Origin of the sequence: Pseudomonas sp. B23(2017) (genome assembly GCF_002113725.1) — a bacterium.
In the GTDB taxonomy this organism is placed as follows: Bacteria; Pseudomonadota; Gammaproteobacteria; order Pseudomonadales; family Pseudomonadaceae; genus Aquipseudomonas; species Aquipseudomonas putida_Z.
This window is the reverse complement of the sequence record NZ_NEJM01000004.1, coordinates 77,792-306,428: the sequence shown is the minus strand read 5'-3', so window position 1 is coordinate 306,428 and position 228,637 is coordinate 77,792. Positions and strand designations below refer to the sequence as shown.

Annotated in this window: 190 protein-coding genes and 1 pseudogene (2 of these 191 cut by a window edge); 92 read left to right on the top strand and 99 right to left on the bottom strand. The window is 64.4% G+C overall.

Annotated features, from left to right (window positions below; translation table 11 throughout):
- Window positions 1–569, bottom strand: the 5' portion of a protein-coding gene (locus CAG46_RS09285; protein WP_085615260.1) for a FadR/GntR family transcriptional regulator. 157 nt of this gene lie to the left of the window's left edge; only the first 569 of its 726 coding nucleotides appear in the window; its start codon is at window positions 567–569; its stop codon lies off the left edge, out of view.
- 322 nt (window positions 570–891) lie between these two features.
- On the opposite strand from CAG46_RS09285, the gene CAG46_RS09280 reads away from it, so the two are divergent.
- From CAG46_RS09280 to CAG46_RS09255, 6 genes are all read left to right on the top strand, one after another.
- Window positions 892–2,040 (top strand): branched-chain amino acid ABC transporter substrate-binding protein, encoded by a 1,149-nt coding sequence (locus CAG46_RS09280; RefSeq protein ID WP_230386331.1) that lies wholly within the window; start codon window positions 892–894, stop codon window positions 2,038–2,040.
- Between the two features lie 132 nt (window positions 2,041–2,172).
- Complete coding sequence (locus CAG46_RS09275) at window positions 2,173–3,111, top strand: branched-chain amino acid ABC transporter permease (protein ID WP_085615264.1); 939 nt, start codon at window positions 2,173–2,175, stop codon at window positions 3,109–3,111.
- Between the two features lie 10 nt (window positions 3,112–3,121).
- Entirely contained in the window at window positions 3,122–4,369 is a 1,248-nt protein-coding gene (locus CAG46_RS09270) for an ABC transporter ATP-binding protein (protein WP_085615266.1), read from the top strand.
- Window positions 4,366–5,139 (top strand): ABC transporter ATP-binding protein, encoded by a 774-nt coding sequence (locus tag CAG46_RS09265; protein ID WP_085615268.1) that lies wholly within the window; start codon window positions 4,366–4,368, stop codon window positions 5,137–5,139. The genes CAG46_RS09270 and CAG46_RS09265 overlap by 4 nt, the downstream gene beginning before the upstream one ends.
- A complete protein-coding gene (locus CAG46_RS09260) occupies window positions 5,136–5,852 on the top strand; it encodes an ABC transporter ATP-binding protein (protein ID WP_085615270.1) in 717 nt (238 codons plus the stop codon). Before CAG46_RS09265 ends, CAG46_RS09260 begins: the two co-directional genes overlap by 4 nt.
- Window positions 5,853–6,052: 200 nt before the next feature.
- On the top strand, window positions 6,053–7,426 hold the full coding sequence (locus CAG46_RS09255) for an amino acid permease (RefSeq protein ID WP_085615272.1): 1,374 nt from the start codon (window positions 6,053–6,055) through the stop codon (window positions 7,424–7,426).
- 115 nt (window positions 7,427–7,541) lie between these two features.
- On the opposite strand, the gene mrdA is transcribed toward CAG46_RS09255, so the two are convergent.
- The 10 genes from mrdA to tssF all read right to left on the bottom strand — a co-directional run bounded on the left by mrdA (window position 7,542) and on the right by tssF (window position 23,647).
- Window positions 7,542–9,437: a penicillin-binding protein 2 gene (gene mrdA / locus CAG46_RS09250; protein WP_025338725.1), complete on the bottom strand. Its 1,896-nt coding sequence runs from the start codon at window positions 9,435–9,437 to the stop codon at window positions 7,542–7,544.
- Window positions 9,438–10,181: 744 nt separating this feature from the next.
- Window positions 10,182–10,436, bottom strand: coding sequence for a hypothetical protein (locus CAG46_RS09245; protein ID WP_085615274.1), 255 nt, complete (start codon window positions 10,434–10,436; stop codon window positions 10,182–10,184).
- A 761-nt stretch (window positions 10,437–11,197) separates the two neighbouring features.
- On the bottom strand, window positions 11,198–11,560 hold the full coding sequence (locus CAG46_RS09240; protein WP_085615276.1) for a hypothetical protein: 363 nt from the start codon (window positions 11,558–11,560) through the stop codon (window positions 11,198–11,200).
- 199 nt (window positions 11,561–11,759) lie between these two features.
- The gene (locus CAG46_RS09235; RefSeq protein ID WP_085615278.1) at window positions 11,760–12,095 is read right to left on the bottom strand and encodes a hypothetical protein; all 336 of its coding nucleotides are present in this window, start codon (window positions 12,093–12,095) and stop codon (window positions 11,760–11,762) included.
- Between the two features lie 331 nt (window positions 12,096–12,426).
- Window positions 12,427–12,789 carry a hypothetical protein gene (locus tag CAG46_RS27940; RefSeq protein ID WP_143493391.1) on the bottom strand — a complete coding sequence of 121 codons (363 nt, stop codon included), beginning with the start codon at window positions 12,787–12,789 and terminating at the stop codon, window positions 12,427–12,429.
- Between the two features lie 260 nt (window positions 12,790–13,049).
- Window positions 13,050–13,400: a hypothetical protein gene (locus CAG46_RS27935; RefSeq protein WP_143493393.1), complete on the bottom strand. Its 351-nt coding sequence runs from the start codon at window positions 13,398–13,400 to the stop codon at window positions 13,050–13,052.
- Window positions 13,397–18,082, bottom strand: a complete 4,686-nt coding sequence (locus CAG46_RS09230) for an RHS repeat-associated core domain-containing protein (RefSeq protein ID WP_178080693.1) — start codon at window positions 18,080–18,082, stop codon at window positions 13,397–13,399. Before CAG46_RS09230 ends, CAG46_RS27935 begins: the two co-directional genes overlap by 4 nt.
- 4 nt (window positions 18,083–18,086) lie before the next feature.
- Window positions 18,087–20,822 (bottom strand): type VI secretion system Vgr family protein, encoded by a 2,736-nt coding sequence (locus CAG46_RS09225; RefSeq protein ID WP_158090795.1) that lies wholly within the window; start codon window positions 20,820–20,822, stop codon window positions 18,087–18,089.
- 242 nt (window positions 20,823–21,064) lie between these two features.
- Complete coding sequence (gene icmH / locus CAG46_RS09220) at window positions 21,065–21,868, bottom strand: type IVB secretion system protein IcmH/DotU (RefSeq protein ID WP_085615282.1); 804 nt, start codon at window positions 21,866–21,868, stop codon at window positions 21,065–21,067.
- A gap of 15 nt (window positions 21,869–21,883) precedes the next feature.
- A complete protein-coding gene (tssF, locus tag CAG46_RS09215) occupies window positions 21,884–23,647 on the bottom strand; it encodes a type VI secretion system baseplate subunit TssF (protein ID WP_085615284.1) in 1,764 nt (587 codons plus the stop codon).
- Between the two features lie 293 nt (window positions 23,648–23,940).
- On the opposite strand from tssF, the gene tssM reads away from it, so the two are divergent.
- Window positions 23,941–27,603, top strand: coding sequence for a type VI secretion system membrane subunit TssM (gene tssM, locus CAG46_RS09210; RefSeq protein WP_256575066.1), 3,663 nt, complete (start codon window positions 23,941–23,943; stop codon window positions 27,601–27,603).
- 117 nt (window positions 27,604–27,720) lie between these two features.
- Here tssM and tssJ read toward each other — a convergent pair whose 3' ends face one another.
- From tssJ to tssG, 3 genes are read right to left on the bottom strand one after another with little or no spacing between them, the layout of a single operon-like run.
- Entirely contained in the window at window positions 27,721–28,503 is a 783-nt protein-coding gene (gene tssJ, locus CAG46_RS09205) for a type VI secretion system lipoprotein TssJ (RefSeq protein ID WP_085615286.1), read from the bottom strand.
- Window positions 28,500–29,069: an FHA domain-containing protein gene (locus CAG46_RS09200; protein WP_085615288.1), complete on the bottom strand. Its 570-nt coding sequence runs from the start codon at window positions 29,067–29,069 to the stop codon at window positions 28,500–28,502. The genes tssJ and CAG46_RS09200 overlap by 4 nt, the downstream gene beginning before the upstream one ends.
- Entirely contained in the window at window positions 29,066–30,076 is a 1,011-nt protein-coding gene (gene tssG, locus CAG46_RS09195) for a type VI secretion system baseplate subunit TssG (protein ID WP_085615290.1), read from the bottom strand. Before tssG ends, CAG46_RS09200 begins: the two co-directional genes overlap by 4 nt.
- Window positions 30,077–30,419: 343 nt before the next feature.
- On the opposite strand from tssG, the gene CAG46_RS09190 reads away from it, so the two are divergent.
- Genes CAG46_RS09190 through CAG46_RS09180 form a run of 3 tightly spaced genes read left to right on the top strand, consistent with a single transcriptional unit; the run spans window position 30,420 to window position 34,592 of the window.
- On the top strand, window positions 30,420–31,088 hold the full coding sequence (locus CAG46_RS09190; protein ID WP_085615292.1) for an ABC transporter ATP-binding protein: 669 nt from the start codon (window positions 30,420–30,422) through the stop codon (window positions 31,086–31,088).
- Complete coding sequence (locus CAG46_RS09185) at window positions 31,085–33,547, top strand: ABC transporter permease (RefSeq protein ID WP_085615294.1); 2,463 nt, start codon at window positions 31,085–31,087, stop codon at window positions 33,545–33,547. Before CAG46_RS09190 ends, CAG46_RS09185 begins: the two co-directional genes overlap by 4 nt.
- A complete protein-coding gene (locus CAG46_RS09180; protein WP_085615296.1) occupies window positions 33,537–34,592 on the top strand; it encodes a lipocalin-like domain-containing protein in 1,056 nt (351 codons plus the stop codon). The genes CAG46_RS09185 and CAG46_RS09180 overlap by 11 nt, the downstream gene beginning before the upstream one ends.
- 422 nt (window positions 34,593–35,014) lie before the next feature.
- On the opposite strand, the gene CAG46_RS09175 is transcribed toward CAG46_RS09180, so the two are convergent.
- Window positions 35,015–35,761 carry an enoyl-CoA hydratase gene (locus tag CAG46_RS09175; RefSeq protein ID WP_085615298.1) on the bottom strand — a complete coding sequence of 249 codons (747 nt, stop codon included), beginning with the start codon at window positions 35,759–35,761 and terminating at the stop codon, window positions 35,015–35,017.
- 102 nt (window positions 35,762–35,863) lie between these two features.
- On the opposite strand from CAG46_RS09175, the gene CAG46_RS09170 reads away from it, so the two are divergent.
- The 16 genes from CAG46_RS09170 to CAG46_RS09095 all read left to right on the top strand — a co-directional run bounded on the left by CAG46_RS09170 (window position 35,864) and on the right by CAG46_RS09095 (window position 56,346).
- Window positions 35,864–36,508, top strand: a complete 645-nt coding sequence (locus CAG46_RS09170) for a TetR family transcriptional regulator C-terminal domain-containing protein (RefSeq protein WP_015270774.1) — start codon at window positions 35,864–35,866, stop codon at window positions 36,506–36,508.
- A gap of 74 nt (window positions 36,509–36,582) precedes the next feature.
- The gene (locus CAG46_RS09165) at window positions 36,583–37,299 is read left to right on the top strand and encodes a response regulator (protein WP_012271826.1); all 717 of its coding nucleotides are present in this window, start codon (window positions 36,583–36,585) and stop codon (window positions 37,297–37,299) included.
- Window positions 37,296–38,072, top strand: coding sequence for an ABC transporter substrate-binding protein (locus CAG46_RS09160; protein WP_085615300.1), 777 nt, complete (start codon window positions 37,296–37,298; stop codon window positions 38,070–38,072). The genes CAG46_RS09165 and CAG46_RS09160 overlap by 4 nt, the downstream gene beginning before the upstream one ends.
- Window positions 38,069–40,321, top strand: coding sequence for an ATP-binding protein (locus CAG46_RS09155; protein WP_085615302.1), 2,253 nt, complete (start codon window positions 38,069–38,071; stop codon window positions 40,319–40,321). Before CAG46_RS09160 ends, CAG46_RS09155 begins: the two co-directional genes overlap by 4 nt.
- 217 nt (window positions 40,322–40,538) lie before the next feature.
- Window positions 40,539–41,945 carry an amino acid permease gene (locus CAG46_RS09150; protein ID WP_075044924.1) on the top strand — a complete coding sequence of 469 codons (1,407 nt, stop codon included), beginning with the start codon at window positions 40,539–40,541 and terminating at the stop codon, window positions 41,943–41,945.
- A 339-nt stretch (window positions 41,946–42,284) separates the two neighbouring features.
- Window positions 42,285–43,079: an enoyl-CoA hydratase/isomerase family protein gene (locus CAG46_RS09145; protein ID WP_085615304.1), complete on the top strand. Its 795-nt coding sequence runs from the start codon at window positions 42,285–42,287 to the stop codon at window positions 43,077–43,079.
- A gap of 33 nt (window positions 43,080–43,112) precedes the next feature.
- Window positions 43,113–44,273 (top strand): acyl-CoA dehydrogenase family protein, encoded by a 1,161-nt coding sequence (locus CAG46_RS09140; protein ID WP_085615306.1) that lies wholly within the window; start codon window positions 43,113–43,115, stop codon window positions 44,271–44,273.
- A gap of 17 nt (window positions 44,274–44,290) precedes the next feature.
- Window positions 44,291–46,408: an acetate--CoA ligase family protein gene (locus CAG46_RS09135; protein WP_085615308.1), complete on the top strand. Its 2,118-nt coding sequence runs from the start codon at window positions 44,291–44,293 to the stop codon at window positions 46,406–46,408.
- A complete protein-coding gene (locus tag CAG46_RS09130; RefSeq protein ID WP_085615309.1) occupies window positions 46,401–48,008 on the top strand; it encodes a 5-guanidino-2-oxopentanoate decarboxylase in 1,608 nt (535 codons plus the stop codon). The genes CAG46_RS09135 and CAG46_RS09130 overlap by 8 nt, the downstream gene beginning before the upstream one ends.
- A 34-nt stretch (window positions 48,009–48,042) precedes the next feature.
- Window positions 48,043–49,272: an alanine racemase gene (gene alr, locus CAG46_RS09125; RefSeq protein WP_085615311.1), complete on the top strand. Its 1,230-nt coding sequence runs from the start codon at window positions 48,043–48,045 to the stop codon at window positions 49,270–49,272.
- Window positions 49,273–49,296: 24 nt separating this feature from the next.
- Window positions 49,297–50,487 carry a pyridoxal phosphate-dependent aminotransferase gene (locus CAG46_RS09120; RefSeq protein WP_085615313.1) on the top strand — a complete coding sequence of 397 codons (1,191 nt, stop codon included), beginning with the start codon at window positions 49,297–49,299 and terminating at the stop codon, window positions 50,485–50,487.
- Window positions 50,480–51,895, top strand: a complete 1,416-nt coding sequence (locus CAG46_RS09115) for an aldehyde dehydrogenase family protein (protein ID WP_085615315.1) — start codon at window positions 50,480–50,482, stop codon at window positions 51,893–51,895. Before CAG46_RS09120 ends, CAG46_RS09115 begins: the two co-directional genes overlap by 8 nt.
- A 43-nt stretch (window positions 51,896–51,938) precedes the next feature.
- Complete coding sequence (locus CAG46_RS09110) at window positions 51,939–52,640, top strand: NAD(P)H-dependent oxidoreductase (RefSeq protein ID WP_025338748.1); 702 nt, start codon at window positions 51,939–51,941, stop codon at window positions 52,638–52,640.
- 235 nt (window positions 52,641–52,875) lie between these two features.
- The gene (locus CAG46_RS09105) at window positions 52,876–53,979 is read left to right on the top strand and encodes a polyamine ABC transporter substrate-binding protein (protein WP_013973072.1); all 1,104 of its coding nucleotides are present in this window, start codon (window positions 52,876–52,878) and stop codon (window positions 53,977–53,979) included.
- Between the two features lie 34 nt (window positions 53,980–54,013).
- Entirely contained in the window at window positions 54,014–55,426 is a 1,413-nt protein-coding gene (locus CAG46_RS09100) for an aminotransferase (protein ID WP_085615317.1), read from the top strand.
- Window positions 55,427–55,479: 53 nt separating this feature from the next.
- Window positions 55,480–56,346, top strand: a complete 867-nt coding sequence (locus CAG46_RS09095; RefSeq protein ID WP_256575065.1) for a LuxR C-terminal-related transcriptional regulator — start codon at window positions 55,480–55,482, stop codon at window positions 56,344–56,346.
- 138 nt (window positions 56,347–56,484) lie between these two features.
- On the opposite strand, the gene CAG46_RS09085 is transcribed toward CAG46_RS09095, so the two are convergent.
- The 5 genes from CAG46_RS09085 to CAG46_RS09065 form a co-directional block, all read right to left on the bottom strand.
- A complete protein-coding gene (locus tag CAG46_RS09085; RefSeq protein WP_085615324.1) occupies window positions 56,485–57,564 on the bottom strand; it encodes a helix-turn-helix transcriptional regulator in 1,080 nt (359 codons plus the stop codon).
- A 234-nt stretch (window positions 57,565–57,798) separates the two neighbouring features.
- Window positions 57,799–58,770 (bottom strand): PDR/VanB family oxidoreductase, encoded by a 972-nt coding sequence (locus tag CAG46_RS09080; RefSeq protein ID WP_085615326.1) that lies wholly within the window; start codon window positions 58,768–58,770, stop codon window positions 57,799–57,801.
- A 77-nt stretch (window positions 58,771–58,847) separates the two neighbouring features.
- On the bottom strand, window positions 58,848–59,969 hold the full coding sequence (locus CAG46_RS09075) for an aromatic ring-hydroxylating dioxygenase subunit alpha (RefSeq protein WP_085593088.1): 1,122 nt from the start codon (window positions 59,967–59,969) through the stop codon (window positions 58,848–58,850).
- A gap of 139 nt (window positions 59,970–60,108) precedes the next feature.
- Window positions 60,109–61,707 (bottom strand): BCCT family transporter, encoded by a 1,599-nt coding sequence (locus tag CAG46_RS09070; protein WP_085615328.1) that lies wholly within the window; start codon window positions 61,705–61,707, stop codon window positions 60,109–60,111.
- A gap of 194 nt (window positions 61,708–61,901) precedes the next feature.
- On the bottom strand, window positions 61,902–62,993 hold the full coding sequence (locus tag CAG46_RS09065; protein WP_025338756.1) for a tartrate dehydrogenase: 1,092 nt from the start codon (window positions 62,991–62,993) through the stop codon (window positions 61,902–61,904).
- 97 nt (window positions 62,994–63,090) lie between these two features.
- Here CAG46_RS09065 and CAG46_RS09060 point away from each other — a divergent pair, with 97 nt between their 5' ends.
- Window positions 63,091–64,002, top strand: coding sequence for a LysR substrate-binding domain-containing protein (locus tag CAG46_RS09060; RefSeq protein ID WP_085615330.1), 912 nt, complete (start codon window positions 63,091–63,093; stop codon window positions 64,000–64,002).
- 51 nt (window positions 64,003–64,053) lie between these two features.
- Here CAG46_RS09060 and CAG46_RS09055 read toward each other — a convergent pair whose 3' ends face one another.
- Both CAG46_RS09055 and catR read right to left on the bottom strand, forming a co-directional pair.
- The gene (locus CAG46_RS09055) at window positions 64,054–65,388 is read right to left on the bottom strand and encodes a D-serine ammonia-lyase (RefSeq protein ID WP_085615332.1); all 1,335 of its coding nucleotides are present in this window, start codon (window positions 65,386–65,388) and stop codon (window positions 64,054–64,056) included.
- Between the two features lie 208 nt (window positions 65,389–65,596).
- Window positions 65,597–66,469 (bottom strand): HTH-type transcriptional regulator CatR, encoded by an 873-nt coding sequence (gene catR, locus CAG46_RS09045; protein ID WP_085615336.1) that lies wholly within the window; start codon window positions 66,467–66,469, stop codon window positions 65,597–65,599.
- Between the two features lie 135 nt (window positions 66,470–66,604).
- On the opposite strand from catR, the gene CAG46_RS09040 reads away from it, so the two are divergent.
- The 5 genes from CAG46_RS09040 (at window position 66,605) to CAG46_RS09010 (ending at window position 72,200) form a co-directional block, all read left to right on the top strand.
- Window positions 66,605–67,726: a muconate cycloisomerase family protein gene (locus tag CAG46_RS09040; protein ID WP_085615338.1), complete on the top strand. Its 1,122-nt coding sequence runs from the start codon at window positions 66,605–66,607 to the stop codon at window positions 67,724–67,726.
- Between the two features lie 234 nt (window positions 67,727–67,960).
- Complete coding sequence (gene catC, locus CAG46_RS09030) at window positions 67,961–68,251, top strand: muconolactone Delta-isomerase (protein WP_013973066.1); 291 nt, start codon at window positions 67,961–67,963, stop codon at window positions 68,249–68,251.
- Window positions 68,252–68,294: 43 nt separating this feature from the next.
- The gene (gene catA / locus CAG46_RS09025) at window positions 68,295–69,230 is read left to right on the top strand and encodes a catechol 1,2-dioxygenase (protein ID WP_085615342.1); all 936 of its coding nucleotides are present in this window, start codon (window positions 68,295–68,297) and stop codon (window positions 69,228–69,230) included.
- A 251-nt stretch (window positions 69,231–69,481) separates the two neighbouring features.
- Complete coding sequence (locus tag CAG46_RS09015) at window positions 69,482–69,976, top strand: GNAT family N-acetyltransferase (protein ID WP_025338763.1); 495 nt, start codon at window positions 69,482–69,484, stop codon at window positions 69,974–69,976.
- A gap of 127 nt (window positions 69,977–70,103) precedes the next feature.
- Complete coding sequence (locus tag CAG46_RS09010; RefSeq protein WP_085615344.1) at window positions 70,104–72,200, top strand: bifunctional diguanylate cyclase/phosphodiesterase; 2,097 nt, start codon at window positions 70,104–70,106, stop codon at window positions 72,198–72,200.
- Window positions 72,201–72,373: 173 nt separating this feature from the next.
- On the opposite strand, the gene CAG46_RS09005 is transcribed toward CAG46_RS09010, so the two are convergent.
- The gene (locus CAG46_RS09005; RefSeq protein WP_085615346.1) at window positions 72,374–73,198 is read right to left on the bottom strand and encodes an aldo/keto reductase; all 825 of its coding nucleotides are present in this window, start codon (window positions 73,196–73,198) and stop codon (window positions 72,374–72,376) included.
- A gap of 247 nt (window positions 73,199–73,445) precedes the next feature.
- On the opposite strand from CAG46_RS09005, the gene CAG46_RS09000 reads away from it, so the two are divergent.
- Window positions 73,446–74,324, top strand: a complete 879-nt coding sequence (locus tag CAG46_RS09000) for a DMT family transporter (RefSeq protein WP_015270753.1) — start codon at window positions 73,446–73,448, stop codon at window positions 74,322–74,324.
- Window positions 74,325–74,430: 106 nt separating this feature from the next.
- On the opposite strand, the gene CAG46_RS08995 is transcribed toward CAG46_RS09000, so the two are convergent.
- Both CAG46_RS08995 and CAG46_RS08990 read right to left on the bottom strand, forming a co-directional pair.
- Window positions 74,431–75,027: a hypothetical protein gene (locus CAG46_RS08995; RefSeq protein ID WP_085615348.1), complete on the bottom strand. Its 597-nt coding sequence runs from the start codon at window positions 75,025–75,027 to the stop codon at window positions 74,431–74,433.
- A 99-nt stretch (window positions 75,028–75,126) separates the two neighbouring features.
- Window positions 75,127–76,032: a LysR family transcriptional regulator gene (locus CAG46_RS08990; RefSeq protein ID WP_085615350.1), complete on the bottom strand. Its 906-nt coding sequence runs from the start codon at window positions 76,030–76,032 to the stop codon at window positions 75,127–75,129.
- 447 nt (window positions 76,033–76,479) lie between these two features.
- Here CAG46_RS08990 and katG point away from each other — a divergent pair, with 447 nt between their 5' ends.
- Entirely contained in the window at window positions 76,480–78,738 is a 2,259-nt protein-coding gene (gene katG, locus CAG46_RS08985) for a catalase/peroxidase HPI (RefSeq protein WP_085615352.1), read from the top strand.
- Between the two features lie 216 nt (window positions 78,739–78,954).
- Window positions 78,955–80,283, top strand: a complete 1,329-nt coding sequence (pssA, locus tag CAG46_RS08980) for a CDP-diacylglycerol--serine O-phosphatidyltransferase (RefSeq protein ID WP_085615354.1) — start codon at window positions 78,955–78,957, stop codon at window positions 80,281–80,283.
- A gap of 336 nt (window positions 80,284–80,619) precedes the next feature.
- Here the strand turns inward: pssA and CAG46_RS08975 are convergent, their stop codons facing one another.
- Together CAG46_RS08975 and CAG46_RS08965 are read right to left on the bottom strand one after the other, a co-directional pair.
- Entirely contained in the window at window positions 80,620–81,579 is a 960-nt protein-coding gene (locus CAG46_RS08975; protein WP_085615356.1) for a DMT family transporter, read from the bottom strand.
- A gap of 259 nt (window positions 81,580–81,838) precedes the next feature.
- Complete coding sequence (locus CAG46_RS08965; protein ID WP_178080692.1) at window positions 81,839–82,186, bottom strand: hypothetical protein; 348 nt, start codon at window positions 82,184–82,186, stop codon at window positions 81,839–81,841.
- Here CAG46_RS08965 and CAG46_RS28740 point away from each other — a divergent pair.
- Window positions 82,185–82,328, top strand: a complete 144-nt coding sequence (locus CAG46_RS28740; protein WP_155951618.1) for a hypothetical protein — start codon at window positions 82,185–82,187, stop codon at window positions 82,326–82,328. The genes CAG46_RS08965 and CAG46_RS28740 overlap by 2 nt on opposite strands.
- Before the next feature lie 165 nt (window positions 82,329–82,493).
- Window positions 82,494–83,636: a GGDEF domain-containing protein gene (locus CAG46_RS08955; protein WP_085615360.1), complete on the top strand. Its 1,143-nt coding sequence runs from the start codon at window positions 82,494–82,496 to the stop codon at window positions 83,634–83,636.
- A 423-nt stretch (window positions 83,637–84,059) separates the two neighbouring features.
- On the opposite strand, the gene ppnN is transcribed toward CAG46_RS08955, so the two are convergent.
- Window positions 84,060–85,433, bottom strand: coding sequence for a nucleotide 5'-monophosphate nucleosidase PpnN (gene ppnN / locus CAG46_RS08950; RefSeq protein ID WP_025338773.1), 1,374 nt, complete (start codon window positions 85,431–85,433; stop codon window positions 84,060–84,062).
- Window positions 85,434–85,645: 212 nt separating this feature from the next.
- A complete protein-coding gene (locus CAG46_RS08945) occupies window positions 85,646–86,707 on the bottom strand; it encodes a YeiH family protein (protein WP_085615362.1) in 1,062 nt (353 codons plus the stop codon).
- Window positions 86,708–86,818: 111 nt separating this feature from the next.
- Between CAG46_RS08945 and CAG46_RS08940 the strand changes: the two genes are divergently transcribed.
- Entirely contained in the window at window positions 86,819–87,706 is an 888-nt protein-coding gene (locus tag CAG46_RS08940; RefSeq protein ID WP_015270743.1) for a LysR family transcriptional regulator, read from the top strand.
- Window positions 87,707–87,820: 114 nt separating this feature from the next.
- On the opposite strand, the gene pncB is transcribed toward CAG46_RS08940, so the two are convergent.
- On the bottom strand, window positions 87,821–89,020 hold the full coding sequence (gene pncB, locus CAG46_RS08935; protein WP_085615366.1) for a nicotinate phosphoribosyltransferase: 1,200 nt from the start codon (window positions 89,018–89,020) through the stop codon (window positions 87,821–87,823).
- Window positions 89,017–89,667: an isochorismatase family protein gene (locus CAG46_RS08930; protein WP_085615368.1), complete on the bottom strand. Its 651-nt coding sequence runs from the start codon at window positions 89,665–89,667 to the stop codon at window positions 89,017–89,019. Before CAG46_RS08930 ends, pncB begins: the two co-directional genes overlap by 4 nt.
- A gap of 138 nt (window positions 89,668–89,805) precedes the next feature.
- Between CAG46_RS08930 and CAG46_RS08925 the strand changes: the two genes are divergently transcribed.
- On the top strand, window positions 89,806–90,510 hold the full coding sequence (locus CAG46_RS08925) for an NUDIX domain-containing protein (RefSeq protein ID WP_025338779.1): 705 nt from the start codon (window positions 89,806–89,808) through the stop codon (window positions 90,508–90,510).
- A 320-nt stretch (window positions 90,511–90,830) separates the two neighbouring features.
- On the opposite strand, the gene CAG46_RS08920 is transcribed toward CAG46_RS08925, so the two are convergent.
- Window positions 90,831–91,760, bottom strand: a complete 930-nt coding sequence (locus CAG46_RS08920; protein WP_025338780.1) for a DMT family transporter — start codon at window positions 91,758–91,760, stop codon at window positions 90,831–90,833.
- Between the two features lie 295 nt (window positions 91,761–92,055).
- On the bottom strand, window positions 92,056–92,649 hold the full coding sequence (locus CAG46_RS08915) for a cupin domain-containing protein (protein ID WP_025338781.1): 594 nt from the start codon (window positions 92,647–92,649) through the stop codon (window positions 92,056–92,058).
- A gap of 314 nt (window positions 92,650–92,963) precedes the next feature.
- On the opposite strand from CAG46_RS08915, the gene glnT reads away from it, so the two are divergent.
- From glnT to CAG46_RS08895, 4 genes are all read left to right on the top strand, one after another.
- Window positions 92,964–94,298, top strand: coding sequence for a type III glutamate--ammonia ligase (gene glnT, locus CAG46_RS08910; protein WP_015270738.1), 1,335 nt, complete (start codon window positions 92,964–92,966; stop codon window positions 94,296–94,298).
- A gap of 67 nt (window positions 94,299–94,365) precedes the next feature.
- Window positions 94,366–95,271: a glutamine amidotransferase family protein gene (locus tag CAG46_RS08905; protein WP_085619567.1), complete on the top strand. Its 906-nt coding sequence runs from the start codon at window positions 94,366–94,368 to the stop codon at window positions 95,269–95,271.
- A 27-nt stretch (window positions 95,272–95,298) separates the two neighbouring features.
- Window positions 95,299–95,973 (top strand): protein glxC, encoded by a 675-nt coding sequence (locus CAG46_RS08900; protein ID WP_085619565.1) that lies wholly within the window; start codon window positions 95,299–95,301, stop codon window positions 95,971–95,973.
- Window positions 95,974–95,988: 15 nt separating this feature from the next.
- On the top strand, window positions 95,989–97,314 hold the full coding sequence (locus tag CAG46_RS08895; protein ID WP_013973039.1) for an FMN-binding glutamate synthase family protein: 1,326 nt from the start codon (window positions 95,989–95,991) through the stop codon (window positions 97,312–97,314).
- A 297-nt stretch (window positions 97,315–97,611) separates the two neighbouring features.
- Here the strand turns inward: CAG46_RS08895 and CAG46_RS08890 are convergent, their stop codons facing one another.
- The gene (locus CAG46_RS08890) at window positions 97,612–99,024 is read right to left on the bottom strand and encodes a cytosine permease (RefSeq protein WP_085619563.1); all 1,413 of its coding nucleotides are present in this window, start codon (window positions 99,022–99,024) and stop codon (window positions 97,612–97,614) included.
- Between the two features lie 412 nt (window positions 99,025–99,436).
- Window positions 99,437–99,889 (bottom strand): Lrp/AsnC family transcriptional regulator, encoded by a 453-nt coding sequence (locus CAG46_RS08885; RefSeq protein ID WP_015270735.1) that lies wholly within the window; start codon window positions 99,887–99,889, stop codon window positions 99,437–99,439.
- A 112-nt stretch (window positions 99,890–100,001) separates the two neighbouring features.
- Here CAG46_RS08885 and CAG46_RS08880 point away from each other — a divergent pair, with 112 nt between their 5' ends.
- Both CAG46_RS08880 and CAG46_RS08875 read left to right on the top strand, forming a co-directional pair.
- Entirely contained in the window at window positions 100,002–100,616 is a 615-nt protein-coding gene (locus tag CAG46_RS08880) for a LysE family translocator (protein WP_085617099.1), read from the top strand.
- A gap of 168 nt (window positions 100,617–100,784) precedes the next feature.
- Complete coding sequence (locus CAG46_RS08875; RefSeq protein ID WP_023660833.1) at window positions 100,785–101,417, top strand: LysE family translocator; 633 nt, start codon at window positions 100,785–100,787, stop codon at window positions 101,415–101,417.
- A gap of 3 nt (window positions 101,418–101,420) precedes the next feature.
- Here CAG46_RS08875 and CAG46_RS08870 read toward each other — a convergent pair whose 3' ends face one another.
- From CAG46_RS08870 to CAG46_RS08825, 10 genes are all read right to left on the bottom strand, one after another.
- Window positions 101,421–103,202, bottom strand: a complete 1,782-nt coding sequence (locus CAG46_RS08870; RefSeq protein WP_085617097.1) for an ATP-binding protein — start codon at window positions 103,200–103,202, stop codon at window positions 101,421–101,423.
- A 183-nt stretch (window positions 103,203–103,385) separates the two neighbouring features.
- A complete protein-coding gene (locus CAG46_RS08865; protein WP_085617095.1) occupies window positions 103,386–103,949 on the bottom strand; it encodes an NUDIX hydrolase in 564 nt (187 codons plus the stop codon).
- Between the two features lie 21 nt (window positions 103,950–103,970).
- Complete coding sequence (locus CAG46_RS08860; RefSeq protein WP_013973031.1) at window positions 103,971–104,717, bottom strand: GntR family transcriptional regulator; 747 nt, start codon at window positions 104,715–104,717, stop codon at window positions 103,971–103,973.
- 90 nt (window positions 104,718–104,807) lie between these two features.
- The gene (locus CAG46_RS08855) at window positions 104,808–105,197 is read right to left on the bottom strand and encodes a carboxymuconolactone decarboxylase family protein (protein ID WP_008100863.1); all 390 of its coding nucleotides are present in this window, start codon (window positions 105,195–105,197) and stop codon (window positions 104,808–104,810) included.
- Window positions 105,198–105,405: 208 nt separating this feature from the next.
- Window positions 105,406–105,891, bottom strand: a complete 486-nt coding sequence (locus CAG46_RS08850) for a flavin reductase family protein (RefSeq protein WP_003258675.1) — start codon at window positions 105,889–105,891, stop codon at window positions 105,406–105,408.
- Between the two features lie 13 nt (window positions 105,892–105,904).
- A complete protein-coding gene (locus CAG46_RS08845) occupies window positions 105,905–107,386 on the bottom strand; it encodes an aldehyde dehydrogenase (protein ID WP_085617093.1) in 1,482 nt (493 codons plus the stop codon).
- Window positions 107,383–108,216: an alpha/beta fold hydrolase gene (locus CAG46_RS08840; protein ID WP_025338790.1), complete on the bottom strand. Its 834-nt coding sequence runs from the start codon at window positions 108,214–108,216 to the stop codon at window positions 107,383–107,385. Before CAG46_RS08840 ends, CAG46_RS08845 begins: the two co-directional genes overlap by 4 nt.
- Before the next feature lie 68 nt (window positions 108,217–108,284).
- Window positions 108,285–108,881 (bottom strand): amino acid synthesis family protein, encoded by a 597-nt coding sequence (locus CAG46_RS08835; protein ID WP_003258678.1) that lies wholly within the window; start codon window positions 108,879–108,881, stop codon window positions 108,285–108,287.
- 334 nt (window positions 108,882–109,215) lie between these two features.
- The gene (locus tag CAG46_RS08830) at window positions 109,216–110,256 is read right to left on the bottom strand and encodes an LLM class flavin-dependent oxidoreductase (RefSeq protein WP_025338791.1); all 1,041 of its coding nucleotides are present in this window, start codon (window positions 110,254–110,256) and stop codon (window positions 109,216–109,218) included.
- 75 nt (window positions 110,257–110,331) lie between these two features.
- Window positions 110,332–110,817, bottom strand: a complete 486-nt coding sequence (locus CAG46_RS08825; RefSeq protein ID WP_003259250.1) for a flavin reductase family protein — start codon at window positions 110,815–110,817, stop codon at window positions 110,332–110,334.
- Between the two features lie 317 nt (window positions 110,818–111,134).
- On the opposite strand from CAG46_RS08825, the gene CAG46_RS08820 reads away from it, so the two are divergent.
- Window positions 111,135–112,541 carry a cytosine permease gene (locus tag CAG46_RS08820; RefSeq protein ID WP_025338792.1) on the top strand — a complete coding sequence of 469 codons (1,407 nt, stop codon included), beginning with the start codon at window positions 111,135–111,137 and terminating at the stop codon, window positions 112,539–112,541.
- Between the two features lie 167 nt (window positions 112,542–112,708).
- Here CAG46_RS08820 and CAG46_RS08815 read toward each other — a convergent pair whose 3' ends face one another.
- A complete protein-coding gene (locus CAG46_RS08815) occupies window positions 112,709–113,911 on the bottom strand; it encodes an NAD(P)/FAD-dependent oxidoreductase (protein ID WP_085617091.1) in 1,203 nt (400 codons plus the stop codon).
- A gap of 258 nt (window positions 113,912–114,169) precedes the next feature.
- On the opposite strand from CAG46_RS08815, the gene CAG46_RS08810 reads away from it, so the two are divergent.
- The gene (locus CAG46_RS08810) at window positions 114,170–114,709 is read left to right on the top strand and encodes an Rrf2 family transcriptional regulator (protein ID WP_003259245.1); all 540 of its coding nucleotides are present in this window, start codon (window positions 114,170–114,172) and stop codon (window positions 114,707–114,709) included.
- Between the two features lie 118 nt (window positions 114,710–114,827).
- Here CAG46_RS08810 and CAG46_RS08805 read toward each other — a convergent pair whose 3' ends face one another.
- Window positions 114,828–115,739, bottom strand: a complete 912-nt coding sequence (locus CAG46_RS08805) for an AraC family transcriptional regulator (RefSeq protein WP_025338796.1) — start codon at window positions 115,737–115,739, stop codon at window positions 114,828–114,830.
- Window positions 115,740–115,841: 102 nt separating this feature from the next.
- Here CAG46_RS08805 and CAG46_RS08800 point away from each other — a divergent pair, with 102 nt between their 5' ends.
- The 5 genes from CAG46_RS08800 (at window position 115,842) to CAG46_RS08780 (ending at window position 120,331) form a co-directional block, all read left to right on the top strand.
- Window positions 115,842–116,402, top strand: a complete 561-nt coding sequence (locus CAG46_RS08800; RefSeq protein WP_046615469.1) for a carboxymuconolactone decarboxylase family protein — start codon at window positions 115,842–115,844, stop codon at window positions 116,400–116,402.
- Window positions 116,403–116,501: 99 nt separating this feature from the next.
- On the top strand, window positions 116,502–117,566 hold the full coding sequence (locus CAG46_RS08795; protein WP_085617089.1) for an acyl-CoA dehydrogenase family protein: 1,065 nt from the start codon (window positions 116,502–116,504) through the stop codon (window positions 117,564–117,566).
- A complete protein-coding gene (locus CAG46_RS08790; RefSeq protein ID WP_025338798.1) occupies window positions 117,563–118,384 on the top strand; it encodes an ABC transporter ATP-binding protein in 822 nt (273 codons plus the stop codon). Before CAG46_RS08795 ends, CAG46_RS08790 begins: the two co-directional genes overlap by 4 nt.
- Window positions 118,371–119,576 (top strand): ABC transporter substrate-binding protein, encoded by a 1,206-nt coding sequence (locus tag CAG46_RS08785; RefSeq protein ID WP_085591593.1) that lies wholly within the window; start codon window positions 118,371–118,373, stop codon window positions 119,574–119,576. Before CAG46_RS08790 ends, CAG46_RS08785 begins: the two co-directional genes overlap by 14 nt.
- Window positions 119,576–120,331 carry an ABC transporter permease gene (locus CAG46_RS08780; RefSeq protein WP_015270722.1) on the top strand — a complete coding sequence of 252 codons (756 nt, stop codon included), beginning with the start codon at window positions 119,576–119,578 and terminating at the stop codon, window positions 120,329–120,331. The genes CAG46_RS08785 and CAG46_RS08780 overlap by 1 nt, the downstream gene beginning before the upstream one ends.
- Window positions 120,332–120,575: 244 nt before the next feature.
- Here CAG46_RS08780 and CAG46_RS08775 read toward each other — a convergent pair whose 3' ends face one another.
- Both CAG46_RS08775 and argC read right to left on the bottom strand, forming a co-directional pair.
- Window positions 120,576–121,262, bottom strand: a complete 687-nt coding sequence (locus tag CAG46_RS08775; RefSeq protein ID WP_025338801.1) for a GNAT family N-acetyltransferase — start codon at window positions 121,260–121,262, stop codon at window positions 120,576–120,578.
- A gap of 79 nt (window positions 121,263–121,341) precedes the next feature.
- Window positions 121,342–122,283, bottom strand: a complete 942-nt coding sequence (argC, locus tag CAG46_RS08770) for an N-acetyl-gamma-glutamyl-phosphate reductase (protein WP_085617087.1) — start codon at window positions 122,281–122,283, stop codon at window positions 121,342–121,344.
- 108 nt (window positions 122,284–122,391) lie between these two features.
- Between argC and CAG46_RS08765 the strand changes: the two genes are divergently transcribed.
- Complete coding sequence (locus CAG46_RS08765; RefSeq protein WP_085617085.1) at window positions 122,392–123,273, top strand: LysR family transcriptional regulator; 882 nt, start codon at window positions 122,392–122,394, stop codon at window positions 123,271–123,273.
- A gap of 115 nt (window positions 123,274–123,388) precedes the next feature.
- Here CAG46_RS08765 and CAG46_RS08760 read toward each other — a convergent pair whose 3' ends face one another.
- A complete protein-coding gene (locus CAG46_RS08760) occupies window positions 123,389–123,595 on the bottom strand; it encodes a 4-oxalocrotonate tautomerase family protein (protein ID WP_061551649.1) in 207 nt (68 codons plus the stop codon).
- 16 nt (window positions 123,596–123,611) lie between these two features.
- Window positions 123,612–124,346, bottom strand: coding sequence for an SDR family NAD(P)-dependent oxidoreductase (locus CAG46_RS08755; protein ID WP_085617083.1), 735 nt, complete (start codon window positions 124,344–124,346; stop codon window positions 123,612–123,614).
- Window positions 124,347–124,470: 124 nt separating this feature from the next.
- On the opposite strand from CAG46_RS08755, the gene CAG46_RS08750 reads away from it, so the two are divergent.
- Window positions 124,471–125,379: a LysR family transcriptional regulator gene (locus tag CAG46_RS08750; RefSeq protein WP_003259239.1), complete on the top strand. Its 909-nt coding sequence runs from the start codon at window positions 124,471–124,473 to the stop codon at window positions 125,377–125,379.
- Between the two features lie 106 nt (window positions 125,380–125,485).
- Window positions 125,486–125,758 carry a hypothetical protein gene (locus tag CAG46_RS08745; RefSeq protein WP_085617081.1) on the top strand — a complete coding sequence of 91 codons (273 nt, stop codon included), beginning with the start codon at window positions 125,486–125,488 and terminating at the stop codon, window positions 125,756–125,758.
- A gap of 126 nt (window positions 125,759–125,884) precedes the next feature.
- On the opposite strand, the gene CAG46_RS08740 is transcribed toward CAG46_RS08745, so the two are convergent.
- Window positions 125,885–126,535 (bottom strand): TIGR04211 family SH3 domain-containing protein, encoded by a 651-nt coding sequence (locus CAG46_RS08740; protein WP_025338806.1) that lies wholly within the window; start codon window positions 126,533–126,535, stop codon window positions 125,885–125,887.
- A 271-nt stretch (window positions 126,536–126,806) separates the two neighbouring features.
- Between CAG46_RS08740 and CAG46_RS08735 the strand changes: the two genes are divergently transcribed.
- Window positions 126,807–127,286: a VOC family protein gene (locus CAG46_RS08735; RefSeq protein WP_085617079.1), complete on the top strand. Its 480-nt coding sequence runs from the start codon at window positions 126,807–126,809 to the stop codon at window positions 127,284–127,286.
- Window positions 127,287–127,294: 8 nt separating this feature from the next.
- Window positions 127,295–127,507, top strand: a complete 213-nt coding sequence (locus CAG46_RS08730; protein ID WP_237140986.1) for a hypothetical protein — start codon at window positions 127,295–127,297, stop codon at window positions 127,505–127,507.
- Between the two features lie 166 nt (window positions 127,508–127,673).
- On the opposite strand, the gene CAG46_RS08720 is transcribed toward CAG46_RS08730, so the two are convergent.
- Window positions 127,674–129,422, bottom strand: a complete 1,749-nt coding sequence (locus CAG46_RS08720) for a BCCT family transporter (protein ID WP_075044977.1) — start codon at window positions 129,420–129,422, stop codon at window positions 127,674–127,676.
- Window positions 129,423–129,737: 315 nt separating this feature from the next.
- Here CAG46_RS08720 and CAG46_RS08715 point away from each other — a divergent pair, with 315 nt between their 5' ends.
- The 4 genes from CAG46_RS08715 (at window position 129,738) to CAG46_RS08700 (ending at window position 131,911) form a co-directional block, all read left to right on the top strand.
- Window positions 129,738–130,055, top strand: coding sequence for a hypothetical protein (locus CAG46_RS08715; RefSeq protein WP_085617075.1), 318 nt, complete (start codon window positions 129,738–129,740; stop codon window positions 130,053–130,055).
- 8 nt (window positions 130,056–130,063) lie between these two features.
- Window positions 130,064–130,264, top strand: coding sequence for a DUF1289 domain-containing protein (locus CAG46_RS08710; protein ID WP_012271937.1), 201 nt, complete (start codon window positions 130,064–130,066; stop codon window positions 130,262–130,264).
- 50 nt (window positions 130,265–130,314) lie between these two features.
- Window positions 130,315–130,956: a LysE family translocator gene (locus CAG46_RS08705; protein ID WP_085617073.1), complete on the top strand. Its 642-nt coding sequence runs from the start codon at window positions 130,315–130,317 to the stop codon at window positions 130,954–130,956.
- Window positions 130,957–131,122: 166 nt separating this feature from the next.
- Window positions 131,123–131,911 carry an ABC transporter substrate-binding protein gene (locus CAG46_RS08700; RefSeq protein ID WP_085617071.1) on the top strand — a complete coding sequence of 263 codons (789 nt, stop codon included), beginning with the start codon at window positions 131,123–131,125 and terminating at the stop codon, window positions 131,909–131,911.
- A 132-nt stretch (window positions 131,912–132,043) separates the two neighbouring features.
- Here the strand turns inward: CAG46_RS08700 and CAG46_RS08695 are convergent, their stop codons facing one another.
- The 4 genes from CAG46_RS08695 to CAG46_RS08680 all read right to left on the bottom strand — a co-directional run bounded on the left by CAG46_RS08695 (window position 132,044) and on the right by CAG46_RS08680 (window position 137,280).
- A complete protein-coding gene (locus CAG46_RS08695) occupies window positions 132,044–133,063 on the bottom strand; it encodes an XdhC family protein (protein ID WP_085617069.1) in 1,020 nt (339 codons plus the stop codon).
- A gap of 151 nt (window positions 133,064–133,214) precedes the next feature.
- Window positions 133,215–134,558 carry a cytochrome c gene (locus CAG46_RS08690; RefSeq protein WP_085617067.1) on the bottom strand — a complete coding sequence of 448 codons (1,344 nt, stop codon included), beginning with the start codon at window positions 134,556–134,558 and terminating at the stop codon, window positions 133,215–133,217.
- A gap of 17 nt (window positions 134,559–134,575) precedes the next feature.
- Complete coding sequence (locus CAG46_RS08685) at window positions 134,576–136,825, bottom strand: molybdopterin cofactor-binding domain-containing protein (RefSeq protein WP_085617065.1); 2,250 nt, start codon at window positions 136,823–136,825, stop codon at window positions 134,576–134,578.
- Complete coding sequence (locus tag CAG46_RS08680; protein ID WP_003259224.1) at window positions 136,825–137,280, bottom strand: (2Fe-2S)-binding protein; 456 nt, start codon at window positions 137,278–137,280, stop codon at window positions 136,825–136,827. Before CAG46_RS08680 ends, CAG46_RS08685 begins: the two co-directional genes overlap by 1 nt.
- Window positions 137,281–137,669: 389 nt before the next feature.
- On the opposite strand from CAG46_RS08680, the gene CAG46_RS08675 reads away from it, so the two are divergent.
- Both CAG46_RS08675 and CAG46_RS08670 read left to right on the top strand, forming a co-directional pair.
- Window positions 137,670–139,856 (top strand): OsmC domain/YcaO domain-containing protein, encoded by a 2,187-nt coding sequence (locus tag CAG46_RS08675; RefSeq protein ID WP_085617062.1) that lies wholly within the window; start codon window positions 137,670–137,672, stop codon window positions 139,854–139,856.
- A gap of 291 nt (window positions 139,857–140,147) precedes the next feature.
- Window positions 140,148–140,960 carry a class I SAM-dependent methyltransferase gene (locus tag CAG46_RS08670; RefSeq protein WP_085617060.1) on the top strand — a complete coding sequence of 271 codons (813 nt, stop codon included), beginning with the start codon at window positions 140,148–140,150 and terminating at the stop codon, window positions 140,958–140,960.
- A gap of 17 nt (window positions 140,961–140,977) precedes the next feature.
- On the opposite strand, the gene CAG46_RS08665 is transcribed toward CAG46_RS08670, so the two are convergent.
- Both CAG46_RS08665 and CAG46_RS08660 read right to left on the bottom strand, forming a co-directional pair.
- Window positions 140,978–141,277 carry a hypothetical protein gene (locus tag CAG46_RS08665; protein ID WP_025338818.1) on the bottom strand — a complete coding sequence of 100 codons (300 nt, stop codon included), beginning with the start codon at window positions 141,275–141,277 and terminating at the stop codon, window positions 140,978–140,980.
- A 166-nt stretch (window positions 141,278–141,443) separates the two neighbouring features.
- Window positions 141,444–143,576 (bottom strand): TonB-dependent siderophore receptor, encoded by a 2,133-nt coding sequence (locus tag CAG46_RS08660; RefSeq protein ID WP_178080691.1) that lies wholly within the window; start codon window positions 143,574–143,576, stop codon window positions 141,444–141,446.
- 226 nt (window positions 143,577–143,802) lie between these two features.
- Between CAG46_RS08660 and CAG46_RS08655 the strand changes: the two genes are divergently transcribed.
- The gene (locus tag CAG46_RS08655; protein ID WP_085617056.1) at window positions 143,803–144,384 is read left to right on the top strand and encodes a hypothetical protein; all 582 of its coding nucleotides are present in this window, start codon (window positions 143,803–143,805) and stop codon (window positions 144,382–144,384) included.
- 530 nt (window positions 144,385–144,914) lie between these two features.
- On the top strand, window positions 144,915–145,433 hold the full coding sequence (locus CAG46_RS08650; RefSeq protein ID WP_025338822.1) for a DMT family transporter: 519 nt from the start codon (window positions 144,915–144,917) through the stop codon (window positions 145,431–145,433).
- Here CAG46_RS08650 and CAG46_RS08645 read toward each other — a convergent pair whose 3' ends face one another.
- Window positions 145,434–146,342 carry a LysR family transcriptional regulator gene (locus CAG46_RS08645; protein ID WP_085617054.1) on the bottom strand — a complete coding sequence of 303 codons (909 nt, stop codon included), beginning with the start codon at window positions 146,340–146,342 and terminating at the stop codon, window positions 145,434–145,436.
- 283 nt (window positions 146,343–146,625) lie between these two features.
- Between CAG46_RS08645 and CAG46_RS08640 the strand changes: the two genes are divergently transcribed.
- Together CAG46_RS08640 and CAG46_RS08635 are read left to right on the top strand one after the other, a co-directional pair.
- Window positions 146,626–147,600 (top strand): quinone oxidoreductase, encoded by a 975-nt coding sequence (locus tag CAG46_RS08640; protein ID WP_085617052.1) that lies wholly within the window; start codon window positions 146,626–146,628, stop codon window positions 147,598–147,600.
- A 41-nt stretch (window positions 147,601–147,641) separates the two neighbouring features.
- Window positions 147,642–148,562, top strand: a complete 921-nt coding sequence (locus CAG46_RS08635) for a LysR family transcriptional regulator (protein WP_085617050.1) — start codon at window positions 147,642–147,644, stop codon at window positions 148,560–148,562.
- A gap of 136 nt (window positions 148,563–148,698) precedes the next feature.
- Here CAG46_RS08635 and CAG46_RS08630 read toward each other — a convergent pair whose 3' ends face one another.
- The gene (locus CAG46_RS08630) at window positions 148,699–149,028 is read right to left on the bottom strand and encodes a hypothetical protein (protein WP_023660807.1); all 330 of its coding nucleotides are present in this window, start codon (window positions 149,026–149,028) and stop codon (window positions 148,699–148,701) included.
- 203 nt (window positions 149,029–149,231) lie between these two features.
- Between CAG46_RS08630 and CAG46_RS08625 the strand changes: the two genes are divergently transcribed.
- Window positions 149,232–149,981, top strand: coding sequence for a FadR/GntR family transcriptional regulator (locus tag CAG46_RS08625; protein ID WP_013972994.1), 750 nt, complete (start codon window positions 149,232–149,234; stop codon window positions 149,979–149,981).
- A 173-nt stretch (window positions 149,982–150,154) separates the two neighbouring features.
- Here CAG46_RS08625 and CAG46_RS08620 read toward each other — a convergent pair whose 3' ends face one another.
- The 11 genes from CAG46_RS08620 to CAG46_RS08565 form a co-directional block, all read right to left on the bottom strand.
- Window positions 150,155–151,735: an aldehyde dehydrogenase (NADP(+)) gene (locus tag CAG46_RS08620; RefSeq protein WP_085617048.1), complete on the bottom strand. Its 1,581-nt coding sequence runs from the start codon at window positions 151,733–151,735 to the stop codon at window positions 150,155–150,157.
- 186 nt (window positions 151,736–151,921) lie between these two features.
- A complete protein-coding gene (garD, locus tag CAG46_RS08610) occupies window positions 151,922–153,475 on the bottom strand; it encodes a galactarate dehydratase (RefSeq protein WP_085617043.1) in 1,554 nt (517 codons plus the stop codon).
- Window positions 153,476–153,553: 78 nt separating this feature from the next.
- Window positions 153,554–154,915, bottom strand: coding sequence for an MFS transporter (locus CAG46_RS08605; RefSeq protein WP_075044995.1), 1,362 nt, complete (start codon window positions 154,913–154,915; stop codon window positions 153,554–153,556).
- A gap of 104 nt (window positions 154,916–155,019) precedes the next feature.
- A complete protein-coding gene (gene kdgD, locus CAG46_RS08600; protein WP_025338830.1) occupies window positions 155,020–155,931 on the bottom strand; it encodes a 5-dehydro-4-deoxyglucarate dehydratase in 912 nt (303 codons plus the stop codon).
- Between the two features lie 445 nt (window positions 155,932–156,376).
- Complete coding sequence (locus CAG46_RS08595; protein WP_085591542.1) at window positions 156,377–157,186, bottom strand: gamma-glutamyl-gamma-aminobutyrate hydrolase family protein; 810 nt, start codon at window positions 157,184–157,186, stop codon at window positions 156,377–156,379.
- A gap of 490 nt (window positions 157,187–157,676) precedes the next feature.
- Window positions 157,677–158,459, bottom strand: a complete 783-nt coding sequence (locus CAG46_RS08590; protein ID WP_025338831.1) for an amino acid ABC transporter ATP-binding protein — start codon at window positions 158,457–158,459, stop codon at window positions 157,677–157,679.
- 22 nt (window positions 158,460–158,481) lie between these two features.
- Window positions 158,482–159,726 carry an FAD-binding oxidoreductase gene (locus tag CAG46_RS08585; protein ID WP_085617041.1) on the bottom strand — a complete coding sequence of 415 codons (1,245 nt, stop codon included), beginning with the start codon at window positions 159,724–159,726 and terminating at the stop codon, window positions 158,482–158,484.
- Window positions 159,727–159,742: 16 nt separating this feature from the next.
- Window positions 159,743–160,453, bottom strand: a complete 711-nt coding sequence (locus CAG46_RS08580) for an ABC transporter permease (protein WP_025338833.1) — start codon at window positions 160,451–160,453, stop codon at window positions 159,743–159,745.
- Window positions 160,450–161,169, bottom strand: a complete 720-nt coding sequence (locus tag CAG46_RS08575) for an ABC transporter permease (RefSeq protein WP_004376260.1) — start codon at window positions 161,167–161,169, stop codon at window positions 160,450–160,452. The genes CAG46_RS08580 and CAG46_RS08575 overlap by 4 nt, the downstream gene beginning before the upstream one ends.
- Before the next feature lie 172 nt (window positions 161,170–161,341).
- On the bottom strand, window positions 161,342–162,094 hold the full coding sequence (locus CAG46_RS08570; protein WP_075044997.1) for a transporter substrate-binding domain-containing protein: 753 nt from the start codon (window positions 162,092–162,094) through the stop codon (window positions 161,342–161,344).
- 22 nt (window positions 162,095–162,116) lie between these two features.
- Window positions 162,117–162,989 carry a MurR/RpiR family transcriptional regulator gene (locus CAG46_RS08565; protein WP_025338835.1) on the bottom strand — a complete coding sequence of 291 codons (873 nt, stop codon included), beginning with the start codon at window positions 162,987–162,989 and terminating at the stop codon, window positions 162,117–162,119.
- Between the two features lie 143 nt (window positions 162,990–163,132).
- On the opposite strand from CAG46_RS08565, the gene CAG46_RS08560 reads away from it, so the two are divergent.
- The 9 genes from CAG46_RS08560 (at window position 163,133) to CAG46_RS08520 (ending at window position 179,543) form a co-directional block, all read left to right on the top strand.
- Window positions 163,133–164,158 (top strand): Ldh family oxidoreductase, encoded by a 1,026-nt coding sequence (locus CAG46_RS08560; protein ID WP_085617038.1) that lies wholly within the window; start codon window positions 163,133–163,135, stop codon window positions 164,156–164,158.
- A gap of 234 nt (window positions 164,159–164,392) precedes the next feature.
- A complete protein-coding gene (locus CAG46_RS08555; RefSeq protein ID WP_085617036.1) occupies window positions 164,393–165,589 on the top strand; it encodes an amino acid aminotransferase in 1,197 nt (398 codons plus the stop codon).
- A gap of 294 nt (window positions 165,590–165,883) precedes the next feature.
- On the top strand, window positions 165,884–167,164 hold the full coding sequence (locus CAG46_RS08550) for a serine/threonine transporter (protein ID WP_025338838.1): 1,281 nt from the start codon (window positions 165,884–165,886) through the stop codon (window positions 167,162–167,164).
- 166 nt (window positions 167,165–167,330) lie between these two features.
- Window positions 167,331–167,831 (top strand): thiol peroxidase, encoded by a 501-nt coding sequence (gene tpx / locus CAG46_RS08545; RefSeq protein WP_025338839.1) that lies wholly within the window; start codon window positions 167,331–167,333, stop codon window positions 167,829–167,831.
- 342 nt (window positions 167,832–168,173) lie between these two features.
- Window positions 168,174–169,496, top strand: coding sequence for an MdtA/MuxA family multidrug efflux RND transporter periplasmic adaptor subunit (locus tag CAG46_RS08540; protein WP_085617034.1), 1,323 nt, complete (start codon window positions 168,174–168,176; stop codon window positions 169,494–169,496).
- Complete coding sequence (locus tag CAG46_RS08535) at window positions 169,493–172,591, top strand: MdtB/MuxB family multidrug efflux RND transporter permease subunit (RefSeq protein ID WP_025338841.1); 3,099 nt, start codon at window positions 169,493–169,495, stop codon at window positions 172,589–172,591. The genes CAG46_RS08540 and CAG46_RS08535 overlap by 4 nt, the downstream gene beginning before the upstream one ends.
- Window positions 172,588–175,695 (top strand): efflux RND transporter permease subunit, encoded by a 3,108-nt coding sequence (locus CAG46_RS08530; protein WP_085617032.1) that lies wholly within the window; start codon window positions 172,588–172,590, stop codon window positions 175,693–175,695. The genes CAG46_RS08535 and CAG46_RS08530 overlap by 4 nt, the downstream gene beginning before the upstream one ends.
- A complete protein-coding gene (locus CAG46_RS08525) occupies window positions 175,692–177,179 on the top strand; it encodes an efflux transporter outer membrane subunit (protein ID WP_085617030.1) in 1,488 nt (495 codons plus the stop codon). The genes CAG46_RS08530 and CAG46_RS08525 overlap by 4 nt, the downstream gene beginning before the upstream one ends.
- 273 nt (window positions 177,180–177,452) lie before the next feature.
- Entirely contained in the window at window positions 177,453–179,543 is a 2,091-nt protein-coding gene (locus CAG46_RS08520; protein ID WP_025338844.1) for a bifunctional diguanylate cyclase/phosphodiesterase, read from the top strand.
- Here CAG46_RS08520 and CAG46_RS08515 read toward each other — a convergent pair.
- Complete coding sequence (locus CAG46_RS08515; protein WP_013972974.1) at window positions 179,540–179,800, bottom strand: DUF1652 domain-containing protein; 261 nt, start codon at window positions 179,798–179,800, stop codon at window positions 179,540–179,542. The genes CAG46_RS08520 and CAG46_RS08515 overlap by 4 nt on opposite strands.
- Before the next feature lie 274 nt (window positions 179,801–180,074).
- Window positions 180,075–180,722: a DUF1345 domain-containing protein gene (locus tag CAG46_RS08510; RefSeq protein ID WP_085617028.1), complete on the bottom strand. Its 648-nt coding sequence runs from the start codon at window positions 180,720–180,722 to the stop codon at window positions 180,075–180,077.
- Between the two features lie 303 nt (window positions 180,723–181,025).
- Between CAG46_RS08510 and pgm the strand changes: the two genes are divergently transcribed.
- Window positions 181,026–182,663 carry a phosphoglucomutase (alpha-D-glucose-1,6-bisphosphate-dependent) gene (gene pgm, locus CAG46_RS08505; RefSeq protein ID WP_085617026.1) on the top strand — a complete coding sequence of 546 codons (1,638 nt, stop codon included), beginning with the start codon at window positions 181,026–181,028 and terminating at the stop codon, window positions 182,661–182,663.
- Between the two features lie 228 nt (window positions 182,664–182,891).
- On the opposite strand, the gene CAG46_RS08500 is transcribed toward pgm, so the two are convergent.
- Complete coding sequence (locus CAG46_RS08500) at window positions 182,892–183,308, bottom strand: RidA family protein (protein WP_025338851.1); 417 nt, start codon at window positions 183,306–183,308, stop codon at window positions 182,892–182,894.
- Entirely contained in the window at window positions 183,308–184,627 is a 1,320-nt protein-coding gene (locus tag CAG46_RS08495) for an NAD(P)/FAD-dependent oxidoreductase (protein WP_025338852.1), read from the bottom strand. Before CAG46_RS08495 ends, CAG46_RS08500 begins: the two co-directional genes overlap by 1 nt.
- Before the next feature lie 304 nt (window positions 184,628–184,931).
- Here CAG46_RS08495 and CAG46_RS08490 point away from each other — a divergent pair, with 304 nt between their 5' ends.
- Window positions 184,932–185,609 carry a DUF1028 domain-containing protein gene (locus tag CAG46_RS08490; protein ID WP_013972966.1) on the top strand — a complete coding sequence of 226 codons (678 nt, stop codon included), beginning with the start codon at window positions 184,932–184,934 and terminating at the stop codon, window positions 185,607–185,609.
- Window positions 185,602–186,762 carry an acetylornithine deacetylase gene (argE, locus tag CAG46_RS08485; protein ID WP_085617024.1) on the top strand — a complete coding sequence of 387 codons (1,161 nt, stop codon included), beginning with the start codon at window positions 185,602–185,604 and terminating at the stop codon, window positions 186,760–186,762. Before CAG46_RS08490 ends, argE begins: the two co-directional genes overlap by 8 nt.
- A 122-nt stretch (window positions 186,763–186,884) precedes the next feature.
- Here argE and CAG46_RS08480 read toward each other — a convergent pair whose 3' ends face one another.
- From CAG46_RS08480 to CAG46_RS08470, 3 genes are all read right to left on the bottom strand, one after another.
- Window positions 186,885–188,153: a carbohydrate porin gene (locus tag CAG46_RS08480; RefSeq protein ID WP_085617022.1), complete on the bottom strand. Its 1,269-nt coding sequence runs from the start codon at window positions 188,151–188,153 to the stop codon at window positions 186,885–186,887.
- Window positions 188,154–188,281: 128 nt separating this feature from the next.
- Window positions 188,282–190,699 (bottom strand): glucose/quinate/shikimate family membrane-bound PQQ-dependent dehydrogenase, encoded by a 2,418-nt coding sequence (locus tag CAG46_RS08475; protein ID WP_085617019.1) that lies wholly within the window; start codon window positions 190,697–190,699, stop codon window positions 188,282–188,284.
- Window positions 190,700–190,905: 206 nt separating this feature from the next.
- The gene (locus CAG46_RS08470) at window positions 190,906–191,256 is read right to left on the bottom strand and encodes a cupin (RefSeq protein ID WP_085617017.1); all 351 of its coding nucleotides are present in this window, start codon (window positions 191,254–191,256) and stop codon (window positions 190,906–190,908) included.
- A 117-nt stretch (window positions 191,257–191,373) separates the two neighbouring features.
- On the opposite strand from CAG46_RS08470, the gene CAG46_RS08465 reads away from it, so the two are divergent.
- Together CAG46_RS08465 and CAG46_RS08460 are read left to right on the top strand one after the other, a co-directional pair.
- Window positions 191,374–192,279 (top strand): LysR family transcriptional regulator, encoded by a 906-nt coding sequence (locus tag CAG46_RS08465; protein ID WP_085617015.1) that lies wholly within the window; start codon window positions 191,374–191,376, stop codon window positions 192,277–192,279.
- Window positions 192,280–192,384: 105 nt separating this feature from the next.
- Window positions 192,385–193,584 (top strand): MFS transporter, encoded by a 1,200-nt coding sequence (locus tag CAG46_RS08460; protein ID WP_085617013.1) that lies wholly within the window; start codon window positions 192,385–192,387, stop codon window positions 193,582–193,584.
- Window positions 193,585–193,746: 162 nt separating this feature from the next.
- On the opposite strand, the gene CAG46_RS08455 is transcribed toward CAG46_RS08460, so the two are convergent.
- Entirely contained in the window at window positions 193,747–194,358 is a 612-nt protein-coding gene (locus CAG46_RS08455) for a LysE family translocator (protein WP_085617011.1), read from the bottom strand.
- Window positions 194,359–194,464: 106 nt separating this feature from the next.
- On the opposite strand from CAG46_RS08455, the gene CAG46_RS08450 reads away from it, so the two are divergent.
- Window positions 194,465–195,436 (top strand): GlxA family transcriptional regulator, encoded by a 972-nt coding sequence (locus CAG46_RS08450; RefSeq protein WP_085617009.1) that lies wholly within the window; start codon window positions 194,465–194,467, stop codon window positions 195,434–195,436.
- Between the two features lie 156 nt (window positions 195,437–195,592).
- Here CAG46_RS08450 and CAG46_RS08445 read toward each other — a convergent pair whose 3' ends face one another.
- The 8 genes and pseudogenes from CAG46_RS08445 to CAG46_RS29300 form a co-directional block, all read right to left on the bottom strand.
- Window positions 195,593–196,444, bottom strand: a complete 852-nt coding sequence (locus CAG46_RS08445) for a CAP domain-containing protein (RefSeq protein ID WP_025338862.1) — start codon at window positions 196,442–196,444, stop codon at window positions 195,593–195,595.
- A gap of 220 nt (window positions 196,445–196,664) precedes the next feature.
- Window positions 196,665–197,276 carry a cell wall hydrolase gene (locus CAG46_RS08440; protein ID WP_075045013.1) on the bottom strand — a complete coding sequence of 204 codons (612 nt, stop codon included), beginning with the start codon at window positions 197,274–197,276 and terminating at the stop codon, window positions 196,665–196,667.
- A 35-nt stretch (window positions 197,277–197,311) separates the two neighbouring features.
- Window positions 197,312–198,229, bottom strand: coding sequence for an AEC family transporter (locus CAG46_RS08435; protein ID WP_085617007.1), 918 nt, complete (start codon window positions 198,227–198,229; stop codon window positions 197,312–197,314).
- A 236-nt stretch (window positions 198,230–198,465) separates the two neighbouring features.
- A complete protein-coding gene (locus CAG46_RS08430) occupies window positions 198,466–199,329 on the bottom strand; it encodes a LysR family transcriptional regulator (RefSeq protein ID WP_085617005.1) in 864 nt (287 codons plus the stop codon).
- A gap of 136 nt (window positions 199,330–199,465) precedes the next feature.
- A complete protein-coding gene (locus tag CAG46_RS08425) occupies window positions 199,466–200,314 on the bottom strand; it encodes a proline/glycine betaine ABC transporter permease (protein WP_085617003.1) in 849 nt (282 codons plus the stop codon).
- Window positions 200,311–201,327 (bottom strand): ABC transporter substrate-binding protein, encoded by a 1,017-nt coding sequence (locus tag CAG46_RS08420; RefSeq protein WP_085617001.1) that lies wholly within the window; start codon window positions 201,325–201,327, stop codon window positions 200,311–200,313. The genes CAG46_RS08425 and CAG46_RS08420 overlap by 4 nt, the downstream gene beginning before the upstream one ends.
- 105 nt (window positions 201,328–201,432) lie before the next feature.
- A complete protein-coding gene (locus CAG46_RS29305) occupies window positions 201,433–202,188 on the bottom strand; it encodes a methyl-accepting chemotaxis protein (protein WP_370290277.1) in 756 nt (251 codons plus the stop codon).
- A gap of 102 nt (window positions 202,189–202,290) precedes the next feature.
- A pseudogene (locus CAG46_RS29300) lies at window positions 202,291–203,256 on the bottom strand (HAMP domain-containing protein); the annotation flags it as partial.
- A gap of 868 nt (window positions 203,257–204,124) precedes the next feature.
- On the opposite strand from CAG46_RS29300, the gene CAG46_RS08410 reads away from it, so the two are divergent.
- Entirely contained in the window at window positions 204,125–205,444 is a 1,320-nt protein-coding gene (locus tag CAG46_RS08410; RefSeq protein WP_085616997.1) for a Na+/H+ antiporter family protein, read from the top strand.
- Window positions 205,445–205,457: 13 nt separating this feature from the next.
- On the opposite strand, the gene CAG46_RS08405 is transcribed toward CAG46_RS08410, so the two are convergent.
- The 3 genes from CAG46_RS08405 to CAG46_RS08395 all read right to left on the bottom strand — a co-directional run bounded on the left by CAG46_RS08405 (window position 205,458) and on the right by CAG46_RS08395 (window position 210,282).
- On the bottom strand, window positions 205,458–206,465 hold the full coding sequence (locus CAG46_RS08405) for a FecR family protein (RefSeq protein ID WP_085616995.1): 1,008 nt from the start codon (window positions 206,463–206,465) through the stop codon (window positions 205,458–205,460).
- A gap of 289 nt (window positions 206,466–206,754) precedes the next feature.
- Window positions 206,755–208,524 carry an acyl-CoA dehydrogenase C-terminal domain-containing protein gene (locus CAG46_RS08400; RefSeq protein WP_085616993.1) on the bottom strand — a complete coding sequence of 590 codons (1,770 nt, stop codon included), beginning with the start codon at window positions 208,522–208,524 and terminating at the stop codon, window positions 206,755–206,757.
- Between the two features lie 135 nt (window positions 208,525–208,659).
- Window positions 208,660–210,282, bottom strand: coding sequence for an acyl-CoA synthetase (locus tag CAG46_RS08395; protein WP_085616991.1), 1,623 nt, complete (start codon window positions 210,280–210,282; stop codon window positions 208,660–208,662).
- A 195-nt stretch (window positions 210,283–210,477) separates the two neighbouring features.
- Between CAG46_RS08395 and CAG46_RS08390 the strand changes: the two genes are divergently transcribed.
- The 5 genes from CAG46_RS08390 to CAG46_RS08370 all read left to right on the top strand — a co-directional run bounded on the left by CAG46_RS08390 (window position 210,478) and on the right by CAG46_RS08370 (window position 216,002).
- The gene (locus tag CAG46_RS08390) at window positions 210,478–211,884 is read left to right on the top strand and encodes a sensor histidine kinase (protein WP_085616989.1); all 1,407 of its coding nucleotides are present in this window, start codon (window positions 210,478–210,480) and stop codon (window positions 211,882–211,884) included.
- 6 nt (window positions 211,885–211,890) lie between these two features.
- Window positions 211,891–212,526 carry a response regulator transcription factor gene (locus tag CAG46_RS08385; RefSeq protein WP_061305020.1) on the top strand — a complete coding sequence of 212 codons (636 nt, stop codon included), beginning with the start codon at window positions 211,891–211,893 and terminating at the stop codon, window positions 212,524–212,526.
- 246 nt (window positions 212,527–212,772) lie between these two features.
- Window positions 212,773–213,246 carry a MarR family winged helix-turn-helix transcriptional regulator gene (locus tag CAG46_RS08380; RefSeq protein ID WP_025338875.1) on the top strand — a complete coding sequence of 158 codons (474 nt, stop codon included), beginning with the start codon at window positions 212,773–212,775 and terminating at the stop codon, window positions 213,244–213,246.
- A gap of 30 nt (window positions 213,247–213,276) precedes the next feature.
- Window positions 213,277–214,470 (top strand): HlyD family efflux transporter periplasmic adaptor subunit, encoded by a 1,194-nt coding sequence (locus CAG46_RS08375; RefSeq protein WP_025338876.1) that lies wholly within the window; start codon window positions 213,277–213,279, stop codon window positions 214,468–214,470.
- On the top strand, window positions 214,467–216,002 hold the full coding sequence (locus CAG46_RS08370) for a DHA2 family efflux MFS transporter permease subunit (RefSeq protein ID WP_025338877.1): 1,536 nt from the start codon (window positions 214,467–214,469) through the stop codon (window positions 216,000–216,002). Before CAG46_RS08375 ends, CAG46_RS08370 begins: the two co-directional genes overlap by 4 nt.
- A 47-nt stretch (window positions 216,003–216,049) precedes the next feature.
- Here CAG46_RS08370 and CAG46_RS08365 read toward each other — a convergent pair whose 3' ends face one another.
- Both CAG46_RS08365 and rsxC read right to left on the bottom strand, forming a co-directional pair.
- A complete protein-coding gene (locus CAG46_RS08365; protein ID WP_085616987.1) occupies window positions 216,050–217,000 on the bottom strand; it encodes an RnfABCDGE type electron transport complex subunit D in 951 nt (316 codons plus the stop codon).
- Window positions 216,997–218,397: an electron transport complex subunit RsxC gene (gene rsxC / locus CAG46_RS08360; RefSeq protein ID WP_085616985.1), complete on the bottom strand. Its 1,401-nt coding sequence runs from the start codon at window positions 218,395–218,397 to the stop codon at window positions 216,997–216,999. Before rsxC ends, CAG46_RS08365 begins: the two co-directional genes overlap by 4 nt.
- A 251-nt stretch (window positions 218,398–218,648) precedes the next feature.
- Here rsxC and CAG46_RS08355 point away from each other — a divergent pair, with 251 nt between their 5' ends.
- Entirely contained in the window at window positions 218,649–219,665 is a 1,017-nt protein-coding gene (locus tag CAG46_RS08355; protein WP_085616983.1) for an FAD:protein FMN transferase, read from the top strand.
- Between the two features lie 73 nt (window positions 219,666–219,738).
- Entirely contained in the window at window positions 219,739–220,485 is a 747-nt protein-coding gene (locus CAG46_RS08350; RefSeq protein ID WP_085616981.1) for an SDR family oxidoreductase, read from the top strand.
- 9 nt (window positions 220,486–220,494) lie between these two features.
- On the opposite strand, the gene CAG46_RS08345 is transcribed toward CAG46_RS08350, so the two are convergent.
- The 5 genes from CAG46_RS08345 to CAG46_RS08325 form a co-directional block, all read right to left on the bottom strand.
- Window positions 220,495–222,189, bottom strand: a complete 1,695-nt coding sequence (locus CAG46_RS08345; protein ID WP_085616979.1) for a response regulator — start codon at window positions 222,187–222,189, stop codon at window positions 220,495–220,497.
- Between the two features lie 63 nt (window positions 222,190–222,252).
- Window positions 222,253–223,908: a PAS domain-containing sensor histidine kinase gene (locus CAG46_RS08340; protein WP_085616977.1), complete on the bottom strand. Its 1,656-nt coding sequence runs from the start codon at window positions 223,906–223,908 to the stop codon at window positions 222,253–222,255.
- Window positions 223,909–223,965: 57 nt separating this feature from the next.
- Window positions 223,966–225,375 (bottom strand): GntR family transcriptional regulator MpaR, encoded by a 1,410-nt coding sequence (gene mapR, locus CAG46_RS08335; protein WP_013972935.1) that lies wholly within the window; start codon window positions 225,373–225,375, stop codon window positions 223,966–223,968.
- A gap of 50 nt (window positions 225,376–225,425) precedes the next feature.
- Window positions 225,426–226,829 (bottom strand): cytochrome c oxidase accessory protein CcoG, encoded by a 1,404-nt coding sequence (gene ccoG, locus CAG46_RS08330; RefSeq protein WP_085616975.1) that lies wholly within the window; start codon window positions 226,827–226,829, stop codon window positions 225,426–225,428.
- 121 nt (window positions 226,830–226,950) lie between these two features.
- The gene (locus tag CAG46_RS08325) at window positions 226,951–227,190 is read right to left on the bottom strand and encodes a DUF3203 family protein (protein ID WP_025338886.1); all 240 of its coding nucleotides are present in this window, start codon (window positions 227,188–227,190) and stop codon (window positions 226,951–226,953) included.
- Window positions 227,191–227,439: 249 nt separating this feature from the next.
- Between CAG46_RS08325 and CAG46_RS08320 the strand changes: the two genes are divergently transcribed.
- Window positions 227,440–227,958 carry an MgtC/SapB family protein gene (locus CAG46_RS08320; protein WP_013972932.1) on the top strand — a complete coding sequence of 173 codons (519 nt, stop codon included), beginning with the start codon at window positions 227,440–227,442 and terminating at the stop codon, window positions 227,956–227,958.
- A gap of 532 nt (window positions 227,959–228,490) precedes the next feature.
- Here the strand turns inward: CAG46_RS08320 and CAG46_RS08310 are convergent.
- Window positions 228,491–228,637 carry the final stretch of a hydroxymethylglutaryl-CoA lyase gene (locus tag CAG46_RS08310; RefSeq protein WP_085616973.1) on the bottom strand. The gene runs 753 nt beyond the window's last position, so 147 of the gene's 900 nt are visible here — the last part of the coding sequence; its start codon lies beyond the right edge, outside the window — the gene reads right to left on this strand; its stop codon occupies window positions 228,491–228,493.

The following is a 228,637-nucleotide window of genomic DNA, read 5'->3' as shown; positions in this document are numbered from 1 at the left end:
TTGCCCGTCACCTGCCCATGCTTGAGGTTCAAATCGAGGATGATGTCCGGGCCCAGCGCTTCCAGCAGCTGGGTGAAGTGCGGGTTGTTGGTGGCACGGGCAATTGCCAGGTGGAATTCGAAGTCGGCCCTGGCTTCTTCCTCCTGCGTGGCACCGTCCAGTGAGTTGAAACGGTCGAATGCCTCGGTGATTGCCGCCATGCTGGCCGGGCTGCGGCGCTCGGCTGCGCGGGCCACCGACTCGGTTTCGATCCCCAGGCGCAGTTCCAGGATCTGCGCGGCGGCACGCACGTCATCAACCACGCTGTCGATGGCAAAGCCGATGCGTTTCACGTCCTGCTCGACCACGAAGACGCCCACGCCCTGGCGGGCGATCAGGCGCCCACCCAGGCGCAGCGAGGCTACCGCCTCACGGATGACCGGGCGGCTGACGTTGAATTCCTTGCACAGCTCCTGTTCGGACGGCAGCTTGTCGCCCGGGCCGTAGGTGCCGTTGTCGATCCGGCCGGAAAGCTCCTGGATCACGGTTTCCGCCAGATTGGCGCGACGCGTGCCTAACGACGCATTCATAAAAGAGTTGCTCCTGAAACTGATTGGCTCATCACGGTTGATTCTCCGGCAGGTTGCGCGCAGCCCTCATGCCCCTTGCGGCGGGATCCGTAGCCAACCAGCGGTGATGTTGTAGGCATATGTTATCAAACATCTGATCTGTAGGAGCGGGCTTCCCCCCGAACAGGTCTCCACGCATGCCTGTAAATTTTAACCACGGCTCAAGCATACACCCATTGACAGTTGCCTGCTGACTGTTATCTTACAAGTGCGATGGCGTTCCGGCCAATTCGCATGCGGTAAGCGATGTCGAGGTTCGTCCAATCACTACTGGGAGCTGAGCATGAATAACAACAAGGGAGGGCGTGCAGCCCTCGCGACCGCGGTAACGTTGCTAATGGCCATGGGGACGGCAAACGCAGCAGACAGTGAAATCGTCAGGATCGGCTTCGCTGGCCCCCTGACCGGCCCTTCGGCGCACCAGGGACAGGATGTCGAGCACGGCATCCAGATTGCCGTTGATGAAGCCAACGAACAGCAACTGAAGATCGGCGACAAGGTCGCCCGGTTCAAACTGGTCTCCGAAGACGATGTCGCCGACCCGCGCACCGGCACGGCGGTCGCGCAACGCCTGGTGGACTCGAAAGTGGCGGTGGTGATCGGCCATTACAACTCCGGCACCAGTATCCCCGCCTCGAAGATTTACGCCGCCGCCGGCATCCCGCAGATCTCGCCCTCGGCCACCAACCCCACCTTGACCCGCCAGGGCATCCCTTCGGTGTTCCGTACCGTCAACGACGATGCCACCCTGGGCCGCTACGCTGGCAACTACCTGGTCAGCCAGCTCAAGGCCCAGCGCATCGCCATTTTCGATGACCGCACCGCTTACGGCCAGGGCCTGGCCGACGAGGTGACCAAGGCAGTCAAGGCTGCCGGCGGTAATGTGGTGGTGCGCGAGTACACCAACGACAAGTCCACCGACTTCAACGCCATTCTCACCACCGCCAAGGCACAGAAGGCCGATGCGGTGTTCTTCGCCGCCCTCGACTACCAGGCCGCACCGATGGCCAAGCAGATGAAGAATCTTGGCCTGAAGGCGCGCTTCATGAACATCGGCAACCTGCCCAACGACTCGTTCAGGCAGATGGCCGGCAGCGCCGCCGAGGGCACCTACGCCTGGAACTACGGCACGCCGCTGCTGGACATGCCCAAGGGCGCGGCCTTCGAGCAGAAGCTCAAGGACAAGTTCGGCGTGGGCGTAGTGCAGTCGTCGCCAGCCGCGTATGACGCCACCTGGGCAGCGATCAACGCCATGGTCAAGGCCGGCTCCGACGACCCCAAAGTGTACCTGCCAGTGCTCAAGAGCCAGAGCTACGAAGGCGTCACCGGCACCATCGCCTTCGATGATCAAGGCAACCTGAAGAACCCGGCGGCTACCGTGTTCCAGTTCGCCGACGGCGGCTGGAAAACCCTGTCGGTCCAGCGCGACTGAGCGCCACCCCCCATAACAAGCAGGCGCCGGCCTGCCACATAACAAGAAGACTTTTCCCACCTGCCAGGCCTGTCGGCGTGTGGCGCTGAGCCGCCGCGCGCCGACGACAACGCAGTTTCGAGGATTCAGCGCGTGGACGGTAATTTCGATATCTTGTTGCAACAGGTCCTCAACGGCCTGGTGCTGGGCAGCATCTATGCCCTGGTAGCCTTGGGCTACACCATGGTCTACGGCATCATCGGCCTGATCAACTTCGCCCATGGCGAGGTGGTGATGGTCGGCGCCATGGTGACCATTTCGGTACTGACGATGCTCGCGGGCGCAGGTTTTGCCCCAGGCATCATCACCTTGCTGCTGGCGATCATGGCTGCGGTGGTGGTGTGCATGCTGCTGGCCCAGGGCATGGAAAAGTACGCCTACCGGCCCTTGCGCAAAGCCCCGCGGCTGACCCCGCTGATTCTCGCCATCGGCATTTCCATCGCCCTGCAGAACCTGGCGATGATGATCTGGGGGCGCGGGTACAAGACCTTCCCCGAAGTGGTCGAGACCCAGCCGGTGGACGTGTACGGCGCCACCATTACCAACGTGCAGCTGTCGATCATGCTGATTGCGGTGGTGATCATGCTCGGCCTATGGCTGCTGGTGGACAAGACCCGTCTGGGCAAGGCCATGCGTGCCACCGCGCAGAACCAGGAGGTGGCCGGGCTGATGGGCATCAACATCAACCGGGTGATCAGCGCCACCTTCCTCATCGGTGCCAGCCTGGGCGCCATCGCCGGGGTAATGCGAGCGGTCAACTACGGCCAGGCCGATGCCTACATGGGCCTGCTGCTGGGCCTGAAGGCATTCTCGGCGGCAGTGCTCGGCGGCATTGGCAACCTGTTCGGGGCCATGGCCGGCGGCCTGTTGCTGGGGCTGATCGAGTCGCTGGCAGCGGGCTACACCGGGCAGATCACCGGTGGCTTCCTCGGCGCCAACTATCAGGACATCTTCGCCTTCGCGGTGCTGATCCTGGTGCTGCTGTTCCGCCCGAACGGCCTGCTTGGCGAACGCCAGGCTGACCGGGCGTAAGGAGTCGGCCATGAAAAACCTCAAGAGCCAATACTTGCTGTTGATCCTCGGCTTCATTGCCTTGCCGTTCCTGGTCGAGGCCATCCCCATGCTCGGCCCGACCTGGGTGCGCATCCTGGGCTTCGCCATGCTCTACGTGTTGCTGGCGTTGGGCCTGAACATCGTCATCGGCTACGCCGGCTTGCTCGACATGGGCTACATCGGCTTTTACGCCATCGGTGCCTACCTGTACGCCTTGCTTGCCTCGCCGCACCTGCAGATGGCCGGCCTGGTCGAAGGCGTGCTGGATTGGCCGGTATGGGTGATCATCCCGCTGGCGGCAGTAGCCGCGGCCATCTGTGGGGTGTTGATCGGCGCGCCGGTGCTCAAGCTGCGCGGTGATTACCTGGCGATCGTCACCTTGGGCTTCGGCGAGATCATCCGCATTTTCATGAACAACCTGGACCAACCGGTGAACCTCACCAATGGCCCCCAGGGCATCAGCAACATCGCTCCGCTGCACGTGGATGGCGCAGCATGGGCGCATGCCCCGGGGGAGGGTGCAGCGCCGCTGCTGTCGCTGCAGCAGAGCTGGAGCCTGTTCGGTCTGCAAGTGTCGCCGGTGATCAGCTACTACCTGTTCTTCCTGGTCATCGTCATCCTCAGCATCGTGCTGTCCAAACGCCTGGAAGTATCGCGTATCGGCCGTGCCTGGATGGCCCTGCGCGAGGACGAAGTGGCTGCCGAGGCCATGGGGCTGAACAAGCGCAACCTCAAGCTGCTGGCGTTCGCCATGGGCGCCACTTTCGGCGGCGTGTCCGGCGTGCTGTTCTCCAGCTACCAGGGCTTTGTCAGCCCCGAGTCGTTCACCCTGATGGAGTCGATCATGGTCCTGGCCATGGTGGTGCTCGGTGGCATGGGTTCGATCCGTGGCGTGGTGCTGGGCGCGCTGATCCTGTCGGTGATGCCGGAGTTGTTCCGCGACCTGGTCAACTGGGTCCAGCCATGGGTGATGGACAATGTCACTTTCATCAGCCGCGACATCCTGCGCAACGTACTGGATGCCTCGACGCTGCGCATGCTGGTGTTCGGCCTGGCGTTGATCCTGGTGATGCGTTTTCGCCCCGAAGGCCTTTGGCCGTCTGACCGCCGCCGTGCCGAACTGCACGATGGTGACCCAGAGGCGGAGCCGGTGCCTGCGGCGCTCAGCACCGCAGTGCATGCTCCGGCCAGTGAAGCATCCTTCGAACTCCCGATCAAAGAGGCGGACAAGGCATGAGCGACATCCTTCTCGAGCTGCATCAGGTCAGCAAGTTCTTCGGTGGCCTGCAGGCCCTGCATGGCATCGACTTGAGCATTCGTCGTGGCGAGATCCGCGGCCTGCTGGGCCCCAACGGCGCCGGCAAGACCACCCTGTTCAACGTGCTCACCGGGTTGTACCGGGCCGAGCAGGGGCGGGTGATGTTCGACGGCAAACCGCTGCGTATCAGCAAGCCGCACAAGGTGGTGGAAGCTGGCATTTCGCGCACCTTCCAGAACATCCGCCTGTTCCACAACATGACCGCCCTGGAAAACGTGATGATCGGCCGCCATGTGCGCACTCGCAGCGGTGTGTTCGGCGCCATCCTGCGTACCCCGGCCTGCGTGCGTGAAGAGCGCGAAATCCGGCAGGCCGCCCGCCACTGGTTGAACTACGTCGGCATCGGCCACCTGGCCGGGGAGCTGGCCAAGAGCCTTTCCTATGGCGACCAGCGTCGCCTGGAAATCGCCCGGGCGCTGGCCACCGAGCCCAAGCTGATCGCCCTCGACGAACCGGCGGCGGGCATGAATGCCTCGGAAACCGAAGGCCTGCGCCAGCTGATGTGCAAGATGCAGGCGGACGGCAAGACGGTGCTGTTGATCGAGCACGATGTAAAGCTGGTGATGGGCCTGTGCGACCACATCACCGTGCTGGAATTCGGCCGCAAGATCGCCGACGGCCTGCCGGCCGACGTGCGCAAGGACCCACGAGTGATCGAGGCCTACCTCGGTGCGGAGGCAGTGGCATGAAAAACATTTTGCAAGTGAACGACCTCAAGGTGAGCTATGGCGCCATCCAGGCCATCAAGGGCATCGACCTGACAGTGGGCGAGGGCGAGATGGTGGCGCTGATTGGCGCGAACGGTGCAGGCAAGACCACCACCCTGAAAACCTTGGCCGGGTTGCTGAAACCTAGCGCCGGTAGCATTACCTTCGATGGCAAGGCGCATGCGGCGATCAAGGGCCATGACCTGATCCGCGAAGGGCTGGCGCTGGTGCCGGAGGGGCGGGGCATCTTCCCCAAGCTGACCGTGCACGAAAACCTCGAGATGGGAGCCTTCAGCCGGCGTGACGGCAAGGATGCCATCGGCGCCGATATCGAACGCATGTATGGCATCTTCCCGCGCCTGAAGGAGCGCGCTTTCCAGTTGGCCGGCACCATGTCGGGTGGCGAGCAACAGATGCTGGCCATTTCCCGGGCGCTGATGGGGCGGCCCAAGCTGCTGTTGCTGGACGAACCGTCCATGGGCCTGGCGCCGATCATCGTGCAGAAGATCTTCGAGACCATCGTCGAGGTGGTCAAGGACGGGGTGACATTGCTGCTGGTGGAGCAGAACGCCCGGCTGGCACTGCAGACCTGCCAGCGCGCCTATGTGATAGATGGCGGACGCATCAGCCTGGAAGGCTGTGCCAAGACCTTGCTGCATGACGATCAGGTGAAGAAGGCCTACCTGGGCGAATGATCCATTCACAATGACAAGAGGATCTGCCCTGGGGTGTGGTGCTTGTCTTGCCGGCCTCTTCGCGGGCAAGCCCGCTCCCACAGGTATTTCACAGCCCTTGGGACTTGTGCAGTACCTGTGGGAGCGGGCTTGCCCGCGAAGAGGCCGGTAAGGCCATACCCGATGTCCGCCCCGGCCAGGTCCCCCCAAAGGTTTTAACGATGTCGCAAGTATCCCTGCAACACGGCCTGACCTCGCGCCAGGTTTCCATGATTTCCATCGCTGGCATCATCGGCGCCGGCCTGTTCATAGGTTCGTCCAAGGCCATCGCCTCGGCCGGCCCGGCCATTCTCGTGTCCTACGGCATGACCGGCCTGCTGGTGCTGCTGGTCATGCGCATGCTCGGCGAAATGGCCGTGTCCAACCCCACCAGCGGCTCCTTTTCCACCTATGCCGCCGAAGCCATCGGCCCCTGGGCCGGCTTCACCATCGGCTGGTTGTACTGGTGGTTCTGGGTGCTGATCATTCCCGTCGAGGCCATTGCCGGCGCCGATATCCTGCACGCGTGGTTCCCGGCGATTCCATCCTGGTTGTTCGCCTTCCTGATCATGGCGGTACTGGCCACCAGCAATCTGGTCAGCGTGAAGAACTTCGGTGAGTTCGAGTTCTGGTTCGCCCTGGTCAAGGTGATAGCCATCCTGGCCTTCATCGTCATCGGTGGCATGGCGTTGTTTGGTGCCTGGCCACTGGCCGAGGCCTCAGGCGTGAGCCACCTGTGGGCCAATGGCGGTTTCGCGCCCAATGGCTGGGGTGCGGTGCTGGGTGGGGTGCTGATCACCATCTTCTCGTTCTTTGGTGCCGAGATCGTCACCATCGCTGCTGACGAAACCGCCAACCCGCAGGCCAAGATCCGCCGCGCCACCAACCTGGTGGTGTATCGCATCGCCGTTTTCTACCTGGCGTCAATCTTTCTGGTCGTGTCGCTGGTCGCCTGGAATGACCCCGCGTTGGTCGCGGTGGGTTCGTTCCAGCGGGTGCTGGAGGTGCTCAACGTGCCGGGCGCCAAGCTGGTGGTGGATGTGGTGGTGCTGGTGGCGGTGACCAGTTGCATGAACTCGGGGCTCTATACCGCTTCGCGCATGCTCCATTCACTGGGTGCGCGTGGCGAGGCGCTGCCCATTACCCGGCGGGTGACCGCGAATGGTGTTCCGGTGGTGGCGGTACTGATGTCGACCCTGGCCGGGTTTGCCGGCTGCCTGGTCAACTACGTGTTCCCCGGCAAGGTGTTCAGCTTCCTGCTGTCCACCACAGGCGCGATTGCCTTGCTGGTGTATCTGGTGATTGCAATTTCGCAGCTGCGCATGCGGGCACGGGCAGAACGCGACGGTGTGCAGCTGGAGCTGAAAATGTGGCTGTTCCCGTGGCTGACATGGCTGGTTATCGGCGCCATCCTGCTGGTGCTGGGGTACATGCTGCTTAGTGATGCTTACCGCTATGAAGCACTCATGACTGCTGGAGTGACGGTATTCATTCTGCTGGTGTGCGTGACGCGGCGGCGGGTGGGTATGGCGGGGAGGGCGGTGTACGGGGATTGAGAACCAGGGGCCGCTCTGCGGCCCATCGCGACACAAGGCCGCTCCTACAGGCGGACGCGGTCTCTTGTAGGAGCGGCCTTGTGTCGCGATGGGGCGCGAAGCGGCCCCAAAGACCTTAAGTGTGCGGCACGCTGCGAGGCACTACCCCACCCGCATACTCCGGCTTCAGATGCCCCTGCTCATCCAGCAGATAGGCATCCATCACCTCCCGCACCACCGGCCCTGCCACCCGGCCACCGGCTTCACCGTTCTCGATCATCACCGCCACCACCACACTCGGGTGATCAGCCGGGGCAAAGCCGACGAACAGGGCATTGTCGCGGTGCCGCTCCAGGGTCTTGTCGCGGTTGTAGCGTTCGCCTTGCTTGATCGCCACCACCTGCGCGGTGCCGCTCTTGCCGGCAATCCGGTATTGCGCACCGGCCGCGGCAGCGCGGGCGATGCCGCGCGGGTCGTGCATGACCATCTGCATGCCCTGGCTGACCTGGTCCCAGGCGTGCCTGTCGTGCAGCACGATATTGGGCATCGGGTTGGGGTCTACCGGCGCATCGCCACCCACGGTCATCGCCAGGTGCGGGCGGTGCCACACGCCCTTGCTCGCCAGCAGGCTGGTGGCCTGGGCCAGCTGCAGCGGGGTGACCTGCATGTAGCCCTGGCCGATGCCCAGGATCAGCGTCTCGCCCGGGAACCAGGCCTGGCGCCGGGTGGCGCGCTTCCACTCGGCCGACGGCATCAGCCCGGACGCCTCCTCGAACATGTCCAGCGACACCTTCTGGCCCAGGCCGAACTCGGCCATGTAGTCATGCAGGCGGTCGATGCCCAGCTTGTGCGCCAGGTCATAGAAATAGGTGTCGTTGGAACGCATGATGGCGGTGTACATATCCACCCAGCCATCGCCGCTGCGGTTCCAGTTGCGGTATTTGTGGTCGTAGTTGGGCAGCTCGTAGTAGCCCGGGTCGAACACCCGGCTGCCCGGGGTGATCACGCCGCTGTCGAGGCCGGCGATGGCCACCTCCGGTTTCACCGTCGAACCGGGGGCATACAGGCCGCGCAGCACGCGGTTGAACAGCGGGCGGTCGATGGAATCGCGCAGGGCGGCGTACTGTTTGAAGCTGATGCCCTTGACGAACAGGTTGGGGTCGAAGCTGGGGTTGCTGACCATCGCCAGCACGTCGCCATTGGCCGGGTCGAGCACCACCACCGAGCCGCGGCGGTCGCCCAGGGCCTTTTCCGCGGCCAGTTGCAGGTGGGCGTCCAGTGTCAGGACGATGTCCTGGCCCGGGGTCGGGGCCTTGTGGTTGAGCACACGCATTACCCGGCCCTGGGCGTTGGTCTCGACCTCCTCGTAGCCCACATGACCGTGCAGCTGGCTCTCGTAGAAGTGCTCGATGCCCGTCTTGCCGATCGACTGGGTGCCCCGGTATTCGGTGCTGTCGAGGGTCTTGGCCTCTTTCTCGTTGATGCGCCCCACATAGCCCACCGAGTGGGCGAAATGCTCGGCCAGCGGGTACTCGCGGATGAACTGTGGTTCCACCTCCAGGCCTGGCAGGCGGAACTGGTTCACCGCCACCAGGGCTATCTGCTCTTCGCTCAGGCCGACCATCAGGGTCACTGGCTCGAACGGCTTGCGGCCACGGCGCAGGTCCTTGTCGAACTGCTTGCGGTCGTCGTCGGTCAGGCTCAGCACCTGGGCCAGGGTATCGAGGACCTTGGCCGTGTCACCGCCGGCCCGCTCGCGGGTCATGGTCAGGTCGAAACTGGGCTTGTTGTCGGCCAGCACCACGCCGTTGCGGTCGTAGATCAGCCCGCGCTCGGGGGCGATGGGCAGCACGTGCACGCGGTTGTTTTCCGATACGGCGGTCTGCTGGTCGTGCTGCAGCACCTGCAGCACATAGAGCCTGCCCACCAGGACGGCGACCAGGCTGAAGACCAGGGCGGCGCAGGCCAGAAGCCGGCGGTTGACCAGGTGCTTTTCCTTTTCGTGGTCCTTGAGGGGTATGGGTTGCGGCATCGGTGTTCTGTCTGCTGATGGTGTGGCTGGGTGAGGTGTGAGCGCTGTGGGCACGCGCCTGTGGGAGCGGGCGTGCCCGCGAATGGGCCGCGCAGCGGCCCCGGGGGGCGGTGATGCTACGCAAGGTAGTGAGCCCCCTCAAGGTGAAGGCCTGCGGCAGCAGAAGCGAAGAGGGCTGCCACGCCCGCAATCAGGGCGCTCGCCAGCAAAATGAAGATTTGTTCATGGCGGCAGTGCGTTGGTGCGGTTGGCTGAAAGCCGGACGTGATTGAGCGGAGGTATTGGTCAAGCGCTAGAACGCTTGTCCGTGCCTCTGCGGGAGAAACTGTCGGGCGCAATGTGGGAGATTGCCCAGCCCTTTTGGGCTGCGCTGTCGCGCAGAGAACAAATATCGCTCTTTGTAGGAGCAGCCTTGTGCTGCGAAGAGGCCGGTACTGACAAAGCCTGTCTATTGTCTGTACCGGCCTCTTCGCAGCACAAGGCTGCTCCTACAGAACCTCACTAAACCCAATAAGTCATGTGTTGTTCTACGAGAGCGGGCGATCCCGCGAACACGGGCACAGCCCGTGCCATCTACCGCGATGTTGGCTTGGTAATCAGGAGCCTTCCTGAATCAGCGATACATGTGATGATCCATGATGGTGAGCTAGGCCCCCGGCAGGCAGCATGATGTAGTGCCGCGTCTATGAGTACTTGGCTCTAGGCGTTGAAATAGCCTTATTGTGTCGCAAAGAAAGCTCATTCTTAGTCCGTTCTTTCACAGGAAAGGAAGTACTCGAACTTGCTAAGGTCAAATAATCCATTCGTCATCTTTTCGATTTTTTTTGCAGCTTGCAAATCAATAGGGTATTCATCGTAGAGTTGATCTTGGTCTTCCCCTATTCTGAGTATTGAGCGTAATTCGTTTACCTCAATATGGTTGATAAATTCGAACTCTCCAATATATTTTTCACCATATTTGTCAAATACGGAGATTGAATATTTTACTTTAGGGGGCATGGCTCAATTCTCTTGGTCGATTCAGGGAGCGGTATCTGCACTCCTATCTCAGGATAAAAAGCCCAGAAATGTCTCTAGCTGACTCGAAGCTGGATGTGGCCGCTGTGCTTTGAGTTTATAGAACGAAGCAGATCTAAAGCTTTCTGTGATTATTTATTTTCTGGTTAAGTAGTGTTCTGCTTGTTGAGAGGTCTAAATAAACTGCACTGGAAATCGGTATGCTGTTTCTAGGACTCGAAAGGAAACGCTCTGCGCCGTCTTCAAGAGCCTTGAGAAGCTCAAAGCGGTTTACCTTGATTTTTAAGATTCCCTCATGGTTTATTAAGATTGTCTCCCGTTGCTGTTTAAATTTGATGCGAAATGAAGAGTCGGCCGCGATAAATTCAAAGTATTATTGTTTCTGGTTAGTCCGTCAATCAATGATATGATTGAGAGGTATATCATGTTTGAATGTTTGGAGTTCAGTTTTGAGGTTATGCAGAGATTTTCTGAGATGAGGGAAATATCGCCTTGGTCGAATTCGTTTGCAAAAAGAGACTCATCTATGCGTGTAAATTCGAATGCAATCATGGTTACTCGATTCTGACTGGGTGAACAGTAATGGTTTTATTGCTGTCGTTGATATCGAAAATGCCGCGAGTACTGGATCTCCGCCCACTTCGTTTGGCCGCGGGTTTCTCCTCCGCTAATCCTAAGGCCATATAATTCGCGTTGCAGATAATCTATCCATCCTCATTAACATTCAGGCCGGTGGTCTTAGGTCATCGAGCTAAGAAAAATTCAGCGTATTGAATAGCTTCGGCGTCCTCTGTATAGGTAATGGTGAATACTATTTGATTTTCCATTATTTGCAGGTTTTTAATGCTGATTTTTCTGTTGCTCAAGGTTGCTGCGTAGAATGCGAGTGCTTGTATTTGTCGCTCTAATTGATCTGCGTGTGTAAGCAATTGTTTATTTGCAGTCTGTTCTAGGTCGGAAAAATATTTTTCATATTTTTTATAGTGCTGAGTTGGGAGAAATGTCCCGGAAATGACTTTCTCGGCTATAGCAGGGTTCTCAACGCTACCAATGCACATGTTCTGAGTGTCCATGATTTTAATAGCATTCGGCTTCGTTATGGGCATTTCGTAGTTTCTCCTAATGCGCTCGCTAGGCTTTTTTTGGGTTTCTATCGCTGAAAATATTTACTCCGTCAGGATGAATTTGGCACTTGCTGGAGAGTGCTTCAGGTTATTTTTTTATGAGCAAAAAAATATCGGTGTAGTTGTCGTTGGTTAGGTTTTTAATTTTTTGAGGTCGTCATTCTTTTTGATCGGCGATCCATCAAGAAATGTCCTGCTGCGCTAGGCTGATATCTGAAATCTTCATGATCAAACAAAGCTCTTCGAAATCGTCAATTGAGTTGTGGTTTATAGCGTATTCGCTGACATCTTCAGTGATGACAACTCTCAAGATGTTTCCTGTTCTTGTGTTCTTTGCTGAAAATATCGGATTTGCATCCATGAATGGAGTGCCGTCGGCAAAATGAGCGCTGTAATGAGGGCTCGTAAAGTCTTTGGCTATAGAGCGCCGCTTCTGAAGTTCGTTGTTGAAAATTTCAAAAAAATACTCTTCTAGTTGCTTGTGGCTTTCTGGGTTTGTTAGATAGTCTGTGTGCATTTCATTGCTCCGTGTAAGCCTTGTCTGATCTAATCTCGATGTCGACACGTTCGTAAGATTTTTGAGCGGTTGATTTGGATGTACAACTCTCTTGCAATTTCGGAGATAAAGATGTAGAGGTAGTTGCTTCTGGCAGAGTAGAGTGTTGCCGTAGCAATCCTTTGTATTACTTAGTCAGTGCTGGCAAAGAAATTGCGTTTTGTTCCAATATCTGCATTGCCTTATCTAGAAGTATCAATGGTAGACCTGTCTGGGCACCGTACAGGTCAACGAGGATGATTTGTTTTCTAGCGTGGCAAGAATTTCAGCTCTATTCATGATGGTTGCACCGTCAGGTCGGATTATTTCTTGATCTAATTTCCTTCAAGTGTTTTTGCAGTGCTCTTAAGTCTGGCGGGTTTTTTCTTGCGCTCTGTGAACTCACCCAAGAAGAAACTTTTGACTTTATGAGTTCTATCCCTTCTTGCGTGAAGTCACTCATTCGAAGTTCGGTGTCGATAAATTTGTTTTCCTGGTCGAGTATGGTTTTAGTTAGTAGGCCTTCCTCTAGAAAGAAGAGCCGCAGGGTCGTTAAAAGTCGTATGGCTATTTCTTGGCTTGGCAGGTCCGGGACAAGCTCATTGTGTTCATTGAAGGTCTGATACCGTTGAGCTTCAGATTTGATGGTGCCCCAAATTAGTGGATCTTTCGTCATTTTATGGTTCTCTGATAATTCTAGAGGGCTCTGTTTAGATACTAGGTTTTCGAATGCCAGCGTGTCGCCTTCCCGCACATACCAGGTGAGCCACCGTTGGCGTCGATGACAGCGATGGGCAGGTTATCGCTGTTGTAAGTGTAATGGGCCTTGTTTTCCAAACTTTGTTAACCGATGTGTGAGTTTTTAAAGATCAGTACTATCTCGTATTCCCTAAGTGCTATCCGGCTATCGCGAGAAGCAAAGCCGCTTGATGCTTGTCAAAGTACATGTATATTGTCGAGCTCTACAGTCAACTCTCCGGAGGGAGTAGCGATCATTGTGAGCTCTAACGTAAGGTCCGATTTGCCTTCGGCTTTAGACCATAGAGGGCAGGTGACGGACCATGCCTTAGGTATTGAGTTTGTAATTTCTATAATAATTGCAGATGTTAGTTCGCTCCAGGGTACTGGTATCAGTGTTTCTCCGTATTCTTCAATGGCATTTTCTATTTCTTTAGCATTGAGTCTGACTCCATGGCACATATTTGATAATGACTCATAGTCCGCCGATGCAAGCAGTTCGGTGATGTCGTGCAATTTTTTAGTGATTAATTTGTGCTCTGCGTTCATTTGGTTTTTTTCCTGTTGCCTACAGTCCGCGTTGGTGTATTAAGGTCTATCCCAATGCTTTCGAAATATTGGTCTGCGCGTAGCACTTCAAGCCTCGAGTCCTCAGGAGAGTAGCCTGCAGCTCGCAATGATTTATAGCCAATTCGCCTTTCAGCACCATATGTGCCTCCGCCAGGCTGTCTCTGCGCCTGAGTTGCGGCATAATGAGGTGTGCCGATTTTTGTGGATGGCCCCTCCAGTTTAACCCCTGGTGCGTGATTGGTATTATATCCTGGCAGCTCTCTAACAGCTGCATCTTGTATTATGTGATGTGCGTCTTTTTGTCCCGCTGCTCTAAGTTCGCCGACGCTTCCTTCTGGGAATTCGCAGTCACATTTCTTTCTTGCTAACCCCAGCGGATCGATCCAAGAGTTTGGATTAGGGGCGTACTGGTAGAGGTTAAGGCCACCGGCAAGTCCGATTGGATCTTTCCCAATAAACTGCCCAGTGCCGGAGTCGTAGTACCGATACCTGTTGTAATGTAAACCAGTTTCGATATCGAAATACTGCCCCTGAAAGCGTAGCGGATTACGAATCTCCGCCCACTTCGCCCCGTCACTCCGCTGCTCCTCCGCCAAACCCCAGGCCTTGTACCTCCCGCTCCAGGCAATCTCCCCATCTTCACCGGTCAACTCCATCGGCGTCCCTAGCTGATCGCACTGGTACCACGCCATCGCATCAAACGCTTTCGGCATCGGCTTATGCAGCCACACCGGATCCTTGTCGATGTCATACGGGAACACATACACCGGTTGGCGCAACAACTCGACAACATGGTTGGACACCGCCTGCGCCACCGGCACGAAGGTCCCGGGCTCGAACACATAGTGAGTGGTGTGGCCTTTGCCGTCCCGGTCCCGGCACTCGAATGCCAGCGTGTCGCCTTCCCACACATACCAGGTGTACCCACAACCCAACTCTTCATCCCGCTGCCGCCGTGCATTCTGGTTCCACACCGGGCCGGCCTGCGGTCGGTCGCGGTACTTGGCGCGTGAGTGCTTGTACAACCGCCGCCCGAGCGCGTCGTAGGCAAAGGTGACAATCAGTCGGTCATCCTCGTACCGCCGCAGGCGGTTGTAGAGGTCCCAGTCAAAGTGGCCTTTCTTGCTGCCCGTGGTGCGCTCCGCCAGGTTGCCGCGTTCGTCATAGCGGTACTGCGTGCTGCAGTAGCTGCGCAGTACGTTGTCGTTGATCCGGCGGGGTGAATGTGGGTTGGGGCCGGGCGGGGCTTGTGGGTCGAGCAGGTTGCTCGCAGGGTCAAAGGCGAAGAGCTCTTTCTTGTAGAAGTCGCCCGCTTCCAGCAGGCGGCCGACCGGGTCGTAGCGGTAGTAGGTGTCACCACGGGTCAGGTCATCGACGCGGGTTAGCTGGCCGCTGAGGTCGTACTCGTAGTCGCGCACCGCGATGCGCCGGGTGGCGCCGCGTCGGGCCAAGGTCTGCTGCTGCAACTGGCCATTCGGGGTCCAGGTCTGGCGCTGAACCAGGCCGTTGCCTTGCTCGCGGCCAATTTCCCGATGCAGGTCGTCGCGCTGGTAGCTGAGCAGTTCGTGCTCGTCGAGCTTGAGGCTGAGCAGGTGGCCGCTGCCATAGGTGAGCCAGCTGACCCGGTGGCCATCAGGGCGGGTGGTCGCGATACGCAGGTTGAGGGCGTCGTACTCATGCTTGAAGACAGCGACCTTCGCTTCCTTCATGTACTTGAAGTGCTGGTGCTCGCGGGTGTTGTTGCCCGCCAGGTCGTAGAACCACTGCAGCTTGCAGGCCTTGTTCTCGGCAAGTAGCAGGTTGCCGTTGCCGTCGTAGGCGAAGGTTTCGCTTTCCCACTCCTTGCCACCGCGCTGGCCGGCATGGCTTTTAACCAGGCGGCCCATGGCGTCGTATTCGAAGCGGGTGATGCGGTCGCCATCGATGCGGCGGGTGGGCTGGTTGCTGCTTTGATCGTAGAGGTAATCGGTGACCTGCTTGTCGAAGCCGGTCTCCATGATCAATCGCCCGGCCGGGTCGTACTTGAAGCTGGCCTCGCTGTTGTTCTCGTTGCGCAACCGCAGCAACTGGCCGAGCTTGTTCCAGTGGTAGGTGAGGGTGCTGTCGTCGGGGTTGTGGCGTTGGTGAATCAGGCCGGCCTCGTTGTAGGCCCAGGCGGTACGACGGTTCAACGCGTCGGTATAGCTGAGCAGGCGGCCTTCGGCATCGTGTTCGAAGCGGTCCTGGGTCTTGTCGGGGTATACCAGGCGGGCCAGCTGACCGGCCTGGTAGTGATATTCGGTGGTTTCCCCCGCTGCGTTGATCGCTTTGCTCAGTTGCCCGAGCCCGTCGTACTTCCACAGCGTGGTCTTGCCCGAGCAGTCGGTGTAGCTGGCCAGCTGGCCGTCGCGGGTGTAGCCGAGCTTCTTCTCGCCACCGTTGGCGTCGATGATGGCGATGGGCAGGTTATCGCTGTTGTAGGTGTACTGGGTCTTGTTCTCCAGCGGGTCGAGCGTTTCGATGATGTTGCCGCGCTGGTCGTAGTCGTACTTCCACAGGCCGCCCTCGGCGTCGCGGGTCTTGAAGCGCTGGTCGAGGTCGTCGTAGGCGTGGTGCACCGCGGAGCCATCGGGGCGGGTGTGCTGCAGCAAGTTGCTGCGCTCGTCGTAGACATAGCGGTCGATACTGCCGTCGGTATGCACATGCTGGATGACGTTCTTGCCATCGTCGCGGAACAGCCACTCTTCGTTGCCGTCCGGGTAGATGATGCGGTAGGTGTAGCCGAGGTAGTCGTAGTAGTGGCGGGTTTGCTGGCCAAGCGCATCTGTGACGGTGGTCAGGCGGATATGCTTGTTCCATTTCAGGCGCGTATCGAAGCTGCCGTCATCGGCCCATTCGCGCACGGCTTTCGCGTCCGGGCCTTCGCCCTGCCATTCAAGGCTGGTGCCCCGCCCGGTGCGGTCGGTGTAGCGCGTGACCAGGTGGTGCTGGTACTGGTAGGTCCACTGCGCCCCATATTCATCGCGTGCCGCGCGAAGGTCGCCCTGGTCGTCATGGTCGTAGCTGGCCAGCTGTCGCGTTTGCCGGCCGTCCTGCATCAGCCAGAGTGCCTTGATGCGCCCATGTTCATCGAGCTGGGTATGCACATGCTGGTGCTGGTCTTCATCCTGGTAGGTGACCAGGTCGGAGAGCACTGCCTTGCCGGCGTGCTGGTGCTCGTAATGCAACGCGATGCGCGCGCCGCCGCGCTGGATGATGCCGACCAGGCGGAAGTGATCGCCGACGCGCTGGTAGTGTTCCTGGCGCTGGTGGCCGTGGGCCAGGCTCAGGTGGTTGTCGTCGACCCGGATGAGTACAGTCTTCTCTACCGGGTCGTAATGGGGCTTGCCAACCTTGGGCAGGGCGTAGCTGTGGGTGCGGCCATCGTCGGCGTGGTACAGCACACCCTCGTCAACCACATCGAAGCGCATCGAGAATGGAGTGATCCAGCGGGCACCGAACTCGCTGTCATCGTAGGCGTCCAGGCTGGAACGGTAGGTGCGTGCCCAGGCGACAGGAAACACGCCTGGCAGGTTGAAGTCGACATGCACCAGGGTTTCGGTACCGCGTGCATAGCTGATGCTCTTGCTGGTGCCGGGGCAGGTGCCGTTCAGGTCGCAGCGTGGGTCGTTTTTAGGTCGGGCCTCGTTGCGGGTGGCTTCCACGCGGCTTTCGGTGCCCTTGTCCTTTGCCACACCCGAGCCGTGCGCCGGGGTATTGGCCGACACCCGGCGCGCGGGTTTGCGCTTGCGCAGGCCTGCATTGAGCTGGGCGAGGAGCCAGGCAATGCTGTTTTGCGTGGCGGGGTCGGCCAGGGCGGTCAGCATCTGCCGGATCAGCTGGGCCAGGCCCCTGAGCACATTGGAGTGTGGCTGGACGAGCTTCAAGACCCAGCCAGTGTTGCTCGCTGCAGCTTTGTACCCCTCGGTCGCGCCGTACTGAACCGCACCAGCGGTGGCGCTGATGACCGCTTCGGCCCGGGTCAGCAGGTCCCAGAGGGACGGCTCTTCGATGGGGGCGTAGATTGCCTGGGCGCTGTTGATGATCGCCTTGCGCTGCTGGGTGGTGTCGATCTCGCCCTTGGCGATGCGCTCGATGGCATCCGCCAGGCTGTTGAGTGTCTGGAAGCCGGTGTTGGCGGCATTGTTCAAGATGCCAGGCAGTTCGGTTTCGGCCCGCTCGACGAAGGTTTCGATTTCGCCCATCAGCGTGGCACTGAGGTGGCCGACCATGATGTTCATGACGGCTTGGGCGAAGTCACCTTTGTTTTTCTTCAGTTGCTGTCGGGCCAGGAACAGTACCGGGCGCAACGTCATCCGTGCGGCGGCCATGGTCGGCGGGACGGGTACTACACCGATCAGGTTGATGCCCAGGCTTACCCAGTCCAGCGGGTCATTCGAGCCTGTCTTGGCCAGATGGATGATGTCGCCCAAGGCGTCGAACAAGGCGACGATGTTGCCCACCACCGGCACTGCACCGGCCCAGGCCTTGACGGTGGCCAGGTCTATGGTGTTGCCGCTGAGTTCCAGCAGCCAGGCGTTTACCGTGGCTTCACCTTGGCCGATGTCCTGGGCGACCAGGTTGTTCAACGGGACCAGTGCGATTTCGCGTTCTTCGATTTCTTTCTTTTCTTGTGGGGTCATCGTTTCAATTCCCTTCCCGGACGAGTGAGGTAGCCAAGGCACTGGCAGTGCCGAGCCGGGAAGGGGGAGGTGCCGAGGGGGCGATGGCGTCGAGCGGGGCCTTGAACGCTTGTGCCGCATGCTTCGCGAGGTTTTCGGTGCCCTGCAGGGCGGAAGGTAGCGTCAGCGCTGCAGCCGGGCCTGAAAAGTCCTTTCTCAGGTTGCCGAAATAGCTGCCGGCTACCCATGGGTCGGCTGGGTCTTTCTCGAAATCAACGGCTGTGGGGCCCGGGCTTACAGCTGCTACCGCCGCAAATCCTTGTTCGTCCAGCGTGCCTTTGAGCACCTGGCCCAGCGCGTCCTCTACCTGGTACCCGGAGCCTTTCAAGGGGCGGTTGTTGGCGTAGTTGCGGAATAGGTCGAGGTTGCCTTTGTCGGTTTTGGGAGCGTCCGGGAACGTGGCCGTCTGGCTTTGTGCACCTTTGTAGATGAAGTCAGTCGCGTGCGCGGTGTACTGGCCAGCGGTGGCATGCAGGATTCCCCCTGCGGTGTAGGTGGTACTGCTGCCGCCCCCCTGGATGACCAGTTCCTCCTTGGCGCTGAGGGTGATGCGTTCGGCGGTGACGCTGACCTTGAGCTTGGCCAGCAGGTTGATGTTGTCCTTGAGCGCCTTCAGGTCGATGTCGCCGGTGGCCGCGACCAGTCGCCAGCCCATGCTCTGGACGAACTGGCGTACCCCTCGGCTGGCACTGATCAGCAGGCGCTTGCCGATGGCCAGGCTGGTGTGGCCACCCGTGCTCAGGCCCAGGTGTTCGCCGCTGGCGATGTGGGTGGATTCCGGGGTGGTGGTCGCGATGCCGGTCGGGCTGGCGAGCACCAGCTGCGGGTCGGCCAGTTCCGGAAACCGGTTGGCTTCAGGGTTGCCGCCGTAGCCGCAGATGGCGTCGTGCTGTGCCTTGAGCGCTTCACCGACCTCATCCTGATCGCCACCTTCCTGGGCCAGGTGGTCGCGGGCGACCCTGGCGAAGGTGGTGTGGTACTGCTGTGCGGTCTGCAGGCGTTCGGCGGTTTCGGCCAGGTCGGTGTGGTGCTGGACGGCGCGGGCGCGCAGTTCGGTGGTCAGCAGCAGGCCGCCGCCTGCGCGGATCACCCCGTGGGTATCGGTGCGCAGCTCGAAACCTTGCCCACGGGGCTGGCCACCGAAGTGACGCGGATGGGTCAGGTAACCCAGGTGCAGCGCGGTGTGGTCGTGGTCACTCATCAGCGCCGCGCTGATCTGCCCGGTGGTGTCGTCCAGGCGTAGTTCGTTATGCCGCTTGCCGTGGTGCTCCTTGCTGCGGATCGGGCTCAACGCCTTGAACTCGGGTAGGCGATACGGCGGGCGGTTGACGATGTGGTAGCTACGCCCGGTGATCATCGGTTGGTCAGGGTCGCCGTCGAGGAAACTGACCACCACTTCCTGGCCAATGCGGGGTATGGCCATATGGCCCCAGGTGGCACCGGCCCAGGCCTGGGTCACCCGCACCCAGCACGAGCTCTTGTCGTCGTCCTGGCCCAGGCGGTCCCAGGGGAACTGCACGCGCACGCGGCCGTGCTCGTCGCAGTAGATTTCCTCGCCGGGCGGGCCGACCACCTTGGCCATCTGCGGGCCGTCGATCACGGGCTTGGGGCACGCAGGGGCATGCCATTCGGCCCGGGCTGGAATCAAGGTGGCGGTGAGGGTGTAGGAGGTGCCGACTTCGGCTTCGGCAGCATCCTCTTCCAGCGCTGTGAACTGCTGCCCCTTGTGCGTGATCTGCATCGGCCGCCAGAGGATGTTCATGTCCTCACGGGCATGGCCGGCCAGCTGGAAGGCAATGCCCGGCTGCAGGCGCGCGTCGTCGCCTTTGACCTGGGCCACCCGGGCATCGCCGAACAAGGCGTTGATACGGGTCTGGGTAAACGGCTTGCCGGCGTTGTCGTGCTTGTAGCGGCCGGGGTAGTCGTAGCGCTCGTACTCGTTGCCCTGGTTGCCCATGTCCCTGGGGTACAGGGTGTGTTCCAGGTTGTAGCGCGGGTGGGTGAAGGTGTAGTCGCGCTGGACCTGGATACTGGTGCGTACCTGCTCGCGATAGCGGAAGTCATGCAGGCAGGGCTGGCGCGCCATGCCACCCCGGTTGGCCACGTACAACACCGGGTCGCCTTCCAGGCTGCCGAACTGGCTGATCTGGTCCGCCTGGACCACGCCATGGCTGCCTTGGCTGTGCTCGAAGATCGAGATCAGGCCTTCTTCTGCCGATAGCCGCCAGAAGAAATTCAGGTCCAGATCACCGGCCTGTACGCAGAACTCACGCGTCTGGTGCGGGTTGACCAGGTACTGGGTCAGCGTTCCCCACCGGCGCTCGCGGAACAGCTCCTCGAGCAACTGCGGCACGGGGCGGTGCTGGAAGATGCGCCAGTCCGACTGCAGGCCGGCGCGGGCCAGCTGCGGTTCGACAATGGCGCGGTAGCGGGTGCGGCGGTGGCCGGTCTTGCCCTGTTCAAAGCTGCTGATCAGGCCATGCACGTGACGCACCGGTTGCTCCTGCTGCCAGATGGTCAGCAGCGCGGGGTGGTCGAGCAGGGTAGCGAAGTCGGCATCGTCGGCGAAACTCACCAGTTCGACTTCCAGGCGATACAACTGGCTGACGCCTTCGGTCAGCTCGAATGACACGACATCAAACTGAATGGCTTCGTCGGCTGCGGTACTGAAGGTAAAGCGCACATCATTCAGGTTGCTCATGCGTACTCCTGCGGTTCGTCCCATCGGGCAGGTTCATGAAACCGGACGCGTCCTAGGACGCGAGGCATTAGTTGTGCTCACGACCGTAATGAGGAATCCGTTCCTGGTCGTGAAAGTTGCTTCCTAAAAATTTGTAGGAAGTTTCGCTAAATGCAGGATCTATCTTGTTTCGGACAAAGTTTTACTTGCTGCGCCCATCGGCACAGTGACTGTTGCGTCATGTCAGTTCGAAGTTGTCGAGTTCATGGCTGCAGCATCGCCTGCAGTGATGCCAGTACTTGCTGGGTAATGCCGTCAAGTTTGGTGGCGAAGTAGAAATACAGGCCTGTGCAGAACACGCCCATCACGGCCCAGGGCGTCCACCAGGGCAGTTGGCGGTTCATGCGGTAATGCCGGGGCGCGACATTGGCCAGAGGGTCGGTCAGGGGTTGCGATTCGGCTTCGGGGCCATGCAGTTCAACGATCCGGTCATGGACCCGCTTGAGCCAGGCGGCCAGTTGCTCATCGCCATTGGTCTGGTTGGCGTACTTGCCGCGGTAGCCCAGTGCCAGGCACCAGAACAGGAACACAAACAGGTCGTAGCGCTGTTCGGGGGCGTCCAGCAAGCGTCCGAGCACGCTGAAGAATTTCTCGCCGCCCCAGGTTTCCTGATGGATGGCGCTGAGCAAGGACTGGGCTTTCCAGGACGAGTCGCGCCCCCAGGACGTAGTCATCACGGCTTCATCGACCACGCAACACAAGCAGTAGGAAAACACCACGCGGTCGCCGTCGTCGCAGTGTTCAAGCTGGCGTACCTGCTCGACCATGCCGTGGATCATGTTCTTGACGTGGGCATGCAACTGTTCGACGTGGTCATAGTGTTCGGTGCCTTCCAGGCGGATGACCAGGCCGAACAGGGGAGAGGCGATGTCGAAGAGGGGGAATGTGGTGTTCGAGCGGGTGTCGAACCCCAGCGCGTCGACATGAGGGAACAGTTCGCTGAGTGGGGGAGCGGTGCGGGCGTCTACCCGGGTGTTCTCGAAGTCTTTCTCGGGCGCGTTGTTCATGAGCGGACCTCCTGGTCACATCACCGGCTGCCGCCCGGTCCGGGCGGGCCATAGCTGGCGGGTTGCGTTGGCGGTGTTGATGATCTGCAGTTGATGGAAGGAGTTGCTGTTGGCGTACAACGTCATGAAGTGGGACAGCACGTTGCCGAACAGCTGCACCTCACCCTCGCATTCGAAGCCGGCAGGGTCGATGTGCAGGGTGGTGCGCATGCCCCGAACCGGCACGCCCTTGACCAGCCAATCGCAGGGCTCGTTGTCCACCTGTCTGATGGCGTCGAGGCGCTGGGTGGTATTGCGCTCCTGCTGCAGGTCATGGGCGGCGACAAAGTCGTAAACCCGCAGTACGGCGGCGAGGGTTGCAGGAGAAGACAGCGACAGGTTGTTCAGCGCAAGGTTGGAGACCAGCGCCCAGTGGCGCTCACCTTGGCCACCGCTCTGCAGCATCGGCGGGTAGCTGCGGGTGGGGCGGGTGAGGTTGCGATAGGTGACGAACGAGGGGGTGTCCTGGGTGGTCACATCGACTTCGCCAACCCTGAGCTGCTGCGCAAGGGGCCCGTTGCTGCAGGTAAGGTCGATGTTCAGTTCTTCGTGCAGGCCAAGGTAGGGCGCAAGGTTGTGATGCACCAGGCGTATCCTGTGTTGCACCTTGTCATTGACGGGTTCCTGCTCGATGTCCAGCTTGTAGTAGCGGGCGGGCGTCGGCTCGGCCAACGGGAAGTCGCGGTCCAGGGCCTCGAAGGGTTTGAAGTCCTGTACGTGATCGTTGGATTTCTGGCGTTGGCTGCTGACTCGATCAATGCTGAAAATTTCACCTTTCTTGCCGCCCTGGCGCCCCATTCGCACGCTTTCACACAGCGCCTGCCCATTCAACGGGATGGGCTCTGCCGTACAACTGAACAGGTTGATGGCAGGGATGCAGTTGAGCAGGATCGTTGTCTGGTCGATCTGTATGTCGGGCGGGAGGGGCGCACTGAAACCGAACTCCAGCTGGATATCAGTGGCCGCCTCGTCAGGCCAGTAGCTGCCGAGCCCGTCAATGCGAAACCCATGAAAGCGCTCCGGGAAGCAGAAGAATTCGTGCAGGATGCGGTAGCCATCCATCTGCTCGCCGGGGCTGGGCAGCAGCGCTTCGTTTGCCTCGAAACCGACGAAGGCCACTGAGGGTGGTAGCGCAAAGCGGTGCTGGCCGATATGCAGATCAAGCTTGTTCAGGTGCCGCGCCAGCCACTGGTAGAGGGTGAGTGCATTGCGTTTACTGCCAGCCAGATGAAACCGCAGCTGGTCGCACTTCATCTGCCGCAGCGGCTGCTCGGACAAGGCGCCCAGGTCGATGCGCACTACCGGTGCTTCGGCACTGGGTTGCGTGGTGATGCTGCGAATTTCCAGTGGCGCGATAGCCAGGTCCGCGCAGGTGCGGAACTCGCAGCTCACGCCGTCAACGGCTCGGCTGAACACAGGGGTGCCTTTGGGCAGCACCTGGGTCTCGCTCAGCGCGTGGTCGACAGGCTGGAACTGCATCAGTGTCATGCTCGGCAGCGGACGCAGAAAATTGGGGTAGAGCAGCTGCAGCAACGGGTGGGTCAGCTCGGGCAGATGGTCTTCGATCTTCATGACCAGGCGAGCGGTCAGGAAGGCGAAGTGTTCCATCAGGTACTCGCTGGCCGGGTCCGAGGCGGTGCGACCGAGGACAGGCGCCAGACGCGGGTCGTCCTCGACAAAGTCGTCACCCAATTCCCGTAGGGTCTGCTGCTCCTGCATGAACCAGTCTTTGAACTTCATGTTTATCGCGTTGGACGCTCTATCTGGTGGCATGTGCCGGGGTTGATGAAAAGTGTGCATGGCTTATTTGTAGGAAAGTTCCCACAAGTTGATGGGTTGTTAACTTTCCTGGAGTAAGTGCTTTTTTATTTCATAATTCAGGAAAGTCACCGGCGTCTGCAAGAAAAGTGTTAGCTGGTATTTCTTGCTTGATATCATTGAATAGTGTTTTTCAATGCTGCTACTGTTTTTGCTAGTGTGCACTGTGAGGTGCCTTAAATCATTCGGATATGCAGTCGGTAAGGTTTGCCGCTATGAAAGTGAACAAGGACAGTCTGCTGCGCGGTGTATCGCTGGTGCAGCGTCAGGCAATGCCGGTAGTTGTTGGTGTGGTACTGCTCGGCGTTGCTGCCGCAGTGGTCTGGCTATGGTGGTTGGGGCCTGAATGGCGTTGGCGTGAGCAGCAACCGTTGGTTGACCTGCCGGTGCGGATTGCGGCAACCGTGCTGCTGGTGATGCTGCCATTGCTGGCATGGAGCGCGTGGGTGCATCGGCGCAACCGCTCGATCGTACGCGAACAGCAACGGCAGCGGCGCGAGGTGGAAGACCCGTGCCTGGTGTATCTGCAGGCCCAGCAGCGCTCCCTCGACAGCAGCCTGGCCCGCTTGCGCGACAGCCAAGGTGGCCGCGGGCACCGTTACGATGTGCCGTGGTACCTCATCCTTGGCGAACAGAATGCGGGCAAGTCGAGCTTCGTCAGCCGTTCGGATCAGCGTTTTGCACTCGCCCGCACCGATGGCGCCACCCAGCGGGCCAGTACGGATCCGGACCTGGCTTTTGGCATCGACTGGTGGGTAGGTGACGACGCGGTGCTGATCGATCCGCCGGGCGAGTTCATCAGCCAGCCTGAGCGCCCGGCGTATGTGGTCAAGCCCATCAAGGAGGAGGGGGGCGAAAACAACACCCTGCCAGTTGTGCAGGAGGCGGCACTGAAAGGGAGAGAGCTGGCCGAGCCCACAGGCCTGCCGGCTGGCGTCGAGCGACGCCTGTGGCGGCACATGATTGGCTGGCTTGCCCAGAACCGCAGCCGACGGCCACTCAATGGCGTGGTCTTGCTGGTGGATATGGTCAACCTGTTCGGGCGATCGGCGAAGGCGCGACGTGACCTGGCCTTGATGCTGCGCGCGCGCCTGACGGAGCTGGGCGGTGAGCTGGGTACGCGCTTGCCGCTGTACGTGGTGATGAGCAAGTTCGACTTGCTGGACGGTTTCGAGGAACTGTTCGCCGCGCTCCCGGCCCGTGAGCGGGAAGAGGTGCAGGGCTTTACCTTCACGCTGGGTTCGGTAAAGGACTTCGATGCCTGGCTGCAGGAGCTGGAGGGAGCCTATCAGGGCTTCCTGGGGCGCCTCGGCAGGCATCTGATGAGCGCTACCGTGGAAGCGCCTGGCAGCACGGGCAAGAGCGCCTGCTCGCTGCTTCGGGAGCTGAGCGGGGCGCAGGAGATGTTGCTGAATTTCCTTGGTGATGTACTGGTCAGTGACCGCTACAGCAGCCCACCCCTGGTGCGTGGCCTGTACTTTTCCTCGGTCTACCAGCGAGGCGAAGTGCGCAACCTGCTGGCGGATGCTTCTGCCCGCGCCTTTGCCTTCGCTGCCCCGGCTTTGTCGACCAAGCCGCAAGGCACCTCCGTGGTGTATTTCGCGCAGCGGCTGTTGCAACGCGTGGTCTACCCCGAGGCCGGCCTGGCGGGCGACAACCGCAAGGTCGCCCGGCGCAAGGGCCGCCTGTTGAAGGGCGGCGCCGTGGCGGCGAGTGTGTGCGGGTTGGCCATGGCCGGTGGTTGGGCGTACTTCTACAGCGTCAACCGTGACAAGGCGGAGCAGGTGCTGGAGAAAAGCCTTGCGTTCAGCAACACCAGCACGGACGCCAAGGATGATTTGACCGGGCGCAGCCTGCTGCTGCCGTTGAATGAGATCCGTGATGCCGTGAGCCTGTACGGCGATTATCGCTCTGGTTGGAGCGTGTTCACGGATATGGGGCTGTACCAGGGCAAAGCCATTGGCCCGCAAGTGGACCAGGCGTACCTGAGTGCCCTGGCCCAGCGCTTTCTACCGGTGATTGCGGGCGGCGTGGCAGCGTCTGTCATGCAAGCTGCCCCCGGTAGCGACGAGCAGTTGGCGGCATTGCGCGTGTATCGCATGATCGAGGATCGTGGTAATCGTCGGGCGGAGATGGTCGAGCAATGGATGGCTCGCGAGTGGCAAAGGGCGTATCCGGGCCAGGGCCAGCTGCAGGCCGCGCTGATGCGCCACCTCAGGTACGCTTTGGCCTACGCAGATGTCGAGCTGCCGGAGTATCGGAAAGTCGTTGCCCAAGCGCAGCAGCAGCTGCGCAAGCTGCCGCTGGCCGAGCGTGTCTACATCGGCTTGAGGCAGCAGGCTCGGGAGCAATTGCACGGTGAGCTGGATTTGCGCAACGAGATCGGCCCAGCGTTCGATATCGTCTACAGGCCACTGGCCGAGCGCGATCACCAGGCGGCCGTAGACGCCAATTTGTCCCTGCCACCTTTGCTGACGGCGACGGGCTTTCGCGACTATTTCGACCAGCATAGCCAGAACGTGGCCGACCTCGCCCTGGTCGATCAGTGGGTGCTAGGGGAGCGGCGTAGCCTCGACTACTCCGACATGGACCGCCAGGCCCTGGCGGAGCGTCTGCGAGCCCTGTACAGCGCCGACTACATCGACAGTTGGCGGCGTGTGCTGAACCAGTTTTCGGTTGCCGAATTCAGCGATCTTGCGCATGCCTTGGGTGTTCTGGAACAAGTCAGCGGCCCGACAGCGCCGATACGCCGGCTGCTGGAAACCGTGCGCAGCAATACGCTGATCTATCCGCAGGCCGCGGACAGCGAGAAGGAGTCGAAAGCCGATCCGCAGGTTCGCATGCAGGCCATGGGCATCTATCGGTCTTTCGCGGGGCTTTCGGGGATGCTCGACGTGCGGGGTGACAAACCGTCCTACCATGACGAAACACTCCAGGCGATCAGCGCTGTACACGACTACCTGAAGGCGGTGCAGGACAGCCCTGACCGGGGCAAGGCCGCCCTGGCGCTAGTGTTGAGCCGTTTTTCGGAAACGGCGCCCGACCCCATTCGCAACCTGCAGCGCATTGCCACGGGCCTGCCGGAACCCCTCAATCGGCATGTTCGCCAGCTGGCGGAGCAGACTTCGCAGGTGCTGATGGTCATGGCGTTACGGGAGCTGGAGCAGCGTTGGGATGCCGAGGTTTACAGCGTCTACCAGGAGCGACTGGCCTCACGCTATCCCATCGACCCGGCCGGGCCGGATGTGTCGCTCAAGGATTTTGAAGCCTTCTTTGGTCCGCAAGGCCAGCTCAAGCGCTTCCAGGACCAGTACCTTGCGGTGTTTCTCGAAGACAACCTCGATGCGCTGTACTCCCGTGCGGATGAAGGTTACCTGGTCCGCCCCGAAGTCATGGTGCAGCTCAAGCAGGCTGAAGCCATACGCAACGCGTTTTTCGACAATCGCGGGGAATTGAACGTGAGCTTTGGCCTGGAGCCTCTGGCGATCAGCGGTGGCTTGCGCGGCAGTGTCTTCGACCTGGATGGGCAGCTGCATGCGTTTGCGGACCGGGCCAAGGAGCCGATCGGCATGACCTGGCCGGGCCCTGCCGGGGAGAGTGGGCATAGCCGTGTCACCCTGGTGCAGGTTGCGGGTACCACTGTCAGCCTGGGCTATCACGGCCCCTGGTCGCTCTACCGCCTGCTCAGCCGCGGTGGGCTGAATGCCCGTACATCCACCAGTATCGATCTCGGTTTCATGATTGCCGGCGATACGGCGCGCTACAAGGTTCACACCACGGGCGCAAACAACCCCTTCACCCGCCCGCTCTTTGCAGGGTTCGCCCTGCCGCAGCGGTTGTTGCGTGACAGCCCGGCCAGCGAGGTGGCCGGGCGATAGGGCACGGCGCAGGCCACCCAAGAATCCCGATACCAGTGGCCTGGGTCGGTATTCGTTGTCTGTTTGTTCCGGTGCCTGGTCCGGCCTTCACAGGATGCTTTTTTTTTATTGGACGGATCATTTGTCACGGCGGTATTCACTGTCTTGCCTGAGTTCAACGGCGTTGTTCTCGAAGTGAACGTGTACGGTATGGTTGTAACCGCGTGCCTGGATGCGGACTGCATCTTTCCAGCGGCCCTTGGGGTTATCGCCCAGGCGAGCAACGACGGCGATGTAGCGGGTGCGCTCGTTGATTTCTTCGTGTTCGATGAACTTGAACTGGCCAGGGGTCAGACGGTAGTCATCGACGCTGATCAGCGTGGTGCCCAGTGCTTTATCCAGGTCTTCTTCGACTTGCTCATAAGTGGCATCCAGCAACAAGGAATCGTCCCGGAGTTGAAGTACCTTGAAAACGATGGATGACGGGGCTTGGTGTTGTGGTTGCAGGTCGAGTTCCTCAGGTAAAGCAGTTTGGGGCGTTGCGTAACTGGCCAATGCCGCAGGCGCCTTCGGCCCGACGATGGCTTGCTCGCCCTCGACAGAAGTGGGGTAGTTGCGGTGCAGCTGCTCCGCCAGTGAGCTCAGCTTGTCAGTCAGCTCGACAGGACTTGTGGCGCTGAGGTTGGCCGCCAGCTGTTCCGGGTGGTCATGCAGCGGTACGTGTGTGCCTGAATCTGTCGGTTCGAGGCTGACAGGCGCAGGCGGGTCTGCGGCGTATAGGCTCAGCGCCAGGTGGCTGATGTCATTGTTGGGGCCACCGACTGGCAAAGCCGGATCCATCGCCACCTGGTAGATCTTGCTGATCGAAGTACAACCACTTATCGCCAGGCAGGCCAGTAGCAAACCTACAGGCTTGTTCATTGCACCTCCTTGCCGAAGATTTCGACTATGGCCGGGTCAACCCGGGCTTGTGCGGCCCTGTCCAGATACGCCAACGGATCAAGCTCATCCACGGGACCAGGCATTGAGGCCCGGAAAAATCCGGCGATATCCGTTATCGGTACGCCAAGTACCTGCAGCGGGCACATCTGCTGATCAACCCCCACCTCGGAGAGCGGGTCCCTGCGGGTATGCGGCTGCGGCTCTTCCTCGTCCTCGCCCAGGTGTATGGCAATCTGATAGTCACCCATCTGCAGTCTGTCGTTGTGCCTGAGGCGGACAGGCGTGCCCGAAAGCAACTGGGTGTCACTGCCATTCATGAAACTCTTGCCGCTGTGGTCAATGATGCAGAAATGGCCTTCATGCCAGCCGATTTCGCAGTGCACCGGCAGGATGCGAACGCCCCGATCATGCAGGCGCCAAGCACCTTGACTGCCGATGGAGCCGCCAGCCCGATCGAAGCGATGCCGCGGTTCGCTGCCGTGCAAGAGTTTTTCCGGGTTGAGGACGGTGAGCGTGACGCTGGGGGAGAGAACATTTGTACTCATGTGCGTACCGTGATGCGAACAGGGGGAGGTGTGGGGTCATTGCGGTTGGCGATGAAGCTTGTCCAACCGAGGTGGGTGCCTTGCTCGGCCCGTAGGCTGAAGGGTGGGGCTTGCTCGGCGCACATGCGTAACTCCAGGTCATAGGCCCCGACATCACGGAGCAGGAATTCCACCAGCCGCGCCAGCCTCTGGTAGTTGTCACCGCTGGGCAGGAATTCGCGGAACTGCTGCTGATCCAGGCCTGCGATCACAATGGTGAACTTGCTGCTGCGTGACTCGATGCTGTCGCCAACCAGGAAGTTGTTGCCGAGTTGGTAGTTTCTGGCGCCCAGGCAGTTGCGTTGGGAAGTGGGAATCGAGACGGTGCGCTTTTCGAATTCGCGGATGGCGACCTGCTGGAGGTCGAAGCAATGCGCGATCATGCCGGCTACCATGCCGGGGGAGCGGCTGCGGCTGGCGATCATTCCCACGAAACTGAGCAAGCGGCTCCAGGGTAGCGGCGTAGCGCCGCGTAGTGCTGAGTCGTCCAGGCCGATCAGGGCGAAGACATAGCGGGAGAAACCGTCCTTCGCGCCCGGTTGGAAGCGTACGTAGTAGCGGTACTTGCGCCACGCTTGATGGAGCAAGGTATGAAGGCGATGGTTGAAGAAATTGAGGAAAGCCGGGCGTAAACCGATGCCGTGTGCGTTTTCGTAGGCGATCTCGTCAAGGTAGTAAGTAGGCAGTGGCGAGTCTGTGCCATGCAGGCCCAGAAAACTTGCCTGGATGCGGTAGCGGTCGTCCTTCAAGCGATCGGCGCGCAACACATCGGCAACAGGGAAAGACAGGCTGGGGGACACTTCCAGCCGTAATCGGCGTCTCGTCTCTCGAGCAAGTGGGCGTTGTTCCAGATCGTCGTCGTGTACGTGATACAGCAATTCCAGTAGCTGGAAATAGGCGTACTGGTGGGCGCTTTCCAAAGCGATATCGACCTGGCCAGCGGCGTGCAAAACTACTGGTTTTTCCATGGTTGAGTCTCTTGCCGTAACTAACGGGTGCGAAGTGAATGCTGATCGTAGTCGATGGTTTCTGATTCAGGTCATTGTTTTCTCGTCTGAAAGTGGATATCGACCAATAAAAAGAACTTTCTGTAGGAAGTGTCTTTTTTTATTGGTGCGGGGCTGTTTATGTTGACTTTTCGGTAAGGCTTTCAGGGGCGTGGATTTAATAAGTTCATCGAGGGTTGAAGTTGGAAACCGCTTTTCGAATAGAGCCAGAAATTGCTTTATCGAGGAAAACGACGAGTGTTCGTTCACGCCGCGATGAACCTGCTATTCCTAAGAAGACCCCTGAACCCACCAAGGCCCGTCGATGCTGGTCATCGAGCAACTGCACAAATCATTCCCCACCCCCCAGGGCCCGCTCCCCGTGCTGCAGGGCGTCGACCTGCGCCTGGCGCGCGGCAGCAGCCTGGCGCTGATGGGCGAGTCGGGCAGCGGCAAGAGCACCTTGCTGCACCTGGTGGCCGGCCTGGACCGTGCCGACAGTGGCCGCATCCTGATCGACGAGACCCCGCTCGACAGCCGTTCCGAGGCGTCGCTGGCGTTGTGGCGGCGGGAGGGTATAGGCCTGGTGTTCCAGCAGTACAACCTGATCAGCAGCCTGGACGTGGGGGCAAACCTTGCGTTCCAGGCCCGGCTGGCCGGTCGGCATGATCCCGATTGGCTGGCCTACCTGGCGCAGCGCCTGGGGCTGGCGGATTTGCTGGCGCGTTACCCGGAGCAATTGTCTGGCGGCCAGCAGCAGCGGGTTGCCATCGGCCGCGCCCTGGCCGGGCGCCCGGCCTGGTTGCTGGCCGACGAACCCACCGGCAGCCTCGATGAAACCAGCAGCGATGAGGTGTTGAGCCTGCTGTTGCAGCTGGTCGCCGAGGCTGGCAGTGGGGTGCTGATGGTGACCCACAGCCCGCGGCTGGCGGCGCGCTTGCAGCAGCGTTGTTACCTGCAGGCCGGCCGTGTGCGGCCCGAGCAGGGCGGATGAGGCTTCTATCGCTGGCCCTGCTGGCGCTGCTCAGCCACTGGCGGCGCCATCGCGTGCAGTTTTTCAGCATCTTCACCGGCCTGTGGCTGGCCACGGCGCTGTGGACCGGCGTGCAGGCGCTGAACAGCCAGGCACGCAGCGACTATGCCCGCGCCAGCGCGGTGCTGGCCGGGCCGTTGCAGGCGCAACTGGTGCCGCGCCGTGGCGAGCGCTTCGACCAGGCACTGTACGTGCAGTTGCGCAGGCTGGGCTGGGCGGTGACGCCGGTACTGGAAGGGCGCTTGCGCTTTGCTGGTGAGCCGGCGCGCAGCGTGCGGTTGATCGGCATCGAGCCGTTGAGCCTGCCGCCGGCCAGCAGCATCGCCGGTGTGCAGCCCGGAACCTTCGATCTGCAGGCCTTTGTCGGCATGCCCGGGCAAGCCTGGGTCGGGCCGGACACCTTGCGCCAGCTGCATGCCGGCCCCGGGGCCTCAGCACGCGACAGCGAAGGGCAGTTGCTGCCGCCGTTGGTTCTACAGCCAGCGCTGGCCCCAGGGGTGATCGTGGTCGATATCGGCCACGCCCAGGCGTTGCTGCATGCACCCGGTCAGTTGTCGCGCTTGCTGGTGGCTGCCACGCCGGGGCCGCTGCCGGCGGATATCGCGCCTTACCTTGAGCTGCAACCCCGGCAGGACGATGGCGGCTTGCAGCGGCTGACCGACAGTTTCCACCTCAACCTGACCGCCCTTGGCCTGCTGGCGTTCGTCGTCGGCCTGTTCATTGCCCATGCCGCAATCGGTTTGGCACTGGAACAGCGGCGCGGCCTGATTCGCAACCTGCGCGCCTGTGGCATCAGCCTGCAAACCTTGCTGTGCGCCTTGGTGCTGGAGCTGGGGCTGTTCGCGGTGCTGGGCGGTCTTGCCGGCGTGGCCAGTGGTTACGGGCTGGCCGCGTGGTTGCTGCCCGATGTGGCCGCCAGCTTGCGCGGCCTGTATGGCGCCCAGGTCGCCGGGGCGCTGAGCCTGCCCGCAGGGTGGTGGCTGATGGGCGTGCTGGTGAGTGTGCTGGGGGCGCTGCTGGCGGGTTTGGGCAGTGTACTGCGTGCGGCGCGGTTGCCGTTGCTGGCGCTGGCGCAACCTCAGGCGTGGCGGTTGGCCCAGGGGCCTTGGTTGCGGCGCCAGGCCCTGGTGGCCGGCCTGTTGCTTTTGCTGGCCCTGGGCTGTGGCGTGCTGGGCGACAGCCTGCCCAGCGCGTTCGGCCTGCTGGCAGGCTTGCTGCTGGCGGCGGCGCTGCTGCTGCCGGCCTTGCTCGACCGGGTGCTGGCCTGGCTGGCGCGCCATTGCCGGCGGCCTTTGGCGCAATGGTTCGTCGCCGACAGCCGCCAGCAATTGCCGGCCCTGAGCTTGGCGTTGATGGCTCTGTTGCTGGCGCTGGCGGCCAGTGTCGGGGTGGGCAGCATGACCGAGGGCTTTCGCAAGACCTTTGTCGGCTGGCTCGACCTGCGCCTGTCCGCCGACTTGTATGTCACCCCAAGGGACACCGCCCAGGGCTTGCAGATAGCCGAGTGGCTCGGGCAGCAACCTTCGGTGGAGGTGGTACTGCCCGGCTGGCGTGTGGAAACACAGCTGCAGGGCTGGCCGGTGCAGGTCCAGGGCATCGTCGATCATCCTGTCTATCGCACACGCTGGCCATTGCTGGCGCAGCAAAAGCAGGCTTGGCAACAACTGGCCGCCGGGCAGGCCGTGATGCTCAGTGAACAGCTGGCCAGGCGACTGAAGCTGCAGCTGGGTGATCGCCTGAGGCTGCCTGCAGACACTTCGCCAGCCCTGAGCGTTGTGGGCATCTATGCCGATTACGGCAACCCCAAAGGGCACATGCTGGTCAATGCCGGCTGGCTGCGCGGGCACTGGCCACAGGCAACCCTGACCGGGTTGAGTGTCGATCTGGTGGGCGATCAGGCGTCGGCGCTCGAGGCTGCATTGCAACAGCGCTTCGCCCTGGACGACAGCCGCTTGGTCGAGCAGGCGCGTCTGAAACGCTGGTCGACCGACGTGTTCAACCGCACCTTCGCCGCCACCGCCGCGCTCAACAGCCTCACCCTTGGCGTGGCAGGCGTGGCGCTGTTCATCAACCTGCTGACCCTGGGCCAGACCCGCCTGGGCCAGTTGGCGCCGCTGTGGGCACTGGGTGTGCGGCGCACGCACCTGGTGTGGCTGAGCCTGGGGCAGACACTGTTGCTGAGCAGCCTTACCGTGCTGCTGGCGATTCCGCTGGGCATCCTGCTGGCCTGGTGCCTGGTCGCGGTGGTGAACGTGCAGGCATTCGGCTGGCGTTTGCCGCTCTACGTGTTCCCTGCGCAACTTCTGCACCTGGCCGTGCTGGGCATGTTTACCAGCCTGTTGGCCAGCGCCTGGCCACTGTGGCAGCTGGCGCGTCGCCAGCCGCGTGAACTGTTGAGGCCGTTTGCCGATGAAGCGTAGCGCCTGGCTGTTGCTGTTTGGGTTGGTGGGCGGCTGTGACCAGCCCGCCGAGCAAAGCTATGCCGGGCTCGGGCAGCAGGCGGGCGAGTTCAGCCAGGTAAGCCGCGGCCATCGCCTGGAATTTCCGCGGGACCACGGGGCCCACGATGGTTTTCGCATCGAATGGTGGTATGTCACCGCCAACCTCCAGGACTTCCAGGGGCGGGACTGGGGCGCGCAGTGGACGCTGTTTCGCTCGGCCCTGCGCCCAGGCCCCGAGACTGCTGGCTGGAACAGCCCGAACCTGTGGATGGGGCACGCGGCGTTGACCGGTCCCGGTGGTCATCAGTCTGGCGAAACCTTGGCGCGTGGGGGTATCGGCCAGGCTGGCGTGCAGGCCCAGCCATTCCGGGCGTGGATCAATGACTGGTCGTTGCAGGGCAGCAGTGGCATCGAGCATCTGCAAATGGTCGCCGGTGGTGACGGCTTTCGCTATGACCTGCAACTGCACAGCGATCGGCCCTTGGTGCTGCACGGGGACCAGGGCTACAGCGAGAAGTCCGGCAAGGGGCAGGCTTCGTACTATTACAGTCAGCCGTTCTATTGGGTGAGTGGGGAGGTGCAGCGTGACGGCCAGTGCATTGCAGTCACCGGCCAGGCCTGGCTGGACCGGGAATGGAGCAGCCAGCCGCTGGCTGCCGGGCAGACGGGTTGGGACTGGTTTTCCCTGCACCTGGACAGTGGCGCCAGGCTGATGCTGTTCCAGGTGCGCGAAATGCAGGGGGAGGCGTATCGCGCCGGGACCTGGGTTGGCCCTCAGGGTGAGGTGGTGGTGCTGCAGGGGGCGCAGATCCAGCTGCAGGCGCTGGCCTGGGCCCGGCAGAAGAACGGCAAGCAGGTGCCGACGCGATGGCGGGTGCAGGTGCCGGGGCATGGCGTGGATGTGCAGGTCGAGGCTGTGGAGTCGCAGGCCTGGATGGAGACGCGGTTCCCGTATTGGGAGGGGCCAGTGCGCTTGACCGGGAGTGCGGGTGGGCGTGGGTATCTGGAGATGACCGGCTATTAGCACCTCATATCCCGGCCATGAGCCCAGCCCTTTGGGCTGCGCTGTTGCACAAGGAGCTATGCTCGAGAGCGTGTCATATTACCTGTGGGAGCGGGCGTGCCCGCGAAGAGCCCAACACGGTGCATGGCACTGTCTGCTGGCCGGCTTGTTCATATATCGGGCATGACGCGGTCCCGTGTAGGAGCGGCCTTGTGTCGCGAAAGGACCGCAAAGCGGCCCCGGCAATGTTGTGGTGATGCGAAGATCCTGGGGGCGCTTCGCACCCCTTTCGCGACACAAGGCCGCTCCTACAGGGAATCGCGCCAACTTTTGGAATTTGAACAAGACAGTTGCTCGCACAGGTATTGCACAAGGCTTGAGGTCGATGCAGTCGAGGTGGGAGCTGGCTTGCCGGCGATGGGCCGCAACGCGGCCCCAGGTTTTCAATCTTTGATCAACCCTCGCAACACCGCTCGCGCTTCTTCAGTGCGCAAGCACTCGATGAACAACCGGCTTTCCCGCGCCACTGTCGCCTCAAGCTCGGCTCGTTGGCCGTCCTTGAGCAGCCGCTTGCTGATGCGCAGCGCCGCCTGCGGGTAGCCTTGCAGCTGCCGCGCCAGGCGCCGGGCAGCTGCCAGGCACTGCTCACCGTCTTCATGCAGTTCATTGGCCAGCCCCCAGGCCACCATCCGTTCGCCATCAAGCAACTCGTTTGCCAGCAGCAGGCGAGCCGCCCGGGCATGGCCAAGCAAGCGCGGCAGCAGCAGGCTGGAACCAAACTCCGGGCACACGCCCAACGGCGCGAAAGGGATGCGCAGTTTGGTCGTACGGCTGACCAGCACCTGATCGCAATGCAACAGCAAGGTGGCACCAATACCGATCGCCGCACCACTGACCGCGGCAATCAGCGGTTTGTCCAGGCCCATCACCACCCGCATCAGGCGGAACACCGGGCTATCCAGGTCGGCGGGCGGGTTGTCGAGGAAGTCGCGCAAGTCATTGCCGGCGGTAAAGCAGTGCGGCCCACCGGTGATGATGATGGCTTCGACATCAGGGTCTTCACCTGCCGCCAGCAGCAGGTCGCCCAGCTGTTGGTACATGGCGGTGTTCAAGGCGTTGAGCTTGTCGGGGCGGTTGAAGGCCAGGGTCAGCAGGCCCTGGTCCAGGTCACGTGTGATCAGGTCGTTCATGGCAGCCGCTTTTGTTGTTGTGGGCATGGGTGCCAAGGGTTTATCACGCAGTCCGGCTTGTTGTACAGTCGTTCAGTCCAGCCCCTAGCCCGAGAGCCGCCGATGAACCAGGAAGCCCGCTACCACCGCATGCTGCCGGAATTGCGCAAAGCCAACCTGGTCGAGGCGACCTTGGTATGCCTCAAGCGCCATGGCTTCCAGGGCGCGTCGATCCGCAAGATTTCGGCCGAGGCCGGGGTCTCGGTCGGGTTGATCAGCCATCACTACGCCGGCAAGGATGAGCTGGTGGCCGAAGCCTACATGGCGGTCACCGGCCGGGTGATGGGCCTGCTGCGCGAGGCCATGGCCCAGGCCGCGCCCAATGCCCGCGAGCGGTTGTCGGCGTTCTTCCGCGCCTCGTTCTGCGCCGAGCTGCTCGACCCGCAATTGCTCGACGCCTGGCTGGCGTTCTGGGGCGCGGTGAAGACCGCCGACGCGATCAACCAGGTGCATGACCATTCCTATGGCGAATACCGCAATGAACTGAGCGGGCTGCTGGCCACGCTGGCCGGGGAGGAGGGCTGGCAGGGCTTCGATGCCGACCTCGCGGCCATCAGCCTGAGCGCCTTGCTCGATGGCCTGTGGCTGGAGTCGGGGCTCAACCCCGGTACCTTCACCCCCGAGCAGGGCGTGCTGATCTGCGAGGCCTGGGTCGATGGCCTGCAGGCCGGTGGCCGGCGCCGCTTCAGCCTGCCGGAGGGCTGTTGATCGCCTGTTCAGTAACGAGTACGCTGCTGTCGCGAGTGTGTAGAACAAACCAATAAAAAAAGAGACGACACGCAATGACGCCTCGGGTATTGATCGTCGATGACGATCCGCTTATTCGTGACTTGCTGCAGGCCTATCTGTCCCAGGAAGGCTATGACGTGCACTGCGCCGACACCGCGGAAAAGGCCGAAGCCCTGCTCGGCAGCCAGGATGTCGACCTGGTGCTGCTGGACATCCGCCTGCCCGGCAAGGACGGCCTCACCCTGACCCGCGAGCTGCGGGTACGCTCGGAGGTCGGCATCATCCTCATCACCGGCCGCAACGACGACATCGACCGTATCGTCGGCCTGGAATGCGGCGCCGACGACTACGTGATCAAGCCGCTCAACCCCCGCGAACTGGTATCCCGCGCCAAGAACCTGATCCGCCGCGTGCGCCATGCCCGCGAGGTGCACCCGGCGCCGGCCTGCGCGCAATCGCTGAAGCAGTTCGCCGACTGGGCGCTGGACACCGACCGCCGGCGCCTGATCGACGCCCGTGGCGGGCAAACCCTGCTGACCCATGGCGAGTTCCAGTTGCTCAGCGTGTTCCTGCGCAACAGCGGCCACACCCTCAGCCGCGACCAGTTGATGGACCAGATCCGCAACCGCGAGTGGGTGCCCAACGACCGCTCCATCGACGTGCTGGTCGGCCGCCTGCGGCGCAAGCTGCACGACGACCCGGCCGAGCCCCAGCTGATCATCACCATCCACGGCACCGGCTACCTGTTCACCGCCAGCGTGGCGGCATGACCCGCAGCGCCTGGGTGCTGGCCTTGGCATTGTTCGCCGTGCAAGCCAGTGCAAGGCAGCCGGTGCGCTATTGCGACTACCCGGTTTACCCGCCGATTTCCTGGACTGACGGCCACCAGGTGCGTGGCCTGGCCCCCACCGTGGTGCGAGAGCTGTTCGCGCGCATGGGCTACGAAGTGCAGACCGTGGTGCTGGGCAACTGGAAGCGCTGCCTGATGGACGCTGCCGCCGGGCGGGTGGACGTGGTGCTGGCCTACAACAGCGACCAGCGTGACCAACGCATGCGCTTTTCCACGGTGCCGGTGGTGCGTGAGGAAGTGGCGGTGTTCTACAACCGCCTGCGGCCGGTGCAGTTCCAGCGCCTGGAGGACCTGGCCAGCTACCGCGGCGGCCTGCTGTACGGCGAAAGCTACGGCGCCGATTTCGATCGCTTCGTCGCCCGCCACCAGAACATCGAACGGGTGTCGTCCAGCCAGCAGAACTTCGGCAAGCTGATCCGTGGGCGCATCGACTACGTGATCCAGGAGCGGCGCACCGGCCAGCTGTTCATCGAAAACCTGCCCGGGGCGCAGGACATCCGCGTATTGCCCACGGCCCTGAGCGTGGACTACCTGCGCGTTGCGATATCACGGCAATCGCCCTTGAGCCAGCATATGGACGAAATCGACGCGCAGTTGCTGCGCATGAACCAGGCCGGCGAGATCGAGCGCTGGCTGGAGCAGAGCGAAGTGACCTACCGCGACATGGTCAACCTGCCGGCGGACTCCCGATGATCCGCCTGCGCACCGATGGCTTGCTGCGCCGCCTGCTGCTGTTCATTTTGCTGTTCAGCCTGTGCTTCACCGTGCTGGCCAGCTCGGTGCAGCTGTATTTCGAATACCGCCGCGAGATGCGCGATATCGAGGCGCGCATGGCGTTGATCCGCGCCGGTTACCTGGCCAGCCTGGAGCGCAGCCTGTGGGACCTGGACGAGGCACAGCTGGACACACAACTGCGCGGCCTGGTGGACTTTTCCGATGTCGCCCGGGTGCGCCTGGTCAGCGACGATTTCCAGCTGCTGCGTGGCGCCGCCGAGCCCAAGGGGCCGCTGCGCATCGAACGCTTCCCCCTCGATTACCAGCCGCCCTCGGGGCCGGCCAGGCATCTGGGCGAGCTGGAAGTGAGCATCGACCTGGGCGCGGTGCACAGGCGCCTGTATGCCACTGGCCTTGCCAGCCTGCTGTGGATGGGCGTGTTCCTGTGTGGCCTGGCGGTGGCGCTGTCGGGGCTGTTCTACCGCCTGGTCACCCGCCACCTGCAAGTGATGGCCGAGTTCGCCCGGCGTATTGGTGCCGGCCAGTGGCAAGAACCTTTGCGCCTGGGGCGCCGGCCGTCGACGCGCCCGGACGAGATCGACACCGTGGCCAATGCCCTGGATGACATGCGCCGCGCCATCCTCAGTGACATCGAGCGCCGCGAGCGCGACCGCCTGGCGTTGCAGGACAAGCGCGACGAACTGCAGGCCATGGTCGAGCGGCGCACCGCCAGCCTGGCCCGGGCCAAGGACGAGGCCGAAGCCGCCAACCTGGCCAAGTCACGCTTCCTGGCGACCATGAGCCATGAGCTGCGCACACCGCTCAACGGCATACTCGGCATGGCCGAGCTGCTGCGCGGCGGCCGGCTGGAGGCGGCCGACCGCCAGCGCGTCGAGGCCTTGTACAAGGCCGGCGAGGGGCTGCTGGCGATTCTCAACGAAGTGCTGTATTTCGCCCGCCTCGAGGAGGGCGAGAGCCGCGCCGAGCTGGTCGGTTTTTCGCTACGCCAGTTGTGCCAGGAAGTGCTGGCGCTGCTCGAACCCATGGCCAGGGACAATGGCGACGCCCTGCAGCTGCACATCGACGAGCAATTGGCCGAGTACCAGCACGGTGCCGAACAGTACCTGCGCCAGGTGCTCAGCAACCTGCTGGCCAACGCCATCAAGTTCACCGAACACGGCCAGGTGCAGCTTACGGTGCAGGTACTGGCCAGTGACCAGGGCTCGCAGCGCGTGCGGGTGTCGGTCAGCGACAATGGCATCGGCATCGAGCCGGCTGTGCAGGCCAGGGTCTTCGACCGCTTCGTCCAGGCCAGCGAGACGGTGGCCCGGCGCTACGGCGGCACCGGCCTGGGCCTGGCGATCTGCAAGCACCTGGTGGAAAAACTGGGGGGCTGCATTGGCCTGGACAGCGTGCAAGGGCAGGGCAGTTGCTTCTGGTTCGAACTCGACATGGCCCGCGGGCAGCCAGTGCAGGCCAACTCACCAGCCCCTTCGCCCCTGGCCAGCCTGGATATCCTGGTAGTCGAGGACGTGGCATTGAACCGCGAGGTGGCCGGTGGGTTGCTGCTGCGCGATGGCCACCGGGTGAGCTTTGCCGAGGACGCCGGGCAAGCCCTGCAGGCCTGCGCACAGCGGCGCTTCGACCTGATCCTGCTCGATGTGCACCTGCCCGGCATGAGCGGGGTGGAACTGTGCCGGCAACTGCGTGCCACCCCCGGGCCGAACCGCCACAGCCGGGTCCTGGCACTGACGGCTGGCGTGCAACCGGGGCAAGTGCCAGGGTACCTGGATGCCGGCATGCAGGGAGTGCTGGCCAAGCCCCTGCGGCTGGACAACCTGCGCCGGGCGCTGGCCGAAGCGGCGCCCGCTGAAGTGGCGGGCGTCGACGCGACAATGGACTGGTCATTGCTGGACACCCACCGCTCGCTGCTGGGTGAACAGAAGCTGCAAGGCCTGTTGAAGGTGCTGCGCCAGTCGCTGGAGCAGCACGCCACCGCATTGGCCGAGGCGCTGCCGGCCCAGGACTTTACCGAAGTGCTGCACCTGGCCCACCGCCTGGCCGGCAGTTGCGACTCCCTGGGTTTTTCTGGCCTGGCTGCGTTGTTGCGGCGCCTTGAGGACGCTGCCCGGCAGCATGACGAACAGGCATTGAAAGCGCTCGGCGCGCCGCTGGCCACCGAGCTTGCCCAGGCCCGCGCCACCCTGGAACAGCTGATCCAGAGCTGACGTACAAAAAACTTACGACTTTTTACATCTTCGATCCGTTCGTACAACGGCACCTTACATCCGTTTCCAATAATCCAAGGCAACCGTGTTGCACGCGGTCCATGAGGCTTATTGGAGACAAGAATAATGACATGCCGTAGCGCTCAGCCCCTTCTTCCAACCACACCGCGCGGCACCCCCGCGCGGCCTGGCACCAGCCGCAAAGGCGAGGTGCGCCATGACTGACAACCGCGAAAAGATCCAGCTCACCCGCGCGCTGAAAAGCCGGCACATCTTCATGCTGTCGCTGGGCGGGGTGATCGGCACCGGGCTGTTCATGGGCTCGGGCGTGACCATCAACCAGGGCGGCCCGATAGGCGCGATCCTGGCCTACCTGGTCGCGGGTTTGCTGATGTACCTGGTGATGGTCTGCCTGGGCGAGCTGTCGGTGCAGATGCCGGTGTCCGGTTCGTTCCAGGCCCACGCCACCAAGTTCATCGGCCCGGCCACCGGCTTCATGATCGGCTGGGTGTACTGGATGAGCTGGGCCACCACCGTGGGCCTGGAGTTCACCGCCGCCGGCATGCTGATGACCCGCTGGTTCCCCGAGGTACCGATCTGGTATTGGTCGGCGCTGTTCGTGGTCGTGCTGTTCGGCCTCAACGCTCTGGCCACCCGTGCCTTTGGCGAGGCGGAGTACTGGTTCTCGGGGATCAAGGTGGCGACCATCCTCGGCTTCATCATCATTGGCCTGCTGGTGATCTTCGGCGCCATCCCGCTGAGCAGCGGGGCGCCGGCACCGATGCTGGACAACCTGATGGGCGAGTCGCTGTTCCCCCATGGCCTGTCGGCGGTGTTCGCGGTGATGATGACCGTGGTCTATGCCTTCCAGGGCTGTGAAATCATGGGGGTGGCGGCCGGCGAGACCGAGCACCCGGAAAAGAGCATCCCACGGGCCGTGCGCAACGTGGTGTTCCGCGTGCTGATCTTCTACGTGCTGGCGATTGCCGTGCTCTCGGCCATCGTGCCGTTCGAGCAGGCCGGGCTGATGGAAAGTCCGTTCGTGCAGGTGTTCGACATGGTCGGCATCCCCTTTGCCGCCGACCTGATGAACTTCGTCATCCTCACCGCCATCCTTTCGGTGGGCAACTCCGGGTTGTATGCCTCCACGCGCATCCTCTGGGCGATGTCGAAGAGCGGTATGGCGCCGAAAAGCCTGTCGCCGCTGAGCAAGCGTGGCGTGCCGTTGCGGGCGCTGAGCATCACCCTGTGCTTTGCGCTGATCTCGCTGATGACCAGTTTCGTTGCCGCCGACACCCTGTTCATGGTGTTGATGGCGGTGAGTGGCATGTCCGGCACCGTGACCTGGATCGTCATTGCGCTGGCGCAGTACCGCTTCCGCAAGGTCTACCTGCGTGAAGGTGGGCAACTGCAGGACCTGAAGTACAAGGCGCCGCTGTACCCGCTGGTGCCGCTGCTGTGCATCACCCTGTGCAGCTCGCTGTTCGTGTTCCTGGCGCTGGATGAAACCCAGCGGCCGTCGTTGTACTGGGGCTTTGGCTTCATTGCCCTGTGCTACGCGGCGTACTTCTTCGTCAACCGCCGTCGGCAGGGGGCCTTCGAGCCGAGCGTGCCGGGGGTCTGAGGTTTCAATCTCGGGGGCTGCTACGCAGCCCATCGCGACGCAAGGCCGCTCCCACAGGTACCGCGCAGACCTGAAGTCTGCGAATGACTTGTGGGAGCGGCCTTGTGTCGCGATGGGGCGCAAAGCGCCCCCGGCAATCTGTCAGTTGTACAAAGTTGTAACAACCACCTCCTATCTCAACCTTGACCAAAAAAATAAGACTAATAAAAACAACGACATACATCGTTTTCTAGCGTTGTTACAGCCAAATCCCCACCCAATTGCCGCCTTGTTGAACACTCGTTTAGTATCTCCCTCATCAAGCCCTCTCAAACCATCACAACAACACCGAGGCCCCCCATGACCACCCCGTCGTCGTCACTGTTGAGCAAGGTCGAAGCCGGCGTTGCCTGGATCACCCTCAACCGCCCCGAGCAGCGCAACGCGCTGGACATCCCCACCCTCAAGCAACTGCACGCCCTGCTGGAAACCTGCAACAGCGACCCGGCCGTGCGCGTGGTGGTGCTGACCGGCAGCGGGCGCAGCTTCTGCGCCGGTGCCGACCTGGCCGAATGGGCCGCGGCCGAGGCCCAGGGCACCCTGGAAAGCTACGGCTGGACCGAAACCGCCCACGCCCTGATGTTGCGCCTGTACAGCCTCGACAAGCCCACCATCGCTGCCATCAACGGCACTGCCGTGGGCGGTGGCATGGACCTCAGCCTGTGCTGCGACCTGCGCATCGCCGCGGCCTCGGCGCGCTTCAAGGCCGGCTACACCAGCATGGGCTACAGCCCTGATGCCGGTGCCAGCTGGCACCTGCCACGGCTGATCGGCAGCGAGCAGGCCAAGCGCCTGTTGTTCCTCGATGAACTGTGGGGTGCCGAACGTGCCCTGGCGGCCGGGCTGGTCAGCGAAGTCTGCGCCGACGAGCAACTGCCCGCCGTGGCCGCCGAGCTGGCCGGGCGCCTGGCCAACGGCCCCACCTTCGCCTACGCGCAGACCAAGCGGCTGATCCGCGACGGCGCCCGGCGCACCCTGGCCGAGCAGCTGGAGGCCGAGCGCCAGGCCGGCCTGCTGTGCGGCCGCAGCCAGGACGGTGCCGAGGCGCTGCAAGCCTCGGTGGAACGCCGCGCCCCCCGTTTCACCGGCCAGTAACCCGATAACCGACCCTCACCAGGACCTTCGCAGATGAATTTCCAACTGACCCAAGAACAAGAAATGTTGGTGGAAGCGGTACGCAGCTTTGTCGCCAAGGAGCTGCTGCCCCATGAGGAGGCAGTGGACCGCGCCGATGCCGTGTCGCCCGAGCTGGCTGCGCAGATCCGCGGCAAGGCCATCGCCGCCGGGTTCTATGCCTTCAACATGCCCGAGGAGGTCGGCGGCGGTGGCCTGGACTATCTGTCCCAGGCGCTGATCGAGCGCGAACTGTCCAAGGTGTCCTGGGCCCTGCACGTGTTCGTCGCGCGGCCATCGAAAATCCTCATGGCCTGCAAGGACGAGCAGATCAACGACTACCTGTTGCCCTGCGTGCAGGGCGAGAAGATCGACTGCTTCGCTCTAACCGAGCCGGGCGCCGGCTCCGATGCCAACGCCATCAAGACCCGTGCCGTGCGCCAGGGTGACGACTTCGTCATCAACGGCAGCAAGCACTTCATCAGCCATGCCGGCCACGCCGATTTCGCCATCGTCTTCGCCGTCACCGACACCTACGAGCACAATGGGCGCAAGCGCAACGCGGTAACGGCCTTCCTGGTCGACCGTGGCACGCCGGGCATGACCATCCGCCGTGGCCCCAAGTGCGTGAGCAACCGTGGCTACCACACCTACGAGCTGTTCTTCGACGACTGCCGGGTGCCGGCCAGCAAGGTGCTGGGCGAGGTCGGCAAGGGCTGGGAGGTGGCCAACGCCTGGCTCACCGCCGGCCGGGTGATGGTCGCCGCCAACTGCGTGGGCCAGGCCCAGCGTGCCCTCGACCTGTCGCTGCAATGGGCCGCCGACCGCAAGCAGTTCGGCCAGGCCATCGGCAGCTACCAGGGCGTGTCGTTCAAGCTGGCCGACATGGCCACGCAGATTCGCGCTGCGGAAATGCTCACCCTGCACACCGCCTGGAAGATGGACCAGGGCAGCATGACCGACGGCGAGGCCGGCATGGCCAAGCTGTTCGCCAGCGAGGTGCTGGGCAAGGTTGCCGACGAAGCCGTGCAGACCTTCGGCGGCATGGGCCTGATGGATGAAGGGCCGGTCGAGCGCATCTGGCGCAACGCACGCATCGAGCGCATCTGGGAAGGCACCTCGGAAATCCAGCGGCACATCATCGCCCGCGAACTGCTGCGCCCGCTGCTGCGCTGAACGCCAGGAGAACACCCATGTCGCATTCGATTCGTGACAACCTCAAGCGCCTGCTGGCACCCCGGCACCTGGCCTTCGTCGGCGGGCGCAGCATGGCGCGGGCGCTCAAGCGCTGCGCCGAAGGTGGCTTTGGCGGCGAGTTGTGGCTGGTCAACCCGCAGCATGACAGCCTTGAAGGTATCCCCTGTGTGGCGCGGGTGGCCGACTTGCCCCATGCCCCGGACGCGGTGTTCATCGCCACCAACCGCGAACTGACCCTGCAGTGCGTTGCCGAGCTGGCCGCACGCGGCGCCGGTGGCGCCATCTGCTATGCCTCGGGCTTTGCCGAAAGCGGCGAAGAGGGCCGCCAGCTGCAGCAGCGCCTGCTCGCCGCCGCCGGCAACATGGCCTTGCTCGGCCCCAACTGCTACGGCCTGCTCGACTACCTGCACGGCGCTGCCCTGTGGCCGGTGGCCCATGGTGGCCAGCAGGTGGAGAAGGGCGTGGCGATCCTCACCCAGAGCGGCAACTTCGCCTACAACCTGTCGATGAGCGACCGTTCGCTGCCGGTGGCCTACATGGCCTCGGTCGGCAACCAGGCACAACTGGGCGTGGCCGAGCTGATGGACGTGCTGCTCGACGACCCACGGGTAACCGCCATCGGCCTGCATCTGGAAGGCTTGAAGAACGTGCCGGGTTTCGCCCGTGCCGCCTGCAAGGCATTGCAGCAGGGCACGCCGATCATTGCGTTGAAGACCGGCGTGTCGCAGATTGGCGCCGAACTGGCGCTCAGCCACACCAGCTCGCTGTCCGGCTCCGATGCCTTGTACGACAGCCTGTTCCAGCGCCTGGGCGTGATCCGCGTCAGTGGCCCGGTGAGCTTCGTCGAAACCCTCAAGGCCGCCGCCTGTGGCCGCCTGCCGGTGGATGGCGAGCTGATTGCCCTGGCTTGTTCCGGTGGCGATGCCGGCTTGATCGCCGACTATGCCGAGCGCAACCAGCTGGTCCTGCCTAAGCTCGCACAAGGGCAGGTGGCGCAGTTGGCCGAGGTGCTGCCGGCCTATGCCAACCTGGTCAACCCGCTGGATTTCACCACTGCCATCTGGGGTGATGCAGCGGCCCTGCAACGTATGCTCGACAGCACCCTGAGCGGCGCAGCCGACGCGGCCATGCTGGTGCTGGACTACCCGGCGGCGTTCACCGGCGAACGCAAGGAATGCGACCTGCTGCTGGCGCTGTACTGCGATGCATTGGAACGCCACGGCAAGATCGGCTTCGTCACCTCGGCATTCCCGGAGCTGTTGCCCGCCTGCGCGCGCGAGCGTTTGCACGCGCGTGGCATCGCCGCCCTGCAGGGTGTGGAGGATGGCCTGGCAGCCTGGGGCCGCATCGTCGCCTACCAGCGCAACCGCCAGCGGCTGCTGGAACAGGGTGAGGCCACGCGGGTGCCGCTGTGCCCGCAGGCCCTTGGCGGCGAGAGCCACCTGCTGGACGAATGGCAATCCAAACAAGCCCTGCGTGCCTTCGGCCTGCCGGTACCGGCTGGGGTGCTGAGCACACCCGAGCGCGCCGTGGCAGATGCCGCCCGCGTCGGCTACCCGTTGGTATTGAAGGCGGTCAGCGCGCAACTGCCGCACAAGACCGAAGCCGGTGCAGTGGTGCTGAACCTGCGCGATGCCGCCGCCCTCGAGGTTGCGCTGGTGCAGATGCGCCAGCGCATCGCCGCCTACGCCCCGCAGGTAGCGTTCGACCAGGTGCTGCTCGAACCGATGGCCGAGCCGCCGCTGGCCGAACTGATCGTCGGCATCAAGCGCGAGCACGACTTCGCCCTGGCCCTGGTGATCGGTGCCGGTGGCGTGCTGGTCGAGTTGCTCAAGGACAGCGTCAGCCTGTTGCTGCCGACCACCGACGATGCCATCCGCAGCGCGCTGCTCGGCCTGCGCAGCGCCAGCCTGCTGCAAGGCTTCCGTGGCCGCCCGGCCGCCGACCTCGACGCACTGGTTGCGGCTATCCGCGCGGTGGCCGACTACGCCTGCGAAAACGCCGGGCAACTGCTGGAGCTGGATGTGAACCCATTGATGGTCGGTGCCCACGGCACCACCGCGGTCGACGCGCTGATCCGCCTCGGCCAGGCGCAAGGAGAACGACATGAATAAGCACACCCCGACCGCCGGCCAGGCGTTGGTGCGCCTGCTGGCCAACTACGGCGTGGAAACGGTATTCGGCATCCCCGGCGTGCACACCCTGGAGCTGTACCGCGGCCTGCCGGGCAGCGGCATCCGCCATGTGCTGACCCGCCACGAGCAGGGCGCCGGCTTCATGGCCGACGGCTATGCACGGGTAAGCGGCAAGCCGGGGGTGTGCTTCGTCATCACCGGCCCGGGCGTGACCAATGCCGCCACCGCCATCGGCCAGGCCTATGCCGACTCCATCCCGATGCTGGTGATTTCCAGCGTCAACCACACTGCCAGCCTGGGCAAGGGCTGGGGCTGTCTGCACGAAACCCAGGACCAGCGCGCCATGACCGCGCCGATTACCGCGTTCTCCGCCGTGGCCCTGCGCGGCGACGACCTGCCCGAGCTGATCGCTCGTGCCTGGGCCGTGTTCGACAGCGAACGGCCGCGCCCGGTGCACATCTCGGTGCCGCTGGACGTACTGGCCGCGCCGGTCAGCCGTGACTGGAGCGCTGAGGTGGTGCGCCGCCCCGGGCGTGGCCAGCCGTGCCGCGACATCCTCGACCAGGCCGCCGTGAAGCTGGCCGCCGCCAAGCGGCCGATGATCATTGCCGGTGGTGGGGCATTGCACGCGGCCGAGCAGCTGCAGCAGCTGAGCACTCGGCTGGCAGCGCCATTGTTCACCAGCGTGGCCGGCAAGGGCCTGCTGCCTGCGGACGCACCACTGAATGCCGGCGCCAGCCTGTGCGTCGAGCCCGGCTGGCAGCTGATCAGCCAGGCCGATGTGGTGCTGGCAGTGGGTACCGAAATGGCCGACACCGACTTCTGGCGCGAGCGCCTGCCGATCAGCGGCGAGCTGCTGCGCGTGGACATCGACCCGCGCAAGTTCAACGACTTCTACCCCTGTGCCATAGCCCTGCACGGTGATGCCCGGCAAACCCTGGCCGGCCTGCTCGAGCACCTGCCAGCGCTGGACCGTGACCCGGCTCAGGCCAGCGAAGCAGTGGCCAACCTGCGCCTGGCCATTCGCAGCGGGCATGCGCCGCTGCAGGCCGTGCACCAGGCAATCCTCGACCGCATTGCCGCCGTGCTGCCCGACGATGCCTTCATCAGCAGCGACATGACCCAGCTGGCCTACACCGGCAACTACGCCTTCGCCAGCCGGGCGCCGCGCAGCTGGCTGCACCCCACCGGCTACGGCACCCTCGGCTACGGCCTGCCGGCCGGCATCGGCGGCATGTTCGCCAGCGACCACCGCCCAGGCCTGGTGCTGGTGGGCGACGGCGGCTTCCTCTACACCGCCCAGGAACTGGCCACGGCAGTCGAGGAACTGGACCGACCGTTGGTCGTGCTGTTGTGGAACAATGACGCCCTTGGCCAGATCCGTGACGACATGCTCGGCCTGGACATCGAGCCGGTCGGCGTACTGCCGCGCAATCCGGACTTCATCGGCCTGGCCCGTGCCTTTGGTTGCACGGTGCGCCAGCCGCGTGATCTGGATGCGCTGCAGGCCGACCTGGCCAGCGGTTTCGCCACCCCCGGCGTCACCTTTATCGAACTCAAACACACCTGCGTCTGCTAAGCGGCAGACACCACGAACAACAAGAGAAACCACCATGCCATTTCGCCGTACCCTCCTGGCTGCATCCCTCGCTCTGCTGATCACCGGCCAGGCCCCGCTGTACGCCGCACCACCCCTGTCGATGGACAACGGCACCGCCGCCCTGACCGCGCAAAACAGCAACGCCTGGGTCGAAATCAGTGCCGGCGCGCTGCAACACAACATCCGTACCTTGCAGGCCGAGCTGGGCGGCAAGTCCAAGCTGTGCGCCGTGCTCAAGGCCGACGCCTATGGCCACGGTATCGGCCTGGTGATGCCGTCGATCATCGCCCAGGGCGTGCCTTGCGTGGCGGTGGCCAGCAACGAGGAGGCCCGCGTAGTCCGCGCCAGCGGCTTCACCGGGCAACTGGTGCGGGTACGCCTGGCCAGCCTCAGCGAAGTGGAAGATGCCTTGCAGTACGACATGGAAGAACTGGTCGGCAGTGCCGAGTTCGCCCGCCAGCTCGATGCCCTCGCCGAACGCCACGGCAAGACCCTGCGCATCCATCTGGCGCTCAATTCCAGTGGCATGAGCCGCAACGGCGTGGAGATGGCTACCTGGTCCGGCCGGGGTGAAGCGCTGCAGATCACCGACCAGAAGCACCTCGAGCTGGTCGCGCTGATGACCCACTTCGCCGTGGAAGACAAGGACGATGTGCGCAAAGGCCTGGCAGCGTTCAACGAGCAGACCGACTGGCTGATCAAACACGCGAAACTTGATCGCAGCAAGCTCACCCTGCACGCCGCCAACTCCTTCGCTACGCTGGAAGTGCCGGAAGCGCGCCTGGACATGGTGCGCACCGGCGGCGCGCTGTTCGGCGACACCGTGCCGACGCACACCGAATACCAACGTGCCATGCAGTTCAAGTCGCACGTGGCAGCGGTGCACAGCTACCCGGCAGGCAACACCGTCGGCTATGACCGCACCTTCACCCTGGCGCGTGATTCGCGCCTGGCGAACATCACCGTCGGCTACTCCGATGGCTACCGCCGGGTGTTCACCAACAAGGGCCATGTGCTGATCAACGGCCATCGTGTGCCGGTGGTGGGCAAGGTGTCGATGAACACGTTGATGGTCGATGTCACCGACTTCCCCGATGTGAAGGGTGGCAACGAAGTGGTGCTGTTCGGCAAACAGGCCGGGGGTGAAATCACCCAGGCCGAAATGGAAGAAATCAACGGCGCGCTGCTCGCCGACCTGTACACCGTATGGGGCAGTTCCAACCCGAAGATTCTCGTCGACTGAAACCGCCAATGAAGGGAGATTGCCATGCGCTACGCCAAGCTCACTCAACGCATCGCCGGCGACGGGGCCGCGGCCTGGGACATCCACTACCGCGCCCTGGCGCTGCAGGCCGAGGGCAAGGATATCCTGCTGCTGTCGGTGGGTGACCCGGACTTCGACACCCCCGCGCCGATCGTCGAGGCGGCCATCGACAGCCTGCGTGAGGGCCACACCCATTACGCCGATGTGCGCGGCAAGCTGGCGCTGCGCCAGGCCATCGCCAACCGCCACCGGCAGCGCAGCGGCCAGGCCGTCGATGCCGACCAGGTAACGGTGCTGGCGGGGGCCCAGTGCGCGCTGTACTGCGTGGCTCAGTGCGTGCTCGACCCGGGTGACGAGGTAATTGTCGCCGAGCCCATGTACGTGACCTACGAGGCGGTGTTCGGGGCCTGTGGCGCCAAGGTGGTGCCGGTGCCGGTCAAGCCGGAGAACGGCTTTCGCGTGTGCCCGCGTGACGTGGCCGCGCGCATCACCCCGCGCACCCGCGCCCTGGCCCTGAACAGCCCGCACAACCCCTCGGGGGCGAGCCTGCCGCGCGCCACCTGGGAGGCGCTGGCCGAGCTGTGCATCGCCCACGATCTGTGGCTGATCTCCGACGAGGTGTACAGCGAGCTGTTGTACGACGGCGAGCATGTCAGCCCTGGCAGCCTGCCGGGCATGGCCGAGCGCACCGCCACCCTCAACAGCCTGTCGAAGTCGCATGCCATGACCGGTTGGCGGATGGGCTGGGTGGTCGGTTCGACCGAGCTTGCCACCCACCTGGAAAACCTCGCCCTGTGCATGCTGTACGGCTCGCCGGACTTCATCCAGGACGCCGCCGTGGTGGCGCTGGAGCAGCAACTCCCGGAACTGGATGTCATGCGCGAAGCCTATCGCCAGCGTCGCGACCTGGTGTGCGAGCAGTTGGCCGACTGCCCGGGCATCAAGGTGCTCAAGCCCGATGGCGGTATGTTCGTGATGGTCGACATCCGCGAGACCGGCGTATCTGCCCAGACCTTTGCCGACTACCTATTGGACAGCCAGGGCGTGTCGGTGCTTGCCGGCGAAGCGTTCGGCCCCAGCGCTGCCGGGCATATCCGCCTGGGCCTGGTGCTGGGCAATGCGGCGCTGATCGATGCCTGCCGGCGCATCGCCTGTTGTGCCGACGAACTGAAACGGGACTACGGCCATGCGTGAGTATGCGCGGCTGTACATCGACGGTGCCTGGCAGGTACCGAGCGGGCAGGGCATGGCCGAGGTGATCGACCCGGCCACCGAACAGGCCATCGGCCGCGTGCCGCTGGGCGCCGAGGCCGATGTCGAACGGGCGGTGATGGCTGCGCGGCGGGCCTTCGATGGCTGGTCGCGCACACCGTCCAGCGTACGCGCCGGGTACATAACGGCGCTGGCCGCACAGCTGAAGAGCCGCGCCGCGGAAATGGCCTCGCTCATCACCGATGAACTGGGCATGCCGGTGCAGTGGTGCCAGGCGGTACAGGTCGAGGGCCCGATTGCCGGGCTGGAGCAGTACGCCGAACTGGCCGGGCTGATGGATGAGGTGCGCGAAGTCGGCAACTCGCTGGTGTACCGCGAGGCCGTTGGCGTGTGCGCGTTCATCAACCCGTGGAACTACCCGCTGCACCAGATGATCGGCAAGCTGGCGCCGGCCCTGGCCGCCGGCTGCACGGTGGTGGTCAAGCCCAGCCAGGAAACACCGCTGCATGCGTTCCTGCTGGCCGAGATGATCGAGGCCATCGGCCTGCCGGCCGGGGTGTTCAACCTGGTCAGCGGGCCGGGGGCCAAGGTTGGCGAGGCACTGGCCCGGCACCCGCAGGTGGACATGGTGTCGTTCACCGGCTCCACCGGCGCCGGGGTGCGCGTGGCCCAGGCGGCCGCGCCGACGGTGAAGCGGGTGTGCCTGGAGCTGGGCGGCAAGTCGCCGCTGCTGATCACCGCCGACGCCGACCTGCACGCGGCGGTGCGCCATGGCGTGCAGGACGTGATGATCAACTCGGGGCAGACCTGTACGGCCCTGACCCGCATGCTGCTGCCGGCCAGCCGCTACGCCGAGGCGCTGGAGATCGCCGAGGCCGAGACCCGTACGCTGGTCATGGGCGACCCGCGTGACCCGGCCAGCTTCCTCGGGCCGATGTGTTCGGCAGGCCAGCGGCGCACCGTGCTCGACTACATTCGCCTGGGGCAGGAAGAGGGCGCGCGCCTGCTGTGCGGCGGTGATACGCCGGCCGGTTTCGAGCGCGGTTTCTACGTGGCGCCGACGTTGTTCGCCGATGTCGACAACCGCATGCGCATCGCCCAGGAGGAAATCTTCGGCCCGGTGCTGTGCCTGATCCCCTATGCCGACGAGGCCCAGGCGCTGGCCCTGGCCAACGATTCGCCGTTCGGCCTGTCCAGCGCGGTGTGGGCCGGTAGCCGCGAGCACGGCCTGGCCCTGGCGCGGCAGATACGCGCCGGGCAGTGCTTCATCAACGGTGGCGGGTTCAACTACCAGGCACCGTTTGGTGGCTACAAGCAGTCGGGCAACGGGCGCGAGTGGGGCGAGGAGGGCCTGGCGGAGTTCGTCGAGGTGAAAGCGGTGCAGTGCTGAGCCACAGCTGGAAGACAACCTGTTTTGTGTGAGGAGAATGTTTGTGAATGTACTGATCGTCCACGCTCACCCCGAGCCGCAATCGTTCACTGCTGCCCTGCGTGACCAGGCCGTGGAAACCTTCCGCGCCCAGGGCCACCAGGTGCAGGTCAGCGACCTGTACGCCATGGGCTGGAACCCGGTGGCCAGTGCCGATGACTTCAGCCAGCGCGAGAACCCCGAGTACCTGGTGTATGCCCTGGAGCAGCGCCAGGGGGTGAAGCGTGGTGCCATTGCCGCGGATATCCAGCAGGAGCTGGACAAGCTGCTGTGGGCGGACTTGCTGGTGCTGAACTTCCCGATCTTCTGGTTCTCGGCGCCGGCCATGCTCAAGGGCTGGATCGACCGGGTGCTGGTGTCGGGGGTGTGCTATGGCGGCAAGCGCTTCTACGACCAGGGCGGGTTGGCGGGCAAGAAAGCGTTGGTGACCGTGACCCTGGGCGGGCGCGAGCACATGTTTGGCGACGGGGCGATTCATGGGCCGCTGGAAGACATGCTGCGGCCGATCTTGCGCGGCACGCTGGCCTACGTGGGGTTCGAGGTACTGCCGCCGTTCGTGGCCTGGCATGTGCCGTACATCAGTGACGAGGCGCGGCAGGCGTTTTTGCAGCAGTACCGGCAGCGCCTGGAGCAGCTCTCGGACGACCAGCCTTTGGTGTTCCCGCGTCTGGAGCAGTTTGATGAGGCGCTTTACCCGCTGGCGTGATTGACTGTTCTGGCCCAATCGCCGGCAAGCCAGCTCCCACAGGGAAATCACAGGGCTTCAGGACTGTGGAGGACCTGTGGGAGCTGGCTTGCCGGCGATTGGGCCTGTGGCCTTCATACGAAATTCACCTGCCAAAAAACGACCACCCACACATTCGGGGTATGTCCCCCTTCGGCAAATCCCTCGATAGTGCCCCCATCGGCTCGATCCCGAGCATTCACACGATGGAGTTGCCATGCGCAAGGTACTGAAGGTGATTGGCGGTCTGCTGCTGGCGTCTGGCGCCAGCCTGGCCCAGGCGGCAGAGGTGGACAGCGGTAACACGTTGCGGTTGTACAACTGGACCGACTACATCGGCGAAACCACCCTGGCCGACTTCGAGAAGGCCACCGGCATCAAGGTCATCTACGACACCTTCGACGGCTACGAAACGGTACAGACCAAACTGCTCACCGGCCGCTCCGGCTACGACCTGGTCATGCTCAACGCTTCCCTGGTCCCCCCGCTGATCAGTGCCGGGGTGTTCCAGGCGCTGGACAAGCAGCAACTGCCCAGCTGGCACAACCTCGACCAGCAGGTGGTGAACAACCTGCAAGGCTACGACCCCGGCCTGAAATACTCGGCGCCCTACACCTGGGGCAGCTCGGGGGTAACCTACAACGTCGACAAGATCACCGCGCGCATGCCCGATGCCCCCATCGGCTCGCTGGCCATGCTGTTCGACCCCAGGATCGTCTCGCGCTTCGCCGACTGTGGCGTCACCCTGATGGACGCGCCGACCGAAGTCATCCCGCTGGCCCTGCAGTACCTGGGCAAGGACCCACGCAGCGCATCGCCGGCCGACCTGAAGGCGGCCGAACAACTGCTGCTGGGCATTCGCCCATACATTCGCAAGTTCGACTCGGTCAATTACCTCACCAGCCTGCCCAACGGCGATGTCTGCCTGGCCCTGACCTGGTCCGGCGACTACGCCACCGCCCAGGCCCGCGCGGTGGAAGCGAAGAAGGACATCAAGCTGTCGTTCTTCATCCCCCAGGAAGGCTCGCTGATCTGGTTCGACAACCTGTACATCCCCAAGGATGCGCCGCACGCGGCCAATGCCCACCGCTTCATCGAGTTCCTGCTGCAGCCGCAGACCATGGCCAAGGTCACCGACTACATCCACTACGCCAACAGCAACGCCGCCGCCACCGCGCTGGTGCGCGACGAGATCCGCCAGGACCCGGCCATCTACCCCGACGCGCAAACCCGCGAGCGCCTGTTCGCGCAGAAAACCCAGAGCCCGAAGGACATGCGCGCCATCACCCGGGTCTGGAGCACGGTCAAGACCGGTTTCTGAACACTGCCCAACGATCACTGCCAAGGAGCTGCCCATGGCCACCCCAAGCAAAGCATTCGCCATTGCCCACGACCCGCTGGTGGAAGCCGACAAGGCCCACTACATGCACGGCTACCACGTGTTCGACGAGCACCGCGAGCAAGGCGCGCTGAACATCGTTGCCGGCGAGGGCGCCTACATCCGCGATACCCACGGCAACCGCTTCCTCGATGCCGTCGGCGGCATGTGGTGCACCAACATTGGCCTGGGACGCGAGGAAATGGCCCTGGCCATCGCCGACCAGGTACGCCAGCTGGCCTATTCCAACCCGTTCTCCGACATGGCCAACGGTGTGGCCATCGAGCTGTGCCAGAAGCTTGCGCAGCTGGCACCGGGTGACCTGAACCATGTGTTTCTCACCACCGGCGGCTCGACCGCGGTCGACACTGCCTACCGGCTGATCCAGTACTACCAGAACTGCCGTGGCAAGCCGCACAAGAAGCACATCATCGCCCGCTACAACGCCTACCACGGCTCCACCACCCTGACCATGTCGATCGGCAACAAGGCCGCTGACCGGGTGCCGGAGTTCGATTATCAGCACGACCTGATCCACCACGTGTCCAACCCCAACCCGTACCGCGCCCCGCACGACATGGACGAGGCCGAGTTCCTCGACTTCCTGGTGGCCGAGTTCGAGGACAAGATCCTCTCGCTGGGGGCCGATAACGTGGCGGCGTTCTTCGCCGAGCCGATCATGGGCTCGGGCGGGGTGATCATTCCGCCCAAGGGTTACTTCCAGCGCATGTGGCAGCTGTGCCAGACCTACGACATCCTGTTCGTCGCCGACGAAGTGGTGACCTCGTTCGGGCGCCTGGGCACCTTCTTCGCCAGCGAGGAACTGTTCGGCGTCACCCCCGACATCATCACTACCGCCAAGGGCCTGACCTCGGCCTACCTGCCGCTGGGGGCGTGCATCTTCTCCGAGCGCATCTGGCAGGTGATCGCCGAGCCGGGCAAGGGCCGCTGCTTCACCCACGGCTTCACCTACAGCGGCCACCCGGTGTGCTGCACCGCGGCGCTGAAGAACATCGAGATCATCGAGCGCGAGCATTTGCTGGCGCACGTCAAGGACGTTGGCGGCTACCTGGAACAGCGCCTGCAAAGCCTGCGCGAGCTGCCGCTGGTGGGGGATGTGCGCTGCATGAAGCTGATGGCCTGTGTCGAGTTCGTTGCCGACAAGGCCAGCAAGGCGCTGTTCGCCGACGAGGTGAACATCGGCGAACGCATCCACAGCAAGGCCCAGGCCAAAGGGCTGCTGGTGCGGCCGATCATGCACCTGAACGTGATGTCGCCGCCGTTGATCGTCACCCATGCGCAAGTGGACGAGATCGTCGAAACCCTGCGCCAGTGCATCATCGAAACCGCGCGCGAACTCACGGCGCTTGGCCTGTACCAGGGCCGATGAACCTGGCGCAAAGGGCTGTGCGCGGGCGTGCCTGGCAGGCTAGACTGCCGGGCATGACCCAGGCCTCTCCCGACACCCCGCTTATCCTTTCACTGGGCGCGCTGCAGCAATGGCATGCGGCGCTGCAGCGCGCACTGGCCCACAGCGAAACGCCCGAGGCGCTCGCGCATGTGGCGGCCGCGATCGGCCAGCTGGTGCAGGTGGAGTCGATGATGATCAGCCTCGAGTGCCAGGGGCGGGCACCGCAACTGCTGTACCAGCAAGGCATCCCCGACCTGCACCGCGCTGCCGTGCTGGAGCGCTACTTCACTGCCGGCTACCTGCTCGACCCGTTCTGCCTGGCCGTGCAGAGCGGCCTGGCCGAGGGCTTTTACCACCTGCAGGAAATCGCCCCGGACAACTTCTTCGACAGCGACTACTACAAGGCCTATTACCTGGGGACCGGTTGCAGTGAGGACAGCTACTACATCGTCGACCTCAGCGCTGGCCGCAAGTTGTCGCTGAGCCTGTTCCAGGGCTGCAGCGGCACGCGCCTGAGCGCCGGGCAGATCGACCTGCTGCGTGCGCTGGAGCCGATGGTACGCGAGCTGCTGGGGCGCTACGCCCGGCACCAACTGGAGCCCGGCCCCGCATCGGCGGAGCGTGGCAGCCTGCAGGCGGCGTTCGACAGTTTCGGCTGCCAGGTGCTGACCGACCGTGAGCGGGAGGTAGCGCACATGATCTTGCGTGGGCATTCGGTAAAGTCCACCGCGCTGGAGCTGGGCATCTCGCCGGAAACCGTGCGCATGCACCGCAAGAATCTGTACCTGAAGCTGGAGATCAACTCGCAGTCGGAGTTGTTTGCGCGGTTTATCGACTGGCTGCGCGGCGATCACCTGCCGGCCTGGCAGCAAAGGAGCAACGGCCTTACTCAAATCTGAAAGCTGGCGCGGTCCCTGTGGGAGCGGGTTCACCCGCGAAGCAGGCACCGCGGTGGATGGCACGGGCTTCGCCCGTGTTCGCGGGTGAACCCGCTCCCACACGGATCGCGACAGACCTGGGTTTTCGGGTAAGCCTTGTCACGAAGCAGCCAGTCTTGCCTCCAGCGCGGCAATATGCGCCTGCAGCCGTTCATGTTCCTGGCGCTCGGCGCTGATGTCTTCGAACACGCTGATCAGGTGCTCCGGCTCGCCGTTGTCGCGGCGTTGCAGCGAGGTGCGGGCGCGTACCCAGATGTACTCGCCGTTCTTGTGGCGTACGCGTTTTTCCACCTCGTAACGCTCGGTTTCGCCGGCCAGCATGCGCTGCAGCAATTGCAGGTTCTGCGCCAGGTCATCGGCGTGGGTGATCTGCTGGAAGGTCATGCCGTACAGCTCCTCGGCACGGTAGCCCAGCAGCTCGCACAGGCTGTTGTTGACCCGTTGCCAGGTGCCGTCGGGGTCGATGTAGGCGAGGGCGCCCCAGGCCAGCTCGAAGATCGTGCGGAAGCGTTCCTCGCTTTGGCTCAAGGCCTGCTGGGCCATCTGGCGCTCGGTGTTGTCCATGCTGATGCCGACCATCTTCACCGATCGCCCGGCGCTGTCGCGTACCACCGTGGCGCGGGAGGAGATCCAGCGTACTTCACCGTCGGGGCGGGTGATGCGGAAGTCGCACTCGCAGCCGCTGCCCTTGGCCACTGCCTCGGCATACATCGCCTGCATGTGCTGCACGTCTTCGCTTGGCAGGTGTTTCCAGAAGTCTTCGTTATGGTGCACCGGCCAGCCATACACCTGCTCGACATTGGGCGAGTAGGTGACCTCGTCGCTGATCAGGTTCCATTCCCAGGTGACGATGCGTGCGCCTTCCTGGGCCAGTTTCATGCGCGTTTCGCTTTCCATGATCTCGGCCGTCAGGCGCCGGCGCAGGTCGGTCATCGGCAGCTCGACCACCTGTGGTTGCTGGATGTTCTGCAGCGCCTCGTCGCCATAGCGCAGCCAGATCCAGTTGACCTTGAGAAAGTCGGCCAGCTTGCGCAGGTTGTCGTAGTCGATCTCGCCGCCACGGGTCCACTTGTGCACCGCGGTGCGCGAAATGCCCAAGGCCGTGCCCACGGCTTGCAGGGTCAGCTTGTGATGCTCGAGCAGTTCCTTGAGGCGGAAGGCGAAGCTGTTTTCCAACATCGGCAGGGTGTCCTGATCTGGGCCAAGAGCCTGCCAGTATACGTAACTTGTCAACTTTTGGTTGACGGTTTTGGAAGCCTTACCTGGTCAATGTGGGAGCGGCCTTGTGTCGCGAAAGGGGTGCGAAGCGCCCCCCATATCTCGACCCGACGCGAAATTGCCGGGGCTGCCATGCAGCCCTTTCGCGACACAAGGCCGCTCCCACAGGGGGCCGCGACAAGCTGGAAATACCAGTTACAGGTCCAGCACCAACCGCGCCGAGCGAGCACGCGAGACGCACAGCATGATGCTCTGCTGGGCAGCCTTTTCTTCGTCGCTCAGGTACTGGTCGTAATGCTCGGCTTCACCTTCGAGGATGGCCGTCTCGCAGGTGCCGCACACGCCTTCGCGGCACAGGCACTCGACCTTGGCGGCTTTGGACTTCTCGATGGCCTGCAGGATGGTCATGCCTTCTTCCACCTGCAGCTCCACACCCGACTGCGCCAGCACCACGGTAAAGGCACTGCCGGTGACCGGAGTGGCGGCAAACTGTTCCCAATGCACGCGGTGCTCGGCAATGCCGGCCTCGGCGGCGCAGGCGATGACCGCGTCGATCAGTGGTTTGGGGCCGCACACGTACAGGTGCGCCTGCTCGTCCAGCCCCGCGCACAGGGCGGCCAGGTCGAGCTTGCAGTCGAGGCTGTCGATGTAGAAACGGGTGTTGGCGGCATGCGGGCCGTTGGCCAGCTGGTCCTGGAACGCCCCGTGCTCCGGCGCGCGGAAGGCATAGTGCAGTTCGTAGTCGGCACTGGCGCCTTCCAGTTCATGCAGTTGCGCCAGGAACGGGGTAATACCGATGCCGCCGGCAATCAGCACATGGCGGCCGGCGGTCGGGTCCAGCGCGAACAGGTTGTTGGGCGAGGAAATGGTCAGGCGGGTGCCCACTTCCACCTGCTGGTGCATGAACGCCGAGCCGCCCTTGGACTGCTCCTCCAGGCGCACGCCAATCTGGTAGCTGCGGGTGTCGCGCGGGTCGCTCATCAACGAGTAGGCGTTGCTGAACTGGCTGCCGTCGGTGCCGTGCATCTGCACGATGACGTGGCTGCCACCGGTGAAGGCGGGCATCGCCGCGCCGTCTTCGCGGGCCAGGGTAAAGCGCTTGATCAGCGGCGTGGCTTGTTCCACTGCGGTAACCTGCACGCTGAACATTTCATATGTGTTGGCCATGGTTCACCTCGACTGCCTGGGTGCGCAGCAGGCCCTGCCGCGCACCTTTACGTGCAAAAAACGTGGAGCGGTTGCCATCAATCGTCGAGGTGGGCCACGGCGATCAGGTTGTGGAAGTGGGCAATGCCGTGTTCGCTCATGCCGCTGCGCTCGCGGTCGGCCATGATCCGGCCCTGGCCACGGTAGCCACGGGACTTCAGGCCCTTCTGCACGCTTTCGACCAGGCGCAGGTCTTCCGGGCGGAACACTTCGCGGTACCAGTCGATCAGCTTCTGCTGCTCCTCGCTGATGTCCTTGTTGAGGAAGTAGATGTCGTAGTGCTGCAGGGTGGTTTCGGCATCGACCGGGAACTCGTAGATCACGGTCATGAAGTTGGCTCCTGGCGGCACGTTGAACATGGTGCAAGGCCAGGCCCAGAAACCGGCGAACGATGGGTCTTTCACATTCTCGTCGAACTTGAACGACTGCTCCGAAGGCTTGGCCAGGCCGTACTGCAGGGTCCAGTTGCCGTGCAGGCTGTGGCTGTACTGGCCAACGTCCACCGAGTCGGAGAAGCCCGGGTGGGCAGGGGCGCAGTGGTAGCACTCCAGGTAGTTGTCGACGATCGACTTCCAGTTGGCCGGGGTGTCGCTGACGAAGCGCGCGGCCAGGTGCAGGTCGTCGATCACCGCGCAGGCTTCACGCATGCGTGCCTGCATGCCTGGCAACTGGTCTTCTACCGAGCCTGCGTCCATGTCCATGTTGATGAAGATGAAGCCGGCGTATTCCTCTACGCGCAGCTGCACCAGGGTGGAGTTTTCCTTGTCGAAGTTGACCACGTTGTCGCAGTTGCGGGCGTGGGCGAGTTCGCCGTCGAGCTTGAAGGTCCACGCGTGGTACGGGCAGGTGATGACGTTCTTGGCCTTGCCGCTGCCGCTGAGCAGCTGGTGGCCGCGGTGCGGGCAGACGTTGTAGAACGCGCGCAGCACGCTGTCACGGCCACGTACGACGATGATGCTTTCGCCAATCACTTCGCGGGTGATGTAGGCGTTGTTCTCCGCCACTTCACTCCGGTGGCCCACGCAGATCCAGCTGCGAGCGAAGATCGCTTCCTTCTCGTGCTCGAACACCGCGGCCTGGGTGTAGAAATTGGCGGGGATGGTGAAGGCCTCGTCGGCGTTCGCGCAGAAATCAGCGGGCAGGCGTTTGAAGTCGTTCATGACAGGTTTCTCACAAGCTCGGTTTGTATTTATTGGTTAACGCGTATCTGTTGGTTAACAGATCAGGCAAAAAAATTTGCAGCTATCCTGGGGCTGCCTGGCAGCCCCATCGCGAGCAAGCTCGCTTCTACAGCATCGGTCAGTGCACCGCAGCGGCGCTGCGCGGGGACTGCTCGGTTGGCTCTTCGCCAGCCATGCGGGCCGCTTCTTCGTCGATCAGGTGGGCCGATACCTGGCCGTAGTCGGCGATCATCCACTTGAAGAAGCCGTAGATCTTCACCAGCAGGATCACCATGAACGGGATGGCGGTCAGTACCACGGCGGTCTTCATGGTCGACAGCGAGGCCTTGGCGAACAGCATGGCCAGTGGCACCAGGGTCAGCACCACGCACCAGAACAGGCGGTGGGTCGGTGTCGGGTCGTCGCCTTCACGCAGGTTGCGGGTGCTGGTGGCGGCTACCGCATAGGCTGCGGCATCCATGTGCGAGGCACAGAAGATGGCCATGATGAACAGGTACACACCGAGGAACACCTGGCCCCATGGCAACGCCAGCAGCAGGTGGGTCACGGCCGATTCGCCGCCTTGTTCGGCGAGCATCTTCGGTACATCCACCGCACCGGTGATGAACTGGTGCATGCTGTAGCTTTCCAGTGCGCCGAAGAAGAACCAGCAACCGAAGCTGCCACCCAGCAGCAGGGCCAGCACCACTTCCTTGATCTGCCGGCCGCGCGAAACGCGGGTCACGAACATGGCCACGCCTGGTGCATACGACACCCACCACAGCCAGTAGAACACCGTCCAGTTGCGGGTGAAGGCACCGTCGCCGGCCGGGTCGGTGAACAGGCTCATGTGCACGTAGTTCTGGATCATCAGGCCAATCGAGTTGGCGGTGTTGTTGATGGTGAACTGGGTCGGGCCGACCAGCAGGATCACCGCGGCAAACACCAGCGCGCCGATGCACACCATCTTGCTCAGGCGCTGCAGGCCGCCATCGATGCCGATGTAGGAACTGAGCGAGAACATCACTGCCACGCCACCGATCACCAGCAGCTGCACGGTGAAGGTGTCCGGGGTGCCGGCCAGGTCGTGCAGGCCGCGGGTGAGGGTGGAGGCGGTGAGGGCCAGCGACACGGTCAGCGCGCCCATCATGGTCAGCAGGAAGATCAGGTCGACGCTACGGCCTACCGGCCCGGTAGCCTTGAAGCCGGTCACCGCTTCGACGATCGAGGCCAGGTTCAGGCCGCTCTTCTTGCGCACATGGAAGTGGTAGGCCATGGCCAGCGAGGCCAGGGCATAGATCGACCAGGCGCTGATGCCCCAGTGGAAGAACGAGTAGCCAACGCTGTACTCGAGCGCCTTGGGGCTGGCCGCGGCGATGTTCAGGCCTGGGGTCTGGTAGTAGTAGGCCCATTCCATCACGCCCCAGTACAGGGTCGACGAGCCCATGCCGGCGCAGATGAACATGAACACCCAGGTGGCGGTGGCGTATTCGGGCTTGCCGCTGCCCAGGCGGATGTTGCCGTACTTGCTGAAGGCCAGGTACAGCACGGCCAGGGTGCTGCCGAACACCAGCACCTGCACGCTGGTACCGAAGGTGCGGGTGGACAGTTCGAACAACTGGTTGGCGGCGCTTTCCGCCTGGGCGGGGAAGGCTGCAAGGCCGATCACGGTGAGCAGCACGGCAATCAGGCTCACGGTAATCAGGAACACATCAATCTTTTTATTCTTGTGCGACATCATCGTCTCCTGGGACGTTGGCGTACTTGTTTTACCCGGCAGGCATCCGGGGTGTTGCAGTACCACTCCTTCCTTGGTCGTTAACCTATGGTTTACGAATATCTAATGGTTAACAGATTTTGCATACAATCCACGCCGCTCGCAAGAGCCAAAGGGCCGATTGTCAGACACTTCTGACAATCGGCCCTGGTGGATCAGGCCTCGACCAGCGCGGTGATGGCCTGGCCCACTTGTTGGGTGGACTGCTGCCCACCCATGTCGCGGGTCACGTCACCGGCGGCGATGACCTGCTCGATGGCCTTGAGGATGTCGTCGTGGGCGGCGCGATAGCGCGGGTCGGCGCCGTCGTTGCCGAGGAAGTCGAGCATCAGCGCACCGGACCAGATCATCGCGATCGGGTTGGCGATGTTCTTGCCGTAGATGTCCGGCGCCGAACCGTGCACCGGTTCGAACAGCGACGGGAACTTGCGCTCGGGGTTGAGGTTGGCCGATGGCGCGATGCCGATGGTGCCGGCGCAGGCTGGGCCGAGGTCGGAGAGGATGTCGCCGAACAGGTTCGAGGCCACCACCACGTCGAAGCGGTCCGGTTGCAGCACGAAGCGCGCGCAGAGGATATCGATGTGCTGCTTGTCCCAGCTGATTTCCGGATAATTGGCAGCCATCGCCGCCGTGCGCTCGTCCCAGTACGGCATGCTCACAGCCATGCCGTTGGACTTGGTGGCCGAGGTGACATGCTTGCGCTGGCGGGTCTGTGCCACATCGAAGGCGTACTTGAGGATACGGTCGACGCCGCGGCGGGTGAACACCGACTCCTGCAGCACGAACTCGTTCTCGGTGCCTTCGAACATGCGCCCGCCCAGCGACGAGTACTCGCCCTCGGTGTTCTCGCGAATGACCACGAAGTCGATGTCACCTGGCTCACGGCCAGCCAGTGGGCAAGGTACGCCGGGGAACAGGCGCACCGGGCGGATGTTCACGTACTGGTCGAAGTCGCGGCGGAACTTGAGCAGTGAACCCCACAGGGAGATGTGGTCCGGTACCTTGTCAGGCCAGCCCACTGCGCCGAAGTACAGGGCGTCGAAACCTTTGAGCTGTTCGAACCAGTCGTCCGGCATCATCTTGCCGTGGGCCAGGTAGTAATCGCAGCTGGCCCACTCGAAGAACTCGAAGCTGATGTCCAGGCCGTGCTTGCGCGCAGCGGCCTCGACCACGCGAATGCCTTCAGGCAGTACTTCGTTGCCGATGCCATCGCCGGGGATTGCCGCGATTCTGAAAGTCTTGCTCATGGGGTGCACTCGTTGTCTAGGGAACAGGTGCTGGCCATGCTATAAGGGCTTGATCCGGAGATAATCTAGCCATTCATGGATTCTTGGTACACGCTACGTGAATAATCTGCCCAACCTCGACGACCTCAACATCTTCCTGCAAGTGGCCAGGCGCGCCAGTTTCGCGGCCGTGGCCGATGAGCTGGGCATGTCGGCGGCGTTCATCAGCAAGCGCATTCGCATGCTCGAGCAAACCCTGGAAGTACGCCTGTTGCACCGCACCACCCGGCGGGTGACGGTGAGCGAGGAGGGCGAGCGGGTGTACCAGTGGGCGTTGCAGATTTTCGATGCGGTGCAGCGCATGGGTGATGACATCAGCGCCCAGCACCGCGAGCCGGCCGGGCAACTGCGCATCGCCAGCAGCCTGGGCCTGGGCCGGCGCTTCGTGGCGCCGGCCTTGTCGGAGCTGGCCGAGCGCTACCCGCGGCTGGACATTCGCCTGGACGTGCATGACCGCCTGGTGGACCTGATTGCCGAAGGCGTCGACCTGGATATCCGCGTGGGCAACGCCATCGCCCCCAACCTGATTGCCAAGCCGCTGGCGCGCAACCGCCGGGTGCTGTGCGCCGCGCCGGCGTACCTGGCCCGGCGCGGCACGCCCAAGGTGCTGGGCGACCTGGCCAGCCATGACTGCCTGGTGATCAAGGAGCGCGACCACCCGTTTGGCGTGTGGCAGCTGATGGGCCCGGAGGGTGAGGAGGGAGTGCGGGTGACCGGCGGTTTGTCGAGCAACCATGGCGAAGTGGCGCACCAGTGGTGCCTGGACGGGCGCGGGATATTGCTGCGTTCCTGGTGGGATGTGCACGACAGCCTGCAGGACGGGCGCCTGGTGCAGGTGCTGGAGGACTATCACCAGCCGGCGGATATCTGGGCGGTGTACACCACTCCGCTGGCCAGTTCGGCCAAGGTGCGAGTGGCAGTGGACTTTTTCCGGCAGTACTTTGCCGAGCGTTATAGCCTGCCGGGGTAGAGCCTACCTGCAACACCCGCTCCTACAGACATCAAAAGCAGAGACGATTCCTCAGCCCCTTCCTTTGGCCAGATAGGCCGCAAACTCTGCCTCCGGCACCATGCTGCCACCGGTCCCCCACACCAGGTGCGTGGCCCGCTCCATGCGCCCAGCCGACAGGCCCATCCGCGCCAGGTACTCAGGCGATTCAAGCACCTTGACCATGCCTGGCATCCCCGCCAGCGCCGAAGGCTCCAGCCGCGCGTTCTCCTGGTCATGGGCCAGTACCAACAGCCGGTACAGCGCCTCGTCGCTGACCGTGTAATAACCATCGAGCAAACGCTGCATCGCCTTGCCGACAAAGCCGGAAGGGCGGCCCACCGCCAGACCGTCGGCGGCGGTCAGGTTGTCGATGCCGAAATCCTGCACGCTGGTGGCGTCATGCAAACCGCTATACACCCCCAGGAACATGCAGGGCGAGTGGGTGGGCTCGGCGAAGATGCAGTGCACATGGTCGCCCCAGATCAGCTTCAGGCCGAACGCCACGCCACCCGGGCCGCCGCCGACCCCGCAGGGCAGGTAGACGAACAGCGGGTGCTCGGCATCCACCTTGATACCCGCGGCCTCGAACTGGACGGCCAGCCGCTCGGCCGCCACGGCATAGCCGAGGAACAGGTGTGGCGAGTTCTCGTCGTCGACGAAGTAGCAGCTCGGGTCCGCCGCCGCCTGCTGGCGCCCTTGCTCCACCGCCACGCTGTAGTCGCTTTCGTACTCGACCACCTTCACGCCATGGGCGCGCAATTTGTCCTTCTTCCATTGGCGGGCATCGGCCGACATGTGCACGGTGGCCTGAAAGCCCAGCCTGGCGCTCATGATGCCGATCGACAGGCCGAGGTTGCCGGTCGAGCCGACCGCAACCTTGTACTGGCTGAAGAACTGCCGGGCCTGGTCGCTGGCCAGTTCCCGGTAATCGCTGTCGAGGTTCATCAGGCCGGCTGCCAGGGCAAGGTCTTCGGCATGCTTGAGCACTTCATGAATACCGCCGCGGGCCTTGATCGAACCGGAGATCGGCAGCTCGCTGTCGGCCTTGAGCCAGAGCGAACCGCTGGCTGGCAGGCCCGCTTCCTGCAGCAAGGTGGCGTGCAGGGTGGGCAGCGGGCGCAGTGGCGACTCGATGATGCCGCTGCTGGTGGCGGTGTCCGGGAACACCTTGGCCAGGTACGGGGCAAAGCGTGCCAGGCGGGCACTGGCGGCACTGACATCGGCGGCGTTCAGGCCGACATCGGCCAGGGCCTGGGCGGCAGGGGCAATGTGCGGGTTGAACCAACGGGTTTCGCGCAGGGCCACCAAGTCTTCGATCAGGGGGTGGGAGCTGCACCATGCTTGCAGTGTCTTGCCGTGAATCATGCTGGTTTTTCCTGTTGGTTGATGATGACCAGGGGGCGCATTCTTCTGGCCTGCGCAGGCCCTTGTAGGAGCGGCCTTGTGTCGCGAAAGGGCTGCAAAGCAGCCCCGGCAATTTGTGCATCTGCGCTGAAACCCTGGGGCTGCTTTGCAGCCCTTTCGCGACACAAGGCCGCTCCTACAACCGACCGCGTGAGGTCAGGGAGCGCGCTCATTCGGCCTGTTGTGCAATCAATGCCAGGCAGCGCTGCACGATCGGGCTTACATCGCCCTTGCGCCGGCTGAGGATGATCGGGCTGACGGCACCGCTGTCGAGCAGGCTTACATATTCGATATCGGTGCGGTGCTGCTGCTGCACCGACGCCGGCACCAGGGTGACGCCTACGCCGACGGCCACCAGGCCGATGGCGGTCTGCAGTTCGTTGGCCCACTGGCTGACGCGGATGCTCATGCCGTGGTGGGCGAACAATGCCAGCACATGGTCGGCATAGCTGGGCCGCGGGTTGGCCGGGTAGAGGATGAACGCCTCGCCAGCCAGCTGGGCAAGGGTAAGCGGGCTGCTCGCCAGCGGGTGGCCCTTGGGCAGTACAGCCACCAGCGGGTCCTCGCACAGCACTTGCTGGTGAATGGCCGGGTCATCGATGCGAATGCGCCCGAAGGCGATGTCGATGCGCCCGCTTTTCAGCGCCTCCACCTGCTGCAGCGTGGTCATCTCGTTCAGGCCCAGTTCCAGCTCGCTGTCCTGGCGCAGCTCGCGGATCAGCTCCGGCAGCACCTTGTACAGGGTCGAGGGGGCAAAGCCGATCCCCAGCCACTGGCGCTGGCCCTGGCCGATGCGGCGGGTATTGTCGCTGATGTTCTCCAGCTGCTGCAGCACGGTGCAGCTCTGCTCGTAGAAGAAGCGGCCCGCCTCGGTCAGCCGCAGCGGGCGCTCGCGCGCCACCAGCAAGGTACCGAGCTGGTCCTCGAGTTGGCTGATCTGCCGGCTCAGCGGTGGCTGGGCAATGTGCAGCAGCTCGGCGGCGCGAGTGAAGTTCAGGGTTTCGGCCAGGACCTTGAAGTAACGCAGGTGGCGCAGCTCCATCAGACCTCCAAGGTATGGTGGGAGATTCATTCGATATTGGACGGCTATCAGGGTCTCGCGCAATCCTTGAACAAGCAAGTAAATGCACCACTCGGGCCTGCGGCTGGCAGCCCGAAACAATGGGACCTGGCAACAATGACAAGCGCGCTGATTGAACGTATAGAGGCAATTATCGTCGACCTGCCGACCATTCGCCCGCACAAGCTGGCGATGCACCCCATGCAGCAGCAGACCCTGGTGGTATTGCGTGTTCGCTGCAGTGATGGCGTGGAAGGCATCGGCGAGGCCACCACCATTGGCGGCCTGGCCTATGGCTACGAAAGCCCCGAGGGCATCAAGGCCAACATCGATGCGCACCTGGCGCCGGCGCTGATCGGCCTGCCGGCAGACAACATCAACGCCGCCATGCTCAAGCTGGACAAGCTGGCCAAGGGCAACACCTTTGCCAAGTCGGGTATCGAGAGTGCCTTGCTCGATGCCCAGGGCAAGCGCCTGGGCCTGCCGGTCAGCGAACTGCTGGGTGGCCGCGTGCGCGACAGCCTGGAAGTGGCCTGGACCCTGGCCAGCGGCGACACCGCCCGCGACATCGCCGAAGCCCTGCACATGCTGGAGATTCGCCGGCATCGGGTGTTCAAGCTGAAGATCGGCGCCAACCCGTTGGCCCAGGACCTCAAGCACGTGGTGGCGATCAAGCGCGAGCTGGGCGACAGCGCCAGCGTGCGGGTCGACGTCAACCAGTACTGGGACGAATCCCAGGCCATCCGTGCCTGCCAGGTGCTTGGCGACAACGGCATCGACCTGATCGAGCAACCGATTTCGCGCATCAACCGCAGCGGCCAGGTGCGCCTGAACCAGCGCAGCCCGGCGCCGATCATGGCCGACGAGTCGATCGAAAGCGTCGAGGACGCCTTCAGCCTGGCCGCCATTGGCGCGGCCAGCATCTTCGCCCTGAAAATCGCCAAGAACGGTGGCCCGCGCGCCGTGCTGCGCACCGCGCAAATCGCCGAGGCTGCCGGCATCGCCCTGTATGGCGGGACCATGCTCGAAGGCTCGATCGGCACCCTGGCTTCGGCTCATGCTTTCCTGACCCTGCGCCAGCTCACCTGGGGCACCGAGCTGTTCGGGCCGCTGCTGCTGACCGAAGAAATCGTCAACGAGCCGCCGCAGTACCGCGACTTCCAGCTGCACATTCCACGTACCCCAGGCCTGGGCCTGACCCTGGACGAACAGCGCCTGGCGCGCTTTGCCCGCCGCTGAGTCACGCTGGCTGAAAGAACACACAACCCCTGTGGGAGCAACTGTCTTGCTCAAATTTTAATAGTTGGCGCGATCCCACAGGTACAGCGACAACCTCGAGAGCAACGCTGTTCCTGTGGGAGCGGCTTTAGCCGCGAAGCAGGCGACGCGGTGGATGGCACGGGCTTCGCCCGTGTTCGCGGGTAAACCCGCTCCCACAGTGTTCGCGCCAAATCAGAGAAAGGAGATACCAGCATGCTGTTCCACGTGAAGATGACCGTGAAACTGCCGGTCGACATGGACCCGGCCAAGGCCGCCCGGCTCAAGGCCGACGAAAAGGAACTGGCCCAGCGCCTGCAGCGCGAAGGCACCTGGCGCCACTTGTGGCGCATTGCCGGGCACTACGCCAACTACAGCGTGTTCGACGTGCCCAGCGTCGAGGCGCTGCACGACACCCTGATGCAGCTGCCGCTGTTCCCGTACATGGACATCGAGGTCGACGGCCTGTGCCGGCACCCCTCGTCGATTCACAGCGACGACCGCTGAGTCGCACCTGTCTACCTGACAAGAACAAGATGAGGCAAGCACGATGACCGTGAAAATTTCCCATACTGCCGATGTTCAGGCGTTCTTCAAGGAAGTGGCCGGCCTGGGCCATGCCGAAGGCAACCCACGCTTCAAGCAGATCATCCTGCGTGTGCTGCAGGACACTGCACGCCTGGTCGAAGACCTGGAAATCACCGAAGACGAGTTCTGGCATGCCGTCGACTACCTCAACCGCCTGGGTGGCCGTAACGAAGCCGGCCTGCTGGCGGCGGGGCTGGGCATCGAGCACTTCCTCGACCTGCTGCAGGATGCCAAGGACGCCGAGGCCGGCCTGACTGGCGGCACCCCGCGCACCATCGAAGGCCCGCTGTATGTGGCGGGGGCGCCGCTGGCGCAGGGCGAAGCGCGCATGGACGACGGCAGCGACCCGGGCGTGGTGATGTTCCTCCAGGGCCAGGTGTTCGACGCCGAAGGCAAGCCGTTGGCCGGCGCCACCGTTGACCTGTGGCACGCCAACACCCAGGGCACCTATTCGTACTTCGACTCGACCCAGTCCGAGTACAACCTGCGCCGGCGCATCATCACCGATGCCGAAGGGCGCTATCGTGCGCGCTCCATCGTGCCGTCGGGGTACGGCTGCGACCCGCAGGGGCCAACCCAGGAATGCCTGGACCTGCTTGGCCGTCACGGCCAGCGCCCGGCGCACGTGCACTTCTTCATCTCGGCGCCGGGGCACCGCCATCTGACCACGCAGATAAACCTGGCTGGCGACAAGTACCTGTGGGATGACTTTGCCTATGCCACCCGTGACGGGCTGGTCGGCGAGCTGCGCTTTGTCGAGGATGCTGCGGCGACGCGTGATCGCGGCGTAGAGGGCGAACGCTTTGCCGAGCTGGCGTTCGACTTCCACCTGCAGGCGGCCAAGGCGCCGGACGCCGAGGCGCGCAGCCACCGCCCGCGTGCGTTGCAGGGGGCCTGAGTGGTGTTATCGCTCCGGTTGTAGAGGTCGTTGTGGGAGCGGGTTTACCCGCGAAGAATGCGACACGGTGTATGGCACCGGCTGTGCCGGTGTTCGCGGGTGAACCCGCTCCCACAGGGGCCTGCTAAATCAATGAGTGATGTGCTTGTGATGGTTTTGGCCTGGGCCTTTCCGTGCGGGGAGGGCCTGGGCTTTTTTGCTGCCAGGGGCTGTTGATCTAGAATCCGCCTTTTTACCCGAGCCCCCGCACCATGCTGCCCATCGAACTGCTGGCAACCACTGCCGACCAGGCCCCGCTGATTCGCAACCTCTACCAGTTCTACGCCTACGAGTCCTCGGACTGGGAGCAGGAAGACGTCGAAGTGGACGGCCGCTTCTATATCCATGACGAGCACCTGCAACGTTACTGGCAGGCCGATGGCTGGGGCGCGTACCTGGTGCTGGCAGATGGTTTCATCGCCGGTTTCGTGCTGGTCGAACGCAGCGAGCTGCCGGGCATCGACGCGTTCGAACTGGCCGACCTGTTCATCCTGAAAAAGTACCGCCGACAGGGCATCGGCCGGGCGGTGGCATTGCAACTGCTGGGCGGCGAGGGCGACTGGCTGATGCGCTGTTACGCACAGGACATGCCTGCCGTGGCCTTCTGCAATGCCGTGCTGGCCGAGCTGTCGCGCCCGGCGCAGCCCATAGCCCTGGATGACGAACCGGGCTTGCTCAATTTCCTGGTGACGGGCGCCCGCCATTGAGGGTGTGCCAGCCTTCGTTCGCAAATTGAAGGGATCGTGGCTTTTTGTGAGCTACTTCACAAAATCGTCATCGAAGGCATAATGCCACCAATCCTTTTCACGCCTTTCGAAGGCCCAGGTAAAGTTCATGTCGCTAGTCGCAAGCCCCGACATCATGTACCGGCTGTTGATCCAGAGTGTGGTGGACTATGCCTTCTACCTGCTCACCCCCGAAGGTATCGTCGCCAACTGGAACCCCGGCGCCCAACGCGCCAAGGGCTACCTGGCCGAGGAAATCGTCGGCCAGCACTACTCGTTGTTCTACACCGATGCCGAACGCGCCGCCGGGCTGCCCGCGCTCAACCTTGAGCAGGCGCGCAGCACCGGGCGCTTCGAAGAGACCGGTTCGCGCGTGCGCAAGGACGGCACGACCTTCCATGCCCATGTGGTGATCGACGCGGTGTACGACGATGCCGGGCAACTGGTGGGCTTCGCCAAGGTCACCCGCGACATTTCCGAGCACCACCGGCAAGAGCTGGAACTGCTGCAGGCCAAGGAACTGGCAGAGCAGTACAGCCAGGAAATGACCAAACTGTCGCAGTTCCTTGATTCGGTGATTGCCAACATCCCCGCCAGCGTCATTGTCCAGGACCTGGAAAGCCAGCGCATCCTGCTGGCCAACCAGCAGGCCGAACGCCTGTTCGGCGGGCCGCAGCGCAGCATGACCGGGCAGTTGCCCGGCGAATGCCTGGCACCGGGTGTCGCCGGTTACCTGGAACAGCAACTGGCCCGTGGCGCCCGCAGCACCAAGGGCCATGCCGCCGAAACCCGGGTCGACACGGCCTGCGGCCCACGCACCCTGCGCAGCCGCACCTTGCTCAGCCAGAACCGTGAAGGCCAGGCCGACTACGTGCTGTTCGTTGCCGAAGACGCCACCGAAGAGCTGGCCGCCCACGCGCAGATCCACCACATGGCGCACCACGATGCGCTGACCGGGCTGCCCAACCGCACCCTGTTCAACGAACGCCTGCGCCAGGCGCTGGTGCGTGACAGCGAGCACGCCAAGCTGACTGCCGCCCTGTGCCTGGACCTGGACAACTTCAAGAACATCAACGATTCGCTGGGCCACGCCTTTGGCGACAAGCTGCTGCGCGCGCTGGGCAAGCGCCTGCGGCGCGAACTGCGCGAACACGACACCCTGGCCCGCCTGGGCGGCGACGAGTTTGCCGTGGTGCTGACCGGCCTGGAGGGCCGGGAGGCCGCATGCAACACTGCGCAGCGCCTGATCAACGCGATCTGCCCACCGTTCCAGATCGAGGGGCACCAGTTCACGGTGGGGGTGAGCATCGGTATTGCCATTGCGCCTGATGACAGCGACCAGGCCGAGCAACTGCTGGGCTACGCCGACATGGCGCTGTACGAGGCCAAGCGCAATGGCCGCAACCGCTACGAGTGCTTCAACGTCGAACTGGACGTCGCCGCCCGCCAGCGCCGCCTGGTGGAAACCGACCTGCGCACCGCGCTGCACCTGGGCCAGTTGCAGCTGCACTACCAGCCGGTGGTCGACCAGCAGACCAGCAGCGTTACCGGCTATGAGGCGTTGCTGCGCTGGGAGCACCCGACCCGCGGCATGGTCATGCCCATGGACTTCATCCCCATCGCCGAGGAAACCGGGCTGATCCACGAACTGGGCAACCGGGCGCTGAACCTGGCCTGCCAGGAGGCGGCCAGCTGGGACAGTGAGCAGACGGTGTCGGTCAACCTGTCGGCGGTGCAGTTCAAGAATGCCAACCTGGTGCACACCGTGGCCCTGGCGCTGGCCGACTCAGGCCTGCCGCCACAGCGGCTGGAGCTGGAGATCACCGAGTCGGTGCTGCTGGGCAACAGCGAGGAAAACGTGCGTACCCTGCGTGCACTGAAGGACCTGGGCGTGTCCATTTCGCTGGACGATTTCGGCACCGGGTATTCCTCACTGGGCTACCTGCGTTCGTTCCCGTTCGACCGGATCAAGATCGACAAGTCGTTCGTGCATGACATGTGCGACAGCCGCGAGGCGATGTCGATCATCCGAGCCATTACCGACCTGTCCAACAGCCTGATGATCAAGACCACGGCCGAGGGGGTTGAGTCGGAAGAGCAGATGCGCCGGTTGGCGGCGGAGGGTTGCTCGCACTTCCAGGGTTACCTGTACGGGCGACCGGCACCGGCGAACGAGCGGTTGAAGCAGGTCATGACGCCGGCATAGTGCCCTTGCGCGGGCCTGCAGAATCACCGCAGTCGATCGGCCCGGCGCAGTACCTGTGGGAGCGGGTTCACCCGCGAAGCAGGCGACACGGTGGCTGGCACCGGCTGCGCCGGTGTTCGCGGGTGAACCCGCTCCCACATGGGCCGTGCAAGCTTTCAAGGCTTGATCAAGGCTTAGCTGTCCCAGTCCGGCGCAAACGCCGGGCTCACCACCCGCTGGTCCTTCGGCAACCCGGCGATCGCCGCGCGGTCCTCGTCATCCAGTTGCACGTTCGACGCCGCCAGGTTGGCCAGCTGGTTCTCGCGGCTGCCGGCCTTGGGGATCACCGCCACGCCGTCCTGGTCCAGCAACCACTTCAGCGCCACCTGGCTGGGCAGTACGCCATGCTTGCGGGCGATCGTCTGGATCACCGGCTGCGCCGCCGCCTGCCCGCGGGCCAGCGGGGTGTAGGCGGTGAGCAGCAGGTCGTTGCGGCGGGCGTAGTCCAGCAGCGGTTGCTGGCCGAGCAGCACGTGGTATTCCACCTGGATCGCCGATAATGGCGCACCCAGGGTCTCCACCACCTGGCGCAGCAGCCCCAGCGGGAAGTTGGCCACGCCGATGCTGCGCGCCTTGCCCTCGTCACGCAGGGCCACCAGGGTTTCGATGCTGCGGGCCAGGTCCCAGTCCTGGCCGGGCCAGTGGATGTGGAACAGGTCGACCTGCTCGGTACCCAGCGCGCGCAGGCTGTCCTCCAGCGACTGGCGCATGGCCTTGGGCGCCAGGCGATCCCACCATACCTTGGTGGTCAGGTGAATCTGCTCGCGCGGTACATCGCTGTCGCGCAGGGCCTGGCCGACGGCGGCTTCGTTGTCATAGGCAGTGGCGGTGTCGATGTGCCGGTAACCCACTTCAAGCGCCTGGCGCACGGCCTGGGTGCATTCGCTGCCGGTCATTGGCCAGGTGCCCAGGCCGATCGCGGGCAGGTCCAGGCCGTTTCGGGTGGTGAGCCTTTGCATGTAAATTCCTTGTAGGGTGGGCAGGGTTCGCATTCGATGGTCGGCGATCAGCACGCCACGGGCCATGCGCGCGGGGCGGAAAGTGGTCGATCAGCGAACAGAAATTGCAGTCGGCCTTGGCTGGCGGCAATTGAACTTCCTTATTCTTCGGCATCTCTTCTAGAATCCGAGCTGTTGCATCCGCCAGGCAACGCCTGCGCGGCCTTCCCTGGGCGCCGCATCCAGCCGCGCCGTCATCGAGAGTGCCATGAGTTCCAGCACACCGCTGTCCGGAGTCAACCAACCCCTGCGCGGCATCGCCCTGGTGGTGGTGGCGACGTTCCTGTTCGCCAGTCACGATGCCCTGTCCAAGTTCCTCGGCGGCCTGTACCCGATCATCATGGTGGTGTGGGCGCGGTATGTGGTGCACACGCTGTTGATGGCCGGCATCTTCCTGCCCAAGGCCGGCCTCAACGTGCTGCGCACCCGCCGCCCGCTGTTGCAGACGTTACGTGCCCTGAGCCTGTTGAGCACCAGCCTGCTGTTCACCACCGGCCTGCAGTACCTGCCGCTGGCCGAGGCCACGGCGGTCAACTTCCTGGCCCCGGTGCTGGTCACCGCGCTGTCGGCGCCGTTGCTGAAGGAGCGGGTGACGGTGGGGCAGTGGGTGGCGGTGGTGATGGGCTTCATCGGTGTGCTGGTGGTGGTGCACCCGGGCGGGGCGATGTTCACCCCGGCCATCCTGTATCCGTTCGGTTCGGCGCTGGGCTTCTGCTTCTATCAGTTGCTGACGCGCATCCTGGCCGCGCATGACAGCCCGACCACCAGCAACTTCTATGCGGGGTTGTGCAACACCCTGGCGATGAGTGCGCTGGTGCCGTTCTTCTGGGAGATGCCGCGTTGGGACCATGCGCTGCTGATGCTGGCGCTGGGTGGCTTTGGCATGACTGCGCACCTGCTGCTGACCCAGGCCTTTCGCCATGCGGCACCGGCCTTGCTGGCGCCGTTCAGTTATTGCCAGATCGTGTTTGCCGGGTTGCTTGGGTTGGTTGTCTATAGCCAGGTGCCGGATACCCTGAGCCTGGTGGGCATCTCGGTGATTTGCCTCAGTGGGCTGGGGGCGGCGTGGATGCAGCGGGGTAAGTGACAACCTGTAGTGGCCTCTTCGCGGGTAAACCCGCTCCCACAGGTACAGCGCAGTCCGTGGACAGGGCGCTGTACCTGTGGGAGCGGGTTCACCCGCGAAAGGGCCCTCAAACGCGACCCTTCAACAACGCCTGCAACGAATCGTCAAAGTCGCGCAAGGCATCCGCCTGCACCGCCCGTTCATCCTCGGCCACCCGCGCCACATCGCCCAGGCGCTTGCTGGCCCGCCCTTCAGCGCGGCCGATGTAGGTCAGCTGGTCGTCGAAAAAGCGCGCAACCACCCGGCTTTCGATATCCGCGCTGGCCAAACGGCTTTCGGTGTCCAGCAGCACGATCACATCCGGGTGGTCGCCCAGCAGCGTGTCCAGGTCGTCATAGAAGGTCACTTCGGCAAACTGCTGCGCCAGTGACCGCGCCAGCCAGTCATACGCCTGGCTCTCGCTGCCAAGGGTCGCAACAGGGGCACGCTGGCCCTGGGTCGGCGCGGCTGCCTGGGTGCGATGGCTGCCGAGGTATTCGAGGGTTGCTTCGGCGTCACGCCCCAGCAGCACCGCCACCCGTTGGCCGGGGGCCAGGGCGACACTGGAAATGGCCGTGGCCGAATAGAAGTGCCCGTAGGGCTGCGCGTCGGTAGCGGCAGGGCTGGCACAACCGCCAAGGGCGGCCAGCAAGGCGAGCAGGGCAGCGATCATGCCGGTTTTCATGGGAGGCCTCATCAATCAGCGAATGCCGCCATCTTCCGCCCGGGCTGGCCGCAGCGGAACTTGATGGCATTCATGGTGGCTATCGATGAGGTCGATGCATCACTGCGTGGCCATGAACTGCAGGATGAGCTCGCGCAGCCAGCGCTCGGCCGGGTCATTGTCCTGGGCGCCGCTCCAGACCATCGACAGTTCGGCCTCGGTGATGTCGAACGGCGCCGGGTCGGCGCGCAGGCTGCCGTCGTCGGCCAGGGCGCAGGCGGCATAGTCCGGCACCGTGGCGATCAGCTCGGTGTTGCGCAGCAGGGCGCGCAGGCTGCCGAACTGCGGCACCGCCAGCACCACCTTGCGGCAGCGGCCGATGCGCGCCAGGTCGAGGTCGATATTGCCGCTCATGTCGCCGGAGAACGACACCATCACATGCGGGCGGGCGCAGTATTCGTCGAGGGTCAGCGGGCCCGGGCGGTCATCGGCGCGCAGCACTCGCACGCCGATGTTGCGCAGCTTGCGGCGCTTGGCGGTGGCCGGCAGGTCCGTGGTGTAACTCACGCCCACCGAGATCTCACCGCTGGCCAGCAGCCCCGGCATCAGCAGGAAGTTGGCCCGGCGCACCACCACGCTGATGTTCGGGGCCTCTTCGCGAAGGGCCTGCAGCAGGGCCGGGAACAGGCCGAATTCGGCATCGTCCGACAGGCCCAGGCGGAACACGTTGCAGCTGTTGACCGGGTCGAACTCGCGGGCGCGGCTGATGGCGGCGGAAATCACATCCATGGCCGGCCCCAGCTCGGCGAAGATCTGCATGGCCCGTGGCGTGGGCTCCATGGCCCGGCCGTTGCGGATCAGCAGCGGGTCGTCGAACAGCTCGCGCAGGCGGGCGAGGGCGGCGCTGACGGTGGGCTGGGTGATGAACAGCTTTTCGCCGACCCGGGTCAGGTTGCGTTCAATCATCAGGGCTTCGAACAGTACCAGCAGGTTCATGTCGACGCGGCGCAGGTCGTTGCGGTTCATGAGGGGGCGGGTTCCGGAGTAGAGGGGGTGGCGGTGTATTGAAGCATGTGGGTGGCCTGGTTGCCTTGTATGGATGTGCCGGCCTCTTCGCGGGTAAACCCGCTCCCACAGGATCACCACAGGTCTTGAGGGCTGTACCGTACCTGTGGGAGCGGGTTTACCCGCGAAGAGGCCGGCACAGGAAGGCTGACAGAGCCAACCTATCACCCCTCAATAGCCACTCTATTAGAACTCTGTCCAAGCTCGGCTAGTCTTTCCCCTGGCCCCGCGAATTCCGCGAGCGGGCGGCGTGTCAGCACTTGCGTGCAAGACCGCACCAACCCCGTCGTGACAGCTTCGCAAGCCCCGTGTAGACCTGACGAGGGGTAGCACGAGCCCACGCGCTCGGCTGAAAGAACACCTGGCAAAGACCGGAAATCTGGATAACCGACCCAAAGGTACCCGCAGATGTCGAACGAATCGAAATGCCCGTTCCATCAAACCGCAGGTGGCGGCACCACCAACCGTGACTGGTGGCCTGACCAGCTCAACCTGAGAATTCTTCACCAACATTCCTCCAAGTCCGACCCGATGGACCCGGGTTTCGACTATGCCAAGGCGTTCAAGAGCCTCGACTTCCAGGCCCTGAAGAAAGACCTGACCGCCTTGATGACCGACTCCCAGGACTGGTGGCCCGCCGACTTCGGCCACTACGGCCCGCTGTTCATTCGCATGGCCTGGCACAGCGCCGGTACCTACCGCATCGGCGATGGCCGGGGTGGTGCAGGCTCTGGCCAGCAGCGCTTCGCCCCGCTCAACAGTTGGCCGGACAACGTCAGCCTGGACAAGGCCCGGCGCCTGCTGTGGCCGATCAAGCAGAAGTACGGCAACAAGATTTCCTGGGCCGACCTGATCGTGCTCACCGGCAACGTCGCCCTCGAATCCATGGGCTTCAAGACCTTCGGCTTCTCCGGCGGGCGTGCCGACGTGTGGGAGCCGGACGAAGATGTGTACTGGGGTTCGGAAAAGGTCTGGCTGGGCGGAGACATTCGTTATGGCAATGAGCAGGTCAAGGCCCAGTCGCCAGGCCAGGGTGACCTGGTAGCAGAGCCAGCCAAGCACCCAGAGGAGCAAAGCCGGGACCTGTCCGGCGAGCGTAACCTGGAAAACCCCTTGGCTGCTGTGCAGATGGGCCTGATCTACGTGAACCCGGAAGGCCCGGACGGCAACCCCGACCCGGTGGCCTCGGGCAAGGACATCCGTGACACCTTCGGCCGCATGGCCATGAACGATGAAGAAACCGTGGCGCTGATCGCCGGTGGCCACGCCTTCGGCAAGACCCACGGTGCCGGCCCTGCCGACAACGTCGGCCCGGAGCCCGAAGCTGCAGGCCTGGAGCTGCAGGGGTTGGGTTGGGCCAACAAGTTCGGCAGCGGCAAGGGGGGCGATACCATCACCAGCGGCCTGGAAGTGACCTGGACTTCGACCCCCACCCGATGGAGCAACGAGTACCTCAACAACCTGTTCAACTTCGACTGGGAACTGACCAAGAGCCCGGCCGGTGCCCACCAGTGGCGGCCGAAGGAGGGCAAGGGGGCAGGCACCGTGCCGGATGCCCATGACCCGGCCAAGCGCCACGCGCCTTCCATGCTCACCTCCGACCTGGCGCTGCGCTTCGACCCGATCTACGAGCCGATCGCCCGCCGCTTCAAGGACAACCCTGAGCAGCTGGCAGACGCCTTCGCCCGTGCCTGGTACAAGCTGATCCACCGCGACATGGGCCCATTGGCGCGCTACCTGGGCCCGGAAATGCCCAACGAAGAGCTGCTGTGGCAAGACCCGCTGCCAAAAGTCGACCACCCACTGGTAGGTGAGCAGGACATTGCCGCGCTCAAGGCCAAGGTGCTGGCGGCGGGCCTGAGCGTTGGCGAGCTGGTGGCCACAGCTTGGGCGGCGGCGTCGACCTTCCGCGGTTCGGACAAGCGTGGCGGGGCCAATGGCGGCCGCCTGCGCCTGGCGCCGCAGAAGGATTGGCCGGCGAACCAGGGCACAGGCAAGGTGCTGGCGGCGCTGGAGAAGATCCAGGCCGAGTTCAATGCCGGTGGCAAGAAAGTCTCCCTGGCCGACCTGATCGTTCTGGCTGGCGCCGCCGCAGTGGAAAAGGCTGCCAAGGACGCCGGGCACAACGTCAGCGTGGCGTTCCGCCCGGGGCGTACCGATGCCTCCCAGGCGCAGACCGACGTCGAGTCGTTCGCCGTGCTGGAGCCGCTGGCCGATGGCTTCCGCAACTTCACCAAGGCCCGCTACAGCGTCAAGGCCGAGAAGCTGCTGCTGGACAAGGCCCAGTTGTTGACCCTGACCGCGCCGGAAATGACCGTGCTGATCGGCGGCCTGCGCGTGCTCGGCGCCAACCATGGCGGCAGCCAGCAGGGCGTGTTCACCGACAAGGTCGGTACCCTGAGCAACGACTTCTTCCGCAACCTGCTGGACATGGGCGTGGAATGGAAGCCGACCTCGGCGGATAACGAAACCTTCGAAGGGCGCGACCGCAAGACCGGGCAGGTGAAGTGGACCGGTAGCCGGGTTGACCTGGTGTTCGGTTCCCATGCCCAGTTGCGGGCATTGAGCGAGGTGTATGGCAGCAGTGATGGCCGTGACAAGTTCGTGCGGGACTTTGTGGCGGCCTGGGAGAAAGTGATGGAGCTGGATCGCTTTGACCTGAAATAGCTTCGTCAGAAATGGGGGCGCTTTGCGCCCCTATCGCGACACAAGGCCGCTCCTACAAGCCATCGCCGAATCCACATGCGGCGCCGAACCTGTAGGAGCGGCCTTGTGTCGCGACAGGGCTGCAAAGCAGCCCCATGCTCTCCGGGGGCTGGACCATTTCAATCTTCCTGTGCAAGCTGATGCACGACAGTGATTGCACACAGAAGGTGATCGTTCGTGAACCCCGAAACCATGCTGGCGGCATTGCCAGGCTACGCCATGTCGGCCGAGTCGATACAGGTGCTGCCCGATGCCAAGGCCTACCGCGCCTGCCTGCTCGAGCGCATCCGCGCCGCAACCCGGCGTATCGTCATCGTTGCGCTGTACCTGCAGGAAGACGAGGCCGGCCAGGAAGTGCTGGATGCCTTGTACCAGGCCAAGGCCGCGCGGCCGGGGCTGGAAATCACCATCGTGGTCGACTGGTTCCGTGCCCGCCGCGGCCTGCTGGGCGCCGGGCGCCAGCCGGGTAACGCCGCCTGGTACCAGGCCCAGCGCCAGCACCATGGGCTGGACATCGTCATCCATGGCGTACCGGTGCAGACCCGCGAGCTGTTTGGCGTGTTGCACCTGAAGGGCAGCATCATCGACGACTGCGTGATCTACACCGGCGCCAGCCTTAACAACGTGTACCTGCACCGTTTCGACCGTTACCGCCTGGACCGCTACCACCTGTTCCAGTCACCAGAGCTGGCCGACGCGATGGTCGGGCTGGTGCGGCGCCTGCTGCACCACACCGCCACACCGCGCCTCGACCTGCCGGCGCCACCCTCCACCCGCAGCCTGCGCGGCGACATCCGGCGCTTGCGCGCGCGGCTGCGGCGCATGGCCTATGAGGCACCGGCCAGCGCAGCGGGGCAGGGCCTGCGGGTGATCCCGCTGTTGGGTGTGGGCCGTGGCAACCCGCTGAACCGGGCACTGTGCGCCTTGCTGGCGGCGGCGCGCACGCAGGTCATCATCAGCACGCCGTATTTCAACCCGCCCCGGGTGCTGATGCGCGAGCTCGACCATGCCCTGGCGCGTGGCGTGCGGGTGGAGCTGATCGTTGGGGACCGCACGGCCAACGACTTCTATATCGCCCCCGGCGAGCCGTTCAGTGCCAGCGGCGCGTTGCCCTACCTGTACGAAGACAACCTGCGCGCCTTCACCCGACGTCGCCACGCTGCGATTGCCAGCGGCCAGCTGCAGGTGCGGATCTGGAATGACCCCGGGCATACCTTTCATGCCAAGGGCGTGTGGGTAGACCAGCGCTATTCGTTGCTGACCGGTAACAACCTGAACCCGCGCGGCTTCAACCTGGATCTGGAGAACGGCCTGCTGATCGATGACCCGCAAGGGCAATGGCTGGGGCCACGGGAGGCAGAGTTGACCGAGTTGCGCCGGCATGCGCCGAAGATCGGCTCGGCAGAGGAGTTGGGGGTCAAGGCCGAGCACCCCAAGGAAGTGCGCAAGTTCTTGCGGCGGCTGCGCTATAGCCGGCTGGAGCCGCTGATCAAGCGGGTGCTCTGAGGGAATTCAAGCGTTTTTGTGGGAGCGGCCTTGTGTCGCGAAAGGGCCGCAAAGCGGCCCCAGACGTTGGTGTTGCTACCAAGATTGCCGGGGCTGCTCTGCAGCCCTTTCGCGACGCAAGGCCGCTCTCATAGAACTGCACATAACTCATTGAATTAGCAGGGACCCTGTGGGAGCGGCTTTAGCCGCGAACACCGGCGCAGCCGGTGCCATGCACCGCGTTGGATTCTTCGCGGCTAAAGCCGCTCCCACAGGGTACGAGGATCGCTTGCGAATTCAGTTATCTGTGCGACAGCGCAGCCCAAAGGGCTGGGCAATCTCCCACAGTGACCGCAGTCAGGCTGCTGCACCTTTGGCCTCCGCCACCTTTGTTTCCTGTTTGCCCCGCGGCTTGAGCCGCGACACCGCAAACAGCACCACCGCCAACCCGACGACCTGATACAGCGAAATCTCCTCGCTCAGGATCGCCCACGATGCCAGCACCGTCAGCACCGGCCCCAGGTTGCCCACCGCGGCAGTATGGGTCGGCCCCAGGCGCTGTATCGCCAGCGCCACCCAGTAGATCGGCAACACCGTGGAAAACACCGCCATCAACCCGGCATTGGCCCACACTGCGCCTGGCAACTCCCACAACTGCCCGACCGGTGCCACCACCAGGTAATGCGCCAGCACCATCAGCGAGGACGCAGTACCGCACAGCCCGGCCAGGCGCATCGAGCCCATGCGCTTGAGCATCATTCCGGTGCCGGAGTAATACAGCGCGTAGGTCACCGCACTGGCGAACACCCACAGCGAGCCCAGCACCACCTGCTGGCCAGCCCCGGCCACACTGACGTCGTGGACAAAGGCAATGCCCAGCCCCAGGTAGCACAGGCCCATGGCCGACAAGGTGCGCAGGCTTGGCCGCTCACGCAGGGCGATGGCCTGGAACACCAGCACCAGGGTCGGGTAGGTGAACAGGATCAGCCGCTCCAGCCCGGCGCTGATGTACTGCAGGCCATAGAAGTCGAACAGGCTGGCCAGGTAGTAGCCCAGCAGCCCGAGCAACGCGACACGCAGCCCATCGCCCAGGTTGAGCGGTGCGCTGCCCTGACCACGGCTGGCCCATACCAGCCAGGCGAACATCGGCAGCGACAGCCCCATGCGCAATGCCAGCAGGCTGATGGCGTCGACCGGCCCTGCGGCATAGGCGAGCTTGACGAAGATGGCCTTGAAGCTGAAACCCAGGGCCGCCAGCACGGCGTACAGGGCGCCGCTTTGCAGTTGGCGCTGGATCAGGCTGCGTAATGCGATCATGGGGTACCCGCGGCAGAAGAAAGACAGGGTTATTCTGAACTGAAGGCAGCCCTACTAGCAGCGCTTTATCGAGGAATTGGCGATGAACCTGGCCATGCTGCCCGATCAGCCGCCGTGCGCGCCGAGCAGGAGCTGCCGGTGCGTCGGGTGGCCCTGGCGGAAAGCTGGGCCACCCTGGAGCTACGTTTGTGTTTCCGCGACTGGGAGCGCCTGAGCTCACATGGGCGGCAACTGGTGAGCTTTTTGTCCGGGCAACGGCTTACTGCGCCGGGGTAAGGCGAATACCACTCACCTGCACCTGATCACCAGGCTTGAAGCGGGCATTGGGCGAGCGATAGCGCTGGGTACTGCCGTCGCCATGGCGTACCACGTAGGCCGCGTCGCTGTGCCCGCTGCCTTGTTGCACGGCGGCGCCGCCAAATGCACCCAGGGCTGCACCGGCGATGGCGCCGAACGGGCCACCGAGCGCGGCGCCAACCATCAGGCCGCTGACGCCGCCGGCGCCATAGCCCACCGTGTTGTCGGGGCTTTCCGAGAGCACCTCGTCGGCGCAGGCGGGCAGGGCGATGGACAGGGACATCGCCAGAGGGAGGAGGATATTTTTCATGATGGTTATTTCCGCAAGGCAGGTAGTGGCGAAAGAGAATGGTTCAGCTTTCGTGCCAGCTGGGCAGCCCTTGCAGATGGGCGTGTTGCGCTGGTGTGTTGTCATAACGACAGCGGTTTTTGTGGTGCAAATGACAGGCTGATGTCAATATGACATTCACTCGCACGGGTATTGGCCAGGGCTGGGCTATCATTTGCAGGCTGGTGGTGTAAGGCTCCTCTGAAAAGTCATCACGAGCGCATACAATCGGGCCTTTTCCTCGTCAACCAGATAGGCCAAACCGTTCATGGCGCTTGATCCACCCACGATGCTCACTATCTCGATCGCCCTGGCTGCCGCGGCTGCGTTGTACCTGGCGATCGAGTGGCGCAGCGTACGCGAGCCGTCGCTGCTGTTCTGGAGCGCAGGCTTTGCCACCATCACGATTGGTTCCACCCTGGCCTTGCTGCGCGGCATCGGTTTGTTGCTGATCGGTATCTGGTTCGCCAACGGCTTGCTGGTGGTGGCGCACTGGTTCTTCCTGGTGGGGGTGTTGCGCTTCACCCAGGTGCGGCTGTCGCGTATCTGGTTATCGGTCGTGCTGGTGTGGTTCGCCTTGCTGCTGATGCCTGTTGGGCCGCAGTGGTCGAAGGTGATGCTGATGGTCAACTCGTTGCTGGTGGCGCTGTTGACGCTCAAGGCCAGCTGGCTGTTGCGGCCGCATGGCAAGTCGCTGAGTGTTGGCGCGGTGCAGTTGCGCTATGTGTTGCTGGCGCATGGGTTGTTCTATGTGGCCAAGGCGATCATTGCGATCACACCGGGTACGTTGATTGACCTGGCCACCTTCGGCGGGCTGATCATTCAGGTTTCGTTGGTCGAAGGTGCGATGGCGATCATGCTGATAGCCTTGTCGATGACCGGCACCGTGCGTTACCGGCGCGAGGAGCGGATTGCCCGCCTGGCAGCCCGTGACCCGTTGACGGCGCTGTACAACCGACGCGCACTGGAGGTGCGGGCGGGGCCTTTCTTCAAGGCAGTGGATTCGGCGCAGCCCGGGGCCTTGCTACTGATCGACATCGACAACTTCAAGCTGGTCAACGACCTGCACGGGCATGTTGCAGGGGACCGCTTGCTGATTGCCCTGAGCGAGATGATTCGCACGGTGTTGCCCGAGCGCTCGCTGGCGGCGCGGCTGGGCGGTGATGAGTTCGTCATTCTGCTGTGTGGTGCGAGCAGCGAGCGGGTCATGGAGCTGGGTGGACTGCTGCGCGAGCAGTTCCAGCAGTATGCCAGCAAGACGGTACCTACGCCGCAGCCGGTCACCTTGAGCATCGGCGCCAACCTGTTCGACCAACCGCCGACGAGCCTTGCGGCCTTGATCGAGCAGGGGGATGTCGCCTTGTACCAGTCCAAGCGCGGTGGGCGCGACAGCATCCGCTTCGTCGAACGACCGATGGCCGACCTCAGTTAGTAGCAGTTTTGCCTTTGCCTTTGCCTTTGCCTTTGCTTTTGCTTTTGCTTCTAAGCGCGCGATAGTTCAGGCGCCGCCGATTGCGACTTCAGGAGGCCGAGCGAAGGGACTGCGGAGGGAGGTGACGGGCATGGATGCCCGTCAAGCGCTGAGGCCCCATGGATGGGGCCTGCAGCGCGTACTCCCGGGAGCAGGCCCGTAGCGAGGGGACCCCGGAGCGGAGCGTAGGGGCCGGATGATGGGAGCGGACGGTTTTTGGTTCCTTTTTGCCACGACAAAAAGGGACCCGCCGTAAGGGCGGAAAGGTGACTCAGCGCCACCATCGCGAATGAATGCCTACTCGATGCGAATGCCCACATCCAAAAAGCCAAATGGCTGCAGGCCCCATCCATGGGGCCTCAGCAAGTCAGCAAGAATGGCGAATCAGGTCACCACCTGGTAGCACGGTACATACGCCGCGCCGCCAGGCAACTTCATCCGATGCTGGTCGACGAACGCCTGCAACAGCCGGCCCAGTGGGTCCAGCACGGCGCTGTCGCCACGGATCTGATACGGCCCGTGTTCCTCGATCAGGCGGATGCCCTTGTCCTTCACGTTGCCGGCGACGATGCCGGAAAACGCCCGGCGCAGGTTGGCGGCCAGTTCGTGGGCCGGCAGCTCGCGCCGCAGGTCGAGGTCGGCCATGGCCTGGTGGGTCGGGTCGAACGGGCGCTGGAAGCTCTCTTCTATCTTCAGCAGCCAGTTGAAGTGGAAGGCATCGTTGCGCTCGCGGCGGAACTGCTTCACCGCCTTGAGCCCTTCGACCATGTGCCTGGCAACTTCCGCCGGGTCATCGATGATGATCTCGTACAAGCGATGCGCCGCCTCACCCAGGGTAGCGCCGACGAACGCGTGCAACTGTTGCAGGTACGGCTCGGCACTGCGCGGGCCGGTGAGTACCACCGGGAACGGCAGGTTCTGGTTGTCCGGGTGCATGAGGATGCCCAGCAGGTAGAGGAACTCCTCGGCCGTGCCGGCACCGCCCGGGAAGATGATGATGCCGTGGCCGACACGGACGAAGGCTTCCAGGCGCTTCTCGATGTCCGGCAGGATCACCAGTTCGTTGACGATCGGGTTGGGCGCTTCGGCGGCGATGATGCCCGGCTCGGTCAGGCCCAGGTAGCGGCTGCCGTGCATTCGTTGCTTGGCGTGGGCAATGGTGGCGCCCTTCATCGGGCCCTTCATCACACCCGGGCCGCAGCCGGTGCACACATCCAGCTTGCGCAGGCCCAGCTCGTGGCCGACCTTCTTGGTGTACTGGTATTCCTCGCTGCTGATCGAATGGCCACCCCAGCACACCACCATCTTCGGCTCCACGCCCGGGCGCAGGGTGCGAGCGTTGCGCAGCAGGTGGAAGACATAGTCGGTGATGCCCTGGGAGCTTTCCAGGTCGATGCGCTGGCTGGCCAGCTCGCTTTCGGTGTAGACGATGTCGCGCAGGGCGCTGAACAGCATTTCACGGGTGCTGGCGATCATTTCGCCATCGACGAAGGCGTCTGCCGGGGCATTCAGCAGCTCCAGGCGCACGCCGCGGTCCTGTTGATGAATACGCACCTCGAAGTCCTGATAGGCCTCGAGGATGGTCTTGGCATTGTCGACATGGGCGCCGGTGTTGAGGATGGCCAGGGCGCACTGGCGGAACAGGGTGTAAAGGCTACCGGTACCGACTTCACTCAGTTGCTGCACTTCACGTTGTGACAGCGTCTCCAGGCTGCCTTTGGGGCTGACGGATGCATTGATGACATTGCGTTGAGGCATCTAAGTCTTTCCTGTGCGGGTAAAACATCCTTCTTTGACAACACCATACCGAGAAATGTGGACGGCAACGAGGGGGGGCAACAAAAACCTCATCAGACCGAGCCACCTGCTTCGCGGGTAAACCCGCTCCCACAGGTACGGCGCAGGTTCCGAAAGCAGCGCGATACCTGTGGGAGCGGGTTTACCCGCGAAGCAGGCGACTCGGTCTCAAGTCATCCCAACAGCTTCTGCACACCAAGGGTAATCGCCACGCCACCAAACACCAGCCAGAGGTTGAGAATCGCCCCGGTGGCCAGCGCCCGCGGCCCGGCCTGGCGAATCTGGCTGAGGCGCGTCTCCATCCCCAGCGCGGTCATGGCCATGGTCAGGGCGAAGGTATCCAGGCTGTTGACCGCCTGCGTCACGCTGCCTGGCAACACCTGCAGCGAATTCACCAGCACCAGCGCGAGGAAGCCGAAGGCGAACCAGGGCATGGCGATGCGCCCGTTGCCCTGTGCCTGGCCCGGCTGGCGCGCGCGGCTGATCCAAAGGCCCACCACCAGCAGCACCGGTACCAGCAGCATCACCCGGGTCATCTTGACGATGGTGGCGATATGCGTGGCCTCGGGGCTGACGTTGCTGGCCGCCCCGACCACTTGGGCCACCTCGTGAATGGTGCCACCCAGGAACAGCCCGGCGCCCATGGCGTCCAGCTGCAGCCAGCCGGCATTGATCGCCAATGGGTAGAGGAACATCGACAGGGTGCCGAACAGCACCACGCTACCAACCGCCATGGCGCTTTTGTGCGGTGCACTGCGCAGCGCCGACTCGAAGGCCAGAACCGCGGCGGCGCCGCAGATGGCGCTGCCGGCCGCGGTCAGCAAGGCGGTATCGCGGTCCAGCTTGAACAGCTTCATGCCACACCACAGGCCGATCAGCAGGGTGCTGGACACCACCAGCAACGACACGATGAGCCCGGACCAGCCGACTTCGGCAATTTCCTGCAGGCTTACCCGCAGGCCGAAGAAGGCCACGGCAATGCGCAGCAGGCCGCGGGCGGAAAAGTTGATACCCGCCGCCCAGCTTGCTGGTACACCGTCACGCAGTGCATTGCCGTAAAGCGCACCGGCGACGATACCGACGATCAGCGGGCTGATACCCAGGTCGGCGATGGCGGGCAGGGCGGCCAACTGGGTGACCGCAAGTGCGAACAGCGCGACGAACAGGATGCCATTGAGCCGCCCTCGGGTAGAGAGGGTAGGTGCAAAGGCGGGGTTGGACGGAGCCGTGGCCATGTGAGTCCTCCGGAAAGGTGTTTCGACATGGCTTACGTTAATCTGGTTATAAGCTTATAAAAAATCGTAATTTAGGATGGCAAATATCCGTTTAACTGATATTTTTCATTCATGACCCCAGAACAACTGATAACGTTCGCCACCGTCGCCGAGCACGGCAACATCAGCCATGCGGCCCAGGCCCTGCACTTGTCGCAGCCGGCGGTGTCTGGCCAGCTCAAGCTGCTGCAGGAGGCCTTTGGCGAGCCGCTGTATCAGCGCGCCGGCCGTGGTGTGCGGCTGACAGCAGCCGGCGAGCAATTGCTGGCCCATGCCGAGCGCCTGCGCGAAACCTTCCGTCAGGCCCAGGCATTGCGCGAGGCCATGCGCGGGCTGGAGCGCGGTACCTTGCGCATCGGCGCCAGTACCACGCCGGCCAGCTACCTGCTGCCTTACCTGATTGCCGATTTCCATGCCCGCTACCCGGAGGTGCTGGTGAGCACTTCCAACGGCAATACGGCAGAAATCGTCGCTGCGCTGGACAGCGTCGATATCGCCCTGATCGAAGGGCCGCCTGGGCAGGAACTGCCATTGGGCACGGCGGTGACGGCGTGGCGGGAGGACGAGATCGTGGCCATCGTGCCGCGTGGTCATCCGCTGGCTGGCAGTGACCGACAGACGCTGGCGTCGCTGGGGGCTTACCCGTTGGTATTACGCGAGAGTGGCTCGGGTGTGCGGCAGATCGTCGAGCGGGCATTTGCCCGCAGTGGCGTGGCGATGCGCGTGGCGCTGGAGATTGCCGGGGTGGAGGGGGTGAAGGAGGCAGTGCGGGCCGGGATGGGGATTGGTTTTGTGTCGGCGATGTCGATCCGGCATGAGGATGGGGCGTTGCAGCGGTTGCAGGTTGTGCCGCAGGCGTTGGTGCGGCGGTTTTCCATTCTGGTGCCGCATGCAGCCACCCCGTCGCGGGCTGCGGCGCGGTTTCTGGAGTTGTGTGTTGGCCTGCAAGAGGTGGGGTGACTGTGCAGGCCTCTTCGCGGGCTTGCCCGCTCCCACAGGTACTGCACCGCATTCAAGAACCGTGAGAAACCTGTGGGAGCGGGCGAGCCCGCGAAGAGGCCTGCACAGGCAACCTCAATCCACCCGAAAGACATGCTTCAGATAGGCCACGAAGTTCTCATCCCGGCACTGTGTCTTGCCCGGGCTGTCGGAAATCTTGGCCACCGGTGCCCCATTGCAGGCCGTCATCTTGATCACGATGTTCATCGGCTCCACCCCCGGGATATCGCAGGTCAGCCTGGTACCAATTCCAAAGCTCACATTGATCCGCTCATGCAGCGCCCGGTACAGCCCCAGCGCCTTGGCAAGGTCCAGCCCGTCGGAAAAGATCAGGGTCTTGCTCTTCGGGTCGATCCCCAGCCGCTCATAGTGGGCAATGGCCTTTTCCGCCCAGGCCAGCGGATCGCCCGAATCGTGCCGCAGGCCATCGAACAGCTTGGCGAAGTACAGGTCGAAGTCGCCGAGGAACGCGTCCATGGTGATGCAGTCGGTGAGGGCGATGCCCAGCAGCCCCCGGTATTCCCGCACCCAGCATTCCAGCGCGGCAGCCTGGCTGTCGACCAGGCGCGGGCCGAGTTGCTGGTGGGCCATGAACCACTCGTGCGCCATGGTGCCGATCGGCTTGAGCTGGTATTCGCGCGCCAGGTGCACGTTGCTGGTACCGACAAAGCGGCCTGGGAAGTCACGCTTCAGAATGTGCACCACCTCTTCCTGCACCCGGTAGGAGAAGCGCCGCCGGGTGCCGAAGTCGGCCAGTTGGAAACCGGCCAGTTCTTCGGCGCTGGCCTCGGCCTTCAGCCAGTCGAGGTTCTGATACAGGCGCTCGCGGACCTGCTCGATCACCACCTCGCGATAACGGTAGCGGTTGCGTACCTCGCTGATGATCGCCAGCAGCGGGATCTCGTAGAGAATCACGTGCAACCACGGCCCGCGCACGCGAATTGCCAGTTGCCCGGCATCATCCAGGCCTACCTGTACATAGCGCAGGTTGAAGCGGAACAGGCTGAGAAAGCGGATGAAGTCCGGCCTGATGAACGGGATCTTCTCCAGGTAGGCGAGCTGGTCATGCGTGACGCTGACATCGGCCAGTTGCTCGACCTGGTAACGGATCTCCGCCAGGTAAGGTGCGAGGTTCTCGCCGTTACGGCAGCGGAACTCCCACTCCACCTCGGCGTTGGGGTAGTTGTGCAACACCGCCTGCATCATGGTGATCTTGTAGAAGTCGGTGTCCAGCAGGTTCTGGATGATGCGTGGGCCGAAAACGCTATCGCTCATGGGCGGTCTTCCTTGATCAGAGAGAGCTGGTGGTCGAGCGCGGCTTCGTCGCCGCAGAGGATCACGCCGTCGGCGGCCAGGGCGCCACACGCCTCGATGGCGCCTGCCTGGGTGAGGGCGCGGCAGGCCGGCAGGTACAACAGCACCCGGAAGCCGGCCTGGCGCAATTGGCGGGCGGTGGTCCTGACGCAATAGTCCAGGGCCAGGCCGCCGACGATCACCGCGCCCACCTGCTGCACCTTGAGGTACTCGATCACCCCGGTGGAGCGGCGTTCGGCCAGGTCGTGGTAGCAGGCACCGTAGGGGTGCAGGTCAGGCTCGACGCCTTTCCACACGAAATAGTCGTAGTCGATGGGGGCCGGCAGGCCGGGCAGCAACTCGAAGCCGGGTGTGCCGGGGACGCAGTGGCTGACCCAGGTCAGGTCGGCGTTGGCCAGTTGCAGGGGCTGCAGCATGTGCGCGGGGTCGGCGACCACCCAGGCGGCGTTGGCCGGGTGGGCATCCTTGCTGCCCAGGCGCAGGTCGGCGCGCAAGGCCATGGTATTAAGATCAGCCGCGATTTCATCGCCTTCGGGAACCGGCAGCTCTTGCGGCACGTTGCTGGTGAAGCCGTTCTGGGCGTCGACATCGAAACTGGCGATCTTCATGGCGGTTCTCCTCGCTGGAATGGATACATAATTCACTTGGTGTATTAAGTGTGTCAAGCAACTTTTTATACGGGCTTTCTGCTTGCCTTACTTAGATGCTCTGGTAGATTATGATGAGCTTGAACAAGGAGTCGCCCGGTGAATGCAGTCGAAGTCCTGGCCAGCGTCGATATCGTCGCCCTGCGCATGGCCCCCGAAGCTCAACATCTGCAGGTGCTGTTGCACCGTCGTGAGCGTGAACCGCATGCCGGCCAGTGGGCCTTGCCCGGGGTGATCGTCAATGGCCGCACCCCCGACACCAGCCTGGAAGCTGCTGCCGAACGCGCGCTGCGCGAGAAAACCCAGGTCGTACCGTGCTACATGGAACAGGTAGGCACCGAGGGCAATGCTTTCCGCGACCCGCGTGGATGGTCACTCAGCACCTATTACCTGGCATTGCTCGAACCCGGGCAGGTCGTCGAGGGCGAGCAACTGGCGTTTTTCGACTTGGACAGCGTATTGGCGCGCAAGGTGCTGTTGCCCTTTGATCACAACCTGTTGGTGGAGCGCGCCCGTGAGCGGCTGGCGGCGAAGACGGTGTACAGCAGCCTGCCGCTTTACCTGCTGGCGGAGAAGTTCACTGTGCTGGATGCGCTAGGTGCGGTGCAGGCGTGCCTGGGGCAGGCGGTGAACAATACCTCGCTGCGCAAACGCCTGGAGCGCTTGCGCGAGCTGGGGTGGGTGAGGGACACCGGGGAGAAGAACCAGCCCAGGCTGGGCCGGCCGCAGCAGTTGTATCAGTACACACCACAGGGGGAGCGGGCGTTCATGTTTGACCGCAGCCTGCTGCCTGAGGGCGCTTAGTCGCCTGTACCGACCTCATCGCCGGCAAGCCACACGCACAGGTGCAGCGTTGATCTCGAGGTTGTCGCTGTACCTGTGGGAGCGGCCTTGTGTCGCGAAAGGGCCGCAACGCGGCCCCAGGATTGATGCGCACCAGTTGAAATTGCTGGGGCTGCTTTGCAGCCCTTTCGCGACACAAGGCCGCTCCCACAGGGATTGCGCCAACTTTCAGAATTTGAGCAAGACAGTTGCTCCCAGGTAAAGCATCAGGCTCGAGCCCTGTGATTACCCTGTGGGAGCTGGCTTGCCGGCGATGAGGCCCGTTCAGGCAAGCTCATACATCAATGCGCGCAGCGGCTGGTATCGCCTTGTTCCGCTGGTGCCTTGCGCGCCGCCGCCAGGATGGTCGCCAGCACGATCAGCGCAGCGCCAGCGGCCATGCGCAGGCTTGGCTGCTCACCGAACAGCCACCAAGCGCCGATGATCGCGTACACCGGCTCCAGCGCGATGATCATGCCGGCCGTGCGCGCTTCCAGGCCTTCCAGGCTCTTGACGAACAGGAACTGCGACAGCCCCGTGCAGAACACGCCCAACAGCGCCAGGTTGACCCAGTCACTGCCAGCCAGGCTGGTGTTGCCCAGGTGAGTGAAGGCAAACGGCGCCACCAGCGCAGCTACCACCACGTTCTGCCAGAACGCCACCTGCATCGCGTTCATGCTCGAGCCGTTGCGGCGGTTGGCCACCGTCAGCAGGGCGAACGCCAGGCCCGAGCCCAGGCCCCAGAGCAGGCCGACGGTGCCTTTGTCGAGCAGGTCGAAGGTCGGTACCACCAACACCAGACCGGCCGTGACCATCAGCAGCAGCAAACCTTGCACGGCACCGATACGCTGGCCGAACACGCCGCGCTCGATCATGGCGATGAACGCCGGGAAGCTGGCGAAGCCCAGGGTGGCCACGGCCACGCCGCCAACCTTCACGGCGATGAAGAAGGTTACCCAGTGGGCAGCCAGCAGGGCGCCGGTCAGGCCCAGCACCGGCAGGTTGCGCAGGGTGAGGGCGTCGAGCAGGCGCGTGCCCTTGAGCCCGGCGACGAAGCCCAGGGCGATGAAGGCGAAGGTGGCGCGGCCGAAGGTGATGATGCTGGCGTCGGCCTCGATCAGGTGACCGAGGATACCGGTCAGGCCGAACAGCACAGCGGCGATATGGGCAACGCACAGGGCGTTACGGTGGCCGGTGGCAGCACCGGCTACGGGGATTGAAGTCGCGATCATGGCAGTCAAGTCTTCACAATGTGGCGCGCGCAAACACTCCCGGCTGGCGCGGCGCGGGTCTCTGATACTGGGAGTTTTATCGTTATGAGCCCGGACGAACTGCCCGGTGCAAAAAGGCGCCACAGCGTTGGAATTGTGAAGCGAGGCTGTTTTACTCGCGAATACCACACCGATCAGCCCACGGCGCGGGGCTGGTCGATGTGTGTATTATTTTTGTAGACACAGTTCTGGAGCCGATCGCGGGCGACGTGTGCTTGTCTGATCGCGACATCGGTTGTTGCCTTGCTGCGCCGCGTCACTCGTCGCCGTAGTTCATGATCGACAACAGGCGGATGGGCACCTGCACCAGCTGCTCGGGGCCGTGCGGGGTCTCGCCGTCGAAGGTCAGGCTGTCGCCGGCCTGCATGTGATAGAGCTGGTTGCCGTGCCGGTACACCAGTTCACCCTCCAGCAAGTGAAGGAACTCGGTGCCGGGGTGGGCGAAGGTCGGGAACTCTTCGCTGGCGTCGTCCATGGTCACCATGTACGCCTCGAAGTTCTTCTTCGGCCCCCTGGCGTGATTGAGCAAATGGTAGGTGTGGCCTTTCTCGGTACCGCGGCGCACCACCTCCAGCCCTTCACCGGCTTTCACCAGCAAGGCATTGCCGTCGGGCTGGTCATATTGGCTGAACAGCTTGGCCATCGGCATGCCCAGCACGTCGCACAAGCGGCTGAGGGTGTCGAGGCTGGTGGACACCTGGGCGTTCTCGATCTTGCTCAGCATGCCTTGGCTGATGCCGGCGATGCGCGCCACGTCGGCGAGCTTGAGGGACTGGGCCTGGCGCTGGCGCTTGATCTGCAGGCCCAGGTACTGCTCCAGGCGAAGGCGCGGTTCGGTTTCGGTTGGCATCGAATGTCCTGCACGGTTTCAGTTCAAGAATAAAGATTTCGCACTGGGAAAGTGCGAAGTGCAGTTGCGGTGGCTGCATCTTTCCTCGGGTGAAAACAAGTTTCCCATAAATGGAGCATAGAAATCTGCTTGGGTTTTGGGCTGGCCGTACCGGCCTCTTCGCGGGCACGCCCGCTCCCACAGGCCCGCGAAGAGGCCCGAACAGGCAACACAAGGTTGCACCCTGAACAAAGTTGGCAAGCACATTGCATTCCTGTGAGGAAATTAATTTTCCCATGCGGAATCATTGCCCCTTGCCCAGGAGTGTTCAACCCATGTTGCCAGCAGAAACCCAGCGCACCCTCGATCAGCACGGCATCAAGTACGTGCTGGCGCAGTTCGTCGATATCCATGGCTCGGCGAAGACCAAATCGGTGCCGGTCTCGGGCCTGAAGATGGTGGCCGAGGAGGGCGCCGGCTTTGCCGGGTTCGCCATCTGCGGCATGGGCATGGAACCGCACGGCCCCGACTTCATGGCCCGCGGCGACCTTTCCACCTTGATCCCGGTACCGTGGCAGCCGGGTTACGGCCGGGTGGTGTGTGTAGGCCACGTAAACGGCCAACCCTGGCCCTACGACAGCCGCTACGTGTTGCAGCAGCAGGTGCAGCGCCTGGCCGACAAAGGCTGGACCCTGAACACTGGCCTTGAGCCCGAGTTCAGCCTGTTCCGCCGCGACGAGGATGGCAAGCTGCAACTGGTGGACGCCTCCGACAACCTCGACAAGCCGTGCTACGACTACAAGGGCCTGTCGCGTTCGCGGCTGTTCCTCGAACGCCTGACCGAGGCGTTGCAGCCGGTGGGCTTCGACATCTACCAGATCGACCACGAGGACGCCAACGGCCAGTTCGAGATCAACTACACCTACAGCGACGCCATGGAGTCGGCCGACCGCTTTACCTTCTTCCGCATGGCCGCCGGCGAGATCGCCAACGACCTGGGGATGATCTGCTCGTTCATGCCCAAGCCCGACCCCAAGCGCGCCGGCAATGGCATGCACTTCCACCTGTCGCTGGCCAGCAGTACCAACAAGAACCTGTTCCATGACCCGTCCGACAGCAGCGGCATGGGCCTGTCGAAGCTGGCCTACCACTTTGCCGCAGGCCTGTTGGCCCATGGCCCGGCGCTGTGCGCCTTCGCCGCGCCCACGGTCAACTCGTACAAGCGCCTGGTGGTCGGCCGCTCGCTATCCGGCGCCACCTGGGCCCCGGCGTTTGTCGCCTATGGCGCCAACAACCGCTCGGCGATGGTGCGCATCCCCTATGGCCGTCTGGAGTTCCGCCTGCCGGACGCTGGCTGCAACCCGTACCTGGTCACCGCCGCGATCATCGCTGCCGGCCTCGATGGCATCGACCGTCAGCTGGAGCCGGGCGAGATGTGCAACGAGAACCTCTACAACCTGAGCCTGGAAGAGATTGCCGCACGCGGCATCAAGACCTTGCCGCAGTCGTTGAAGGAAGCCGCCGACGCCCTGGAGGCCGACCCGCTGTTCCGCGAAGTGCTGGGCGCCGAGATCGTCGACGAGTTCATCAAGCTCAAGCGCATGGAGTGGGTGGAGTACTGCCGCCATGTCTCCGACTGGGAAATCCAGCGTTACACCGAATTCTTCTGACCGCCCCCCAATCCCTTGGGCGGCCAGCACGAACGCGGTCGCCCACTGCCTAGTAAGGAGCATCACCATGTGTGGAATCGTAGGTCTGTACCTGAAAAAACCCGAGCTGGAAGCCCAGCTCGGCAAGCTCTTCGAACCCATGCTCGAAGCCATGACCGACCGTGGCCCGGACAGCGCCGGCTTTGCCATCTACGGCGACGAAGTGGCCGATGGCTGGGTCAAGCTGACCCTGCAGGCCACTGACATCAACTACCCCTGGGCGGCGCTGATGGGCCAGCTGGAAGGGCGCCTGGGCTGCTCGCTGGACTGGTTCCAGAACGCCAGCGCCGCCGTGCTCAAGGTGCACACCAACGAGGCATCGGCCCGCCAGGCTTTGAGCGAACTGGCCCCTGACGTGCGCATCATGAGCGCCGGGCAGAGCATCGAGGTCCTCAAGGGCATGGGCCTGCCGGCGGAAATTTCCAGCCGCTTCGGCCTGGTCGGCATGAAAGGCAGCCACATCATCGGCCATACCCGCATGGCCACCGAAAGCGCCGTGACCATGGAAGGCAGCCACCCGTTCTCCACCGGCGCCGACCTGTGCCTGGTGCACAACGGCTCGCTGTCCAACCACTTCCGCCTGCGCCAGGAGCTCAAGCGCGAAGGCATCAGCTTCGAGACCGACAACGACACCGAAGTGGCCGCCGGCTACCTGACCTGGCGCCTGCAGCAGGGCGACAGCCTGGCCCAGGCCCTGGATGGCGCCCTGGAAGACCTGGACGGCTTCTTCACCTTCGCCATCGGCACCCGCAACGGCTTTGCCGTGATCCGCGACCCGATCGCCTGCAAGCCCGCCGTGCTGGCCGAGACCGACGACTACGTGGCCATGGCCTCGGAGTACCAGGCGCTGGCCAGCCTGCCGGGCATCGAGAACGCCAAGGTCTGGGAACCGGCCCCGGCCACCCTGTACGTATGGGAACGCGAAAGCGCCTGACCTGCCACCGAACCACTGGAGAACCACATGAAGACGATCGACCTTTCCAGCACCTCGGTGCGTGTCCTCAACCAGTCCTTGCACGGTGAGGTGCAGGACCACGAATGGCGGGTGACCCACCCCGACGGCAAGCACAACCTGGCCGTGGGCATCAGCGCCGCCGTGGCCGTGGATATCGAAGGCCACGCCGGCTACTACTGCGCCGGCATGAACCAGCAGGCCAGCGTCACCGTGCATGGCAACGTCGGTGTCGGCGTGGCCGAAAACATGATGTCCGGCTCGGTGCGGGTCAAGGGCAGCGCCTCCCAGGCCGCCGGCGCCACTGCCCATGGCGGGCTGCTGGTGATCGAGGGCGACGCCGGCGCGCGTTGCGGTATTTCCATGAAGGGCGTGGATATCGTCGTCGGCGGCAGCATCGGCCACATGAGCTGCTTCATGGGCCAGGCCGGGCGTTTGGTGGTGTGTGGCGATGCCGGCGATGCGCTGGGCGATTCGCTGTACGAGGTGCGCATCTACGTCAAGGGTGCGGTGCAGTCGCTGGGCTCGGACTGCATCGAGAAAGAGATGCGCGCCGAGCACCTGCAAGAGCTGCAGGAACTGCTGAACAAGGCCGGCCTGGACCACAAGGCTGCCGATTTCAAACGCTACGGCTCGGCTCGCCAGCTGTACAACTTCAAAGTCGACAACGCCAGCGCGTACTGATCCAGGAGCATTCCCATGAGCGAGCAATTCCCCCCGGTACTGCGTGAGTCGGCCACCTTCGACCGCCTGACCATCCAGGAAATCCAGCGTGCCGCCGAAACCGGCATCTACGACATCCGCGGCGGCGGCACCAAGCGCCGCGTGCCGCACTTCGACGACCTGCTGCTGCTGGGTGCCAGCGTGTCGCGCTACCCGCTGGAAGGCTACCGCGAAAAATGCGGCACCGATGTGCTGCTGGGCACCCGCTTCGCCAAGAAGCCGATCCACCTGAAAATTCCGGTGACCATCGCCGGCATGAGTTTCGGCGCGTTGTCGGCCAACGCCAAAGAGGCGCTGGGCCGTGGTGCGACCATCGCCGGCACCAGCACCACCACGGGCGACGGCGGCATGACCCCGGAAGAACGCGGCCAGTCGCAGCACCTGGTGTACCAGTACCTGCCGTCGCGCTATGGCATGAACCCCGACGACCTGCGCAAGGCCGATGCCATCGAGATCGTCCTCGGCCAGGGTGCCAAGCCGGGCGGTGGCGGCATGCTGCTGGGCATGAAGGTGACCGAGCGCGTGGCCGGCATGCGCACCTTGCCGATCGGCGTCGACCAGCGCAGCGCCTGCCGCCACCCGGACTGGACCGGCCCGGATGACCTGGCGATCAAGATTGCCGAGATCCGCGAGATCACCGACTGGGAAAAACCCATCTACGTGAAGATCGGCGCCAGCCGCCCGTACTACGACGTAAAGCTGGCGGTGAAGGCCGGTGCCGATGTGATCGTGCTCGACGGCATGCAGGGCGGTACTGCCGCGACTCAGGAAGTGTTCATCGAACACGTTGGCATCCCGATCCTGCCGGCCATTCCGCAGGCAGTGCAGGCGCTGCAGGAAATGGGCATGCACCGCAAGGTGCAGCTGATCGTCTCCGGTGGTATTCGCAATGGTGCCGACGTGGCCAAGGCCATGGCCCTCGGGGCTGATGCGGTGGCCATTGGCACTGCGGCGCTGATCGCGCTGGGTGACAACCACCCGCGGCTGGATGCCGAACTGAAGAAGATCGGCTCGGCGGCCGGTTTCTATGACGACTGGCAGAACGGCCGCGACCCGGCCGGCATTACCACCCAGGACCCGGAACTGGCCAGGCGCCTGAACCCGGAGGAGGCCGGGCGCCGCCTGGCCAACTACCTGCGGGTGCTGGTGCTGGAGGCGCAGACCATGGCGCGGGCGTGTGGCAAGTCGCACTTGCACAACCTCGACCCGGAGGACCTGGTGGCGTTGACCGTGGAGGCTGCGGCGATGGCGCGAGTGCCGTTGGCGGGAACCGCCTGGGTGCCGGGGCAGGCGCAGTACTGAGTTATCGGTAATTTGGGCCGCTTTGCGGCCCTTTCGCGACACAAGGCCGCTCCTACAGGGACCGCGTATCTGAGCCTTGCGCGGTCCCCTGTAGGAGCGGCCTTGTGTCGCGATGGGCTGCAAGGCAGCCCCAGGGCACCCCCACCATTCACACAGGAGTGACTCCATGAGCACCTCACCCTCGCTGTAATCCGGCCTCTTCGCGAGCTTGCCCGCTCCACCGGGACACCACAGCCTTCGAGGCCGGTGACATCCTGTGGGAGCGGGCAAGCCCGCGAAGAGGCGGCACTGGTTGAATCAGTGCCCCATGGCCACCTTGGCACTCATCTGCCGGCGACGGTAGGCGCTGTCACGGCTGGCCAGCCACCAGTACAGCGGCGAAGTAACCGCCAGCCCCACCAGCCACGACAGGTCCGCTCCGTTGATATGCTCGGAAATCGGCCCGACATACAGTGGCGTGTTCATGAACGGGATCTGCACCGCGATGCCCACAGCATACGCAATCAGCGCCTGCGGGTTGTAGCGCCCGTAGATGCCGCCATCGACCTGGAAGATCGACTGGATATCGTAGTCACCCTTGTGGATGGCATAGAAGTCGATCAGGTTGATCGCTGTCCACGGCACCAGCACCACCAGCAGCACCAGCACCATGTCGACGAAGTGGCCGATGAAGTCCGCCGAGGCGAACACTGCCACCACGCAGCAGGCCGTCAGCACTACCAGCGACAGCACGGCGCGGCTCTTGGCGGTGGGGATCCAGCGGTGGGCGAAGGTTTGCACCAGGGTGATGATCGACAGCACTGCGCCATACAGGTTGAGGGCGTTGTGGCTGATCACGCTGAGCAGGAACAGCACCAGCATGATCGGGCCGAGGGTACCGGTGGCCAGCTTGACCGCGTCCATGGTGTCCATGCCGGCCGGGATCGCCAGCACCGCCACGGCGCCGAAGATGAACGACAGGCTCGAACCCAGGGCCGAACCCAGGTAGGTAGTCCAGAACGTCGAGCTGACCTTCACGTCCGCCGGCAGGTAGCGCGAGTAGTCCGACACATAGGGTGCAAAGGCGATCTGCCACAGTGCCGCCAGCGACACGGTAGCCAGCCAGCCGGCCAAGTTGAAGCCGCCGCGGGTGAGGAAGTCGTCGCTTTGCACGTGGCTGAAGATGTAGCCGAAGCCGACCACGATGCCGATACCCAGCACCCAGGTGCCGATGCGGTTGAGCACGTGGATGAAGCGGTAGCCGATGATGCCGATGATGCCCGAGCCCAGCGCACCGATGACGATGCCCACCGGTACCGGCACTGTATCGACCACGCCGTGCAGCGACTTGCCGGCGAGAACGATGTTGGAGGCGAAGAAGCCGATGTACATGACCCCGGCGATCACCACCACCAGCAGCGCGCCGAGCGAGCCGAACTGGGCGCGGCTCTGGATCATCTGCGGGATGCCCATCTGCGGACCCTGGGCCGAGTGCAGCGCCATCAGTACGCCACCGACCAGGTGGCCGACCAGGATGGCGACGATGCCCCATACCAGGTTCAGGTGGAACAGTTGCACGCCCAGCGCGCCGGTGACGATGGGCAGTGGCGCGATGTTGCCGCCGAACCACAGTGTGAACAGATCCCTTACCTTTCCATGGCGGTCTTGCGGGGGCACGTAGCCGATCGTGTGTTTTTCTATGAGGGGTGCCGAATTGGCTGCACTGGTCATGACTGACTCCAAGGCAAGGTAGGGCATCGGGAGCTGCCCGGGGGCGTGCCGGCGAAGGGCGACGCGTTCTTGTTGGAGCGATGATGCGGGGCGCGGGGATAACGAGAAATTAGTAAATATGTGCCCATAAACCTTAAAAAACCTAAGGCTGACAAAAGGTTAAGCGGGGGACGGTAGCAAGGAGGGTGCCAGGGGGCGGGAGGGCTTGGGCTAGAGGGGTTTGGGCCTTGTGGAGGCTAGAAGCGGTGTGCTTTGGTGGGGCGCCGTGCGCGTTTGCAGGGCAGATAAAAGATCGCCTGTGCCGGCCCTTTCGCGGGTGAACCCGCTCCCACAGGTCTGCGCATGGCTTGAAATCAATGCGGTCGAGGTGGGAGCGGGCGAGCCCGCGAAAGGGCCGGCACAGGCAACAACGCTACATCGGCAACAACCGATCCTGAATCACCTCTTTCATCACCAGGGTCGAACTCAACCGCTTCACATTGGGAATGCTGGTCAGCTGCTCGTCATACAGCTTCTGGAACGCCGGCAAATCCTTGGCCACCACATGCAGCAGGTAATCCGGGTCGCCAAACAGCCGCTGCGCCTCGACGATCTGCGGGATTTCGGCCAGCGCCGCTTCAAAGTCCGCTACCGGCTGGCGAGTGACTTCGCGCAGGGTCACGAACACCAGCGCGGCAAAGTTCAGCCCCAGTGCGCTCGGCGCCAGGCGCGCGTGATAGCCAAGAATCGCCCCTGATTCCTCCAGCGCCTTCAAGCGCCGATGGCAGGGCGACAGGCTGAGCCCCACACGGTCTGCCAACTCGGTCACCGATAGCCGACCGTCTTTTTGCAGTTCGGCAAGGATTTTTCGATCAGTCCTGTCCATCGAGAAGGATCTTCCAGTAATTGAGGGCTGTTGGGGAATATACGAAAGAAAATCCCTCGACGGAATCCGTAATCTTTCGTCATCCCAAAGCAGTGGAAAAAGGAAGATTCAAGTGGCTCTCAGTGTTCTGACGGCGTTCTGGGCCGTGTCGATGCTGTTCGTGATTACCCCGGGCGCGGACTGGGCCTATGCCATTTCGGCCGGCATGCGCGGGCGCTGGGTGATGCCCGCGGTGGCGGGGATGTTGTCGGGGCATTTCCTTGCGACCCTGGTGGTGGCGGCCGGGGTCGGCAGCCTGCTGGCCGGCCACCCGCTGGCGCTGACCTTGCTGACCCTGGCGGGGTGCAGCTACCTGCTGTGGCTGGGTGGCAACCTGCTGCTGAGCCCGGCATTGCCGGCGGCCGGGCAGGATGGTGCGGGGGAGTCGGGGTCCCGCTGGGCATTGAAAGGGTTTTGCGTCAGTGGCCTGAACCCGAAAGTGTTTTTGCTGTTCCTGGCGTTGTTGCCGCAGTTCACCGACCCGCAGTCGAGCTGGCCGGTGCCGTTGCAGATCTTGCTGCTGGGCCTGGTGCACCTGTGCAGCTCGCTGGTGATCTACTCGCTGGTCGGTTATGGCGCCAAAGCCGTGCTGAGCACCCGGCCGGGGGCGGCGAAGCTGGTCGGCCGGGTGTCGGGGGTGGCGATGATCACGGTGGCCCTGGGCTTGATAGTGGGTCAAATAAGTTGAATTCACTGGCCTCATCGCCGGCAAGCCAGCTCCCACCGGTTCAATGCCGGGCCTGAGCCATGCGGGGTACTTGTGGGAGCTGGCTTGCCGGCGATGAGGCCAGTACAGACGATAGACAAAGCCTCGGATAAACTCGCAGCACTTCAACGCACAACCAGGATGTGCCCCATGCCCGAAACCACGCAACTGCTCACTTTCGCCCTGATCTGCCTCGGCATGGTCCTGACCCCAGGGCCGAACATGATCTACCTGATCTCCCGCTCGATCTGCCAGGGCCGCAAGGCCGGGCTGATTTCGCTGGGTGGTGTGGCCCTGGGCTTCGTCATCTACATGTTCTGCGCCGCGCTGGGCATCACCGCCCTGGTGATGGCCGTGCCTTTTGCCTACGACGCGCTGCGCATCGGTGGCGCGCTGTACCTGTTGTACCTGGCCTGGCAGGCGCTGCGCCCTGGTGGCCGCTCGCCGTTCCAGGTTCGCGACCTGCCTGCCGACAGCCCGCGGCGGCTGTTCACCATGGGCTTTGCCACCAGCCTGCTCAACCCCAAGATCGCCGTCATGTACCTGTCGTTGATGCCGCAGTTCATCGAGCCGGGGCATGGCAGCGTGCTGCTGCAGTCGCTGGTGCTGGGGTCGACGCAGATCGCCATCAGCGTTTCGGTCAATGCACTGATCGCGATCATGGCCGGGTCGATCGCCGTATTCCTCGCCGGTCGCCCGCTGTGGCAGCAGGTTCAGCGCTGGCTGATGGGGACGGTGCTGGCGGGCCTGGCCGTGCGCATGCTGGCCGAAGGGCGGCGCTGACCGCTAGGCCTCAGGCGGTGGCTCCTGGGGCAGGTACAAGGTAAAGGTGGTGCCCTGGCCCGGGACACTGTTCACTTGCACATCGCCCCCGGACTGCTTGGCAAAACCGAACACCTGCGACAGCCCGAGCCCGGTGCCTTCACCCGGTGCCTTGGTGGTGAAGAACGGGTCGAAGATGCGCTCCAGCAGTTCGGCGGCAATGCCGACACCGCTGTCGCTCACCGAAATCGCCGCGAACTGGCCCGGCTGTGGCGCCTGGCCGCGCAGGGCGGGCAGGCGCTGGTCGGCCTGCAGGCGCAGCTGCAAGGTGCCTTCGCCGGCCATGGCATCGCGGCCGTTGAGCATCAGGTTGATTACCGCGGTTTCCAGCTGGTTGAGGTCGGCGCGGATATGGCAAGGCGCCTGCGGTAACTGCAGCTCGACCTGGATCCGCGCACCGGTGGCCGTGTCGAGCATGTCGGCCATGGCCTCCAGCCGGGGCCCGGCCTCGAACACTTGCGGGCTCAGGGCCTGGCGGCGGGCGAAGGCCAGCAACTGGCCGGTCAGCCTGGTACCGCGGTCGACGGTGTCGGACATGGTCTTGAGGTAGCGCTCGCGGCGCTGTGCGTCGAGGTTGGGGCGCTGCAGAAAATGCAGTGACGAGCGAATGATGGTCAGCAGGTTGTTGAAGTCATGGGCCACGCCGCCGGTCAGCTGGCCAATGGCTTCGAGCTTCTGGGTCTGGCGCAGCACGGCTTCGGTATGCAGCAGCTGGGTGGTGCGTTCGTCGACGCGCTGTTCGAGGGTGGCATTCAGCGCCTCCAGTGCCGCCATGGCCTCGCGCACTTCGGTGTGGGCCTGCACCCGCTGGACATGCGCCCAGGAGCGCTCGGTGACTTCGCTGATCAGCATCTGTTCATAGTGGGTCCATTCCCGTCGCGCCTTGTCGTGGATGGCCATCAGCGCGGTCAGCCGGCCGCCTTTGATCAGGGGCATGCAAATGGTCGCGGTAATGCCGATGGCCTGGAAGGTGGCAGCTTCCTCGGGGGACAGCTCGCTCAGGTTGTCCTGGATGACCAACGGCAAGCCACTGCGCAGGCGGCCGAGCGCCAGCTTGCCGAAATCCTGCAAGCGATAGCGGCCCAACAGATGCGGCGAGCCGGGCGCCACGGCGTCACCGCAGATGGTGAAACCGTCTTCGTCGGGCTCCATCACCGCATAGGCGCAACTCGACAGTTGCAGGTGCTCGACCAGCATGCGCGTGGTAGTGGCAAGGATCTGGTCCGGGTCGGTGGCGTCGGCCACGGCACGGCCCAGGTCGTCGAGGAATTTCAGGCGCTGGTTGGCGAGCACGCTGGCGGTGGTTTCGGTGACTGTATCGAGCATGCCCAGCACCTTGCCGTCGTGGTCGCGGATGGGGCTGTAGCAGAAGGTGAAATAGGCCCGTTCGGGGCCGCCGTTGCGGTCGATGACGAGCGGGAAGTCTTCGATGTACACCGCCTCGCCGGCCAGGGCGCGGTTGGCCATGTGGCCGATGTCGGCCCAGGCTTCCTGCCACACGGCGCGGAAGGGGATGCCCAATGCCGAGGGCTTTTGCCCGAGTATCTGCGAGAAGGCGTCGTTGTGCAGGGTGAGCAGGTCAGGGCCCCAGAGCACGGCTTGCGGGAAGCGCGAGGCCAGGCACAGGGCCAGGCTGGTTTTCAGCGAGTCGGGCCAGTGCTGCAGCGGGCCCAGTGTGGTGGCGGCCCAATCGTGGTTGCGGATGCGCTCGGCCATTAGCCCGCCGCCGTCTAGCCATTTTGCCATGTGCTCTGCCGGTCCTTTTGCGTAAGGCCTTAAGGGTGCATCCAGAATAGACGTTTGGCGAGAATTTTTGGTGGCTGTACCGGCCTCTTCGCGGGCTTGCCCGCTCCCACAGGGATAGCACATCGCTCAAGCTTTGCGCCGTACAGGTGGGAGCGGGCAGGCCCGCGAAGAGGCCGGCCCAGGCTAGCGAATGAAGTGCACCTTGCCTGTGTCGTCATTGCCCATGTAGATGCCATAAACCCCGGCCTGCCGCTCGAGGATATAGCGCTCGAGAATCTGCCGGATTGCCGGGTAGTAGATCTCGTCCCACGGGATCTCGTCCGGCTCGAAGAACCTGTACGCCAGCGTTTCCGCCCCGTACTGCCCGGTTTCCTCGGTGGCGATGGCGCGGAAGATGATGTAGACCTCGCTGATCCTCGGGACGCTGAAGATCGAGTACGGCGAGACGATTTCGGCGCGTACGCCGCTTTCTTCCCAGACCTCGCGCAGGGCCGCCTGCTCGGTGGTTTCGCCGGCCTCCATGAACCCGGCCGGCAAGGTCCAGGTGCCGGGGCGTGGCGGGATGGCGCGCTGGCACAGCAGGTACTTGCCATCACGCTCGATGATGCAGCCGGCGATGATCTTCGGGTTGATGTAGTGGATGTAGCCGCAACCGGTGCAGTGCAGGCGTTCGTGGGTGTCGCCTGTGGGAACGCCCCGGGCCAGTTCCGTGGTGCAGTGCGGGCAGTAGCGCGGGGCGTTGGGCATGATCGGTGGCCTGTGGGTGGCTTATATGCGTGGGTCCTTCAAGGCCAGGGGCTCGACCATCTCGCGCACCTTGACGTTGTCATCCTGCTTCTGGCGCAGGTAGTCCAAGGCCACCTTGGCGGCGGCGCGGACGTGGTCGACCGAGGCCTGGTGGGCAACCAGCGGGTCACCGCTCTTGATCGCCTCGACGATCTTTTCCATTTCGCGGTTGCTGGCGCCGCGGCGGTTCTCCTGCGACACCGAGGTGGCGCGCAGGTAGCTGATGCGCGCCTGCAACTGGCGCAGCTGCTGGGCCGCCACCTGGTTGCCGGAGCCTTCCAGCAGCACATCGTAGAAGCCTTGTACCGAGTCCAGCACCTGTTGCAGTTCGCCTTCCTCGAGGGCTTCGCGGTTGACCTCCAGCGCGCGTTCCAGGGCGCGGATGTCCTTGGCCTTGGCGTTGAGGGTGAACAGCTGCACGATCAGGCCTTCGAGCACGCAGCGCAGCTCGTAGATGTCGCGGGCGTCTTCCAGGGTGATGATGGCCACGCGCGGGCCCTTGGCGTCGGCGAATTCCACCAGGCCTTCGGACTCCAGGTGGCGCAGGGCTTCACGCACCGAGGTGCGGCTGACCCCGAGGCGGTCGCAGAGGTCGCGCTCGACCAGGCGGTCGCCTGGCAGCAGGTGGAAGTTCATGATCGCGGCGCGCAGCTTGTCGAGCACGATTTCGCGCAGGGTAACGGGGTTGCGGTTGACCTTGAAGCTGTCGTCGAGTGGCTGGCGTTTCATCAAGTGCGCTCTTAAAGAGGCTGCCCGGCCGCAACCGCAACAGCACCACGAACCTTGGGTGCTCCTTGCGTGGGTTCGAACAGCCCGGTGTTAACGGGTTGACTCCGCATCGGCTTCAGCGAACGCTTCGCGGGCCAGGCGGAAACTGTCCACCGCCGCGGGCACGCCGCAATAAATGCCGACCTGGAGCAGGATCTCGCGAATCTGTTCACGGCTCAGGCCATTACGCAAGGCGCCGCGAATGTGCAGCTTGAGCTCGTGGGGCCGGTTGAGCGCGGAAATCATGGCCAAGTTTATCATGCTGCGCTCTTTGAGCGACAAGCCTTCGCGGCCCCAGACGTGGCCCCAGCAGTATTCGGTGACCAGCTCCTGCAACGGCTTGGTGAAGTCGTCGGCGTTCTGGATCGAGCGGTTGACGTAGTCCTCGCCCAGTACCTGGGTGCGGATCTGCAGGCCTTTTTCGTACTTTTCATTGCTCATGTGCAGTACTCCGGAATAAAACAGGGGACGCAACCGAGGGTGAGACGATAACGCGGCCCCTAAAAAAGGGTGAAACAGGGGCCGCTGTGCGGCCCATCGCCGGCAAGCCAGCTCCCACAGATACAGCGAAGGGCCACAGGCCTGTGGAATCCCTGTGGGAGCTGGCTTGCCGGCGATGGGCTGCACGGCAGCCCCGGCGATCTCAAGGTCAGCCCAGGGGCGGCAGGGCGCCCAGCTTGCCCTTGTGGTAGACCATCGGGGTCACCGGCTCGGCCGGCAGCACCAGGTTCTTCACCGCGCCGACGATGATCGCGTGGTCACCGCCGTCGTACTCGCGCCACAGTTCGCACTCGATGATCGCCGTGGCCTTGGCCAGCAGCGGGTTGCCCAGCTCGCTCAGGTGCCAGTCGATGCCTTTGGCCTTGTCTTTGCCCTTGCCGGCGAAAGCATAGGCCTCGGCGGTCTGGTCGGCGGACAGCAGGTGAATCGCGAACTGCTTGCTGTCACGCAGGATGGGGTAGGTGTCGGAGGCGTAGTTGGGGCAGAACAGCACCAGCGCCGGGTCGATCGACAGCGCGCTGAACGCGCTGGCGGTTATGCCGACGATGCCACCGTCGGCGTCGAGGGTGGTGACCACCGTGACGCCGGACGGGAAGGAGCCCATCACGTCTTTGTAGATGCCTGGTTCGATCATCTTGTGCTACCTCTTAGCGCATCACAAACGGGTCGGGCATCGGCGCGGTGGACAGGTTGATCCACACCGTCTTCAGCTCGGTATAGGCCAGCACCGAATCGATGCCGCTCTCACGGCCGTAGCCGCTGTTCTTGAAGCCACCGATCGGCGCCATGGCCGACACGGCACGGTAGGTGTTGACCCAGATGATCCCCGAACGCACGTCGCGGGCCAGGCGGTGGGCACGGCCCAGGTCGCGGGTCCAGATGCCGGCGGCCAGGCCGAACTGCGAGTCGTTGGCGATGGCCAGGGCCTCTTCCTCGGTCTTGAAGCGGATTACCGCGGCAACCGGGCCGAACACCTCTTCCTGCATGATGGTCATCGAGTTGCTGTCGCACTCGAACAGGGTCGGCTCGTAGAACCAGCCGTCACCCTCGACTTCGGCACGCTTGCCGCCCATGTGCAGCTTGGCGCCTTCGGCCTTGGCCGCGGCCACCAGGCCTTCGACCACGGCCAACTGTTGCGCGGTGGCCATGGGGCCCATTTCGCTGGCATCGTCCTGCGGGTTGCCGATGCGTATGCGCTTGGCGCGGGCGATCAGGCGTTCGACGAACTCGTCGAAGATCTCGTCTTGCACCAGCAGGCGCGAGCCGGCCACGCAGCTTTGCCCGGAGGCGGCATAGATGCCGGCCACGGCGCCGTTGATGGCGCTGTCCAGGTCGGCATCGGCGAAGATGATGTTCGGCGACTTGCCGCCCAGCTCCAGCGACAGCTTGGCGAAGTTCTCGGCGCTGCTGCGCACCACGTGGCGGGCGGTGGCGGCGCCGCCAGTGAAGGCGATCTTGCGCACCAGCGGGTGGCGGGTCAGCGCCGCGCCGGTGCTGGGGCCGTAGCCGGTGACCACGTTGACCACACCGGCCGGGAAGCCGGCCTCGAGGGCCAGGCGGGCCAGCTCGAGGATGGTCGCCGAGGCGTGCTCGGACGGCTTGAGCACGATGGTGTTGCCGGCGGCCAGGGCTGGGGCCAGCTTGATTGCGGTGAGGTACAGCGGGCTGTTCCACGGGATGATCCCGGCCACCACGCCGATCGGCTCGTGCACGGTGTAGGCGAACAGGTCGGGCTTGTCCAGCGGCAGAGTGCCGCCTTCAAGCTTGTCGGCAAGGCCTGCGGTGTAGTGGAAGAACTCCGGCAGGTAGCCGACCTGGCCGCGGGTTTCGCGGATCAGCTTGCCGTTGTCACGGCTTTCCAGCTGGGCCAGGTGTTCCTTGTTTTCGGCAATCAGGTCACCCAGGCGACGCAGCAGCTTGCCGCGCGCGGTGGCGGTGATGCTGCGCCACTCCTTGCTGTCGAAGGCACGCTGGGCGGCCTGCACGGCCAGCTCCACATCGGCCTCGTCGGCGTCGGGCAGTTGCGCCCAGGGCTGGGCGGTGGCCGGGTTGAGGCTGTCGAAGGTCTTGCCGCTCTGGGCATCGCGCCATTGGCCGTCGATGCACATCTGGAAACGAACGAGGGTCATGCAACAATCCCCTTGGCGGATTCGGTGAGGGTGCGGGCTTGCGCGAGGAAGTCCAGCAGCATCTTGTTGACTTCACGCGGTGCTTCCACCGGCATCATATGCCGTTGCTCGGCGAGGACCACGCTGTGCGCGCCAGGAATGCTGGCGGCGAGCTGGCGGGTCATGGCCGGGGTGGAGCCCGAGTCGAGTTCGCCGGTGGCGATCAGCGTCGGCACCTGGATACTGGCCAGGTCGGCGGCGCGGTACATGTCCTGGGTGGCGAACAGCGAATAAGTGGTGTGGTAGCCCTGCGGGTCGTTGCTCGCCAGCACCTGGCGAATGGCGGCGACCTGCGCCGGGTTGGCAGCCTTGTATTCACGGCTGAACCAGCGGTCGAGCGCGGCGTCGACGTTGGCGTCGGGGCCCAGCTGCGCAGCCTGGGCGGCGCGGGCGATAACGCCGGCACTCTGCTCGGGGGTGCGGTTGAACACGCTGTTGAGCACTACCAGTGCAGCCAGGCGCTGCGGGTAGCCGAGGGCAAACGCCCGGGCGACCAGGCCGCCCATGGAGAAGCCGATCACGGTGGCTTGCGCGATCTGCAGGTGGTCGAGCAGTTCGGCGAGCTGGGCGGCATAGCCTTCCAGGCCGATGTCGGCGGCCGGCAGTGCGCTCTGGCCGTGGCCGAGCATGTCGTAGGCGATGACGCGGTAGTCGTTGGCCAGGCCAACGAACTGACCGCCCCACATTTCCTTGTTCAGGCCCACGCCGTGGATCAGTACCACGGGTTGGCCCTGGCCGACGGACAGGTAGCTGGTGCCGGCGGGTGTGCGTTCAGCGACAGGCTGAATCATGGAGGGCGCTCCTTGAAGGTCGGGCGCGGCGGGTAAGCACGCCACGCCCCGGCCCGTCTTGGTTGTTGTTATTGAGCGTTGGCTTTTTCGGCAGCCAGTTCTTCCAGGTCGATGTAGCGGTTGCCGATGCGCGGGTGCAGGCGGCCGCCGTCGGAAGCGCCCAGGACCACGACGATTTCATCGGCGCGCGGGGCATCTTCGATCTGCATTTCCAGGGTGATGTAGTGCGAGCGCAGGCCTTCGTCGTCCTTCTGCATCATCGGGATCTGGATCGAGGTACCCGGGCCGCCGCGCTTGTTGGTGAAGCTCAGGTAGCTCTTGGCCTGTACCGCTTCGCGGTAGTGGTTGCCGAAGCGCAGGGTGTGGATCACCGCCGAGGCGTGTTCGATTTCGCCGTCGGCGCCGACGACTGCGGCCTTGCCGTAGGCTTCGATCTTGTCGGCGCCGCCGATGGCTGCAGTCAGGCGCTCGACCATCAGGGCACCCAGGTCCGAGCAGTTGGCACGGATTTCCGGCTTCAGATCTTCAACGAAACCGCGACCGGCCCATGGGTTCTTGATCACGACGGCCAGGCCGACCATGGTCACCGGCTTGTCGGTGGCCTTGCCGCCTTCGATGCGGGTCTCTTCGGAGTAGGTGACGATCTTGCGGATTTCGAAACTCATGGGTGGCTCCTGGTGAGGGTTATCAGCTCTTGTTGTCTGATGGTATACCATAATATTTGTTGTGCAAGAGGTGGCTGGAAATTTCTCTTGCGAGGGGACGAAAGGCGCTGTGTATCGGGGTTTTTGTGGCGTTCTGTACCGGCCTCTTCGCGGGTGAACCCGCTCCCACAGGTATGACGCAGACCATGAACCCTGTGGGGTACCTGTGGGAGCGGGTTCACCCGCGAAGAGGCCAGTACAGGCAACGGATCAATCCCCAAAAAAAAGCCCGCTCACGCGGGCCACAGGGCCCACGGGAGCGGGCGCGTCCCGCAATGTTTCAGGTAATGGGAAATCAGGCGAACGCCGGCACCACTTCCTTGATGAACAGTTCCAGCGATTTCTTCTTCTCGGCGTGGGGCAGGCTGTTGTCGCACCAGAAGCTGAACTCGTCGACGCCGAGTTCCTGGTAGTACTTGATACGCGCGATGATCTCTTCCGGCGTGCCGATCATGGTGTTCTTGCGGATGTTCTCCAGCTCGAACGCCGGCACTTCGGCGAACTTCGATTCCGGGCTCGGCTCGAGGAAGCCGTTGACCGGGGTGGTCTTGTTGCCGAACCAGGCATCGAAGGTGCGGTAAAAGCGCGAGATGGCCTGGGCGCCGACCTTCCAGCCTTCCGGCTCGGCCGGGCTGTGCACGTGGGTGTGGCGCAGCACCATCAGTTGCGGGCGCGGCACCCCCGGGTTGTTGTCCAGGGCAGCCTGGAACTTGTTCTTCAGGTCCAGCACTTCCTCGTCACCCTTCATCAGCGGGGTGACCATGACGTTGCAGCCATTGGCCACGGCGAAGTTGTGCGAGTCCGGGTCGCGGGCGGCGATCCACATCGGTGGGGTGGCGTTGAACGGCTTCGGCACGCTGGTGGAGGTGGGGAACTTGTAGACTTCGCCGTCATGGGCGTAGTCGCCTTCCCACAGCTTGCGCACCACCGGCACCATTTCGCGCAGGGCCTTGCCGCCGTCGGTGGCCGGCATGCCGCCTGCCATGCGGTCGAATTCGAACTGGTAGGCGCCACGCGCCAGGCCCACTTCCATGCGGCCATTGCTGATCACGTCGAGCAGGGCGCATTCGCCCGCCACGCGGATCGGGTTCCAGAACGGCGCGATGATGGTGCCGGCGCCCAGGCGGATCTTGTCGGTGCGCGCAGCCAGGTAGGCCAGCAGCGGCATCGGGCTTGGCGAAATGGTGTATTCCATGGCGTGGTGTTCGCCGATCCACACGGTGCTGAAACCGCCGTTCTCGGCCATCAGGGTCAGTTCGGTCAGGTCTTCGAACAGCTGGCGGTGGCTGACCTGTTCATCCCAACGTTCCATGTGCACGAACAACGAAAATTTCATGGGGCTTTCCTCAACGCTTGAAAGGGGCTGGCGCCTGGCAGGGTTGGCGCCAGCGGTCTCGATTCAGAATAGGCTTCAGGCAAAGGCCGGCAGGCTGGCCATCTTGCCGCGGCAGTACACCATCGGCCGTGGCGCCTCTTCAGGGACGATCAGGTTGTGCACCTTGCCGACCATGATGGCGTGGTCGCCACCTTCATATTCGCGCCACAGTTCGCATTCGATGACCGCGGTGGCACCGGCCAGGATCGGGTTGCCCAGTTCGCTCAGGGACCACTCGATACCACTGGCCTTGTCCTTGCCCTTCTTGGCGAACGCATAGGCTTCGGCCTGCTGTTCACCGGACAACAGATGAATGGCGAAGCGCTTCTGCCGGATCAGCACGGGGTAGGAGTCGGAGGTGTAGTTGGGGCAGAACAGCACCAGCGGCGGGTCCATCGACAGGGAGGAGAAGGCGCTGGCGGTCAGGCCGACGACCGAACCATCGTCGTCCAGGGTGGTGATGACGGTAACGCCGGACGGGAAGGAGCCCAGGACATGCTTGTAGACGGTTGCGTCGATCATCTGGTGTACCTCTATAGGGCTGCGGTGGTCCGCGGTTTTTATCGTTGATGTGTCTGATGGTATACCGTAATACCTATTTTGCAAGCGGAATTTTCAAGCGAGGGTATTGCGCGATGAACGGCTCAAGCCCGCGTATACCGTGGCTTTGAGCGGTGAGGCGGTTTGCCGCAGGGATTGCGCGAGCGGATCAGTGGGCGTTTTTTCCTACGGATCAGTGTTGTCAAAAGTTTGGAATACCATAATATGGTCCGCAGCTGAGAGGCCGCCTAGATGCGGTTTCCTTACAAAGATAAAAACGACCTTTCGAGCTGAATCCTATGTCCCAACCGTCGTCGCAACACCAGTTTGTCGAGAATCACACGGTCGATTACGTTCCACCTGCCGAGCGCCACGGGAAGGCGCGCGACCTGTTCACCCTCTGGTTCAGTACCAACATCGCGCCACTGCCCATCGTCACCGGCGCCATGGTGGTCCAGGTGTTCCACCTGAACCTGTTGTGGGGCCTGGTCGCCATCGTGCTGGGCCATCTGGTCGGGGGCGTGGTCATTGCCCTTGCTTCTGCGCAGGGACCGCAGCTGGGCATTCCGCAAATGGTGCAGAGCCGTGGCCAGTTCGGCCGCTACGGCGCCTTGCTGATCGTGTTCTTCACCGCGCTGATCTATGTCGGTTTCTTCATTTCCAACATCGTCTTGGCGGGCAAGACCATCCACGGCATCACCCCGAGCGTGCCGATGCCGGGCGCGATCGTGATCGGTGCGCTGAGTGCCACCGCCATTGGCGTGATCGGTTACCGCTTCATCCACATCCTCAACCGCATCGGTACCTGGGTGATGGGGTCGGCGTTGCTGGCCGGTTTCATCATGATGTTCGCCCAGGAACTGCCGGCCGACTTCTTCAGCCGTGGCGCGTTCAACCTGTCGGGCTTCATCGCCACCGTGTCGCTGGGCACCATCTGGCAGATCAGCTTCTCGCCGTATACCTCCGACTACTCGCGCTACCTGCCGCGTGAAGTGGGCATTGCCAAGCCGTTCTGGGCCACCTACTTCGGCGCTACCCTGGGCACCATCCTGTGCTTCAGCTTTGGTGCGGTGGCGGTGCTGTGTGTGCCGGAAGGCACTGATGCGATGGACGCGGTCAAGCAGGCCACCGGCTGGCTGGGCCCGATCCTGATGGTGCTGTTCCTGCTCAACATCATCAGCCACAACGCCCTCAACCTGTATGGCGCGGTGCTGTCGATCGTGACCGCGATCCAGACCTTCATTGCCGAGTGGACGCCGAGCATCAAGGTGCGGGTGGTGCTGGCTGCGGTGATTCTGGTGGGCTGCGGCATGGTCGCGCTGAATGCCTCGGCGGACTTCATCGGCCAGTTCATCGGCCTGATCCTGGCACTGCTGCTGGTGCTGGTGCCGTGGGCATCGATCAACCTGATCGACTTCTACCTGATCAAGAAGGGCCAGTACGACATCGCCTCGATCTTCAGTGCCGACGGCGGCATCTATGGCCGCTTCAACCACCACGCGATCATTGCCTATGCCTGCGGCATCCTGGTGCAGTTGCCGTTTGCCAATACGTCGCTGTATGTGGGGCCGTATTCCAATATCGTCGAAGGGGCTGACCTGTCGTGGCTGTTCGGCCTGCTGGTGACGGTGCCGCTGTATTACTGCCTGGCGACCCGGGGCAAGGCTGCCGAGAAGGCGGGGCGGGTTGTGAGTGTCAATGACTGATAGAGAGTAGTTGCAGGTATTGGGGCCGTGTTGCGCCCCTTCGCGGGCACGCCCGCTCCCACAGGCTTCATGTTGCCCTTGCAGGCAGCACTATCCCTGTGGGAGCGGGCGTGCCCGCGAAGGGCCGCAACGCGGCCCCGGTTATTTCAGCTTGCACCTCGCTGCGGTCAGACGATCGCGATCAGCGGGTCGGCAGCGGCCAGTGCCAAGGCGCGATCAGCCGCTGGCGGGTAGATCCACACCGAGTTGATCTGGCGCTTGAGGTCTTTGCCTTCCTGGCCGTGCAGCTTCAGTTCGCGCTCCCAACCCTCGCTGAACGTCGCGCCCCATTCGCCCAGGTCCAGGCAGGTGACGTACTTGGGCTGGCGGTACACCACCGGCTGCAGGCCGAGCAGGTCGGCCGCGGCGTTGTTGCCGGAGTGGCGGCCCATGGGGATGGCGTGCTGGCAGGTCATCAGGGCGTGGTTGCCCAGCTCGTCCACAGCGGCCCAGGCAGTATCACCCGTGGCGTACACATGGTCCTGGCCCAGCACCTTCAGGTGGCCGTCCACTTTCAGCCGGCCGAAGTTGTCGCGCTCGCCGGCAACCTGCGCGGTCAACGGGCTGGCCTTCACGCCAACGGTCCAGATCACGGTGTTGCTGGCGATATGGTCGCCGTTGTCCAGGGTAACGCCACCGGCATCGACAGCCACCACCGAAGCCCCGGCCTTCCACTCGACCCCGGCCTGTTCGCAGGCGGCGATGATCGACGGCGTGATACCCGCGCCCAGCGCCGCACCAACTTGCGCACCGCGGTCGACCACCACCACCCGCACCGCTGCGCTGGCACCGAGGATGGCACGCAGGCGGGCAGTCATTTCCGTGGCGGTTTCAATACCCGTGAAGCCACCGCCACAGACCACCACGGTGTTGCGTGCAGGCGAAGCGGGTTGGGCGGCCAGGCCGACCAGGTGCTGTTCCAGGCGCATGGCCGATTCCATCTGGTCGACATCGAATGCATGTTCGGCCAGGCCAGGCACTGCCGGGCGTGCGACCTGGCTGCCGGCGGCAAGGATCAGGCGGTCGTAGGCGATCTGTTGCCGGTGCCCCTGGGCGTCGGTGTAGCTGACGCTGCGCCCTTCGGTATCGATGCTGTCGGCGTTGCCCGGGATGAAGTGAATGCCCACGGCTTCGAACAGCTCGCCCAGCGGGGCCTTCATGCCGTGCACGTCGGCCTCGTAGAAGCGCGGGCGGATGCGCAGTTCAGGCTGCGGAGCTAGGACGCTGATGTTGATGTCGGCACGCTGGGCCTGATCGAGTAGGCGCGCAGCGCTCAGGGCGCTCCATACACCGGCAAAGCCGGCACCGATGATGAGGATGTTCGATTTCATGAAGGTGCTCCGCAAGGTTCGAAAGGGGCTTCGAGGGCGGGTTGTGTGCCTCTCGAATAACTACGACTGTATTGATCGTAGTTTGTGCGTGCAAGTCTTTTTTTCCGCATGCCGACACTCCGCATCACCATTTCGCAGCTCGAATAGCTGTATTTACTGGGCTTAAGGGAAAAACAAGGCCGACCGGCGGCAGCTTTGCGCTTTGCGGTGCGGATGCTATCGGCGTATTATTTGCGACAAGATTGGTCGGAGATAGATATGTCGCTCTACAGTGCTGGCGTCGAATACGGTATCCATTGCCTGCTGTTCCTGGTGGACGAGCGGGGCGACTCGCGCGAGTCCAGCGTGCGCGACCTGGCGGAGTTGCAGGGTGTACCCCAGGAGTACCTGGCCAAGGTCTTTACCAAGCTGGCCCGTGCCGGGCTGGTGGCCGCCACCGAGGGCGTGCGTGGCGGCTTCCGGCTGGCGCGGCCGTCGGATGAAATCACCGTGCTGGATATCGTCAATGCCATCGATGGGCCAAAGAAGATCTTCGACTGCCGCGAAGTTCGTGAGCGTTGCAGCCTGTTCGAGGGTTCGCCGCCGGGTTGGGCGACCGAGGGCACCTGCGCGATCCATGCGGTGATGCTGGGTGCGCAGAAGCGCATGGAAGAGGCCTTGGCGCAGCAGACCATCCTTGATCTGGCGCGGCGGTTCGGGCGCAAGGCGCCGGCTGAGTTCGGGCAGAAGGTCAATGCCTGGATGGGTGAGCGGCGGGAGGGCAAAGGGGCAGGGGATATTCCGGTCAGTCAGGTCTGAATCTGTTGCCAGTGCCGGCCTCTTCGCGGGTAAACCCGCTCCCACAGGTACCCCACAAGTTCCAGAGATTGTGATATCCCTGTGGGAGCGGGTTCACCCGCGAAGAGGCCAGTGCAGGCTAACGCCCCTCATGCTGCCGCCGATACGCCCCCGGCTGCACCCCCACCGCCTTGGCGAACGCCCGGGTAAATGCCGCCACCGACTGATACCCCACCTGCGCCCCCACCTGCTCCACGGTATGCCCCGCCCGCAGCAACTGGCTGGCATGGCGCATGCGCAACGCCAGCAGTACTTGCCCCGGCGACTGTCCCGCCAGTTCATTGAAACGCTTGAAAAACGCCGACCGCGACAACCCGGTGCAGGCGGCCATGCTTTCCAGCGTCCACGCTTGCCCCGGTTGCTCGATCAGCTGCTCCAGCAACCCGGCAAACGCCGGTTGCCGGGCGAGGGCGACCAGCCCGCCCAGCGATTGCCCGGCATGCACCTGCTGGCGCAGCACATACAGGAACAACAAGTGCGTCAGCCGCTCCAGCAACGCCTGTGACGGCCCGGCGGCGCGCCGGCATTCCTCCAGGATCAGCTCGAACAACGCCCGCGCCGCATGCCCGGCCGGTTCATCGGCGCGCAGCAATATCCAGTCGGCCAGGCCGTCGACGATCAGCGCCGACAAGCCCGGCTTGAAGTGGAAGAAACCACATACCAGCCCCACGCCATCGACCGCATCGGCGTCCATGGGCTGCATGTGCTGGCGTGGCTGGGCGCAGGCACTGGCCGGGTCCTGGTCGCTGGCCAGGCGATAGCCGAGGTCGCGCAGCAGGAACACCGCATCGCCGGCCTCCAGGCGCAGTGCCTCGGGCTGGCCGTCGATGTGCAGCCAGCAATGCCCTTGCACCACCAGGTGGAAGCTGGCCCGGCCCATGCCTTGGGTGCTGGCGTGCCAGCCGCCGCAGTAGCGGCCCACATGGAACAGGCTGGCATCGAGCTCCAGGCCCTCTAATAACCAATCGACAAGGTGGCTGGACGAAATCATCTAATGCAAAGACTCAAGAGCAAGGAAAGGCGACTGATGAATATGGAGGGTAGTTCTTATAACCAACAGACTGTAGTGACACCCATCAAAGGAGACCACTCCATGTCCTCGCGCATTACTTTACACACGCTGCAGAGCGCCCCGGAAGCGGCCCGTCCGTTCCTCGAGAACGCCCAGAAGAATTCCGGCTTCATCCCCAACCTGCTGGGCGTGCTGGCCAATGCCCCGGCGGCGCTGGAAACCTACGTGACCGTTTCGGCACTCAACGGCAAATCCGAACTGAGCCTGGCCGAGCGTGAAGTGGTGCAGCTGATTGCCGCCACCCAGCATGGCTGTGACTTCTGCGTGGCCGGCCACACGGCCGTGGCCCTGAACAAGGCCAAGCTGCCGCAGGAGGTGGTCGATGCCCTGCGTGCCCGTGGCGAGCTGCCCGATGCCCGGTATGAAACCCTGGCCGCGTTCGCCCGCGAAGTCATCGCCACCCGTGGCAATGTCAGCGAGGCCACTTACCAGGCCTTCCGCGCAGCCGGTTTTAGCGAAGGCAACGCCCTGGAGGTGATTCTGGGCGTGAGCCTCGCAACCCTGTGCAACTTTGCTAATGTGTTCGCCCAGACGCCGCTCAATGACGAGCTCGGCAAGTACCGCTGGCAACCTTCTGCATGATCCGCGCGTGATACCGGTCGTTCCGCGATCGTTGTAGGAGCGGCCTTGTGCCGCGAATGGGCCGCCAAGCGGCCCCGGCGTTTTCAAAGGAGCAAGACCATGCAAGATTGTGCATTTCGACACTGGCTGGATGCCAATGCCGAGGCCATTGACCGCGGCCAGTGCGAGCCGCAGCTGGTGCTGGCGCAAATCGCCGAATCGCAGCTGCTGCGGGTCGGTGTCGACCCGGCCCTGGGCGGCACGGGCGGGCAGGTGACCGACGCGGTCGAGGCCATCGCCGCGATCGCCAGCCGCTCGCTGGCAGCGGCGTTCGTCTGCTGGGGCCAGCGCGCCTTCATCGAATACCTGTTGCACAGCCCCAACCAGCCCCTGCGCGAGCACCTGTTGCCGCGCCTGCTGACTGGCGAACTGGCCGGCGCCACCGGGCTGTCCAATGCCATGAAGTTCCTGTCCGGCATCGAAGCGCTGCAGGTGCGCGGGCGCCCGCAAGCCGATGGCTGGCAGCTGGAAGGGCGCCTGCACTGGGTGACCAACCTGCGCAAAAGCGGCTTCGTGGTGGCTGCGGCTATCGAAGACGAAGCCGGCGGCGCACCGTTCGTGCTGGCCATTCCGTCCGAAGCGCAGGGCCTGGAGCGCTCCGACGACCTGCAACTGATGGGCCTGCAGTCGAGCAACACCGCGGCACTGGCCTTCCACCAGGTGCAATTGCAGCGTGGCTGGTTGTTGCACGAAAATGCCCGTGAGTTCCTGCCCCGGGTACGCCCGGCGTTCCTGGCGCTGCAGTGCGGCATGGCCATTGGCCTGGCGCGGCGGGCGCTGGCGGAAGTGCAGGCACACCTGCATGGCCGTGCCTCGTTCCTCGACGAAGCACGCCAGGTGCTCGGCGAGCGCCTGGAAAACACCGTGAGCGAGCTCAAGCAGGGCCAGCTCGATGGCCGCTTCCAGCAGCAGCCGGCAGCCTTGTTCAAGCTGCGCATAACCCTGGCCGAAAGCGCTGCTGACGCCGTGCAACTGGAGTTGCAGGCCAGTGGTGGCAAGGCCTACCTCAGCGAGTATGGCGAAGGCTTTGCCCGCCGCTGGCGCGAGTCGGCCTTCGTGCCGATCGTCACGCCCAGCCTGGTGCAACTGCGCGCCGAACTGCAACGCCAGGCGGGCGCGGCATGAGCCAAGTGTTGCTCGAAGCCCGCGACATCAGCCTGGGCTACCCGCGCGAGGGTGGCTGGCAGGCGGTGCTGGCGCAGTTCGACCTGCAGCTGGCCCCCGGCGAAGTGGTGACCATCCTCGGCCCCAGCGGGGTCGGCAAGTCCAGCCTGCTGCGGGTACTGGCCGGCCTGCAGCAGCCCCGCGGTGGCAGCGTGACCCTGCACGGCCAGCCGCTGCAGGGCCCGCACCCACGCCTGGCGGTGGCCTTCCAGGACCCGAGCCTGTTGCCCTGGCTGAGCCTGGAGAAGAACGTCGCCTTCGGCCTGGACTTCGCCCGCCAGCCAAAACTTGCCGCCGCCGAACGGCGCGCACGCATCGACCATGCGATTGCTGCCGTGGGCCTGGCCCATGCTCGCGGCCAGTACCCGGCGCAGTTGTCCGGCGGCATGGCCCAGCGCACCGCGCTGGCCCGCTGCCTGGCCCGCCAGCCCGAAGTGCTGTTGCTCGACGAGCCGTTCGGCGCGTTGGATGAAGTGACCCGGGCCGACATGCAGCAACTGCTGCTGCAACTGATCGCCACCCACAACACGGCGGCGGTGCTGATCACCCACGATATCGACGAAGCCCTGCTGCTGTCTGACCGGGTCCTGCTACTGGGCAACCACCCAGCGCATACCCTCGGCCAGTGGCGCATCGACCTGCCGCAACCACGGACGCAGCGGGTCGAGGAACTGGGCGCCTTGCGCATCGAAATCCTCAAAACCCTTCGGCGGGCAAGCCGCACAGTCGAACCTACCCCAACCCCGTTGCCCTCGGAGGCTGTCCATGTGCATGGATGACTGCTGTTCCTCTTCTTCGCGTCGCGATTTCCTCAAGCTCGGCGCCATGCTCACGGCCGCCGGTGCACTGCCGTTGCTGTCGAGCCTGCAGGCCCGTGCCGCCGCCGAGCCGGACGCGCCAGTGCGTATCGGCTACCTGCCGATCACTGACGCCACGCCACTGCTGGTGGCGCACAACAACGGCCTGTTCGAGGCCGAAGGCATCAAGGCCGAGCGCCCGGTGCTGCTGCGCAGCTGGGCGCAGGTGATCGAGGCGTTCATCTCCGGCCAGGTCAACGTCATCCACCTGCTGTCGCCGATGACCGTATGGGCCCGCTACGGCAGCAAGGTGCCGGCCAAGGTGGTGGCCTGGAACCACGTGGGCGGTTCAGGCCTGACCGTGGCCCCGGACATCAGCGACATGAAACAGCTGGGCGGCAAGACCGTGGCCATCCCGTTCTGGTACTCGATCCACAACGTGGTGCTGCAACAGATGCTCAACGACAACGGCCTGACCCCGGTGTCGAAGCCGGCCAATGCGCCACTGGCCGGCAACGAAGTCAACCTGCTGGTATTGCCGCCGTCCGACATGCCGCCGGCGCTGGCCAGCAAACGCATCGCTGGCTATATCGTCGCCGAGCCATTCAACGCCCTGGCCGAGAACCTCAAGGTTGGCCGCGTGCAGCGCTTCACCGGCGATGTGTGGCGCAACCACGCCTGCTGCGTGGTGTTCATGCACGAGCACGACCTGAACAACCGCCCGGAGTGGTCGCAGAAGGTGGTCAACGCCATCGTCAAGGCCCAGCACTGGACCCGTGACCACCGCGCCGAGGCCGCTGCATTGTTGTCCAAGGCCGGCCCCAACAAGTACACCCCGCATGAACCAGCGGTGCTCGGCAAAGTGCTGGCCCCGGCCGCCGAGGACCGTGCCGGTTACATTGCCAGTGGCGCCATTCGCCACCAGCAGTGGGACGAAAAGCGCATCGATTTCCAGCCTTACCCGTTCCCCAGCTACACTGAAGAGCTGGTCAAGCGCCTGAAAACCACCCTGATCGAGGGCGACAGCGCGTTCCTGGCCGGCCTGGACCCGGCACAGACCGCCCGCGACCTGGTCGACGACCGCTTCGTGCGCAACGCCATCGCCAGCGTTGGCGGGCCGTCGGTGTTCGGCATTGCCGATAACTTCGAGCGTAGCGAGGAGTTCGCGGTCTGATGCGCACGCATGTCGTTCATGCCGGCCTGGGGCTGGCCGGGTTGCTGGGTTTGTTGCTGTTGTGGTGGGCCGGTGTCGCGCTGTTCGGCCAGGCCGATGGCCTGTCGGCGCGCTTTTCGCCGGCAGCGACCCTGGCCAGCCTGGTCGAGTTGCTGGGGCAGGGCGAGGTGTACGGGCATATCTGGGTCAGCCTCAAGCGTATCCTGGTCGGGCTGCTGCTGGCGCTGCTGATCGGCGTGCCGCTGGGCTTGCTGGTGGGCAGCTACCGGCACCTGGAGGCTGCGACCACACCGGCGTTCCAGTTCCTGCGCATGATCTCGCCGCTGTCGTGGATGCCGGTGGTGGTGATGCTGATGGGCGTGGGGGACCAGCCTATCTACTTTCTGCTGGCGTTTGCCGCGTTGTGGCCGATCTTGCTGAACACGGCGGCCGGGGTAAGGCAGCTGGACCCGCGCTGGTTGCAGTTGAGCCGCAGTTTGAGTGCCACGCGCCGGGAGACCTTGTGCAAGGTGATCGTGCCCGGGGTGATCGGCCATGTGCTGACCGGCGTGCGCCTGGCCATCGGCATCCTGTGGATCGTGCTGGTGCCGTGCGAAATGCTCGGGGTGAGTGCGGGGCTGGGGTACTTCATTCTCGATACCCGCGACCGGCTGGCGTATTCCGAGCTGATGGCGATGGTGCTGCTGATCGGGGTGCTGGGGTTTGTGCTGGATGCCCTGGCGCGTGGGCTGCACCGGCGTTGGGTGCATGGCTGAGGGGCCAGTGGGGCTTCTTCGCGGCTAAACCCGCTCCCATGGAACTGCACATAACTCATTGAATTAGCAGGGACCCTGTGGGAGCGGCTTTAGCCGCGAACACCGGCGCAGCCGGTGCCATGCACCGCGTTGGATTCTTCGCGGCTAAAGCCGCTCCCACAGGGTACGAGGATCGCTTGCAAATTCAGTTATCTGTGCGACAGCACAACCCAAAGGGCTGGGCAATCTCCCACAGGCCCTTGGGTCAATGCACGGTCTTGCGCTGCCGTACACACTCCTGGGCCTGAGCGGTCAGTTCGTCCAGCCGCTCATCCCGCATCTGTTCCGCTTCGATCATCGCATCCTCACCCTGCTGGTTGAGCAGGTAGGTATGGATCTGCATCACTTCCGCCGTCTGGTAGATCGGCGCAATATCCAGCCGTCCGATCAGCGCGCCGCTAGCCCGCCCGGTACTGCTCATCAGTACCTGCGGCCCGTTGGCGGCCACCACCTGCATGCCCATCGCCTCGAACCACGGTACCTGGCTGGCAAAGGCATTCAGCTCGACGCAGGCGTGGCGTGCCTGCAGGTCGCCCAGCAGGGCGCGGGCGATGCCCTGGCGACGATGGCTGGCGCGCACGGCCAGGAACGCCAGGGCGCACGCCTGTTCGTCGTCCTCGGCCGGCAGCGACAGGGCAAACCCCAGCAATTGGTCCGGTGCCTCTGCATCCAGCGCCAGGGTCAGCGTCACGGCCAGGCCGCGGGTGCCGTCCAGTGCTTGCAGGTACTGATGCACCTCCATGCCGACGCCGTACTGGTACAGCGGGTACAGCGGGTTGTCGGCACTGATAGCGACACTGCTCAGTTCGCCGACGTGGTGGATCACCAGTTCGCGGATCTGGTTCTGGAAAGATTCAGGCGGCACGCTGTCGAGGCGGCTCAGGATGAACATCGGGGGGCGGGCTCCGGCGGGTAGATGGACGGCCCGCGCCATGCGGGCGCGGGCTGTACAGTCTAACCGGTTTTGCCGATCAGCCTTGTACCTGCAATGCACCGAGCATCAGGTCGAGGTTTTGCACCGCCGCACCGGAGGCACCTTTGCCGAGGTTGTCGAACACTGCGGTCAGCAGCACCTGGCCATGCTCAGGGTTGGCGTAAAGCGCCAGGCGCAGGTCGTTGCTGTCGTTCAACGCCTCGGGGTCGAGGTTCGGCGCTGCGCCTTGCTGGTGCAGGGGCATCAGTTGGACGTGGCGGGCACCCTGGTAGTGCTGCTGCAGGCAGGCCTGCAGCTGTTCGGCACTGACCTGGCCGGGCAGCAGGCGCAACTGCAGCGGGATGCTCAGCACGATGCCTTGGCGGTAGGCACCGTAGCCGGGCATGAACATCGGCCGCGCCGACAGCCCGGCGTGCTGCTGGATTTCCGGCACGTGCTTGTGCGCCAGTTCCAGGCCGTACAGTTGCAGGGCCGGGGTTTTGCCGGCGGCGGGCTGTTCATGCCGTTCGACCGCGGCGCGGCCACCACCGGAATAGCCGGAGATGGCGTGGATGTTCAGCGGGTAATCCGCTGGCAGCAGGCCGGCCTTGACCAGTGGGCGCAACAGGGCGATGGCGCCGGTGGGGTAGCAGCCGGGGTTGCTGACGCGCTTGCTGTGCGCGATGCGCTCGGCTTGCTGCTCGTCGAGCTCCGGCAGGCCATAGACCCAGCCTGGGCTGGTGCGGTGCGCGGAGCTTGCGTCGATCACCCGCACCTGCGGGTTGTGGATCGCCGCCACGGCCTCGCGGGCGGCATCGTCGGGCAGGCACAGCAGGGCGATGTCGGCGCTGTTGATTGCCTCGCGGCGCCGTTGCGGGTCTTTGCGCTCGGCTTCGGGCAGGGTCAGCAGGCGCAGATCGCTGCGGCCTTGCAGGCGGGCATGGATCTGCAGGCCGGTGGTGCCTTGGTCACCGTCGATGAAGACAACAGGGGTGTGCATGGTCAAAGTCCGGTCGGGGAGGGATGGCCTATGCTCGCTTGTGGCTTTGGTAAAGAAAATTTGAATATGATGATCGATATGTTCATCTTTTCTGAATGAGTTTGGCCCATGCGCGAAATCAGCCTCGATCGCCTCCGCACCCTGGTGGTCATCTCCGACCTGGGCTCCTTTGCCGAAGCCGCCCGCCAGCTCAACCTGGCACCGCCCACCATCAGCCTGCACGTGGCCGAGCTGGAGGCGCGCATCGGCGCCCCGTTGCTAACCCGCACCCGCGGCCAGGTGCGGCCCACGGTCATCGGCGAAACCCTGCTGGCCCGTGCCCGCCGCCTGCTGGCCGACGCCGACCTGGCGCTGGATGAAGTGCGCCGGCAGGTAGAGGGCCTTACCGGCCGGGTGCGCCTGGGCGCTTCCACCGGTGCCATCGCCCACCTGCTGCCGCAGGCGCTGGAGCACTTGCGTACGGTGCACCCGGGGATCGATGTGCAGGTACAGGTGCTGACCTCCCAGGCCTCGTTGGCGCGCTTGCGCGAGGGCACGCTGGATATCGGCCTGGTGGCCTTGCCACAGGTGGCCGACAAAGGGCTTGCGGTTACGCCCTGGCGGCGCGACCCGATCCTGGCCTACGTGCCGGCCGACTGGCAGCCACCGGCCAAGGTCACGCCGGCCTGGCTGGCGCAGCGGGCGTTGATCCTCAACGACAGCAGCACCCAGCTTTCGCGGGTGACCGGCGAGTGGTTCGCGGCAGCGGGGTTGTACCCCGAGCCGCGAATCGAGCTGAACTACAACGATGCGATCAAGAGCCTGGTCGGGGCCGGGTATGGGGCGACATTGTTGCCGCAGGAGGGGGAGTCGGCCGAGCTGGACCGGCGCATCGCCCGCCGGCCGCTGCGGCCGGGGTTGTGGCGGCAACTGGGCATTGCCTGCCGGGAAGGGCAGGTGGAGCGGGCCACGGGGTATGTGTTGCAGGCGTTGGAGCGGTTGCGCCAGTGAGGCCCTGGGGCTGCTTTGCAGCCCTTTCGCGACACAAGGCCGCTCCTACAAGGGAACGCGACCTCTTGTAGGAGCGGCCTTGTGTCGCGAAAGGGCCGCACAGCGGCCCCAGGCTTCAACCCCGCTCTCGGGCCCGCACCGCAGTCACTGTCTCCCCGCCAACCCCCCAGTTATCGGTCGGCACCTCCTCGATCACCACAAAGGTACTGGCCGGCGGCTTGCCCAGCACCTGCTGCAGCATGCGGGTCGTCTGTTCGATCAACTGGCGCTTGTGCTCAGCGCTCACGCCTTCATCGGTTACGCGAATATGGACATAGGGCATGGTTCTCGCTCCTCTGTCAGTGCCAGGTGCCAGCGGTGCTACCGCCATCCACCGGCAGGATCACGCCGCTGACGAAGCGTGAGTCGGCCAGGTACAACACTGCATCCACGACATCCTGTGGCAAGCCGGTGCGGCCACTGGGTGACAGCGCGCCCATGCCTTGTGTATTGCCGCCATGCAGCGGTGTTTCGATGATCCCCGGCGCCACCGCATTCACCTGCACGCCGCTGGCTGCCAGTTCCAGCGCCAGGCCTTTCACCGCCTGGTTCAGGCCGCCCTTGACCAGTACCGGTAGCAGGGCCGGCACGCGGGTGTCCGGTTGCAAGGCGATGGAGGCGGTGATGGCGATGATCTGCCCATGCCCTTGCCTGGTCATGACCCGCGCCGCTTCCTGGGCCGGGTAGAAGAACCCCTTGAGGTTGGTACCGACCAGGGCGTCGACATCCGCTTCGCTGTACTCGGCAAATGGCTTGGCAATGAAGATGCCGGCGTTGTTGATCAGCAGGTCGACCCCGCCAAAGGCTTGCTCGGCGCTGGCGAACAGGCGCTGCGCCGTGCCCGGTTCGGCGATGTCGCCAGCCACGCCGATGAAGCGCGATGGGTTGCCGAGGCGAGCGGCGGCTTGCTCAAGGCGGGCCTGGCTGCGGGCATTGCCGACCACGTTGTCGCCGCGTTCGAGGAAGGCCTCGGCCAGGGCGAAACCCAGGCCGCTCGAGGCCCCGGTAATGATGACGGTGCGTGGCGTGTTCATGTGCATGATCTCCAGTGAAGTGAGCCATGGGCTCGGTGTGAAGCCACTGTAGGTTGCAATCAGCACTTGAAAAATGAGGCGTGGGGCATTTCAATCGATACATCATGTAATCAATCGAGCCGTCATGACCCGCCATTTCGACGATCTGCAACTGGGCAGCCTGGAATTGTTCTGCCTGGCCGCCGACAGCGGCAGCTTCACTGCTGCGGCCACGGAGGCCGGCGTTACGCCGGCGGCGGTCAGCCGCAGCGTGGCGCGCCTCGAAGAGCGCCTGGGCGTACGCCTGTTCGTCCGCACCACCCGGCAGATGCGCCTGTCCGCAGCCGGCCAGGCCTATTACCAGCAATGTCGGCAGGCACTGGGGCAGCTGGTCGAGGCCGAGCGCCAGGTCACGGGCGGGCAGGTCGAGCCGAGCGGCCGTCTGCGTATCAGTGCACCCACGCCCTATGCCCATCACCGGCTGTTGCCGCTGCTGCCGCGGTTTCGCCAGCGCTACCCAAAGGTGCAGGTGGATGTGCATGTCAGCAACCGCAACGTCGACTTTGCCGAGGAGCCGTTCGACCTGGCCATTCGTGGTCGCGAGCCGGCCGATTCGCGGCTGGTGGCGCGTCGCCTGGAAGATGCCGAACTGGTGGTGGTGGCCACGCCGGGCTACCTGGCCCGTGCCGGCACGCCACGAACACCGCACGACTTGCTGCAACATGAGTGCATCCAGTTCGAACTGCCCAGCAGTGGCCGCCGCCCGCCGTGGAGCTTCCTTCAGGATGGCCAGCAGGTGGAGATCGAAACCCAGGGTGGGTTCACCTGCCTGGGCGACTTCCTCGCCACCGCCACGCTGGTGCGCCACGGCGGCGGGTTGATGCAGGCTTATCGCTTTACCGTGCAGGACGCGCTGGCCAGTGGCGAACTGGTGGAAGTGCTCGCCGAGTTTGGCGGCACTTCGCGGCCGTTCATGCTGATCTACCCCCAGGCCCGGCACATGCCGCTGCGGGTGCGGGTGTTCATCGATTTCCTGTTTGCCGAGGGGGCATAGCCCCCGGGTTGAGCCGAGGCGCCGGGGCGTATGGCCGACTATGCTGTTTGCTGCGTCGAGCCAATGTCATCTCGACGACCCTTCAGGTTTTCCAGGAGAACGCTCCATGAAATCCACGAAATGCATACCCTTGCTGGTGATTGCCTCGGTCCTCAGTTTTGCCGCACACGCAGACCCGGCGAGCAACTGTGCGGCCAAGATCAAGGAGCTTGAAGACATTCAGAAGACTGATGGCCAGGCACTGCACGGTGGCATGGCGCATGACTACCACGAGCTGTTGAAGCAGGCCAAGGAAGGGCAGGCTGCGGGTGACATGATCAAGTGCCAGGCCTCCGCCGACCGGGCCAAGACCATCTACAACAAGGCGCGCGGGAAGTAGCTGCAGGCCTGCACTGGCCTCTTCGCGGGCTTGCCCGCTCCCACAGGATTTCCAACAGGCTCAAGGCCTGTGCAGTACCTGTGGGAGCGGGCGAGCCCGCGAACAGGCCAGTGCAGGAAAGCCCAGTCAGAACCAGCGATCATTCTTCCTGCGCCCACGGGTCAGCGCCGGCAGGATCAGCCCCGCCAGCAAGCCCGCGCCGGCAATGCTGCCGCCATACACCATGTAGCGCATCATCACCTGCTTGTTCTCGTCCCCCAGGCGGGCCTGGGTATCGCGCAGCTGCGACTGGCTCTGGTCGAGCTGTTCATTCAGCGCCTTGTTGCGCGCCTCCAGTTCGTCGATCAGCTTCTTGCGTGAATCCAGGGTTTCCTGCATGCCCTGCACGCGGCTCTTCCAGCTGTCGTCGATGTTCTTCAACTGCCCGGTCAGGTCCGCGACCTGGGCATCGAGCTGCGGCAGGCGCTCGCTCTGGCCTGGCACCGACTGCAGGTCGTTGCTGAGGATCCACACCAAATCGCCGTTCTGCCCGCGCACCTGGCTGTAGTTGCCCTGGCTGCCGATCAGGGTCAGCTTCTGCCCGGACTTGAGCGTACCGACAATGCGGTGGCCATCGGTGGGGCCGCTGCGCACGTAGGTGCTCAGGCTGTCGCTGACCCAGCGTGCATCGCTGGCAGGCTCTTCGGCGTGCACCGGTGCGGCAAGGGCCACCAGGGTGGCGATCAGGCCGCCGCGCAGGGCAGTGAGGGCGGAAGCAGTTGGGCGGGAATCGGGCATGTTGGGTCTTCGCTGAAACAGGACAAAAGTAGGCCCGGTGACTGGGCCGATGAACCGGTCGGTGAGTTGACCGTCAGCCAAAGACCGTTTTTTTGTAGGCGGGTTCACTACCTGACGTCGGAAATGTCTGCAGGATGTTGCAGGGCCCGGCTTGGCTTTGCTGCATTGCCAATGAGGCAAATGTCGTGGAGTACCCCTTGTCGATCCTGTGAATTCACCCTGCTTGCCGGGGCTAGACTCAGGAGTTCACATTCATTCATGGAGCAAGACCATGACTGCCAGGAACACCATCTGCCTCTGGTACGACAATGATGCCGAGGAGGCAGCCAACTTCTATGCCAGCGTCTTCCCCGACAGCAAGGTAATCGCGCTGCACAAGGCGCCGAGTGATTACCCGTCGGGCAAGGAGGGCGACGTGATCACGGTCGAATTCACCGTCATGGGCATTCCCTGCGTGGGGCTCAATGGAGGCAAGGCCTTCACGCACTGCGAGGCTTTTTCATTTCAGGTCAGCACCGAGGACCAGGCCGAGACCGACCGCTTGTGGGATGCCATTGTCAACAATGGCGGCCAGGCCAGCGTCTGCGGCTGGTGCAAGGACAAATGGGGGATTTCGTGGCAGATCACCCCGCGCATCCTCATCGAAGCCATCGGGCACCCTGACCGGGCAGCGGCCAAGCGGGCGTTCGAGGCCATGATGCAGATGGGCAAGATCGATGTGGCCAGGATAGAGGCGGCGTTGAAGGGCTGATTACGGCAGTGAAGTACCCGAGTATTCGTTACCCGGAAGACCTCGAGTCCTATGGCTACGAAGGCGAACTGCAGCCGGGCATGGCCTTGTGCGTGGAGGCCTATGTGGGCGAAGTGGGTGGGCGTGACGGGATCAAGCTGGAGAACCAGTTGCTGGTGACCGAGGACGGGTATGAGCTGTTGACCCATTACCCGTTCGAGGAAAGCTTCCTGCGCGATTGATTGGGCACCTGAAACCTGCGCCGTACCTGTGTAGGAGCGGCTTTAGCCGCGAACACCGGCAAAGCCGGTGCCATCCACCGCGCCGCCTGCTTCGCGGGTAAACCCGCTCCCACAAGGTACGGCGCAGGCTCCGGCTCACGCGGTCCCTGTGTGCGGGCTTGCCCGATCAGTTGCCGGTCACTTCGGCCTCTGCCGACGCCGGCTTGGCCGAAGTCTTCTTCTCCTGCACCACGATGTAGAACTCTTCGCCATGCTTCACCGCGCCATACAGCACGGCCTTCTCGATCAGTTCGTTGCCGCGCAGGTGGCGCAGCATCATCGGGTCCTTGCGCAGGTCGCGGTACAGCGCCAGGCACAGCAGCACCATCACCACCACGAACGGCAGGGCCACGACGATGGTCAGGTTCTGCAGGCCGGTCAGCGCCTCGCCGGGGTCGCGCGGGTCACCGATTGCCAGCATGATCGCCGCCACCGTACCGGTCAGCGCACCCCAGAAAATCACCGTACGTCGCGATGGCGTGGTGGTGCCGTGTTCCGACAGCGTGCCCATCACCAGCGAGGCCGCATCGGCACCGGAAACGAAGAAGATACCCACCAGAACCATCACCAGCACCGATGTCGCCGAAGCCAGCGGGTAGCTGTCCAGCAACTGGTACAGCGCGTGGTTGCTGTTGACCGCACCATTGGCCAGCTGGAAGGCGCCCTCGCGCAGGGCGTCGATACTCGCGCCGCCAAAGATGGTGAACCACACCAGGCTGACCAGGCTCGGTACCAGCAGCACCCCGGTAACGAACTGGCGGATGGTGCGGCCGCGGCTGATGCGGGCAATGAACATGCCCACGAACGGCGTCCAGGAAATCCACCAGGCCCAGTAGAACACGGTCCAGCCGGCCAGCCAGCTGTTCATCTGCTCACCGCCGCTGGCGTTGGTGCGGGCCATCATTTCCGGCAGCATCTTGACGTAGATGCCGATCGAGGTTGGCAGCAGGTTGAGCATCAGCAGGGTCGGGCCGACCATGAACACGAACAGTGCCAGCACCAGTGCCAGCACCATGTTGGTGTTGGACAGCCACTGGATGCCCTTGCCGATGCCCGACACCGCCGAGGTGACGAAGGCGATGGTCAGCAGGGTGATGATCGAGATGTAGAACAGCTTTCCGGGGCTTTCGATCCAGCCGTTGTACTCCAGGCCTCCGGCGATCTGCAGCGCGCCCAGGCCCAGCGAGGCCGCCGAGCCGAACAGCGTGGCGAAGATCGCCATCATGTCGATCAGGCGGCCGAGCGGGCCGTTGGCATGCTTGCCGATCAACGGCCGGAAGGCGGCGGAAATCAGCTGCGAGCGGCCGCGGCGGAAGGTGCCATAGGCAATCACCAGGCCGACGATGGCGTACATGGCCCAGGGGTGCAGGGTCCAGTGGAACAGCGTGGTGGCCATGGCCACCTGCATCGCTTCGCTGGACTGCCCGGCGGCTGTCCCAGGCGGTGGCGACACATAGTGCGACAGCGGTTCGGCAACCCCGAAGAACATCAGGCCGATGCCCATGCCGGCGCTGAACATCATCGCCACCCACGACACCGTACGGAATTCTGGCTGTTCGCCATCACGGCCCAGCGGGACCCGGCCGTAACGGCTGGCCGCCAGCCACAGCACGAACACCACGAACAGGGTGGAGGTGAGCACGAAGAACCAGCCGAAGTTGAGAATGACCCAGGATTGCGCGCTGGAGGCGCTGCTGGCGAGGCTGGCCTGGTTGAGGAAGCCCCAGAGGACGAAAGCGATTGCCAGGAGGCTGGTGAAACCAAAGACGATCCAGTCGAGCTTGCCCTCGAAACGCCGGTCCTGGCGCGCTTCCGCGGTTTTCGAGGGGTCCGTCACGCCAAGGTCGAGCGTTTCGGTGATGTGTTCCTTTGCCATGAATGATGAGGCCCCTTTCTGGCTTACCTGCAGGTGCAGGCTTGTTGTTGTGTGGGCTACCGAGTTCGATGACTGCCTCGGCCGGGAGATTGCTGGCGGGATTATCCTGTGCACGAAACGGCGGCTCCTGTCCCGATAACGCCCCGGGGCGTCCATTACGCGACCTGCCAAATACTTTTAGTTCTGGGGGCGATGGCCCTTTCTGCTTCGCGTTCTGGTAACCTGATGGGCATTCCCCGGGCCTGCACATCCGAGCACCGTAGAAGCGCTGCTGCTTGTGGGCCTGGCCGTATCAGGAAACGGAGATTCGTCCAAATGGCCACTGACCGTGTGAGCCTGATTCATTTCGATAAATTGAGCATGAGCCCTGCCGCTGCCGATCGGTTCCAGAAAGCCCTCGACGCGCTGGAAGCGCTCAAGCTGCAGGACCGTTACGTGTATCTCATCGCTCCTTATCTGGGTGATGTCGCTGACGCCTCCGACCGCGAGCAACTGGCCACCGCCCTGGAACAGGGCTTGCGCGTGGTCGACGAGCTGCTGGCTGCCAGGTCGGTCAGCAAGGTCAAGGCCGAGGAAGTGCGCCAGGTGTTCCACGGCGCCGCCGAGCGTGCGCGGGCAGAAATGTCCGGCTGAGTGGCGGCATGGCCAAAGACATCGACAACCCTTGCGTCTCGCTGTGCCAGCTCAATAGCGAGTTGTGCGTGAGTTGTGGTCGCACCCGTGACGAAATCCGCAAATGGCGGGGCATGAAGCGCCCCGAGAAGATGGCCACCGTGCAGCGGGCGGCAACGCGGATGAAGGCTATCGCCAAGAAGGCGGCCAAGCGGCAGAATGCCGACTGAACCTGCGTACCCTGTGCGCGGCCTTTCCTGATTGTCTGACGAGCCTGAAAATGGATTCTCACTCGCTGTTTGCCTTTACCCTGGTCGCTGCCATCGCGATCGCCAGCCCCGGCCCTGCCACCCTGATGGCCATCAACAACAGCCTGGCCCATGGCCAGCGCAGCGCGATCTGGTCGTCGCTGGGCAATGGTTCGGGCCTGTTCTGCCTTTCTGCTGCAGCCATGCTGGGCTTGGGCGCGCTGCTGGCCAGTTCCGAAATGCTGTTCAAAGCCGTGAAGATCCTGGGGGCGGGCTACCTGTTCTACCTGGGGGCGCGGCAATTGCTGAAAAAGAGCCCGATGCTGGCGCAGGGCGCCGCAGAGGGTGTGGCCAAGGTCCGGCCCACGCCGCTGAAACTCTACAAGTCGGCCTTCCTCACGGCAGTGACCAACCCCAAGGCGACCATGTTCTTCACCGCACTGTTCCCGCAGTTCATCGACCAGGGAGCGGCGCTGCTGCCGCAGTTCCTGATCCTGACCGGGATATTCGTGGCGTTGTCGCTGGTTTCGCTGAGCCTGTATGCCGCGCTGGCGGCGCGGGCCAAGGGCGTGCTGACCCGGCCGTCGCTGTCGCGCTGGGTGAGCCGGGTGGTGGGCACCACCTTCATCGGTTTTGGCGCGGCGATCCTGGCGATGCGCCGGCAGGGGGCCTGAAGTACGAGGGCCGCTCCTTCTGGCCGATAAAAGGCCAACCTGATGGCCAGACATGGTCCAGACTGTCTACAGCACGCACAGATGGGTGCTGCAGTCGACCACAGGATGTGGCAGCCTTTGGCCACCGCTCCGGGTCTGCGGATGTCACATGTGCCGAGGGTTGTCGATGATCGAGCGCTGCTTTCGCCACGCCTTGTTGCTGCTGCCGTGCCTGCTGCTGCCGCTGGCGGCGTTAGCGCATGAGGAATGCCGGCGGCTGACTGCCACCGGCAACCCGGAATACCCCCCCTACCTGTGGCGCGACCCGCAGAACCCCCAGCAACTGATCGGTGCCAATGCCGACCTGCTCAAGTACCTGGGCAAGCAGCTGGGGCTGGAAATCGAGGTGGTCTACGGCGGGCCGTGGTCGCGCGCCCAGGAAGAAGTGCGCACGGGCCGGATCGATCTGATGGCTGGGTATTTCCTGACCGAGGCCCGCCGGCAACAGATGGACTTCATTGCCCCGGCATTCCTGCATACTCCAAGTGTTGTCTGGGTGCGCCAGGACAATACCTTTGCCTACCGGCAATGGGCCGACCTGAAGGGGCGCAAAGGCGGCACGCTGGTCAACAACAGCCACGGCCAGCAGTTCGACGACTACGCCAGGACCAACCTCACCCTCGAAGCGGTACCCGGTGCCAGGCAGGCATTCGAGAAGTTGATGCACAAGCGCAGCGATTATGTGGTGTACGAGCAGTATCCCGGCTTGGCGCTGGCGCGCACATTGGGGATTGCCGACACTTTGCAGGTGCTGGAGCCACCGATATCCAGCGAAGGGCTGTACCTGGCGCTGTCGCATGACTCGCCCTGCAACCAGCCGAAGCTGCGTGAGGCGCTGGCGAGGGAGATGGAAAAGATCGTTGCCGGGGCGTTGCCGGAGCAACTGCTGCAGCAAAACCTGGAGCGTTGGCAATAAATAGCAGCCTGGTATGCGGTCCTTGTAGGAGCGGCCTTGTGTCGCGATGGGGCGCGCAGCGGCCCCTGTTTTCAGCTTCGCCGCAGATATCGCCGGGGCCGCTTCGCGCCCCATCGCGACACAAGGCCGCTCCTACAGGGATGGTGCCAACCGCTCGGCTTCCTTGGCCCGGGTCACGCTGACTGCGCCGGGCAGGGTGACATCGTTCTTCGCCGCGAGGATCTCGGCCATGACGCTGACGGCAATCTCGGCTGGGGTCTTGCTACCGATATAAATGCCGATAGGGCCGTGCAGGCGCTGCAACGACGCTTCGCTTTCGCCAAAGTGTTCGATCAGCCGCTCGCGGCGCAGCTGGCTGTTGCGCCGTGAGCCGATGGCACCGATATAGAACGCCGGGCTGTGCAGGGCTTCGAGCAGGGCCAGGTCGTCCAGCTTGGGGTCGTGGCTGACGGCGACGATGGCGCTGCGCAGGTCTGGGGCGAAGGCGCGGACCACGTCGTCCGGCATGCCGGCCAGGTGGTTGACGCCGGCAACGTTCCAGCCGGCCGTGTACTCGGGGCGCGGGTCGCACAGTGAAACGCTGAAGCCATTGAACAGGGCCATGGTCGCCAGGTATTCGGCCAGCGCGCCGGCACCGATCAGCAGCAGGCGGTAGCCGGGGCCGAGGGTGCTGAGCATGTGCTGGCCATCGAAGCTGAACAGTTCGGGCGTGGTGGTGGCGGTGAGGCTGGCCTCGCCGCTGCGCAGGTCAAGCCCACGGCGTACCAGATTGCCGCCGTCGAGGCCGGCGAGCAGTTGTTCGAGGTGTGGCAGCGACGGAGCGAACTCCAGCACCAGTTCGAGGGTGCCGCCACAGGGCAGGCCGAAGCGGTGGGCCTCGTCGGCGCTGACGCCATAGCGCACCACCTGGGGCAGGCCGCCGGGCATGCCGGGGCCGCCGTAGGCACTGGTGTAGCGGTGAATGAGGTCGTCCTCGATGCAGCCGCCAGAGACACTGCCGACCACACGGCCGTCGCTGCGCAGGGCCATCATCGAGCCCACCGGGCGGGGGGAGGAGCCCCAGGTGCGGGCGACCGTGGCGAGCAGGGTGCGGTGGCCGGCGGCGAGCCAGTCTCGGGTGGTGCGCAGGACCAGCAGGTCGATGCTTTCCATGGGTACTCCGGTAAAGCCTGGTGTTCAAGGGTGGCTGTACCGGCCTCTTCGCGGGTGAACCCGCTCCCACAGGTACTGCACAGGTCTTAGGGGTGGTGCAAATCCTGTGGGAGCGGGTTCACCCGCGAAGAGGCCGGTACAGCCACCAAATTCATCGCATATGCAAAATGATCGGGCTACTGCTGGCCGGGTCGGTATGCCCACGCAACTTGCCCACCGCCTGCGCATTCACCGCGCCACCATTGTTCCCCCAGGCACTGCGCACGAAACCCAGCACATCAGCAATTTCCTGGTCACTCAATTGCTCACGGAAGGCCGGCATGCGATAGGCATCGGGCAACCCGGCCGTCACCACCCGCTGCGAACCATTGAGGGTGATATTGATCGCCGAGGCGTCTTCCTTGGCCAGTGCCGAGGTAGCGCCGGCCAAAGGTGGCATCCACTCGGCCTGGCCCTTGCCGTCCAGGCCGTGGCACGACGCACAGCGGGTTACATAGGTATGCGCCCCAGGGCTGTCGAGCCGCGCCGCCGTCGTTTCGGCCTGGTACTGCCACGGCTCACCGTCGCGTTGCGGGTCGCCGGGCAGCGACTTCAGGTAGCGGGCGATGGCGGCCAGGTCGTCGTCACTCATGAACTGCGTGGAGTTGTTGAATGCCTCGGTCATCGAGCCGAATACCACCGCGTGCCGGTTGCGCCCGGTCTTGAGGAATTGCGCGATCTCGGCCTCGCTCCAGCGCCCCAGCCCGGTGTTGGGATCGGCACGCAGGCTCGGTGCATACCAGCCATCGAGCAGGGCACCAGCGAGGAACGGTTTGCCACTGTCATCCAGGGCCTTTTCGTTGAAGGCCAGGCCGCGCGGCGTATGGCAGCTGCCACAGTGGCCGGGGCCCTGGACGATGTAGGCGCCGCGGTTCCACTGGGCATCCTGCCCGGCCTGGTCGGCGTATGGCGTGGTGGCGGCGAACAGGCCGTTCCACATGGCAATGGGCCAGCGCCAGTTCAGCGGCCAGGGAATGTCGCTGGCAAGGTTGGCCTGTTGCACGGGTTGCACGCCGTGCATGAAGAAGGCGTACAGCGCCTTTACATCGTCATCGCTGAGCTTGGCGTAGGACGGGTAGGGCATGGCCGGGTACAGCCGCCGGCCACCGGGTGCGACGCCCTGGCGCACGGCACGGTCGAAGTCGGCCAGGCTGTAGCCACCGATGCCGGTGTCGCGGTCGGGGGTGATGTTGGTGGCGTGGATCGCCCCCAGCGGGGTGGCCATTTCCAGCCCGCCGGCGAACGGTTTGCCGTCCGGCAGGCTGTGGCAGGCCACGCAGTCGCTGAGGCGGGCCACGTACTCGCCACGGCTGACCAGCGCCGGGTCGGCAGTGGTGGCCTGCGCATCGGCAAATGGCGAGGCGGGCTCGCGGGTGACGTACCAGGCCAGCAGGCCTGCCGCGACCAGGCACGGCAGCGCCAGCCAGCCAGCGGTTCTTGCGAAACGGTGGGTCATGGGGCGTCCTTGTGTGCTCAGCTGAAGGTATGGCGGCTCAATGGCAGGCTGCGCACGCGCTGGCCGGTCAACTGTGCGACTGCGTTGGCCACCGCCGGTGCCACTGCGGGCAACGGTGGCTCGCCGATGCCGCCCATCTTCGCCCCGCTTTCGACAATACGCACATGCACCCTGGCCATGCGCGACGGCGGCAGGATCGGGTACAGGTCGTAGTTGCGCGCGCGCGGCTTGCCATCCACGTACACCGCTTCTTCCAGCAGTGTCTGCGACAGGCCCAGGGCGACGGCGCCGTTGACCTGGTGCTCGATGATCGCCGGGTTGACGATGCTGCCCGGGTCGATGGCCTGCCAGATGTCGTGCACCTTGACCTGGCCATTCTCGATCGACACCTCGGCAATGACCGCTGCCTCCGAGCCGAACGGCGAGGCCATGGCCACGCCGCGCGCTCGTTTGCTGCCATCCTCGGCGGTGAACGGCCCACGTTTCCAGCCGCCGGAAAGCTCGGCGACGGCCTGCAACAGGTTGGTCAGGCGCTGGTTGTCGCGCAGCAGGTGCAGGCGCAGTTCGAACGGGTCCTTGCCGCCTTTGTCGGCCAGCTCGTCGAGGAACGATTCGTAGAAGAAGTCGTTCAGCGAGTTGCCCACCGAGCGCCAGTAGCCGAGCATGGCCGGGCCTTTCACGTAGATCTGCGCGATGCGCTTGTTGGCGATGGCGTAGGACTTGCCCGACAGCCCTTCGAGCGCGGTCGGGTCGAGCTTTTCGCCTTGCTTGCCAGCGATGGCTTCGGTCGGGCCTTCGGTGGCGCTCACGGCTTCGAGGGCCACCGGCAGGCCGTCGGCATCCAGCCCGGCGCGGAACTTCACCACGGCGACCGGGCGCAGCACATCGCGGAGGAATTCCTCTTCGCGGCTCCAGATGAGTTTTACCGGCCGGCCGACCGCCTTGGCCAAGGCAATGGCCTGTGGGTAGGGGTTGGCCGAGTCGTACAGGAAGTGGCGGCCAAAGAAACCGCCCAGCAACGGCGAATGCAGGGTGATCTGCGCCGGGGCCAGGCCGGTGCGCTTGGCAATGTCGTCACGGAACATGTCCGGTGCCTGGTTGGGCAGCCACACTTCCAGGCTGCCGTCCGGGTTGAAGCGCGCCAGTGCCGACGGCGGCTCCAGCTGGGCGTGGTTGAGGTACTGGTTGTGGTAGGTTGCCTCGACCCGGGTCTTGGCACTGGCCAGCATGCCGGCCACATCGCCCTGGTTTTCGTCGTCGCGCGCCGGGCCCGTGACCGTGGCCAGGTGCTCGCGCCAGCCATCGCTGGAGAAGTCGGCCGGCATTGGCCGTACCGGGCTGTCGGCCGCGGGCTCCTTCCAGTCCACCTGAATGGCTTCGACCGCGCGCTTGGCGTGCCACCAGCGTTCGGCAACCACGGCCACGGCACCCGGCAGCTGATGCACCGAATGCACGCCCTTCATGGCCTTTACCTGGTCTTCGTTGCGCAGGCTGCCGACGGTCATGCCCAGGCGTGGCGCGTGCTGCACGGCAGCGTGGAGCATGCCGTCGACCTTGATGTCGATGCTGTACACAGCCTTGCCGGTGGACTTGTCGTAGGCATCCAGGCGACGTACCGGCTTGCCGATCCAGCGAAACTGGCTGGGGTCGCGCAGCTTGACGCTGGCCGGGTCCGGCACCGGCAGGTCCATGGCCCGTCCGGCCAGTTCACCGTAGGGGATGGAACGACCAGTCGTGGTATGTACCACGTGACCCGGCGTGGTGGAGAGTTCTTCGACCGGCACGCCCAGCTGCTCGGCGCCCGCCTGCAGCAGCATGGCCCGGGCGAGGGCGCCCAGGCGGCGCATGGTCGGGTAGCTCATGCGCACCGACATGCTGCCGCCAGTGATGCGCATGCCATTTTCCATCACTACATAGGCTTCGCCGGGCGGCGCGCTGTCGACCACGAAATTGGCCGGGTCGACGTCCAGCTCTTCACCAACGATCTGCGCCATGGCGGTGAAGGGGCCTTGGCCACCTTCCATGAACGGGCTGAGCAGGCGTACTTTGCCGTCCGGGCGGATCTCCAGAAACGCCGGCACCTGGGTACCGCGCTCCGGGGTTGCTGCGGCGGCTGCCTGTACACGGGCCGACCCCATGGGCAGGCCGAAGCCCAGCACCAGGGCACCGACAGCCGTGCCGGCAAGAAAGCGCCGACGCGACAGGTTGACCGTTTCGCCCAGTTGCAGCTTGAGCAGTTCGGCGGGGGTATCGACTGGTGTGTTCATCAGGCCTTCTCCCCTTGGGCCAGCTCATGCACGGCGGCATGGATGGCGTTGTAGGTGCCGCAGCGGCACAGGTTGACCATGGCTGCCTCGATCTGCGCGTCACTGGGCTTGGGTGTGTGCTTGAGCAGCGCCGTGGCCGCCATTACCTGGCCGGACTGGCAGTAGCCGCACTGGGCCACCTGGTGCTCGACCCAGGCCGCGACCACCCGTTTGCCGACGGCATCGGCCTCGATCGCCTCGATGGTGGTCACTTCGCGCCCGACCACGCCGGCCACCGGAGTGACGCAGGCGCGCACCACGTTGCCGTCCACCAGCACCGAACAGGCGCCGCACTGGGCCAGGCCGCAGCCATACTTGGTGCCGGTCAGCCCCAGGTCATCGCGGATCACCCACAGCAGGGGCGTGTCGGCGTCTGCCTCGACCTGATAGGTCTTCTGGTTGATGCGTAGTTCCATGGTTCACCTGCCCGTCAACGGTTGCTGTCGCGTGGTTTCTTCTGATCGGGGAATACGGTGCTCCCCAGTGCAGAAACGCTAGCACAGCGGGGTGACCGCTGGTCTGCTGGCAGGGGCAGGTTCAGAGGATCAGGCAAGCAATTCGGTGAAATGCGCAAGCGGCGATGTGCGCTATCGCCTGTAGGAGCGGCCTTGTGTCGCGATGGGGCGCGCAGCGGCCCCACGATCTTGGCAGCATGCAGTACTGTAAGGGGCCGCTTTGCGGCCCATCGCGACACAAGGCCGCTCCTACAGAAAAGCGCATTTGGAGGTGAGGAGGACTTCCGCAGCGAAAACCCGGATAATGCCGGCCAATTTCGTTTTGCACGCTTAAATCACGGTAATCCCGCATGGAAATCAAGGTCAATTTTCTCGACAATCTCCGTCTCGAAGCCAAGTTCGACGACTTCACGGTGATCGCCGACCAACCGATCCGCTACAAGGGTGATGGCTCGGCCCCGGGGCCGTTCGACTATTTCCTGGCGTCTTCGGCCTTGTGCGCGGCTTACTTCGTCAAGCTGTACTGCCAGACCCGCGACATCCCTACCGAAAACATTCGCCTGTCGCAGAACAACATCGTCGACCCGGAAAACCGCTACAACCAGGTCTTCAAGATCCAGGTCGAACTGCCCGAGGACATTTCCGAGAAGGACCGCCAAGGCATCCTGCGCTCCATCGACCGCTGCACGGTGAAGAAGGTGGTGCAGACCGGCCCCGAGTTCGTGATCGAAGTGGTCGACAACCTCGATGCCGATGCCCAGGGCTTGCTGATGCCGGTGGCGGACACCAGCACCTACATCCCCGGCAAGGACCTGCCGCTGGAGCAGACCATCGCCAACATGTCGGGCATCCTCGCCGGGCTGGGGATGAAGATCGAGATCGCCTCGTGGCGCAACATCGTGCCTAACGTGTGGTCGCTGCATGTGCGCGACGCCCAGTCGCCGATGTGCTTCACCAACGGCAAGGGCGCGACCAAGGAGGCCGCGCTGGCCTCGGCGCTGGGCGAGTTCATCGAGCGGCTGAACTGCAACTTCTTTTATAACGACCAGTTCTGGGGCGAGGAGCTGGCCAACGCGTCGTTCGTGCACTACCCGAACGAGCAGTGGTTCAAACCCGGCCCGCGCGATGCGCTGCCGGCCGAGATCCTCGATGAGCACTGCCTGGCAATCTACAACCCGGACGGCGAGCTGCGTGGCTCGCACCTGTACGACACCAACTCGGGCAACACCGCGCGCGGCATCTGCTCGTTGCCGTTCGTGCGCCAGTCCGACCAGCAGGTGGTGTACTTCCCGTCCAACCTGATCGAGAACCTGTTTCTCAGCAACGGCATGAGCGCCGGCAACACCCTGGCCGAGGCGCAGGTGCAGTGCCTGTCGGAAATCTTCGAGCGTGCCGTGAAGCGTGAAATCCTCGAAGGCGAGCTGTGCCTGCCGGATGTGCCGCAGGAAGTGCTGGCCAAGTACCCGGCCATCGTCGCCGGCATCCAGGGCCTGGAAGAGCAGGGCTTCCCGGTGCTGGTCAAGGATGCGTCGCTGGGTGGCGAGTTCCCGGTGATGTGCGTGACCTTGATGAACCCGCGCACCGGCGGCGTGTTCGCTTCGTTCGGCGCCCACCCGAGCCTGGAAGTGGCGCTGGAGCGCAGCCTCACCGAACTGCTGCAGGGCCGCAGCTTCGAAGGCTTGAACGACCTGCCGCAACCGACCTTCGAAAGCCACGCGCTGACTGAGCCGAACAACTTCGTCGAGCACTTCATCGACTCAAGTGGCGTGGTGTCGTGGCGCTTCTTCAGTGCCAAGGCCGACTTCGAGTTTGTCGAGTGGGACTTCTCCGGCCACGGCGAGGACTCCAACGTGCAGGAAGCCGCGACCCTGTTCGGCATCCTCGAGGACCTGGGCAAGGAAGTGTACATGGCGGTGTACGACAACCTTGGCGCCACCGCCTGCCGCATCCTGGTGCCGGGTTACTCTGAGATCTACCCGGTCGAGGACCTGATCTGGGACAACACCAACCGCGCCCTGTCGTTCCGCGCCGACATCCTCAACCTGCACAGCCTGGACAACCGTTCCCTCAAGCTGCTGCTCAAGCGCCTGGACAACTGCGATGTGGATGACTACACCACCATCACCACGCTCATCGGCGTGGAGTTCGACGAGAACACGGTGTGGGGCCAGCTGACGATTCTCGAGTTGAAGCTGCTGATCTGCCTGGCGGTACAGCGCTTCGAGGACGCCAAGGAACTGGTCGAGGCGTTCCTGCAGTTCAACGACAACACCGTCGAGCGCGGCCTGTTCTACCAGGCGCTGAACGTGGTGCTGGAAGTGCAGCTGGACGACGAACTGGAAATGGACGACTACGAAGCCAACTTCCGCCGCATGTTCGGTAACCCGCGCATGGACGCGGTGCTGGGTTCGGTGGACGGCAGCGTGCGCTTCCATGGCCTGACCCCGACCAGCATGAAGCTCGAAGGCCTCGATCGCCACCTGCGCCTGATCGAAAGCTACAAGAAGCTGCACGCGGCCCGGGCCAAACTGGCCTGACCACGCGTTACTCCTGTAGGAGCGGCCTTGTGTCGCGATGGGCCGCAAAGCGGCCCCCGTTTTGGCATTGAAGCTGATATTGCCGGGGCCGCTTTGCGGCCCATCGCGACACAAGGCCGCTCCTACAACGACGTCGATCGCCTTCATATATCGGTTTCAAATAACCACTATCCCCAATCTGTCTTGCCGCTTCGCCTGCCAGGCGCGTAGCGTTTTGCTCCCATCCCCTCGATCCATGGCGCGTTGACCGCCAGAAGGACCTCGGCCGCGCACAACAAGAAGGCGCAGACCATGAGCACCCCTTTGGATACCAATGCCCTCAAAGCCCGTCAGCAAGCCGCGTGGGCCAGTGGCGACTACGCGGTAATCGGCACCACCCTGCAACTGGTTGGCGAGCGCCTGGCCGAAGCCTGTGACCTGCGCTGGGACGAGCAGGTGCTGGATGTCGCCGCCGGCAACGGCAATGCCACCCTGGCTGCTGCCCGGCGCGGCTGCCGTGTCACCTCCACCGACTATGTGCCCGAGCTGCTCAAGCGCGGTGAAGAACGTGCGCGGGCCGAGCACCTCAATGTGGTGTTCCAGACTGCCGATGCCGAAGCGCTGCCGTTTGCCGATGGAACATTCGATGCGGTGCTGTCCACCTTCGGCGTGATGTTCGCGCCCGAACAGGCCCAGGCCGCGCGTGAACTGGGCCGGGTGTGCCGGCCCGGTGGCCGGATCGGCCTGGCCAACTGGACCCCGCAAGGGTTCGTCGGGCAGATGTTCAAGACCCTCGGGCGGCATGTACCGCCACCAGCCGGGGCTCTGCCGCCTTCACGCTGGGGTGATGAAGAACAGTTGCGCGTGATGTTCGAGGGGGCGCTGGGCGAATTGAAGGTCAGCCGCCAGCACTTCAACTTCCGCTATCGCTCGGCGGCGCATTTCATCGAGGTGTTCCGCACCTGGTACGGGCCGGTGCACAAGGCGTTTGCCTCGCTGGAGCCGGAGGCGGCCGGGGCGCTGGAGCGGGATCTGGCGCAATTGCTGAATGAAAGCAATGTGGGCGGCGCGTCGTCGTTGGTGGTGCCGAGTGAGTACCTTGAAGTGGTGATCATTCGAGGTTGAGCCCACGGGCCAAGCGCTCAGTTCTTGCACTTGGCCATCACCACCTGGCAAGTCTTCGGTGTGCCCCCTGACCGGCTTGCATAACGCACGCAGTTGTTCAGCGATTTCTGCCGGGCAATGCTCAGCGTATTGCCCCACGCGAGGCCGCCTTCGCCGGTGGTGGGCACAGCTTTGGCGAAGCAGTTGGAGCCCGTTGCGGGCGTCGCGTACCTGGCCTTGCTGGCTTTGCTGGAGCAGCCGGCGGTGAGTGCCAAGCTGAAGGCGAGCAGGGTGGTCAGCGCCCAGGACGTGTAGGGGCGAATCGGTTTACTGCTCATATGCTCTCCTTACCGAGGCGCAGGACTCCCCGCCGCGAACACCGGCAAGGCCGGTGCCATACACTGCACAGGATATTGCATTCAAGCGAAGCGGTGAACGCTTGCGTTGCACCAGATGCAGCGCAAGGCCTTGCACCATGGCAAGGCCTTGCGCCTGGGGCAACGATCAGAAGCGGTAGTTGAAGCTGGCTTCCAGCGTACGCGGTGCACCCGGGGTGATCAGGTCCACCGAACCGTGCGCGGAGGCATAGTAGTCACGGTCGAACACGTTCTTCAGGCGCAGTGCGGCGTCCCACTGCGGCACGCTGTACAGCAGCGCGGCGTCGAAGGTGGTGTAGCCCGGCATCACCACCACGTTGTCGAGTGCGGTGTAGCGCTCGTCGACGTAGTTGGCGCCGGCGGCCACGCGCCATTCCGGGGTCAGGGTGCGCACCAGCCAGACGTTGGCGCTGTTACGTGGCGTCAGGGTAGGGGTCTGGCCTTCGTTGGCAACGCCGTTGGTCTTGCTGTTGGACTTGGTGATCTCGGCATCCAGGTAGGCGTAGCCTGCGTAGATCTGCCACTTGTCCGTGAGCTGCCCGCTGACGGTGGCTTCGAAGCCGTCGGTACGCTGCTCGCCGGCCAGCACGGTCAGGTTGGGGTTGGCCGGGTCGGCGGTCTTCATGTTGGTGCGCTCGAGGCGGAATACCGCTGCGGTCAGCGACAGGCGGCTGTCGAGCAGGTCCCACTTGGCGCCGATTTCGTAGTTGGTGGTTTCTTCCGGCTCCAGGTGCTGGTTGGTCGGGCTGACCGCGAACACTTCGCCCGAAGGCTGGTAGCTGCGGCTGACCGACACATAGTAGGACTGGATGTTATCCGGCTGGTAGACCAGGCCGGCACGTGGGCTCCAGGTCTTGTCGGTACGGTCGAGGTCTACGTTCTGCGCGCGGTCGTCGTCGTACTCCTGGCCAAAGATGTCATAACGCACGCCGACCAGGGCCTTCCAGTGCTCGTTCAGCTCCATCATGTCCTGCACGTACAGGCCGGTGGTCTGCTGGAAGTTGGTGCCCTTGGACGAAAGGTTGGCGGCGTGCTCCGGCACCGGCACCAGGGCGTCGCGATACACCGGCACCTGGGCCACGTTGTTCTGGCTCAGCACCCGCTGGTGCTTGTCCTGGAAGCCCACTTCCACGCCATACAGCAGGTTGTGCTGCATGCCGGCAAGCTGCGCCTGTTGCTTGAGTTCGGTCTGGTTGAACATGCCGTACTCGTCGCGGGCGACGTTGCCACGGTTGAGCTTGACCAGCAGTTCGCCGTCAGGCGCGGTGACGAAGCGCGTCGGGCTGCTGTCGGCCAAGGTGTTGTTGCGGTCCAGGTCGTAGCGGTAGTACCGGCTGGTGTTGGTCAGGGTGAAGTCGTCGTTGATGCGGTAGTCCAGGCTGGCAGTCAGCGAGAACACCTCGCTGCGGGCGTAGTCCTGGTCGGCATCGCCGGAGCCGAAGCGCTTGTCGCGGTCCACATCTACCGGGCGGTTGCCCAGCGCCGGGATGCCGAAGTCGATCAGGCGCTTGTCGTACAGGTAGGTGGCGCCCAGGTTCAGTTCCAGGTCGTCGGAGAGGCGGAAGTAGGCCGACGGCGCGATGGCCTTGCGGTCGATGTAGCCATCGTCGCGGAAGGTGTCGCTGTCTTCGAAGGCGCCGGTCACGCGGTAGGCCTGGTTGCTTTGCGGGTCGGCCCAGCCGGTGTCGAACTGGGTGCGGCGCTTGCCTTCGCTGTCGAAGCTCATGCCGACTTCGCGCTTGGGCGTGAAGCTCGGCTTCTTGCTGATGCTGTTGATCAGGCCGCCCGAAGAGCCACGGCCATACAGCACGGCGGCAGGGCCCTTGATCACCTCGACCCGCTCGATGTTGGACAGGTCACGGAAGTACAGGGCGTCGTCGCGCACGCCGTCGATGTACATGTCACCAATGGCGCTGAAGCCACGAATGGTCACCTGGTCACGCTGGCCGTCGCCGTTGGACAGGCCGACGCCGGGCACGTTCTTCAGCACGTCTTCCATGGACTGCGCACCCTGGTCCTTGATCACGCTTTCGGGCACGACGTTGACGGTTTGCGGGATGTCGCGCAGCGGGGCGTCGATCTTCATGGCGCTGCGGCTTTCGCTGGCCTTGTAGCTTTGCTGCTCGTAGGCGCTGGTGACGGCAGTGGCGGGTAAGGCGAGGGAGCCCTGCGATTCAGGTTGGACAGCCGCGTGAACCGCAGGCACAACCAGCAGGCCCAGCATGGAAATGGATGCTGGGGCAACAGACTTTTTTGCCATTACAGGTGACTCTTTGTTGTATTTGGAGGTCACGAATAGTAATGATTTGTAAATGTAAAGCAAGTGTAAAGAGTTCGCATTTGCTATTGCAATGGCGCAGGTGGCGAAAAAACGACAAAACGCGTCGCAAGGGGGAGGGCCGGCAATGTGCCAGGCAAGGGCTATGCTTGTTGGCGCGTGAGCATTTCACGCCCCCATCCGGTCTTGATCACATGGAAGCAGGCCTATGAATCCAATTCGCTCTCTCGCTCGTGCTGTTGCCCTTGCCACCCTGGCGTCCGCCGCCAGCTTCACGGTGCAGGCTGCCGGTATTCCCATTGGTAGCGAGGCGCTGGAAAGCCACGTCACCACGCAGGTCACGGCCATCGACCTGGCCAGCCGCCAGGTCACGGTGAAAGGCCCCGACGACAAGAAGGATGTGACCTTCCAGCTCACGGAAAAGGCCAAGGCGCTGCCCAACCTCAAGGTGGGTGACCAGGTCGACATCTACGTGACCCGTGCTGTGGCCTATGTGCTCAATCCCGAGGTAGGCGGTGCACCGAAGGCGACTGAAGAGTCCGGTACCATTCGCGCCACGGCGGACAACCCCAACCCGGGCGGCGAGGCGTTCCGCCAGGTCAAGGTGACCTCGCAGATCAAGAAGATCGACCTCAAGAAGCATGAGGTGAGCCTGTTGCCGCCGGAGGGCAAGCTGCAGGTGGTCAAGGTCGAGAACCCTGACCTGCAGGCACGCATGAAGAACCTCAAGGTCGGCCAGACGGTCGACGCGATCTACACCGAAGTGCTGCGCGTCGAAACCTCGCGCTGACCCTTCATTGGGGCAGGCTACGGGTTGCCTGCCTATGGGATCGCCTTGCATTGATGCCCTTTCAGCTAATCGATTAGGGCCGCTGTGCGGCCCATCGTCGGCGAGCCAGCTCCCATGGAACTGCACATAACTCATTGAATTAGCGGGGAATCTGTGGGAGCGGCTTTAGCCGCGAACACCGGCGCAGCCGGTGCCATGCACCGCGTTGGATTCTTCGCGGCTAAAGCCGCTCCCACAGGGTACGCGTACCGCTTGCGAATTCAGTTCTTTACACGACAGCGCAGCCCAAAGGACTGGGCGATCTCCCACAGAGATCGCGCTAACTTTTAGAATTTGAGCAAGACAGTTGCGCCCATAGGTACGGCGCAGGCTTCAGAACTGCGCGGAACCTGTGGGCGCTGGCTTGCCGGTAATGAGCTGCGTGATCGTGTATCCATGTGGTGAATAAAGTACGTGCACACTTTCGATTTCCATGGATAAAGGGAATTTTCCGATCATCGCCTGAACATCTGTCACGAATGAGGACTGCCATGTTCAGCAAGACCTTGTGCCTTCTGGTGCTTCCCTTTGCCCTGGCGTTGCTTGCCGGTGCCGTGCTGCCGTTCCAGGCTGCGGGTAATGCCGCCGTCGGCCGGGCGCTGGGGCACTGGTTGTGGGGTGCGTTCACGTCATTGACGGTAAGTTCGCTGGTAGTGATCGCCGCGCTGCTGATCCTCAGGGTGCCGGCGCCGGACATGGGCAAGGCCTTGCAGGGGCCCTGGTGGCTGTGGGTTGGCGGTGTGCTCGGGGCGTTGTACGTGGCCGGTGCCGCGGCGCTCACCCCCAGGCTGGGCGCCGCGGGTTTCCTGGTGCTGGTGGTGGCGGGGCAGATCATCACGGCGGTGGTCGCAGACCACTTCGGGGTGATGGGGTTGGGGGGCAAGCCGCTCAACCTGGCCAGGTTGGCGGGTGTGGTGCTGATCCTCTGCGGCGTGCTGCTGGTGCAGGGCACTTGGGCAGCAGGCACGCCGGCCAGTGCCACTGCCGTGGTGAAACAGCCGGAAGGCTGATCAGCGCCCCGGCTGGCTGCACGCCCACACGGTCTCCCGCAGCCAGCGATGCCCGGGGTCGTCGTCCTTGCGGCTGTGCCAGGCTTGCTGGTAATCGAACGAAGGAATCGCCAGTGGCGGCTCGAACTGGCGCAATGTCCTGTGCTGGTGCAGCGAGCCCACCGCGCGGCTGGCCACGGTCAGGATCAGGTCGGTGCCGGCCAGCACCTCGACCGCCGCACTCCAGTGCGGCAAGGCCAGGGCAATCCGCCGACGCAGGCCTTGCGCGGCCAGGGCGCGTTCGATTTCATCGAAGGCATCCGGGTGCATGGCCATCAGCACATGCGGGCGGGCCAGCCAGTCGGCCAGGGCCAGGCCGCCGCTGGCCGGCAGCACTTGGCGGTCGGCAACGCTGATGAAGCTGTCGGTGAACAGCGGCGGCGCGGTGATGGCCTGGGGCAGGTCCGGGAAGATGCCCAGGGCCAGGTCCAGTTCACCATCGAGCAACTGGGCCAGCATGGTTTCGCGGCTGGCCTGGCTGATGGCCAGGTCCACCCCGGGCGCGACATGGCGCAGGTGGCGCAGCAGGGGTGGCAGGATGATCCGCGAGGAATAGTCGGACAGCGAGAGCCTGAAGCGACGCTGGGCCTTGGCCGGTTCGAACTGTGGGGCGGCCAGCAGGCCGTTGAGGTTGCCCAGGGCGTCGTGCAGCGGTTTGGCCAGCGATTGGGCGCGGGCGGTCAAGGCCATGCGGCCGTTCTGGCGCACCAGCAAGGGGTCGTCGAAGTGCTTGCGCAACTGCGCCAGGGCGTGGCTTACCGCCGGTTGGCTGCGGTGCAGGCGCAGGGCGGCGCGGGTCACGTGCTTTTCGCTCAGCAGGGCGTGCAGGGCGAGCAGCAGGTTGAGGTCGATCTTGCGTAGTTCATCCATGGTGCGAATGGGCTTGGTTGTGTCTGGCAGTTTTCATCAGCTTAACAAATGCCCAAGGCTGTCGAGGCCCCAGGATTTCGGCATCATGGCTGACATTGTCGGGGCCGCGTTGCGGCCCATCGCGACACTTTGCCGGCGAGCGTCGGCCTGTAGCGCTGACCGGGTGCTGAGGCACTGAGCGAATTGCTGCAAGGGGTGCAGAAATCATCTGCATCCCGCCTGATTGTTCAACTTTCCCCGCCTGATTAGCCTGACTCGAACACCCATCCAACAGGATTCGATCATGGCTACCCGTATCGTTCTCAACAGCACCGGCACTGCCGATGTCATGCAGCTTGAACACTTGCAAGCACAAGCCCCAGGGCCCGGCCAGGTCTGGCTGGAACAGACGGCCATGGGTGTCAACCCGCTCGACCTGCTGCAGCGCAAGGGCGGTGCCCCACTGGACTTGCCTTCCGGGCTTGGGCTGGAAGGGGCTGGGCGGGTCGCTGCCATCGGCGAAGGGGTACATGACGTGCAGGTGGGCGACCGGGTCGCCTATGCCATGGGCCCGGTTGGCGGTTACGCCAGCGGCCGCCTGTACCCGGCCGAGCGCCTGGTCAAGCTGCCACCGCAGCTGGATGACCAGGCCGCTGCCGCCGTGCTGTTCAAGGGCATCACGGCGCAGTACTTGCTGAAGACCACCTATGCCGTGGGCCCGGGTAGCCAGGTGCTGTTGTACGGTGCCGCCGGTGCCTTGGGCCAGCTGATGGCGCCCTGGGCGCGGCACCTGGGGGCGACGGTGATCGGCGTGGTATCACGCCCGCAGAGCGTGGCAAGGGCGCAGGCAGCGGGTTGCCACCATGTGCTGGTGTTCGACGCGGCAACCTTGGCCGGCCAGGTCCGCGAGCTGACCCAGGGCCAGGGCGTGGACGTGGCCTATGACTGTGTCGGCAAGGTGTCGCTGCAAGCCTCGCTGGACAGCCTGCGGGTGCGTGGCTTGCTGGTGTCGTTCGGCGGCACCTCTGGCGCGCCGGCGGCCATCGAGGTTGCCACGCTCAACGCCAAGGGCTCGCTGTACCTGACCCGGCCCTCGCTGGCAGCGCACACCCGCACGGTCGATGAGTACCAGCAGCGCGCCGCCGATGTGCTGGCGGCGGTCGCCGAGGGTATCATCCAGCCTCGGGTCTGGCGTGCCTACCCGCTGGCCGACGCGGCCAGGGCCCACGGGGACCTGGAGCAAGGGCAGTCGGAGGGCGCGCTGGTCCTAACTGCCTGATACCCGAATTCCACCCCTACTGCCTTGTGCCGAGCCTTGCCATGGATGCCTTCGACAGCCGCCGCGCCGATGAACTTGCCACCTTGCTGGCGCTGCACGAGCAGGGCTCGTTTGCCGCTGCCGGGCGGCAGTTGGAGCGCCACCCCACGGTGCTGTCGAAGCGCCTGAGTGCACTGGAGGTGCGCCTGGGCATTCGCCTGGTGGAGCGCAGCACGCGGCAACTGCGCTTTACCGATGAAGGCGAGCGGCTGGTGGCCAAGGTGCGCGAGGCCAACCGGCTGATCGCCGAGGCCGAACAGGAAGCGGCCGAAGGGGCGGCGACAGTACGTGGACGCCTGCGCCTGGCATTGCCGGCAGCCATGGGCCGGCGCTGGTTGAGCGGGATGCTGGCCGATTTCGTGCTGGCCTACCCGCAGGTGATGGTGGAGGCCGAGTATGCCGATCGTTTCGTCGACCTGATCGGCGAGGGTTTCGACGCCGCCATCCGCATTGGCGAGCTGGCTGACAACCGCCTGGTGGCCAGGAAGCTTTGTGATCACCTGCGCATCCTGTGTGCGTCGCCCGAGTACCTGGCCCGGCATGGCGCACCCGTGCAGCCGGAGGATCTTGCCGGGCATGACTGCTTGGGTTTCAGCGGTTTGCGAAGCTTCCCCGAATGGCGGCTGATGAGTGGCGGGCAGCAGGTGAGTGTCAAGGTTGCCGGCAGCCTGCGCAGCAATGACAACGAAGCCCTGCTGGAGGCGGCGCGGCGTGGCGTTGGCATCCTGGCGGGAGGGGACTGGCTGATGGGCGAGGACCTCGCCGCCGGGCGCTTGGTGCGGGTGCTGCCGCAATGGCAGCTGGATGTGGCGGCAGGCATTTACCTGGTAAGGCCGACCGCGCGCCTCAACACTGCCGCCCTGGTGGCTTTCAAGGCGTGGCTGGAAGCACGCTTCGAGGCCGGCGCACCGTGGCGGCTATAGAATTGCACATAACTAATTGAATTAGCAGGGACCCTGTGGGAGCGGCTTTAGCCGCGAACACCGGCGTAGCCGGTGCCATGCACCGCGTTGGCTTCTTCGCGGCTAAAGCCGCTCCCACAGGGTACGCGGGCAATCGTTATCGCCGCGCTACAGCATGCTGCACGCACTGCTCGTAATAGGTCTGCTTGATCGCTGCAGGCTTGAGCCGCGAGCGGCTGTTGTAGGTTTGTTCGGTAATGCCGAAGGCGGTCATGCGCATCCACGGTTTGGGGAATTTGCGCGCCTGCAGCTTCTTGCGCGTGGCATACAGGGTTACCCCGGAAAGCTTGGCCTGCTGCGCCTCGGCGGCTATCTGCGCGCCCCAGCCGCAAGTGTGGCGATCGTTCTGGCTCAGCGCCCGTGCCTGGGCGCCGAAAGCGAGCGTGGCCAGCAGGCAGCCGGCCATCGTTGCTAGAAGTACTCGCATGTTGCTGTCCTAAGCATCTGAAGGAAAACGAAGTTTGCCTTCACAAGCAGGCACTGGGGGCCAGCAATTTGCCGTCAGACCATGGTCGCTCGCGATCGACTGGTGGCGTGCAAGCCAGCGAATAAATACCGCACTGCGTGTATGTGATCGTACAACCGCTTGCGCTATGATGAGCGCTGTCTTTCAAGGTGAAATACAGGGCAATGACAGAGCAGCAGGTACAGGCAAAGACCCGGCGCAAGCCGCGCAGTCTGGCCCAGGAACTGGTCACGGTGCTGACCGAGCGCATTCGCAGCGGCCAGCTCAAGCGCGGCGACAAGCTGCCGACCGAATCGCAGATCATGGCCGAAGAGGGTGTCAGCCGCACGGTGGTGCGTGAAGCGATCTCGCGGCTGCAGGCCGCCGGGCAGGTCGAGACCCGCCACGGCATTGGCACCTTCGTGCTGGACGCGCCAGCCACGGGTGGTTTCCGTATCGACCCGGCGACCGTGGTCACCCTGCGCGAAGTATTGGCGGTGCTGGAGTTGCGCATTGCCCTGGAGATCGAATCGGCGGGCCTGGCGGCGCAGCGGCGCAGCGATGAAGAGCTGACCGGCATGCGTGCGGCGCTGGACGAACTCAATGAAGGGGCTGCCCACGCCACGGATGCGGTGTCGGCGGATTTCCAGTTCCACCTGCGCATTGCCCAGGCCAGCGGCAACCACTACTTCGCCGACATCATCAACCACCTGGGCACCAGTATCATCCCGCGTACCCGGTTGAATTCGGCGCGGCTGGCCCACGATGACCAGGCGCACTACATGAGCCGGTTGATGCATGAGCACGAGGCGATCTACGAAGCCATCGCCCGGCGTGATAGCGAAGGGGCGAAGATGGCCATGCGCATGCACCTGAGTAACAGCCGCGAGCGCTTGCGCCAGGCGCATGCAGAGGCCGAGGCGCAGGGGGCCTGAGGCTTCTCTGTTGCCTGACCTGGCCTCTTCGCGGGTAAACCCGCTCCCACAAGGTTATCCATTACCTGTAAGTACGGCGCGGTCCCTGTAGGAGCGGGTTTACCCGCGAAGAGGCCGGTACAGCCAAAAGAAAAGCCCCGCCATGCGCGGGGCTTTCTGGTTTCAAGGGGCGATCAGATCGCGCCCTCATTCCACTGGCCATTCACCAGCCGGCGCAGCCCAAGCGGGTTGCCGTCGCGCAGTGCCTCAGGCAACAGCGCCTGCGGGTAGTTCTGGTAGCACACCGGGCGCAGGAAGCGGTCGATGGCCAGGGTGCCGACCGACGTGCCGCGCGCATCCGACGTGGCCGGGTAAGGCCCGCCGTGCACCATCGCATCACACACCTCGACACCGGTCGGGTAGCCGTTGACCAGGATCCGCCCGACTTTCTCCTCCAGTAGCGGCACCAGCCAGGCGAAGGCCTGCAGGTCTTCCGGCTCGCCGATCAGGGTCGCGGTCAGCTGGCCGCGCAGGCCGAGCAGGGCGGCGCGCAACTGGTCGTTGTCCTGCACTTCCACGGCAACGGTGGTCGGGCCGAACACTTCTTCCTGCAGCAGCGGGTCAGATTCCACCAGCAGGCGGGCATCGGCCTTGAACAGCTGGGCGCGCGCCTGGCTGCCTGCCTGCGCCTGGCCGGCCAGGTGCTCGATACCGGCATGGGCGTGCAGGTGCTCCAGGCCACCGACGTAGCTGCGCAGGCCACCGGCGTTGAGCATGGTCTGGCCGGCCTGCTGGCTCAGGTGCTGGCCAAGCTCTGCCAGCAGTTGGCTGTACTGCGGCGACTGCAGGCCGATCACCAGGCCCGGGTTGGTGCAGAACTGGCCTGCGCCCAGGCACACCGAACCGGCCAGCTCTCGGGCGATGGCTTCGCCACGCTTGGCCAGGGCGCCCGGCAGGATGATGACCGGGTTGATGCTGGACATCTCGGCGAACACCGGGATCGGCTGCGGGCGCTCGGCGGCCATGCGGCACAGGGCGTCACCGCCTTTCAGCGAGCCGGTGAAGCCGACGGCCTGGATGGCCGGGTGCTTGACCAGCCACTCGCCGACGCCGCCACCGAACACCATGTTGAACACGCCCTTGGGCATGCCGGTGCGCTCGGCGGCGCGCTGGATGGCGCAGCCGACCAGGTCGGCGGTGGCCATGTGGCCGCTGTGGGCCTTGAACACCACGGGGCAACCGGCGGCCAGGGCCGCGGCGGTATCGCCACCGGCGGTGGAGAAGGCCAGCGGGAAGTTGCTGGCGCCAAACACGGCGACCGGGCCGACGCCGATGCGCATCTGGCGCAGGTCCACGCGTGGCAGGGGCTGGCGCTCGGGCAGGGCCAGGTCGATGCGCGCACCGAGGAAGTCACCACGGCGCAGCACCTGGGCGAACAGGCGCATCTGGCCGCTGGTGCGGCCGCGCTCGCCCTGGATACGGGCGGGGGGCAGGGCGGTTTCACGGCAGACGATGGCGACGAAGGCGTCGTCCAGTTCGTCCAGCTCGGCGGCGATGGCGTCGAGGAATTCGGCGCGCCGCGCCGGGGCCAGCTGGCGGAATTCGGCGAAGGCGGCGGCCGCGGCCTTGGCGGCCTGGTCCACTTCACTTTCGGTGGCCTGGGCGAAGCTGTAGGGCAGGGCCTCGCCGGTGCTGGCGTCCAGGCTCTGCAGGCGCTGCTGGCCAGCGGCGCTGCGCTGGCCGGCGATGAAGTTGTGGCCGAGGATTTCAGGCATGGGGTGCTCCTGTAGAGAGTAGTGAAGGAAGAGAACGTGCTTGAGGCGTTTGCTCGGACCCTGTGGGAGCGGGTTCACCCGCGAAGCAGGCAACTCGGTGCATGGCACCGGCTTTGCCGGTGTTCGCGGGTGAACCCGCTCCCACAGGGACCGCGTTGCAATATTGAGTCGGGCAAGCCCTTGGCATCAGGTAATCGGTGCCGGGTTGAACAGGGTGATGTCGTTGTGCAGGCGATGCTGTTCGGCCCAGGTCTGCTTGCGGCCGCTGGCCACGTCCAGGTAGTAGTAGAACAGCTCCCAGCCCAGCTCCTCGATGGTCGAGCGGCCGCTGGCGATGCGCCCGGCGTCGATGTCGATCAGGTCGGGCCAGCGCTGGGCCAGCTCGCTGCGGGTGCATACCTTGACCACTGGCGCCATGGCCAGGCCGTACGGGGTGCCGCGGCCGGTCGTGAACACATGCAGGTTCATGCCGGCAGCCAGTTGCAGGGTGCCGCAGACAAAGTCGCTGGCCGGGGTGGCGCAGAAGATCAGGCCTTTGCGGTTGACCCGCTCGCCCGGGCCGAGCACGCCCTGGATGGCGCCGCTACCGGACTTGACGATCGACCCCAGGGACTTCTCGACGATATTCGACAAGCCACCTTTCTTGTTGCCCGGCGTGGTGTTGGCGCTGCGGTCGGCGGCGCCTTGCTGCAGGTAGCGGTCGTACCAGTCCATTTCGCGCACCAGGGCGTCTGCGACCTCCTGGTTTTCCGCCCGCGAGGTGAGCATGTAGATGGCGTCGCGCACTTCGGTCACTTCCGAGAACAGCACGGTGGCGCCGGCGCGTACCAGCAGGTCGGCGGCGTAGCCCAGCGCCGGGTTGGCGGTGATGCCCGAGAAGGCATCGCTGCCCCCGCACTGCATGCCCAGGATCAGTTCGCTGGCCGGCACGCTTTCGCGGCGGCGCTGGTCGAGTTTCTTCAGGCGGGTCTCGGCCAGTTCCATGATCTGTTCGATCATTTCCACAAAGCCCAGGCTGGCGTCCTGCAGGCGGTACAGCCATGGGTCGCTGAGGTCCACCGACGGGTCGTTGTCGTGCATCACCTGGCCGGCCTGCAGCTTTTCGCAGCCCAGGCTGATGACCAGGGCCTCACCGCCCAGGTTGGGGTTGCGCGCCAGGTTGCGCACCGTGCGGATCGGGATGTAGGCATCGCGCGCGTTGATCGCCACGCCGCAACCATAGCTGTGGGTGATGGCCACCACATCATCGACATTGGGGTACTTGGGCAGCAACTCGCTGCGAATGCGCTTTACCGCATGCTCCAGCACGCCGGCCACGCACTGCACGGTGGTGGTGATGCCGAGGATGTTGCGGGTGCCGACGGTGCCGTCGGCGTTGCGGTAGCCTTCGAAGGTGAAGCCTTCGAGCGGCGGCAGCGGCTGCGGGACGGCGTCGCAGCGTGGCAGGCTGTCCAGCTCCGGCGCGGCCGGCATGGCCAGCTGGCTCTCCTGCACCCAGCTGCCCTGGCGCAGGTCTTCCAGCGCGTAGCCTATGATCTGCCCGTAGCGGCGCACCGCTTCGCCCTTGGCGATGGCTACGGTGGCCACCTTGTGGCTCTGTGGCACGCCTTCGACCAGGGTCAGGCCGTCGGCGAAGCGGGCGCCTTCGCCCAGGCCGCCATCGTTGACCACCACCACGACATTGTCGTCGTCGTGCAGGCGGACGTAACGGGGCGAGTCGGAATGTTCGATCAACTGCATGTTCGGGCCCTACTTGTCAGGTTCTCAGGCTTTTGTACATCCGCCCGCGGCGGGGGTGGCCGACGCGGGCGTGTTCACTCAGTGGCGCGAGCCGGCCAGTTCGCTGCCGGTCGCTGGCTCGGCGTCAGGCTTTGGGCTTTCACGCAGCTCGATGCGCTTGATCGGGCCGACGATCACCAGGTAGCTGAACACCGCCACCAGGGCGTTGGCGCCGACATACACCAGGGCCCACTTGAACGAGCCAGTGGCGCTGATGATGTAGCCGATCACGATTGGCGTGGTGATCGAGGCGATGTTGCCGAAGGTGTTGAATAGCCCGCCCGACAGCCCGGCGATCTGTTTCGGCGAGGTGTCGGCGACTACCGCCCAGCCCAGCGCGCCGATGCCTTTGCCGAAGAACGCCAGGGTCATGAAGCCGACCACCATCCACTCGGCGTCGACGTAGTTGCAGAACACCATGGTGGTCGACAGCAGCAGGCCGCAGACGATCGGCAGCTTGCGCGAGAAGGTCAGCGAGTTGCCGCGACGCAGCAGCCAGTCAGAGATCACCCCGCCCAGCACACCACCGATGAAGCCGCAGACCGCCGGCAGCGAGGCGATGAAGCCGGCCTTGAGGATGGTCATGCCGCGCTCCTGCACCAGGTACACCGGGAACCAGGTGAGGAAGAAGTAGGTGATGGCGTTGATGCAGTACTGGCCCAGGTACACGCCCAGCAGCATGCGGCTGGTCAGCAGTTGCTTGATGTAGCCCCATTTCGGGCCGTCGTTGCCGCGCTTCTGGTCCATGTCCACCAGGCCGCCGTTCTGCTCGATGTGCTCGAGTTCACCCGGGCTGATGCGTGGGTGTTGGCGCGGGTTGTAGATGGTCTTCAGCCATACCATGGAGAACACGATGCCCAGTGCACCCATGACCACGAACACGTGCTCCCAGCCGAAGCTGAACACGATCCAGCCCATGATCGGTGCGAACAGTGCGGTGGCGAAGTACTGCGCCGAGTTGAAGATGGCCGAGGCGGTGCCGCGTTCCTGGGTCGGGAACCAGGCCGCGACGATGCGCGCATTGCCCGGGAACGACGGGGCTTCGGCAAAACCGACCAGAAAGCGCAGGGTGAACAGTGTCACCACCGCCCAGGCCACCGGCAGGCCACCGACAAAGCCCTGCAGCAGGGTGAACAGCGACCAGGTGAAGATGCTGAAGGCGTAGACGTTCTTGGAACCGAAGCGGTCGAGCAGCCAGCCACCAGGAATCTGGCCAGCCACGTATGCCCATCCGAAGGCGGAGAAGATGTAGCCGAGGGTCACGGCATCGATGCCGAGGTCTTTCTGCAGGCTGGAGCCCGCGATTGCAATGGTGGCGCGGTCAGCGTAGTTGATCGTGGTCACCAGGAACAGCATGAACAGGATCAGGTAGCGCACATGCGTCTTCTTCGTCGCTTGCATGCTGGTAGTACTCCCACTAGTTATTTTTGTGCGGGCTCACGAATTGTAACCGGAGTGGGGTTGGCCCACTCCGGGCGCGGCATCTGGCAGGCCGCGGGCGGCGCTTATTGCGGGCCCATCTTGTCCATCAGCGCGGCGAGTTTTTCGTACTCGTCGGCGGTGAGGTCGGTAAGCGGCGTACGCACCGGGCCGGCGTCGTAACCGGCGATCCTGGCGCCGGCCTTGACGATGCTCACGGCGTAGCCGGCCTTGCGGTTGCGGATGTCCAGGTACGGCAGGAAGAAGTCGTCGATCAGCTTGGCCACGGTGGCGTGGTCGTCACGGGCGATGGCGTTGTAGAAGTCCATGGCGGTCTTCGGCACGAAGTTGAACACGGCGGAGGAGTACACCGGCACGCCCAGGGCCTTGTAGGCAGCAGCATACACCTCGGCGGTCGGCAGGCCACCCAGGTAGCTGAAGCGGTCGCCCAGGCGGCGACGGATCGACACCATCAGCTCGATGTCACCCAGGCCGTCCTTGTAGCCGATCAGGTTCGGGCAGCGCTCGGCCAGTTTTTCCAGCAGGTCGGCGTTCAGGCGGCAGACGTTGCGGTTGTAGACGACTACGCCGATGTTTACCGATTTGCACACTGCTTCGACGTGGGCGGCGACACCTTCCTGGCTGGCTTCGGTCAGGTAGTGCGGCAGCAGCAGCAGGCCCTTGGCACCCAGGCGCTCGGCTTCTTGCGCGTATTCGATGGCCTGGCGGGTAGAGCCACCGACGCCGGCGAGGATAGGTACCGACTTGGCGCAGGTGTCGACGGCGGTCTTGATCACCTGGCTGTATTCGCTGGCAGCCAGGGAGAAGAACTCACCGGTGCCGCCGGCGGCGAACAGGGCGCTGGCGCCGTACGGGGCCAGCCATTCCAGGCGCTTGACGTAGCCAGCCGGGTTGAAGTCGCCCTGGGCGTTGAAGTCGGTGACCGGGAAAGACAGCAGGCCGTGGGAGAGGATGGATTTGAGTTCTTGTGGAGTCATTGTTGTAGGCATCCTGTGGCGCTTGGGTGAAGGGTGTTGTTTTGCGCTGGAGGTAAGTTATCGTACAACTTGTACGATGACTAGTCCCTTTGAGAGATTTTTTTGTGGGGGGCGGAAGGAATGTTATTGCCTGTGCCGGCCTCTTCGCGGGTAAACCCGCTCCCACAGGGACCGCGCCGCGCTTGAAATTTGCGGAGATCCCTGTGGGAGCGGGTTTACCCGCGAAGAGGCCAGAACAGGCGACAACAACAGATGCACGAGACACAGATGGCAGACTAATCGCGATCAGTCATCGTATCTCTTGAGGGGCAGGAAAAAAGATCGCGGAGACAGGCACAAGCCCGCCGCCCGTTTCCACGGGAAGTGTTCTGGGACCAGCAGAGGGTGACCGGGGAAAACGGGGGCGGCCTTGCGCCGCCCCGCGATCAAAGCAGAGGAAACTGGGTCAGGCAGCTTGCTGGCGCTTGATCTGCGCCTTGCGTACCTGGGCCCGGCAAGCGTCGCCGAAAGCCTGGAAGATCTTGATCGAATCCGGGTTCTTCGCCGCTTGCCACTCCGGGTGCCACTGCACGGCGAACAGGAACGGCGAGATGCTCGGGGCATGGATCGCCTCGACCAGGCCGTCTTCGGCGTGGGCGATGGCCTCGATGCCGGCGCCGAGCTTGTGCAGGCCTTGGCCATGCAGCGAGTTGACGCGAATCTCGTCGGTACCCAGGGTGTCACGCAGCCAGCTGTCCGGCTTGATCTTCACGCCGTGCACCTGGGCGTATTGCACCTCGACCGGGTCTTCCGGGTTTTCCCGGTGGTCGTTGAAGCCAGGCTCGGCGTACACCTTCTGGTAGATGTCGCCACCCAGGGCCACGTTGATTTCCTGCATGCCACGGCAGATGCCGAAGATCGGCAGGCCACGCTTGATCGCGGCCTTGACCAGCGGGATGTCGAACAGGTCGCGGTTCTGGTCCTGGCCTTTGCCGGGGGTCTCGTTCTCCTGGCCGTACAGGGCCGGGTCGATGTTGCTGCCGGCGCCGGTCAGGTACACGCCGTCGGCCATGTCCAGATAGGTCTCGAGGTCTTCGATGCCGCAGCAGGTGGGCACCAGCACCGGGACGCAATCGGAAAACTCGACCAGCGGGGTGATGTATTTGTGGGTCATGACCTGGTAGTCATGGCCTTTGCGCTCTTGGCTGCCCATGGTCATCAGGACGACGGGTTTGCGCAGGGAGGGTTGCTTGTTGCCAATGTTGCTGTTGGACATATGTCACCTTGGGACAGGTTCGGCCTGTCGTTGTTGTGCAGGTGCACGGCGCGGGGCCATGGGTGCAACCTGTAGCCCCGAGCACTGCCGGCTCGTCGGAGGCGACGATTCCGGTCGGGGCTTGTAGATAGCTTGCCAGAGCCGTTCGATATGTCAAACGACGGAGCAGGGCTTGATGGCCGGGAATGCGCCGGTTTTTGGGGGCTGAAACCGATGCGGGCCTGTGGTGGCGTGGGTTTGGCGGGGGTTAAGGTCAATAATATTTAACGATGCAGTTGGGTCTTTGCAGCGGTGCAATGAAGGGCCGGCAGAGTCGCTCACTCCTTCGGCTGACGCGGAACCTGTAGGAGCGGCCTTGTGTCGCGAAAGGGCTGCAAAGCAGCCCCGGCAATTTGTGCACCTGCGCTGAAACCATGGGGCTGCTGCGCAGCCCTTTCGCGACACAAGGCCGCTCCTACACAGATATCGCGCCAGCTTTCATCATTTTCAATCAGTGCAGTATCTGCGCCAGGAACCCCTTGGCCCGCTCGGTACGCGGCTGGTTGAAGAACACCTGCGGCGGGCTGTCTTCGATGATCTGCCCACCCTCGAGGAACAGCACCCGCTCGGCCACCTGGCGGGCAAAGCCCATTTCATGGGTGACGCAAAGCATGGTCATGCCGGTGCCGGCCAGTTGCACCAGCACATCCAGCACCTCGGCGACCATCTCCGGGTCCAGCGCCGAGGTGGGCTCGTCGAACAGCATGATTCGCGGCTTCATGCACAGCGCCCGGGCAATCGCCACGCGCTGCTGCTGGCCGCCGGACAGCTGGCTGGGGTACTTGTGCGCCTGGCTTTCGATGCCGACCTTGCTCAGGTACATGCGTGCCCGCTCCTCGGCGTCCTTGCGCGACAACCCGCGCACGCTGGTGGGGGCCAGCAGGCAGTTGTCGAGCACGCTCATGTGCGGGAACAGGTTGAAGTGCTGGAACACCATGCCGATGTCGCTGCGCACCTGCGCCGCTTCGCGGGTGGTGGATGCCAGGTCGATGCCATCCACCTTGATGCTGCCCTGCTGGGCCACTTCCAGGCGGTTGATGCAGCGGATCAGGGTCGACTTGCCCGAGCCGGACGGCCCGCACAGCACGATGCGTTCGCCTTCGCGCACCTGCAGGTCGATGTCGCGCAGCACGTGGAACGCGCCGTAGTGCTTGTTCAGCCCTTCGATGCGGATCAGCACCGGGCGTGGGTCGGGTTCGGGGGCAAGGGTGGCAAGGCTCAGTGGTGCGGTCATTTTGTTGTTCTCCCGCAGGGGTTCAGTCGAAACGAGTCGCGCTGTAGGGCGCGGGGTCGGTGAAGGGGCGTTCGCCGGTGACCAGTTCGGCCACCAGCCGGCCGCTGACCGGGCCCAGGGTGAGGCCGTGGTGGGCGTGGCCGAAGTTGAACCACAGCCCCGGGTGGCGCGGCGCCGGGCCGATCACCGGGCGCATGTCGGGCAGGCATGGGCGGCGGCCCAGCCAGGGGGTGTCGTCCAGGCGCTCGCCCAGGGCCGGGAACAGCTTGCGCGCCAGGGCCTCGCAGCGGCCCAGCTGGATCTGGTTGCCCGGCGCGCTGCTGGCGTCGAACTCGATGCCGGTGGTCAGGCGCACGCCGCGGGCCATTGGCGCCAGCACGTAGCCGCCCTGGGTGTCGCAGATGGAATGCTCCAGTTGCGCGCCGTCACGGGTGCTGTAGTGCATGTGGTAGCCACGCTTGATCGCCAGCGGGATCTGGTAGCCCAGGCCGCTGAACAGGTCGGCCGACTGCGGGCCGAGGCAGGCCACTACCTCGTTGGCGGTGATCGGGCCGCGGCGGCTGTCGACCCGCCATTGGCCGTCGACCTGGCGCAGGCTGCGCGCATCGCCATGCAGGAACTGCCCGCCGCGCTGCGTGAACAGGGTGGCGTAGCCGCGGGTGAGGGCGCCGGGGTTGTTCACGGTCTTGGGGTCGAGCCAGTGGATGCCGCCGACCACGCTGGCGTCCAGCTGGTGCTCGCGGGCCTGCAACTGCCCGCATTCGAGGATTTCGAACTGCAGGCCATAACGGCTCAGGCCCTTGGCGTCGACCTTGGCCTGCTCGAACAGCGCCGGGTCACGGAACACTTCGATCCAGCCTTTGGCCTGCACCAGCCCTTCCAGGCCCGCGGCAGCGATCAGTGCGTCGTGCTCCTCGACGCAGCGCTGCACCAGCGGCAGCATGTCGGCGGCGGCCCCGGCCAGGCGCCCGGGGGCCGACTGGCGCCAGTAGCGCCACAGCCAGGGGGCGGCCTTGGGCAGGTGCAGCAGGCTGTAGCGCACATCGGGCTGGCGGTTCAGGCCGTAGCGCAGCAGCGCGCCCAGTTGCCGCGGGAAGGCATAGGGGATCACGCTGGAGCGCTCGATCAGCCCGGCGTTGCCGTGGCTGGTGCCGCTGCCCGGTTCGTCGCGGTCGATCAGGATCACCTGGCGCCCGCGGGCCTGCAAGTGCAGGGCGGTGCTGACGCCGACGATGCCGGCGCCGAGGACAAGGGTCTGGCAATGCATGGAACGTATCCTTCGGTCAGTTCAGGTGGCGGCCCAGGCGGGCTTCCAGGTGTTTCAGCAGGCGCCGCACCAGTTCGACGATCAGCAGGTAGAGCACGGCGGCCCACAGGTAGATCTGGAAGTCGAAACTGCGCGAGAAGGCCAGTTTGGTCACGCCCATCAGGTCGTAGATGGTCACCAGCGAGGCGATCGCGCTGGCCTTGATCATCAGGATCAGTTCGTTGCCCAGCGGGCCGATGGCCACCAGCAGCGACTGCGGCAGGATCACCTTGAAGAAGGTGGTCGAGCGCTTCAGGTTCAGCGCCCGCGCCGCCTCATGCTGGCCGGGGGCGACGGCCATCAGGCTGCCGCGGAAGATTTCGGCCTGGTAGGCGGCGGTGTTCAGGGTGAACGCCAGCAGCGTGCAGAACCACGCCTCGCGGAAGAACCACCACAAGCCGACGTCCTGCCAGAAGCCCTTGAGCGAGCCCAGGCCGTAATACAGCAGGAACAGCTGGGCCAGCAGCGGCGAGCCGCGGAAGAAGTACACGTAGCCGGCGGCCATGCGCTGCAGCAGCAGGCTGCGCGACATGCGCGCCAAGGCCAGCAACAGACCGAGCACGGCACCCAGGCTGAAGGAAATCGCCACCAGCTTGGCCGTTACCAGCAGGCCGTCGAGGAAGCGCGGGCCGTAGCGGTCCAGCAGGTCGGGGTCGAGGACCAGCGCCAGCAGTTGTTCGAAGCTCATGCGCGTGCTCCTTGCAGATGGCGGTTGCTGCGCCGTTCGATGAAGGCGAACACGCGCCCGGAAATGGCGGCGAACAGCAGGTAGCCCAGGCAGGCCACGCCATAGAAGAACATCGGCTCCTTGGTCACGCTGACAGCCAGGTTGGTCTGGCGCATCAGGTCGACCAGCGAGATGGTCGAGACCAGCGAGGTGTCCTTGAGCAGCGACAGCCAGTTGTTGGACAGGCCGGGCAGGGCGATGCGGGTCAGTTGTGGCAGCAGCACCTTGAAGAAACCGGTGCGCTTGCTCAGGCCCAGCGCCGAGCAGGCTTCCAGCTGGCCCTTGGGCAGGGTCTTGAAGGCTGCCAGCCAGATCTCGCTGGAAAACGCGGCGAACACCAGGCTGAAGGCGATCATCGCGGCGAGGAAGGTATTGATCAGGAACTCACCCTGGTAGCCCATGGCTGCGAGGATCTTCTGTGCGGCGATCTGGCAGCCGTAATAGATGATCAGCAGCGTCAGCAGTTCGGGCAGGCCACGGAACACGGTGGAGAAGGTGGTGGCCCAGGCGCGCGGCAAGCGCTTGCGCGAGCGTGCTGCAAGGGCGACCACCAGGCCCAGCGGCAGGCCGATGGGCAGGCAGGCCAGGGCCAGGGAAACGGTGACCAGCGCGCCGGCCAGCAGCGCCTGGCCCCAGCCTCCACTGGCGAAGGACAGCAAGGACAATTGATCGAGCATGACAAACCCCTTGGGCGGGTAGGTGCGATCTCTGTGGGAGCGGCCTTGCGTCGCGAAAGGGCTGCGTAGCGGCCCCAGGATTCATGCAACGGCACAGATTGCCGGGGCCGCTGCGCGACCCTTTCGCGACGCAAGGCCGCTCCCACAGGGGATGCGCAAAACTTCCTGAAGATCAGTTGTAGATATCGAAAGCGAAGTACTTGCTGGCGATCTTCTGGTAGGTGCCGTTGGCGACGATCTGCTGCAGCGCGGTGTTCAGGCGCTGGCGCAGGGCTTCGTCATCCTTGCGCACGGCAATGGCGGCATCGGCCTTGGTGTCGGCCACGTCACCGAGGATCTTGCAGCAGTCCCCGCCGTTCTTGGTCATCCACTCGTGCAGCGGGAATTTGTCGGCAATCACCCCGTCCAGGCGGCCGGCGGCCAGGTCGGCGTTGGCTTCGTCCATGGTCGGGTACAGTTTCACGTCGGCACCGGCCTTGGCGTAGACGTCTTCGGCGTAGATGGCCTGGGTGGACGACGACTGGGCGCCAACGGTGTAGCCGTCGAAGGTGGTCTGGGCGTCGCTGATCTTGCTGTCCTTGGCCACGGCGACGGTCAGCGGGGTGCGGTAGTAGTGGTCGGTGAAGGCGATCTTCTTGCGCCGTTCTTCGGTGTTGATCATCGACGCGACCACCGCGTCGTATTTGCGTGCCATCAGCGCCGGGATGATGCCTTCCCAGTCCTGGGCCACCAGCGTGCACTCGACTTTCATCTGCTCGCACAGGGCGTGGGTGATGTCGACGTCGAAGCCGTGCAACTGGTTATTGGCGTCGACATAGTTGAAGGGCGGGTAGGCGCCCTCGGTGGCGAAGCGCAGGGTTTCGGCACTGGCGGCACCCGACAGCAGCAGGGCGCACGCACCCACCAAGGCCATGGTCTTGTTCATCTCGCACCTCATTGCACTCTTGCTATTGTTGTTTTCCCGTCGACCACGAGGTGTAGCCGACGAATTCGTTATGTAGAGCGGCAGTTGCTTCCAAGCGTTTTTCAACATCCGGCCCGAGCTTCTTGCAGACCTCGTTGACCATCAGGTGCACCCACGACAGCATGGTCGAGGTGGACTCCCAGAACAGGTTGAACTCGGTGGGAATGCGGAACACCTCGTCGGCGTTGGCATCAGCCCAGTCACAGAAGGGGTCGGTCACCAGGGTGACCGCAATGCCAGCCTCGCGTGCCTTCTGGCACAACAGCAGGGCATGGCGGGAATAACGGCGGGCTTCGAACACCACCAGGGCGCTGTCTTCCGCACGGCCCAGCAATACTTCGCCAAAGTGCCCGGCACTCATATCCACCAGCTGCACGCCATCGCGCAGGTACTGCAGCAGGTGGCTCATGCACATGGCGATGCCGCGCTCGGTCTGGAAGCCGGCGATGAACACCCGCTGCTTGCTTGCCAGGCGCTGGGCGACGCTGTGCCAGGCGCTGCTCTGGCGATACTCGTGCACGCGCACCAGGGCGGCGATTTCCAGCTCCAGGCTGCCGGCGTTGTCGCTGGCGTCCTGGTTCTGGCGGTAATCTTGCAGGCGGTCGCCCACCAGCCACGGGCCATCGCCCAGGTCGTTCTGCAGGTCTTGCTTCAACGCCTTGAGATGGGCATAACCCAATGAGCGGCAGAAACGGCCAACGCTGGATTCGCTGACGCCCAGCTTGACGGCAATGCTGGCCGAGGTCTGGAACGGCAGTTCATGCAGGTTGGCGAGCATGTAGCTGGCGATCTTGCGGCCCGAAGCAGCGGCCCCTTCGAGGCTGTTTTCCAGGCGTTGCTTGATCGGTTGGCTCATGCTGCGGCTCCAGGGGTAAGGCTTGCGAAAGAAAATGGCTGTTTTCTGTCATCAAGTCAACATTTGACAGATAGCTGTCACATGCAGGAAAGTTTTTGTCGTTGCAACGCTGTAGCCATTCCAATTCCAACAAGGAGCTTCAGATGTCCGCACCTTCCACCAGCACTGTCGTGCGTGTGCCTTTTACCGAGCTGCAGGGCCTGTTGCAGAGCATCTTCCAGCGCCATGGCTGCAGCGAAAGCGTGGCCCGGGTGCTGGCCTACAACTGCGCCAGCGCCCAGCGCGATGGTGCCCATAGCCATGGGGTGTTCCGCATGCCTGGCTATGTTTCGACATTGGCCAGCGGCTGGGTCGATGGCCAGGCCACGCCGAAGGTCAGCGACGTGGCGCCCGGTTATGTTCGCGTCGATGCCGCAGGCGGCTTCGCCCAGCCGGCGCTGGCGGCGGCCCGAGAACTTCTGGTGGCGAAGGCGCGAAACGCTGGTATCGCCGTGCTGGCGATCCACAACTCGCACCACTTCGCCGCGCTGTGGCCGGATGTGGAGCCATTCGCCGACGAAGGCCTGGTAGCCCTGAGCGTGGTCAACAGCATGACCTGCGTGGTGCCGCACGGCGCCCGCAAGCCGCTGTTCGGCACCAACCCCATCGCCTTTGCCGCACCTTGCGCCGAACATGACCCGATCGTCTTCGACATGGCCACTAGCGCCATGGCCCATGGCGACGTGCAGATTGCCGCGCGCGCTGGCCAGCAATTGCCGCAGGGCATGGGGGTGGATGCCAATGGTGAGCCGACCACCGACCCCAAGGCGATTCTGGAAGGCGGCGCCTTGCTGCCATTTGGCGGGCACAAGGGCTCGGCCTTGTCGATGATGGTCGAGTTGCTGGCGGCGGCGCTGACCGGCGGGCATTTTTCCTGGGAGTTCGACTGGTCGGGGCACCCGGGGGCGAAGACGCCGTGGACCGGGCAGCTGATCATTGTCATCGACCCGAACAAGGCCGAGGGCGAGCGGTTTGCCCTGCGCAGCCGCGAACTGGTCGAGCAGATGCAGGCGGTAGGGCTGACGCGCATGCCGGGCGAGCGGCGTTACCGCGAGCGCGAGGTGGCCGAGGAGGAGGGGGTGGCGGTGACCGAGCAGGAGTTGCAAGGCCTGAAAGAACTGCTTGGCTGACACGGCCCTATCGCCGGCAAGCCAGCTCCCACAGGTACACCACAAACCTCAAGGCCTGTGGTGTACCTGTGGGAGCTGGCTTGCCGGCGATGAGGCCCTCACTGCCTGCGCCAATCCTCAGCCATGCAATGTTGCATAGACAACCTTGCACAATAGTTGATGTTCCTGAGCCCGCACTACGGGTATGCTCAGGGCTGCCTTTTCGAACTGTCCTGATCCAAGGAGCTGCACGCTGTGTTCAAACATGTCGATGCCTATGCCGGCGACCCGATCCTCTCGTTGATGGAAACCTTCAAGGCCGACCCGCGCGCCGACAAGGTCAACCTGAGTATCGGCCTGTACTACGATGAGGCCGGCGTGGTGCCGCAACTGGCGGCTGTGGATGCGGTGGAAAAACGCATCGCAGGCCAGGACCACGAAGCCTCGCTGTACCTGCCGATGGAAGGCCTGGCCAGCTACCGCCAGGCGATCCAGGCACTGCTGTTCGGTGCCGATCACCCAGCCGTGACCGGCGGGCGCGTGGCCACCGTGCAGACCGTGGGCGGTTCTGGCGCCCTCAAGGTCGGTGCCGACTTCCTCAAGCGCTACTTCCCGCAGTCCGAAGTCTGGGTCAGCAACCCGACCTGGGACAACCACCGCGCCATCTTCGAAGGTGCCGGCTTCAAGGTGCACACCTACCCGTACTTCGACCAGGCCACCCGTGGCGTGGACTTCGACGGTATGCTGGCCACTCTGCAGACCCTGCCGGCCAACAGCGTGGTGCTGCTGCACCCGTGCTGCCACAACCCCACCGGCGCCGACCTGGAACAGCACCAGTGGCAACAGGTGGTTGAAGTGGTCAAGGCACGCCAGCTGATCCCGTTCCTCGACATCGCCTACCAGGGCTTCGCCGAAGGCCTGGTGGAAGACGCCTACGCCATCCGTGAAATGGCCCGCGCCGGCGTGCCGTGCCTGGTCAGCAACTCGTTCTCGAAGATCTTCTCGCTGTACGGCGAGCGTGTCGGCGGCCTGTCGGTGGTCTGCGACGATGACGCCACTGCCCAGAGCGTGCTTGGCCAGCTCAAGGCTACCGTGCGCCGCAACTACTCCAGCCCGCCCAACTTCGGCGCCCAGCTGGTTGCTGGCGTGCTCAGCGATGCCGCCCTCAATGCCCAGTGGGCCGAGGAAGTCGAAGTGATGCGCAAACGTATCCTCGACATGCGCCAGGCGCTGGTCGATGCCCTGGCCGTGCTGCTGCCAGGCCAGGACTTCCAGTTCTTCCTGCGCCAACGCGGCATGTTCAGCTACACCGGCCTCAGCGTCGAGCAGGTGCGCCGCCTGCGTGACGAGTTCGGCGTGTACCTGATCGACAGCGGTCGCGTATGCATGTCCGGCCTGCGCCCGGCCAACCTGCAACGGGTTGCCGAAGCCTTCGCCGCCGTCCAGAAGTAACACCGCACGGGGCCGCTTTGCGGCCCTTTCGCCGGCAAGCCGGCTCCCACAGAGATAGCGCAAGGCTCAAGCACTGCGCGGTCGGTGTGGGAGCCGGCTTGCCGGCGATCAGGCTGCAGCAGCCTCTGGTTGCAATTCGCTTGTAAAGACAAGTGCAACCGCTCCTCGGAAAAGGGCTTCGCAAGTGCAACCTTTCCGTGCACAATCGCGCTCCCTTTTTCGGTTGAGTTGGGCGAAACGTCTATTTCGCCATTCTCAGCCTGTTGCAGTCTTGCGAGTGGAGCTTCACCCGGAATGAATGAGCAGGCCCCAAGCGTTGAACAACGCTTTGCAGAATCGACCCCCGCCACCCTCGGCAGCTGGTCGCGTCACGACACCACCTGGATGCTGGGCCTGTTCGGCACAGCGATCGGCGCCGGAACCCTGTTCCTGCCAATCAACGCCGGCCTTGGCGGCTTCTGGCCGTTGCTGATCCTGGCCATACTGGCCTTCCCGATGACCTATTTCGCTCACCGCGGGCTGACCCGTTTCGTCCTTTCCGGGCGCAATGACGGCGATATCACCGAAGTGGTCAAGGAACACTTCGGCATTACCGCCGGCGCCTCGATCACCGTGCTGTACTTCTTCGCGATCTTCCCGATCCTGCTTATCTATAGCGTGGCGCTGACCAACACCGTGTCCAGCTTCATGGAGCACCAGCTGCACATGCAGCCGCCGCCACGGGCCATCCTGTCGTTCGTGCTGATCCTCGGCCTGCTGGCCATCGTGCGCTGCGGGGAGCAGGCCACGGTCAAGGTCATGAGCCTGCTGGTCTACCCGTTCATCGTCGCCCTGGCGTTGCTGGGCCTGTACCTGGTGCCGCACTGGACCGGTGGCATTCTCGACAGCGCCACCCAGGTGCCACCGGCCTCGGCCTTCCTGCACACCCTGTGGCTGGCGATTCCGGTGATGGTGTTCTCGTTCAACCACTCGCCGATCATCTCCGCCTTTGCCGTCGACCAGAAGCGCCGCTACGGCGAGCATGCCGATGAGCGTAGCGGCCAGATCCTGCGCCGTGCCCACCTGCTGATGGTGGTGATGGTGCTGTTCTTCGTGTTCAGCTGCGTGCTCACCCTGAGCAGCGCCCAGCTGGCCGAGGCCAAGGCGCAGAACCTGTCGATCCTGTCGTACCTGGCCAACCACTTCAGCAACCCGACCATCGCGTTCGCCGCACCGCTGATCGCCTTCGTGGCCATCGCCAAGTCGTTCCTCGGCCACTACATCGGCGCCAGCGAAGGCCTGAAGGGCATCATCACCAAGGCCGGTGCTCGCCCGAGCGCCAAGGCCCTGGACCGCGTGGTCGCCGCGCTGATGCTGGTGGTGTGCTGGATCGTCGCCACCCTCAACCCAAGCATCCTCGGCATGATCGAGTCGCTCGGTGGCCCGATCCTCGCGGTGCTGCTGTTCCTGATGCCGATGTACGCCATTCGCCGCGTGCCATCCATGCGCAAGTACAGCGGTGCTGCCTCCAACGTGTTCGTGGTGGTAGTCGGCCTGGTTGCGCTGACCTCTGTGGTATACGGCCTGCTGGGCTGATACGCCATCTGCAACAGTAATGCCCGGGTCGCTTGTTGCCACCCGGGCATTTTTTTGTCCACAAGAATTGTCCGGCAACAGAACAATTTCACCTGCCCCCATAGGCACCCGGCCGCCTTCATGCTTAACTCAGTGTCCTTTTCAAACCCCGCATAAGGATTTCGTCATGGCTCAAGTGACTCTCAAAGGCAACCCGGTTCAGGTCAACGGCGAACTGCCGAAAACCGGCGCCCAGGCTCCGGCTTTCTCCCTGGTAGGTGAAGGCCTGGCTGACAAGTCGCTGAAAGACTACGCCGGCAAGCGCAAGGTGCTGAACATCTTCCCGAGCGTCGACACCCCGACCTGCGCTACCTCCGTGCGCAAGTTCAACGCCCAGGCCAACGATGTGGCCAACACCGTGGTGCTGTGCATCTCTGCCGACCTGCCGTTCGCCCAGGCACGCTTCTGCGGCGCCGAAGGCCTGGACAACGTGAAGAACCTGTCGACCCTGCGTGGCCGCGAGTTCCTGGAAAACTACGGCGTGGCCATCGCCGATGGCCCGCTGGCCGGCCTGGCTGCCCGTGCCGTGGTGGTGCTGGACGAAAACGACAAGGTGCTGCACAGCGAGCTGGTTGGCGAAATCGCTGATGAGCCGAACTACGATGCAGCGCTGGCTGTGCTGAAGTAAGGGTTGTGGGGTAGGTCGGCTGAGTCCTGTACCGGCCTCTTCGCGGGTGAACCCGCTCCCACAGGTACGGCACAGGTTTCAAAAGCTGTGATATCCCTGTGGGAGCGGGTTTACCCGCGAAGGGGCCGGCACAGGCAACCGAAACCTTTCAGCCCGCCACCGCTCCAAGCAACACCCTGTAAACGGCCCGGAACGCGTTCCGGGCCGTTTTCATTTAAAGTTCAACCCCTTGGCAACGTCAGGCAAAGGTAAACCTCTGGTAAAGGCGCTTTGCTAAAACGATGCCAGTGCTTATCGTTCATCCTCCCCAAGTCGTCATTCCGAACAAGGTTCGTTCAACCCATGCAAGCGTCCAATTCCCGTTCCCCTCGTCGCTGGCTCGTAGGCCTGCTGATCCTGCTGCTGGTGGCTGCACTGGCCTGGTGGCTGTGGCCCGCAGCGGCGCCTGCGCCTAAAGAAGCCGGTGGCGGGCGCGGTGGCAAGGGCATGGGCATGATGGGCGGTCGCCCGGGCTTCGGCGGCTCCAGCGACCCGGTGCCGGTGCGCGTCGAGCCGGTGCGGGTGGGTGACTTCCCGCTGTACTACAAGGCCCTGGGCACCGTCACCGCGACCAACACCGTCAACGTGCGCAGCCGCGTGGCTGGCGAGCTGGTCAAGATCCACTTCAAGGAAGGCCAGCAGGTCAAGGCCGGCGACCTGCTCGCCGAGATCGACCCGCGCTCGTACCGCATCGCCCTGCAACAGGCCGAAGGCACCCTGGCGCAGAACCAGGCGCAGCTGAAGAACGCCCAGGTCGACCTGGCCCGCTATAAAGGCCTGTACGCCGAAGACAGCATCGCCAAGCAAACCCTCGACACCGCCGAAGCGCAGGTGGCGCAGTTCCAGGGGCTGGTGAAGACCAACCAGGCGCAGGTCAACGACGCCCGCCTGAACCTCGATTTCACCCAGATCCGCGCGCCGATCAACGGCCGCGTGGGCCTGCGCCAGCTCGACCTGGGCAACTTGGTGGCGGCCAACGACACCACCGCGCTGGTGGTGATCACCCAGACCGAGCCGATCAGCGTTGCCTTCACCCTGCCGGAAACCGAGTTGAGCACCGTGCTGGAACGCTACCGCAGCGGCGCCAGCCTGCCGGTCGAGGCCTGGGACCGCAGTGACAGCAAGCTGCAGTCCACCGGCGTGCTGGGCAGCATCGACAACCAGATCGACACCACCACCGGCACCCTCAAGTTCAAGGGCCGCTTCGAGAACAAGGACCTGGCCCTGTTCCCCAACCAGTTCGTCAACGTGCGCCTGCTGGCCGACACCCTCAAGCAGGTGACCATGGCCCCGGCGGCGGCCATCCAGTTCGGCAACGACGGCACCTTCGCCTATGTGGTCAACGCCGAGAGCAAGGTGAATGTGCGCAAGCTCAAGGTGGGCGCCAGCGACGGCGAGAACAGCGTCATTCTCGAGGGCCTGAAGGCCGGCGACCGCCTGGTGCTGGAAGGCACCGACCGCCTGCGCGAAGGCACCAAGGTGGAAGTGGTCGAAGACAGCTCGCAAGTGCCGACCACCCCGGGCCAGCACCTGCAAGGCCAGGAGGCCAAGGGTTCGGCAAGCACTGGTGATGTGCAGCCCGGTAAAGCACAGCCTGGTAGCGCAGCAGGCAAGGCGGGCGCATGAACCTCTCGCGTCTGTTCATCCTGCGGCCGGTTGCCACCACGCTGAGCATGCTGGCCATCGTCCTGGCCGGCCTGATCGCCTACAAGCTGCTGCCGGTTTCCGCCTTGCCGCAGGTGGATTACCCGACCATCCGGGTCATGACCCTGTACCCCGGTGCCAGCCCGCAGGTCATGACCAGCGCCGTTACCGCGCCGCTGGAACGCCAGTTCGGGCAGATGCCGGGCCTGGAGCAGATGGCTTCGACCAGCTCCGGCGGCGCCTCGGTGCTGACCCTGCGCTTCAACCTCGACATGAACATGGACGTTGCCGAGCAACAGGTGCAAGCCGCGATCAACGCCGCCAGCAACCTGCTGCCCAGCGACCTGCCGGCGCCGCCGGTGTACAACAAGGTCAACCCGGCCGACACCCCGGTGCTGACCCTGGCCATCTCCAGCAAGACCATGCCGCTACCCAAGCTCAACGACCTGGTCGATACCCGCGTGGCCCAGAAGCTCGCGCAGATCAGCGGTGTGGGCATGGTCAGCATCGCCGGCGGCCAGCGCCAGGCGGTGCGGATCAAGGTCAACGTCGATGCCCTGGCCGCCAACGGCCTGAACCTGGAGGACGTACGCACTCTGATCGGCGCCTCCAACGTCAACCAGCCCAAGGGCAACTTCGATGGCCCGACCCGGGTGTCGATGCTCGATGCCAACGACCAGCTGCGCTCCCCTGAGGAGTACGCCAACCTGATCCTGGCCTACAACAACGGTGCACCATTGCGTCTCAAGGACGTGGCCGAAATCGTCGACGGCGCGGAGAACGAGCGCCTGGCTGCCTGGGCCAATGAAAACCATGCGGTGCTGCTGAACATCCAGCGCCAGCCGGGCGCCAACGTCATCGAAGTGGTCGACCGCATCAAGGCCCTGCTGCCGTCGATCACCGACAACCTGCCGGCCGGCCTCGATGTTTCGGTGCTCACCGACCGCACCCAGACCATCCGCGCCGCGGTCAAGGACGTGCAGCACGAATTGCTGATCGCCATCGCCCTGGTGGTAATGGTCACGTTCGTCTTCCTGCGCCGTTTCAGTGCCACCCTCATTCCGTCGATCGCCGTGCCGTTGTCGCTGATCGGCACCTTCGGCGTGATGTACCTGGCCGGCTTCTCGGTCAACAACCTGACGCTGATGGCCCTGACCATCGCTACCGGTTTCGTGGTCGACGACGCCATCGTCATGCTGGAGAACATCTCCCGGCACATCGAGGAGGGCGAAACGCCCATGCAGGCTGCGCTCAAGGGCGCCCGGCAAATCGGCTTCACCCTGATTTCGCTGACCTTCTCGCTGATTGCGGTACTGATCCCGCTGCTGTTCATGGCCGATGTCGTCGGCCGCCTGTTCCGCGAGTTCGCCATTACCCTGGCGGTGGCCATCCTGATTTCCCTGGTGGTATCGCTGACCCTGACGCCGATGATGTGCGCGCGCCTGCTCAAGCGCGAGCCCAAGGAAGAGGAACAGGGCCGGTTCTACCGCGCCAGTGGCGCCTGGATCGACTGGCTGATCAGGCACTACGGCAGCGCCCTGCAGTGGGTGCTCAAGCGCCAGCCGCTGACGCTGCTGGTGGCCGTGGCCAGCCTGGCGCTCACCGTATTCCTGTACATGGTGGTGCCCAAGGGCTTCTTCCCGGTGCAGGACACCGGGGTGATCCAGGGCATTTCCGAAGCGCCGCAGTCCACCTCGTTCGCCGCCATGAGCGAACGCCAGCAGGCCCTGAGCAAAGTGATCCTGCAGGACCCTGCAGTGCAGAGCCTGTCTTCCTACATCGGTGTCGATGGCGACAACGCCACGCTCAACAGCGGCCGCCTGCTGATCAACCTAAAGCCCCATGGCGAGCGTGATGTCACGGCCAGCGAAGTGATCAACCGCCTGCAGCCGCAAGTCGATCGGCTGGTGGGTATCCGCCTGTTCATGCAGCCGGTGCAGGACCTGAGTATCGAAGACCGGGTCAGCCGTACCCAGTACCAGTTCAGCCTGTCGTCGCCGGATGCCGACCTGCTGGCACAGTGGAGCGGCAAGCTGGTGCAGGCGCTGCAGCAGCGCCCGGAGCTGGCCGACGTGGCCAGCGACCTGCAGGACAAGGGCCTGCAGGTGTACCTGGTGATCGACCGCGACATGGCCAGCCGCCTGGGCATCAGCGTGTCGCAGATCACCAACGCCCTGTACGACGCCTTCGGCCAGCGCCAGATCTCGACCATCTACACCCAGGCCAGCCAGTACCGCGTGGTGCTGCAGTCGCAGGATGCGGCGGTGATCGGCCCGCAGGCGCTGGAGTCGATCCACGTCAAGGCCACCGATGGCGGCCAGGTGCGCCTGTCGGCGCTGGCGCGCATCGAGCAGCGCCAGGCCCAGCTGGCCATTTCCCACATCGGCCAGTTCCCGGCGGTGACCCTGTCGTTCAACCTGGCCCACGGCGCTTCGCTGGGCGAGGCGGTGCAGGTGATCGAGCAGGTGCAGAAGGACATCGGCATGCCGCTGGGCGTGCAGACCCGCTTCCAGGGCGCGGCGGAGGCCTTCCAGGCATCGCTGTCGAGCACCTTGCTGTTGATCCTGGCGGCGGTGGTGACCATGTACATCGTGCTGGGCGTGCTGTACGAGAGCTACATCCACCCGGTGACCATTCTTTCGACCCTGCCGTCGGCGGCGGTCGGCGCCTTGCTGGCCTTGCTCATCAGCGGCAACGACCTGGGCATGATCGCCATCATCGGCATCATCCTGCTGATCGGCATCGTCAAGAAGAACGCGATCATGATGATCGACTTCGCCCTCGAGGCCGAGCGCCAGCAGGGCATGAGCCCGCGCGATGCCATCTACCAGGCGGCGCTGCTGCGCTTCCGGCCGATCCTGATGACCACCCTGGCCGCGCTGTTCGGCGCCGTGCCGCTGATGCTCGCCACCGGTTCCGGCGCCGAGCTGCGCCAGCCGCTGGGCCTGGTGATGGTCGGCGGGTTGCTGGTCAGTCAGGTGCTGACGCTGTTCACCACCCCGGTCATCTACCTGTACTTCGACCGCCTGGCCCGCCGCTGGCGCCCGGCCACTGACGTGAAGCAGGCCGAGGCATGAACCTGTCCGGTCCTTTCATCCGTCGCCCGGTGGCGACCATGCTGTTGAGCCTGGCGATCATGCTGCTGGGCGGGGTCAGCTTCGGCCTGCTGCCGGTGGCGCCGCTGCCACAGATGGACTTCCCGGTGATCGTGGTGTCGGCCAACCTGTCCGGCGCCAGCCCGGAAGTGATGGCCTCCACCGTGGCCACGCCGCTGGAGCGCAAGCTGGGCAGCATTGCCGGCGTGACCACCCTGACCAGCAGCTCCAACCAGGGCTCCACACGGGTGATCATCGGCTTCGAGATGGGCCGCGACATCGATGGTGCGGCGCGCGAGGTGCAGGCGGCGATCAACGCCACCCGCAACCTGCTGCCCAGCGGTATGCGCAGCATGCCCACCTACAAGAAGATCAACCCGTCGCAGGCACCGATCATGGTGCTGTCGCTGACCTCGGACGTGCTGCAGAAGGGCCAGCTGTACGACCTGGCCGACACCATCCTGTCGCAGAGCCTGGCCCAGGTGCCTGGGGTAGGGGAGGTGCAGATCGGCGGCAGTTCGCTGCCGGCGGTGCGCATTGCCGTGGAGCCGCAATTGCTCAACCAGTACGGCCTGTCGCTGGATGAAGTGCGCACTGCGGTGTCCAACGCCAACCAGCGCCGGCCGATGGGCTTTGTCGAGGACGCCGAGCGCAACTGGCAGGTGCGTGCCAATGACCAGCTGGAAAGCGCCAAGGACTACGAGCCCGTGGTGATCCGCCAGCAGAACGGCACCATCCTGCGCCTGTCCGACGTGGCGACCATCACCGACGGTGTCGAGAACCGCTACAACAGCGGCTTCTTCAATGACCAGAGCGCGGTGCTGCTGGTGGTCAACCGCCAGACCGGCGCCAACATCATCGAAACGGTCGACCAGATCAAGGCGCAGCTGCCGGCCCTGCAGTCGCTGCTGCCGGCCAGCGTGCAACTGAACGTGGCCATGGACCGCTCGCCAGTGATCAAGGCAACCCTCAAGGAAGCCGAGCACACCCTGCTGATCGCCGTGGTGCTGGTGATCCTGGTGGTCTACCTGTTCCTCGGCAGCCTGCGGGCCTCGCTGATCCCCAGCCTGGCGGTGCCGGTGTCACTGGTGGGCACCTTCGCGGTCATGTACCTGTGCGGGTTCTCGCTCAACAACCTGTCGCTGATGGCGCTGATCCTCGCCACCGGCCTGGTGGTGGACGACGCCATCGTGGTACTGGAGAACATCTCCCGGCACATCGAGGACGGCCAGCCGCCGATGAAGGCGGCCTTCCTGGGTGCCAAGGAAGTGGGTTTCACCTTGCTGTCGATGAACGTGTCGCTGGTGGCGGTGTTCGTCTCCATCCTGTTCATGGGCGGCATCGTGCGCAACCTGTTCCAGGAGTTCTCCATCACCCTGGCGGCGGCGATCATCGTGTCGCTGGTGGTGTCGCTGACCCTCACGCCGATGCTGTGCGCCCGCTGGCTCAAGCCGCACCAGGCCGAGCAGAACCGCCTGCAGCGCTGGAGCGACCAGTTGCACCAGCGCATGGTCGATGCCTATGACCGCAGCCTGGGCTGGGCCTTGCGCCACAAGCGCCTGACGCTGATCAGCCTGCTGGCCACCATCGGGATCAACATCGCCCTGTACGTGGTGGTGCCCAAGACGCTGATGCCGCAGCAGGACACTGGCCAGCTGATGGGCTTCATCCGTGGCGACGACGGCCTGTCGTTCAGCGTGATGCAGCCGAAAATGGAAATCTACCGCCGCGCCTTGCTGGCCGACCCGGCGGTGCAGAGCGTTGCCGGCTTCATCGGCGGCAACAGCGGCACCAACAACGCCATGGTGCTGGTGCGCCTGAAACCGATCAACGAGCGCAAGATCGACGCGCAGAAGGTGATCGAGCGCCTGCGCAAGGAAATGCCCAAGGTGCCCGGCGGGCGCCTGTTCCTGATGGCCGACCAGGACCTGCAACTGGGCGGCGGGGGCCGTGACCAGACCTCTTCGCAGTACCTGTACTCCCTGCAGAGCGGTGACCTGACGGCCCTGCGCGAATGGTTCCCGAAAGTGGTGGCGGCGCTGCGTGCACTGCCGCAACTGACGGCCATCGACGCCCGCGACGGTGCCGGCACCCAGCAGGTGACCCTGGTGGTCGACCGCGACCAGGCCAAGCGCCTGGGCATTGACATGGACATGGTCACCACGGTGCTGAACAACGCCTACAGCCAGCGCCAGATCTCCACCATCTACGACAGCCTCAACCAGTACCAGGTAGTGCTGGAGATCAACCCGAAGTACGCCTGGGACCCGAGCACCCTCGAGCAGGTACAGGTGATTACCGCCGACGGTGCCCGTGTACCGCTGTCGACCATCGCCCACTACGAGAACAGCCTGGCCAACGACCGGGTCAGCCACGAAGGCCAGTTCGCCGCCGAAAGCATCGCCTTCGACGTCGCCGAAGGCTACAGCCCCGACCAGGCCATGGCGGCGCTGGAGCGTGCGGTGGCCAAGCTGGGCTTGCCCGAGGAAGTGATCGCCAAGCTTGGTGGTACCGCCGATGCCTTCGCCAAGACCCAGGAAGGCCAGCCGCTGATGATCCTTGGCGCGCTGGTGCTGGTCTACCTGGTGCTGGGCATCCTCTACGAAAGCTACATTCACCCGCTGACCATCCTCTCGACACTGCCCTCGGCCGGCGTCGGTGCCTTGCTGGCGCTGTACGTCACCGGCGGCGAGTTCAGCCTGATCTCGCTGCTGGGGCTGTTCCTGCTGATCGGCGTGGTGAAGAAGAACGCCATCCTGATGATCGACCTGGCCTTGCAGCTGGAGCGCCACCAGGGCCTGACACCGGAAGAGTCGATCCGCCGGGCCTGCCTGCTGCGCCTGCGGCCGATCCTGATGACTACCCTGGCGGCCATCCTCGGTGCCTTGCCGCTGCTGCTGAGCCGCGCCGAAGGTGCGGAAATGCGCCAGCCACTGGGCCTGACCATCATTGGCGGCCTGGTGTTCAGCCAGATCCTCACCCTTTACACGACACCGGTGGTCTACCTGTACCTGGACCGCCTGCGTCACCGATTCAACCGTTGGCGTGGTGTGCGCACCGACGCCGCCCTGGAAACCCCGCTATGACTTTTGCCCAGACCCCACTTCACCGCGCCCTGCAGACGCTGACCCGTGGGCGTGGCTCGCGCCTGCTCGGCGCCGGGTTGTGCGTCGCCTTGCTCAGCGCCTGCACCCTGAGCCCGGACTACCAGCGCCCGGAGCTGAGCAGCACGGCGCAGTTCAAGCATGCCGAAGGCTGGACCCAGGCCACGCCGTCCGATGCCATCGCCCGCGGCGCCTGGTGGGAAATCTACGGCGATGCCGGGCTCAATGCGCTGGTCGAAGAGCTCAACCGCAGCAACCAGACCGTGGCGCAATCGGAAGCCCAGTACCGCCAGGCCCAGGCGCTGGTGCGCAGTAGCCGTGCGGCATTGTTCCCCAGCCTGGACCTGAGCGTCGGCAAGAACCGCTCGGCGCAGGGCACCGGTAGCTCCAGCTCGAGCCTGTCCAACAACAGCAGCGGCATTCGCAACACCTACAACGCCCAGCTTGGCGTCAGCTGGGAAATCGACCTGTGGGGCAAGCTGCGCGAAACCCTCAATGCCAACGAAGCCAGTGCCGAAGCCAGCCTGGCCGACCTGGCCTCGATCCGCCTCAGCCAGCAGTCGGAACTGGTGCAGAACTACCTGCAGTTGCGGGTGATCGACGAGCAGAAGCGCCTGCTGGAAGCCACCGTGGCAGCTTATGAACGTTCCCTGCGGATGAACGAAAACCAGTACCGCGCCGGCGTCGCCGGCCCGGATGCGGTGGCCCAGGCGCGTACCCAGCTCAAGAGCACCCAGGCCGACCTGATCGACCTGATCTGGCAGCGCGCGCAGTTCGAGAACGCCATTGCCGTGTTGCTGGGCAAGGCCCCGGCGGACTTCGCCCTGGCCGACAGCAAGGCCATTCCGGCGCTGCCGCAAATTCCGGTGGCCTTGCCTTCGCAGTTGCTGGAGCGACGCCCGGACATCGCTGCGGCCGAGCGCAACGTGATGGCTGCCAACGCCAACATCGGCGTGTCGCGGGCGGCGTATTTCCCGGACCTGAGCCTGAGCATGAGTGGCGGTTACTCCAGCAGCAGCTTCAGCAACTGGATCGAACTGCCCAACCGCTACTGGTCCGTAGGCCCGCAGCTGGCGCTGACCTTGTTCGACGCCGGCAAGCGCAGTGCCGAGGTGGACCGCACGGTGGCGGTGTATGACCAGACCGTGGCGCAGTACCGCCAGACCGTGCTCGACGGCTTCAAGGAAGTGGAAAACCTGCTGGTGCAGTTGAAGGTGTATGGCGATGAGGCGGTGGTGCGCCAGGAGGCACTGGATGCCGCTCGCGAGTCGCTGCGCCTGACCGAGAACCAGTACCGCGCCGGGCTGATCGGCTACCTGGATGTGGTCAACGTGCAGACCACGGCGCTGAGCAACGAGCGCAGTGTGTTGAACCTGCTGCAGGGGCGGCTGGTGGCCAGCGTGCAGCTGGTTGCCGCGCTGGGTGGTGGTTGGGATGCCGGGCAAGCGTTCGCTGAGCAGGATTGAAGCGACCCGCAGACGCGTACCCCTGTAGGAGCGGCCTTGTGTCGCGATCGGGCCGCAGAGCGGCCCCAGAACTTTGTGTACAAGCACAGATCGCTGGGGCCGCTCTGCGGCCCGATCGCGACACAAGGCCGCTCCTACAGCTACCGCGCATCCGTCCAGGCCCTCGCAGTCTTTGGATCCATTCCCATTCGCAAAAACCCCGTGCGTTTCGCCTAAGCTTGAGTACAATCGTCAGCTTTTTCCGGGCCTCCCGTCCCGTCGCTGGAACTCCCAATGCTGACCGGTAGCTACTCCTCTTCGCTGGTGTTGATTTCGCTGTGCGTGGCGATCCTGGCGTCCTATACCGCCCTTGACCTGACCGGCCGCATCGCCACGGCCAAAGGCCGGGCTGCCTGCCTGTGGATGGGGGGTGGCGCGCTGGCCATGGGCATCGGCGTGTGGTCGATGCACTTCATCGGCATGCTCGCCTTCAGCCTGCCCATCGACCTGGGCTACGACCTTGCCCTGACCGCGTTCTCGCTGCTGATTGCCGTGTTGTCCTCGGGCTTTGCCTTGTGGCTGGTCAGCCAGCCGAGCCTGCCGTGGCAGCAGCTGGCGTTTGGCGCGCTGATCATGGGCGCCGGCATCGCCTGCATGCACTACACCGGCATGGCCGCGCTGCGCATGCTGCCGGGCATCGACTATGACCCGACGCTGTTCGGGGCCTCGCTGCTGATTGCCGTGGGCGCCTCGGCAGCGGCCTTGTGGATCGCCTTCCGTCTGCGCGCGCACACCCCTTATGTGCGGCAGATTCGCGGCCTGGCGGCGGTGGTGATGGGCTTTGCCATCGTCGGCATGCACTACACCGGCATGGCCGCGGCGAATTTCCCCGAAGGCAGCTTCTGCGGTGCGCTGGCCGGGGGAGGCCTGCAAGGCGACGGCCTGGTCTACCTGGTGCTGATCACCACCCTGGCGGTACTGGCGGTGGCCTTGCTCACCTCGGTGCTGGACGCCCGCCTGGAGGCGCGCACCGCCGAGCTGGCCCGTTCGCTGACCCTGGCCAACCAGGAACTGACCCAGCTGGCCCTGCACGACACCCTCACCGACCTGCCCAACCGTACTTTGCTGGCCGACCGCATCGAGCAGGCCATCGCCAAGGTAGCGGAGCAGGGCGGCTGCTTTGCCCTGATGTTCATCGACCTGGACGGCTTCAAGCCCGTCAACGATGCCTTCGGCCACCACGTCGGCGACTTGCTGCTCAAGGCGGTGGCGACACGCCTGCGCGGGCACCTGCACAGCCAGGACACGCTGGCGCGCATCGGCGGCGACGAATTCGTGCTGCTGGTGCAGCTGCGCGAGCCGAACGATGCCATGGATGTGGCGGTCAAGCAGGTCAACCTGGTATCTCGGCCGTTCCGCGTGGCCGAGCATGACCTGCAGCTGACGGCGAGCCTGGGCATCGTCCTGTACCCGGGCAATGGCCAGGACCAGCACGAGCTGCTGCGCAATGCCGACGCCGCCATGTACCACGCCAAGAGCGCCGGCAAGAATGGCTACAGCTTCTTCGACGTGTCGATGAACAGCAACGCCCGCCAGCAATTGCAGTTATTGCAGGACCTGCGCCAGGCCCTGGAGCAGCGTCAGTTCCGCCTGCACTACCAGCCCAAGTTCGACGCCCAAAATTGCCAGCCGATCGGTGCCGAGGCCTTGCTGCGCTGGGAGCACCCGCAGCAGGGCCTGTTGCTGCCCGACCGTTTCATCGGCCTGGCGGAAAAGACCGGCCTGATCATTCCCATTGGCGAATGGGTGCTCATCGAGGCCTGCCGGCAGATGCGCCAGTGGCTGGACCAGGGGCACCACGGCTGGCGCATGGCGGTGAACCTGTCTGCCATCCAGTTCTGCCATGCCGGGCTGGTCGAGAGCGTGGCCCGGGCCCTGCAGCAGAACAGCCTGCCGGCCAACTGCCTGACCCTGGAAATTACCGAAACCACCGCCATGCACGACGCCGATGCCAGCCTGACGGTGCTGCAGCGGCTGTCCGACATGGGTGTGGACCTGTCCATCGATGACTTTGGCACCGGTTATTCCAGCCTGATGTACCTCAAGCGCCTGCCGGCCAACGAGCTGAAGATCGACCGCGGTTTCGTGCGCGACCTGGAGCACGACAGCGACGATGCGGCGATCGTTTCGGCAATCGTGGCGCTGGGCCAGGCGCTGGGCCTGCGCATCGTCGCTGAAGGGGTGGAGACAGACAGGCAGCAGGACTTCCTGACCCGCCTGGGCTGCGATTCGCTGCAAGGCTACCTGTTGGGCCAGCCGGTGCCGGCCGAGCAGTTCATGGGCAAGTTGCAGGCCATGCGCCAGGAAAGTACCGCAGCGGGCTAGACCGCGTCGCGCAAGGTGAAGGCGGGCATGAAGGTATCCATCTCCGCCTCGACGGCCTCGATGATGCGCTCTACATCGGCGGCGGCCATGATCGCCGAGCAGGGGATGCCGGCAATCGCCAGCAGGGTTTCGCCGGTGGCGCGGTCAAACAGCCGCGCGACCATGCTGCGCGGCGCATCCATGCTGGCTTCGAAGCCCAGCGGGTGGAAATGCCAGCGCATCACCTGGCAGGCGTTGGGGAACGTCATCTTGTTCATGCCAGCCTCCTTGTCCGTACCTGGACGTGGTGAGCGGGTGGCCACATCGATGCGGCCGCCGGGAAAGTAACCATAGCACCTGCCACGGAGTGTTCTCGGCTGCAAATACGACAAATGTGCTAATGCATGACAGCGGTCACATCCTTGTCATGGAGGGCATTTGGCGCAGGCCCGCAAGGCAAACGTTTTCCCGGCACGTTGACGGCAGATAACCCGCCAGGTTCTGCCACTTTGATCGACATCCCCGCACTATCTTTTCGGACGAGCGGTGCAATCAGCCGAGCAGCCCGGCAGCGATGTTGATGGTGAACCCCAGGATCGCCGTATTGAAAACGAACCCCACCAGCGAATGCGCCAGCACCACCCGCCGCAGGTCCCGCCCGGCGACGCCCACATCGGAGGTTTGCACGGCCATGCTGATGGTGAACGAGAAGTAGTGAAAGTCCCAGTAATCGGGGTTGCGTTCGCCATCGGTGAAGCGCAGCGACGGTTCGTGGTTTTGTCCGGTATAGAACAGCCGTGCGTAGTGCAGGCTGAAAATGCAGCCGATCAGCAGCCAGGAGCCGGCCACGGTCAGGCCGGTATAGAGGTAGTGCAGGGCCAGCGCCGTGCCTTGCAGGCCACGGCTGGATACCAGTTGCAAGGTGACGGCGGCGAGGCTGGCGATGGCGGCGATGCACACGGTAAGCAGGACCAGGCCGGCGTTTTCGTCTTCGACGCGGGCGATCTTGCGTACCTTTTCCGCATTGGCGCTCCAGCTCAAGTAGAGCACCAGCAGCAGGTATAGCCACACGCCAAGGTTCCAGCCGGCGAGGAAGTGCTGAACGCTGTCGCCGGCAGGGATCAGCCAGGCGCCGAGCAGGCCGACCACAGTGGCGATGCTCAGGCGCGGGTGGGTGTGGGTCAGGCGGTGGAAAGCCATGGGGCCTCTTTTGCAGGGTGCATGGCTTCTACTCTAGACCGTCATGAGGCAGATGAGCGGTATGCGCTGGCCCATGTAGGAGCGGCCTTGTGTCGCGAAAGGGCCGCAAAGCGGCCCCGACAATTCCTGGAGGTGCGAAGATCCTGGGGGCGCTTCGCACCCCTATCGCGACACAAGGCCGCTCCTACAAAAAAGCGGGCTGCGTGGCCTGATGTTTCTTTGCTGCCGCCCATCGCGCGGCAAAGCAACTCTCAGTAAACTGCACGCTCCAACACCAACATCCGTTGAACTCGAGGTTTCTGCATGACGCTCAGTCCTTTGGCAGGCAAGCCGGCTCCGGCCAGCGTGCTGGTCGATATTCCCCGACTGCTCACCGCCTACTACACCGGCCGCCCCGACGCTGCCGTGGCGGCCCAGCGGGTGGCCTTCGGCACCTCGGGGCACCGTGGCACTTCGCTTGAATTGAGCTTCAACGAGTACCACGTCCTGGCCATTACCCAGGCCATCTGCCTGTATCGCCAGGAGAAGGGCATCGATGGCCCGCTGTTCATCGGCGCCGACACCCATGCACTGTCGGCACCGGCTACCGCCAGCGCCCTGGAAGTGCTAGCGGCCAATGGCGTGCAGGTAATGCTGTCCAAGGACGACGAATACACGCCGACACCGGCCGTTTCCCACGCCATCCTCTGCCACAACCGTGGCCGCGAGCAGGGCCTGGCCGACGGCATCGTCATCACCCCGTCGCACAACCCGCCGCAGAGTGGTGGCTTCAAGTACAACCCGCCCAATGGCGGCCCGGCCGACAGCGACGTGACCAAGTGGATCGAGGCCAAGGCCAACGAACTGCTGGCCGCTGACCTGGCGGGCGTCAAGCGCATGGACCATGCCCAGGCGCTGCAGGCATCCACCACCCAGCGCCACGATTACGTGAGCAACTACGTGGCCGACCTGGAAAACGTCATCGACTTCGACGTCATCCGCGGCGCCAAGCTGCGCCTGGGCGTCGACCCGCTGGGCGGGGCAGGGGTGCGCTACTGGTCGGCGATTGCCGAGCACTACCAGCTGGACCTGGAGGTGGTGAACACCGAGGTCGACCCGACCTTCCGCTTCATGACCGTCGACTGGGACGGCCAGATCCGCATGGACCCATCCTCGCCCTATGCCATGCAGGGCCTGATCGGCCTGCGCGAACGCTTCGACGTGGCCTTCGCCTGCGACCCGGACCACGACCGCCATGGCATCGTCACCCCCGATGGCCTGCTGCAGCCGAACAACTACCTGGCCGTGGCCATCGACTACCTGTACCGCCACCGCCCGCAATGGCGCAGCGATGCCGCCGTCGGCAAGACCGTGGTCTCCAGCGGCCTGATCGACCGCGTCACCCAGCGCCTGGGCCGCGAGCTGTACGAAGTGCCGGTGGGCTTCAAGTTCTTCGCCCAGGGCCTGTTCGACGGCACGTTGGGCTTTGGTGGCGAGGAAAGCGCGGGGGCTTCGTTCCTGCGCCGCGATGGCTCGGTCTGGGCCACCGACAAGGACGGCCTGATCCCGGCCTTGCTGGCGGCCGAGATGACTGCCCGCACCGGGCGCAACCCGAGCCAGGCCTACGCCGACCTGACCGAGGCGCTGGGCAAGCCGTTCGCCACCCGTGTCGAAGCCAAGGCCGATGCCCGGCAAAAGGCTTTGCTGAGCAAGCTGGCGCCGGAGCAGGTGAAGTCGACCGAGCTGGCGGGTGAGCCGATCGTGCAGATTCTCAGCCATGCACCGGGCAACGGCCAGGCGATTGGCGGGCTGAAGGTGATGACTGCCAATGGCTGGTTCGCCGCGCGCCCTTCGGGCACCGAGGATATCTACAAGATCTACGCCGAAAGCTTCATCGACGAGGCGCACCTGCAGCGCCTGGTGCAGGAAGCGCAGGTGCTGGTGGATGCGGCGATTGCCTGACAGGTAACAAACCGCTTGGTTCTGCGGCCACCGCAGGGCCTTCCTGCTGTCGGCGACAGTGGGTTTCTAGCCCATTTCAAAAGCTGGCGCGCTCCCTGTAGGAGCGGCCTTGTGTCGCGAAAGGGCCGCAACGCGGCCCCAGCAATTTCAACTGTTGCGCATCAATCCTGGGGCCGCGTTGCGGCCCTTTCGCGACACAAGGCCGCTCCTACAGGTTGAACCTATCGGTCAGACCGAATCAGGCACCACGGCGATCACATCGATCTCCATCAGCCACTCGGCCTGGGCCAACCCGGCCACCACCAGCCCGGTGGAAATCGGGAACACGCCCTTGAGCCACTTGCCTACCTCCTTGTACACCGGCTCGCGGAAGCGCGGGTCGGTGATGTAGGTGGTGGTCTTGACGATGTGCGACAGGTCCGAGCCGGCTTCTTCGAGCAGTTGCTTGACGTTCTTCATCGCCTGCTCGGCCTGCGCCCGTGGGTCACCCAGGCCCACCAGGTTGCCTTCGAAGTCGGTGCCGACCTGGCCGCGCACGTAGATGGTGTTGCCGGCGCGTACCGCCTGGCACAGGTCGTTGTCCAAGGTCTGGTTGGGGTAGGTGACCTTGGTGTTGAACATGCGGATGCGGGTATGGGTAGGCATCAGTGGGCTCCGAGGGTGCTGACGTTGCTGATCTTGGGTTGTTGCTGCTCATCCGCTGCGCGTTGTTCGCGGTCGCGGTAGGCGGTATAGGTGCGTTGCGTGGCGATGTGGCCGGCGACGTGCTTGGCGTCGTGCCACACGCCCCAGATGAACGACGAGCCACGGCGCGACAGCCACGGCAGGCCAAGGAAGTACACGCCCGGCTCGCGGGCCACGCCGCGTTGGTGCTGGGGCTTGCCGTTGGCGTCGAAGGTGTCTACCTGCAGCCAGCTGAAGTCGACACCGTAACCGGTAGCCCAGATGATGCTGGTAACGCCGGCCTTGGCCAGGTCCAGTTGCTGCAGCGGGTTGCGCATGCACTCCGGGTCGGCCAGGCGTTTGCGGGCTTCGGGCTCTTCCGGCAGGTCCAGGCCGTTGCGTTCGATGTAGGCATCGGCGGCATCCAGCAGGGCCAGGTAGTTTTCGTCGCCGCGGTTGATGTTCTCGACCAGGTTGTCCTGGAAGCGCGCCACGCCGTTCTCGAACGACTGGGTCAGGCCGACCAGGGTCATGCCCTGGTGGGCGAGGGCGCGGAAGTCCACGGTGTGGCCGCCACGGGCGCCACTGACGGCAATGGTCACGTGCTCGCGGCCAGGCTTGGCGATTTCCGCATCCCATTCACCCAGCACGCCCAGCCACCAGCAGAAGTCGCGGTTGCGGTAAGCGCGTGGCGGGCGATCGTGGGCGCCGACCGAGAGGTACACCTGGCGCCCGGCACGCATCAGTTCTTCGGCGATCTGCACGCCCGAGGAACCGGCGCCGACCACCAGCACAGCGCCTTCTGGCAACTGCTCGGGGTTGTAGTAGGCAGCGGAGTGGATCTGGTGCAGGTTGCTGTCTTTCGGCGCGATGGCCGGGATCACCGGCTTCTGGAACGGGCCGGTGGCGGCGACCACGCGGTTGGCGCGAATCACGCCTTCATTGGTTTCGATGGTAAAACCGGGGCGGTCGCTGTTGCGCAGCACTTTCTTCACTTCGATGCCGGTGCGTACGGGCAGGTTGTACTTGCGTACGTACTGCTCGAAGTAGTCGGCCACCTGGTCCTTGCCGGCGAAGGCGTCGGCGTCGAGGTTGAATTCCAGCCCCGGGAAGCGGTCGTGCCAGACCGGGCCGTTGGCCACCAGCGAGTCCCAGCGGCCGGTGCGCCAGGCCTCGGCGATACGCTTGCGCTCCAGCACCAGGTGCGGCACGCCAAGCTTGCTCAGGTGTTCGCTCATGGCCACGCCGGCCTGGCCGGCGCCGACGACGAGGGTGTCGATTTCGAGGTTGTTCAGTGTCATGTCCGAGCCCTTGTTCAGGCGGTTTTTGTCAGGTCGGTTTGGAGGACCGCCGTTGCCTGGGGCCAGACTAGGGATGCCGTGGAAATGGCGAAAATAGTATTTAGCTGGGGCTTGCCGATAAAACGGCGAAGGCCTTGATTCCTACCGCCTGCAGCGGCTCCCGCAGCAGCTTTGCCGGGGTTTTTCCGGAACGTTTCGTGGTCATAGTTTTTTCCTCTGCAAACCCTCGGAAAAAGGTCGTTTCGCCGGCCGAAAGGTTCAACCCAGAATGCCGTGTATCGCACAGCACAACAGGAACCATGACATGACTTTTTCCATCATCGGTCGTTGCCAGGAAACCGGCCAGGTCGGTATCGCCATCAGCTCTTCGAGCATCGCCGTGGGCGCCCGCTGCCCCTGGGTGCGTGCCGGTGTGGGTGCGGTCGCCACCCAGAACATCACCTTGCCGGCGCTGGGCCCGCAGATTCTCGATGCCCTGGAACAGGGCCAGTTGCCGCCTGCCGCTGCGCTGGACCGGGTGCTGAGCGCCAATGGCTGGAGCGAGTACCGCCAGCTCACGGTGATCGACAGCCATGGCCAGGTGGCGCTGTTCACTGGCAAGGAAGCCCTGGGCACACACCACGCCGTGGCCGGTGAGCAATGTGCGGCGGCAGGCAACCTGTTGGCCTCGACCCAGGTGATCGAGGCGATGGTGCAGGCCTTTGAACAAGCCGGCGGGCATCTGGCCGACCGCCTGCTGGCGGCCATGCACGCGGCGATGGCCGCAGGCGGCGAGGCGGGGCCTGTGCACTCGGCGGCGTTGAAAATTGCCGGCGAGCTGACCTGGCCGCTGGTGGACCTGCGCGTGGACTGGGCCGAGGCCGACCCGATCGGCGTGCTCGATGGCCTGTGGCAGGCGTATCGGCCGCAGATGCAGGACTACGTCACCCGCGCCCTCAACCCGACTGCCGCGCCAAGCTACGGGGTGCCGGGCGATGAGTGAATTTGCCAGTCGCGCGCTGCTGGCCAGGCTGATCGGCTTTGCCACGGTCAGCCGGGATTCCAACCTCGAACTGATCAGCTTCATCCGCGACTACCTGGCCGAGCTGGGGGTTGAAAGCGAACTGTTCCATAACCCGGAAGGCACCAAGGCCAACCTGTTCACCACCATCGGCCCCCGGGACGTTGGCGGCGTGGTGCTGTCCGGGCATACCGATGTGGTGCCGATGGACGGCCAGGCCTGGACAGTCGAGCCGTTTGCCCTGAGTGAGCGCGACGGGCGCCTGTATGGGCGCGGCACGGCCGACATGAAGGGCTTCATCGCTTCGGTGCTGGCGGCTGTACCGGCGTTTCTCGCCCAGCCGTTGCGCATGCCGGTGCACCTGGCGTTCTCCTACGACGAGGAAGTCGGCTGCCTGGGGGTGCGCTCGATGCTGGCTGCGCTGGAGCAGCGCCCGCACAAGCCACGGCTGTGCCTGATTGGCGAACCCACCGAACTCAAGCCGGTGCTGGGGCACAAGGGCAAGCTGGCGATGCGTTGCCAGGTGCATGGCGCGGCCTGCCACTCGGCGTACGCACCGTATGGGGTGAATGCCATCGAGTATGCGGCGAAGCTGATCGGCAAGCTGGGTGATATCGGTGATGCCCTGGCGCTGCCGGAGCATCACGACGAGCGCTTCGACCCACCGTTCTCCACTGTGCAGACCGGTGTGATCAAAGGGGGCAGGGCGTTGAACATCGTGCCGGCGGAATGCGAATTCGATTTCGAAGTGCGGGCCTTGCCGGGGTTCGAGGCGCAGGCAGTGGCCGACCAGTTGCAAACCTATGCCGAGGCCGAATTGCTGCCGCGCATGCGCAAGGTCAATGCGGCCAGCGCCATTCGCCTGCAGCCGTTGAGTGCGTATCCGGGGCTGGCCACGCCAGCGGATAGCGAGGCGGCTGGCCTGGTGGCGTTGCTCAGTGGTTCGGATGAGTTCGGTACGGTGGCGTTTGGTACCGAAGGAGGGCTGTTCGACCAGGCGGGCATCCCGACTGTGGTGTGTGGGCCCGGGAGCATGGACCAGGGGCACAAGCCGGATGAGTTCGTCAGCGTCGAGCAGTTGCGGGGGTGTGATGCCATGTTGCTGAGGCTGGTGGATTACCTCAGGCAGGGTTGATTGCGCTGGCTTCTTCGCGGGCACGCCCGCTCCCACAGGATCTCGTCAGTCTCAAGGGCTGTGCAGTACCTGTGGGAGCGGGCGTGCCCGCGAAGGGCTGCAAAGCAGCCCCAATCAAGGTATCAGAAGGTAGCCTTGACCTGCAGGCCAACCACCAGCGCGTTGTCGATGTCCTTCCCGGAGAACGCGCCCGGCTCGATGATGTACTGCACATCCGGGCGCAGGTTCAGCCACGGCGTGGCCTGGTAGCCATAGCTCAGCTCGACCAGTTGCTCGGCGCTGTCGATATCGGGGAACTGCTGCCCGGCATTGAACGCGGCATCTTCCAGCACGTCGCGGCTACGCGGGTTGGGCACGGCACGGCCATAACCCAGCGCCACGGTATCCTTCGGGCGGCCTGCGAACGGCTTGTACAGCACCACGCCGGCGCCATACCACTTGGTGAATGGCGAGGCAGCCTTGCTCGACGCCGAGTACTGGCCGAAGGCATGCAGGCTGCGGCCCGCCAAGCCCTGGTCGTTCCACACGGCCTGGTCGACCAGCAGATAGTGGCCGCCACGGCCGGACACTTCCTCGTCGCTGCCGATGCGCTTCACATCGGAGCTGTCGTAGTAGTAGCCCAGTTTGTACTCGCCAGGCAGCTCGCCCTGCAGCTTGTACACCAGCTCTACCGGTACCACGGTGCCGGTGGTGTGTTTGGGGCCCAGGTGCCAGGCGCGGCTGGAGTTGCCGTTGCTTTCCGGGTCGACGTTGAACGCCGCCACACGCAACTGCCAGGACGGCGACAGGTCGTACTTCACCCGCACGCCCAGGTGGGCATTGGGGTAATTGGTCCAGCCACTGCCGCCAGACATGTTAAGCGGGTGGCCGCAGAAGCCGGCGTTCATGAAGTTGCACAGGATGCCACTGTCCAGGCCGCCCAGGTCGTTGCCCATGGCCATGTAGCCGAGCTTGACGTTGAGTGCCGGGGTGAACAGGGTGCGCTCGTAGCTCAGTTCGGTCAGGCGGGTGTACAGGCCGCCGAAGTTTTCCTGGATCGGCAGGCGGTTGCCTACCAGGTCTTCCGAGGCGCTGTTGCCGCGGCGGTCGTTGATGGTCAGCTGGACCTTGCCGCCGTTGTCCAGGCCATACAGTTTCGACAGGTCGAACTGCACGCCCAGTTTCAGGTTTTGCGAGTAGCGCGCCGAGCGGTGCAGGCCACCGTGGGCGTTGTAGGCGGTTTCGCCGCTGTAGTCGCCGGTGAACTTGACGCCGTCTTCTTCCAGTTGGTGACGCAGGCCGCCCCAGTCACCGGTCAGGGTGCTGCGGGTCATCAGGTCGCCGTCGGCCAGGGCGGTGCTGCTGGCCAGGGCCAGCAGCAGGGTGGGGGTGATGCGAATTGCGGATGGCATTGCTGAATCTCGGGTTGTCTTCTAAGGCCTCTTCGCGGGTGAACCCGCTCCCACAGGATTTTCACTGCCCTTGCAAACTGTGCAGTTCCTGTGGGAGCGGGTTTACCCGCGAAGGGGGCGACGCGGTGTTACGGCAAGGCGTAAGAAATCACGTAGTCGCCACGGTCAGTCGACTGGCGCGCCCCGCCAGCCGTGATCACCACGTACTGCTTGCCGGTCTTCGGCGAGACGTAGGTCATCGGGCCGCCCTGGCTGCCCACTGGCAGGCGAGCCTTCCAGATTTCGTTGCCGTTGCTGCTGTCGTAGGCGCGCAGGTAGAAGTCCTGGGTGCCGGCGATGAACACCAGGCCACCCTGGGTCGACAGGGTGCCGCCCAGGGTCGGCAGGCCGATCTTGATCGGCAGGTGCATGCGGATGCCCAGCGGGCCGGTGTCCTCGACGGTACCCACCGGTACCTGCCACGCCACTTGGCGGGTCTTCATGTCGATGGCGGTCAGGGTGCCGAATGGCGGCGCCTGGCACGGGATGCCGGCCACCGACAGGAAGCGGTTCTTGTTCACCGCATACGGGGTGCCCTTGAGCGGTACTGCGCCCATGCCGGTGTTCAGCGCTTCGCCACCGGAAGCGGCGCCGCCCTTGTTCTGCGACGGGATCATCTGGATCCACAGGCCCAGGCGCATGTCGTTGACGAAGATGAAACCATGTACCGGGTCGGTGGAAATGCTGCCCCAGTTCATGCCACCCAGCGAACCCGGGAAGCTCAGCGACAGGTCGGTGCCCGGCGCGGTGTACAGGCCGTCGTAGCGCATTTTCTTGAAGTCGATGCGGCACAGCAGCTGGTCGTACGGGGTTGCGCCCCACATGTCCGATTCGGTCAGGGTCTGCGCGCCGATCTGCGGCATGCCCACCGACTTCGGCTGGGTTGGCGAGTACGGCTCGTTGGGGATGTTGCTTGGCTTGACCGGTACTTCGTCGACCTGGGTCAGCGGCTTGCCGGTGGCGCGGTCGAGCACGTAGATCTGCCCGGCCTTGGTGCCGATTACCACTGCAGGTACCGACTGGCCGTCGTCCTTGGTGAAATCGATCAGGCTTGGCTGCATCGGCAGGTCGAAGTCCCACAGGTCGTTGTGCACGGTCTGGAACACCCACTTCTGGTTGCCGGTGGTGGCGTCCAGGGCCAGTACCGAAGCGCCATAGGTGTGGTCCAGCTTGCTGCGTTCGACACCGTAGATGTCGGTGGACGACGAGCCCATCGGCAGGAACACGGTATTCATCGCCGGGTCGTAGGACATCGGGGCCCAGCTGTTGGGGGTGCTGCGCACATAGGTGCTGTCGCCCTGCGGCGCCTGGCGATCTTCCGGGTTGCCGGGGTCGAAGGCCCAGCGCATTTCACCCGTGATCACGTCGAAACCACGGATCACGCCGCCTGGCATGTCGGTCTGGACGTTGTCGGCGACGCGGCCGCCGACCACCACGGTGGTACCGGCCATCAGTGGGGCCGAGGACAGCTGGTAGTAGGAGTCCGGCACATCGCCCAGGCCGGCCTTGAGATCGACCTGGCCGTTGTTGCCGAAGCCCTGGCAGAACTCGCCGGTGTCGGCGTCGACGGCAATCAGGCGGCCATCGATGGTGTTGGTCAGCAGGCGACGCTGGCAGTTGGCACCGGCCGGTACGCTGGCCGCAGTGATTGGCGAGCTGTTCGGCTGGGTTGGCTGGGCGATGGCGGCAGTGGCGTCGAAGTAGGCCATGCCACGGCAACGCTGCCAGACCTTGGACTGGGCGTTGATCGCGTTCTTCCACAGCTCTTTGCCGGTGTCGGCATCGAGGGCGATCAGGTTGTTGTGCGGGGTGCAGATGAACACCTTGTTGCCGACCTGCAGCGGGGTCAGCTGGTCTTCGGCACCGTTGCCGTCGCTGAGCGCCACGTCACCGGTGTGGTAGGTCCAGGCCACTTTCAGCTTGTTGACGTTGTCGCGGTTGATCTGGTCCAGCGCGGCGAAGCGGCTGCCACCTTCGGTGTTGCCGTAGTGGGCCCAGTCCTTCTGCGCCTTGTCGGCCTCGACCGGGGTCATGCCCGGGCCTTTGCCGGTGGGGGCGACGCTTGGGTGGGCGACGAACATGTTGCCGGCGGCGATCACCAGCAGCACGGCCATCACCCCGGCAACGCCATAGGCACCGCGGCCGGCGCTGGTGCCATTGGCACGGGCCAGCAGTGGGTAGACCAGCGCCACCACCATGCCGATTGCGCCGAACATGAACAGGCGCGAGAACAGCGGCCAGAACACCAGGCCAGCGTCGATCAGCGCCCAGATGGCAGTGCCGACCAGGAACGCCGCGTACAGCCAGGCGCCAGCCGGTTTGCGGCGAGCGATGAGGACGCCGGCGATGGCCATGGCCAGGCCGCCGACCAGGAAGTACCAGGAACCGCCCAGGCCGGCCAGCTTGACGCCGCCCGCAGCCAGGAGGAGGCCGAGCAGGGCGATGATCACGCCCAGGCCGATCAGGATGATGTTTGTGGCGCCAGAGGCGCGCGGTGTTTCTTTCATGCCAGGGATCTCAGCAGGTGGAATGCGCGCAGTGTAATCTCTTAGCTTGCTAATTAACAAGTTGGTACATAATTTTGTGGGGCGGATTGTCGCAGGGCTGAACTCTGCAAGGTGTGGCTAAAAGTCTAGATCATGCGCTTAAAATTGCAGTAAACAGGGTGTTCATGTCGGCTGGGTAGCCCACGTTCGATTTTCGATTAGCGGATTCACGCCGGCCACGGGGTGCCGCTGCTGTAGAACACCGCGAGCCAGATGGTGGCAATGCCGGGGGCGGTCCATTCCACGCGGTGGCGGTAATGCGGCGGGATATCCAGGCAATCGCCCGGCGCCAGCAGGCGGGTGTGGTTCTCGTGCTCGAAGCGCAGGCCGGCGGCGCCACTGAGCAGCACGATCCATTCGCCTTCGGCCTGGTCGTACCAGAAACCGGGTGGGCTGGCCTGGCCGCTGGAGACGATACGTTCCACGCGCACGCCCGGGCGGCTGAGCAGTTGGTCGACCCATTCGGCGCTGGTTGGGTCGCAAGGGGGCAGGGCGGTCAGCAGGTTGGTCGGGATCATGGAAAACCTCGTCTGGAAGGGGGTGGTTCCACTATGGACGCAATTGCCATGCGCCGCGCTTCTTGACCGGCCCGGCTGTTTGTAAGAACTTTCCGGGATTTGGAAGACGGGCAACAAATGGACAAACTCCTGGCGATGAAGATGTTCGTGGCCACCGTCGATGCCCAGGGCTTTTCTGCCGCCGCACGCCGGCTCGGGCTGGCGACATCGTCGGTGACGCGCTTGGTCGATGCCCTGGAAGCGGCGCTGGGCGCTACCTTGCTCAATCGCTCCACCCGCCAGGTCAGCCTGACCGAGGCCGGCGCCCGTTATTACGAGCGCGCGCGGGGTATTTTCGAGGCCCTGGACGAGGCCGATGCCAGTGTCGCCGATCGGGGCGAGGAGCCTGTCGGTGTGCTGCGCCTGTGCTTGCCGGTGGAGTTCGGCAGGCGGGTGATCGCCCCGCACCTGGGGCCGTTTTTGGCGCAACATCCGGCTCTGGAGCTGGACATCGACCTCAGCGACCGCCTGGATGACCTGCTTGACGGGCGCTATGACCTGTCGATCCGCCTGGGCGACCCCTCGCCCAATGACGAGCTGGTATGCCGCCAGCTGGGTCGCTTCCAGCGTTGGCTGGTGGCCAGCCCGGGCTACCTGGCCGGGCATGACGCGCTGGAGCATCCGCGGCAGTTGCTCGAGCACGCCTGCCTGCGCTTTCGCTATGGGCAGAAAGGGCGCCCCTGGCGCCTGGCCCGTGGGCAGGACAGTCTGGAACTGGACGTGAGCGGGCCGTTGCGCAGTGCCAATGCCGACATGCTGCGCGAAACCGCACTGGCGGGCAGCGGTATCGCATTGTTGGCCGACTGGCTGGTACGTGAGGATGTGGCGGCCGGGCGCCTGCAACGCCTGTTCCCCGATTGGCAGGCCAGCCCCGGCGCGGCCAATGACAGCATCAACGCCCTGTACCTGCCCAACCATCGTGGTTCGCGGCGGGTGAACGCCTTTATCGACTTTTGCGAAAACTTGCTGCAGCGCAGCACCTAGTGTTGCGCAGTGCGCAAAGCCCTGTTGCGCCAGCGCTGGATTCTCGCCAGGAGTGCGTCTGGGTAAGGTGGCCGGCATATTCCAGCCATTGTCGAGGACACTCGCATGAATCCCTCCCTTGCCGCCGCGCAGCCTGCAGTCACCGGCCTCAGCCGGGCCCTGGTCGCCCTGCTGGCGTTCTGCTGCGGCGCGATCGTCGCCAATATCTACTACGCCCAACCCATCGTCGGCCTGATCGCCCCGGACCTGGGGCTGTCCACCGAGCATGCCAGCCTGATCGTTTCGCTCACGCAGCTGGGCTATGCGTTGGGCCTGCTGTTGCTGGTACCGCTGGCCGACCTGTTGGAAAACCGCCGCTTGATGGTGGCGACTGCCGTGCTGGCCTGCGTCAGCCTGCTGCTGGCGGGCACCAGCAGCAGCGGCCAGGGCCAGCTGTTTCTCGGCTATGCACTGCTGATCGGTTTCAGTTCCGTGGCGGTGCAGATGCTCATCCCGCTGGCGGCGCACCTGGCGCCGGAGCAGCAGCGTGGGCGGGTGGTCGGCAACATCATGGGCGGCCTGCTGCTGGGTATCCTGCTGGCGCGGCCGTTGTCCAGCCTGGTGGCCGACTACTTCGGCTGGCGTGCGGTGTTCATTGGCGCTGCCGGGGTGATGCTGGCGATCATCCTGCTGCTGGCCCTGACCTTGCCGCGGCGGGTGCCCGAGCACAAGGCCAGCTATGCCGGGCTGATGCTGTCGCTGCTCACGCTGCTGCGCCGTTATCCCTTGCTGCGCCAGCGCTCGCTGTACCAGGCGTTGATGTTCGCGGCGTTCAGCCTTTACTGGACGGCGGTGCCGATGGCCCTGGCAACCGAGCATGGTCTGTCGCAGAGCCAGATCGCGGTATTCGCCCTGGTGGGCGCGGTGGGCGCCGTTGCCGCACCCATGGCCGGCCGCCTGGCCGATGCCGGGCATGCCCGGGCCGGTTCACTGTTGGCGTTGTTGCTGGCGCCGGCGGCACTGTTGCTGGGGCTGACGGTGCCGGGCTACAGCGTGATCGGCCTGGGCCTGACCGGCGTGCTGCTGGATTTTGCGGTGCAGATGAACATGGTCATCGGCCAGCGTGAAGTGTACGCGCTGGACCCGGCCAGCCGCGGGCGGCTGAACGCGGTGTACATGACCAGCATCTTCCTGGGTGGGGCGCTGGGTTCGGCGGTGGCCAGTGCGGTGTTCAGCCAGTTTGGCTGGCAGGGTGTGGCGCTGGTGGGGGCGGGGTTGCCGGGTGTGGCCTTGCTGATATTCCTTGTAAAGGCGCGCCGGGGTTGAACGGTAGCGCGGTCACCTGTGGGAGCGGCCTTATGTCGCGAAAGGGCCGCAAAGCGGCCCCGGCAATTCTGAAGTGATGCGTAGATCGTGGGGGCGCTTCGCACCCCTTTCGCGACGCAAGGCCGCTCCCACAAAAAGAACGGCACACGCCTGTATCAGACGCTACCGCCCAAGCGGCAACGCCACACCAATCAAGGCAAACAGGCTGCCGCAGCAGCGATTGAAGCCTTTACCGCCCTTGGCCAGCCATGGCCGGATGCGAAACGCCAGGCGTGCCAACAGGTATTCGACCAGGAACTCGACGCTGGCAAAGGTTGCCGCCATCACCACGAACTGCAGCAGCAACCCGCGCTGCGGGTCGATGAACTGCGGCAGGAAAGCGCCGTAGAACAGCAGCACCTTGGGGTTGGCCATGGCCGACAGCAGGCCTTGGCGGAACAGGCCGGCATTGCCCAGCCGCGCGCTTTGCGCGGTCAGTTCCAGCTGCAGGCCCGAACTGCGCCACAGCTGGATACCCAGCCAGATCAGATAGGCGCCACCCACCCACTTGAGCACGCTCAGCACCGAGGCCGAGGCCTGCAGCAATGCGCTGAGGCCAAACATGGCCAAGGCGATCAGGGCGCTGAAGCCAAACACCCCGCCGACGATGGTGAACAACGTCCGGCGTGCGCCATACAGGGCGCCGTGGGTCAGGGCCAGCAGGCTGTTGGGGCCCGGGGTCAGCGACAGGCCGATGCTGGCCAGCAGGTAGATGAGCCAGGTGTCCAGTGCCATGGTGGGGAATGCCTTGTTGATGGGGAGGGCGTCAGTCTATGGCGCCGACCTTGGCTGGCAAGGGTATGATCCGGACATTGAATGGTCGTTTCTGGACGCGATGCCAATGCTGCCCGATATCCGCTTGCTGATCTTGCCGTTACCGGATTTTGCCCTGCTGCCGTTCGGCGCCTTTCTCGACAAGTTGCGTTTCAGCGCCGACGACGAGGACTACAGCCAGCAGCGCTACTGCAGCTGGACCGTGGCAGGGCTGACCCTCGACCCGGTGCCGTCGAGCAGCGGCGCGGTGGTGCAGGTCGAGGCCGTCGCTGGCCAGCTCGAGCTGGCCAGTTTCGACTACCTGGTGGTGTTCGGCGGGCGCAATGCCATGGCCACTGCCGCGCTGGCGCCTCGCTACCGGGCCTTGCTCAGGCAGGCCGGCAAGGCTGGCGTCAAGCTGGTGGGGGTCGACAACGGTGCTTTCCTGTTCGCCGCCTGCGGTTTGCTGCAGGGGCACAAGGTAGTGGTGCATTGGCGCCACGAAGCCGAATTTCGTGCGGCCTTCCCGCATTTGCAGGTGCTGAGTGAGCAGCTGTATTGCATCGACGGTAGCCGCATCACCTGCGCCGGCGGCACCGCGGCCATCGACCTGGCCGTCGCGCTGTTGTCACGCGCCTGCGGGCGGGCCCGAGCGCTCAAGGGCCTGGCCGACATGCTGGTGGATGAAACCCGCGATAGCCGCCATGCCTTGCGCTCGCTGGAGCTGGGGGCGGGGCAGGGGCGGCAGGTGCAGCGCGCGCAGGCGTTGATGCGTCATCACCTGGGAACGCCGTTGGCGGTGGAGCAGTTGGCGGCGGAGTTGGGCATCAGCCGGCGCCAGCTGGACCGGCAGTTTCACGCCAGCCACGGCATGAGCGCCAAGGCCTGGTGGCTGGAGATGCGCCTGCAACAGGCGCGCTGGCGCTTGCTCAATTCCAGCCACAGCCTGGCGCAGATTGCCGATGAGGTGGGCCTGGGCGATGCCAGTTACCTGGGCAAGTGCGTGCGACGACGGTTTGGTTGCACGGCCCTGGAACTGCGCTGTCACGTAGAGAACTGAATTCACAAGCGGTCCACGTACCCTGTGGGAGCGGGTTTACCCGCGAAGAAGCCACCGCGGTGCATGGCACCGGCTGCGCCGGTGTTCGCGGCTAAAGCCGCTCCCACAGGGTCCCTGCTGATTCAATGAGTCATGTGCAGCCCTACGAGAGCGGGCCTACTGCGGCGTCCCGAACAACCCCGTCCAGTAAATCCCCGCGTCACTCTTCGGGTCCACTGCATACGCAGCGCCCAGCTCGCGGAAGTCCGGGTTCATCAGCGTCGCGCAATGCCCCGGGCTATCCAGCCAGCCATCGACCACCTTGCGCGCGGTGTCACGCCCGGCGGCGATGTTTTCGCCGATCTGCTGGTACAGGTAGCCGGCCAGCTCTGCCCGGTCACCGGGGGTGCGGCCATCCTTGTCGATGTGGTCGAAGAAGTTCTGGTTGGCCATGGCCCGGGTGTGGTTGGCGGCAACCCCGGCCAGCACTGTGCTCCAGCTCAGCGCGGGGGCGGCGGCGAAGGGCTGGCCACCGCATTGGCGCGGCACCTTGCGCGCGGCGTTGATCTCCTGCAGCACCTTCTGCCCCTCGGCCTGCCAGTCGCCCAGGCGGCCACTGAGCAGCGGCCGGGCCAGCACGATGCGCCAGTCGCGGCCTTCCTGGCTGACACCGATATCGACGAACTGCGGGTCGAGCACCACCTGGCAGAAGCTCTCTTCGATGGCGTGCATGGCAGCGCGCGCATCACGCGGCCCCGACAGGCTGATGGCCTGCACGTTGACCATTGGGTAGGCGGCGCGGGTCATGGCCTGCTGCAGGTCGCGGGTACCCTCTGGCGACAGCGCCAGGCGGGTATCGCTGTTGAGCGGCGGCAGCTCCAACGACGCTTCGCCACCGCAGGGCTGGGCCTTGCTGCGGTAGACATTGATCGAATCGATCAGTTGCGCCTCTTCGCCGGTGGCAGCCAGTGCCCCGGCCGAGACGACCAGGCCCAGCGACAAGGCGGCAACGGATGACAGGACGCGCATGTGGATCTCCCTATGACTGGCAGCGTCGTGGTTTGCGCTGCTCATCCTACACAAGCCCGGGGCTTTTGGCCCGGGATCGTGCAAAGCAATGAAAACGCCGGCATTCGTTGCTGGCGGCAAAAGAGGGAGTAGACCACTGATCATCGGAAAAGTGCGAACAGTTGGTAATCATTCTTATCGAAGCACAGCTGTCAGCCCGTTTGCCGGCGCCCGGCGGGTATCAGCGCGCCACCGCCTGGTTCGGTTTGTAGAACAGAAAATGCCGGGTCTGCGCCGTGCGGCGGTAGGCTTTGGCCCAGTCCGGGCGCACATTGCGGTCATGGAAGTACAAGGCACCCCCGGTGCGGTCTTTCAACTGCTGGTTGAGCGCCTTGCGCGCGATTTCCTTGGCAATGCCGTAGCGTTGCGCTTCTTCGACCTGGTCCGGGCGCCCGTCGCACCACCAGGAGAACTGGCAGGCCTTGCTTTCCACCCCCTGCTTGACCACGCCGCAGATGGTATCCGGGAAGCCATCGTGGCCCAGGCGGTTGAGCACGACGTTGGCCACGGCAGCCATGTCTTCGGCGTCGGCACCCTTGGCCTCCCAGTAGATGGTGCGGGCCAGGCAGGTGATGCTGTCATCCAGCGGCGCCTGGCCGGCCGGGTCCACTGCCTGTGCTTCGCCCGGTGTGAGGGTTTCGGCCTTTTTCGGGGGTGGTGTGTCATTCACCACTTTTTCCTCGAGCACCTCGGCCTTGTCCTCGGCGACGGCAGCCTTGGCCGGGTCGGCCGCGTGCAAGGGGCCTGCGAGCAGGGCCGAAACCAGGCCGATCACCATCCACGAAAGGCGCATGATGCAAGCTCCCGAACTGTAGGCTGGTTCACAGTCTAGCCAAGCGCGAGCATCAGCACCAAAGGCAGGGTGGCGGCGGCCAACACGGTCTGCAGGGCGATGATGGTGGCCATCAACGGTGCGTTACCGCCCATTTGCCGGGCCATTACATAGGAAGATGACGCAGTCGGCAGTGCCTGGAACAGCACCGCCACCACCGCTGCCTGGCCACCCAGGCCAAGCAGGCGGCACAAGCCCCAGGTGGTCAGCGGCATGACCAGGAACTTGAATGCCGACGCCGCCATCAGCGGGCGCACCTGCTGGCCCAGGCGGGCACCACCCAGGGCTGCGCCGACGCACAGCAGGCCCAGCGGCAGGGCGGCCTGGCCCAGGGCCTTGACCGTGGGTTCGATACCCGCTGGCAAGCCCAGCCCGCTGGCGCGCAGCAGCAACCCGCCGGCGCAACCGACGATCAAGGGGTTGGCGAAGATCGCTCGCAGCACCGTGGCCGGTGAGCTATGGCGGGCGCTGAAGCGGGCGAACACCAGCACGCAAAGCAGGTTCACCAGCGGCACGATGGCGGCGTTGGCCACCGCCGCCAGGGCGATGCCGGCGCTGCCGTAGATACCCGCTGCAAGGGTGGCGCCGATGTAGTTGTTGAAGCGGATGCCGCCCTGGAACACCGAGGTGAAGTCGGCACCGTCGTGGTTGATTGCGCCCTGGTACAGCACCAGCAGCACGGCCCCGGCCAGGGTCGAGAGCATCAGCACGCCGACCATGCCCAGCACCGGCACGCCATCGAGGTTGGCGGTGGCCAGGCCATGGAGGAACAGCGACGGCAACAGTACGTAATAGCTCAGGCGCTCGGCGCCGGGCCAGAAGTTATCGGCGAGGAAGCCGCGCAGGCGCAGGAAAGTGCCCAGGGCAATCAGCAGGATGACCGGCAGCAAGGTAGTCAGCAGCAGGTGGAGCATGATCGACGTTCCGTGGTCGGGTACGGGGCACAGACTACTGGTGCGGATCGATCTGTAAAAACGTTGTTTTCTGCACCGACCGTTGAGAAAAAATGCATGTTTGCTCTGGGGGCGCTGTGCGCCCCTTTCGCGACGCAAGGCCGCTCCCACAGGTTTGTCACTGCCTTCAAATGCAACGCGTTCGCTGTGGGAGCGGCCTTGTGTCGCGAAAGGGCCGCGCAGCGGCCCCGGCAATCTCAAGCCTCCAGCGCAGTCTTCACCACCGCACTCAAATGCCGCCGCTGGCTTTTCTCATGCTCCAGCAACACCACGCGCCGGGTCAGCTGCGGGTCGCCAAACGGCAGGCAGGTGGCCGGTGGCAAGCGTTGCAGGTCGTCATCGGCCATGGGGATGATTGCCACGCCCAGGCCCATCACCGCCATGCGCGCCAGCGCTTCCTGGCTGTCCAGCTCCATCTGCTCGCTCACCTGCAGATGCTGTCGGCGCAGCTCCTGCTCGATCTGCCGCCCGGCCCAGGCACGCTTGTCGAAGCGCAGGAACGGCTGGCTGGCCAGCAACTGCGGCACGCTTAACCCGGCCAGGTCGGGGCTGGCGATGGCCCAGAAGCGGTCTTCGAACAACGGCGTGAAGTCCAGGCTTTGCGGGTAGGGGCTGACCGGCTCGGTGGTGATCGCCGCATCGAGTTCGCCGTCTTCCACCCGCCGTGCCAGTTCGGCCGACATGCCGGAGGCCACGCTGACATGCAGCTGCGGATGGTGCGCCTTGATCCACACCAGCGCCTTGGGCAGGCGCCGCGCCAGCACCGTGTGGATCGCCCCCAGGCGCAGGCGGCCGCGCAGGCTCGGGCCGCTGGCCAGGGCGTCGGCCAGTTCGTCATAGCTAGCCAGGATGGTCTCGGCGCGGGCCACCGCCAACTGGCCGGCTTCGGTCAGCGACACCTGCCTGCGGCTGCGGTCGAACAAGGTCACCTGCAGTTCGTCTTCGAGGGTCTTGATGTGCAGGCTCACTGCCGAAGGGGTGAGGCTGAGCAGGTCGGCGGCACGGGCGAAGGTGCCGTGGCGGGCGATGGTCACCAGGGTGCGCAAGGCTTTGAGGGACATGCGGGTGAGGTCCGGTTTCAAGCTGACAGAGCTGCATTGTCAGGCCCGGCCCTATCGCCGGCAAGCCAGCTCCCACAGGTACGGCACCCTGTGGGAGCTGGCTTGCCGGCGATAGGGCCGGGGCAGGCAGCACTGCTCAACGCCCACCACGCCCATAAGCCTGGCTGATCCGGTCGATCACCATGGCCAGGGCGACGATCGCCAGCCCGGCCTCGACGCCTTGGCCGACATTCAGGGTCTGGATCCCCGACAGCACGTCCTCGCCCAGCCCGCGGGCGCCAATCATCGAAGCCACCACCACCATCGACAGGGCCATCATCACCGACTGGTTGAGCCCGGCCATGATGCTCGGCAGCGCCAGCGGCAGGGCGATGCGCCGCAGCCGCTGCCAGCGGCTGGCCCCCAGGCCATGGGCAGCTTGCAGCAGCGAAGGGTCGATCTGGCTCAGGCCCAGTTCGGTCAGCCGCACCAGCGGTGGCAGGGCATAGATCAGCGTGGCGAACACCGCGGGCACCTTGCCCAGGCCGAACAGCATCAGCACCGGGATCAGGTAAACGAAGGCCGGCAAGGTCTGCATCACATCCAGTACCGGCAACAGCAACCGCTTCGCCAGTGGCCGGGCAGCCAGGAGGATGCCCAGCGGCACGCCCACCAGCACGCAGAGGCCGGTACTGACCAGCACCAATGCCATGGTCTGCAGCAGTTTGTCCCACAACCCGAGCATGCCGATCAGGCCCAGCAGCGCCACCAGTACCGCGCTGCGCAGTACGCTGCGGCTGGCATGCCAGGCAAGCAGGCCGATCAGCAACAGCAGCAGCCACCACGGCAGCAGGCGCAGCAGGGTTTCCAGGCCGACCAGCAGTTGCAGCAACTGGTCCGAGACGCTGCGCAGGTGATCGCCGTAATGCAGCACCAGCCAGTCGACCAGGCGGTTGACGCTGTCGGCAAAGGAGAATTGCAGGGCTTCGGGGAAGCCGCCGCTCACAGGCTGCCCTCGACCTTGCTGGCAATGTCCGCAGGCAACCAGGCTTTCCACACCTCGCGGTTATCGCGCAGGAAGGTGAGGGCAGCGTCGCGGGGCGGCGTGCGCTTTTCGCTCATGTCGGCCAGTGCCTTGTTCAGTCGGTCGATGGGCAGGTCGACCCGCTCGAACACGCTCACCAGCTCCGGGTAGCCCTCGCGAAAGGCCTTGGATACGCCAATCGACAACTTGGCCGGCAGCGAGCTGCTGCCCTTGGGCTCGGGGTTGCCGGCATCGGTGAGGGTGGCCCAGGCCTGGGCATCGAACGGCGGCTCTTGCAGGCGTATGAGCTTGTAACGCCCCATCAAAGGGGTCGGGTTCCAGTAGTAGAACAGCACCGGCTGGCCACGGCGGATGGCCGAGCCGATTTCGGCATCCATTGCAGCCCCGGAGCCACTGCGGAAGTTGGTATAGAGATCATTCAGCCCGTAGGCCTTGAGTTTCTGGCTGTTGACGGTTTCGGATGTCCAGCCGCTGGGGCTATTCAGAAAACGCCCTTTGCCGGGTGACTCGGGGTCGCGGAACACCTGCGGGTAACGCTTCAGGTCCTCGACGCTGCGCAATTCCGGCGCCACGGGTTTCAGCTTGCGTGCCGCATCGCCCTCGATCACGTAGGCCGGCACCCACCAGCCTTCTTCGGCGTTCTTGACCGTGTCGCCCAAGGCGAACACCTGGCCGGCCTGTTCTGCCTTGACCCAGGCAGGGCTGCGCCCGGCCCATTCCTCGGCGATCACTTGCAGGTCGTTGCGTGCGAGCGCCACTTCCATGCTGACCGTACTGCCGGGCAGGGTGTCGGTGGGGTAGCCGTAGCCACGCTCCACGATCAGCCGCAGGATCTCGGTGGTGAGGGCACCGCTTTCCCAGCCGATGGCACCAAAGCGGATGGGCGTGGTGCGTTCTGCGGAGGCGGCGCTGTCGGTGCTGGCCAGGCCGACGGCGAGCAGCAGGCCGGCCAGCAACGTCGGAATCTTTTTCATGGGGCCTCTTGGAGTGGCGCTACTGAGTTGCCGCAAGTGTAGACGACCGGCTCCAGGCCCGGCAGGAAGGCCGCTGCACGCGATTGGCAGCGGCCTGCAGGCGGCTCACACGCGGAACTGGTCCATCAGCGCCTGTTGCTGGTTGGCCAGGCTGTTCAGCGACTGGCTTACGCGCGCCGACTCGTTGGCCTGCCCCGACAGCGATTCGGTGACATCACGGATGGTTGCCACGTTGCTGTTGATTTCCTCGGCCACTGCGCTCTGCTCCTCGGCGGCCGAGGCGATCTGCAGGTTCATGTCGGTGATCACCGTCACTGCCTGGCCGATGCGCTGCAGCGCGGTGACGGCCTGGCCAACCTGCTGCACACCGCCCTGGGCCTGGCGGTGGCTGTTGTCCATGGCCCCGACCACTTCGCGGGTGCCGTTCTGCAAAGCTTCGATCACCTGGCGAGTTTCCTCCACCGATTCCTGGGTACGCTGGGCCAGGTTGCGCACCTCGTCCGCGACCACGGCAAAGCCACGGCCGGCTTCACCGGCACGGGCCGCCTCGATGGCGGCATTGAGCGCCAGCAGGTTGGTCTGCTCGGCGATCGAGCGGATCACTTCCAGCACCGAACCGATCTTCTCGCTGTTCTGCGCCAGGCCCTCCACCTCGGCCATGGCGTTGCTCATGTCGGCGGCCAGGGCATCGATGCTGTGGGTGGTGCGGTCGATCACCGCCAGGCCTTCGCGGGTGGCCTGGTCGGCGTCGCGGGCGGCCTGCGCGGCCTGGGCGGCGCTGCGGGCGACGTCCTGGGCAGTGGCACTCATCTCGTGCGAGGCAGTGGCCACCTGGTCGACCTGGCGGTACTGCTGCTCCATGCCGGCGCTGGTCTGGGTGGCAATTGCCGAAGACTGGTCGGCGGTGCCACGGGCGGCCTGCACCGAGCGTTTGACCTCGGCGATGGTCGGCTGCAGCTTGTCGAGGAAGCGGTTGAACCAGCCGGCCAGTTCGCCCAGTTCGTCCTGCTTCTGGTAGGTCAGGCGGCGGGTCAGGTCACCTTCGCCGCTGGCGATGTCCTTGAGCATGCTTGCCACGCCGAGGATCGGCCGGGTAACGCCGCGGGCCATCAGCCACACCATCAGCAGGCCGGCAATCGCCGCCGCCAGGCCCAGGCCAAGTTCCAGCAGGGTGCCGCTGGTGTTCAGCGCGTCCAGTTCCTGTTTCAGCGCTTCGGCCGGCCCGGTCAGGGCGTTTTCCGGCACATCCAGCAGCACGCCCCAGGGCTGGGCATCCGGAATCGGCCGGAACGCGGCCAGCACTTTCAGGCGCTGCTGGTCGTGCACGATGGTCATCTTGCCGTCGGCCAGCTTGCGCACCAGTTCGGCACCTTTGGCGGTGTCGACCTGGTCGAAGCGCTGGGCCAGCTTGCTGGCGTCGGCGCTGTAGCCGGCCAGCAGGCCGACCGGGCTGAGGATGCCGACCGTGGTGCGGCCTTCGTACAGGCTGCGGCTGGCCTCCTGGCTCAGGGCCTGCAGGCTGTTGAGGTTGATGTCGATGGACAGGGTGGCGACCACCTTGCCGTCGACTGCCAGCGGGAAGACGATGCTGGTCATCAGCACCTGCTGGCCATCGATGTCGTAGAAGTAGGGCTCCACCACGCACACCTTGCCGGATGTGCGCGGGCACACCCACCAGGTATTGGCTGGCTGGCCGCTGGGGCCGATCTCGGTGTTGGCCATGTCATGCTCGGGCAGGGCCATGGCCGTCAGCTGGCCGACACGCGGCTGCGACCAGTACAGGGCGAAGCGCCCGGTTTCGTTGCTGCCCAGTTCCGCCTTGCCGGCGAACAGGCTGTCCTTGTTGTCCAGGGCGTTGGGCTCGAACACCAGCGACAGGCCGAGCAGATCAGGGTTGGCCTGCAGGGCGGCGCGCACCTGGCGGGTCATGTCCTCGCGCAGGTCGAAGGCATCGAGAAAGCGCTTTTCCGCCTGCTCGCGCAGGAACAGCACCTGGCGGGCGAAACCGGCGCCGTACTGGTAGGCGTCCATGAACTGGCGGCGGATGTTCAGCGCCTGCACCTCGCCCTGCGACTCGATGCGCGACTGCGCCGACTCGGTCAGCATCTGCATGCTGCTGGCCTTGACCAGGTCCGAGCTGTGGTCCATGCGGTACAGCGACAGGCCGACGAGCAGGGTGACGATGCCGGCCAGGCAGAGACCGGCGAGCAGGGTGATCTTCCACTGGATGGAAAGTTGTCGCAAAGGCATGGGGGTGGGTCCCTTTTTTGGGCAGTAAGGGTTATGGCTTTGGGGCTGGGCGGGGTTGAGAGATGCATGGCTGGAGATGTGTGTCGCCGGTGAGATCGAGCGCCGCCCGCGCGGCGCTTCGCGGGGCAAGCCCGCTCCCACATCTGTTTCGGGCCAATCCCTCCTGTTGCAGAGGCGCGCGCACCCTTGGTGCATGCCTTGAGAAGGATGGGACGACAGTTGCGCACGCCTCGATATCGAGCCCGGCAGACAAGGCGGACAGCGGTGACCTCACAGGCATGACTGGCCAGAAACAAATGTGGGAGCGGGCTTGCCCCGCGAAGCGCCGCGTGGGCGGCGCTCGATGTCACCGGCGACACACATCTCCAGCCAGGCACCCTCAGCCTCCCCACAGCTATTATCGGCCCATCCCATTTTTTCTTTATTCAAACATTCAATTTAAATTTCAGCCCTCTGTGTAATCCGCCGCAACATGGCGCTTTTGACATCTGCTGCCCACTGCTTCAGAGTGCGCGCTTTTTTTCTGTCGCAATGAGGTAAGCCAACCATGAATGCAGTGATCGCCGCGGTCGGCATCATGCTGATACTCAGCCTGTCCCGCGTGCACGTGGTCATCGCCCTGATCATCGGGGCCCTGGCCGGTGGGCTGGTGGGCGGCCTGGGTATCGAGGGTACGCTCAAGGCCTTCAACGGCGGCCTCGGCGGCGGGGCCACGGTGGCCCTGTCCTATGCACTGCTGGGCGCCTTTGCCGTGGCCATCGCCAAGTCCGGCCTGGCCCATGCCCTGGCCGACCGCGCCCTGGCCATGATCGACCGCCAGGGCCACGCCAATGGCGGCAAGGTCAAATGGTTGCTGGTCGGCCTGATGCTGGTGGTGGCGGTGTCGTCGCAGAACATTCTGCCTATCCACATCGCCTTCATCCCTTTGCTGGTGCCGCCGCTGCTGTACGTGCTGACCCGCCTGCGCATCGACCGCCGGCTGATCGCCTGCGTGATCACCTTCGGCCTGATCACCCCGTACATGTTCCTGCCAGTGGGCTTTGGCAACATCTTCCTCAACGAAATCCTGCTGGCCAACGTTGCCCGCGCGGGTGTCGACGTGAGTGGCGTGAATGTCACCCACGCCATGGCCATTCCGGCAGCCGGCATGCTGGCAGGCCTGTTGCTGGCGGTATTCATCAGTTACCGCAAGAAGCGTGACTACGACCTGGCGCGCATCGAGCAGGTGGAGCAGGTGAGCGTGCAGTACAACCCGCTGACCCTGCTGGTGGCCGGGCTGGCGATCGCCTCGGCGTTCATCGTCCAGTTGTGGCTGGACTCGATGATCATCGGCGCCATGGTCGGCTTCCTGATCTTCTCGCTGTCGGGCATCGTGCGCTGGAAGGACACCGACGACCTGTTCACCGAAGGCATGAAGATGATGGCCATGATCGGCTTCATCATGATTGCCGCCTCGGGCTTTGCCGACGTGATGAAGGCCACCGGTGAGGTGAAGAGCCTGGTGGAAACCTCGGCGCAGTGGATCGACCACAGCAAGGGCATCGGTGCCTTGCTGATGCTGCTGGTGGGCCTGCTGGTGACCATGGGCATCGGCTCGTCGTTCTCCACCGTGCCGATCCTGGCCGCGATCTTCGTGCCGCTGTGCGTGCAGTTGGGCTTCGACCCGCTGGCCACCGTGTGCATCGTTGGTACCGCCGGTGCCTTGGGCGACGCCGGCTCGCCTGCCTCGGACTCGACCCTGGGCCCGACCTCGGGCTTGAACGTGGATGGCCAGCACCACCATATCTGGGACACCGTGGTGCCCACCTTCATCCACTACAACCTGCCACTGCTGGCGTTCGGCTGGTTGGCGGCGATGACACTGTAAGACGGGGAGGGCGTCAGCCCTTGTCGGGCGGCGGCGAGATGCGGTTGAGCACGGTGCTGCCGTCCTTGCTGCGGGTCAGGTAGACCGGCAGCACCTTGGGCAGGTTGTTGACCAGGCGCCCCACCTCACGGGTGTTGTAGATGCCACTGATGCGGATGCGGCCGGTGCTGGCGTCGGCCAGCAACAGCGGTGCGTCGAGGTAGCGGTTGATAATCGGCAGGGCCTGTTCCAGGCTCAGGTTGTCGAGCACCAGCTTGCCGTCGCGCCAGGCCAGGCTGTTGCCGTAGTCGTCGCTCTGCTCCAGTTGCGGCTCGAAGTCGCCCTTGTGATAGCTGGCCTGCCTCCCCGGGCCCAGGCGGTAGCCACCGGCGCTGCCGTCGCTGGATACCAGTACCGAACCCTCCACCAGGGTGACCTTGACCTGCTCCTGGTACTTCCACACGTTGAACTGGGTGCCGGTGACGCGGGTCTGGCCGCGACCGGCATGCACGATGAACGGGTGGCTGCTGTCGTGCTGTACCTTGAAGAACGCCTCGCCACGCTTGAGCGTGACCTGGCGTTGGTCCTTGTAGTTGAGGTAGGTGAGCTCGGTGTTGAGGTTGAGCTGCACCGTGCTGCCGTCGCTCAGCTGCACGGTCTGCATGTGCGCGCCGGCTTCGAAGTGCTGGTAGTGGTTGGGCAGCCAGCCTTGCTCCCAGCCCACCCAGCCGGCCAGCGGCAGCACCGCCAGGGCGATCGCGGCAGCGGATGCCAGCGGCCGCCAGTTGCGCGGGCGTGCGGCCTGTTGCACGGGCGGGTTGAAGTCGATGACGGTGGCATTGCGCGGCAGCAGGTCGGCGGTTTGCCAGATTTCCAGCATCGCCTGGTATTCCTCGGCATGCCGCGGGTCGGCCGCCAGCCAGCGGGCGAACGCCTCGCGCTCGCCCGCCGTGCAATCTTCGGCGTGCAGGCGCATGCACCAGTGCGCGGCGGCGTCGGTGATGGCATCGTCTGGGCTGGGGTTGAGGCGGTCGTGGTTCATTGCGGCTCCGGGTTTTGCGCATTCTACCCTTGCTGGAGGGCTCCCGAGAACCGAGGTAATGGCGAATGACTATCAGTTGTGCCGGTTTTCGTCGGATTGGTGGCGGTTTTCCAGCGTTTGAGAACCCTTCGCGCAGGTAAATTCAGGCTGAAATCGTTGGGGCTGCTGCGCAGCCCTTTCGCGACACAAGGCCGCTCCCACAGGTACAGCGCAGCCCGATGGGTTGGTGCGATACCTGTGGGAGCGGCCTTGTGTCGCGAAAGGGGCGCATAGCGCCCCCAGCGGCTCATCAGAACTGCGCCGCCTCCAAACCATAAAGGCTGCCACTACCCGCCCGGATACTGGCCTCCAGCCCCAACCCCCGCGGCAAGACCCGCTGGAAGAAGAACTCCGCACATGCGAGCTTGGCCCCATGAAACGCGGCATCCTCGTCACGCCTGACCAATGCCACCGCCGCCATCCGCGCCCACATGTAGGCATACGCAGTCAGCCCGAACAGCTGCAAATATTCCACCGCCACCGCGCTGACCAGGTTGGCATCCTCGCCGGCCCGCGCCCGCAGCCAGGCGCTGGTGGCCTCCAGCCGCGCCAGGCTCGCTTGCAGGGCTTCACGGTGCAGCGGCGCATCCACGCTGAAGGCCCGCACCTCGGCGGCAAAGCTGGCCAGCGCCTGGCCACCGTCGGCCAGCACCTTGCGCCCGAGCAGGTCGAGGGCCTGGATGCCGTTGGTGCCTTCATAGATCTGCGCAATGCGCACGTCGCGCACCCGCTGCTCCTGGCCCCATTCACGAATGTAGCCATGGCCGCCATACACCTGCTGGCCGAGCACGCAGCTTTCCAGGCCGTTGTCGGTGAAGAACGCCTTGGCCACCGGTGTCAGCAGCGCCACCAGGCGCTGCGCATGCTCGCGCTCGCCGGCGTCTTCGGCGTAGCGCGCCAGGTCCAGCTGCTGGCCGACGTAGGCGGCAAACGCCCGCCCACCTTCGGTGAGGGTGCGCATGGTCAGCAGCATGCGCCGGACATCGCCGTGGTGGATGATCGGGTCGGCAGCCTTGTCTTGTGCCTGCGGGCCACTGGCGGCGCGGCTTTGCAGGCGCTCGTTGGCGTAGCGGGCGGCGCTCTGGTAGGACGCCTCGGCACAGCCGATGCCCTGGATGCCGATGGACAGGCGCTCGTAGTTCATCATGGTGAACATCGCCGCCAGGCCCTTGTTCGGTTCGCCCACCAGGTACCCGACGGCACCATCGAAGTTCATCACGCAGGTGGCCGATGCCTTGATGCCCATCTTGTGTTCGATCGAGCCGCAATGGGCGGCGTTGCGCGCGCCCAGGCGGCCATCGGCCTCGACCAGGTACTTGGGCACCAGGAACAGCGAGATGCCCTTGGCACCGGTGGGTGCATCCGGCAGCTTGGCCAGCACCAGGTGGACGATATTCTCCGTCAGGTCCTGTTCGCCGCCGGTGATGAAGATCTTGCTGCCGCTGATGCGATAGCTGCCGTCGGCCTGGGGCTCGGCGCGGCTGCGGATCAGCCCCAGGTCGGTGCCGGCATGGGGTTCGGTGAGGCACATGGTGCCGGCCCAGCGGCCTTCGTACAGGGGCGGCAGGTAGGTGGCCTTGAGCGTTTCGCTGGCGTGGGCGTCTATCGCCAGGCAGCTGCCGGCGCTCAACGCCGAATACAGGCTGAAGCTGCAATCGGCGGCGTAGAGCATTTCTTCGAACAGCACACCGAGCATTTTCGGCATGCCCATGCCGCCATGTTCGGGGTTACCGCCCAGGCCGACCCAACCGCCTTCGCGGTAGGTGTGCCAGGCCTCGCGGAAGCCGTCAGGGGTAGTGACTTCGCCTGCGGCAAAGCGCACGCCTTGCTCGTCACCGTTGCGGCTGAGCGGGGCAATCAGCTGGCCGGTGACTTTGGCTGCTTCCTCGAGGATGGCATCGGCGGTATCGGCGTCGATGCGCTCGGCCAGGGCAGGCAGGCGGGCCCACAGGGCCGGGGCGTTGAACACATCATGCAGGACGAAGCGCATGTCGCGCAGGGGGGCGGAGTAGGTGGTCATCGGGGGCTCTTGGAATAAGGGAAACATGGGCTGGCCTCTTCGCGGGCACGCCCGCTCCTACAGGTAACGCACAGGGTTCGAGGCCGGTGCGGTCCCTGTGGGAGCGGGCATGCCCGCGAAGAGGCCACCACTGGATCAGAGGGCTTTGGCCCGGTCGCGCAGCACGTACTTCTGGATCTTGCCGGTGGAGGTCTTGGGCAGTTCGCCGAACACCACGGTCTTCGGCACCTTGAACCCGGCCAGGTGCTCGCGGCACCAGCTGGTGATGTCGGCTTCGCGGGTGTCTTCGCGGCCCGGCTTGAGGGCAACGAAGGCGCACGGGGTTTCTCCCCATTTTTCATCCGGGCGCGCTACCACCGCGGCTTCCAGCACCGCCGGATGCCTGTACAGGGCGTCCTCGACCTCGATGGTGGAGATGTTCTCGCCACCGGAAATGATGATGTCCTTGAGCCGGTCCTTGATCTCGACATAGCCGTCCGCGTGCCACACGGCCAGGTCACCGGTGTGGAACCAGCCGCCACGGAAGGCTTCGACGGTGGCCTCGGGGTTCTTCAGGTAGCCCTTCATCACCGTGTTGCCACGCATGAAGATCTCGCCCAGGGTGTCGCCGTCGCGCGGCACCGGCTCGAGGGTTTGCGGGTCGGCGACCATCAGGCCGTCGAGGGTCGGGTAGCGCACGCCCTGGCGGGACTTGATCCGTGCGCGCTCTTCCAGCGACAGTTCATCCCATTCGTCATGCCAGGCACACACGGTCACCGGGCCGTAGACTTCGGTCAGGCCGTAGGTGTGGGTGACCTGTATGCCCATCTCTTCCACGGCGCCGATGACCTTGGCGGGTGGCGCGGCGCCGGCGACCATGGCCTGCACCGGGTGCTCGATGGCCGCCTTGGCCGCCTCGGGCATGTTGACCAGGGCGTTGAGCACGATCGGCGCGCCGCACAGGTGGCTGACCCGGTGCTCGCGGATCAGGGTCAGGATCTTCTGAGGGTCGACCCGGCGCAGGAACACATGGGTGCCGGCCAGCGCGGTGATGGTCCACGGGTAGCACCAGCCGTTGCAGTGGAACATCGGCAGGGTCCACAGGTACACCGGGCGATGGCCCATGCCCCAGACCATCTGGTTGCCCAGGGCGTTCAGGTAAGCGCCACGGTGGTGGTAGACCACGCCCTTGGGGTTGCCGGTGGTGCCGGAGGTGTAGTTGAGCGAGATCGCCTGCCACTCGTCATCGGGCCATTCCCAGGCAAAGTCCGGGTCGCCTTCGGCGAGGAACGCCTCATAATCCAGTTCGCTGACCGCACGGCCTTCGCCGTACTCCGGGTCATCCACATCCACCACCAATGGCGGGTGCTCGAGCAAGGCCAGGGCCGCCTCGATGACGCTGTGGAACTCGCGGTCGGTGATCAGCACCTTGGCCTCGCCATGCTGCAGCATGAAGGCGATGGCCTCGGCGTCCAGGCGTACGTTCAGGGTATTGAGCACGGCGCCGGTCATGGGCACGCCAAAATGGGCTTCGAGCATGGCCGGAATGTTGGGCAACATCACCGCCACAGTGTCGCCACGGCCGATACCCCGGCCCACCAGGGCGCTGGCCAGGCGCCGGCAGCGTTGGTAGGTCTGCTGCCAGTTGCGGCGGATGGCACCGTGGATCACCGCCGGGTAGTTGCCGTATACGGCAGCGGTGCGTTCGATGAAACTCAGCGGGGTGAGGGCGACATGGTTGACGGCAGCGGGCATCAGGCCCTGGGCATAGATCGACATGCGGTAATCCTGTAGGGGAGGCAGGCACAACCTGTGCGCTTGACCCCCGGTGGCTGATTGTTAGCTCTGTTCAGGGTGCAGGGAGGCGAACGGTGGGCCGCTCCCCCTTGTCGCAGTTTTACGCGAGTCGCTATGGTATTAGGAATATCGACTATAGCAATATAGTAAAACTACTATAACAACGAGCCGCCTACCGTGGACAACACTGCCTATCCCTTGCTCGCCAAGGATCCGCAACCCAGCCTGATGCTGGCCGGCGACGCCAGGCCGCTGGCACTCAACCCGGCGCTGCAGGCCTGGGTCGATGAGGGCCCGGCACTGGCCAGCTGGCTGCCGGGCAACTGCGCCGCCCTGGTGCGCGCCTGCCTGCGCCAGCGCCGGGCGATCGCCGATGTCGAGGTGCAGGTCGGCGAACGCATCGTGCTGTGGAGCTTCATCCCTGACGACCAGGGCCAGCAGGTGCTGGCGCGTTGCCGCGACGCCAGCGACGAGCGCCATGGCGCACGCGAGGCCAGCCGCGCCCGGCGCCTGTACCGGCTGATCATCGAGAACACCACCGACCTGATCTCCCGGCACAGCCCCGACGGCCGTTTCCTCGATGCCTCGCCGGCGGCATTCCGCCTGCTTGGCCTGTGGCCTGAGCAACTGCGCGGCATGGCCGTGCATACCTTGCTGCACCCGCGCGAGCGCCGCCAGGTGTTGCGCCAGGCCGCCGCCGCGCTGGACCAGGACGGCTACCACACCATGACCTGCCGGGTGCGCCAGGCCGCAGGCGGCTACCGCTGGTTCGAGATCGCCAGCCGGGCCATCCGCGAAACCTACACCGGCGCGGTGGTAGAGGTGGTCAGCGTGTCCCGCGACATCACCCTGCGCATCGAAGCCCAGGAAAGCCTGGCGCACAGTGCCCGGTTGGCCACCTTGGGCGAGCTGGCTTCGGGCATTGCCCACGAGATCAACCAGCCGTTGGCCGCAGTGGTCAACTATGCCAACGCCAGCCAGCGCTATCTGCAGGGCCTGGAGCGCGACCCGCAGGCCCGCGAGCGGGTGGGGCAGGGCCTGCAGCGCATCAGCGAACAGGCCACCCATGCCGCCGAAGTGATCCGCCGCCTGCGCGCCTTCCTGCGCAAAGGGCCACGCCGCCTGCAGGCGCTGGACGTGGCCGAGGTGGCCGGCGAAGCCATGCGCCTGTGCGCCTGGGAGGCCGCGCGTGACCAGGTGGTGGTCGAGCTGCGCATGAGCGCGCAGCTGCCCTTGGTGTATGCCGACCGGGTACTGCTGGAGCAGGTGCTGTTGAACCTGTTGCGCAACGCCATCGATGCCAACCGCGAGCAGCATGGCGAGCGGCCGTCACGTATCCTGCTCGGCGCCGCGCGCGATGGCGATGGCGTGCTGGTCGAGGTGGCCGACCAGGGCCCGGGCGTGGCGCCCGAGCGCCTGGATGAAATCTTCACGCCGTTCACCACCAGCAAGGCCGACGGCCTGGGCCTTGGTCTGAGCATGAGCCGCAGCCTGATCGAGGGCTTTGGCGGCAGCCTGTGGGCGCGAGCCGGTGACAATGGCGGTCTGGTACTGTGCTGCCGCCTGGCGGTCAGCAGGGGATAAGGGGAGATGGCGGTGCAGGCGAAAGTGTATGTGGTCGATGATGACCAGGGTATGCGCGACTCGACGGTGTGGCTGCTGCAGTCGGTGGGCTTGCAGGCCTTGCCGTTCGCCGGCGGGCAGGCGTTTCTCGACGCCTGCGTCGACGATGGGCCGGCCTGTGTGCTGCTGGATGTGCGCATGCCTGGGCTGGGCGGGTTGGCGGTGCAGCAGGCGATGCGCGAGCGTGGCCTGGGGTTGCCGGTGATCTTTGTCAGCGGCCATGCCGATGTGCCGATCGTGGTGCGGGCATTCAAGGCCGGCGCCTGCGACTTCATCGAAAAGCCCTACAACGACCAGTTGCTGCTCGACAGCGTACAGGCTGCGCTGGAGAGCGCCGGGCGGGCACGCCAGGACGACCAGGCGCTGGCCCGGGTGCAGGCGCGCATCGACGGCCTGACCCCGCGCGAGCGCGACGTGTTCGTGCCGCTGGCCCAAGGGTTGAGCAACCGCGAGATTGCCGAGCGACTGGGCGTCAGCGTGAAGACGGTGGACCTGTACCGGGGGCGGGTGATGAAGCGGTTGCAGGCCGATAGCCTGGCGGAGTTGGTGGGCATGGCCATAGCCTGCGGGGCGGTGGAGGCACTGGGCCTGCGAACACCGTAGCAGGCCTTGACGCATGGCCCTGTAGGAGCGGCCTTGTGTCGCGATGGGGCGCGAAGCGGCCCCAGGTTTTGTGCCCCAGCAGAAATTGCCGGGGCCGCTTTGCGGCCCATCGCGACACAAGGCCGCTCCTACAGGGGGCAGCGCAAGGGGCAGAAATCATGAAATTTTCCATAGCAACCTAATCAAAGCTTTGACATTCACTGCCTAGGCAGTAATATTTTTACACAATTACCCGAGCAGCCTCCGATGGCCCATTTCTCCCCCGAAAACTTCCAGACCTGCGCCATCGGCATGCTGCTTGGCCGCGCGGCGATCCTCAAGGACCGCATTCTCGACTGGCACCTCGAATCCGAAGGCGTCACCGCCGCGCAGTTCAAGGTGCTGATCATCGTCACCCAGTACCAGGTGGACACCCCGGCCGAGCTGTGCCGCTACCTGGGCCTGGACAGCGGGTCGATGACCCGCATGCTCGACCGCCTCGAGCAGAAGGAGCTGATCGTGCGCAACCGCTGCGCCGACGACCGCCGCCAGGTGCGCCTGGCCCTTACCGCCGATGGCCAGCGCCTGGCTGACCGCCTGCCGGAAATCGGCGCGGCGGCCATGAACGAGTTGTGCGGCGCGCTGGCAGCAGAAGAGCTCGAGACCCTGGAAGGCCTGCTGGCCAAGGTCCTGCTCGCTGCCGGCGACCCGTTGACGATCCGCCGCTTCGGCGATCGTTGAACCCTGTCACGAATTATCCAAGGTATTGTCATGGCCACTCCCGCAGACACCCCGACTCCCTCCGCCGCGCCCGAGCCGTCGCGCAAGCGCAAGGCCTGGCTGCTTGGCCTGGTGTTGCTGCTGATCCTTGCCGGCGTCGGTGCCTGGGCCTGGTACAGCCTGGTCGGGCGCTGGCACGAAAGCACCGACGATGCCTACGTCAACGGCAACGTGGTAGAGATCACCCCGCTGGTCACCGGCACCGTCACCAGCATCGGTGCCGATGACGGCGACCTGGTCCACGCCGGCCAGGTATTGCTGCAATTCGACCCGGCCGACAGCCAGGTGGCCTTGCAGTCCGCCGAAGCCAAACTGGCGCGCAGCGTGCGCCAGGTGCGCGGGTTGTACAGCAACGTCGACGCGCTCAAGGCGCAGCTGGAAACCCGCCAGGCCGAGCTGCGCAAGGCCCGCCAGGACTTCAACCGGCGCAAGGTGCTGGCCGACAGCGGTGCGATTGCCGCGGAAGAATTGTCCCATGCCCGCGATGACCTGAGCGTGGCCGAGGCCGCCGTCAACAGTGCGCGCCAGCAGCTCAGCACCAGCAGCGCGCTGGTCGACGACACCGTGGTGTCCTCGCACCCCGAGGTGATGGCCGCCGCCGCCGACCTGCGCCAGGCCTACCTCGACCATGCCCGCACCACCTTGGTGGCACCGGTCACCGGCTACGTCGCCAAGCGTACCGTGCAGCTTGGCCAGCGCCTGCAACCGGGCACCGCGACCATGGCGGTGATCCCGCTGGACCAGGTGTGGATCGACGCCAACTTCAAGGAAACCCAGCTGCGCGACATGCGTATCGGCCAGCCGGTGCAGATCAGCGCCGACCTGTACGGCAGCGAGGTCAGGTACAGCGGCACGGTCGACAGCCTTGGCGCCGGCACCGGCAGCGCCTTCGCCCTGTTGCCGGCGCAGAATGCCACCGGTAACTGGATCAAGATCGTCCAGCGCGTGCCGGTACGCATCCACCTCAGCCCCGACCAGCTCAAGGACCACCCGCTGCGCATCGGCCTGTCCACCGTGGTCGAGGTCGACCTGCACGACCAGAGCGGCCCGGCCTTGGCCCAGCAGCCACCGCAGCAGGCCAGCTACACCACCCAGGTGTATGACCGCCAGCTGGTCGAAGCCGACAACCTTATCGCCCGGCTGATCCACGAAAACAGCGCAACCGGCAAGACGGCCCAGCGATGAGCAACAACGCTGCTGCCCAGTTCACGCCACCGAGCCTGCTGCTGACCACCATCGGCCTGTCGCTGGCGACGTTCATGCAGGTGCTCGACACCACCATCGCCAACGTGGCCTTGCCGACCATTTCCGGCAACCTGGGGGTGAGCTACGAGCAGGGCACCTGGGTCATCACTTCGTTCGCGGTGAGCAACGCCATCGCCTTGCCGCTGACCGGCTGGCTCAGCCGGCGGTTTGGCGAGGTGAAGCTGTTCATCTGGGCCACGCTGCTGTTCGTGCTGGCCTCGTTCCTGTGCGGTATCGCCCAGTCGATGCCGGAACTGGTCGGTTTTCGCGTGTTGCAGGGCGTGGTGGCCGGGCCGCTGTACCCGATGACCCAGACCTTGCTGATCGCCGTCTACCCGCCGGCCAAGCGCGGCATGGCCCTGGCGCTGCTGGCGATGGTCACGGTGGTGGCGCCGATTGCCGGGCCGATTCTCGGGGGCTGGATCACCGACAGCTACAGCTGGCCGTGGATCTTCTTCATCAACGTGCCCATCGGCCTGTTCGCCGCCGCCGTGGTGCGCCAGCAGATGCGCACCCGGCCGGTGGTCACCAGCCGCCAGCCGATGGACTACATCGGCCTGCTGACGCTGGTCATCGGCGTTGGCGCCTTGCAGGTGGTGCTGGACAAAGGCAATGACCTGGACTGGTTCGAGTCGTCGTTCATCATTGTCGGCAGCCTGATCTCGCTGGTGTTCCTGGCGGTGTTCGTGATCTGGGAACTGACCGACCGTCACCCGGTGGTCAACCTGCGCCTGTTCGCGCACCGCAACTTCCGCGTCGGCACCATCGTGCTGGTAGGGGGCTATGCCGGGTTCTTCGGCATCAACCTGATCCTGCCGCAGTGGCTGCAGACGCAGATGGGCTATACCGCTACCTGGGCCGGCCTGGCGGTGGCGCCGATCGGCCTGTTGCCGGTGCTCATGTCGCCGTTCGTGGGCAAGTACGCGCACCGCTTCGACCTGCGTGTGCTGGCCGGGCTGGCGTTCCTGGCGATCGGCAGCAGCTGCTACATGCGTGCCGGGTTCACCAGCGAGGTGGACTTCCAGCATGTGGCGCTGGTGCAGCTGTTCATGGGCATTGGCGTGGCGCTGTTCTTCATGCCGACCTTGAGCATCCTGCTGTCCGACCTGCCACCGCAGCAGATTGCCGATGGCTCGGGCCTGGCGACTTTCCTGCGTACCTTGGGCGGCAGTTTCGCGGCGTCGCTGACCACCTGGATCTGGATTCGCCGGGCGGACCAGCACCATGCCTACCTGAGCGAACACATCAGCCAGTTCGACCCGGCCACGCGGCATACCCTGGAGCAGCTGGGCGGGGCCAGCCCGCAGAGCTATGCGCAGCTGGAGCAGATACTCAACGGGCAGGCGTACATGATGTCGACGGTGGACTACTTCACCCTGATGACCTGGGTGTTTGCCGGGTTGATTCTGCTGGTGTGGTTCGCCAAACCGCCCTTTACCGCCAAGGCGGGGCCGGCGTCGGCAGGGCATTGAGCCGGGCCAGTACAAGGCCCTGGCTCTTGCCCTTGCCAAATGCCATGTCAGGCACTCGCTGCTGCGTACCAGGGCCGCTGCATGCGCAGCACCAACCGGTCGATTTGCGGCACCAGCAGGTTGCCGGCCAGCACGGCGAAGCAGAGGCCATCGGCGTAAAGCCCGAACTCGCGAATCAGCTCGGTCAGCGTGCCGACGGTCACGCCGAAGAGGATGCGACCGGCCCGGGTATCGGGGCTTGTGACCGGATCGGTGGCGATGAAGAAGGCGGTGAAGAGGTAGCCGCCGAGGCTGAGGTTGTACACGGCTTCCTGCAGGCTGTGGCCGGCGGCCATGCACAGCAATACCGTGCTCGCGAGCATCGCCAGCGGAATCTCGATGCGGATCACCCGCAGCAATGCCAGCAGCAAACCGCCGGCAATGTAGCCGTACCCCGACAGGTTGTGGGTGACATGGGTGAACTCGTTCTGCGCCAGTTGCGTGGCGCCGGCGAACGCATCGAGATCCAGGCGTGGCGCCAACTGTAGCTGTTGCAGCAGAACCGCCTTGGCGTCCAGGGCTGCGGTCCAGGGGGCATGGTTCGATGGCGCGGGGTACAACTGCTGGTAGAAGCAGATGGCAACCACCCCCAGGCCAACCATGGCAGGGTTGAGGCGGTTGCGACCAAGGCCTCCACTGGCGTGCTTGCACAGTGCCAGCGCGGCAAAGCTGGCCAGGGCGATCATCCACAACGGCACCATCAGCGGCAATGCCCGAGCCAGTATCAGGCCCAGCACCAGCCAGCTGAGGTCGCTCAAACCCTTGCGTACGTCATGCCCGCGCAGGCGCAGCAGGGCGGCTTCGAAGCCCAGGGCGAACAGCACGCACCAGAACACCTGCAACCAGACCACGACGCCGAATTGCCAGGCATACAGGACGGTGCCCGGCAGCAGGCACAGGACGACCAGCAGCATCACCGTGCGCAGTCGTTGCGGGATGGGGTGGCGTATCAGGCTCATGCGCGGACCTCCGTCTTGCTCTGGCGGAAGCGTTCGCGCAGCGGGATATTGCTCGGGCAGATGCTGCTGCAGCTGCCGCATTCGATGCAGGCGTCCAGGCGCAGCTCTTGCAGGCTGGCCTTGTCCAGGCGTTCGGCGGCAGCGTAGAGGTCCAGCGGCCGCAGCGACATCGGACAGACATCCACGCAGCGCGTGCAGCGAATGCAACTGCTGGCGGGGCGAGCAGCCGGCAGGTAGCGCTCGGCGCCGAATATCAGGCAGCTGCTGGTCTTGCTGACGAAGGCGTTGGCGTCCGGTAGCGGCAGCCCCATCATCGGGCCGCCGACCTGGGTCAACTGCCCAGTGGGGGACGCGCCAGCAATCGCGCGCAGTTCGCTGACCGGGTAACCCACCGGCACCCGCACATTGCCCGGGCGCTCGCAGTCACCGGTCAGTGTCAGCACGCGGCTGGTCAGTGGTTCGCCCTGGAAGACGGCCCGGCCCAGTGCGTAGAGGGTTGCGACATTCAGCGCCAGCACGCCGATATCGGCAGGCCGGCTCCCCGGGGCCAGGTTGCGGCCACTGAGGCTCTTGATCATCAACGGCTGCCCACCTGCCGGGTAACGCTCCGGAAGTGGACAAATCTCGACCCGGGTGCGCGCCTGGCGAGCGGCGGCACGTAATGTGGCCATCGCCTCCGGCTTGTTGGTTTCGATGCCGAAACGGGTGGTCGTTATTCCCAGCAGCGCGGCGACATAGTCGGCGGCCTCGATCAACGCTTCGGCATTCTCACGCATGAGGCGGTCATCGCAGGTGAGGAAGGGCTCGCATTCGGCACCGTTGATCAGCAGCAGATCGGGCTGCTGTGCGCCGGCCAGCTTGAGGGCAGTCGGGAAACCCGCACCACCAAGGCCGACTATGCCCATCTGCAATGCGCGCTCGACCAGCGCCTCTGGCGTTTGCGGCAGGCCAGGCGCCGGGCGTTCGAGCCACTCATCCAGGCCATCTGCGTTCAGGATGACGGCCATGACCGGCTCGGCCGAGTCGGCCGCGAAGACGTGATCGATCCGTTCCACGATGCCGGAGGTACTGGCATGCACCCAAGCGGTGGTGTTGTCGCCAATACCGATCACTTCGCCCTTGCGCACGTACTGCCCCGGCTGCACGCAAGGCTGGACAAACCGCCGACCCCGCCCGAGGGGGATCGCCAGCTGGATTTTTCCGATTGCGACGGGGGCAACCGGGGTGGCGTTGGACAGTTCCTTGTATCCCCTGAGCTCGATCCCTCCATGCCAACTACGCTGAGAGGATGAGGCGATGGCCAGCAGACGGCGCCAGAAAGTTTTCTGTTGCGGCTGACGCTGGGCGCGGATGCGGCTCTGCAGGCGTTCGACGCTCTGCAACGAATGGCTAGACATTTACTGTCCTCCAATTTTTGGGCAAAGAACGCCCCTATGCGCTTATGCACATGATGGTTTTGTAACTTCCGGGACGTTAAGCGGAAAGGGAGGGGGGATGATTGATCACCCGCGCAGATCAGAGTGCTCAATGAGGATTTTGTTCGGTTTTTGACCAGGTTTGCTGATGAACGGTAGGCCAATTGCCATCTCGCAATTCTGGTGAAATAACCTGCGCCGCGAACGGGCGGCCAGAGTCGGCGAGGTGTCGAATGATGCGCGCAAGCCTGCTGGTGATGCTGGTGACATTGCTGTATGGCTGCGGCGAAAGGATCGAACGCTTTGGCGGGCCGACCATGGGCAGCACGTATTCGATCCAGTACGTACCCACCGCGCAGGCGCCCGGCGCGCAGCAGGTAAAGGCCGAAGTCGAGAGGATTCTCGAGGCGCTCGACAAGCAGTTTTCCAACTGGCGCGGCGATTCCGTGGTTGCCCGCTTCAACGCTCTGCCGGCCGGCGCCTGTCAGGCGGTGCCGGAAGAGATGCAGCATTTGCTGGTGTACGGTGTGTCTCTGTTCCGCGAGAGTGGCGGTGCTTTCGACCTGACGGTCTTGCCATTGATGAACCTCTGGGGCTTCGGCCCGCAGTCACGCGGCAGGCAGGTGCCGGACGCCAGCGCACTGGCACGGGAGCAGGCCCGGGTAGGGCTGCAGCACTTGCACCTGGATGGAGAAAAGCTGTGCAAGGATGTGGCGGCGCAGCTGGATTTCGACAGCATGCTCGCCGGTTATGCAGTGGATCGGGTGGGTGACCGGCTTGCGGCCCTGGGCATCCAGGCCTATCTGGTCGAGATCACCGGCGAACTCAAGGGTGTCGGCCGCAAGCCGGATGGTTCGCCCTGGCGCATCGCCCTCGAGGTACCGAGTGGCGGGGGCGAGCAGCAAGTGGAGCGCGCCATCGCCCTGGATGGCTACGGCGTTGCCACCGCCGGCGATTACCGCAACTATTTCGAGGAAGGTGGCCAGCGCTATTCGCACACCTTCGACCCCCGTGTCGGCAGGCCGGTCAAGCACGCGCTGGCGGCAGTGTCGGTGGTCGACCCTTCGGTGCTGCGTGCCGATGCCCTCGATACATTGTTGATGGTGCTCGGCCCGGAGGAAGGCTATGCCTTCGCCGAGCGGCATGAAATCGCTGCCTATTTCATCATGCACCAGGGGCTGGGTTTCGTTGCGCGGGCGACGCCGCGATTCGAGACGTTGTTTCCCCAGCAGGGCACGCCCAGGCAGTAGCAGGAAAGGTCATTCCCACGCGCAGCCTTTTCCCCTATTGTCGATGCTCCCTTTCCAAACGATTGGCAGATCCATGGAGAAAGTCATCGTCATCACCGGTGCCAGCCGCGGCATCGGCGCCGCCACGGCGCTGCTGGCCGCCCGCCAGGGCTACCGCATCTGCATCAACTACCACGCCGACGACCAGGCCGCCGAGGACATCCTCGGCCAGGTCCGCGCCCTGGGCGCCAAGGCCATCACCGTGCGCGCCGACGCCAGTGTCGAGGATGAAGTCATCCAGCTGTTCCAGCGCGTCGACGAAGAACTCGGCCCGGTTACCGCACTGGTCAACAACGCAGGCACCATCGGCCAGCAAAGCCGGGTCGAGGACATGTCCGAATTCCGCCTGCTCAAGGTCATGAAGACCAACGTCGTCGGCCCCATGCTCTGCGCCAAGCACGCACTGAAGCGCATGGCCCGCAGGTACGGCGGGCAGGGCGGGGCCATCGTCAACGTGTCGTCGGTGGCCGCACGCCTGGGCTCGCCCAACGAATACGTGGACTATGCCGCTTCCAAGGGCGCCCTCGACACCTTCACCATTGGCCTGGCAAAGGAAGTGGCAGGCGAGGGCGTGCGAGTCAATGGTGTGCGGCCAGGCTACATCCATACCGGGTTCCACGCGCTGTCGGGCGACCCCGACCGGGTCAGCAAGCTCGAGCCCGGCTTGCCCATGGGCCGCGGCGGGCGCCCCGAGGAAGTGGCCGAGGCCATACTCTGGCTGCTCTCGGACAAAGCCTCGTACTCCACCGGCAGCTTCATCGACCTGGGCGGCGGGCGCTGAGCGCGCCGTTCAATCCTCCAGCAGCGCGCGTACCCGTTCGGCCAGCACTTCCAGCTCGAACGGCTTGGTCAGCACCTGAGTGCCTTGCAGCAACTGGCCGTCACTGAGCGCCGCGCTTTCGTCGTAGCCGGTGATGAACAGCACCCGGAGGTCGGGGTGGCGTTCGCGGCAACGTTCAGCCAACTGGCGGCCATTCAGGCCGCCAGGCAGGCCGATATCGCTCAACAGCAGGTCTGGCCGCTCGCCAGCTTGCAGGTGGGCGAGGGCGGCCGGGCCGTTCTCGAATGCATCGACCCGATAGCCCAGTTCTTCCAGCACCTCGCAGACGACCACGCGCAAGGCGGCCTGGTCTTCGACCAGCAAGATACGCTGCGTGGCGCTGCTGCTTTTTTCCAGCAGTGTGCGCGGTGGCCTGGGTGCCGGGGCTTCGGGGTGCTGGTGGTGGCGGGGAAGCAGCAGCTCGATGCGGGTGCCTTCGCCAAGTGTCGACAACACCCGTAGCTGCCCGCCCGACTGGCGCACGAAACCATAGGTCATCGACAAGCCCAGCCCAGTGCCGTGGCCCATCGGCTTGGTTGTGAAGAACGGGTCGACGGCGCGCTCGGCCACCTCCGCCGACATGCCTTTACCGTTGTCGCTGACGCTCAGCCGCACGTATTCGCCAGCTGTCAGTTCCAGTGCACGGGCTTGCTGGTCGTCGAGCAGCAGGTTGTCACCGAGGATATCGATCACGCCGCCGGCAGGCATGGCATCGCGGGCATTAATGCACACGTTGAGCAGGGCGCTTTCCAGTTGCGGCGGGTCGATGAAGGTCGGCCACAGCTGGCAGGGGAATTGGCTGGTCAGGGTGATGGAGGGGCCGATGGTGCGGCGCAGCAGCTCTTCCATGCCGCCCACCAGCGTGGCCACCTGCGTGGAGCAGGGCTGCAGGGTCTGCTGACGGGAGAATGCCAGCAGCCGGTGTACCAGCGAAGAGGCCCGCTGCGCCGAGTCGCTGGACAGCTTCAGCAACGGCTCCAGGGCGTCGAAACGGGATTGCTCCAGGCGCTGGCGCATCAGCTCCTGGGCACTGAGGATGCCGCCCAGCAAGTTGTTGAAGTCGTGGGCGATGCCGCCACTGAGCTGGCCGACCGCTTCCATCTTCTGTGCCTGGCGCAGGGCTTCCTCGGCCTTGGCCTGTTCTGCCAGTGCCGCATTCACCCGTTGTTCCAGTTCCTCGTTCAGGCGCTGCAGGGCCTGCTCTGCCCGTCGGCGTGCGGTGACGTCCTTGAACAGAACCGCCACCTGACGCTTTTCGGCAGGCTCTACGCGGAAGGTGGTCACCGACAACACATGGCCGGTGGCGACCAGTTCCTGCTCGAAATGCAGCGGCTCGCCCGTGCGCAGCACCGCGCCATAACGAGCGACCCAATCGTCGGCCTCATCGGGCACCATCTCGCGCAGTTTCTGCCCGACCACGTTGGGGATGCCGGCGTGCTTGGCATAGGCCGCATTGGCCAGCACATGCACATAGTCGCTCAGTGGGCCGTGCGGGCCGTCGAAGAACTCGATGATGCAGAAGCCCTCGTCCATGGTGTCGAACAGCGAGCGGTAGAAGTCCTGGTCGTGTTGCTGATGGCTTGCCAGGCGGGCTTCCAGCAGCGCGTTCTGTTGCTGCAGGGCTTCGACTTGTTGGCGCAGTGAAAGCAGGTCGCGGGAGGGCATGCCGACGTCCGACAGTGGATGAAGCCCAGACTTTAGCGTGTTCGGCAACAGGCGAATAGCCAGTCAACGCGGGTGTGGCGCAATGGCCAGCAGCCGCTCGATCCGTTCGCCAAGGGTGCTCAGGTCGAAGGGTTTGTGCAGCAGTTCGGTGCGCCTGTCGGGCCGGGCAAAGTGCACCGTATCGGCAGCGTCGTAGCCGGTAATCAGCAATACCGGGGCATGCTCCACCAGGTTTTGGTAGGCCTCTGCAAGCTGGTAACCATCAACCCGCCCAGGCAGACCGACATCGGTGATCAGCAAGTCCGGTGGTGGCCCTTCCTGCAACGACTCAAGCGCCGAGTGGCCGCCCTCGAAAGCTTGCACCTGGTAGCCCAGCTCCGTCAGCACTTCGACCAGCACCAGGCGCAAGGCCGGTTGGTCCTCCACCAGCATGATCCGGCACCCGCGCGCCTGCAGGGGCGCGGTGGCGGATGTGGCTGGCTCGTCGTTGCAGGTTGCGGGAGCGCTCCGGTCTCGGGGCAGGTACAGGTGAACGCAAGTGCCTTGCCCGGCGACGCTGTCGATCAGCAACTGCCCCCCGGACTGGCGAACAAAGCCATAGACCATGGACAATCCCAGGCCGGTGCCCTGGCTCAGTGGCTTGGTGGTGAAGAAGGGTTCGAGGGCGCGTTGCAGCACTTCACTGGACATGCCCACGCCGGTGTCCTCGACTTGAATGTGCAGGTAGTGGCCCGTCGGCAGGTCCAGGCGCTTGGCTTCGGCCGCTGCGAGATCGGCGTTTTCGCAACCGATGCGCAAGGTGCCACCCAGCGGCATGGCGTCACGGGCGTTGATGCACAGGTTGAGCAGGGCGTTCTCCAGCTGTTGCGGGTCGATGCGGATCGACCATTGCGCAGCAAGCGTGCAGTCCTGGAAGTCAATGTGCCGGCCGGTCGAGCTGCGGATCAGGTCATGCATGTCGGCGACCAGGCGCTGCACATCCACCGCTTGTGGCAGCAGCGTCTGCTGGCGCGAAAAGGCCAGCAACCGCTGCACCAGGGCTGAGGCGCGCAGTGCGTTGCTGCGGCCGAGCTCGAGCATGCGGGCGGTGTCGGCAAAGCGTTGCTGGCCCAGGCGTTGCTCTGCCAGCTCCAGTGCGCCAAGCAGGCTGCCCAGCAAGTTGTTGAAGTCGTGGGCGATGCCACCGGTCAACTGGCCGACCGCCTCCATTTTCTGCGAATGGCGCAGGGCTTCTTCGGCCTGGCGCAGGCGCTCCTGCTCGGCCACGCGCTCGGTGATGTCATAGGCGAACAGGTACCCGCCCTGGACTTGCTGCTGCGCATCGTGCAACGGGTGGTAGCGAATCTCGTAATGGCGCGGGGCGTCAGGCGGGCCGAGGGTGATGGTGTCGATGAAGGCTTCGCCGGCCAGCACGCGTGGCCACACCGGTGCCAGGCGGCCCATGATGTCAGGCTGGTTGAGCAGGAACTGCGGCACGTAATCGCCGATCTGCGGCACGAAGCCACGGTAATGCGCGAAGGTTTCCCGGGCCATGCGGTTGATCGCTATCAGGCGCATGCTGCGGTCGGCAGCAAACACGTTGGCCAGGCTGTTGTCGAGCAATTCGCCCAGTAGCCGGTTGTGGGCCTGTGCAGTGTCGTCGCGCTCGGCCAGGCGAGCTTCCAGTTCTGCGACACGCGCTTGCAGCTGTGCCAGGGACGGGAGCGAATCTGCTTGCATGGCGAGGGCCCGGTGAGCGGATCGGGCAACTATAGTCGCCCACCGGGGTACCAGCCATCAGAACGAGCGGATGATCCGCCCCAGGGTTTCCATGGCCCGTTCGGCATCCTCGTGCCAGGGGCTGCCGTAGTTCAGGCGGATGCAGTTGCCGAAGCGCCGGGTGGGCGAGAAGATCGGCCCGGGGGCGATGCTGATGCCTTGGGCCAGGGCCATGTGGAACAGCTTGAGGGCGTCCATCTGTTCGGGCAGCTCCAGCCACAGGAAGTAGCCGCCGGACGGTTGGCTGACCCGCGTCTGCGCCGGAAAGTGCCGGGCGATGGCCGCCAGCATGTTGGCCTGCTGGCCTTCCAGGGCATAGCGCAGCTTGCGCAGGTGGCGGTCGTAGCCGCCGTGCTGCAGGTAGTCGGCGATGGCCGCCTGGGCCGGCATCGAGGCACACAGCGAGGTCATCAGCTTGAGCCGTTCGATCTTCTGCGCAAAGCGCCCGGCTGCCACCCAGCCGATGCGGTAGCCGGGTGCCAGGCTCTTGGCGAACGAGCCGCAGTGCATCACCAGGCCCTGGGTGTCGAAGGCCTTGGCCGGTTTGGGTGCCTGTTGCGCGTAGTACAGTTCGGCGTACACGTCGTCTTCGATCAATGGCACCTGATGACGCGCCAGCAGCTCCACCAGTGCCTGCTTTTTCGCTTCCGGCATGCTGGCGCCCACCGGGTTCTGGAAGTTGGTCATGCACCACACGGCCTTGACCGGGTGCTTCTCCAGCGTTTGCGCCAGCACGCCCAGGTCCATGCCTTCGCGCGGGTGCACAGGGATTTCCACGGCCTTGAGCTTGAGCCGCTCCAGTACCTGCAGGCAGGCATAGAAGGCGGGCGCTTCGATGGCCACCAGGTCACCGGGCTGGGTGACGGCCTGCAGGCACAGGTTCAGGGCTTCCAGCGCGCCGTTGGTGATCAGCAGCTCCTCCATCGGCAACATCAGCCCGCCAACCATGTAGCGCAGGGCAATCTGCCGGCGCAGTTGCGGGTTGCCGGGTGACAGGTCGGTCACCACCATGCGCGGGTCCATGCTGCGGCTGGCGCTGGCCAGCGAGCGCGACAGGCGTTGCAGCGGAAACAGCTCGGGGCTGGGGAAGGCCGAGCCGAACGGCACGGTGTTGGGGTCCTTGATCGAGTCGAGGATCGAGAACACCAGCGCGCTGACGTCGACGTCGGTGGACTCGCTGACCGGCTGCAATGCCTGCGGCTCGCTGAACTGGCGCGGGGCGTGAGCGTTGACGAAATAGCCCGAGCGCGGCCGGGCGCGGATCAGCCCGCGCCGCTCCAGCAGGTAGTAGGCCTGGAATACGGTGGACGGGCTGACCCCGTGGGTCTGGCTGGCATAGCGCACCGAGGGCACGCGCTGGCCGGGGCCCAGCACCCCGGAGCGGATCAGTTCGGCGATGTCGTCGGCAAAGCGTTCGTAGCGTTTCATTCTGGCCTTCTGTCGAAGCCTGGCAGGCAAGGTGGAGTCAGTGTAAGGGATCAACGGTTCAGCGGTGCGACGAAGCGGCTGTGGGCCACGCTGCGGATGGCAGGGTCGTCGCGCTCGCTGATCTCGAAGCTCAGCGTCTGCGAGCTGCTGGCCGGGCGCTCGGCGAGCATCGCCACCGACACCGGCAGTTCACTCATTTCACCGGCCGGGATCATGAATGAGGTCTTGCCCTGCAGGCTGAAGCCGTCGGCGTCCAGCAGGCGCAGCTGGTAGTGCCGGGTGCTTTCGGTCTTGTTGATGACTTTGAGCAGGTAGATGTTCTCGATCTGGCCCTGGGCATTCTCGCGGAACAGGCCGCGGTCCTTGATCACGTCCAGCGACACCATCGGGCGCAGCTGCAAGGCCACCACCAGTGCCGCAATCATCACCCCCAGCGCGGCGGCGTAGCCCAGCAGGCGCGGGCGCAGCCAATGGGTGGTGCCACCTTGCAGGCTGCGTTCGGACTTGTAGCCGATCAGGCCACGTGCATAGCCCATCTTGTCCATTACCCCGTCACAGGCATCGATGCACGCCGCGCAGCCGATGCACGCCATTTGCAGGCCATCGCGGATATCGATGCCGGTGGGGCACACCTGTACGCACAAGGTGCAGTCGATGCAGTCGCCCAGGCCCTGGGCGCGGAGGTCGCTGCCTTTCTTGCGCGGGCCACGGGCTTCGCCGCGCCGCGGGTCATAGGCGACCGCCAGGGTGTCCTTGTCGAACATCACGCTCTGGAAGCGTGCATAGGGGCACATGTGCAGGCACACCGCTTCGCGCAGCAGGCCGGCATTGATGTAGGTGGCGGCGGTGAAGAACAGCACCCAGAACAGCGCCACGCCGCCCAGTTGCAAGGTGAACAGTTCCGCGGCCAGTGGGCGGATCGGGGTGAAGTAGCCGACGAAGGTCAGCCCGGTGAGCACACCAATGGCCAGCCACAGGCTGTGCTTCAGCGTGCGCCGGGCCAGTTTGTTCAGGCTCCAGGGCGCGGAAGCCAGCTTGATGCGCTGGTTGCGGTCGCCCTCGGTGATCTTTTCGCACCACATGAACAGCCAGGTCCAGGTGCTTTGCGGGCAGCTGTAGCCGCACCACACGCGGCCGGCATACACGGTGATGGCGAACAGGCCGAAGGCGCAGATGATCAGCAGCGCCGACAGCAGGATGAAGTCCTGCGGCCAGAAGGTGGCGCCGAAGATGTGGAATTTGCTGTTGCCCAGGTCCCACAGCACGGCCTGGCGGCCATTCCAGTTCAGCCAGGCGGTGCCGAAGAACAGCACGAACAGGGCGCCGGCGAAGCCGATGCGCAGGTTGCGGTACAGCCCGGTGAAGCTGCGGGTATGGATGCCATTGTCGGCGCGGCGCGGCTGGGGGCTGGCTGGGGCGGTGGCGATCTCTGTGAAAGGGATTCTATCGTTCATGGCTCGGTGCTCATCAGGCCTCGATCAGGCATGAGCACTATGGCCCTGAGGCTGTTATCAGCACAGGCTCAGATTTTGCGATAAAAACCGTATCAGATTTCCGGGCAGGCCCCGCCAGGCCTCAGATTACCGAGCCTGGCGTGCTGGCCTTCAGATGCCTGCGGCTATCCACCGCACCCGCCACGGTCAGTGCATCGGCCTCGGCTTCGGTGATGGGCACACGCTGGCCGGCGAGCAGGGCCACGGACATGCGCAGCTGTTCGTCGGTGACGATTTCGATGGATGGGCCATCACCCTCGAGGCGCAGGTCTTCGGCGATCAGGGTGCAGCGGCGGGTGGTTTCGTCGATTTCAATGGGCATGGAGTGGTCCTCCTGGGGGTTACAGGGGTGGACCACAGGGCGGGGCGGGTTGCTGCATCCGGAAGCTGAGCGGCACTTTGTCATTTGCCCGGAGGTCAACCCTTGCAGATGGCAGGCCCGGCCTCTTCGCGGGTAAACCCGCTCCCACAGGGTTTGCACAGGTTTCAATGCAATGCAGTACCTGTGGGAGCGGGTTTACCCGCGAAGAGGCCGGGCCTGGCAATGCAATACTCAGGCAGGGGAAAAGCAATGGACCTCATCTGGCAAGCAATCCAGGCCGAATTCGCCGATATCACCGACGAGCGCGAGGTCACGCAAATTCTCGTACGCCTGCTGATGGCAGCCCTGCTCGGCGCCGTGCTGGGCTTCGAGCGCGAGCACAAGGGCAAGGCCGCCGGGGTGCGCACGCATATGCTGGTTTCGCTGGGCGCTGCGCTGTTCGTGCTGGCACCGAGCATGGCCGGGGCCGATGAGCAGGCGCTGAGCCGGGTGATCCAGGGCATTGTCGCCGGTATCGGTTTTCTGGGTGCGGGCACCATTCTCAAGGGTAACGGCCAGGACGCCAGCCATGTGAAGGGCCTGACCACTGCCGCCGGGCTGTGGATGACCGCCGCCATCGGTACGGCAGCCGGCATGGGCCGTGAAGCCACGGCGTTGATCAGCACGATACTGGCCCTGCTGGTGCTGGGCACGATGCCGTTGCTGGTGGACAAGCTCGAAGGGCAGGATGAGGGAAAGCAGGAGGAGGAAGAGGGCAGGAAGCACTGAGGGGAGCCGAAGCTCCCCTCAAAGCGTTGTTGCCTGCTCTATTTTTATTATTGGGACCGGCCTGTTGTTGTTTTTGTCAGCCTGTCCTGGTGTTGCGGGCGACCCCCATGCGGGGTCAAGAGCAAACGTATTTTTTTGAGCGCTGACCTGCCTTCATCATTGCTGATCCGAACCTGGCTGCCGCTACCTGGAGGTAGTTTTATTGTTCTGTGCCAGACCGCGGGGCGTACCCCTGAAAAGCGTGTCGACTCCAAAAAAATCTGCTTGCTACGCCTCTGCCGTGTTGTTCTTGTTATGTCAGAGCCGTTACCTGTTGTTTTTATTGGGTGTCACATTCTTTTTGTTGTTGTGCCAGAGATATAGCAGGGTGCGTGCCAACTTTTGCAAACCCTTTAAAATCAAGCACTTGGCGATTTCAGTCGAAATCGAATGGCCTGAAATTCTGCCGATTTGTTTCCCTGTTACCCGATTTTTTGCTGCAAAACGTGGGGGCGGTAACACTTCACCCACACCAATGTGACACCCGTATGACTTATTGCGCGCTGCGCGCCCGCGCTACCCGCGACCCGTTGTCGCGGCCCAGCACGCTGCTGATGCGGCGGCCGGCGGCGATCAGCAGGTCCAGGTCGATGCCGGTTTCAATGCCCAGCCCCTGCAGCAGGTACACCACGTCTTCACT

Excerpts from the sequence above, each read along its gene's own strand:
- CAG46_RS09155 (WP_085615302.1), top strand. The coding sequence starts at position 38,069 with ATGATCCGCCTGCGCACCGATGGCTTGCTGCGCCGCCTGCTGCTGTTC.
- CAG46_RS09225 (WP_158090795.1), bottom strand. The coding sequence starts at position 20,822 with ATGAGCAACCTGAATGATGTGCGCTTTACCTTCAGTACCGCAGCCGAC.
- CAG46_RS08790 (WP_025338798.1), top strand. The coding sequence starts at position 117,563 with ATGAGCCAAGTGTTGCTCGAAGCCCGCGACATCAGCCTGGGCTACCCG.
- CAG46_RS09140 (WP_085615306.1), top strand. The coding sequence starts at position 43,113 with ATGAATTTCCAACTGACCCAAGAACAAGAAATGTTGGTGGAAGCGGTA.
- CAG46_RS08605 (WP_075044995.1), bottom strand. The coding sequence starts at position 154,915 with ATGCAAGCGACGAAGAAGACGCATGTGCGCTACCTGATCCTGTTCATG.
- CAG46_RS09280 (WP_230386331.1), top strand. The coding sequence starts at position 892 with ATGAATAACAACAAGGGAGGGCGTGCAGCCCTCGCGACCGCGGTAACG.
- CAG46_RS09075 (WP_085593088.1), bottom strand. The coding sequence starts at position 59,969 with ATGAACGACTTCAAACGCCTGCCCGCTGATTTCTGCGCGAACGCCGAC.
- CAG46_RS08460 (WP_085617013.1), top strand. The coding sequence starts at position 192,385 with ATGAATCCCTCCCTTGCCGCCGCGCAGCCTGCAGTCACCGGCCTCAGC.
- CAG46_RS08800 (WP_046615469.1), top strand. The coding sequence starts at position 115,842 with ATGTCCTCGCGCATTACTTTACACACGCTGCAGAGCGCCCCGGAAGCG.
- CAG46_RS08570 (WP_075044997.1), bottom strand. The coding sequence starts at position 162,094 with ATGAACAAGACCATGGCCTTGGTGGGTGCGTGCGCCCTGCTGCTGTCG.
- CAG46_RS08915 (WP_025338781.1), bottom strand. The coding sequence starts at position 92,649 with ATGCCAACCGAAACCGAACCGCGCCTTCGCCTGGAGCAGTACCTGGGC.
- CAG46_RS08515 (WP_013972974.1), bottom strand. The coding sequence starts at position 179,800 with ATGAACAAGATGACGTTCCCCAACGCCTGCCAGGTGATGCGCTGGCAT.
- CAG46_RS09105 (WP_013973072.1), top strand. The coding sequence starts at position 52,876 with ATGCGCAAGGTACTGAAGGTGATTGGCGGTCTGCTGCTGGCGTCTGGC.
- CAG46_RS08990 (WP_085615350.1), bottom strand. The coding sequence starts at position 76,032 with ATGAACCGCAACGACCTGCGCCGCGTCGACATGAACCTGCTGGTACTG.
- CAG46_RS08755 (WP_085617083.1), bottom strand. The coding sequence starts at position 124,346 with ATGAACACGCCACGCACCGTCATCATTACCGGGGCCTCGAGCGGCCTG.
- CAG46_RS08865 (WP_085617095.1), bottom strand. The coding sequence starts at position 103,949 with ATGCCCAACGCCCCGCGCTACTGCCCGCACTGCACCACGGAACTGGCC.
- CAG46_RS08710 (WP_012271937.1), top strand. The coding sequence starts at position 130,064 with ATGGCCAAAGACATCGACAACCCTTGCGTCTCGCTGTGCCAGCTCAAT.
- CAG46_RS08395 (WP_085616991.1), bottom strand. The coding sequence starts at position 210,282 with ATGTCGATCTATGCCCAGGGCCTGATGCCCGCTGCCGTCAACCATGTC.
- CAG46_RS08860 (WP_013973031.1), bottom strand. The coding sequence starts at position 104,717 with ATGAAACGCCAGCCACTCGACGACAGCTTCAAGGTCAACCGCAACCCC.
- CAG46_RS08685 (WP_085617065.1), bottom strand. The coding sequence starts at position 136,825 with ATGAACACACCAGTCGATACCCCCGCCGAACTGCTCAAGCTGCAACTG.
- CAG46_RS08740 (WP_025338806.1), bottom strand. The coding sequence starts at position 126,535 with ATGCCCGATTCCCGCCCAACTGCTTCCGCCCTCACTGCCCTGCGCGGC.
- CAG46_RS09245 (WP_085615274.1), bottom strand. The coding sequence starts at position 10,436 with ATGCCCCCTAAAGTAAAATATTCAATCTCCGTATTTGACAAATATGGT.
- CAG46_RS08680 (WP_003259224.1), bottom strand. The coding sequence starts at position 137,280 with ATGGAACTACGCATCAACCAGAAGACCTATCAGGTCGAGGCAGACGCC.
- CAG46_RS08785 (WP_085591593.1), top strand. The coding sequence starts at position 118,371 with ATGTGCATGGATGACTGCTGTTCCTCTTCTTCGCGTCGCGATTTCCTC.
- CAG46_RS08965 (WP_178080692.1), bottom strand. The coding sequence starts at position 82,186 with ATGAAAAATATCCTCCTCCCTCTGGCGATGTCCCTGTCCATCGCCCTG.
- CAG46_RS08735 (WP_085617079.1), top strand. The coding sequence starts at position 126,807 with ATGACTGCCAGGAACACCATCTGCCTCTGGTACGACAATGATGCCGAG.
- CAG46_RS28740 (WP_155951618.1), top strand. The coding sequence starts at position 82,185 with ATGATGGTTATTTCCGCAAGGCAGGTAGTGGCGAAAGAGAATGGTTCA.
- CAG46_RS08400 (WP_085616993.1), bottom strand. The coding sequence starts at position 208,524 with ATGACCACCTACTCCGCCCCCCTGCGCGACATGCGCTTCGTCCTGCAT.
- CAG46_RS08890 (WP_085619563.1), bottom strand. The coding sequence starts at position 99,024 with ATGACCAGTGCAGCCAATTCGGCACCCCTCATAGAAAAACACACGATC.
- CAG46_RS09200 (WP_085615288.1), bottom strand. The coding sequence starts at position 29,069 with ATGAGTACAAATGTTCTCTCCCCCAGCGTCACGCTCACCGTCCTCAAC.
- CAG46_RS08630 (WP_023660807.1), bottom strand. The coding sequence starts at position 149,028 with ATGCGAGTACTTCTAGCAACGATGGCCGGCTGCCTGCTGGCCACGCTC.
- catC (WP_013973066.1), top strand. The coding sequence starts at position 67,961 with ATGCTGTTCCACGTGAAGATGACCGTGAAACTGCCGGTCGACATGGAC.
- CAG46_RS09170 (WP_015270774.1), top strand. The coding sequence starts at position 35,864 with ATGAACCAGGAAGCCCGCTACCACCGCATGCTGCCGGAATTGCGCAAA.
- CAG46_RS08560 (WP_085617038.1), top strand. The coding sequence starts at position 163,133 with ATGTCCGCACCTTCCACCAGCACTGTCGTGCGTGTGCCTTTTACCGAG.
- mrdA (WP_025338725.1), bottom strand. The coding sequence starts at position 9,437 with ATGCCGCAACCCATACCCCTCAAGGACCACGAAAAGGAAAAGCACCTG.
- CAG46_RS08940 (WP_015270743.1), top strand. The coding sequence starts at position 86,819 with ATGACCCCAGAACAACTGATAACGTTCGCCACCGTCGCCGAGCACGGC.
- CAG46_RS08520 (WP_025338844.1), top strand. The coding sequence starts at position 177,453 with ATGCTGACCGGTAGCTACTCCTCTTCGCTGGTGTTGATTTCGCTGTGC.
- tpx (WP_025338839.1), top strand. The coding sequence starts at position 167,331 with ATGGCTCAAGTGACTCTCAAAGGCAACCCGGTTCAGGTCAACGGCGAA.
- alr (WP_085615311.1), top strand. The coding sequence starts at position 48,043 with ATGCCATTTCGCCGTACCCTCCTGGCTGCATCCCTCGCTCTGCTGATC.
- CAG46_RS08320 (WP_013972932.1), top strand. The coding sequence starts at position 227,440 with ATGGACCTCATCTGGCAAGCAATCCAGGCCGAATTCGCCGATATCACC.
- CAG46_RS08535 (WP_025338841.1), top strand. The coding sequence starts at position 169,493 with ATGAACCTCTCGCGTCTGTTCATCCTGCGGCCGGTTGCCACCACGCTG.
- CAG46_RS09070 (WP_085615328.1), bottom strand. The coding sequence starts at position 61,707 with ATGTCGCACAAGAATAAAAAGATTGATGTGTTCCTGATTACCGTGAGC.
- CAG46_RS08350 (WP_085616981.1), top strand. The coding sequence starts at position 219,739 with ATGGAGAAAGTCATCGTCATCACCGGTGCCAGCCGCGGCATCGGCGCC.
- tssJ (WP_085615286.1), bottom strand. The coding sequence starts at position 28,503 with ATGAACAAGCCTGTAGGTTTGCTACTGGCCTGCCTGGCGATAAGTGGT.
- catR (WP_085615336.1), bottom strand. The coding sequence starts at position 66,469 with ATGGAGCTGCGCCACCTGCGTTACTTCAAGGTCCTGGCCGAAACCCTG.
- tssF (WP_085615284.1), bottom strand. The coding sequence starts at position 23,647 with ATGAAGTTCAAAGACTGGTTCATGCAGGAGCAGCAGACCCTACGGGAA.
- tssG (WP_085615290.1), bottom strand. The coding sequence starts at position 30,076 with ATGGAAAAACCAGTAGTTTTGCACGCCGCTGGCCAGGTCGATATCGCT.
- CAG46_RS08540 (WP_085617034.1), top strand. The coding sequence starts at position 168,174 with ATGCAAGCGTCCAATTCCCGTTCCCCTCGTCGCTGGCTCGTAGGCCTG.
- kdgD (WP_025338830.1), bottom strand. The coding sequence starts at position 155,931 with ATGACTCCACAAGAACTCAAATCCATCCTCTCCCACGGCCTGCTGTCT.
- CAG46_RS09230 (WP_178080693.1), bottom strand. The coding sequence starts at position 18,082 with ATGACCCCACAAGAAAAGAAAGAAATCGAAGAACGCGAAATCGCACTG.
- CAG46_RS08820 (WP_025338792.1), top strand. The coding sequence starts at position 111,135 with ATGTCCCAACCGTCGTCGCAACACCAGTTTGTCGAGAATCACACGGTC.
- CAG46_RS09180 (WP_085615296.1), top strand. The coding sequence starts at position 33,537 with ATGAAGCGTAGCGCCTGGCTGTTGCTGTTTGGGTTGGTGGGCGGCTGT.
- CAG46_RS08575 (WP_004376260.1), bottom strand. The coding sequence starts at position 161,169 with ATGCTCGATCAATTGTCCTTGCTGTCCTTCGCCAGTGGAGGCTGGGGC.
- CAG46_RS08480 (WP_085617022.1), bottom strand. The coding sequence starts at position 188,153 with ATGCCATCCGCAATTCGCATCACCCCCACCCTGCTGCTGGCCCTGGCC.
- CAG46_RS08650 (WP_025338822.1), top strand. The coding sequence starts at position 144,915 with ATGTTCAGCAAGACCTTGTGCCTTCTGGTGCTTCCCTTTGCCCTGGCG.
- CAG46_RS08750 (WP_003259239.1), top strand. The coding sequence starts at position 124,471 with ATGACCCGCCATTTCGACGATCTGCAACTGGGCAGCCTGGAATTGTTC.
- CAG46_RS08855 (WP_008100863.1), bottom strand. The coding sequence starts at position 105,197 with ATGAGCAATGAAAAGTACGAAAAAGGCCTGCAGATCCGCACCCAGGTA.
- CAG46_RS08490 (WP_013972966.1), top strand. The coding sequence starts at position 184,932 with ATGACTTTTTCCATCATCGGTCGTTGCCAGGAAACCGGCCAGGTCGGT.
- CAG46_RS09085 (WP_085615324.1), bottom strand. The coding sequence starts at position 57,564 with ATGTTGGAAAACAGCTTCGCCTTCCGCCTCAAGGAACTGCTCGAGCAT.
- CAG46_RS09000 (WP_015270753.1), top strand. The coding sequence starts at position 73,446 with ATGAGTTCCAGCACACCGCTGTCCGGAGTCAACCAACCCCTGCGCGGC.
- CAG46_RS09135 (WP_085615308.1), top strand. The coding sequence starts at position 44,291 with ATGTCGCATTCGATTCGTGACAACCTCAAGCGCCTGCTGGCACCCCGG.
- CAG46_RS08550 (WP_025338838.1), top strand. The coding sequence starts at position 165,884 with ATGAATGAGCAGGCCCCAAGCGTTGAACAACGCTTTGCAGAATCGACC.
- rsxC (WP_085616985.1), bottom strand. The coding sequence starts at position 218,397 with ATGTCTAGCCATTCGTTGCAGAGCGTCGAACGCCTGCAGAGCCGCATC.
- CAG46_RS08530 (WP_085617032.1), top strand. The coding sequence starts at position 172,588 with ATGAACCTGTCCGGTCCTTTCATCCGTCGCCCGGTGGCGACCATGCTG.
- CAG46_RS08475 (WP_085617019.1), bottom strand. The coding sequence starts at position 190,699 with ATGAAAGAAACACCGCGCGCCTCTGGCGCCACAAACATCATCCTGATC.
- CAG46_RS09010 (WP_085615344.1), top strand. The coding sequence starts at position 70,104 with ATGTCGCTAGTCGCAAGCCCCGACATCATGTACCGGCTGTTGATCCAG.
- mapR (WP_013972935.1), bottom strand. The coding sequence starts at position 225,375 with ATGAAACGCTACGAACGCTTTGCCGACGACATCGCCGAACTGATCCGC.
- CAG46_RS09175 (WP_085615298.1), bottom strand. The coding sequence starts at position 35,761 with ATGAACGACCTGATCACACGTGACCTGGACCAGGGCCTGCTGACCCTG.
- CAG46_RS08675 (WP_085617062.1), top strand. The coding sequence starts at position 137,670 with ATGGAAATCAAGGTCAATTTTCTCGACAATCTCCGTCTCGAAGCCAAG.
- CAG46_RS08525 (WP_085617030.1), top strand. The coding sequence starts at position 175,692 with ATGACTTTTGCCCAGACCCCACTTCACCGCGCCCTGCAGACGCTGACC.
- pgm (WP_085617026.1), top strand. The coding sequence starts at position 181,026 with ATGACGCTCAGTCCTTTGGCAGGCAAGCCGGCTCCGGCCAGCGTGCTG.
- CAG46_RS09150 (WP_075044924.1), top strand. The coding sequence starts at position 40,539 with ATGACTGACAACCGCGAAAAGATCCAGCTCACCCGCGCGCTGAAAAGC.
- CAG46_RS08420 (WP_085617001.1), bottom strand. The coding sequence starts at position 201,327 with ATGAAAAAGATTCCGACGTTGCTGGCCGGCCTGCTGCTCGCCGTCGGC.
- CAG46_RS09240 (WP_085615276.1), bottom strand. The coding sequence starts at position 11,560 with ATGCCCATAACGAAGCCGAATGCTATTAAAATCATGGACACTCAGAAC.
- CAG46_RS09255 (WP_085615272.1), top strand. The coding sequence starts at position 6,053 with ATGTCGCAAGTATCCCTGCAACACGGCCTGACCTCGCGCCAGGTTTCC.
- CAG46_RS08375 (WP_025338876.1), top strand. The coding sequence starts at position 213,277 with ATGGCCACTCCCGCAGACACCCCGACTCCCTCCGCCGCGCCCGAGCCG.
- katG (WP_085615352.1), top strand. The coding sequence starts at position 76,480 with ATGTCGAACGAATCGAAATGCCCGTTCCATCAAACCGCAGGTGGCGGC.
- CAG46_RS08905 (WP_085619567.1), top strand. The coding sequence starts at position 94,366 with ATGTGTGGAATCGTAGGTCTGTACCTGAAAAAACCCGAGCTGGAAGCC.
- CAG46_RS08370 (WP_025338877.1), top strand. The coding sequence starts at position 214,467 with ATGAGCAACAACGCTGCTGCCCAGTTCACGCCACCGAGCCTGCTGCTG.
- CAG46_RS08900 (WP_085619565.1), top strand. The coding sequence starts at position 95,299 with ATGAAGACGATCGACCTTTCCAGCACCTCGGTGCGTGTCCTCAACCAG.
- CAG46_RS08875 (WP_023660833.1), top strand. The coding sequence starts at position 100,785 with ATGCCCGAAACCACGCAACTGCTCACTTTCGCCCTGATCTGCCTCGGC.
- CAG46_RS09260 (WP_085615270.1), top strand. The coding sequence starts at position 5,136 with ATGAAAAACATTTTGCAAGTGAACGACCTCAAGGTGAGCTATGGCGCC.
- CAG46_RS08430 (WP_085617005.1), bottom strand. The coding sequence starts at position 199,329 with ATGTCCCTCAAAGCCTTGCGCACCCTGGTGACCATCGCCCGCCACGGC.
- CAG46_RS09120 (WP_085615313.1), top strand. The coding sequence starts at position 49,297 with ATGCGCTACGCCAAGCTCACTCAACGCATCGCCGGCGACGGGGCCGCG.
- CAG46_RS08620 (WP_085617048.1), bottom strand. The coding sequence starts at position 151,735 with ATGCCTGAAATCCTCGGCCACAACTTCATCGCCGGCCAGCGCAGCGCC.
- CAG46_RS09160 (WP_085615300.1), top strand. The coding sequence starts at position 37,296 with ATGACCCGCAGCGCCTGGGTGCTGGCCTTGGCATTGTTCGCCGTGCAA.
- CAG46_RS08445 (WP_025338862.1), bottom strand. The coding sequence starts at position 196,444 with ATGCGCGTCCTGTCATCCGTTGCCGCCTTGTCGCTGGGCCTGGTCGTC.
- CAG46_RS08340 (WP_085616977.1), bottom strand. The coding sequence starts at position 223,908 with ATGCAAGCAGATTCGCTCCCGTCCCTGGCACAGCTGCAAGCGCGTGTC.
- CAG46_RS08660 (WP_178080691.1), bottom strand. The coding sequence starts at position 143,576 with ATGGCAAAAAAGTCTGTTGCCCCAGCATCCATTTCCATGCTGGGCCTG.
- CAG46_RS09065 (WP_025338756.1), bottom strand. The coding sequence starts at position 62,993 with ATGAGCAAGACTTTCAGAATCGCGGCAATCCCCGGCGATGGCATCGGC.
- CAG46_RS09265 (WP_085615268.1), top strand. The coding sequence starts at position 4,366 with ATGAGCGACATCCTTCTCGAGCTGCATCAGGTCAGCAAGTTCTTCGGT.
- CAG46_RS08765 (WP_085617085.1), top strand. The coding sequence starts at position 122,392 with ATGCGCGAAATCAGCCTCGATCGCCTCCGCACCCTGGTGGTCATCTCC.
- CAG46_RS08635 (WP_085617050.1), top strand. The coding sequence starts at position 147,642 with ATGGATGCCTTCGACAGCCGCCGCGCCGATGAACTTGCCACCTTGCTG.
- CAG46_RS08580 (WP_025338833.1), bottom strand. The coding sequence starts at position 160,453 with ATGAGCTTCGAACAACTGCTGGCGCTGGTCCTCGACCCCGACCTGCTG.
- CAG46_RS08645 (WP_085617054.1), bottom strand. The coding sequence starts at position 146,342 with ATGGATGAACTACGCAAGATCGACCTCAACCTGCTGCTCGCCCTGCAC.
- CAG46_RS08670 (WP_085617060.1), top strand. The coding sequence starts at position 140,148 with ATGAGCACCCCTTTGGATACCAATGCCCTCAAAGCCCGTCAGCAAGCC.
- CAG46_RS08355 (WP_085616983.1), top strand. The coding sequence starts at position 218,649 with ATGATGCGCGCAAGCCTGCTGGTGATGCTGGTGACATTGCTGTATGGC.
- CAG46_RS09115 (WP_085615315.1), top strand. The coding sequence starts at position 50,480 with ATGCGTGAGTATGCGCGGCTGTACATCGACGGTGCCTGGCAGGTACCG.
- CAG46_RS08845 (WP_085617093.1), bottom strand. The coding sequence starts at position 107,386 with ATGACCCTCGTTCGTTTCCAGATGTGCATCGACGGCCAATGGCGCGAT.
- CAG46_RS08410 (WP_085616997.1), top strand. The coding sequence starts at position 204,125 with ATGAATGCAGTGATCGCCGCGGTCGGCATCATGCTGATACTCAGCCTG.
- argC (WP_085617087.1), bottom strand. The coding sequence starts at position 122,283 with ATGCACACCCCTGTTGTCTTCATCGACGGTGACCAAGGCACCACCGGC.
- CAG46_RS08655 (WP_085617056.1), top strand. The coding sequence starts at position 143,803 with ATGAATCCAATTCGCTCTCTCGCTCGTGCTGTTGCCCTTGCCACCCTG.
- CAG46_RS29305 (WP_370290277.1), bottom strand. The coding sequence starts at position 202,188 with ATGGAGCAGCAGTACCGCCAGGTCGACCAGGTGGCCACTGCCTCGCAC.
- CAG46_RS08995 (WP_085615348.1), bottom strand. The coding sequence starts at position 75,027 with ATGAAAACCGGCATGATCGCTGCCCTGCTCGCCTTGCTGGCCGCCCTT.
- CAG46_RS08325 (WP_025338886.1), bottom strand. The coding sequence starts at position 227,190 with ATGCCCATTGAAATCGACGAAACCACCCGCCGCTGCACCCTGATCGCC.
- CAG46_RS08435 (WP_085617007.1), bottom strand. The coding sequence starts at position 198,229 with ATGCTCCACCTGCTGCTGACTACCTTGCTGCCGGTCATCCTGCTGATT.
- CAG46_RS08565 (WP_025338835.1), bottom strand. The coding sequence starts at position 162,989 with ATGAGCCAACCGATCAAGCAACGCCTGGAAAACAGCCTCGAAGGGGCC.
- CAG46_RS08380 (WP_025338875.1), top strand. The coding sequence starts at position 212,773 with ATGGCCCATTTCTCCCCCGAAAACTTCCAGACCTGCGCCATCGGCATG.
- glnT (WP_015270738.1), top strand. The coding sequence starts at position 92,964 with ATGTTGCCAGCAGAAACCCAGCGCACCCTCGATCAGCACGGCATCAAG.
- CAG46_RS08930 (WP_085615368.1), bottom strand. The coding sequence starts at position 89,667 with ATGAAGATCGCCAGTTTCGATGTCGACGCCCAGAACGGCTTCACCAGC.
- CAG46_RS08405 (WP_085616995.1), bottom strand. The coding sequence starts at position 206,465 with ATGAACCACGACCGCCTCAACCCCAGCCCAGACGATGCCATCACCGAC.
- CAG46_RS08495 (WP_025338852.1), bottom strand. The coding sequence starts at position 184,627 with ATGACACTGAACAACCTCGAAATCGACACCCTCGTCGTCGGCGCCGGC.
- CAG46_RS08455 (WP_085617011.1), bottom strand. The coding sequence starts at position 194,358 with ATGGCACTGGACACCTGGCTCATCTACCTGCTGGCCAGCATCGGCCTG.
- CAG46_RS08760 (WP_061551649.1), bottom strand. The coding sequence starts at position 123,595 with ATGCCCTATGTCCATATTCGCGTAACCGATGAAGGCGTGAGCGCTGAG.
- CAG46_RS08955 (WP_085615360.1), top strand. The coding sequence starts at position 82,494 with ATGCTCACTATCTCGATCGCCCTGGCTGCCGCGGCTGCGTTGTACCTG.
- CAG46_RS09235 (WP_085615278.1), bottom strand. The coding sequence starts at position 12,095 with ATGCACACAGACTATCTAACAAACCCAGAAAGCCACAAGCAACTAGAA.
- CAG46_RS08815 (WP_085617091.1), bottom strand. The coding sequence starts at position 113,911 with ATGAAATCGAACATCCTCATCATCGGTGCCGGCTTTGCCGGTGTATGG.
- CAG46_RS09005 (WP_085615346.1), bottom strand. The coding sequence starts at position 73,198 with ATGCAAAGGCTCACCACCCGAAACGGCCTGGACCTGCCCGCGATCGGC.
- CAG46_RS09130 (WP_085615309.1), top strand. The coding sequence starts at position 46,401 with ATGAATAAGCACACCCCGACCGCCGGCCAGGCGTTGGTGCGCCTGCTG.
- ccoG (WP_085616975.1), bottom strand. The coding sequence starts at position 226,829 with ATGAACGATAGAATCCCTTTCACAGAGATCGCCACCGCCCCAGCCAGC.
- CAG46_RS08365 (WP_085616987.1), bottom strand. The coding sequence starts at position 217,000 with ATGAGCCTGATACGCCACCCCATCCCGCAACGACTGCGCACGGTGATG.
- CAG46_RS08795 (WP_085617089.1), top strand. The coding sequence starts at position 116,502 with ATGCAAGATTGTGCATTTCGACACTGGCTGGATGCCAATGCCGAGGCC.
- CAG46_RS08665 (WP_025338818.1), bottom strand. The coding sequence starts at position 141,277 with ATGAGCAGTAAACCGATTCGCCCCTACACGTCCTGGGCGCTGACCACC.
- CAG46_RS08625 (WP_013972994.1), top strand. The coding sequence starts at position 149,232 with ATGACAGAGCAGCAGGTACAGGCAAAGACCCGGCGCAAGCCGCGCAGT.
- CAG46_RS08895 (WP_013973039.1), top strand. The coding sequence starts at position 95,989 with ATGAGCGAGCAATTCCCCCCGGTACTGCGTGAGTCGGCCACCTTCGAC.
- CAG46_RS09080 (WP_085615326.1), bottom strand. The coding sequence starts at position 58,770 with ATGGCCAACACATATGAAATGTTCAGCGTGCAGGTTACCGCAGTGGAA.
- CAG46_RS08850 (WP_003258675.1), bottom strand. The coding sequence starts at position 105,891 with ATGATCGAACCAGGCATCTACAAAGACGTGATGGGCTCCTTCCCGTCC.
- argE (WP_085617024.1), top strand. The coding sequence starts at position 185,602 with ATGAGTGAATTTGCCAGTCGCGCGCTGCTGGCCAGGCTGATCGGCTTT.
- CAG46_RS08805 (WP_025338796.1), bottom strand. The coding sequence starts at position 115,739 with ATGATTTCGTCCAGCCACCTTGTCGATTGGTTATTAGAGGGCCTGGAG.
- CAG46_RS08705 (WP_085617073.1), top strand. The coding sequence starts at position 130,315 with ATGGATTCTCACTCGCTGTTTGCCTTTACCCTGGTCGCTGCCATCGCG.
- CAG46_RS08450 (WP_085617009.1), top strand. The coding sequence starts at position 194,465 with ATGCTGCCCGATATCCGCTTGCTGATCTTGCCGTTACCGGATTTTGCC.
- CAG46_RS08920 (WP_025338780.1), bottom strand. The coding sequence starts at position 91,760 with ATGATCGCGACTTCAATCCCCGTAGCCGGTGCTGCCACCGGCCACCGT.
- CAG46_RS27940 (WP_143493391.1), bottom strand. The coding sequence starts at position 12,789 with ATGACGAAAGATCCACTAATTTGGGGCACCATCAAATCTGAAGCTCAA.
- CAG46_RS09145 (WP_085615304.1), top strand. The coding sequence starts at position 42,285 with ATGACCACCCCGTCGTCGTCACTGTTGAGCAAGGTCGAAGCCGGCGTT.
- CAG46_RS08840 (WP_025338790.1), bottom strand. The coding sequence starts at position 108,216 with ATGATTCAGCCTGTCGCTGAACGCACACCCGCCGGCACCAGCTACCTG.
- CAG46_RS27935 (WP_143493393.1), bottom strand. The coding sequence starts at position 13,400 with ATGAACGCAGAGCACAAATTAATCACTAAAAAATTGCACGACATCACC.
- CAG46_RS09270 (WP_085615266.1), top strand. The coding sequence starts at position 3,122 with ATGAAAAACCTCAAGAGCCAATACTTGCTGTTGATCCTCGGCTTCATT.
- CAG46_RS09055 (WP_085615332.1), bottom strand. The coding sequence starts at position 65,388 with ATGATTCACGGCAAGACACTGCAAGCATGGTGCAGCTCCCACCCCCTG.
- CAG46_RS08585 (WP_085617041.1), bottom strand. The coding sequence starts at position 159,726 with ATGCATTGCCAGACCCTTGTCCTCGGCGCCGGCATCGTCGGCGTCAGC.
- CAG46_RS08715 (WP_085617075.1), top strand. The coding sequence starts at position 129,738 with ATGGCCACTGACCGTGTGAGCCTGATTCATTTCGATAAATTGAGCATG.
- CAG46_RS08590 (WP_025338831.1), bottom strand. The coding sequence starts at position 158,459 with ATGACCGCACCACTGAGCCTTGCCACCCTTGCCCCCGAACCCGACCCA.
- CAG46_RS09190 (WP_085615292.1), top strand. The coding sequence starts at position 30,420 with ATGCTGGTCATCGAGCAACTGCACAAATCATTCCCCACCCCCCAGGGC.
- CAG46_RS08470 (WP_085617017.1), bottom strand. The coding sequence starts at position 191,256 with ATGATCCCGACCAACCTGCTGACCGCCCTGCCCCCTTGCGACCCAACC.
- CAG46_RS09095 (WP_256575065.1), top strand. The coding sequence starts at position 55,480 with ATGACCCAGGCCTCTCCCGACACCCCGCTTATCCTTTCACTGGGCGCG.
- CAG46_RS08345 (WP_085616979.1), bottom strand. The coding sequence starts at position 222,189 with ATGCCCTCCCGCGACCTGCTTTCACTGCGCCAACAAGTCGAAGCCCTG.
- CAG46_RS08690 (WP_085617067.1), bottom strand. The coding sequence starts at position 134,558 with ATGACCCACCGTTTCGCAAGAACCGCTGGCTGGCTGGCGCTGCCGTGC.
- CAG46_RS08830 (WP_025338791.1), bottom strand. The coding sequence starts at position 110,256 with ATGAAATTTTCGTTGTTCGTGCACATGGAACGTTGGGATGAACAGGTC.
- CAG46_RS08465 (WP_085617015.1), top strand. The coding sequence starts at position 191,374 with ATGGACAAACTCCTGGCGATGAAGATGTTCGTGGCCACCGTCGATGCC.
- CAG46_RS08835 (WP_003258678.1), bottom strand. The coding sequence starts at position 108,881 with ATGAGTTTCGAAATCCGCAAGATCGTCACCTACTCCGAAGAGACCCGC.
- icmH (WP_085615282.1), bottom strand. The coding sequence starts at position 21,868 with ATGAACAACGCGCCCGAGAAAGACTTCGAGAACACCCGGGTAGACGCC.
- CAG46_RS09040 (WP_085615338.1), top strand. The coding sequence starts at position 66,605 with ATGACAAGCGCGCTGATTGAACGTATAGAGGCAATTATCGTCGACCTG.
- ppnN (WP_025338773.1), bottom strand. The coding sequence starts at position 85,433 with ATGCCTCAACGCAATGTCATCAATGCATCCGTCAGCCCCAAAGGCAGC.
- CAG46_RS08885 (WP_015270735.1), bottom strand. The coding sequence starts at position 99,889 with ATGGACAGGACTGATCGAAAAATCCTTGCCGAACTGCAAAAAGACGGT.
- CAG46_RS08780 (WP_015270722.1), top strand. The coding sequence starts at position 119,576 with ATGCGCACGCATGTCGTTCATGCCGGCCTGGGGCTGGCCGGGTTGCTG.
- CAG46_RS08700 (WP_085617071.1), top strand. The coding sequence starts at position 131,123 with ATGATCGAGCGCTGCTTTCGCCACGCCTTGTTGCTGCTGCCGTGCCTG.
- CAG46_RS08775 (WP_025338801.1), bottom strand. The coding sequence starts at position 121,262 with ATGTTCATCCTGAGCCGCCTCGACAGCGTGCCGCCTGAATCTTTCCAG.
- CAG46_RS08870 (WP_085617097.1), bottom strand. The coding sequence starts at position 103,202 with ATGGCAAAATGGCTAGACGGCGGCGGGCTAATGGCCGAGCGCATCCGC.
- CAG46_RS08745 (WP_085617081.1), top strand. The coding sequence starts at position 125,486 with ATGAAATCCACGAAATGCATACCCTTGCTGGTGATTGCCTCGGTCCTC.
- CAG46_RS08510 (WP_085617028.1), bottom strand. The coding sequence starts at position 180,722 with ATGGCTTTCCACCGCCTGACCCACACCCACCCGCGCCTGAGCATCGCC.
- CAG46_RS08810 (WP_003259245.1), top strand. The coding sequence starts at position 114,170 with ATGTCGCTCTACAGTGCTGGCGTCGAATACGGTATCCATTGCCTGCTG.
- tssM (WP_256575066.1), top strand. The coding sequence starts at position 23,941 with ATGAAAGTGAACAAGGACAGTCTGCTGCGCGGTGTATCGCTGGTGCAG.
- CAG46_RS08385 (WP_061305020.1), top strand. The coding sequence starts at position 211,891 with ATGGCGGTGCAGGCGAAAGTGTATGTGGTCGATGATGACCAGGGTATG.
- pncB (WP_085615366.1), bottom strand. The coding sequence starts at position 89,020 with ATGAGCGATAGCGTTTTCGGCCCACGCATCATCCAGAACCTGCTGGAC.
- CAG46_RS09185 (WP_085615294.1), top strand. The coding sequence starts at position 31,085 with ATGAGGCTTCTATCGCTGGCCCTGCTGGCGCTGCTCAGCCACTGGCGG.
- CAG46_RS09015 (WP_025338763.1), top strand. The coding sequence starts at position 69,482 with ATGCTGCCCATCGAACTGCTGGCAACCACTGCCGACCAGGCCCCGCTG.
- garD (WP_085617043.1), bottom strand. The coding sequence starts at position 153,475 with ATGCAGTTGATCGAACATTCCGACTCGCCCCGTTACGTCCGCCTGCAC.
- CAG46_RS08695 (WP_085617069.1), bottom strand. The coding sequence starts at position 133,063 with ATGGAAAGCATCGACCTGCTGGTCCTGCGCACCACCCGAGACTGGCTC.
- CAG46_RS08500 (WP_025338851.1), bottom strand. The coding sequence starts at position 183,308 with ATGCCTACCCATACCCGCATCCGCATGTTCAACACCAAGGTCACCTAC.
- CAG46_RS08975 (WP_085615356.1), bottom strand. The coding sequence starts at position 81,579 with ATGATCGCATTACGCAGCCTGATCCAGCGCCAACTGCAAAGCGGCGCC.
- CAG46_RS08640 (WP_085617052.1), top strand. The coding sequence starts at position 146,626 with ATGGCTACCCGTATCGTTCTCAACAGCACCGGCACTGCCGATGTCATG.
- CAG46_RS08720 (WP_075044977.1), bottom strand. The coding sequence starts at position 129,422 with ATGGCAAAGGAACACATCACCGAAACGCTCGACCTTGGCGTGACGGAC.
- catA (WP_085615342.1), top strand. The coding sequence starts at position 68,295 with ATGACCGTGAAAATTTCCCATACTGCCGATGTTCAGGCGTTCTTCAAG.
- CAG46_RS08825 (WP_003259250.1), bottom strand. The coding sequence starts at position 110,817 with ATGATCGACGCAACCGTCTACAAGCATGTCCTGGGCTCCTTCCCGTCC.
- CAG46_RS09165 (WP_012271826.1), top strand. The coding sequence starts at position 36,583 with ATGACGCCTCGGGTATTGATCGTCGATGACGATCCGCTTATTCGTGAC.
- CAG46_RS08595 (WP_085591542.1), bottom strand. The coding sequence starts at position 157,186 with ATGTCCAACAGCAACATTGGCAACAAGCAACCCTCCCTGCGCAAACCC.
- CAG46_RS08945 (WP_085615362.1), bottom strand. The coding sequence starts at position 86,707 with ATGGCCACGGCTCCGTCCAACCCCGCCTTTGCACCTACCCTCTCTACC.
- CAG46_RS08440 (WP_075045013.1), bottom strand. The coding sequence starts at position 197,276 with ATGCGCCTTTCGTGGATGGTGATCGGCCTGGTTTCGGCCCTGCTCGCA.
- CAG46_RS09100 (WP_085615317.1), top strand. The coding sequence starts at position 54,014 with ATGGCCACCCCAAGCAAAGCATTCGCCATTGCCCACGACCCGCTGGTG.